Below are 229,835 nucleotides of genomic sequence, written 5' to 3' on the forward strand. Positions count from 1 at the left end.
GGGATCGCCGACGCGTGGTCTGGTGAACGTACTGCCGACCGGGCGGAACTTCTACGCGGTCGACCCGAAGGCGATCCCGAGCCGGAACGCCTGGGACGTCGGCGTCGCACTGGCCGACTCGCTGCTGGCCAGGCACAAGTCGGAGACGGGGGAGTGGCCGCGATCGGTCGGTCTGACCGTCTGGGGGACCTCCGCGATGCGGACCCAGGGCGATGACCTGGCCGAGGTGTTCTGGCTGCTCGGTTGCCGCCCGGTCTGGGACGAGGCTTCCCGCCGCGTGACCGGGTTCGAGATCGTCCCCATCGCCGAGCTCGGCCGGCCGCGAGTGGACGTGACGATCAGGATCTCGGGATTCTTCCGGGATGCTTTCCCGCACGTCGTCGCGCTGCTCGACGAAGCGGTTCGTACCGTCGCGGCCCTCGATGAAGGTGCCGAGGACAACTACCTGAAGGCGCACGTCGACGCGGACGTTGCTGAGGGCAATGACCTGCGATCGTCGACGGCCCGGGTCTTCGGCTCCAAGCCCGGCTCGTACGGCGCCGGCCTGTTGCCGCTGGTCGATGCCCGGAACTGGCGGACCGACGCCGAGCTCGCCGAGGTGTACGCGGTCTGGGGCGGGTACGCGTACGGCAAGGACCTCGACGGTGCGGAGGCTCGGCCGTCGATGGAGCGCGCCTATGCCCGGATCCAGGTCGCGGCGAAGAACGCGGATACGCGGGAGCACGACATCATGGATTCGGACGACTACTTCCAGTACCACGGCGGCATGGTCGCGATGGTGCGGCATCTGACCGGGTCCAACCCGAAGGCGTACATCGGCGACTCCGCGGTACCGGCTCAGGTGAAGACGCGGACGCTGGAGGAGGAGACCAAGCGCGTCTTCCGGGCGCGCGTGGTGAACCCCCGCTGGATGGCGGCGATGCAGCGGCACGGGTACAAGGGCGCCTTCGAGATGGCCGCGACGGTGGACTACCTGTTCGGGTACGACGCGACCGCGGGCGTGGTGGACGACTGGATGTACGAGACGCTCACCAAGGAGTACGTCGCGAACCCGGAGATCGCCGAGTTCTTCCGCAAGTCGAACCCGTGGGCGCGGCACGGCATCGCCGAGCGCCTGCTGGAAGCGGCCCAGCGCGGTCTGTGGGCGGAGCCGACCGACGAAGCGCTGGAGACACTGCGGACGGCAGTCCTCGAAACAGAAGGTGACATCGAGGACCGCGGCTGAGATACGACCTGAGCGTTCGGCGGCCGTGTGATTGGGTGGAGGCATGGTTTCTGAGCAGCTTCGGGTCCTGGTCACCAACGACGACGGCTACCAGGCTCGGGGGATCAGGGCCCTGGCTTCGGCGCTGGCCGCGTACGGGCACGAGGTACTGGTGGTCGCGCCGCTGACGGATCAGAGCGGGGTCGGTACGGCGCGGGCCCGCGTGGGTGAACCGGCCGATCGCGACCGCTACGGAGGATGCCGACGGGGTCACCTACATCGGGGTCGACGGCACGCCGGCGCTCGCTGTCACGATGGCTCGGCTCGGTGCTTTCGGTAAGTCTCCCGAGGTAGTCGTGTCGGGGATCAACCACGGATACAACTTCGGCCCGATCCTGCACTCCGGCACGGTCGGTGCCGCGCTCACGGGCGCGACCCAGGGGATGTCGGGGTTGGCTGTAAGCATCGGCTCCGAGGACCCGCAGTACTTGGAGGTCGCGGCGGAGGTTGCCGTCGAACTGCTCGCCTGGCTGCGCGGCCAGCCGACCGGCACGGTGCTCAACCTCAACGTGCCTGACGTCCCCAAGGCGGAACTTCGTGGTGTCCGGAGCGCCACTCTCGCCGCCGTGAACCCGAGTCGCCTGAAGGCCGGCGTCGCCCCGACCGGCGAGCCGATCATGATCCTGCGCGACCCGGACCCCGCCCAGGACCCCGACTCAGACGAGGCCCTCCTCGCCGAGGGCTACATCACCGTCACGTCGATCACAGGCGTTCAGGCGCTCCCCGACACCGCCGCCGCCGACCACCTCGCCAGGCGCCTGCCCTAGTGCCCCGTGTCGGCAGTTGCACCAAGTGGGATTGAGACAGCTGCGGCCCAGCCAGGCTCAGAGGTCGTTCTGGAAGTCGTAGGTGTAGGGACCGGTGACGAACTTTTCGCTGCTGATGAATTCGACGGTGACCTGGGTCCCCGGTGCGACAGTGTTCGCGCTGCCGGTCAGTGCTGCGACGTCCTTGCCGCTCTTGAAGACTGTGAGAGTGAAGAGATTGCTGCCGCCCTTGCTGTCGTCACCCGTGTAGGTGACACGGGCGACCCCACTGAAGTCTCCGAGGCCGTCGTCCTTGATCCGAATGGAGTCGAGCCGCCAGTCCCCGTTCTGGATCGGCAGAGCCTTCCCGGTCGCAGCAGCCGGGGGAGCAGCCTTCGTGGCCGTCGCTGCCGCGCCCGGCGCGGTGCCCGATTGTGTCTTCGAACCGGAGCTGTTCGTAGCGACAATGATGACAACGAGGATGGCTAGCAGTCCGAGCCCGATGAAGCGCTTCTTCTTGAACCACGGGCGCTGTGCCTTCGCGTACGCTTTGGCCGCCTTCGCGGTGGCCTTCGCCTCGCGGTGATTCTGTGGAACCTGCGGTGAGATGACGGGTCCGCTCATATTTTTCCCCCCATGTGGACGGCGTGCCGAGCCGAGTGCTCCGTCCGAACCTAGGCGTCGGCGTGCTGCATCAGCAGTGCCAAAGGTCCTGACCTTGGGCTCACGGAGAGGCGAATTGTCGGCAAGCAGATGAGACGGCAGCGGACGCAGCCGCCGCCGGCTACTGCCTACCTGGGATGGAGCCTGTTTCCCTTGCTGGGTTGGGTTTTGAGGTTGTCCACAGCCCTTCTCTGGTGTCACTCATTGTCGCCAGAAGGGTCTATAGTCGCTAGCATGTTCGATAGTCCTGTGGAGATGGTGGACGCGTTGACCTCGGTGGTCGGCGCGGACGCTGCTGTGCTGGACGCGGACGAGTTGCTGGGTCAGTTGTCCATGATCTCGCAGTTGGAGTCGGTGCTGGCTGCCCGGAAGGCCGAGCGGATGGTCGGGCTGCATCACGTGTTGGCGGGGACGTCGGCTGATCTGGGTCATGAGTCGCCGCGGCCCGGGGATCGGGCGGCGGGTCCGGCGGAGCGGCGTTGGTCGGGTGATGTGTTGCGGTCGGTGTCGGACGAGATCGGGCTGGTGCTGGGCGCTCACCGCCGGACGGCGGCGCGGTGGCTGAACCGGGCGGCTGTTCTGGTCGAGCGGTTCCCCACCACCCTCGCGCTGCTGCGCGCCGGCGGGTTGCCGGCGGCCGCAGCGCAGCACATCGCCCACGAACTGGCAGTCATTGCCGACGGCGATCTCCGCGCCGGCGTCGAGAAGGTCGTGCTCGCGTGGGGTCAACGCTATGGCTGGGCGCGGATCAAGCAGATCGCACACCGCGAAGCGGCCAAAGTGCTCGCGGAGTACGAGTCGCTGCTGCATGCGCAGCGGCAGCTGGAACGCACCACCTACACGGTGTCCCACGATGGCGGGATGGCCGATCTGGTGGTGTCGACCTCGGCGATCGACATCACCGCCATCATGGCGGCCCTGACCGCGCGTTGTATCGAGCTGCAACGCCAAGGCGATCCCCGCACCCTGGACCAGCTCCGCACCGACCTGGCCGTTGCCCGCCTCCTCGGCCATGACCAAGCCACCGCGGCCCCCGGCGCCGCTGCGGGTGAGGCACCGAACCACCCCGGCCCCTCCACAGCCCACCCCGACCACACCAACAGCGCCCACCCGGGTTCTGAGCCCGCGTCCGGGGACGCCGCGAATGATCGAGGTGCGACCGCCGGCCGAGTTGCTGACGCGGAGACCGCACCGAGTACAGCCTCGGCTGCGGCGCCAGGTGCGCCAGGTGCGGCAGGTGCGGCAGGTACGGCGCCGGGTGCGCCGGGTGTTGCGGCGGGTGTGGCGCCGGGTGCGCCGGGTGTGGCTGGTGCGGTTGGGGTGTTGCCGGAATCGGGGTTGAACCCGGCGGTCGGGGTCCAGGTGGTGATCCACTGCACCTACGCCGAGGCCGAAGCACTCGCCACCGGCGCGGTCTGCACCGGCGGCGAACTCGAAGGCTACGGAACCCTGCCCCAAGACGCCCTCGCGATGGCCTTCACCCGGGCCAAGTTCAGATACAGGTTGACCGACCGGTCCCCGAAGTCCGATCCCGCCCGGTACACACCGAGTCCGGGACTGGACCAGCACGTCCGCGACCGGGACCGGCGCTGCCGGTTCCCCGGCTGCAACGCACGCGTCAAATACTGCGACCTCGACCACCGCGTCCCGTTCCCGAAAGGCCTGACCGACGCCGACAACCTCGAGGCCTTCTGCCGCCAACACCATCGCCTCAAGCACCACGGCAACTGGCAGATCTTCACCACCGACACCGGATCACTGATCTGGATCAGCCCCACCGACCGCGCCTACATCGACCCACCAGCCATACCCCACGCCGCCTGACTTCACCGCACGCCCTCGCATCTTGACGCGCCCTGCACCCACCCTCCCCTTCACCGGTAGAGCGTCGTCCTGCCGGCTTGGTCACAGGCGGTTGCTGGTGAGGTTCGTCTCCGGAGGGTGGGGCGCGCTGGGTGGTGTGGAATGATCGCCGGGACGGTTGGAGAGGAACACCGGTGACGGCCCTGAGGGGCTTAAGTCCGGGGCGGTCCCGCCACTGTGACCGGGTGAGTACCCGGAAGCCAGGACATCTCCCGTCGTCCACCAGGGAGCGCTCTCCGCGTTCCCGGTGAGCCAGGTGCCAAGGCGGGCGTGGATACCCGCAGGACGAAGGGAACCACCGCCCATGCGGCCAGCTCCACCCACCTCACAACCCACCCCCAGCTCTCACCCGGGTTCCGACCCCGCCCCCGTCTCTCACGCCGCCCCGGGTTCTAGCCCCGCCCCGGGCTCTAGCCCCGCCCCGGGCTCTAGCCCCGCCCCGGGCTCTAGCCCCGCCTCCAACTCCCACCCCGCGCCGAACTCCCACCCCGCGCCGGGTCCGCACCCGGCCCCGCTGGCCCCGGGCGCTTCGCACCGTGGGGTGTTGTCGGATGGCTTTCCGTTCACCGCGGTCGTCGGGATGGAGGGGCTGCAGCTCGCGCTGATCCTCGCCGCGGTGTCGCCGGCGATCGGTGGGGTGCTGATCCGCGGCGAGAAGGGGACGGCGAAGTCGACCGCGGTCCGGGCGCTCACCGAGATCCTGCCCGCCGTCGAGGTGGTGACGGGCTGCCGCTTCTCCTGCGACCCGGACCACCCGGCTGCCGACTGTCCCGACGGCCCGCACCAGGTCGGCCCCCACGAGCTCAGCGTCGAGATCGGCCTCGAGAACGGCGGAGAGCGCTCCCTGCGTCCCGCCCGCCTGGTCGAGCTTCCGGTGGGAGCGACGGAGGACCGCGTACTCGGCTCCCTGCATCTCGAGCGAGCGCTCTCCGAAGGCGTCACGGCGTACGAGCCGGGGCTGCTCGCCGCCGCGCACCGCGGACTCCTGTATGTCGACGAGGTCAACCTGCTGCACGACCACCTGGTCGACGTACTCCTGGACGCGGCGGCGATGGGCCGCGCGACGGTCGAACGGGACGGCGTCTCCATCACCCACCCGGCGCGATTCGTCCTCGTCGGCACCATGAACCCCGAAGAAGGCGAGCTCCGCCCGCAGCTGCTCGACCGCTTCGGCCTGACCGTCGACGTCGTCGCGAGCCGCGACCCCGCCGTCCGCGTCGAGGTGATGCGCGCGCGGCTGACCTATGAGGCCGATCCGACCGCGTACGTCGCCCGGTTCGCCAACGCCCAGCGCGAACTCGCCGAGCGGATCGTCAAAGCACAGAGCCTGCTGACGGACGTGATCCTGACCGACGCCGCGCTCCGCCAGATCGCCGAGATCTGCGCGTCGTTCGACGTCGACGGGATGCGCGCAGACCTCGTGACCGCCCGTACTGCGGTCGCGCACGCCGCCTGGTCGGGGCGCACGGTGGTCGAGGTGGAGGACGTACGAGCCGCAGCCAAGCTCGCCCTGCCCCACCGCAAACGTCGCAACCCGTTCGACGCCCCCGGTCTCGACGACGAGCAGCTCGAGCAGGCGATCAACAACAGCACCCCACCCGAACCCGACCCGGACGACGACCCCGAAGGCGGCCCGAACGGCGGCCCCGAGGGCAGCCCGAGCGGTGGCCCGGACAACGGCCCGGGCAACGGCGGCCCAGATGGCGGCCCGGATGATCGAGGCCCCGGAGGGCAAGGCGCCCGATGCCGCGGCGTCCGAGGACGATCCGTCGGCTCTCGACGCGGACCAGGTCTCCGAGCGCGACGCGACGACCCCGCCGAACGCGACGCCCAAGGCGGGCCAGGCCGGACCGACCCCGACCGGTCAGGTCGAGGCAAGCTCCGAGCCCTACAAGGCTCGCCTCCTGAGCGTCCAAGCCGCAGGCGCCGGCGTGGCCGGTCGCCGCTCCCGCGCGATCACCGAAGTCGGCCGCGTTGTCGGCGACCGAGCAAGAGTCGGTCGCGAACCAGGCCGCCCGCACCTGCTCGCCACGATCCGCTCAGCAGCACCCCACCAACACGCCCGTGGTAGGTCAGGCCCCGGCCTCACCGTCCGCGGCAACGACATCCGCCTGGCCGTCCGCGAAGGACGCGAGGGCAACCTCGTCCTCTTCTGCGTCGACGCCTCCGGCTCGATGGGCACGAAGAGGCGGATGGGCGAGGTGAAGACCGCGATCGTCTCTCTCCTCCTCGACGCCTACCAGCGACGCGACAAGGTCGGCCTGGTCACCTTCTCCGGTGCCGCCGCCACGGTCGCCCTGCCGCCGACCGGCAGCGTCGAGACCGCAGTACGGCGGCTGGAATCCCTTCCGACCGGTGGTCGCACCCCGCTCGCCGAAGGGCTTCTGCAGGCAGCCGACGTACTACGAATCGCCGCGATTCGGGATCCGCGGCGCCGGCCGTTGCTGGTGCTGGTCACGGACGGCCGCGCCACGCAAGGTGAGAAGGCGTTCGCGAGAGCGAAGCAGGCAGCCGGTTGGCTGGCGATGCAAGGGATCGCGAGCGTCGTGGTGGACTGCGAACCGCGTCGCGGCGTACGGCTCGGACTGGCCGCCGAGCTGGCGACCGACCTCGGCGCGGAGTACCTGGATCTGGGTGAAGTTGCTGCGGGCAACCTTGTTCGCGCCGTCACGGATCGGAGCGCCGCCTGATGCCACAAGGACAACCGAGCGTCGTACCGAAGGACGGTCTGACCACCCGGCAGCGCCGGAACCGGCCATTGCTGATGGTGCACACCGGTGAGATGAAGGGGAAGTCGACCGCGGCGTTCGGGATGGCGCTGCGCGGCTGGAACCAGGGCTGGAACATCGGCGTCTTCCAGTTCGTCAAGAGCGCGAAGTGGAAGGTCGGCGAGGAAGAGGCGTTCAAGGCGCTCGGACAGTTGCACGAGGCAACGGGTCAGGGCGGCCCGGTCGAGTGGCACAAGATGGGCGAGGGCTGGAGCTGGTCGCGCAAGGCCGGTACCGAGGAGGACCATGCCGCCGACGCGCTCGAAGGCTGGCGTGAGATCCAGCGCCGGATCGAGGCCGAGACGCACGATCTCTATGTGCTGGACGAGTTCACCTACCCGATGAAGTGGGGCTGGGTGGACGTCGACGAGGTGGTCGAGACGCTGACCAAGCGGCCGGGTCACCAGTACGTGGTGATCACCGGCCGCAACGCCGACCAGCGCCTGATCGACGCGGCCGACCTGGTCACCGAGATGACCAAACTCAAACACCCGATGGACACCGGCCAGAAAGGCCAGAAGGGCATCGAGTGGTGAGCCCGCAATCAGCTGGTCCACGGCAACCAGTGCGGGACGGTGGCCGGTGGTGAGCACGCAGTCACTCGGTCCGCGGGCGCTTTGGGTTGAGTGCGAGGTGGGTGGGCCGTGGTGAGCATCCCGCGGGTTGTTGTTGCTGCGCCTTCGTCGGGGGCGGGGAAGACGACGGTCGCGGTTGGGTTGATGGCTGCCCTGCGGCTTGCCGGTCATCGGGTTGCTGGGTTCAAGGTCGGGCCGGACTACATCGACCCCGGGTTCCACGCGGTCGCGACCGGTCGGCCGGGCCGCAACCTCGACCCGATGCTGTCCGGCGAGGAACGGGTCGCCCCACTGTTCGCCCACGGCGCCGCCGGTGCGGATCTCGCCGTCGTCGAAGGCGTGATGGGCCTCTACGACGGCGCGCTCGGCACCGAGGGATACGCCTCCACCGCACACGTCTCCAAGTTGCTCAGGGCACCGATCGTGCTCGTGGTCGACGCCTCCGCGGCCGGCCGCAGCGTCGGCGCGGTCGTCGCCGGATTCGTCTCCTTCGACACCGGCGTCCGGATCGTCGGCGTGATCCTCAACAAGGTCGGCTCGGACCGCCACGAGGCCGAGGTCCGTGCCGGCGTCGCGCCCACCGGCGTACCGGTCCTCGGCGTACTCCGCCGAGACACCCGCCTGACCGTCCCCAGCCGCCATCTCGGCCTGATCCCCGCCGACGAACAACGCGAGCAGGCGGTCACCGCGGTGGAAGCCGCCGCCGAACTCGTACGGCAGGGCGTCGACCTGGAAGCCTTCGTGGCAGCCGCGAAGGCCGCGTCCGAGCTGGACGTCGAGGCCTGGGACCCGGCCGCCGAGGTCAGCCCGGCGGAGGAGGGCCGACCGGTGATCGCGATGGCGGGCGGCCCCGTGTTCTCCTTCCGATACACCGAGACCGCCGAACTGCTGACCGCCGCCGGTGCCGAGGTCGTCACCTTCGACCCGCTCCACGAGCCGTTGCCAGAGGCAACTTCAGCCCTGTACCTCGGCGGCGGATTCCCGGAGCTGCATGCCGAGGCACTCTCGGACAACGCCGAACTCCGCAAGCAGGTCGCGACCGAGATCGCCGCCGGACTGCCCGTCGTCGCGGAGTGCGCCGGCCTGCTCTACCTGTGCCGTGAACTCGACGGTCACCAGCTGACCGGCGTCCTGCCCGCGACGGCTCGTATGACGAGTCGCCTGACACTTGGCTACCGTACGGCGATCGCAGCGACCACGACGGCCATCTTCGACGAGGGGCGACGCGTTCGCGGGCACGAGTTCCACCGCACGACGGTCGAGTACGACAGCGACGTCGACAGCGCCTGGTATCTGCCCGGCGGCGTCCAGGAAGGTGTTGCCCGTCCGAAGATCCACGCGTCCTACCTGCACCTGCACTGGACGGCCACTCCGGACGTGCCTGCCAGGTTCGTGGCAGCCGCTCGCGTCTATGCGGGGTTGGAGAAATGAGTCTGCTGCTGGGGATCGGCCTACGCTCCGGTACGTCGTACCGCGAGCTCCGGGACCTCGTGGAGACCGCCTTAGCCGGTCTGGACCCGCGCGACGTCGTACAGGTGGTCACTGTCGACGGCAAGGAAGCAGAACCGGGGCTGCAGCGACTAGTGGCCTCACTGGGCGCCGAGTTGTTCACTGCACCCGCACTGGAGCTGTCCCAACAACCAGTACCGACGCCTAGCGAGCAGGTAGAGCGCCTAACCGGTACTCCGAGCGTCGCCGAGGCCGCCGTGATCCTGAGCGGCGCGGAACTTGTAGTACGCAAGCAGCGCTCGGCACGAGCCACAGTCGCCATCGGGAGACTGCCCGAGCCGACCGAGGATCACACAGCGGCGCCCGGGTATCCACTGGCTGAGCGGGAGACCGTGCATCGGGTGCTGGCCGAGCGGCGGGATGTACGCCGAGGATTCATCGACCAGCCGATCGCCGATGACGTCCTCACCCGTGTGCTCGAGTCGGCGCATCGGGCGCCGAGCGTGGGGCTGAGCCAGCCGTGGGATTTCGTCCTGATCCGAGACATCGCGACCCGGCGCAAGGTGCACGACCTTGCGACCGCTCAGCGGGATGCGTTCGCGGCGTCGCTGCCTGCTGACCGCCGGAGCAAGTTCGACGGACTGAAGATCGAGGCGATCCTCGACACTCCTTTGAACATCGCCGTGACCTGCGACCCCGGCCGAGGTGGCCGGCACGTACTGGGACGTCACGCAGACCCACGAACGACCTGGTTCTCGGCGGCGATCGCAATCCAGAACCTGTGGCTGGCTGCTCGCGCCGAAGGCCTCGGTGTCGGCTGGGTGTCGTTCTTCGAGCCCGGTGAGGTCGCCGCCGTACTGGATCTGCCCGCGCAGGTAGAGCTGGTCGGGTACCTGTGTGTTGGTCATGTAGAGGAGTTCGCCGCCGCGCCCGAGCTGGTGCGGAGCGGTTGGGCTGCCCGCCGACCGCTGTCCTGGGCCGTACACCAAGAGGCGTGGGGAAGACGTGGTCTGCCGGGTGAGCCGCCCTCGCAGGTGATCGTGCAAGACGCAGTACGGGCTGAGGGTGTAGCAAAGCATGTCGGTGCGCAGGTGGTGCACCTGGTTGTGGTTGATGCGGTGCAGCCGGAGTTGCTGGAGCGGCCGGAGGTTCTCGTAGTACAGGTGGGTGCGGAGAAGCCTGCTGCGGACTTCGGAGTGCTCTGGCGACCAGCGCGTTCAGCGGACGAGGCAGTGGAGCTCGGTGTCGAGGTGGCACGGGACCTGGTTCTGCAGGGCGTGGGGGAGATCCACGTAGAGGTAGTAGCCGACTCCGAGGTGTCGCAGAGCCTTGCGCGAGGCGTACGGCTGGGTGGGCTCGCTTGCGGCATCACATGCGTAGATGAGCCGGGCGGGGTGCGAGACTCCTCCGCATGACCGTCCCACCCCAAGGCCCAGCGCCTATGCATGTACCCGCGTTCTCGATGAAGCAGCGGATCACCTTGATGGCGAACAAGTACGAGCTGATCGCCACCAACCCGGATGGTTCTGATGGACCCCTGCTGGCGTTCGCGCAGCAGAAGCGGATGGCCTTCAAGGAAGAGGTCACCTTCTACACCGACGACACCAAGTCCCAGGTGGTGTTCTCGTTCAAGGCACGCAAGCGGCTCGACCTCGGCTCCGGGTACGACGTGTTCGACCCGCAGGGCCAGCCGATCGGCTGGTTCAAGAAGGAGTTCGGCAAGAGCCTGCTGCGGTCCAGCTGGCAGCTGGGCGGCGGAGAGGTGCAGTCCAACGGGACCGAGCGGAACGCGACCGTCGCGATCGTCCGGCGGCTCTGGGAGTTCGTCCCGGTCGCCGGCGACCTCCCGCTGCCGTTCATCTTCCACTTTGACTTCAAGGACCTCACCACCGGCGAACTGGTGCTGGCGGTGGAGCGCAAGGTGTCGGTCCGGGACCGCTACCGCGTCACCGCGCCGGATCCCCGCCTCGACTTCCGCGTCGCGGCCGCGATGACAGTCGCCCTGGACGCCCTCCAGAGCCGCTGAGGCTCCTCTAGAACCGCTGAGCCCTGCTGAGTTCGCACTGCCGTGGAACCGCTGATCTGGTGCTGAGATCTACCCGATCGGCGGTACCGCGGCTGCCTCGTACTGCGATCGTCGTACGCCGCGCTCCCTCTTTTGGGTGATTCGACCCTGACACCCCTTGGTTCGGGGTGGGCGCGGTGCGAGTCTTGTAGACATGGGAGCAACGCAGCGGAGTCGACGATGGTTGGTGCCGGTCACGGCAGTCGCGCTGGTGGCAGGCGTGGGGGCGCTGGGGCCGGTGGTCGCGGATGCCTCTCCGGATCTGCCTGGGATCACGGCGCAGGACCTGCTCGCCAAAGTGCAGACGGCCAAGGTCGACGGGCTGTCCGGCATGGTGACGTCCTCGACGGATCTCGGTCTGCCCGCGATTCCAGGGCTCGGCGGCGACAGCTCCAAGTTCACTGACCTGCTGACCGGCAAGCACACCGCCCGGGTCGCCTTCGCCGGTCCGGACAAGGCCCGGGTCTCGGTGATCGACGACATGGCCGAGCGGACGCTGACCACGGACGGTAAGACCGCCTGGGTGTACGACTCGTCCAAGCGTGAGGCCACCAAGCTGGCTCTGCCCGCGCACCCGGCAAAGCCCGAGGTCGCGCCGGAGAAGCAGACGTACGACCCGCAGGCCGTCGCCAAGCAGTTCCTGGGTGCCATCGACCCGTCCACCAAGGTGGAGGTCAGCGGCACCGAGAAAGTGGCCGGCCGCGACGCCTACAAGCTCCGCCTGGTCCCGAAGACCGACAAGACGACCGTGGGTTCGGTGACGCTGGCGATCGACTCGAAGACCTGGGTCCCGCTCCAGGTGACCGTGATGCCGCGGACCGGCAAGGACCCCGCGGTCCAGCTCGGCTTCTCGGCGGTGTCGTTCGACGTACCGGCGGCGAGCACGTTCGCCTTCACCCCGCCGAAGGGCGTCAAGGTGACCGAGGAGAAGCTCCCGGCCGCCCGCCACACCGAGCCGAAGGGCCTCCCGAAGCCCAACGGCACCAAGCCGGACACCGGTAAGTCCGATGCCGACAAGCCGACCGTGGTTGGTAAGGGCTGGGAGAGCGTCGTCGTACTGCGAGGCGCCAAGCTTCCCGCGGATGCCGGCCCGCTCGGCCAACTGCTGGCAAAGGCTCGCACGGTCCAGGGCACCTGGGGCTCCGGCAAGATCCTGACCACCAAGATGGTCAGCGCCCTGATCACAGACGACGGCCGCGTCTTCATCGGCCTCGTCTCACCCGACACCCTCCAGGCCGCCGCGGCCAAAGCTCCCCGCTGACAACCCGAAGCGATCCGGGGAGCGCTGACAAGGTGAGCACCGAACCACCACCAGCGCGCCCGGACCGGGGCGCTGGCGGCGCATCGGGCGCCGCTGTCGGTCCGCGCGCGAGCACCGCCGGCGTACCGGCCGTGACGGTTGAATCGGACGGGAGCGCGGCGCCGATTGTTACTCGGGGGCTGACGAAGCGGTTTCGGAGTGGGCAGGTGGCGGTGGATGCGGTTGATCTGGAGGTTCCGGCCGGAAGTATCTTCGGGTTTCTCGGGCCGAACGGGTCGGGGAAGACGACCACGATCCGGATGCTGCTCGGGTTGATCGCGCCTACCTCGGGTTCGGTCGAGCTGCTCGGCGAGCCGATGCCGAAGGGGCAACTGTCTGTGCTGCCGCGGGTCGGTGCGCTGGTCGAAGGACCGGCCTTCTATCCGTTCTGGACCGGGCAGGCGAACCTGCTGCGCTTCGATGCGGCCGACCGGACAGCCGACCCCCGGACCCGCAAGGCCCGGGCGGGGCACGCGCTTGAACGGGTCGGCCTGTCCAACGCAGCCGGTAAGAAGGTCCGCAACTACTCGCTCGGCATGCGGCAGAGGCTCGCGATCGCCGTCGCGCTGATGCAGCCGCGCGACCTGCTGGTGCTCGACGAGCCGACCAACGGTCTCGACCCGCAGGGCACCCGCGAGGTGCGTTCGCTGATTCGCGAACTGGCGAACGACGGCACCACCATCTTCACCTCCACCCACTTGCTGACCGAGGTCGAGCAGCTCTGCACCCACGCGGCGGTGATGAGCCGCGGCCGCCTGCTCCGGCAGTCCACGATGACCGAACTGCGCTCCGAGCTTCGGCCGCGCCTGGTCGTGCGGACACCGGATCTCCAGCAGGCCGAACAGACCCTGACCGGTCTGGGCGTCACCGACGTCAAGGTCGCCGAAGAGTTCGTGGACGGAGACCCAGGCGAACTCCCGATCGACAAGCTCGCAGCCGCCCTGGTCGCCGCCGACGTCCGGATCCACGGCTTCGGCCTCGAACGCCCAAGCCTCGAAGACGCCTTCGTCGCCCTGACCGGAGAAGGTTTCGATGTCGCCGAATAAGCCGTCGCTGAGCGTGGCCTCGCCCCAGGGACATCGGGTGGGTCTGGATGAGTGCGCACCATCGGCCACGACGTCCTTGACGACTGAAGTCGCAGTCCCACTCGCTGCCGCAGGCGCGATGGCAGCACTTGCGACGGCAGCGGCCTGGGGCGGTGCGGCCCGACCAATCGAGCGGTGGTCTCGCCCAGGCCGCGACCCGCGCCGCGCCGTACCGGACGATCAGGTCCGCCAGGTCGGCCGGCTGCTGGTGGTAGTCCCGGATCGTCCGGTCGAGGGCGGCGGTGGCGGCGGTAAAGCCGACGTCGAGGCAGCTTCGAAAGGTGAGAGTTGATGGCCGCGACCGAGGTTGTGGAACGAGCGCCCGTGGGGCGGCCGAGTGCGGGGCGGCACACTGTGGCGCTGTTCGCCTCGGAGCTGCATCTGGTTTTCGGGCGGGCCCGGACCTGGGTGCTGCTCGCCGTACTGGCGGCCGTTCCGATCCTGATCGGCGTGGCAATCAAGGTGTCCGGCTCGGATGGGGACGCCGAAGGGTTCCTCGGGCAGGTCGCCGGGAACGGGTTCTTCCTGGTGGTCGCGAGTCTGGCCCTGTCGTTGCCGTTCTTCCTGCCGACCGCGGTCACGGTCATCTCAGGGGAGTCGCTGGCCGGCGAAGCCAGCCTCGGCACGCTCCGCAACCTGATCACCGCGCCGGCCGGGCGATCACGCTTGCTCGCGGCCAAGATGGTCGCACTGGTCACGTTCTGCCTGGCCGCGACGATGACGATCTGGGTGTCCGGACTGATCGTCGGAGTCATACTCTTTCCGGTCGGCGACGTCGTCCTGCTTTCCGGTACGACGGTCTCGCTCGCCGACGGACTGCTTCGGGCCCTCGGCATCGCGCTGCTGATCGCGCTGTCCCTGCTCGGTCTCGCCGGGATCGGGCTGTTCGTGTCATCGTTGACGTCGACGCCACTGGCCGCGATGGCCGCCACGTTCTGCACGTTCATCGTGTTCGGCATCCTCGGCGCGATCCCGCAGATCCACGTGATCCACCCGTGGTTGCTGCTGTATGGCTGGACGTCGTTCGCCGACCTGCTCCGCGATCCGCCGTACTGGCACGAGATCGGCCGCAACCTGCTCATGCAAGGCGCCTACCTGGCCGTCTTCTACGCAGCGGCCTGGGCGCGCCTCACCAGCCGGGACGTCAACGGCTAACCTGCCTTCTGTGCGCCCGGACCTCGTCTCCCTGTTGCGTTGCCCGGTCTGCGCCGACGGCCTGGCCCTGGCAGCCCGTACGGCGGGTTGCGCGCGAGGTCATGCCTTCGACCTGGCCAAGCAGGGCTATCTCAACTTGTTGCCCTCCGCATCGACCGGCATCGAGGGCGACACGGCCGCCATGATCGAGGCCCGCGGCACCTTCCTCGCCGGCGGCCACTATGCGCCGATCCGCGACGCCCTGATCGCCCACACCCCACCCACAGCCACCCACTTCGCCGAAGTAGGAGCCGGTACGGCGTACTACCTCGCCGGCGTCATTGAGGCAGGTGCGGGGGAGGCCGGGAAGACGGTGGAGCCCGGGGAGGCGGCGGAGGCGGCGGAGGTTGGCAAGCGGGAGCGGGTGGGGGTTGCGTTGGATGTTTCGCGGTATGCGGCGCGGCGGGCGGCCAAGGTGGACGGGCGGATCGGGTCGGTGGTGTGTGACGCCTGGAAGGAGTTGCCGCTCCGGGACGGGGTCGTTGACGTAGTACTCGATGTCTTCGCGCCACGGAACGCGCCCGAGATGCGTCGCATACTCGCGCCCGGCGGGAAGCTGCTCGTGGTGACGCCCAACCAGGCACACCTCGCCGAGCTGATCGCGGTACTCGGGATGGTTCGCGTGGATGAGGACAAGGACCGCCGGCTGCGGGAATCGCTGGCGGGGGAGTTCGTCCAGACCGAGGCGACGGCCGTCGAGGTCGGGATGCGGCTGGATCACCGGTCGGTGGAGCAGTTGGTGGCGATGACGCCGAGTGCGCGGCACGTGCAGCCGGCTGAGCTCGCGGAGCGGATCGCCGTACTGGCTGATCCGGTGGAGGTAACGCTGTCGGTCACTGTGTCGGTCTGGCAGGCGAGCTGAGAGGTGTCCTGGTCGGGTGCCGACTCGAGTACGGCGCCCAGCAGGAACGCCTTAGCTCAACCAAGCATCAGGCAGGTAAAGCATCAGGCAGCTAAGGCAGGCAGGTAGGTAGGGCATCAGACAGGTAGTGCAGGTAGTGCAGGTCGTGCTGCCAGGGCAGATCAGGCAGCGGCGCCAGTGACCTCGCGGGCGACTACTGCGGCGTGCTTCTCGGCCTCGAGGTGGGCCTCCTCCTCAGAAACCTTGGACGCGTCGATCAATGACTCCATCCCCGGGGTGACCGGGGCCAGCGTCAGCTCGGCGACCGCCTTGCGGATGTTCATGTTGAACACCTCGCCGAAGATGCGCTCCAAGTACGGCGTCGCGTGGTCCCAGCCTTCCTTGGGTGCGCCGACGCTGTAACCACCGCCGCGAGCCAAGGTGAGGATGACCGGCTTGCCCCGAAGTACCTCGCCGGCCAGCAGTTCGCGGTCGACCATCAGCAGATCCATCCAGGTCTTCACGTGTTGGGAGATGCCGTAGTTGTACAGCGGGATCGCAAGCAGGACGGCGTCGGCGTCCCGGATCTCCTGGCTGAGTTCGGCGGCGAGTGCGGTCGCACTGGCCGCGTCCGCGTGGGTCGCGCTCTCGTCGGGGGCGAAACCGAAGGCCGCGCCGATGGCGGCGGGCCAGACGTCGCCCGGGATCGGGTGCCGGCCGAGGTCACGCCGGACGACGACGCCGTCCGGGTGTTCCGACCTCCAGGCCGCCTCGGCGCTGTCGGCGAGTGCCCGGCTGACGGATCCGTCGACCCGGATGCTGGCGTCGACGCGAAGAAGGGTGGTCATAGCTGACATCTCCAGAAGTTGTCGGGGACTGGCTCATATGAGCTGTCGTAAAGATAATCTGTCAAACAGAACATATTCAAGTCAGATCGTATTCCGAGTGGCGTAGACCACGTAGACTGGCTTTCGTGACCAGTTCTTCGCCGGAGTCGGATCTCCGGACCCGCCAGGCGCGCGGGACGTCGGTCGAGGCTGACCTCGGCTGGGCGCTCGGCGTCGTCTTCCGGCGGTATGCGAAGCGGTCCGGTGAGGCGCTGGCGGATGTCCCTGGCGGCCCGCGCGGCTACCAGGTGCTCGCGACCGCTGTCGGTTCAGGGCCGAAGCGTCAGCTTGATCTGGCCGCGCAACTCGGGGTCGACCGGACGGTGATGACGTATCTGCTGGACGATCTGGAGAAGGCCGGCGTGGTCGAACGGCAGCCCGACCCGACGGATCGGCGGGCCCGGCTGATCGTGGCGACCGAGCAGGGCAAGGAGACGCTCTGCGATCTCGAGAGTCGCCTGGGCGAGGCCGAGGAAGAGGTCCTCGGCAGCCTGGAGGACGGCGAGCGGATGATCTTTCGGACACTGCTCCAGCGCGTCGCGGTGAAGGCGGATGCCATCGACCCTTTGCACAACGCCTGCACCCTCGCCGAAGCGGACGACCCCACCCAGACCTAGCCCAGCCTGACTCAGTGCAGGGGCACGAAGCCTGACTCGTAGGCCAGGATGACGGCCTGCGTGCGATCGCGTGCCCCTAGCTTGGCGAGCGTGTTCGCGACGTGCGTCTTGATGGTCTGTACGCCGAGGATCAACTCCGCCGCGATCTCCGCGTTCGACAGCCCCTTCGCCATCAACCGGAGCACCTCCTGCTCGCGCTCGGTCAGCTGGTACCGCTCGAGCCCGGTCGGCTGGCTCTGCGTCGAGACGTGGGCAAGAGCGAGTGCCCGGATCGCCTCCGGGAACAGCAACGACTCGCTGCTCGCGACAGTCCGGATCGCGGCGATGATGTCGTCCGGGGGAGTCCGCTTCAGGAGGAAGCCCGAGGCGCCGGCGCGCAGCGCGTCGTACACGTAGTCGTCGTTCTCGAAAGTGGTGACGACCAGGACGCGTGGCGCAGGGTCGACGCCTTCGAGCAGCAGCCGGGTCGCCTGGATGCCGTCGACCGCTGGCATCCGTACGTCCATCAGTACGACGTCGGGCTGGGTTCGCCGGACGACGGAGAGAACCTCGGCGCCGTCGCCGGCCTCGCCGACAACGGTCAGGTCCGGCTCCGCGTCGATGATGGCGCGCAGGCCGCTGCGGATCAGCGGCTCGTCGTCAACCACGACCACCGATACGTCGTTCACTGTCGTCCCTTCGTCGTGACGGCGACCGGCAGCGTTACTGCCAGCCGCCAATGATCCCCGACCAGGCCCCGCTTCGACCGAGCCTCGTAGTACGGCGACCCTTTCACGGATACCGGCCAGCCCGGTGCCTCCGCCGCTGCGGTGTGGCTGGTTCGGGGTGGCGCTGACCGGGTTGGTCAGTTCGAGCCGCAGACCGTCGGCGCCGAGGCTTATCGACAATCCGATCTCGAGCTGGTCCGTCGGCCGGCCGGCGTGCCGGATCGCGTTGGTGAGGCCCTCCTGGACGATCCGGTAGGCCTCCCGGGAGACCGCAGCTGGGAGTTGCTCCAGTCGGCCCTGGCGCTGAACCGTCACGGTGATGCCGCCCGCGCGAGTCGATTCGACCAGCCGGGTGATGTCGCCGAGGGTCGCCTGGGGCGCCTTCTCCGAGCCCGGCCGGCGATCCTCGCGGAGCAGCCCGAGCACGTGGTCGAGATCGGCCAGCGCCGCCCGCGCCGAGGTCTCCATTGCCGCGAGGGCGTTCTCGGCGAAGGCGGGATCGGTGGCGAGTACCCGCCGGGCCGCGGCCGCCTGGATCGTGACCAGGCTGAGGGCGTGGCCGACGCTGTCGTGCAGCTCGCGGGCCAATCGGTTGCGCTCGGCAAGGGTCGCAGTCTGCTGTTCGAGCAGCTCGATCCGCTCGGCGGGAGTCGGCCCGAGGACCCGCGGAGCGGCGTACGCGAGCAGTGCACCGATTGCCGAGGACAACAAGAACAGGGCCAGCACCCCAGCGACGGCAGCCAGCGGCATCCAGTAGTCGGTCCAGCGGCCGCTGACCGGGTAGTCGACGTCTGGGATCAGCTCGTGCTGTCCCGGTGTCCGGAAAGGGGCCGCGAGCAACACGGCGCCGAGACCGAACACGACGGTGCTGAGGACGCCGACGAAGCCGCCCGCGAGCAGGTGCAGACAGAACCAGGTGGCGGTCCGTCGGCGCTGAGGCCAGTTGCGCGCGGAGCCGAGCGGCCGCTCGTCGAAGCGGACCCCGAGCAACGACTCGACGGCGATGCCCTCTACCTCGCGCACGGCGGGAAGGATGCCCAGCAGTACCGGCGGCACGACGATGAAGAGTGCGACGAGCACACCACCGGGCACCGCCGGCAGGTGCAGCCCGTTCAGCAGGGAGACCAGGGCGCTGTCGACCAGGAGGAAGGCCAGGACCAGCGCGGCGCCGAGCAGCAGATAGACCCATCGCAGATAGGTCGAGCCCCGGACCAGCACGTTCGCCACCCGGCAATCCTCCCAAATCCGGGTCCGGCCCGAATCCCTCTCCAGGGTGACTCGCAGTGAGAGCGATCTCATGACCCAGATCACAAAGTGAACGGGTTTACACAAATTTGTCCTGCCAGGGACACGAAGTACCCGATCGGGCGTCGCGATCTGCTGTCCGGACGGGTACGGTCTGTGGTCGGGGCGGGATGCCAGTCCGGTACGGACAGGTATGGGGAAACGGCTCCAGGACGGGCGGCAATCGGGTTCTGAGGGGACCCGGAACGGTGTACGTAAAGACACTGTGAAGTCCCCGGAGGGGCGATTGACCACCCTTCCATATTTGATGTTTGATCAAATATCGGAGAGGAGAAAGTCCAGGATGAGGTTCAGGCGCTCTGCCGCCGCCCTTGTGGCGGTACTCGCACTAGCTGTGGTGAGTGCGTGCAATAACGACAAAGCGGGCCAGAACGGGGACGCATCACTTCAGAAGATCACCTATCTGACGTCATTCAACACCTTCGGCCGCGAGGCCTACGCCTATGTCGCCCTCGAGAAGGGCTATTTCAAGGACGCCGGCTTCGACGTCACCATCAAGCCGGGTACCGGCACGGTCGACGTGCTGAAGCTGGTGGCGGGTGGCCAGGCGGACTACGGGATCGGTGACTTCACCGCGATCCTGATCACGATGGGCAAGCAGAAGATGCCGGTCACCACGGTCGGGATGATCCACCAGAAGTCGTTGGCGGCGATCGTCACCCTCGAAGGTGGCAGCATCAAGGGTCCGCAGGACCTGCCCGGCAAGAAGATCGGCGACCAGCCGGGCTCCACCAACACGGTGATGTTCCCGCTCTACGCCAAGGCCGCGAAGATCGCGAACTGGGAGACCACCAAATTCGTCCCGTCGCCGCCGGCATCGCTGCCGCAGCTGCTGTCGGCCGGGACGGTCGACGGGATCGGTCAGTTCGTCGTCGGCGTGCCGACGGTGGAGAACGCGGACAAGGTCAAGCACCGCAAGGCCGTCGTACTGCCGTACGGCGATGTGCTTCCGGACCTGTACGGCAACGCGATCATCACCCGGTCCGACCTGGCCAAGGAGCACCCGGACCAGGTGAAGAAGTTCACCAGTGCGCTGCTCAAGGGTCTGCAGGACACCATCGACGACCCCGACGGCGCGGCGAAGATCCTGCAGAAGTACGTGCCGGACCGCAAGGTCGAGGGTTCCGTCAAAGAGCTGAACCTGATGAGGCCCTACGTCAAGCCGGACGGCTTCAGCGGTGTGCTCGGCGCGGTGGAGGTTTCCCGCGTGCAGCAGATCATCAAGGACCTCGAGGACGCCGGGCAGATCACCCCGGCCGGTTCGGTGAATCCGTCCGACGTGGTCGACCGCGACCTGGCGCCGAAGGGCTGACATGATCCGGCTGGACGGTGTGGGCCAGGTCTTCGAGGGCCGCGGGGGAGAGATCCAGGCCCTCGAAGGGATCGACCTGCACGTCCAGGAGAACGAGTTCGTCACGTTGATCGGCCGGTCCGGGTGTGGCAAGTCCACCCTGCTCCGGCTGATCGCGGGACTGCTGCGGCCGACGTACGGCGGGGTCGAGGTGGCGGGGGAACCCGTCAAGGGGCCCCGCCGCGACGTCTCGTTCATGTTCCAGCGGCCCGCTCTGCTGCCCTGGCGCTCGGTGGTGTCGAACGTCCTGCTCCCGGTGGAGATCTCCGGCGGCAAGGACAAGAGCAAGGACAAGAAGACGTACCGGGACCGGGCGCACGAGTTGCTGGAGCTGGTCGGGCTGACCGGCTTCGAGCGCCGCCTCCCGCACGAGTTGTCCGGGGGGATGCAGCAGCGGGTGTCGTTGTGCCGCTCGCTGATCCGCGACCCCAAGGTGATGTTGATGGACGAGCCGTTCTCGGCGCTCGACGCGCTGACCAGGACGGAGCTGTCCGAGGAACTGCAACGGGTCCAGATGGAGCTGGCGACCACGATCGTATTCGTCACCCACTCGATCGAGGAGGCCGTCCTGCTCGCGGACCGGGTGGTCGTGCTGAGCCCGCGGCCCGGCCGGCTGCGCGAGATCGTCGAGATCGACATTCCCCGGCCCCGCAGTCTGGGCCAGGACGCGCACCTGACCGACGTGGCCCGGATCAGCGGCCACCTGCACGGCCTGCTGTCCGAGAAGGTGCCGCCCGCCGACGTGCCCGAGGGGCGCCGATGACGAAGCGATCCTGGCTGACCAGCTCCCGGTCGGCGGCGATCCTTCTTCCGGTGCTCGGACTGTTCGCCGCGATCGGGCTGTGGTGGCTGGCCGTCGTCGTGTTCGCGATCGAGCCGTTCCTGCTGCCGAGTCCGGGCGATGTGGTCACGTCCTTCCTCGACCAGCCCGGCTTCTTGCTGAAGCAGACCGGCGTCTCGTTCGTGGAGACGATCGGTGGCTTCTTCCTGGCGATCGCGACCGGGGTCCCGATCGCGCTGCTGATCGTCCGTTCGGTGCTGGTGGAACGGCTGCTCTATCCGCTGATGCTGGCGGTGAACGCGATCCCGAAGATCGCGATCGCGCCGCTGCTGGTGGTCTGGATGGGATTCGGCTCGTGGCCGAAGGCCGTGATGGTGCTGCTGGTCTGCTTCTTCCCGATCGTGATCTCGACCGCGACCGGGATGAAGTCGACCCCGGTCGAGTTGGTGGAGCTGCTCCGGTCGCTGAACGCGAGCAAGACCCAGGAGTTCTTCCGGCTGCGGATCATCTACGCATTGCCGCAGATCTTCACCGGGCTGAAGGTGGCCATCTCGCTGGCGGTGATCGGCTCGGTGATCGCCGAGTTCGTCGGTGCTACCGGCGGGCTGGGCTATGTGATCCAGAGTTCCGGCTCGAGTGCCGACACCGCGCTGGCCTTCGCCGGAATCACCTTGCTGAGCATCATGAGCATCGTTTTGTTCTACGCGCTGGTCGCGCTGGAGCACTACCTGTTGCCATGGGCGCGGGAGAACAGGTGACGACCCAGGCCCCGGACTCAGATCGGCAGGTGCTCGTCCGGCCCGCGTGGCTGGAGGCAACTGTCTCCGCCGTCTTCACCGCGCTCGGATTCGAGCCAGGTGACTCGGCGAAGATCGCCGCCGCCCTGGTCGAAGCGGATCTGCGCGGCGTCAGCTCGCACGGCGTGATGCTCGTTCCGATGTACGTCGAACGCCTGAACGCAGGCGGGGTCACCCGCGAGCGTGAGCTGGACGTGCTGCACGACGCCGGCGCGGCGTTGGTCGCGGATGCGCGCGGCGGGATGGGCCAGTTGTCCAGCCCGCAGGCGATGGGCCTGGCAGCCGAGCGAGCCGGCCGGTACGGGATCGGCCTGGTCTCGGTCCGGAACGCGCACCACTTCGGCGCGGCCAGCCGGTGGGCGATGCAGGCGGCCCGGGCCGGTCAGCTGGGCATCGCGATGTCGAACACCACCCCGTTGATGCCCGCCCCCGGCGGCGCCGAACGGCTGGTCGGCAACAACCCGCTGGCGATCGCCGTACCGACCGTGGGCGGACCGGAGATGGTGCTGGACATGGCGCTGTCGGCCGTTGCGCTGGGCAAGATCCGGCTGGCCTCCTCGGCCGGCCGGTCGATCCCGGACACCTGGGCGACGGACTCGCAGGGCTTGCCGACCACCGACCCGGAGGCCGCGGTACTGGGGATGTTGCTGCCTGCCGCCGGGCACAAGGGGTTCGGGCTGGCGTTGATGATCGACGTGCTGACCGGCGTACTGAGTGGTGGTGGCTGGGGCGACCAGGTGCGGCCGCTGTACAGGGAGCCGGAACGGCCGAACGACTGCGCGCACCTGTTCCTCGCGATCAACCCGGAGTTGCTGGGTGGGGTCGAGGGATTTCGGCAACGGTCCTCGGCCCTGGCGGCGCGGGTCCGGGCGAGTGCCACCGCGCCAGGGGTCGACCGGTTGCATCTGCCGGGAGAGATCGAAGCCGAGCGAGCCGAATACCAGCGGCGGCACGGCGTACTGATCGAGAAGTCGGGGCTGGACGGACTGCTCGCGACCGCCAACGCGGTCGGCGCGGTCGTACCGGCCGGAGGGGTGCTGAACTGATGCCGAAGACACAACTGACCAGTACTGCGTTGCGCAGCCCCAACGGGGTGTTCTCGCAGGCGACCACGATCGAGGCGACCGGGCGGCTGGTGTTCGTCTCCGGGATGACCGCGCGCCGGCCGGACGGCAGCATCGCCGGCGTCGGCGACGTCTCCGAGCAGACCCGGCAGGTCTGCGAGAACGTCCAGGCCGCCGTCCGCGAGGCCGGTGGGACCTTGGACGATGTCTGCCGGGTGGACGTGTACGTCCGCAACATGGAGGACTTCGCCAAGATCCACGAGGTCCGGGCGCGGTACTTCCACGAACCGTTGCCGGCTTCGACGATGGTCGAGGTCAGCAAGCTCGCGCACCCGGACTATCTGATCGAGATCAACGCGATCGCGGTGATCCCGTGACCGGTCGCGTGCGCGGCGTCGAGTGGGTCTGAGATGCGTTTCGTGACGGTGGAGCACGACGGGCGCGAGCGGCCCGGCGTACTGGATGGCGAAGACGTCATCCTGCTGCCTCATGCCGACCTGGTGGCGGTGATCGAGAACGGGCTTGGTGCCTTGGGCAACGAGCGGGTCGCGCTGGCGGACGTGCGGTTGCTGGCGCCGATCCGGCGGTTCCGGCGGGACATCCTCTGTACCGGCTGGAACTACTGGGACCACTTCGAGGAGAGCAAGGGCAAACGCGAGGGGCAGGACGTCGACCGGCCGGAACACCCGACGTTCTTCACGAAGGGTCCGGACGTGGTGATCGGCCCGTACGACGAGATCGCGTACGACCCGGCCGTCTCGGCGAAGTGGGACTACGAGGCGGAGCTCGCGCTGGTGATCGGCAAGACCGGCCGGAGCATTCCGGTCGCGGACGCGCTCGACCATGTCTGGGGCTACACCTTGGCCAACGACATCTCGCAGCGCGATCTGCAACGAGCGCACGGCGGCCAATGGCTGAAGGGCAAGAGCATCGATCAGACGATGCCGCTCGGGCCGTGGATCGTGAGCGCCGACGAGCTCGGTGATCCGCAGGACGTGCGGCTGCAGTGCCTGCTCAACGGCGAGATCATGCAGGACGCGTCGACCAAGCAGATGGCGTACGACGTGGCGACGCTGATCAGCGAGCTGTCGTTCGGGATGACGCTGCGACCGGGCGATCTGCTGCTCACCGGTACGCCGGCCGGGATCGGGAACGCCCGCGAACCGCAGGTGTTCCTGAAGGAGGGCGACGAAGTGATTACGCGCGCCGACCAGCTCGGCGAGCTGCGGAACACCCTTGCCTACCGGGAGCTCTCATGAGCAGCCCGATGGAGTTGCTACCCGGCGGTGGCCGAGGTGGCCGCCGTACGTTGGCCGAGACCGCCGCGGCCGAGCTTCACCAGCTGATCCTGTCCGGCGAACTTCCCAGCGGTACGCCGCTGCGCCTGGTCGAGCTGGCGAATCGGCTGGAGATGAGCCAGATGCCGGTCCGCGAAGGCCTTCGCCGGCTGGAAGCGCTCGGGCTGGTCGACATCATTCCGCACCGCGGCGCCTGGGTTCGCGAGTTGTCGCTGGAAGACCTGCGCGATACCCATGAGACCCGGCTCGCGCTCGAGAGCCTCGCAGTACGGGCGGCGGCTGAGCACTTTGGCGCGGAGGACGAGCAGCAGGCGACAGCCGCGCTGGCGGAGCATCTGCGGTTGTCGCGGAGTGAGGACTCGATCGGCGCCCGGCAGTCGCACGCGGACTTCCACTTCACCCTCTACCGGGCCGGTGGCTCGCAGTGGCTGGCGCGGGCGATCGAGCCGGTCTGGCAGAACAGCGAGCGGTACAGGTTCGGCAGCCGGCAGACCGCGGCGCAGATCGAGCGGAACCGGCAAGAGCACCAGGCGATCCTCGACGCCTGCGTCGCCCACGACTCGGACGCGGCCGAAGAAGCGCTCCGGACCCACCTGGCCGGCGCCGTACAGCGGATCACCGAGACGATGACCTCCCGGCAGAAGGGGACGTCATGAAGGTGAGCTTCGACGCGACCGGCGAGGTCGTGGTGGTCACCGGTGGCGCTAGCGGCATCGGCGCCGCGCTGGCCGCCGCGGTCGTCTCGTGCGGCGGGACGGCGGTCGTCTTCGACATCACGGCGCCAGAGAACTCGGCGGTCGAGTACGTCGAGGTAGATGTCTCTGATCGGGCTGCAGTGCTTGAAGCTGTGGCAGGAGTGATCGAGCGGCACGGCCGGATCGACGGGCTCGTGGCCGGCGCCGCGATCCAGCCCCGGGCCGCGGTGCTCGACATGGACCCCGCCGAGTGGACCCGGACGCTGCAGGTGAACCTGGACGGCGTCGTCTGGGTCTGCCAGGCGGTCGTTCCGCACCTGATCGAGCGGCGGGCCGGCTCGGTGATCGTGTTCACCTCGGGGATGGCTCCGACCGGGTTCCCCGGCGCCGCGGCGTACGCGTCCAGCAAGGCTGCCTTGGTCGCCTTCGCCAAGACGCTCGCCGCCGAGGTTGCCGAGCACCGGGTGCGGGTGAACGTGGTCGCGCCGGGCGTGATCGACACGGATCAGTTCCGTACTGCGAACCTCGGTGCGGACCGCGAGCACTGGCACGACACCATAGGCATCGGCGACCCCGAGGACGTGGTCGGCCCGCTGTTGTTCCTGCTGTCCGACGCGGCGGCGATGACCGGCTCCCAGCTCACCCGGGAACGGGCATTCGCCCGGCTCGAAGAGTTCTAGGAGATCCCGAGTGACCTCTGCCAAGCACCAGTTGCCTGTCGCCGTTGTCGGCGCGGGGCCGATCGGCCTGACCACCGCGCTCGGCCTGGCCCACTACGGCGTGCCGTTCGTGCTGCTCGAGGAGGACGCCGCACTGTCGTCCGACACGAAAGCCGGTACGACGCTGACCCGGACCCTGGAGATCTGGAACCGGTACGGCTGCGTCGACGAGATCCTCGCGGCCGCGCTGCGGATCGACGAGATCGGCGACATCGACCGGGCCACCAACACGCCGCGGGCCTCGGTCCAGCTGGCCGAACTGGTGAACGACACGCAGTTCCCGTTCGTGATCAACCTGCCGCAGCAGACGATGGAGCCGATCCTGGCCGCCGCGCTCGAGCGGGCCGGTGGATCCGTGCTGACCTCGCACCGGCTGGAGTCCTTCGAGGTCGTCGACGATCATGTCGTACTACGGGTTGCCACGCCGGACGGGCCGCAGGAGATTCTCGCCTCGCATTTGCTTGCCTGTGATGGCGGCCGTTCGAAGGTGCGGGATGCGCTCGGTGCGACCGTGTCCGGCGAGACGCTGCCCGAGCGGTACATGCTGATCGACGTCGTGGTCGACCTGGACGTGTCGAACGCTCGCGACTATCCGTACCTGGCGTACTTCTCGGACCGGTCGGAGTGGATGGTGCTGATCCGGCAGCCGGAGTGCTGGCGGTTTCTGTTCCCGCTGGCCGAAGGGATGGAGCCACCGGGCGACGAGGATCTGCTGGTGAAGGTGAAGCAGTTCATCGGCGAGGTGGACAAGATCGAGCTGCGCGGCACGGTCGTCTACAACGTGCATCACCGGGTGGCGGACCACTGGTCTGCTGAGCGCAAGGTCTTCCTGATGGGCGACGCGGCGCACCTGATCACGCCCATGTGGGCGCTGGGCCTCAATACCGGTGCGCTGGACGCCTCGAACCTCCCGTGGCGGCTTGCCTGGGTACTGCGCGGCTGGGCTGCACCGGAGCTGTTGGACGGCTACGAGCAGGAGCAGCGGCCAGTAGCCATCAACGGCTCGGGTGAGATGGCCGAGGCGGCCCGGAAGTACATGTCGCACCAGCGGGGTGCGGTGACGGCCGCTGGAAGCGACTGGGCAACGGCGTACACGAGGACGCTGCTCGGCGTACGGCTGGATGTCGACGGTGAAGGCGACTGGTCGATGGTGATGACCAGTGCGGAACCACCTGCCGTCCGGGCCGGCGACCGGGCTCCTGACCTCACGCTGCACGGTCCGCTCGGGCGGGAGACGATCCACGGGCTGTGCCGGGATTCCTTCGTGGCCTTGTACTTCACCGACGTCCGGCGGCGACCGGAGATCCCGGTGAACGATTCGCCGGCGCTGCGGCACTTCGCGATCTCGCGGTGGGACGCGCCGCTCGACTCGGGGCTGCGGGACCGGTCGCTGTTCGACCCGGGCAGCATCGCGACCGGCCGGTACGGCGTACCGGCGGAGACCGTCGTACTGGTCCGGCCCGACGGGCACATCGCGGCCGTGGCGCCGATGCGACCCGGCGTCGCCGAGGAGCTTTACAGTGGAATCACCGGCCGCCCAGTACCTCGGGAGGACGGCTGATGACCAACTTCGACGAGCAGTTCCACGAGATCCTGCTGCAGACGGACGACCTGGAATGGGTGGAGAAGTCCCTGGCCGGGCTGTCCCACAAGATGCTCTGGCGGGACGAGCAGACCGAGGCGTCGATCGCGCTGGTGCGGTTCGAGAAGGGCGCCGGGATCCCGTCGGCCCATCAGCACGCCTCGAACCAGTTCATGTTCTGCTTGTCCGGGCGGTACGTGTACCTGCCGACCGGGACCACGCTGACCAAGGGCAGCTTCTACTGGAACCCCAAGGGATCCACCCACGGCCCGACGATGGCCGAGGAGACCTCTGTCCTGCTCGAGATGTACGACGGCCCGCACTACCCCGAGCGGCCGTCCTTCTACGACAACGACGCGGACGCACGCTGACATGGCCGGCTGGGACGTCCACACGCACCTGATACCGCCGACAGTGCTGGCGGCGGTCGGCAGCTTCGGGCTGACCGTCGACGGTGACTGGCTGGTGGTCGACGGTCACGAGCGGCTGCCACTCCGGAAGCTGGGTGATCCTGCCGCGCTGCTCTCGTGGATCGACGAGCAGCAGTTGGACGGTGCTGTGGTGTCCGTGCCGCCTGCGCTCTTCCGCTACGACCTGGGCGTCGAGTGGGCCGAGCTGCTCAACGAAGGGCTGCGCTCGTTGGCAGGGCCGCGGCTGCGCGTCCTTGGCCAGCTACCGCTCCACGACCCCGCTGCAGCTGGAGTCTCCTCATCGCTGGCAGCCGAGGGAGTCTTCAGTGGCTTCGCCCTCGGTACTGCGGGCTTCGGCGGGCTCGACGAGGTGTGGCAAGTGCTGGACGCGCTAGAGGCGTTCACCTTGATCCACCCGGGCCACAGCGCCGACAAGCGGCTCGCTGCCTACTACCTGTCGAACCTGCTCGGAAACCCTTATGAAACAGGGCTTGCTGCGGCCGAGCTGGTGTTCGCGGATGTTCCCGGGCGGTTCCCGGGGATCAGGTTCTGCCTCTGTCACGGCGGTGGAGTGACAGCCACCCTGGCAGGCCGTTGGCAACGGGGGATCGACACGGCCCGGCCGGGGATCGAGCCACCATCGCTGTCCGTCGCGGACGCTCTGCGGCGGTTCTACGTGGACGACCTGGTTCACGACCCCGCAGTACTGGCGTTGCTGCAGACGACGTTCGGGGCGGACCACGTGCTGGCCGGTAGCGACTGGCCGTTCCCGATGGGGAGCGATCAGGTCGATCCGGACCGCGCGGGCGCAGGTGAACGTTTGACCAGACCGCTTGGTCAGGGGGTGGCCGAGGGGTGAGAAGGACTTTTCGTCAGAGCCAAGATGTGATCAGATATCAAATCGTAAGCGGGGGCATCGGTATGAGTGGGGTGGGTGGATGAGCGCGCGGATGGGCATCGTGCTGCGCAGCTACGGACCCGGCCAGCAGTTGAAGGCCGAGGAGATCGAGCTGGTCGCGGGACCAGGTGAAACCCTGGTCGAGATGCGGGTGGCTGCTGTCACCCAGCTGGACCGGACCGTGCTGGCGGGCAAGCTGCCCCAGCAACTCCAGGCACCGTTCACTCCCGGATCAGAGGGCGCGGGCGTGGTGCTGAGCTCGGAGAAGTATCCGGCCGGGACCCAGGTCGTGATCCGTGGTGGCGGTGTCGGGGTATCCCGGCCGGGCACCTGGGGACGGCTGGCCGTAGTACCGGATGGGTCCCTGCATCCGTTGCCGGCCGGGCTGGATCCTGCTGCCGCGGTGGCGATGTTGGCTCCGGCGTTGACTGCGCACACCGCAGTACGGCGTGTTGGTGCTGTGGTAGCCGGTGAGACCGTTGTGGTGACTGGTGCGACCGGGTTGGTCGGCCGGTTATGTGCTGCCGTCGCACGGGCCGCCGGAGCGGGCAAGGTGATCGGACTGGCGCGTGCAGGCGAGTCCGTCGACGTACTGTCCGGACTGGTTGACCAGACCGTCCGCGTAGACGAGCTGGGCCAGGTCGGACGCGAGCTGCAGTGGTGCGATGCGGCGATCGACACAGTGGGTGGTCCAGTCACCAGCGGAGTGATGAGTCACATCACTCCGGGCGGCCGGGTCGTAGTACTCGGCTACACGGCAGGGGAGTTCGCCACTCTCGACCTGCATCAGCTGATCGGCCGCGACCTGCGGGTGCTGCCGGTGAATATGCAGCGCACGTCGATCGAGCCCGGGACGGTTGCCCAGGTGCTGGCGGACATCGCTCCGGCCGCAGTGCTGCCAGACGTCGTACTGGTGCCTGCTAAGGATGCGGAAGACGCACTGGACCTACTGGTCGGCGGTACGTCGGAACGACGCGTGCTGCTCGACCTGAGTGGGCTCGAATGACTACGGCGTGGGCAATCTGCTGGATGAGTGCCCGCGAACGCCAACTCCCCGCTACGGTTACCTCGCAGACGTGAGTGCAGTGGAGGAGAGAGGCTACCGACCCCAGATGACCCGACGACTTGAGCTCACGCCCGGGGGACCGAGCGGCCGTCGTACCCTCGCGGAGGAAGCCGCCGCCGAGTTGCATGAGCTCATCCTGTCCGGCGAGCTGCCGAGCGGTACGGCGCTGCGACTGGAGGAACTGGCCAAGCGGCTGGACATGAGCCAGATGCCGATCCGTGAAGGGCTGCGCCGGATGCAGGCGCTCGGGCTGGTCGAGATCGTGCCGCACAAGGGCGCGTGGGTTCGCGAGCTGTCGATGGAGGACCTGCGCGACACCCACGAGACCCGGCTCGCGCTGGAGAGCCTCGCAGTACGGGCTGCCGCGACCAGGTTCGCCGACACCGACGCGGTGCTGGCGCGGGCCGCGCTGGCCGAGCATGTCCGGCTGTCGAAGGCGGGCGACATCATCGCCTCCCGGCAGGCGCACACCGAGTTCCACTTCGCGATCTACCGGGCCGGTGGGTCCCGCTGGCTGCCGCGCGCGATCGAGCCGGTCTGGCAGAACAGCGAGCGGTACCGGTTCGGTTCCCGGCAGACCAAGGCGCGGATCGAGCAGACCCGGCGCGAGCACCAGGCGATCCTGGACGCCTGCCAGGCGCACGACGAGGCCGGTGCCGAGGCAGCATTGCGCGAACACCTCGAAGGCGCCATGCAGCGCATCACCGAAACAATGGAACGCCGCTACAAGAAGGACTGACAGGCCGGCTTCGGTGAGCCGGCCTCCCGGCGTACGGGGTGGTCAGTCGGCCAGGTGGGCGGGGAAGCCGCCGGTGGCGACCGGGCCCCAGCGTTGCGGGGTGATCCGGATCAGACACTTGCCCTGGCTGCGCATCGCCTCACGGTACTCGTCCCAGTCCGGGTGCTCGCCGGAGATCGACCGGAAGTAGTCGACCAGGGGCTCGAGCGCGTCGGGCAGTTCGATCACCTCGCCGCTGCCGTCGATCTGGACCCACGGCCCGTTCCAGTCGTCCGACAGCACGACCACGGCGGTTTGCGGATCGCGCTTCACGTTGGTGCTCTTGGCCCGCTCCGGGTACGACGAGATGACGATCCGGCCCTCGTCGTCGACGCCGCCCGACACCGGCGAGGCCTGCGGCGTACCGTCGGCGCGGCGGGTGATCAGCAACATGTGGTGGCGAGGCCGGACGAACTCGAGCAGCGCCTCGGTGTCGACCTTGGTGTTGGTGGCAATCGTTCTCGGCATACCGCCTACTCTTCCAGGTCGGCGGTCGTCAGAGAACCGGTGACTCCTGCACAGCCAGCCAGCGCACCCCGTTGCGACCGGCCGGATCGGCTGTCAGTACTGCGATCGTGCGCCGCAGCGAGCCGGCCGAGTGCCGCTCGAGGAACCGGCAGACCGCGACCTCGGCGGTTCGTACGACGACCTCGAACTCCTCGATCCCGATCTTCAGCCCCGGTACCGCGTTGCGCCCGTCGGCCAGTCCGGTCAGCAGGCTCGCCAGGTCGAGCTTCACGCCGTCGATCGTGACGAGGGTGAACTCCGGCCGATGCGCCGCCCCGAACGTGTCGAGCAACCCGGGCTCCGCCTCGCTCCCGAGCCAGCGGGCCAGATCCTGATGATGCTGTTCGACCTCGGCCAGCAGTTCCATGCCGCCGACCCTAGTGCAGGCGCAGACCGGTGATCAGGAGGTCCACCAGGCGGCGGGCGTCGTAGTCGGGGTTGTTCTCGGCGCCGATACAGAGATTCCCGACGCCGCGCATCAACTGGACCGGCGCCAGCTCGAAGCGGATCTCACCGGCTTGCATCGCGGCCTCCAGTAGCTGGGCGCAGACCGGGACGAGCCGGTCGAGGAAGTAGGCGTGCAGAGTCTGGAAGGCGGCGTTGTCGGACTGCAGCGCCTCGGCCAGGCCGTGCTTGGTGATCAGGAAGTCGACGAAGAGGTCGATCCACTGCGCCAGGGCCGCGTGCGGCGAACTGTTGTTCGCCAGCAGAGCCGGGCCGGCCTCGGCGCAGGCCTCCACCTGATGCCGGTAGACGGCGACGATGAGATCGGCCCGGGTCGGGAAGTGGCGGTAGATCGTGCCGACCCCGACGCCGGCCTTGGCCGCGATGTCGCGCACCGGCGCATCGACCCCGGAAGCGACGAAGGCCGCGGCGGCCGCGTCGAGCAGGGACACCTCGTTCCGCCGCGCATCGGCGCGCTTCCGCGGCGGTGCTTCGTCGGCCACAGCGTTCTCCTTGATAAACGGAACCACGTTCCGTATGGTGTTTATCGGAACCTCGTTCCGCTTATCTCAGAGTATCAACTTCAAGGAGATAGTCATGCAGTACCGAACTCTCGGCCGTACCGGCGTCCAGGTCAGCACCCTCGCGCTCGGCGCGATGAACTTCGGCCAGATCGGCCGGACCGGCATCGACGAGGCGACCGCGATCGTCGATGCCGCCCTCGAAGCCGGCATCAACTTCATCGACACCGCGGACATGTACGGCCAGGGCGAGTCGGAGGAGATGGTCGGCAAGGCCATCGCCGGCCGCCGCGACGACCTCGTACTGGCCACCAAGGCGACCCTGCCGATGGGGGAGGAGCGCAACCGTCGAGGCGGTTCGCGCCGGTGGCTGGTCACCGAGTTGGACAACAGCCTGCGCCGGCTGGGTGTCGACCATGTCGATCTCTACCAGATGCACCGGTGGGACCCGACGACCAGCGACGAGGAGACGCTGTCGGCCCTGACCGACCTGCAACGCGCGGGAAAGATCCGGTACTTCGGATCGTCCAGCTTCCCGGCGTACCGGATCGTGCAGGCGCAATGGGCCGCCCGGGAGAATCACCTGAGCCGCTACGTCACCGAGCAGCCCGGTTACTCGATCCTGCAGCGTGGCATCGAGACTCATGTGCTGCCCGTGACCGAGGAGTACGGACTCGGCGTACTGGTGTGGAGCCCGTTGGGTTCAGGGTGGCTGTCCGGGGCGATCCGGAAGGGTCAGGAGATCACCACGAACCGCTCGGTGAGTCGGCCGCAGTGGTTCGATCTGAGCACCCCGTCGAACCAGGCCAGGCTGGATGCCGTCGAACAGCTGGCCAAGGTCGCTGACGAGGCCGGTCTGAGTCTGATCCAGCTCGCGCTCGGATTCGTCACCGCACACCCGGCCGTGACGAGTGCGATCATCGGTCCCCGCACGCTGGATCACTTGGAGTCTCAGCTCGCGGCGGCGGACACCGTGCTCTCTGCCGATGTCCTGGATGAGATCGACGCGATCGTCGCTCCCGGTCTCGACCTGGCGCCGGAGCAGAAGTTCGACACCCCGCCGTCCTTGCTCGACCCGTCGCTGCGGAGGCGCTGACCATGCCGCGGTTCGGGATCATGACCGCTCCGATGCAGGTCGACTATCACGACGTACTGCGGGTCTGGCGCGAGGCGGACGCGATCGAGGAGATCGAGCACGCCTGGCTGTTCGACCATCTGCTGCCGATCGGCGGTGACTTGAATGGCCCGATCTTCGAAGGCTGGACGCTGTTGTCCGCACTCGCCGCGCAGACCGAAAGGCTGCGGGTCGGGCTGCTCGTCACCAGTAATCGCTTCCGACCGCCCGCGATGCTGGCCAAGATCGCCGCGACGGTCGACGTCGTCTCCGATGGGCGCCTCGACTTCGGGATCGGCGTTGGTTCGCGGCCTAGCCATCCGCTGGCCAGGCGTGAGTACGAGGCGCACGGGCTGCCTTTTCATGAGGTCGGCCATGCTGTCGGGAGCTTCGCCGAAGCGTGCACGGTGATCCGGCGGCTGTGGACCGAGACTTCGCCGTTCGACTTCCATGGCGAGTATGTCGACCTCATCGGGGCGTTCTGCAATCCCAAGCCTGTGCAGCGCCCCCATCCGCCGATCGTCATCGGTGGGCGGACGGCTCCGGTACTGCGGATCGCCGCCGAGCATGCGGAGGTGTGGAACATCCCAGGTGGTGACCTCGACGACGCCGTACGCCGAAGCGCTCTGCTGGACCGGTACTGCGCCGAGATCGGTCGCGACCCGGCCTCGATCACCCGCTCGATCCATCTTTCGGTGTCCTACGATCAGCCTGACGTTGTGCGGGACGCGATCGGTGCAGCGATCGGCGCCGGCTTCGAGCACGTCGTACTCGGGCTCCCGTCGCCCTACCCGGCCAAGGTCGCCCAGTGGGTCGCCGACGAACTGATCTCGCCATTCTTAGGGAACCCATAGGCGACCTTTGAAAGTTCACGTGAAGATCCACGACTGAATCAGAACGCCGCCAGGTCAGAGATCTAGCGGCGTGGGCGACGTAGCGGGCCAGAGTAACTAGCGCACCCGGAATGTGGTGGCGTTGATCACTTCGACGCGGGAAAGGTCACCGTCCGAGCGACGTACAGCCTCCTCGCGCGCAAGAGGCACTAGATGATCGGCGTCCAGCCGGTGACGATCACTGGCTGGCCTTCGGCTTGCGGGTCGCGGACTTGACGGGGGGCGACGGATTGAAGCCATCACCCGACCCCACCTAGGCGGGGTGAAGCGTGTTCTCGCGGTTCCACTTGTTGCAGGTTCGGACTGTCAATTCCGTTAGGGCAGTTCCCACTCTTGGTCACTACCGGCAAGGCTGATCTGTTGCTGAGGGCCGTCAACAGTCAGGAGGAACCGATCGCGCTTCGGGCAGCCAAGTTCTAGCCAGGTCCGGTGCGCGCCTTCGACCAGGTTCCACAGATGACGCGGTCCCGACTGTACTACGACTGAGTCGGCGACAGAGGCCCAAGAGCCATCGGGGTGTGTAAACACTGCCGTGCCATTGTCTAGCTTGGCTAGGAATCGCACGCCAGGCACTGCGGCAGCGCGCAGGAACGAGAAGTCACCGTCGAACCAGACATCAGGGCTCGTACTGGTCTCGCGACCCGATTCCGTCGAACGCTTTACTGCGTCGATCATTGCCCCGACATCAGGAGGGCGCTGCCCTGCTCGCAGCGGCATGAAGTACGCAGCGCCGGGCAGGAAATGCCCGGATGCCTCTCGGGGACCGGTCACGTCCAAGACCGCGATGCCCGTTGCGATAGGGGTCACGATCCGCCCACCCGGCCGAATCTGCTCTAGCCAAGCCTTCGGTACCTTGTCTGGCGCGCAAGTAGCGATGAGCCGGTCATACAGCGCTCTAGCCGGCCAGCCTGCTAAGCCGTCGCCGACTCCAAGCGTCGGGTGATAGTTGATGGCGTCGAGCCTGGCGGTGGCGTCTGCCACCAACTCGGGGTCTATATCCATTGTGACGACCTTGCTATCTCCGAGCCGGTGGCTCAACAAGGCGGCGTTGTAACCCGAGCCGGTGCCGATCTCCAAGACCTTGTGGCCGTCTTCTACCGCCAATGCTTCCAGCATGGTTGCCATCAGGCCCGGGACGGTACTGGACGAGCGCGCATCCGGACGGATTACTAGTAGCTCGTCCCGATAGACACCGTCCAGCCACTCGTCAGGGCTGCTCAGGTCCACCGCCCGCTGGTCCGTGGGGGACTGCTTGTAGAAGACCGGCACGAACACATGGCGGGGTACCTCGGCGAACGCAGTGCCCCACGCTGGGCTAGTAACCGCTCCGTCGGCTTCCAGGCGGTCAGCAAGTTGCCTACGCAGCTTCTTGGCGCGGTGGTCGATGATGCCGCTTGTCATGCAACTGCACCCTTCTCCAGCAGATCGGCCAGCGCGGTACTGATCGGCAGACCCGCAGCCTGCTCGGTCCAGGCCCACTGACCGTTGGGGTTCAACTCAATGAAGATCCAGTGCCCGTCGGGCCGGACGATGAAATCAAAGGCGCCGAAGACCAGGCCGAGCCGCTCCATCATTGCCCGTACCGGATCGGCGATCTTCGCAGGCACACGGATGGCCTCGTAGCTGACATGTTTGCTATGTGCCCTGATGTCCAGCGCACCCGCCGGGTTGTCGGGCCGCATCGCTGTGGCGAAGCACTCCCCGGCGACGTAGGTCATTCTGACCTCGTAGTCACGAGGTACGACCTCCTGGAAGAAGTGGGCCGTCGCTGCGATCCCTGGACTGTTCCAGTCGCTCTCCGGCATCTCCGCCGTATAGAGAAGGCCGGTGCGTTCATCCTCGTCCTTGAGAGTCACCATGGCGAGCGACTTCGTGATGATGCGCCCGACTCGCTGCCCAAAGGCGGCCACCTCCTCGGGGCGGTTTGTGACCAGCGTTCGCGGAGTACTGAGCCCGGCTTTCGCGGCGACAGCCAGCTGATAGGGCTTGACCCGAGCATCGGCCATCGCACCGGGTCGGTTCACCCACAGCACGTCAGGCAGGGCAGCGAGGAGGCCGTAGAGCGCGTGCCTTGCTTGCGACTCCACGAACCGGCGCTCGGGGTCGGTCAGGCCCGCGGAAATACGGAACCCTGAAGGGCGCCGGTAGTAGATGGCTCTGACCTCGGCCAGGTCGATGGCCCGCAGCGGCCCGCGCAGTTGCCCTGACCACGACATGTCGAACTCGGCTGACATGTCGACGGTTTCAGGAAAGTCGCCAGGGTCTACTCGCCAGAACCCAACCCCTCGCTCGTTCAGATGCTCCAGTACGAAATCCGCTGTCGGGTCGCACGCTTCAGTGAGCACCAGAACCCGAGGGCTCGGGCCGCTGCGGGGCCTCACTTGTCGTCTACCGGGTAGTCGAGCGAGATCGGCGTCTGACCGTCGCTCTCCTGCTGGCAGGTCGTCGCGGCCGTGATGATCGTGTGGATAGGCCGCTCGCCGAACATGCCGAGCTGGGTGTCAGGGTCCAGATGGATGAGATCCCGCTCGAACTTGGCGTTCACGTCCCAACGTGCAACCTACAGCCCGAACGGCCGGATGGCCGGCCCGGCGTTGGCGTCAAGAGCTTCACCCAGCGGAAACCGCTCCGTGTCTAGATCCATGGTCACAGTCATGTGCGCATCCTTTCCTGGCGCAACCTCGCGCCGAATTGGCGGACCTGGACTCGCTGGTGTCCAGCTCCGGTGTGCCGTAGCCGCTGTTGCGGTTCGGGGGTGGAACAGCGGGCTGGCGTTCACGCATCCGCAGTTCGCCAGCCCGCTGGTTCTCAGGAGTCCTCGGCCTCGGGGGAGGACGCCGAGGACTCCAGACTGAAGACAGAGCCAGCACCGTGCGGCGATCACTCCGCAAGGAGAATGAGGAGCGGCGCTGGCTCCGCCAGATCATGGGATGGGTCAGTCGCGAGGGTCGTACGGTCGATCGCTCGGATAGGCAGCCTCATGCTCCGAAACCTCGCGCGCACGGATCTTGTCGGCCGGGTAGCAGTCCAAGAACCTCGGCGTACGCCTCGGCCAACTGGGTCGGCGCGATCCTGGAATCAATGATCCGGTCATCTCGAACGACCATCACGCACCAGCACTTCCGCTCGGTCACCGCTTGGGTGACGGAGTCGGCTCGTTGGTCACGGGCAATTTGACGAAGCGGTGACGCTGCAATTCCTCCAGCCTGCCTGCCAGCGGTGCCTCTACGGTCGAATCCGCGATGGCGTGCCCGTTGAATCACACTCGCACTCGCCGCCATTCAGCTCCTCCCTCGGTTGCCGTCGTCTTCACTTCGACTTTCATCTCCCCGTTCGATCAGATCCCCGTCTAGATGGCGCTCACCCCGGAGCCATCCTTCAAATGCCCAGCGGGTTTCCTCGGGGCATCGGCCGACGTAGTCCTGGATTTCGCCCTCATCCAATGGGCCGGGACACATCGAAAGTTGGCATGCGGTGGTTCCCGTCGCTTCGCTCATCTCGATCCCCTACCTGTGATGTGGTGAGTGCGATACATCGACCGTCACTCGCTGTCGGAGGTTGCGTACCGTGCCCAGCACCAGACAACTCCCATTCACCACCAGAGGAATAGGGCGATCAGGGGACCATTCGGCGGAACGGCCTAGGGTGATTTCACCCCTGGTCGCCTGGCGGACACGGGGGGTGAGAGCTACCGTTCTCAGATGGACACCACGCGCAACGCGGCTCTTGAGGAGTGGATGGCCGAGCACGGTCACAGCTCCAACAGCCTCGCTGAGGCGGTGAACCAAGCGCTCATGCAGGTGACTGGAAAGCATGGCGGCCTGGACGGCTCATCCGTTCGGGACTGGAAAGCCGGCCGCGTCCGGTGGCCCAAGACGGCCACCCGCAAGGCACTTGAGGATGTCACCTGTGTGCCTGTCACTGCCCTAGGTTTCGTACCACGGCACCGACCGTTGCCTATCCCGAGCCCGATGCCGCAGGAGGTCTCCGACATGAAGCGCCGCAACTTTGTCGGCGGTATTGCCGCGGCTGTGGCGATGGCATCAACCGCTCGGGGCACCGCGCGACGCCGTCTCGGAATGAGTGACGTCGACCGACTACAGCAGCGCTTTGCTGAGATCGTTGCCAGCGACCACCGTCATGGTGGACAACTCGATATCGAGCAGCGGGCCAGCGCGCTTGCCGACCAAGCGCTCAACCTTCAGAACTCGGGCGGCGCGACCCAACGCGTGCGCAGCAGCCTCTACGCCTCCGCGGCGGCCTTCCGTTCCTCAGCCATGTGGGCCTCCATCGACGGCCGCAGGTTCGAAGCCGCGAAGACGCACATGCGCGAAGCCCAGGCCCTCGCCGAGATGTCTGGCGAGCAGGCGATCAAGTTCCGCATTTGGAGTCACGCGGGGACCCTGTACCGGCATACGGGTCGACCTGCCGATGCCTTCGCGGCCAATGATGTCGCCCGCAACATGCACCTCACCCGCCGTGATCCGCTGTTCGCATCTCTCGGCTTGGCCCGCCAGGGGGCAATCCACGGCGCTGCACAGGACCCCGCCGGCGCACGCCGCGCCTTCGGACAGGCACAAGACGCGATGCTGCGCGCCGACCCCGCCGACGACCGGCCAGTGTGGATGCTCGCCTTCTACGACCAAGCCGAGTTGGACTCGTTGGCCTTATCGGCCTACTTGGCGCTTGGCGACTTCGCGACTGCCGAGTTCCACGGTCATCGCTGCCTATCTACCCTCCGCCCCCACATGGTCCGGTCGCATGCCATCACCACGACCCGACTCGCACATGCCCAGCTCGCACAGGGAATGCCCGAAGCCGCCACCGCCACGGCACTGAAAGTCCCCGTTGACGCGGCGACCCAGCATGTTCGAGTGACGCGAATGCTCCAGGAATTCGGAGCTGCGTTGCGCGCCACTGCGGCGGGTAGCTCCGCGGTACAGACCTGGGCCGAGCATGTTGCCACTTGGAGGACCCCTGCATGACCGCGACATCCATCCTCGAACTGCGCACATTCACCACAATCGACACCGCTCGCGGCGATCTCGTTGACGTGTACGCAGACGTGCGTTCAGCGCTACTCCACCTGCCGAACTACGCCATTACCGCTTTCGGCGAGAGGCTGGACAGGCACGGCGCCGAGCCGGGGTTCGTGGCGGTCCTCGCATATGCAGATGGCTTTCCGGTCGGTTACGCCTACGCCAACACCATTGAGCACGGCGATCGGTATTGGGAACGCACTAGTCCACCACCGGCGGAGCGGTATACCGAACGTCCGGCTGCGGCTCTCAAGGAGATCGGCGTTCGGACAACCTGGCGGAAGACCGGCACTGCCCGGCGTATCCACGATGCCCTCCTGGCCACACGCGTTGAGCCGTTCGTAACTCTCATGGTCAACCCGGCAGCTGGCGATGGAAAGGTCCACGCGCTGTACAGGTCATGGGGGTATGAGGACATCGGGCAGAGCCAACCGTCGCCCGCTTCGCCTCCTCTCAGCGTGATGATCCGGGCTACTAGCTCCTCTAAGTAGGCATAGCCCGTGGAGGCGTGGTTCGCGGCAGGGCTGCTCCGACCGCCAGAGCCTGAGTTGCCGTCCAGGACAGCTCGGGCGCGAGCCGAATTTGAGCAGGCGGACGGGCGTCAATGTCGCTAGCCTGTTCGAGTGGAAAGCTTCCGGAGTTGCCCACCTGCGGGAACCTGAAGGGCCGGCGCGATTGACATGAGTCGAACAGGTGTTCGAGAATAAAGGGTGTGACGGGGAGAACTATTGGAGGGGTGACGGGGACAGCTTCGGTTGAGGTGCCTGCGCGTCCGGCTGAGCCCAGCCGGGTGACCGCGCTGGATCAGGCGCGGGCGTTGCTGGCCCGGGCCAAGGAACAGAAGGCGGCCCGGCTCGAGGAGGATTCGGCCGCGGTGGTGCGGCCGGTGCCGGCCCCGCGGACCACCGAGACCCGGGTGCAGCAGGCGCTGGACACCGCGACCGTCGAGCGTGCGCTGCCGACGCTGCCGGCAGTCTCGGACCTCTTGTCCGGCACTCTGAAGGGTGGCTCGGTGTACTCCGTGCGCGGGTCGACCGCGTTGGTGATGGCGATGATGGCAGGCCCGTCCGCGGAGGGCGCCTGGTGTGGAGTGGTCGGGCTGCCTTCGTTCGGGGCGGAGGCGGCCCGCGAGCTCGGCGTCGACCTCGAACGGCTGGTGCTGGTGCCCGATCCGGAGCGGGACTGGCTCAGCGTGGTCGCGGCGCTGGTCGACGCCCTGACCGTGGTGGTGGTCCGGCCGCCGGGAGAGGTGACGCCGGGGGAGGCATCCCGGCTTGCTGCCCGGCTGCGGACCCGCGGCGCGATGCTGATCGCGGTCGGGTCCTGGCCGGGGAGTGAAGCTCGACTTGAGGTTCAGGGCAACGTCTGGACCGGACTGGGTGCCGGCGAGGGGTATCTCGCGGGGCGGCAGGCGACCGTCGCGGTGACCGGTCGCGGAGCGTCCCGTCAGCACCAGCTCTGGCTGCCGGCCGTCGACGGCTCCATCCGCTCGGTGCGGCCGCTCGATGCGGCCCGGCCGCTCGACGACCAGTGGGAGGCGGTCGGCTGATGGCTGCTGCTGCGCGGCGGACGCTTCCCTCGGCTTCTTCGGCGCAGGGGAGTCTGACCCGGACGATGGTGGTCTGGGTGCCGGACTGGCCGGTGACGGCGGCGGCCACGGCGGCCGGGCATTCGCCGGCGGCGCCGGTCGCGGTGCTGGCGAAAGGCAAGGTGCTGGCGGCTTCGGCCGCAGCCCGGGCCGAAGGCGTTCGGCAGGGGCTGAAGGCGCGCGATGCCCAGTCGCGCTGCCCGGAGCTGGTGGTGCTGAAGTACGACCCGGTGATCGACGCGCGCGCCTTCGATCCGGTGATCAGCTGCCTGGAGGCGCTCACCCCCGGCGTACAGGTGATCCGGCCCGGGATGTGCGCGCTGAAGGCCCGCGGCCCGAGCCGGTTCTACGGGACCGAGCAGGCCGCCGCGGAGAAGCTGCTCGATCGGTTGGAGACATTCGAAGTACCAGGTGGCCGGGTCGGGGTCGCGGACGGGCCGTTCGCCGCCGAACAGGCAGCCCGGTCGAGTTCGGCCAGGACCAGGGTGCTGGTGATCCCGTCCGGCGGCTCGGCCGGGTTCCTGGCGCCGATCTCGGTCGACACGCTCGGCCAGCCCGCTCTCACCGACCTGCTCCGGCGACTCGGGCTCCGCTCGCTCGGCGCGTTCGCCGAGCTTCCGGCGACCGAAGTACTGACCAGGTTCGGGCCGGACGGCGCGTTCGCGCACCGGCTGGCCCGGGGCGACGACGACCGCCCGGTGGTCGCCCGCAAGGTGCCACCCGAGCTGGCCCGGACCCTCGACTTCGAGCCGCCGGTGGACCGGGTCGACCAGGTCGCGTTCGCGGTCCGCGGCGCCGCCGACGAGCTGATCGGCCGGCTGACCGCGCTCGGCCTGGTCTGCACCACCTTGCGCGTCGAGATCGGTACCGAGTCCGGCCGGATCCACGAGCGGGACTGGCTGCACCCACGCTGGTTCAGCGCCACCGATCTGGTCGACCGGGTCCGCTGGCAGTTGCAGGGCAGCGGTACGGCGACGAGCGAGCTGACCTCACCGGTGATCCGGGTCCGGCTGATCCCCGAGGAGGCCGATCCGGTCGGCGCCCACGTCGACGGTCTGTGGGGTGGCGGTCCGGACGAACGGATCCACCGGGCCCTGTCCCGGGTGCAGAGCATGCTCGGTCACGGCGCCGTCGCCTCGGTGGCGCTCGGTGGCGGCCGCGGCTTCCTGGAGCGGCAGACCTTGATCCCCTGGGGAGATCGTCCGGTTCCCACTCACCCGGCCGATGCGCCTTGGCCGGGTGCGGCGATCTCGCCGCGACCGGACCTGTGGCCGATGCCGGTGCCGACCACCGTCTACCCGGAACCGCTGCCGGCCGAGGTGTTCGCCGCCGACGGCCGGCTGGTCTCGGTGAGCGCCCGCGGCGTCCTCTCCGGCGAGCCGTCCAGCTTTCGGTTCGCCCCCGGCTCAAAAGTTGCCGACAGCAACGAGATTTACGAGGTCGTCGCCTGGGCCGGGCCGTGGCTGGCCGAGGAACGCTGGTGGGACCCGGCCGCCACCTCCCGCCAGGCCCGCTTCCAATTCGTCGCCACCGACGGCCGAGCCTGGCTCTTCACCCTCCGCCAGGCCTGCTGGCAGGCCGAAGCGGGCTACGACTGACACTCCGTACGCCGGGCCGCTTCGCGCTTCCTTCGTCAGCGCTCGACCCACCAGCCCCCGGTTGCCGCTTCTTCATCTCGGCCGCTGGCAGGTTGTTCGTTTGCTGACGGGCTTATTGAGCGCTACCCGGCGAAAAGTCCGCCAGTCGACCGCCCTCGCTGCCCTCAGCGCCCCGCTGCCCGGCGTGGACGCCACTGGGGAGTCAGCGGCGGGACCGGAACGTCCGGCGGAGGTCGGTGATCCATTCGGTGGGGATTTCCCAGGGGATGAAGTGGCCGCCTCGGTCGTGGGCGGTGAGGTTGACGTGGTTGTACCAGTCGGCGCGGTCGCTCTCGAGGAAGTTCTGGACACGCTGGTCGGTGCTGACGCCGGGTGGGTTCTCGTGCGCCACGAACGTGATGCCGGTGGGAGCTTCGATCACCGGCCACCGGTCGTGGGACGGGGTCCAGGGGTAGCGGTTGTTGTTGGCGTAGGTACGGATCGACGAACCGATCGCGTTGTTCACCCAGAAGATCATCGTGTGGGTGAGCAGGTCGTCCTTGCTGAAGACGGACTCGATGTCACCGCCGTTGTCGCTCCAGCTCGTCCAGCGCTGCAGGATCCAGGCGAGCAGGCCGGCGGGGGAGTCGGACAGCCCGTAGGCGAGCGTGCTCGAGTCGAGCATGTGCGCGGCCAGATGGACGGCGAACCGCTTGTCCAGCTGCAGGACGCGGGCATGGATCTCCGGCGGAAGGCCCGCCGGGATCGGTCGGCCACCGCTGAAGTCCCAGGCCCGGTCGCCGGTGAAGAAGTCGAGCTTCAGACCCGATCCGATGTGGATGCCGTACAGCTCATCGGCGTACTTGTGCCCGAGCTGCCCGGTCACCAGCGCGCCGACGTCGCACCCGGCCGCGGCGTACCGGTCGTGGCCGAGGGTCTCGGTCATCAAGGTGTGCCAGAGATCGGCGACCTTCCAGAAGTTCATGTCGGGGTTGTCCGGCAACGGGGTGGAGAAGCCGAATCCGGGGAACGAGGGCACGATCACGTCGAAGGCCTCGGCCGGATCACCGCCGTACGCCGCGGGGTTGGCCAACTGATCGATCACCTTCGACCAGTGCCAGAACGTCCACGGCCAGCCGTGCGTGAGGATCAGCGGTGTCGGGTTCGGGCCGACGCCGGGTTTGCGCAGGAAGTGGATCGGCACGCCGTCGACCTCGACCCGGTAGTGGTCGTAGGCGTTGATGGCGGCCTCGGCCTTGCGCCAGTCGTACTGCGTGCGCCAGTACTCCACCAATTCTTCCAAGGTGGCGCGCTTGAGGCCGTAGTACGAGTCGTCGTTGCCCGCGTCAACCGGCCAGCGAGTCAGCTCCAGCCGCTGCCGGAGGTCGTCGAGCACGGCATCAGGCACATGAATCGGCGTCGGCTCCAGCGGGAAGGCGCTGGTGGAGGTAGTGGTCTCGTGGCTCATCGTCGTTCCGTCCATCCCATCGGTGTCCTACGGTCCGTACTACGCGTTGCCGGTTCGCTCCTGGTTGAGTTCGACCACGCGGGCCAGCGCCGGCAGCGCTGCCGCGATGGCGGTGCGTTCGGCCGGGGTGAGCCGGCCGGTGAGCTCTGTCAGCAGCACGATCCGGTCGGCCTCACGGCCGTCGATGATCGCGGCGCCGGCGGCAGTGATGCCGACCAGCACCGCGCGGCCGTCCAACGGATCCGCGCGGCGCTCCACCAGGTTGTCCTGTTCGAGCTTGGTGACGATCTGAGTGATCGCCGGCTGGCTGACCTGTTCGCTGGCGGTCAGCTCGCTGAGCCGCCTAGGACCGCCGTGGGCCAAGGTGTGCAGCACGGACAACGTCGTGAAGCTCAGTCGGCGGGTCGACGGCAGCCGGATGTTCATCCGGGTGAACGCGCCGATCACCGCGGTCAGCTCGGCGACCTTCAGCTCATGCGGTTCGGAGGGCTGCTTGGTCATGCCGGTGAGTGTATAAGAAATTTACTTAAATCGCTTATAGATATTTCTGCCGGCCGTGCTGTCGATCCGGGTCGGGCGAGTTCGTGTAGGGGGTGAAAGGAACCAGCAAGACTCGATGAAATGAGGTCGCTTGATGTCTGAACCGAAGGTCCTGCTGACTGGTCTGGGGATTCCGGAGTCGCCTAGATGGCATGACGGCCGGTTGTGTTTCGCCAACTGGATCGACCAGCAGATCGTGGCTGTCGACGTGGACGGAACGCCGGAGTTCAGCGCCGTACCGGTCGAGCAGTTGATGGGATGGTCCATCGACTGGCTGCCGGACGGCAGGCTGCTGACGACCGGTGACAAGGTGCGGCGCTACGAGCCGGACGGGTCGGTGGTCGTCCTGGCCGAGCAGAAAGCGAACGAGCTGGTCGTGGACGGGCAGGGCAACGCCTATCTCAACGGCGCGGACTTCGACTTCGCCGGTGGTGAGGCGCCCAAGCCTGGCTTCATCAAACTCGTCGCGCCGGACGGCACGCTCCGCCAGGTCGCGGACGACATCCAGTTCCCGAACGGCATGGTCATCACTGGAGATGATCGGACGCTGATCATCTCCGAGTCGTTCGCCGGACGGCTGAGCGCGTTCGACATCGAGCCGGACGGATCGCTGTCCAATCGGCGGGTCTTCGCCGAAGGTCTGGGCCCCGACGGCATCTGCCTCGACGCCGAGGGTGCGATCTGGGTCTCGACCGGCGGCTCGTCGATCGTGCGCATCGCCGAGGGCGGCGAAGTCCTGCAGCGCGTCGAACTCGCCGAGAACCGGGCCCCGTTCGCGCTGGCGCTCGGTGGGCCGGACCGGCGAACGCTGTTCATCCTGACCGCCGAGTGGCGCTCGGCCGACAGCATCACCGAGAATCTCGGCCGGCTGACCGACGGTCCCCGGACCGGCGAAGTCCTTGCGCTGCCGGTCTCGGTGCCGGGAGTCGGCCGGCCCTGAGGTCAGGGGCGGAGCGATTTGACTTGTTCGAACAGATGTTCGAACATCGGAGTACTGGAAACGGCGCTCCTCGGGAGGTGACTGATGGGATGGGACAACCCACCGATCCCGTGGTCCGAGCTGGAGCGGAAGCTGTCGGGCCGCTCCAGGCCGCCCGCGCCGGCGGACGAGTTGTTCGAGGCCGACGGTGGTGACGGCCCCGCCTGGTCGCGGCACCGCCCGCCGTACGATCCGGATCCGGTCGACAAACCGCGTCGCCCCGACGGACCGGTGGTGCCATATGCCGAGCTGCACTGTCATTCCTATTACAGCTTCCTGGACGGCGCCTCCTCGCCGGAGCATCTGGTGGAGGAGTCGGTCCGGCTCGGCCTGCACGCGCTCGCGCTGACCGATCACGACGGCTTCTACGGCGTGGTCCGGATGGCCGAGGCCGCCGAGGAGTACGACGACCTGCAGACCGTGTTCGGGGCCGAGCTGTCGCTGGAGCTGACCAAGCCGCAGAACGGGATGGCCGACCCCGAAGGCAGTCATCTGCTGGTGCTGGCCGAGCAGCAGCAGGGGTATCACCGGCTGGCCGGCGCGATCACCGAGGCGCAGTTGCGCGGCCAGGAGAAGGGCCGCCCGGTCTACGACCTGGAGGAGCTGGCCGCCATCGGTGAGGACAGTTGGCTGATTCTCACCGGCTGCCGCAAAGGCCTGGTCCGCCGGGCGCTGGAGCTGGGTGGCCAGGCGGAAGGGCCGGCGGCCGCCGCGCGTGAGCTGGATCGGCTGACCGCGCTGTTCGGCAAGGACCGGGTCGTGGTGGAGCTGATCGATCACGGCCTGCCGCTGGACACCACCCGAAACGCCGTACTGGCCCGGCTGGCCGCGGCCGAAGGACTTCCGGTCGTTGCCACCAACAACGTTCACTACTCACAGCCGAGACGGCACAAGCTGGCCGCCGCCGTCGCCGCGGTGCGGGCCCGGCGCAGCCTCGACGCGATGGACGGCTGGCTGCCGCCTGCCGGGACGGCGCATCTGCGGTCGGGAGAGGAGATGCTCGCCCGGTTCCGCCGGTACGACGGGGCGGTGGCCCGCTCGGTGGAGCTCGCGGACCAACTGGCGTTCAGCCTCCGGGCCGCCAAGCCGAGCCTGCCGCACCAGGAGGTGCCGCAGGGATACGACTCCATGAGGTGGTTGAAGAAGCTCTGCCGCGATGGGGTGAAGAAGCGCTACGCGGACAAGCCCGCGGAGCTGAAGGCCGAGGCGGAGGCGCGGGTCGAGCGGGAGCTGCAGGTGATCTCGGATCTCAAGTTCCCCGGCTACTTCCTGATCGTGCGCGACATCGTGATGTTCGCCAAACGCCAGGGAATCCTCTACCAGGGTCGTGGCTCGGCGGCGAACTCGGTAGTCTGCTACGCGCTCGAGATCACCGCGATCGACCCGGTCTTCTACAACCTGCCGTTCGAGCGGTTCCTGTCCTCGGCGCGCGACGAGGAGCCCGACATCGATGTCGACTTCGACTCGGACCGGCGCGAGGAGGTGATCCAGTACGTCTACGGCAAGTACGGCCGGCGCAACGCGGCCCAGGTCGCCAACGTCATCACCTACCGCCCGAAGCTCGCCGTACGGGACATGGCCAAGGCGCTCGGGTTCAGTACCGGGCAGCAGGACGCCTGGTCCAAACAGGTGGACGCGTGGGGAGCGGTACGCAGCAGTGCCGACCACGACATCCCGCCGTCCGTGGTCGCGCTGGCCGAGGACCTGCTGAAGTTCCCGCGGCACCTCGGCATCCACTCCGGCGGCATGGTGCTCACCGACATCCCGGTCGGCCATGTGGTGCCGGTCGAGCATGCCCGGATGGAGAACCGGACCGTGCTGCAGTGGGACAAGGACGACTGCGCCTGGATGGGGCTGGTGAAGTTCGACCTGCTCGGGCTGGGGATGCTGGCCGCGCTGCAGTACGCGATGGACCTGGTCCGCAAGTTCCTCGGCGAGGACTGGAACCTGGACACCATCCCCAAGGAGGAGCGCGGCGTCTACGACCAACTCTGCAAGGCGGACTCGGTCGGGGTGTTCCAGGTGGAGAGCCGGGCCCAGATGAGCACGCTGCCCCGGTTGCGGCCGCGCAGTTTCTACGACCTGGCGATCGAGGTGGCGCTGATCCGGCCCGGTCCGATCCAGGGCGGCGCGGTGCACCCGTTCATCCGCCGCAAGATGGGGGAGGAGCCGATCACCTATCTGCACCCCGCCTTGGAGCCGGTGCTGGAACGCACGCTCGGGGTGCCGCTGTTCCAGGAGCAGTTGATGCAGATCGCGATGACGGTCGGCGGCTGCACCGGCGAGGACGCGGATCTGCTCCGCCGCGCGATGGGGTCCAAGCGCGGGGTGGAGAAGATCTCGTCGCTGAAGGCCAAGCTGTACGACGGGATGGCGGCGAGCGGGATCACCGGCGAGACAGCCGACCAGATCTACGAGAAGATCGAGGCGTTCGCGAACTTCGGCTTCGCCGAGTCGCACTCGATCAGCTTCGCCCTCCTCGTCTACGCCAGCACCTGGCTCCGCCTGCACTACCCAGCCGCCTTCCTGGCCGCCCTCCTCCGCGCCCAACCCATGGGCTTCTACTCCCCCCAGTCCCTGGTAGCCGACGCCCGCCGCCACGGCGTAACAGTCCACCGCCCCGACCTACACCTCTCCCAAACCCACGCCACCCTCGAACCCCTCACCCCACCACCCGCCCCGCCCTTGCCCACGTCGGGTTCCCCGCTCACCCCCACCCCGTCCTCGCCCACGTTGGGCTCACCGGTCAGCACCGCCCCGTCCTCGCCCACGTTGGGTTCCCCGCTCACCCCCACCCCGTCCTCGCCCACGTCGGGCTCACCGGTCAGCACCACCGCGCCCTCAACCACCCCGGACTCCCCGCCCACCTCCGCCCCGTCCTCACCACCCGCCTCCGCTCTTGTTGTTGCTACAGGCAACGACTCTTGTCTGGAGAAGATGCAGCCCGCGGTGGGGGAGTTCGACCCGAAGGTGCCGTTCGACTCCGACCTGCATCGGCGGGACGGGCAGTTGACGGTGCGACTCGGGTTGGCGGGGGTGAAGTCGATCGGGGTGACGGTGGCGACCACCATCGTCGAGGAGCGGGAGAAGAACGGGCCGTACACGGACATGGCGGAGCTGGTTCGCCGGACCGGGCTGACCGCGGTACAGGTGGAGGCACTGGCGACGGCGGGGGCGTTCGACTCGTTCGGGTTGTCCCGGCGGCAGGCGCTGTGGAATGCGGGCCGCGCTGCCGAGGAACGACCGGGACACCTGTCCGGCGTGAGCAACTCGGGTCCGCCACCGATGCTGCCAGGGATGACCGAGATGGAGACGACGATGGCCGATCTCTGGGCGACCGGGATCTCACCGGACGACCACCCGATCCGGCACGTCCGGCCGAGCCTCGACGCCCGCGGCGTCCTGCCCGCGAACCAGCTTTCCACCGCCGAGGACGGCACCCGGGTGTACGTCGGGGGAGTGGTCACGCACCGCCAACGCCCCGCCACCGCAGCCGGCGTCACCTTCCTCAACCTGGAGGACGAGACCGGCATGATCAACATCGTCTGCTCCAACGGCGTCTGGAACCGCTACCGCCGGATCGCCCGGGAGTCCAGCGCCATGATCATCCGAGGCCGCCTCGAACGCTCCACCGGCGTCACCAACCTCGTCGCCGACAAACTGGAACGCCTACCCCTGGCCGCCAAAACCACCTCCCGCGACTTCCGCTGACCGCTGGTGGTTCTGGGGTCGGCGGCAGGGCTGCGGTCAGCGAATCACGTCATCGATTCGGGCATCGCGCCGCCGCACAGGATTGAGGTAGCCTGCCCCGGCCGGAGAATGTACAGGGCGGACGGTCGTTGGACGGCGGTCCGCGGGACCTCTGATCGGCAAGCCAGCAAGACCTGGGAGGAGAGCCGACGATGCTCGATCGCGAGGAGTCACGAAAGCACATTGCCGAGGCGCTCGGCGGCCGTCCTGGGGCGCCACTGAACGATGCGGAACGGGTCGAGCGCGAGCGTGTGCGGGACCTGATCCAGGCTGTGGCCGCTTGCTACAACACGCTCGCCAGCCGGGAGACGGACACCGGGCGGCGGACCGGCCTGGTCGCGAGACTCTCGCGCCACGACGACGAATTCCGCCGGCGGGAGACGATGTCGGCCGATGAACGCGCCGAGGTGCTGCGCACCTACCCCGACCTACTGGACCGCCTTCGGGTGGAGATCGGCGAGTGACCGCCGACGCCGTCCTGACCCCGGCCGAGGCTGAAGCAGTAGTGGCTCGCCGGCTGGCCCAGATCACGCCGCGGCAATTGCCCGCGCGGGCAGTTGGCGAACGACCAATCCTGGTGCTGATCGGTGGCCAGCCGGCCGCTGGAAAGTCGACCGTCCAGGGGCTCGTCCAGGTCGCCCTCGATGCCGATCGGATCGCGTCGTACGACCGGGACGACGACCCTGCAGCCCATCCGCGGTACGACGCGATCATGCGGGCGAACGGTGTCCAGGGCAACGATCTCGTCGCCGGCGGCCTCCCGGCGGACCTGCGCGATCGCTGCCTCGACGAACTGCGCTCACAGCGGTACGACGTCATCGCCAGCAGCCCACTGCAGTCGGAGGCGACGGCCGGGTACTGGGTGGACGGCTTCGGTCCTGCGGGCTATCGGATCGCGGTCGTCTACATCGCCACCAACGAGGCCAACAGTCTGCTCGGGATGGCCGACAGGTACCAACGGGCGAAGGACACCGTCGGCGTCGGCCGTTGGCTGGAGCCGGTACTGCACGACCGCGCCTACGCCGGTATGCCGGACGCGGCACATGCACTGGAAACTCAGGGGCGCGTCGACGACATCTACGTCGTCGATCGTGACGGCAACGTGCTGTACGAGAACCATCGCGTCGACGGTGGTGTCATGCAGCCACCGCACGGTGCCCGGGACATGATCGTCGCCGAGCGTAACCGCCCACCTACACCGGCCGAACACCAGCGCTTCCTCGCAACCGCCCTCCCATTGGTCAGGCGGGGCCACGAGTTGGAGCCTGTGGTTTACGACCTGGTCCAGGTCGCGATGCGCAAGCAGCACGAGCGGCCCGGGATCCAGTCGCTGACGCGTGCGGTGGCACCCGGGCATCGCCTCGACCAGCGGCTGGTCGACCTCCAACGGATCACCGGCTCCGGGGTAGCACCACCGCGCCCGATCCCATCACCCGGACCGGCGCAGTCGGCCCGCGGTCACTTGGGACGGACGTCGTCGGGAGAGTCGCTGGACCGCTGAGCTGACCAGGTCCATAAGCCCCCGGTCGTCGGACTACCACAACACGCCGACAGACAGCCCGGCTGTCCCCCTTGCCCGCTGGGCTTTCCGACGGCACGCGTTGTCCGGTCAACATGCTGGAACCGCTACCGGCGGATCGCCCGGGAGTCCAGCGCCATGATCATCCGCGGCCGCCTCGAACGCTCCCAGGGCGTCACCAACCTGGTCGCCGACAAACTGGAACGCCTCCCCCTAGCCGCCAAAACCACCTCCCGAGACTTCCGCTGAGCCGCCGCCAACGGTTAGTTGAGCACCGCGAGCAGGACCACCAGCAGGAACACGGCGAAGATCGTCCCGAGTAGGCCGAGGAGCACGCCGATGCCGTTCCGCTTCACCTTGTGGTGGCCGATGCTCCCGGCGGAGGCGAACTGGTGGTACGGCGACGCATAGAACACCGGCACCACCTGGTTCGGCCGCACGGTGCAGTCGAGCGAAGCCCTGCCGTAGGCGCGCATCCACTGCGAGTGGATGTCGACGTGCAGCGGTCCGGCAAAGACCGGGATGTCGTTCCGGCCGTACTTGACCGGCACCGGGTAGCCGTTCAGGTGCACCGTGGGCGGGATCATGTTGCTCGTCATCGCGCTGCCCTGGATGGTCAAGTGCAGCATCCCCATCGGACCCTGCGGCTGGTACTGCTGCGGCGGGTGCGGCTGGAACTGCGGCGGCTGCTGCTGGTAGCTCATGACGCCCAACGATAGAGCCACTGGGCAGGTGAGGTCCTACCAGTACCCGGAGCAGGTGACACGTAGCCTGGAGTGTGGACGATCTTGCCGGGCAGGTCAGGCTCTGGGTGCAGAAGTGGCGCTGGTATCAGCGCAATGCGTTGCCGTGGAATCGGATCCGGATTCACTGGCAACTGATGCGCCGGGAGGCCTTTGCCCGGTGGCCGTTGCACGGCAATGTGCTCGAAGCTCTCCAGGACGGCCGGCTGGAGGTCGGTGCCAACACGATGTTCGAGCCGGACGTATGGATCACCGTCGGCGATCACGGGCGGCTGCGGATCGGCGACGGGTCATTCCTCAACCTCGGGGTGATGGTCGCGGCCCTCCACCTCGTCGAGATCGGCTCGCACTGCATGCTCGCCAACGGCTGCTTCGTGACGGACGCCAATCATCGGTACGACGACCCCGACCGGCCGGTCCCCTGGCAGGGCTTCGACTCCAAGGGCCCGACCAGGATCGGCGACAACGTCTGGCTCGGTGCGAACGTCGTCACCAGCGGCGTGACGATCGGCGAGCGGTGCGTCATCGGCGCCAACAGCGTCGTCACCCACGACATCCCGCCGTTCTCGATCGCAGCGGGAGCCCCAGCGAAGGTACTGCGTGCGACAGCAGCCGGTTGATCCCGCCATGCACCATCGCAAGTGAGGTCCCGGACGCCCGGAACGCTACCCAGAGATACTTGACGCGGGCATGGTTCTGGGCGACCACGGCCTGGACGCTCACCGGTCACTTTCCTGGTTTCACCGAACTCAAGGACGTTTCGAGCGTGTCGCTGGTTTCCTGGTCTGAACGGCAACTGAGCTGACCGATGGACAGGTGACGTTGCGAGCCTGGCGGCCGTCGGATGCGGCTGCTGTGTCTGAGGCGTGTCAGGACGAGCAGATACAGCGCTGGACCACCGTCCCTTCGCCGTACCTCCGCGAACATGCCGAAGGTTTTGTTGGTGAGCTGGCTCCGGGGGCGTGGACGACGCGGAGCGGGGCTGGGTTTGCCGTTGTCGATCCGGCTGGTGGTGGGCTGCTGGGTGCATGCGGGTTGATCGGCACCCGCGCATCGCCCTCGGCCCGCCCCAGCAGTGCAGCAAACTCCTGAGCCCCAGCATCGCCCTCGGACAGCCGCACGGGCGCGCCAAACTCCTCAGCCTCAGCATCGGTCACCACCCCACCCAACCAGGCCCCCACCCACACCCGCATCCCATTTCCAGCCGATCCCAGCCAGCCGATCCCAGCCAGCCGATCCCAGCCGGCCGACCCCAGCCAGCCGACCCCAGCGAGTCGACCCGGCGACCAGTGTCGGCGGCGCCAACTACGGTCGGGTTGTGTCGAAGACGCTGGCGGTGACCTATGAGCAAGCGGTCCAGTACCGGATGGAGGTCAACCATCTGAGCGAGCGGTTGCCGGCTGGGGCCTATCTAGAAGCGGCGTATTTCGGCCTGCAGGACACCGCGCCGCGGGATGCCTTGATCGGCATGCATGCCCGAGTCGCGGATTGCGAACCATCAGCCTGGGAACACCCTGATCTCACCCAGACCTACAGCCCGCGCGGCGCGGTGTATGTGCTGCCGAAGCAGGACCTCGGGGTCTTCACGGTCGGCCGTCTCCCCTTGGGCGAGGAGCAGCGGAGTGCGATTGAGAAGATCGCCGACGAGGTCTGCCAGACCCTTGCAGGCAAGGAGCGCCGAGGCGGCCTGCCAGACCTCCGTACTGCGTGCGCAAGCGGCCGGATCACGCTGCGGTGGACGACCAGCGCCTTGTACGCCCGCGAAGTCCCACGACCGGAGATCGACTTCGCGGACGCGCACCGAGAACTCTGCCGCCGTCACCTCCAGGCATTCGGCCCAACAACACCGGAAGCCTTCGCTTGGTGGTCCGGTCTATCGCCGAGGGATGGCCGCGAGGTCTGGCGATGGCTGGTCCCCGAGCTCCTCCCGGTCGACCTCGCCGGCCACCCCGCCTGGATCCTCGCGAAACACGAGCAAGCGATTCGCAGTACAGGACCGGCACCCGCCGCCCGGCTCCTGGTCGCCCCAGACCTCCGGATCTTCGGTCAGGACAAACACGGCCTGTTCGTCGGCCCGGGCATGAAGAGACGAACCCACCTCCACGATTCCTTCCACCCGAACGGCGTCATCCTCAACGGCAAGATCGCCGGCGCCTGGGGCAGACGCGGCGGGCGGATCGACGTACGGCTCGCAGCGCCGCTGTCCACCGAGGCCAGCGCGGCCCTGACCGCCGAAGCCCTGTCCATGCCGATCCCCGGCGTCACACCGACCCTCGAACAGTCGACGAGCTGAGCGCGGCGTTTGATTAGTTTTCTGATCAAGTGGACGCCATCGGTGGCCAGCTTTCTGGCTTAGAACGACGCGGCGCGGGATTCCAGGTAACGCTGTTCGGGGAGGCTGAGGGTGAGGGCGGCCGCCAAACGGTACGCGTCCCGCGCCGCCTCCTTCTCGCCGGCCAGCTCGAGCAAGTGAGCCCGTACTGCGGCCAGCCGGTGGTGCTCCGCAAGCGCAGGATCCTCCTCAGCGGTGGTCAGCCGTTCGAGGCCGACTCCGGGACCGTGGACCATCGCGACGGCCACGATCCTGTTCAGGCTCACCATCGGGCCGGGTGCGAGCGTCTCCAGCAGTTCGTACAGGACCAGGATCTGCCGCCAGTCGGTGTCCTCGGCACGAGCAGCCTCATCATGAACTGCGGCGATCGCGGCCTGCAGCTGGTACGGACCAATAGGTGCCTCACGCAACGTCTTGGTTATCAACTCGGTGCCCTCGGCAATGGCTTCCGCATTCCACAGGTCGCGGTCCTGCTCAGGCAGGGGCATCAGCAGACCGTCCGGAGAGACCCGGGCCGGCCGGCGGGCATCCGTCAGCAACATCAGCGCGAGCAGCCCGGCGACCTCCCCCTCGACGGGGAGTCGCTCACGGAGCTGGCGGGTCAGCCGGATCGCCTCGGCGCTGAGCTCGACCCGGTGCAGCGATTCGCCCGAGCTCGCGGTGTAGCCCTCGTTGAAGATCAGATAGAGCACATGGAGTACTGCGGCCAGCCGGTCGGACAGCTCCTCGGGCGGCGGCAACCGGAACTCGGCACCGCCGGCCTTGATCTTCGCCTTCGCCCGGCTGATCCGCTGGCCGATCGTCGACTCGGGGACGAGGAAGGCCCGCGCGATCTCGCCGGTGCTGAGACCGCCGACCGCCCGCAGGGTCAGCGCGATCTGCGAAGGAGCGGTGAGCGCCGGATGGCAACAAAGAAAGAGCAGCGTCAACGTGTCGTCCGCGTCGGCGGCCGGCGGTTGATCCACCGGCTCCAAAGCGGCGACGGTTTCCTCACGATGCTGCCTGGCCGATTCGCTGCGGAGCATCTCGATCCGCCGCCGCGAGGCTACGGTGATCAGCCAGCCACGCGGGTTCTCCGGCAACCCGTTGGCCGGCCACTGCTGCGATGCCGCCAGCAAGGCCTCTTGTACTGCGTCCTCGCAGGTCCCGAATCCGCCATACCGGCGTACCAGCGGGCCGAGGATCCGCGGCGTCAGTTCGCGCAGCAGTTGCTCGAGCTCGGCCGGCGCAGGGGAGTGCGGCATCAGCTCAGCGCACTCAGATCCCGGATCGGCCGTACCTCGACGATGCTGAACTCGGCCTCGGGGATCTGCGGCACGATCTCGATCGCCCGCTCGATGGTGTCGCAGTCGACCAGGTAGAACCCGGCCAGCTGCTCCTTCACCTCAGTCAAGTGTCGTTAGCCGCTCTCAGACGTTTCCGCAGGTCAGAGGGCAAGTGTAGGGGGCGACAGCACCCGCCTGCCGCCCCCTGAGCCGTGCCAGATCCAGCCTTAGGCGGCCGACAACGGGCCGCCTGAGGCTCGCCCTCAGTCGCCAGAGGGTTGCTCTCCCGGTACAAAGGCGTAGCGTCCCGCGTTCCGTGTGTTGTTATCGCGCCGGAGCATTTCCCAGGTACCTGTGTTTACGTCGAAGTCTCGACCAAATCCCGTCCATGCGCCTTTCATCATCGTTCCAGTCGCATCAATGTGCATCTGAACAGCACCATGGAATACCTGACCCTGATAGTACGAGTCCTCCCCGGTCTTTTGTTCCCAGGTACCTGTGACGATTTGGATTCGCTGCTCAAGCTTCACGATTAGCGATCCACCGCCTGTGATAGATCCATCAATTGATCGTGCGGTCATCTGGTTACCCACATGCGACAGAACTAGATGGGACAGGTCAACAAAGCTCTCATCGCGACTGGATGACTTGTATGTGCATCGTGATTCCCAGATACCAGAAAGACTAACCGGCGGTCCGCCGACCATGTGACCAGGAACCCGAGTGTCAGCGGCAATTTGCGCGACGCCCGAATTACCGGCGTCGTGATCCTGCCAAAAGCCGCCACCTTTCGCGACATAGTCGAAACCCAGTTGATCAATGCTGTATCCGGTGGCCGCTTCAATCGCTCTGATGAAATGTCGTCTTGGGTAAGAGACCGCCCCAGACTCCCAGCGCTGCACCGTCCGCAGCGTGCAATCATTCCGCTCGTCCAAGCGCTCTCCCGCCTCGCGGATGCGCTTAGCGAACTCGTCCTGAGTCAACCGAAGTCCCTCGCGAACCGCCCTCAGCGTCGTGTTAGCCACTCACTCTATCCTATCTCTGTCGTAAAGATGTCGTCCTGCTGTCGTCTTGACTGTCGTTCCGGGAGCCTGAGATCCACGACACTCTTACGTCACTACTACGACAGAGTACCTGCCGCATCAGGTTGCAGGCAACGGCGATCCGCCCAGTGACAAGGAGACTGGTGGCAATGGAATCAAGAGCGCACCCGAAGCGATTTCAATTGCTTCGACATAAAGACAGCAGCGGCGTATCCGGAACAGGAATAGTCGCGGAAGGTGTCGTTTGGTCTTCCGGAGCCGTTGCATTGCATTGGCCCGGTCACCCGCAGGCGACTTCCATTTGGGCGAGTATTCGTGACGTTCGCGAAGTCCACGGACACGGCGGAGACACCGAGATTGTGTGGCTTGACGCCGGACCCGTGGCGGAGGTTTCCGTCCTGCCGCAATCGCCACAGCCCGCTAGAGACGCCGGAGGTTGGCCGATTCTGGATGCGCGCGAATGCGCAGGTATAGGCGAATGACAATCACTCACGGGGAAACCATGGAGACAACTCGACCACCACAATCGTATGTCGCAATCTACTTGCGCGAACATGTGATGATGAGCGCTACCGAAATGGCGAGAGCACAAGACGGACTTCTCAAATTCGCTACTCAGAAGGGTTTCAACATCGACCACGTTGAAATCTTCGTTGAGAAGCTGGAGACGGTTCCAGACGCGTTCCAGAAGTTGATCGAAAAGATGACGGCGCAGGGTGAGCGGACCGTAATTATTCCGGGGATTCATCATCTGGCAGGTTTGGGTAGCCCGCCACTCGCCGTAGTTGAAGCCTTCACGGCTGACGGCGTGCATGTGCTGGTTGCTGGCCATGTCGAGTAGGCGGTTTCGTGATGCTCGATTGATCCTCTGGCTCAGGTCACGCATTCGCCGCAGGCGCGGCAGTGAGCCTCAGTGCGACCCAGCCAAGGGGTGGCGTGGCTGTTGCTAGCAAAGCATGCGACGACGAATGCATCTAACAAGCTGCTTCGTGCGGCACGCGAGCGAACCGAATCGCCTAGTAATCCCGGCGAACCTATGTCCCGTACCGAACTCGCTGACGCCGTAAATGCGTGGATTTGGGAAGCGACAGGAGAGAAATCTCGGCTAGATGGGCATTACGTGGCGAAAATGGAGCGAGGTGCCGTCCGGTGGCCGGGCTATAAGTATCGGCAAGGACTGCGTGCCGTACTTAACGTCAACGAAAACGCTGAACTTGGATTCGATAGAACCTTGGGCAAGAGCGCTAGACAAAGCTCGACCAAAGAAATTGAACTTCACGTATATGTACATCTGACTATTTCTGCCGACGACAGAGTCTGCGTGACTCTGCCTGAATGAACTCACAAAAGCCCGTCAGGGTGGTTGATGTGCTTGGGGAAGGGGCGAGCCTTCCGCCTTGTAACTCGGTTATGCCTGACTTCGGTGGGGCGTGTGTGGTGTGACCATTCCGCCCGACGGGAAAGAGAACCACACACGCCCCGCCGTCTCCAAGCCACAATCCCCCGTCCGCCCCTCGTGAGGCCCCCATAGTGGGCGGGGGATTGTGAATACCCGGCATCCTTCCGTGCGCGACTCCGAGCGCACGGGGGGATGCCGGGCCTAACAACTGAATAGCTTTCACGTATAGCGCGATTCCGTGGCCGCAACCCACTGGGACATTCCGTAATCACACGGATACTCCCAGTAGGCGGGCCAGTCGGGATTGCGCTTTTCTGTTGAACGGTGAACCTGTTGCTTCGGGCAATGGCCGTGCGAATGCACGTGCATAAGCGGATGCGTATGACTGTGCAACCGTGGTTTAAAGGCTTGACAGGCGGGTGTACGGGCTTTGCAGCTTCGTGCAATCGGCACCCGTGGGTCTTGTTATCTGCTGTTGCCGGGGGCAATGATGGGCGACCTGTTCGGCGGATTGGAGGTTGTTGCCTCGGGCATTCAAGGCGTGTCAGGTGGGTTATCCACAAGCTGTCTGACGCTGTCGGCCTAGGTGTGCTGGACTGGGTTTCAAGGGGAAGCGGTCCCCGTAGCTGTAGCGACTGAAGGAGGTGGTTGGTTGAGAAACGGTCAGTGTGTGCGGTTCAAGACTCGCTGCGCGTGTGGTGCGCAGAAAGAGCGGGGCCGGACTAGCTGTAAGAAGTGCGCTCGCCGTGTTCGGTTCTGGCGTGCGGAAGATTGTCGGTAAGCCTCACTCCGGCAATCAACGGGGTCACCCTCTCTCTCACACAAGGAGATCGAGAGGGGGTGATGAACTCTGCAAATATCATTGTCGCTGGTGTTGGCATTCGGAATCATGGTCGTTCTGCTGATCCGCTTCGGTGGCCTTCGGGTCCTCCACGCGATCATCTGCACGCTGTTCGGGTTTCTGCTCGCAGCAACCTGGTTAGCGCCACAGATTCAGCAATTCCTGACGAACCTACCGGGTGCCGGTAAGTAGCTGACAATGCGGTCGGGTCCGGTCTTTGGGATGAGTCTCTATTCCCGGACCCGACCATCCGGCAAAGGCAAAAAAGTTTTTCCTATGCCTCAGGCCGGCTGCTGACAACCATTTTCATTAAGCGAGGAGAAAGGAGTCCGTATGAACCCAATTATTCGTGCCTAGAAACTGGTGGTGTATCTGTTGTCTGATCAGCGTTTAACCCTGTACGAAATTGACGAGATCCGCGCCCGATTTGAGGCGACTCTCCGCGTGGGCTCGATGGACGATCTTCTCCGATGGGCGGTTCTGTCGTCCTGTGATGTGCCCGATCTCGTGAACGAGATCTACCGGCTTCGGGCGAAGTGGCAGATCCTTCAGGCTGCCTGCCTCGCCGGTCTGGGCGTCGCGGTCGAGAACGACCCCCGCCCGGTCGATATGTGGTTCGCCGATTCGGCTTGGGCTTTCGTGACCGATGCTCTGCCGATGCCTCCGGGGTTCCACCCGTTGGCACAGGTCATTCCTGCGCGTCGGTGGGGTGGTCAGTCCCTTTGATGCGCCGACGGAATTACCGTGGCGCGGCCTCTCCCTATGGGAGGGGCCGCCCCGGCCGCCATGGCCGGAAAGACGAAATGTGGATTGTCCCTGTCCGGCAAGGCGGTGACATGTTCTATGTGGGCGACGAATTCTTTCGCGCTCTCTGGCGTTACCGCGCCGAACTCGCCCCCGTCTACTGGCTCATTGGTTGCTTTGTCGGCGGGGCGTGGCTGCACGCGTCCGGCCCGAACTGGTGGCCCATGCCCGTAGTAGCCGGACTGACCGGATTGCTATTACTCACGTTCCGGCCCGTCGCACTGATCAGCCGATACCCGTTGCTGAATCGGTGGCGGGTCCGGCTATGGGGAACCGGATTCATTCTGTCCGTTTCGGTATGGCTCACCATTGCTACCGTGATCGGGCCGACAGCCGGGAAAATGGAACTAGTTGCCTTCCTGGCAACGGCCACGTTCGCGGTCCCGTGGCTTTGGCGGGAGGACCGGCGACGCCTCACAAAGGTGCGTATTCTGCGGGACCGGTTCCCTGACACTGCCGACGCGGCCGGACTCACCGGCGCGAAAATGCTGTCAGCGATTCTCGATAAATGGGGATGGACCGCGAGAATCAAGCTTCGGCGCGGTCAGCACTGGACCGAGGCGATTACCGCGATACCCCAACTGGAATCGGCATTCGGCGCAAGGAACGGGGCATTGCGCGTCGAGCCGGTCAATCATGATGCCGGAGCGTTCACCCTGCGCATGGTCGAGGTTGACCCGCATTCGGAACCGATTGAATGGGCACCGCGTCCGGGGAAACGCAATCAGTCGATCACGCAACCAATCACGGTCGGAGTGTTCGAGGACGGTTCCGATATCTCGGTGTCGTTCCTGCGCAAACATGTTCTGATCGGTGGCGCGAGCGATTCCGGCAAGTCCGGGCTGTTGAACGTGATTCTTGCCCGTCTCGCGGAATGCGGCGATGTCGCGATGTGGGGAATCGACCTGAAAGAAGGGATGGAACTCAGCCCCTGGTCGAGAGCCCTAAACCGTCCCGTAGCCACCAACAAAGATTCTGCAGAAATACTGCTGGCCGCGGGAGTCGCAGAATTGGAAAAGCGCGCGAGTTTCCTGATGGCCTCAGGCCGGCGTGAATGGGAACCGGAATTCGACGCGCCTGCACTGTTCATCATCATCGACGAATACGCGGAACTCTCAAGAAAAGCACAGAAGCTCGCGGACTCGATCGCACGGCGTGGCCGCGCGGTCTGCGTGACCCTGATCATTGCGACCCAGCGGCCGACTCAGACAGCAATGGGTGAAGGAACGGCAGCCAGGTCACAAATGCAGGTTCGTTTCTGTCTCCGGGTGAATGAACGTCCCGACGTTGATTTGATCCTGGGAGCCGGGAAACTCAAGGCAGGATGGGATACGACCATGTTCGACAGTCCGGGGAAATTCTTCGTGTCCGGACCGGGAATGGACACTCCCCGGCGCGGACGCGCCTACCGGATCACCGACGCCGACGTGAGGGCAGCAGCCGACCTGCACGCCCGCCATGCCGACACAGGACCGGGCGGACGCTCTGAGAGCCGTTCTGACGGCCCTTCGGGGGGTCAGGGGTCCAACGGGTCACCCGCAGGTGTCTCTGGCCCGGAGATGGCGCTCTGGGCAGCGTTGAACGACGCTCCGGCCGAAGGCGTCTCGGTGGCCGATCTCCGGGCAGTGACCGGGCACGGCAAGACCCAGCTCTACCGGCGCTTGAACGCGCTCAAGGCGCAGGGGCAGGCCGAACAGGTCGGGCGCGGTCTGTGGCGGTCCCGCCGCGCCGACACAGCCCCTCAGGGCCAGCAGGAAGGCGACCCCGAATCTCACCCTGAGTGATCGTTCCAGGTTGGTTCCAAAGTTCCAGAATCTCGCGCGCGCCCGCACGTTGAGGCACACATCCGGAACTCTGGAACCAACCGTGCACACTCCCTGCACAACCACACACAGTGACGGCCACGGGAGGCAGTAGCGGGCGGGGTGGCTGGGCCACCGCGAGGGGGTACACACGATGGCCCAGCCGTTGCCACACGCAACGAAGCGGGGGTGACCCCGAACGTTGAACGCGTGCGACGAAAAACACCATAACGCGCCTGCCGATAAACAAACACATTGGAGGCGATAACCGACGCCAACCCGTAAACAATCCGTCAGCCGCGCCGAATCCACGGCGAGAAAGGAGCAGCAACAAACCCGAATCTACAAACCCGACGATCCGGATATTCTCGCGTTAGTGGCAACAATGCCGCCACCCCCGCCCGAGTTGGCCGCGCGTATCGCGCGAATGCTCGGTTACGGGAAAGCCGATAACCCTTCCACATAGAAAATGAGTGAGGGTCGCAGACGGCAATGTCTGCGACCCTCACTCATGTGATGTTGCCAGCGCTACAGTTTCGGCCCGTCGTCGGAGAATTCCGAGCCCAGCAGACCGAGCCAGTTCACGCGGTCCGTCAGGGGCACATTGTCTTTCCGGAGTGCCCGCGTGACCTCGAACGGGCCGAGAAGTCGGATCAGTTCCCGCTTCACCTCAATATCTGCCGACATGATTTTGCGTTCAGCGTCCGGGCCGATCGAATCCCGCAGGACCGACGGCAGGCTCAATTCGCTAGCGCGATCTCTGGCCGCTTGCAGGTCCATTTCGAACTGTGCTTCAAATCGCGCGACAACGCTCGGCTTGAGCCGTTGTGCGGTCGCGTCCTTCATCCACGATTCCCACTCGCTTTCAATGCGCTTAGCTTCGGCCCGCGCCTCGCTCAACGCCTCGTCATTCGCGGTATATGCCGCTGTCAGCAACTCTTCAATGTCCGGGCGGGAGCACCAAGCAATGACGGTGGACAGGATGAACGAATCAAGCTCGACCATCGGAATCGTCCAGCAGTTTTTCCGGTAGCAGCGGTAAACGTGCTCTTTGTATGAATGCTCGGACGGGGGCGTAACACTGATCGGGCTACCGTCTTCGGCGCATTTCCCGATCCAAGACGCGAGATATTTACCGCTCCCCGGACGGGTCTTGGTCCGCTTCACATCATTCAGCAGCACGTTTACAGACCAATACAGTTCATCCGAAACCAGACCATCCCATTGCCCAGCACCCACCGTTTCGGTGAGATGAACCCGCTTCCCGATATACACAGGGTTGAGAGCCCACTTACGAATCACCGCGCGGCCGATCCGGTTACCTTTCCGGCTTCTAATGCCACGATCGAAAATCGACTTTTCGATACTGTGAATCGACTTCCCCTCGTCCAAGCTCTCGAACACGAAACGGATAATGCCCGCTCTCGTGTACTTGGAAACCTTGCCGTCATCGCTCACCGCTTCCCGGATTTCGACATCCGGGATTTGCTTAACGAAAGCACCCGTCTCCCCATCGTAAACCCGCGTGTAACCGTAGTTGAGTTTCCCGGCAGGAAGGCCACGCAACGCGGAACCCGCTTTTCCCCGCTTGACGTTCTCGTGCGTAGCGACGGATTGATCCTCTGCCTGTACCGCTTGAAACCCGAGACTCATCAAATCCGCACGAACTCGCAAATCGTACAACTGGCCACCAATGAGCCAGAAATACAAGCCGACCCGGATGCAAAGCTCACGGAGATTCACGTAAATCATCAGGTCGCGATTGCTGCGGGCAAGCTCGAACAGAATCAGTACGTCACCCTCGCCGGATTCGATCGCTTCCAACAGCAATTCGTAATCGGGCCGCTTCTTACCGCGTGCGTACTTGGATGCCGAGATGTTGTTGTCGTAAAAGACTTTCCCTACGGTCCAGCGATTTTGCTTGGCCTCGCCTTTCCCTAGGTCAAGCTGATCCCCGACCGACTTCTCTTGCTTTTTATTGTCCTGACTGGCCCGCGCGTAGATAAGCGCGATGACCCGTGCACCGGCCGCCATAAGCGCCATTTTGTTCGCGTACACGTTCCGCTTGCGAGTCATCCCCAGACCTCCCGTGGTGTCAATGATCCCACGGACAGCGTCTAACGATCTTTCTCCTCGGCGAACGGCCCGTCGGTGGTCATCACGTTGCCGTTCCGGACCAGCACCTGCTTGGTCGTGACAGCGTCTGCCAGCGAGTGCGACACGATCAACTCGCCACTGGCCGTCAGCGCTTCGTGGAGGCCGGTGTACCCGATCATCGACTCCCGCTGCTGCTCTTCGGTCAACTGGTTCCACACGTCCCGCGATTCCGGATTGCCGTAGATCAGGATCAGGAACTTCATCGCGCCTCTCCGCTCTCCAGACTGCGGCCCACGATAGATCCGCGCCGGGCCGCGGGCAGGTCTCGATCGGGTTGCTGTCGGGTCACTGGTCGGCGGCGGGCGTAGCCGGGGCGGCGGAGAGACGTTCAGCTAGTCGGGGACACTGTGCCGCCAATCTCGGGGAAGGCGGGAAGCCCCGGAGTGGCCCGAGCAAAATCTGGTGGTGTGCCCAAGTACAGTAACGACCGGAACAGGGGCGTTGGAGAGTAGAGGGAGGGTCGCGTGCCGGAGCTGGAAGTGTCCGACCGGGTGCTGACGATCCCGAATGCACTCAGCTTCCTGCGGTTGCTGGGCGTGCCACTCTTCCTCTGGCTGATCCTCGGCCCGAAGGAAGACGGCTGGGCGTTGCTGGTGCTGGCGATCTCCGGGTTCACCGACTGGGCCGACGGCCAGATCGCCCGCCGGATGAATCAGACCACGCGGCTCGGGCAGATGCTCGACCCGGTGGCGGACCGGCTCTACATCTTCGCGACCGTGCTCGGACTGGCGTTGCGCGACATCATCCCGTGGTGGCTCGCGATCGCGTTGCCGCTGCGAGACCTGCTGCTGACGTTCACGTTGCCGGCGCTCCATCGCCGCGGTTACAACGCATTGCCCGTGCACTTCCTGGGCAAGTCGGCGACCTTCTGCCTGCTGTACGCGTTCCCGCTGCTGTTGCTGGGCGACGGCGACAGCACGCTGAACCTCCTGGCCCGCGTCTTCGGCTGGGCCTTCGCGATCTGGGGAACGGCTCTGTACTACTGGGCCGGTGCCCTGTACTTCGCGCAGTTGCGTCACCTGATCCAGACGGTGAAGCCGATCAGCGGACCGGCGGGGTCGTGACCCAGTCCCCACCCGGACCGCAGCAAGCACCGCCGCGTCGAGTAGACGCATCGATGTCACTGCTGAACAACCTGATGGCCCACCCGCTCGACGAGGGCTACGCCGTCGCCGCCAGGACCAGGCAGGCACAGCGGACCAGGTCGCGGCACCGGATCATCCTGGTGATCGCTCTGGCCGTACTAGGCGTTCTGCTCGGCACGGCCGCGTCGCAGAACTATCGCAGTGCGCCCGAGGCGGAGAAACAGCGCAAGGAACTGATCGCGCGGATCAGCCAGGCCGACACCCGGCTGACCGATCTGCGTGGCCAGCAGACGAAGCTTGCCGACGAAGTACGAGGGCTGCAGGCAGGTGGGCTGAGCAACACGAGCTCGGGTGCCGCGCTGCAGAAGCAGTTGGACGACCTGGAGTTGCAGGCGGGTGCGGTCGCGTTGAAGGGACCCGGTCTGAAGGCCGTGATCGACGATGCGAAGGATGCCAACGACAAAGAGGGCCGGCTGCTCGACGTCGACCTGCAGCAGTTGGTGAACGGGCTGTGGACCGCGGGCGCCGAGGCCATCTCGGTCAACGGTCACCGGCTCACCTCACTGACCGCGATCCGCGGCGCCGGTAGCGCGATCACGGTCGGTTACAGCTCGCTGACCCCGCCGTACACGGTGCTCGCGATCGGTGAGACGGCGACCATGCCGGCCCGGTTCGCGCAGAGCTCGGGCGGCCAGTGGGTGCAGTACCTGGTCAGCAATTTCCATGTCCGGATGACCATCACGACGGAGGATTCCTTGCTGGTGCCAGCCGATGCGACCATCGCGCTGCGGTACGCGAAGGTGGGTGGACCGAAATGATCGCCGTACTCGGTCTGGTGATCGGCGTGGTCGTCGGTCTGATCGTCGCGCCCGATGTGCCGGAGTGGGCGCAGCCCTACCTGCCGATCGCCGTCGTGGCGGCGCTGGACGCGGTGTTCGGCGCGTTGCGGGCGTTCCTGGACGGGATCTTCGACGACAAGGTGTTCGTCGTCTCCTTCATCTCCAACGTGCTGATCGCGGCGCTGATCGTCTACCTCGGCGACCAGCTCGGGGTCGGTTCCCAGCTGTCCACCGGTGTGGTGGTCGTGCTCGGGATCCGGATCTTCACCAACATGGCCGCGATCCGGCGGCACGTCTTCAGGGCCTGAGATGACTACCGACGACCCGACCCCGCCCTCGCCTGAGCCGGCCGATGCCGCGCATCCGGTGAAGCCGACGCCGATGCCGAAGGCGAAGCTGCCGAACCTGGCGCTGCGCCGGTTGCGGGCCGGCTTCAAGCCGTCCCGCGGCCAGGCGATCGTGGCCGTGGTACTGGCGCTGGTGGCCTGTATGGCGGTCGTCCAGGTCCGGGTGAACCGGGGGGACGACGGCTACCAGAACGCCCGCCGTGAGGACCTGATCGCGATCCTGGACGGCCTGGGTCAGAACACCCGCCGGCTGGAGAGCGAGATCACCGAACTCCAGGCGCGCAAGAACAGCCTGGCCTCCAGCGCCGACAAGGCGCAGACCGCCCGCGAACAGGCCGAGCAGCAGGTCCGGGTGCTCGGCATCCTGGCCGGCACGATGCCTGCCCAGGGACCCGGCGTACGGATCACGCTGAACGATCCGGACGGCAAGATGCAGTCGAGCAACCTGCTCGACGCGATCGAGGAGCTGCGCGACGCCGGCGCCGAGGCGATCCAGATCAACGGTTCGGTCCGGGTGGTCGCCAGTACGGATCTGACCGACGACGCCCCCGGCGTGAAGGTCGACGGGGAGAAGGTCAATTCGCCGTACGTGATCGAAGCGATCGGCGAGTCGCACAACCTGGCCGAGGCGGCCAACTTCCCCGGCGGTCTGGTCAGCGAGGTGACCGGTCCGCAGATCGGTGGCACCGCGGAAGTGACCGAGCTGCCACAGGTACAGATCACCGCCTTGCACGCGGCCGACGAGCATCGTTACGCTCGCCCGGCGCCCAGCCCTACCAAGTGAACCCTGACCCTTGAGCGAAAGAGGACCGAGGTGTACCCCGAAGACCTGAAGTACACGGCCGAACACGAATGGGTGAAGGCCGGCGAAGGGCCGGTGCGAGTCGGTATCACCGACTTCGCGCAGGACGCCCTGGGCGACATCGTGTACGTCCAGCTGCCGGAGGTCGGTACCGCGGTGCGGGCCGGCGACTCCTGTGGCGAGCTGGAATCCACCAAGAGCGTGAGCGACCTGTTCGCCCCGCTGAACGGCACTGTCCGCGCCGTCAACGAGGCGCTTGCCGACCAGCCGGACCTGGTCAACACCGACCCGTACGGCGAGGGTTGGCTGATCGACATCGAGGTCGACGACGACGAAGAGGTCGCGGCCCTGATGGACGCCGAGACCTACAAAGGACAGCTCGAGCAGAGCTGATAGGTTGTCCGGACCTCAACCGCTGGTCGAGGGTTGAGGTACCGGCCGTTTTGACGGCCGGTCACACTTGTCATACGGGGTTCTATTAGACGTCGCCGGACCGCCGGCGATCGGGAGGATCACAGCATGCCGTTCTGCAACCAGTGCGGGCACGAGAACTCCGAGGGCAGCCGGTTCTGCTCGCAGTGCGGAACGATGCTCCCTGGCGCGGACCGTCCGGTGCCCGCCCCCGGTGTGACCGACACCGCGATGCTGACTCCGATCAGCATCGAGCCCGAGACCGAGCGGTTCGAGCAGGGCGAGCAGTTGTCCGCCGAGGACGAGGCCGCGGTCGGCGCACTGCCGTCGGGATCGGCGCTGCTGATCGTGCAGCGCGGGCCGAACGCGGGCAGCCGGTTCCTGCTGGACGTCGACGTGGTCACGGCCGGCCGGCACCCCGACAGCGACATCTTCCTGGACGACGTCACCGTCTCCCGCCGGCACGCCGAGTTCCGGCGCGACGGCCAGGGCGTGAAGGTCCGCGACGTCGGCAGCCTGAACGGGACCTACGTGAACCGGGACCGGATCGACGAGGTCCTGCTGTCCAACGGCGACGAGGTCCAGATCGGCAAGTACCGCCTGGTGTACTACGCCAGTGGCCAAGCCTGAGCCATCGGCTGGTGGCAGCAGCATCGGTGAGGTGCTGCAAATCCTGCAGGCCGAGTTCGCCGACGTCACCATCTCCAAACTCCGCTTCCTCGAAGCGGAGGGACTGGTGGCGCCGGCCCGGACCGCGTCCGGGTACCGCAAGTTCAGCGCCGCCGACATCGAGCGGGTGCGCTACGTACTGACTGCCCAGCGCGACCAGTACCTGCCGCTGCGGGTGATCAAGGAACACCTCGGTGCGATGGACCGCGGGCTGCGGCCTTCGGTCGGCGGGCCGCCGGTGGCGCCGTCGGATCTGCCCGGGCCGCCCGAATTGCCCGGGGCGGAGGAGTTCGCGGCGTACGGGACCGAGCTGAAGCTGACCCGCGAGGAGCTTCGCGTTGCCGCGGGCATCAGTGTGGAACTGCTCGACGAGCTGGAGAGCCACAACCTGGTGGTAGCTCGGGGCAACCACTACGACGGCGACGCGATCCTGGTCGCGAAGACGGCCGCCGAGTTCGCGCAGTACGGGATCGAGCCGCGGCATCTACGACCCTTCCGTACGGCGGCCGACCGCGAGGTGGGCTTGATCGAGCAAGTGATGAGCCACCGCCGCGACGACAAGACCCAGGAGCTCGCCGCCCTGGCTGTCCGCCTGCACGCGGCACTCGTCCGCTCGCGTCTCAAGCGCTGACCACGCTTGCCTCGGGCGTTGCTCCCGGCTCGGGCACGCTCGCCTTGGGCGCTGCTCCGTCTTGAGTGCTCCTGGTTCCGGGTGGATCTGTCCAGCCGATCCGATGGTGGCGCACCCCGTGGGCCATCCCCGGGCCGGCCCGCAGAGTAGGCTGGAGTTGTGCGCGAAGTCGACGTAGTCGGAGTACGGGTGGAGATGCCCTCGAGTCAGCCGATCGTGCTGCTCCGGGAGGTCGGCGGCGAGCGGTACCTGCCGATCTGGATCGGCGCGGCCGAGGCGAGTGCGATCGCGTTCGCCCAGCAGGGGATGGAACCACCGAGGCCGCTGACCCACGACCTGTTCGCGGAGACCATCCGCGTCCTCGGGCACACGCTGACCCAGGTCCGGATCGTGAACCTCACCGACGGCGTCTTCGAGGCGATCATCGTCTTCGACGACAAGACCGAGATCTCGGCCCGCCCGTCCGACTCGATCGCGCTGGCCCTGCGTACCGGCACCCCGGTGTTCTGCACCGAAGAGATCCTCGCCGAAGCCGGCATCCCGGTCCCCGAGAGCGAGACCGACGACGAAGAGGTAGTCGAGGAAGAGGAAGTAGAACGCTTCCGCGAATTCCTCGACAACGTCACACCCGAAGACTTCGACAAGAGCTGACCTTCCCGTACGAACCTGTCATTCAGCGGTCACGGGGCGTGAGTTTGAGCGCTCCTGGTACAAGGGCGGGCAGGTAACGATTCGAGTTGTGGGCGCGACACGCTACCGGCTCGGAGCGGTTGTCGTTGACCGGTCCTGAGCGACGGCTTACCTTGAAGGAGTTGTGGAGTGTTGTAACTCCACGGATGTGATCCGTTCCAGTCGGTACCCAGGGAGGCTCAGGCGTGACACGCACCGGCGACACTGATCTGACGGCGCAGTCGACGTCCGAAGCACACGCCGAGGCGGCCGCAAGCGCCGGCGTACAGGGCCTGCTGTTCGATGACGACCTGAGGCCGATGCCTGACGATGTCGGCTTCCGCGGCCCGACGGCGTGTGCCGCGGCCGGGATCACCTACCGCCAGCTCGACTACTGGGCCCGGACCGGACTGGTTTCGCCGTCCGTGCGCCCGGCGACCGGCTCCGGGACGCAGCGGCTGTACGGCTTCCGCGACGTGCTGTTGCTGAAGGTGATCAAGCGCCTGCTCGACGCCGGGATCTCGCTGCAGCAGATCCGCAGTGCCATCGCCCACCTGAGCAAGCGTGGAATCGATGACCTGACCCAGATCACGCTGATGAGCGACGGCGCTTCGGTCTACATGTGCACCTCGCCGGACGAGGTCATCGACCTGCTGGCCGGCGGTCAGGGCGTCTTCGGCATCGCACTCGGCGGTGTCTGGCGCGAGGTCGAGGGATCGCTGGCCGAGCTGCCGACCGAGCGTCTGGACGCACACTCGGACACCGACGACAGTCACGCCAACGACGAGCTCGCTGCCCGTCGCCGCGCCCGCATGACCGGCTGAGGTAGGCTCAAGCTAGCCGTACACAGCACTCGGGAGAGTCTCAGCCGGGTTGTTTGGTTGGGCGCCGAAGGGGCAATTCCTCCCCGGAACCTCTCAGGCCCATGGACCGAGTGCCTTAGGCGACTCTGAAGCGTGCGCTGCGTGACAGAGGGGGAGGCCACCGGCAATTGTCAGCAACGGAGCCTCCTCAATGACTGAACAATCCCTTCCGCAAGTGTCAGCTGTCTTCGCCGACCGGCACATCGGGCCACGTCCGGACGAGGTCGCGCGGATGGTCCAGGCCCTCGGGTACGCCGATGTCGACGCGCTCGTCGATGCCGCCGTCCCCGCGTCGATCCGGACCACCGAGCCGCTCCGGCTGCCCGAGCCGGCCTCCGAGGTGGACGCACTGACCGAGTTGCGTCAGCTCGCCGCGCGCAACAACGTCGCCACCACGATGATCGGCCAGGGGTACTACGGCACCTTCACCCCGTCGGTGATCGTCCGCCGGCTGGTCGAGAACCCGGCCTGGTACACCGCCTACACGCCGTACCAGCCGGAGATCTCCCAGGGCCGCCTCGAGGCGCTGCTGAACTTCCAGACGGTGGTGTCCGACCTGACCGGCCTGCCGACCGCGAACGCGTCGCTGCTGGACGAGGGCACCGCGGCCCGCCGAGGCGATGACGCTGGCGCACCGGTCGAACAAGAAGGGCAAGAGCAACCGGTTCCTGGTCGACGCCGACACGTTCGCGCAAACGATCGCGGTCGTGCAGACCCGCGCCGAGGCGCTCGACATCGAGGTCGTCGTCGCCGACACGACCGATGGGCTGCCCGAGGGCGACTTCTTCGGTTTCCTGGTGCAGTACCCGGGCTCGGGCGGCGTAGTACGGGATCTCAAGCCGCTGATCGAAGCCGCGCACGCACAAGAGACGCTCGTCGCGGTCGCGTCCGACCTGCTCGCGCTGACCCTGCTCGAAGCGCCCGGTGAGGCCGGCGCCGACATCGTGATCGGCTCGTCCCAGCGCTTCGGCGTCTCGCTGTTCTACGGCGGTCCGCACGCCGGCTTCATGTCCGTGCGAGCCGGCCTCGAGCGGTCGCTCCCGGGCCGGCTGGTCGGCGTCTCGGTCGACGCGGACGGCGCCCCGGCGTACAGGCTCGCACTGCAGACCCGTGAGCAGCACATCCGTCGTGAGAAGGCGACGTCGAACATCTGTACTGCGCAGGTGCTGCTCGCCGTCGTCGCCTCCATGTACGCCGTGTACCACGGTCCCGAGGGCCTCAAGGCGATCGCCGAGCGGGTCCACAGCAACGCCGACAGCCTGGCCGCGTCGCTCAAGGCGGGTGGCGTCGAGGTCGTGCACGACCAGTTCTTCGACACCGTGCTCGCCAAGGTTCCGGGTCGTGCGGCCGATGTCGTCGACGCCGCCCGGCAGACCGGCATCTGGCTGCGTCTCGTCGACGCGGACCACGTCGGCATCTCCTGCGACGAGAAGACCGACGCGACCGCGCTCGGCCGGGTCTGCCGCGCCTTCGGCGTCCAGTACGACGGAGCGCTGGCCGGCGCTGATTGGCCCGCGACGGTGGTCCGGACCAGCGAGTACCTGACCCACCCGGTGTTCAACACGCACCGGTCCGAGACAGCGATGCTGCGGTACCTGCGCAAGCTGTCCGACTACGACTACGCGCTCGACCGCGGCATGATCCCGCTCGGCTCCTGCACGATGAAGCTGAACGCGACCACCGAGATGGAAGCGATCACCTGGCCGGAGTTCGCCGACATGCACCCGCTCGCGCCGATCGAGGACGCGGCCGGCTACGTGACGCTGATCAGTCAGCTCGAGCGCTGGCTGGCCGAGGTCACCGGCTACGCGAAGGTCTCCCTGCAGCCGAACGCGGGCAGCCAGGGCGAGCTCGCCGGCCTGCTCGCGATCCGTTCGTACCACCGGGCCCAGGGCAACGAGGACCGCAACGTCTGCCTGATCCCGTCCAGCGCGCACGGCACCAATGCCGCCTCCGCGGTGATGGCCGGCATGCGGGTAGTCGTTGTCAAGGGCAACGATGATGGCACGATCGACCTCAACGACCTGCGGGCTAAGGCTGACGAGCACGCGGACAAGCTCGCGGCGATCATGATCACCTACCCGTCCACGCACGGTGTGTACGAGGAGAGCGTGACCGAGGTCTGCCAGATCGTCCACGACCACGGCGGCCAGGTGTACGTCGACGGCGCCAACCTGAACGCCCTGCTGGGGTTGGCGAAGCCGGGCGAGTTCGGTGGCGACGTCAGCCACCTGAACCTGCACAAGACGTTCTGCATCCCGCACGGTGGCGGCGGCCCCGGCGTCGGTCCGGTCGCGGTGGCGGCCCACCTCGCGCCGTACCTGCCGAACCACCCGCTGCTCGACCAGGCCGGTCCCGAGACCGGTGTCGGCCCGATCAGCGCCGCGCCGTTCGGCTCGGCCGGTGTGCTGGCGATCTCGTGGGCCTACATCCGGATGATGGGTGGCGAGGGTCTGACGGCTGCCACCAAGGCCGCGGTACTGACGGCGAACTACGTCGCCAAGCGGCTCGAGGGCGCCTTCCCGGTGCTCTACACCGGCGAGAACGGGCTGGTCGCGCACGAGTGCATCCTGGATCTGCGGCCGATGACCAAGGAGACCGGCATCACCGTCGACGACGTCGCGAAGCGGCTGATCGACTACGGCTTCCACGCGCCGACGATGTCGTTCCCGGTCGCGGGCACCCTGATGGTCGAGCCGACCGAGTCCGAAGACCTCGGTGAGCTGGACCGTTTCTGCGACGCGATGATCGCGATCAAGCACGAGGTCGACCGGGTCGCGGCGGGGGAGTGGCCGGCCGGCGACAACCCGCTGGTGAACGCGCCGCACACCGCCTCGTCGGTGATCAACGACAAGTGGGAGCACGCCTACACCCGCGAAGAGGCGGCCTTCCCGCAGTCGGTCGACCGCACCGCGAAGTACTGGCCGCCGGTGCGCCGCATCGACGGCGCGTACGGCGACCGCAATCTGATCTGCTCCTGCCCTGCCCCGGAGGCTTTTGAGTGACCCTGCGCCCTGACACCGCTGCCGCCTTGTACGCCGAGGTGGCAGCGGCCCAGAGTGAGTGGAAGTTGCCGTCGATCAATGCCGGTGTGATCAAGGACGGCGCGCTGGCGTGGACCGGTTCGCGGGGGCAGTTCGCCAGTACCGACGGGCTGACACCGGGGTCCGATGTGCAGTACCGGATCGGGTCGATCACGAAGACGATGACCGCGGTACTGGTGCTGCAGTGCCGCGACGACGGGCTGCTCTCGCTGAACGATGCCGTGGGCAAGCATCTCCCGGGCATCGCGTTCGGCGATCTCACCATCAGGCAACTGCTGGCGCACTCGGGCGGGATGAACGCCGAGCCCGAGGGCGACTGGTGGGAACGCAACCCAGGCGTGTCGTTCGAGACCCTGGCGGCGGCGATGAACGAGTCCCAGGCGGCCGGAAAGCCTGATCGGCGGCACCATTATTCCAACCTCGGCTACGGCCTCCTCGGTGAGGTCGTGGCGCGGCTGCGGGGCGAGCCGTGGATGGAGCTGGTCGCCGCGCGAATCCTGGATCCGCTGGAGATGCGCCGTACGACGTACTTCCCGGTGCGGCCCGCTGCACAAGGGTTCTCCGTGCATCCGTTCAGCGGGCGACTCGAGCAGGAGCCCGCGTACGACGCCGGCGCGATGGCTCCGGCCGGGCAGCTGTGGAGCACGATCGAGGACCTGGCGAAGTACGCCTCGTTCTGGATCGACCCGGGCTACGACATCCTCAGCCGGGACACGATCGACGAGATGGCCGCGCCGGCCGCCGCCGATCCGCGCGAGGCGCTGAGCGCGTCGTACGGGCTGGGTCTGCGGTTGCACGCGGACGACCCGCACATCTTCGTCGGGCACACCGGGTCGATGCCGGGCTTCGTCGCCGGGATGTTCGTGGACCGGGCCCGTCGCATTGGCGGCGTCACGCTGGCGAACGCGACGTACGGGAGGTGCGCGTCGGTGCCGCTCGGACCTGATGCGCGTGCTGGCGTCGTACGAGCCGGCGTTGGCGCCGGAGTGGTTGCCAGAGGCGGAGCTGGCGCAGGGTGAGGAACTGCTCGGGCACTGGTACTGGGGCAATACGCCGCTGACGTTCAGTGTGGTGGGCGGGATCCTCCAGCTGTCCGGCGGAATGAGCTGCCGCTTCTCGCCGATCGGCCCCGATCTCTACCGGGGCCGCGACGGCTACCTGGCGGGCGAGCGGTTGCGGGTGGTCCGGGACGGCGACACGATCAGCCACCTCGACGTCGCCACGTTCATCCTGACCCGCACGCCGTACGGCCGCTGACCGACCCCCGATTGGCGTTCCCTGACCGTGATCAGTAGGTTAGGCATGCCTTAGTAAGGGTTACCTTACTCGACAACATCCTCGGGAGTCCGGCATGCCCCAACCCGCGCCGCTGATAGCGCTGCCGTCGACGTCGGCCCGGTGGCCGCTCGCCACCACGGTCAACGATCGGGGCCGGGGGCCGTTACCGGGTGGCGCGCCGGGCGAGGTGCTGGGCCGGGTCGCGGCGAGGCTCGGCGAGGCGCGGGTGCCGTCGACCGGCGTCGGCGAATCGGCGGCGCTCGACCTGATCGCCTCGTTGCTGGATGCGCAGGGGATCGACCTCAGTCATCCGCATGCCGCGGCTCATCTGCAGCCGCCGGTTCTGCAGGTCGCGGTCGATGCGGACGCGCTGGCCTCGGCCAGCAACGCATCGATGGACACCTACGACTCCGGCCCGGCGACGCTCGCGATCGAGCAGTGGGTGGTGCGGTCACTGGCCCGGCTGGCGGGCTTCGGGAGCACTGCGGACGGCGTACTGACTCCGGGCGGATCCATCTCGAATCTCCTCGCGCTGCTGATCGCCCGGGACAGCGCGGCCGGCCGGGCTGGAATCGATGCCCGACGGTTCGGCGTACAGGGGCTGGCGAAGCCTGTCGTGTTCTGTTCCGAGCTGGCACACTTCTCGATTCAGAGAGCCTGCGCGGCCCTCGGGCTCGGCGAAGAGGCGGTGGTCCCGATCGCGACCGACGACGACTTCCGGCTGCGACTCGACCTGCTCGAAGCCGAGCTTGCGAAGCCTGGCCGTACGCCGATCGCCGTGGTGGCGACGGCCGGTACGACGGACTACGGCTCGGTCGACCCGATCGCCGGGATCGCTTCGCTCGCCCGCGCGCACGGAGCCTGGGTCCACGTCGACGCGGCGTACGGGTTCGGCGCCTTGTTCTCGGACCGGCTGGCTCCGTTGCTGGCGGAGTTGCCGGTCGCCGACTCGGTGACGCTGGACCTGCACAAGATCGGCTGGCAGCCGGCGGCGACCAGCATGCTGCTCGTGGCCGATCGGGACCAGTTCGCCTCGTTCGGCCGGTCGGTGGACTACCTCAATCCGGCCGACGACATCGACTCCGGGCTGGACGGCCTGCTCGGCCGGAGTCTGCAGACCACGCGTCGGCCGGACGCGGTGAAAGTGGCGACCACGCTGACGGCGTACGGCCGGTCCGGACTGGGCACGATGCTCGACACCTGTCACGAGCTGGCCGTCGCCGCGGCGGCCCGGGTTGTTGCCGATAGCAACCTTGAGTTGCTGGCGCCGGTGACCCTTACCACGGTGGTGTTCCGGGTCACCGGGCCGGGAGCTGTTGACCTGGACGCTGTCCAGGGTGAGGTCCGGCGTCGGCTGCTGACGTCGGGCCGGGTGCTGATCGGGCGGACCAGGCGGCCGGCCCGAGCCGGTGGGCCGGCCGTGGTCGCGTTGAAGCTGACGCTGCTGAACCCGAACACGACGGTCCCGGACATCGAGGAGCTCCTCGATCAGGTCGTTGCCGTCGGCCGCGAAGTTCTGTCGGGAAGGGATACTGCGTGACTCCATCGGTGGCAGTCGAGGCACACCTGAACGCGATCCTGCGCTGCTACACCCGGGAAAGGTCGGTGCCGGTCGCGGCCGGCCCACTGGATCTTGGCGTCGGCGGCGTGACGGCCTTCGTCCAGCACGCCTCGCGGACGGGCCTGCATCAATTCACCGACGTACTGGTGGATGGTGAGGCCGTCGCGCCGGAGGAGCTGGTGCGGCTGCTCTCGGTCGACGCTGATCCCGACGAGGTCGACGACCTCGCGGCCCGTACTGCGGAGTCGGTGCGCAACGTCGCACTGTTCGCCGCCGACGAGGGCAAGCGCGGCCCGGGCCGATTCCTGGAGACCGAGCAGGCTTTGCTGTTCGGCCACCTGAACCATCCGGCTCCGAAGAGCCGGGACGGGTTGAGCGGTGCCGAGCTCACGGCGTACTCGCCGGAGCTGGGTGGCCGCTTCGCGGTGCACTGGTTCGAAGCCGACGCCGAACTGGTGTCGTCGGACCAGGTGGCCGGCGCGCCATCGTTGCAGGGACTGGACGCTCTGCAGCTGATGGCCGCGCTGGCCGGCATCACGCCTGCGCCCGGCACAGTGCTGATCCCTGCCCACCCGTGGCAGGCCGCGTCGCTGCTTGACCGACCGCGGGTGGCTCGGTTGGTAGCGGAAGGCCGGGTGAAGCCGCTCGGGCCACTAGGCGCCCAGTGGTACCCGACGTCGTCACTGCGGACCGTCTACCACCCAGACCTGCCGGTGATGCTGAAGCTGTCACTCGGGCTGCGTATCACCAACTCCCGGCGCGAGTCGACGCCGACAGAGCTTCGCCGCGGCCTGGAGATCAACCGGCTGCTCGACGCGGCGTACAACGCTGGTACTGCGACCTCCCATCCGCGGTTCACCATCGTCCGGGACCCGGCCTGGGTCGCATTGGATGAGGGTGGGCCGACCTTGACGGGCCTGGACGTCGCAGTACGGGAAGTGCCTTCTGCTGTTGACGAATACGCGTGTCTAGCCGGCCTGGTGGCTCCCCGGCCAGGCCGGCTTTCTCGGCTGAGTGACCTGGCTGCAGCGGACCCTGCTGCGTGGGTGGCGTCGTACGTCGACTCGGTGCTGGTGCCGATGCTGCACCTGTACGCCGAGACCGGTATCGGGCTGGAGGCGCACCAGCAGAACACTCTGATCCGGCTGGACGACGCCGGTCGGATCACTGGTGGCGCCTACCGCGACAACCAGGGCTACTACCTCGCTTCGTCGTACCTGCACGACCTCTTGGCTGTCACTGGTCTCTCGGACTCGACACTGGCCGTAGTCGACGACACGATCGTGGACGACCGGCTCACTTACTACATGCTGCACAACCAGGCTTTGTCTGTTGTTGGCTGTCTGGGCGTCGACGGTGTTGCCGACGAGGATGCGCTGCTGGCAGTGGTACGGCATCGGCTGTCGGTGGCGCTGCCGCTGCTGAAGGCGGCTGGGCCCGACGGTGATCGGCTGGCGCAGCGCTGGTTGTCCGCGGACCAGCTGCCCTGCAAGGCGAACATGATGACTCGGCTGCGTGGGATCGACGAGGTCGTGGCGCCGCTGGACGCGCAGTCGGTCTACCTGGACATCCCCAACCCGCTTCGGCTGAGCGCGCAGTGAGGTGTGAGGTAGCGCCGCTGTTGCATCTCGACAGCGGCTTCGCCCTTCGCCCTGCTGTCATGGATGACGCAGCATTGGTCGCGGCCTGGATGACACGGCCGCACATCCTTCCGTGGTGGGAGCAGGACTGGCCGGCTTCTCGGTGGGCAGAGGAGATCTCGCGGTTCGCTGAGGGTGAGCACACGATTCCCTGCATGACGACGTACGAGGGCGTCGACCTGGCGTACGTCGAGCTCTACCGGGTGCGGCACGACCGACTGGCGGAGTACTACGCGTGGCAGGAGCACGACTGGGGTGTGCACCTCGCTATCGGCGATACCGGCTACGTGGGCCGGGGGATAGGGCGCAGGTTGATCAGGTCGCTGGCGGACGCCCTGCTGCGGGCCGATCCGCTGTGCGACCGGGTGGTGGCCGAGCCGGACATCACGAACGTGCCGTCGGTGCGTGCCTTCGAGGCGGCCGGCTTCGTTGTGCAGGGGGAGTTGGAGCTGCCCGAGAAACGAGCGCATCTGATGGTGCGCGGCAGAGAGGCCTGAGATGACTTTTGACGTGATCGCGATCGGCTGTGGGCCGTTCAACCTGGGGCTGGCCGCGCTCGGCTCGACCGTGGACGATCTACAACTTGCAGTGCTCGACAGCCGGCCCGAGTTCACCTGGCATCGCGGACTGATGTTCGACGACGCGATGTTGCAGGTGTCGTTCCTGGCCGACCTGGTCAGCCTGGTCGAGCCGGCGCACCCGCTGTCGTTCCTGTCGTATCTGCGGGACAACGATCGGCTCTACCAGTTCTACGTTCGGGAGAAGTTCCACCCGACGCGTCGAGAGTATGAGGCGTACCTGCGGTGGTGTGCGGCGTCCTTGGACTCCGTGCACTTCGGCCACCACGTTGCTGCCGTCGATTGGGACGGCGATGCTTTCGTGCTTCGCGTAGAACATGCTGGGACGGTCTCTGTTTTCAAGGCGCGCCACCTCGTGCTTGGAGTTGGCAGCGAGCCTTCTATTCCTGCCGCGTTGGCTGGGTTGCCTCCGGAGCGCTTCCTGCACTCTGCCGACTATCTGTTCCGCCGGCCTGAGCTCTTGCGTGCTGGTCGGGTCACGGTGGTTGGATCGGGTCAATCAGGCGCTGAGTGCGTTCTTGACCTACTGCGAGCTGAGCAGCCGGCTGTCAGTTGGCTGACTCGCACTGGGGCCTTCACGCCGCTGGACTACTCCAAGCTGGTCCTGGAGATGACGACCCCGTCGTACGTCGACTACTTCCATGCATTGGACGAGCCCGTCCGCGACAGGCTGGTCAAGGACCAGTGGCGGCATTACAAGGGGATCTCGTCGGACACGCTGGAGGATATCCACGACGTGCTCTACCAGCGAGACCTGGGGACGTCGCTGGCGCCGCCGATCGAGCTGCGAGTCGGTGTGGCCGTGGAGAGCGCTGTCGCTCGTGCAGACGGCATTGAGCTCGTGCTGCGTCATGCAGACAGCGGGCGCACCTTCCAGCACGTCACCGACGTGGTAGTTGCTGCTACTGGTTATCGCAGCCGAGCGCTGCCGTTCCTGTCTGCTATCGATCCATTGGTACGCCGCGATGCCGCTGGGCGGTGGGTGATCAACAGGGACCACAGTGTCGCCTCTGAGACCTTGGACGGCAGGCTGTTCGTGGCCAACGCGGATCTGCACAGCCATGGTGTTGCGGCACCGGATCTGGGGATCGGTGCGATCCGCAACGCCACGATTCTCAACAGCGTCGCGGGACGCGAGGTCTACCGGCTGCCGAAGTCCACCGCCTTCACCAGCTTCGCCATTCCGGGATGAGCTGGGCCGAGAAGTCGTCGGAGCTGCTGGCCAAGCTGATCTCGCAGCTCTGCACCGAGGACCTACTGCAGCCCATCGACGACCGCTTGGAGCTAGGCGAAGCGACGTACACCTTTACTTCGTCGCGCGGTGCTTTCGGCAGCTACCGGGTTGCTCCGGGCTCAGTACGCCGTACTGCGTCTGGCATCCTCGGCAACGACGAGAGCGAGGCCTGCATCGACCCTGTGCAATTCCTGGTCGACGCTGCTCCGGTGCTTGGCCTTCCTGGCTCCACGGTGGCCGGCTATGTCGCCGAGTTGTCTAGCACGCTCGCTGCCGACGTACGGATGGCGTCTTCCGCTGTATCGAACGCCTCGTTGCTTGGTCTCCACCACAGCAGCTTGGAAGGCCACCTGACCGGCCACCCCCTCCTGGTAGCGAACAAGGGGCGCCTGGGCTTCTCTGCTTCCGACAGCGCTCTCTACGCCCCCGAGGCCCGTACCCCGCTCCGCCTGGTCTGGCTCGCCGTACGCCGAGGCCTAGCCGAGTTCCGCGGTACCCCGGACCTCTCAGAACACGCCGTGATCGCCCAGGAGCTCGGGCCTTGCGCGGAAGAGTTCCGCGACCTTCTGGATGACCCAGATGCATACGTCTGGTTGCCCTGCCATCCATGGCAGCTGGACCACGTAGTACGAACGCAGTGGGCGCGTGAGTTGGCCAGGGGCGAGATCGTCGTGCTGGGGGAGGGCCCAGCTGAGTACCTGCCGACACAGTCGATTCGGACGATGGTGAACGTCTCGGACCCTTGCCGCTACCAGGTGAAGCTCCCGCTGAAGATCCTGAACACCTCTGTCTATCGCGGCCTCCCGGAGCACTGCACCCTTGCTGCTCCGATGGTGACTCAGTGGCTGCGCGGGCTCTGGCAACGCGACGAGCTACTGGGGCGACTCGGCACCGAACTGCTGGGGGAGGTCGCCTCCGTGACCGTGCGGCACCCGCAGCTCTCCTTCGCCCCTGGGGTGCCTTACCAATGGACCGAGACGCTCGGCTGCATCTGGCGAGAGCCGGTCGAACCACGGCTGCAGCCCGGCGAAACCGTCTGGCCGCTGGCCGCAGTACTGCACCGCGATGTCGCGGGGGAGCCGCTAGCGGCCGCCATGGTCGCGCGATCAGGCGTAGACGCCTCCACGTGGATCGGCGAGCTCCTCTCAGCCCTCATGCGCCCGCTACTGCACCTGATGCACCACTACGGCATCACCGTGAACCCCCACGGCGAAAATCTGGCCGTCATCTGCACCCCGTCAGGCGTCCCGGCCCGCATCGTCATCAAGGACCTGGTCGACGACATCAACGTCTCCACCACCCCCATCCCCGCCCGCGGCACAGAACCCGACTCCCACCACCGAATCCTCCCTCGCAAGCCCTGGCACATCCTCCGCCAATACTTGGTCGACGCCCTTCTCCTAGGCGTCCTAGCCCCCTTGGACACCATCCTGGCGGACTCCTCGCTCCTTCCACCCGGCCACCTCTGGTCCCAACTCCGAGGCGAGATCGAGCTCTACGCAGCCACCTTCCCGGAGTACGCCGACCGCCTCTCAGCTACCGCCCTCCTAGGCGAAACCTTCGCCCGCTACCCCCTGAACGGCTACCGCCTAACCAGCGGCTACGCCGACCTGGCCACCCGCCCACCCGTCCCAGTAACCGGCCGCATGCCCAACCCCTTGTTCTCAGTCGACCCCATCGCCCCAGTCCGCCCTTGGTAGACCTGGCGGTCTGAGGCGCCAGGTCTCCAGTTCTTCGTCGATCACGATGCCGAGGCCGAGCAGTGCGCCCTCCCGCTCGGGTAACCCGGCCAACGACAACCCGACCGGCAGACCGTGCGCATCGAAGCCGGCCGGCACGCTGAGGGCAGCAAACCCGGCCACGGACCACGGCACCGACAACCGAATGTCCGGGCCGACCGGCCCGCGGCCGGCATCGATCAACGGCGGCGGCGCGTCGATGGCCGGATGTGCGACGGCATCGAGCCGATGGTCCGCCATGATCTGCCGCCACTTGCTCTCCCATCGGGTCCGAAGCAGCAGCGCCTTCTCATAGCTCTCAGCACTGACCTTCTCGCCCATCTGAACCCGACGACGTACCTGCGGCGTGTACAGGTGCCGGCTGTGCGGCATGAGCGGATCGTGGATCTCCAGCGCCTCCACCTTGTTGATCGTGTCGAAGACACCAACCGACTCCTTCAACACCTCGGCCGCAATGGCCGGCGTACCGATCTCGACCAAAACGGCCCCACGAGCGACCAACTGACTCAACGCAACCCGGCAAACCTCTGCGATGCCCTCGTCCACTTCCTTCCAGGACATCTCGATCGGCAGCCCGATCCGGACCCCGTCAAGATCCGTCGGCGGCTCGGACGGATAGTCGACCACCGGAAGATCGAGACTCCCAGGATCGCGAGCGTCGTACCCCGCAAGCACCCGCATCAACAACGACACATCAAGCATCCGCCGCGCCATCGGCCCAGTCACATCAAAGGTAGGACTAAGCGGAATCACGCCGTACCGCGAAATACGCCCGCTGCCAGCACGCAGCGTGGATACGCCACAGGCAGCAGCCGGGATCCGCAGCGAACCCGCGGTATCGGTGCCAATGGCCACAGGCGCCATCCTGCTGGCCAACGCGGCCGCCGATCCACCTGAGGAGCCGCCAGGCGTCCTGGTGGAGTCCCACGGATTCCTGGTCGGCGACGATGCGGTGCCATAGGCGAACTCATGCGTCGTGGTCTTCCCGAGCAACCCGGCGCCGGCGGTCGAAAGCAGCTGCCACGCAGCCGCGTTCTCCCGCGGCACAAACTTGGCAAGCACCTTGCTCCCCGCGGTGGTGAGCACATGGCGGGTAAGGAAGAGATCCTTCACAGCGACCGGTACGCCGGCCAGGGTGCCGACCTCCGTACCGTCCATCCGCGCCTGATCCGCGCGGCGCGCCGCCGTCAGCGCCAGCTGCGGCGTCCTGGTGACGAATGCCTGGACGGTCGGCTCGAGCCGGGCAATCCTGCGCAGGCAATCGGTGACAAGTTCGTACGCCGAAAGTTTACGTTCCGCCAGCTGACCGAGAATCTCGACCAGGCTCAGGTCCGCGGCGTCTTCGGTCACCCGTCGAGCCTACGAAAATAACCCGCCCGGGGAATCCCCGGGCGGGGCGTCGCGAGTTCAGCCGCGCGCGACCGCGACGACGTTGTAGAGGCCGAAGCAGAAGACCACGATCATCCCGAACAGCAGGATGAAGAGGATCTGCCGCCAGAAGGAGATCAGCAGCACGGCCCCGGCCAGCGCCACGATCGACACAACGATTTCGTTCTGAGGCATGATGTTCCTCTTTTCTGTCTGCTCCACGTCCCATCAATACTTGCTTTCCACCGGAGTTGCGTTAGATTTGCCCGGTGCCCCGTTATCTGTGGTGTTGATATAAGTGAACGACGGATCTATAGGGGGTCAATCCGAAAGATTGGCCAATGCGGCAATGCCAACTGGATAAGGTCGGCTGCCTTTATTTGGTAGGGACCGGCAAGTATCGGCAGAGCGGCTGCCAACTGGGTGCAACACTTGCCAATTGGCAACGCTCATCAAGACGATCGCTTGTCGCGGCTCGCCACACTCGGTTTGGTCGAAATGAAGCTTTAGCTGTAGCTTGTCGACTAGCCTGGACTTCTGACTCGGTAGCCGGCTGGCTAGAGACTGAACACTTCGTGGCAGCTACCGCGCTGGAGTGGAATTTCTGTCGTTGGATTACTGATCGAACTGGCGACCTTCGTGACCGTTGACCCGTGGGGGCAGCAGGCTGTTCCGTCTGTTCAGGCGGGCCTGACTCTCGCCGATGCGCGCCTGCGTGACTCCCCTTTTTCGCGGCAGGCCTCAGAGGTCGCGCTCAAACTCAAGGTCGAGCGGCGGGCGCTCATCGTGCGCACGTTGCTCCATCTGCCGCGCGTTGCCGATGACAACGGCCAGGTGGGCTGGCAACTGGCGCAGGCTGAACTCAAGAGATGCGCCGAGGAACTGAGGGCTGATCAGGCCAAGGTGCGCGGGCTGGTCTCGACCGATAGTTTCCCGCTGCAGGATCTGGTCTTCAAAGGAGACTACGACAGCACCGAGGCAGAGACGATCTTCAGTCACCTGCACTATCTGCGGAGCGCCCGCCAGGGCTCGCGGAACTACGCTCTCGTGGATCCCATGTACGGCCTACCGGTGAGCCTTTGTAGCGTCTCGCCGCTGGAGTGGAAGCTGGTCGGACGCCAACTCAGCAAACAGTTCCAGATTCCGGCTGCCAAGATCTGGGACGTCTCCCGGGTCTATTCGTTCGAGGTCGCGCCACCTAATGCCATTTCCTATCTGCTGGCGCGGGTGCGAAGCGATCTCCGGCAGAAGGAACCGACCGCAGAATTGCTGACCACGGCCGTGGATCCAAATCTGGGCTTCACCGGATCCAGTTATCAGGCAGCGAACTGGCGGCGCTGGATGACAGTGGCTCCTCGACCCTACCTGTATCTGAACGACGATTACGTGACTCCGCGGCAACTGCGCACCCGCTTTTCGACTGCCAACCTGAAGCATATTGAGAAGAAGTTCGACCAGAAGATCGCGGCTTGTAGCCCGGATTTGCTGCTCGATTCGAGCATCTTCTGCTGCCGAATCAACGGTGCGACCGAGTCTGTGCCCGGAGAGTTGACGCCGCTGCGACGTTAAGGCTCTGGATGCCAGAACCCTAGCTACTGGGGTTTGACGATGAAGCGGGAGCGGCTGAGTAGGGCGTCTACCCGGCGGCGGTCGGGCATGGAGTTGGAGAGCGGGAAGTCGGCGGTAGCGCAGGCCATCGCGGCGGTTGCCCAGAGAGCTAGTTGCTCGGAGAATTCGCGCTTGTGGTCGATCAGCTGGGCAGCCAGGGCTGCGCAGAAGGCGTCGCGGGCTGCTGACGACTCTTTGTAGATCGACGGGAAGCTCGGCACGCTGAACGTCTGGAGTTCGGTGTCGGAGTACACGGTGCAGCCGCCGTTGCCGAGGATGCAGAGGGTTTCTACTCCGTAGGCGAGGAGATGGCGTGCGACCGGGTCCGGATCGAACCTGTCCTGACCAGGTGGGGAGTAGCGGCCGAGTTCCCAGGCGTGGGCCACCATGTAGTCGATCTGGGCCAGGGAATGGCGGGAGATGTCGTCGTCCGGATACGGCTGGCCGGGCGTGACGATGACGAGTGGCCGGTCCTGCTCGGCTGAATGAACCACTTCGAGCGTGCGCTGAACGGTCTCGCGGGGGACCTCAAAGGTGACCAAGACGGCGTCGCAGTCGATGAGTTCATCGGACAGGCCCTCGATGTCGCGGGTGTCGAGATGTACTTCCATCTGATTGCGCCAGTTGACCGCGATGCTGTCGCCGAGTTCCATCTCTATGACACCGGTGAAGGGAGTCCGCGCCCGCGGGATCATCTTGATCAGCGACGTGTTGACCTCCTCGTCGCGCAAGTAGTGAATGATGTCCTGACCAAAACGGTCGTCGGCGACGGCAGCGACCAGAGTGACCTCCAGGCCGAGCCGGGGCCGCGGCCACCGCCTGCGAGACACCTTTGCCGCCCGGAGAGAGATCGAAGCCGTACGCCTCGCTCGAGGTCTCGCTCTGCGGCAGGCTCCTGGTTCGGAAGGTGGCATCCATGACAGCGCCACCCACGACGATCACGCGCCCCTGAGGTGTGGCTGCGGTGCCGTTCGCGGGCGATTCGGCTGGCGTCGGCATCATCGCGTTCCTGGAGCCGACCGAATTGACTTCACGCCTGATCAACTGGCGCGCGAGTTCACGGAGTACGTCACGTTCGATCGTGCCGCGCAAGGTGCGGTCGCTTGGCCCGTCGCCCGGCTCCAGACCCATCGACTCGTGCAGCCGGCCCCAGTTGTTGAGCAGCGCACTCCGGCGGATCCCTAGCGAATTGGAGCTGAGGGCATGGATCACCTTTTCCTCGATGTCGTGCTGCCTGTGCAGGTCAGCAAACAGCCCGAGCGCCAGAACCGCGTCGGCGACTATCCGATGGGTCCCGTCAATGGTCTCGAGCACGCACTGCGAAACAACGCCGACCACTGCGGGCGGTAGTGGAACCTTGTGCACATTCGCGAACCGCTGAGTGGCATGCAGTCTGAGCAGCGGCGCGGCCTCGTCCCGCCCCGCCTGTAGCCGGGCAAGTGTCAACCCGTCGCGTGCCCTCAACTTCTCCAAGACATGGACAAGGATCAACGCGTCGGGAGATTCATAGTCGTTATGGTCCGCCACAGTCCTACCCCAGAGCCCCTAGGACTTTGCTCGCTAAGACAACTGTCGTCACGGTCAGAGTTAACACCAGGGCCTCGTTGTTGTTAAACAAACGACCCCCTCACTTCCGTGGATAGCAGATCTCGTTGTCGCTGGTTCTGCGCTTCATTGCAACATAGTTGGCGGCTGGCCGCGCGCGGACAGCCTGTCACGAGAGGGTTTGGAGGCGTTGCTCTATTTGGGGGCGGGTAGGGAGGGAGTTGAGGGTGCCGAAGGATTCGGCGGCGTAGGCCATGGCGGCGGTGGCCCAGCGGGCGACTGGCTGGGTGAGGGTGCGGTTGTTCTCGAGGAGTTTGGCTACCAGGGCTGCACAGAAAGCGTCTCTGGCCGTGGAGGACTCTTTGTATAGAGAGAAGACGCTGGAGAGGCGGAAGGTGCCGGCGGCGGTGTCCGAGTAGATGGTGCCGCCGCCGTTGCCGAGAAGGCAGAGGGTTTCGATGCCGCGGGAGAGGAGGTGTTCGCCGACTCGGTCTGGGTTGAATCGCAGCAGATCGGGCGGACTGTACTTGTCGAGCTCCCAGGCGTGCGAGACGAAGTAGTCGATCAGTTGGAGTGAGGCTCTGGAGATGCCCTCATTGGGGTCGGGCTGGCCGGACGTGACGATGATCAGCGGGCGGCGACCGGTGTCTGCGTCGGCGTGGGCCAAGGTGAGGGTTCGCTGGGTGGTCTCGCGGGGGATCTCGAAGGTAAGCAGCAGGGCGTCGCAGGCCGCGATCTCCTCGGCGTTCGTATCGACGTCGTTGGTGTCGAGTTTCACGACTTGATCATTGCGCCAGATCAGCGCGATGCTGTCGCCGAGGTCCAGTTCGACGACGCCGGTGAACGGGGTTCGCGCGCCGCGGACGATCTTCAGCAGCGATGTGTCGACGTTCTCGGCTTTGAGATAGTCAATAATCTCCCGGCCGAAGCGGTCGTCGCCGATCGCGGCGACCAGGGACACCTCGAGTCCGAGCTTGGCGGCGGCGACTGCCTGCCAGAGGCCCTTGCCTCCGGGCATCAGTTGGAAGTCATGAGCGAAGCCGGAGGTCTCGTGCGCTGGGATCATCTTGGTCCGGAAGGTCGCATCCATGACGGCGCCGCCGACGACTATCACCCGGCCGTACTTCGGGGCGGCCGGCTCGGAATCGGGCTCGTCGAGCGGAGCGGTGGTTGTCGGATCGGTCGGTTGGGGGCTGACCAACGCGTAGGCGAGTTCGCGTAGTACGCGGAGTTCTACTGTTTCGCGGAGGGTACGGTCGCTCGGTGGGGGGCCGGCGGTGAAGCTGAGAGCTTCGTGCAATCGATGCCAATGATTCAGCAGAGCGAGGCGGCGGCGGCCGAGGGTGTCGGAGCGGAGGTCCTGGATCACCTTGGCCGGTACGCCGTTGGCTGCGTACGAGTCGGCGAACAGGCCGAGAGCGAGGGTCGCGTCGGCGACGACCTGGTGGGTGCCGTTGGTCATCCGGCGGACGGCGCCACCCACGACGTTCACCGCCGCCTCGGCGTCGCCCTGCGCGGCCGGGAGGCGGAGGAGAGATGCGGCCTGACCGCGGCGATCTGCGTGTAGGCGGGCTGGAACCAGACCGTCGCGCATTCTGAGTTTCAGGAGTGCGTGGGTCAGGATCTGGCCGTCGGAGGATTCCGCTGCATCGAAGTCGTCGACCATACGCCCCCCGCGCCTCATTTGTCCGTGGCTCCAGTATGCGGAAGAACTGCGGGCAGTGAAACGGCTCGCGGAAGCCGGTCTGTTGGTGGGCCGACTTCCGCTGTGGGCGCTCATTTGAGGGCGGAGATCCAACGGGTGGCTTGTTTGGCGTTTTGGAGGCGGCGTTCGTAGGTGGCGCCGCAGGTTAGGAGGATGGCGCCGGCGGTGGCGAGGGTGATCCAGCGGGGGATCAGGGGGGCTACCTCGACTAGTTGCCAGAGGGCGATTTTTGTTAGGACTGCGGTGCCGATGATGAAGGGGGATTGGAGGGAGTAGTGGATCGCGATGAGGATGATGGTTACTGCGGCGGCGGCTACGAAGGTGATGCGGAGGAAGTCGTGGTTGCTGCTGGCAACTAGTGCGGAGGGGGCCAGGCCGAGTAGGAGGCCAGGGCCTAGGTAGACCCAGCTTGATTGGGTGCGCCAGCGGAGTAGGCCGATCGCGAGGATGATGGCGGCGGGGGGCAGGGTGAACCATTCGAGGGTGGTGGCGGCGGCGCCTAGGGCGAAGGCGGTGTTGGCGATGATGAACAAGGCTCCGGCGATCAGGAGGGCGTCTCGGCGGTGGGGTTGCATGCCGTAGGCGATCAGGGGTGCTGCTGCGATTGTCAGTACTACGCCGGTGCCGGTGTTCGGGGAGACGAGCAGGACGGTGATTTCGGCTAGAGAGATTGCGAAGGCGGCGGAGAACAGCAGAGCGGCTTCGTGGCGGCGGCCGATTGAGACGCAGGCGAAGCTGATCAGGATGGCGCCGGTGACGGAGAGCGCGATTGCGCCAGTCCAGTTGTTGAAGAAGCCGTCGAAGGTGGTGAAGAGGATCGCTAGTTGTGCGGCGGAGGCGGCGGTCCAGGTGGCGGTGGTCAGGGTCAGTTGCTTGCGCCAGGCGGCGGTGAGGGCTAGGGCGGCGGTGATTGCTGAGATCAGGCCGAGTTGCAGGATGTCCGCGAGTAATGCGCAGAACATTAGGTTGACCGAGGCAACTATTACCGCGGTGATCCGGAGGACTGAGGTGATCAGGCCGGTACGTCGGGGGCGCAGGATTACCGCGAGGCTCAGGGCAGCGGCGACGCCTGTGGTCACCCAGCGGTCGATGACTGGCAGTTGGGGTAGGAAGACCGCGATGGTGAAGGAGCCGAAGGCGGTACCGATGAACTCGGTGGTGTTGGGTGGGAGAGCCGCGGAGAGCGCTGTCTTGCGTGGGAGAAGCGTTCCGAGGACGGCCGCGAGGCAGACGACGGCTGTGGTTGCGAGGACCGGGGCGAACCCGGTGGGCGAGCCCTCGAAGATGTCGGTCGTGTAGTTCTTCCAGTTGGTCGAATGGGCGGACAGAAGTCCGAAGAGGACGCGGGTGGTGCCTAGGAGTAGGACGAATGACAGGAAGAGTGCGCCGCAGATGCCGCCGGTGATTTTGAGGAGGCGGGTGCTCAGGTTGGTCCACAGGACGGTGATGACGACTTGGGCGACGAGGGCGAACAGGTATAGAGCGAGGCTGACGTGGTGGATCAGGATCAGCGTCAGCGGGAGTTGGCCGGCGATCACGGCGGTTAGGCCGAAGGTCTTGACGGTCGGGGCGATGCGGGTCATCAGGAGGTTGATGGCGGCAACCACCGCGAACGCGACCCCGGCGTACGAGAGCCCGGTGATCGCCGTCGGTGAGACCAGGCCGAGTTCGCGGGCGCCGAAGAGGTCGACGATCAGGAGGCCGCCGCCGAGGATGGCGAGAGCTTCGGCGGTGCCGGCGAGGTTCTTCCTGCTGGCGGGGACCGCGCCGGCGAAGGCGAGTGCGGCGAGTGTCGCCATGATCGAGGCCTGGACGGGGACAGAGAGGCTGTCCCAGGTGACCGCGAGGAAGGTGACGCCGGCGGCGAGCAGGAGTAGTACGCCGAGGCCGAGCAAAGTTGCCTGCGGGCTCAGTCGTCGGGGCGGTCGGGGCTGTCGTTGGGTGGGGGATCGCGGCGGGTTGTAGGGCGGGGGCGGGGGTGTGATCGGGCCGAGGTTGCCGCCCGAGGTCCGGTTGGTTTGGGGAGGGCCGGAGGGCGTCGTACTGCGGGCCGCCGGTTGGGCGCGTGGTGGTGCGACCGGTCGAACGCCGTGCACCGGCGGCGGTGGCGGGTAGTTGGCCGGGAGAATCGGGCCGAGGGCAACGGGTCGGAGCGGGGCAGGTGGCACGGGCGCAGGTGGAACGGGCGTCGGCCGAACCGGCGCAGCTGGTGTAGGTGCCGGTGGGGCGGGCGGGGGTGGTGCAGGCGTGGGTGGGACAGGCGCGGGCGGTGCAGGCGTGGGTGGGAGAGGCGGGTGTGGGGCCGGTGCTTGGACGGTGGGCGGGAGCGGGAGCGGAGGGCGGAAGGGGCCGGGGGCAACTTTGGGCGGGGGGATGGCTACGTTGAGTAGTAGGTCTGTCTGGCAGACGGGGCAGCGCAGGTTGGTGGGCATCCGGCTTCCTCCTCAGGGGGTCCACTTCACTATCGAAGCTGGAACGAGATGCCGCCTGAGTACGTCTACTCAATTCGTCGCGTAGGCTGCTGCGGGTCTGCCGGTCGTCCAGACCGGCATGACGACCACGGGGAGCAAGATGAAGACTGGACACATCGAGCTCGCAAGGGCTCAGCAAGATCGGTGGCAGACCGCCTACGAGGGCAATCCGCGGCTGCACGGCGCGGAGCCGTCGGCGGCGGCCCGCTGGACAGTCCGGCTGTTCGAGGCCGCCGGCATCGACGACGTACTCGAGCTAGGCGCGGGTCAGGGCCGGGATGCGCTTTACCTTGCCAGGCAGGGATTCAGCGTACACGCCACCGACTTCAGCGAGGCGGCGCTGCACCAGTTGCGGCTGGACGCGCAGCGTGACGGCCTGGACGACCGGGTCACGGCGGCCCTGCATGACGTCCGCGATCCGTTGCCGCCGGCCGACGCGACGGTCAACGCGGTCTACGCGAATCTGCTGATGAACATGGCGTTCTCCCGGGCCGAGCTGCGGTCGCTGGTCAACGAGATCCATCGCGTACTGCGACCGGGCGGGCTGTTCGTCTACACCGTTTGGTCTACCGCCGACGGGTGCCTGCCGAAGTGCACCGAGATCGGCGACGGGCTGTTCGCGAAGGACGGGTTCGCAGGCCGGTTCTTCGACCTCGACCTGATCCACGAGCTGGCCGAGCGGTGGGAGCTGGGCGGCGCCGACGCGTACGAGGAAGGTCCCGAGCCGCGCCGGCTCTGGCGGGTCACCCAGGCGAAACCGGCCCCGAATAGCTGAACTGTGCTTCCAGTACGGCGCGGCAGGTTGCGGTGTGGTCACCAAAGCGAAAAGTTGCATTGACGAACCCGATGGGTTCCGCCAGGCTCGGTCCTCGTCTCACCTTCGACCATCGGAGCAAGTAATGCAGTGGTACACAGATGTCATCAAGAAGTACGTCGTGTTCAGCGGTCGCGCGCGGCGCAAGGAATTCTGGATGTTCGCGCTCTTCAACGCGGTCATCTCGATCGTCCTGAGCATCATCGACAACGCCGCCGGGCTGACGAACAGCACCGGCAATGGCGTCCTCGGCAGCATCTACAGCCTCGCTGTCCTGCTGCCGTCGCTGGCCGTCGCGGCCCGCCGCCTGCACGACACCAACAGGTCGGCGCTCTGGCTGCTGCTGATCTTCGCGATCGTGATCGGCTGGATCGTGCTGCTGGTCTTCTACATCCAAGAGGGCAACGCCGGTGACAACCAGTACGGCCCGGACCCGAAGGCGGCGGAGCGCTTCGGCGCCGGTGGCGCCAGCAACGTGGAGCCGGGTTACCCGACGGCCTGATCAGGCCTGATCGATCGGTCCGCCCGCGGGTGGACCTGACCGACGGTGATACGACGGTCCCGCGACCCGGTGTGACGCACCGGGTCGCGGGACCGACTCGTTTCAGTTCGCCTGGCTGACGCTGGACATGTTGTAGTCGGGGACGAGCAGCGGCGGTGTCGCGGTACGGGAGAACTCGTCACCCCACTCGCGGGAGAACGACGGGACGGTCGCGCCGGCCTTGGTGAAGCGGGCGAGGATGTCGACCGGGCTTTCGTTGAAGCGGAAGTTGTTGACGGCACCGGTCACCTCGCCGTTCTCGACCAGGTAGACCCCGTCACGGGTCAGCCCGGTGAGCAGCAGGGTCTGCGGATCCACGATCCGGATGTACCACAGACACGTCACCAGCAGGCCGTGATCCAGGCCCGCGACCAGGTCGTCGACCGAGCCGGTCGCGCCGTCGACCGACAGGGCATAGTTGCCGATCGCCGGGGTGACGGCCGGGGCACCGGTCAGCTCGGCCGTGAACCGGCTCTGCATCAGGTTCTCCAGTTTGCCGCCGCGGATCCAGTCGGTCGCGGTCAGCGTGAGCCCGTTGTCGAACACACTCTGGGAACCGCCCGAAGACTGGGCGGCCACGAACGGGAACGTCTCCAAACCGCCCAGCATCGGGTCGGACCAGAACCTGACCGGCTGCGGCGACAGGGCCTCGCCGATCCGGGAACCTCCAGCGGGCTTGGAGAAGACGCTGCGGCCCTCGTGCGCCTCACGGCCGTCGAGCTTGCGGTACATGTGCGTCATCAGGTCGGCGACGGCAGCAGGTGTCAGTACGGTCGGGTGCCGGCCGGCTTCCACCGACACCGTGCGAGTGGCCCAGCTGAGTCGCCGGGTCAGCTCTGCATCGATCGCGAGCGGGTCGATGTCGGTGAAGTCGCGCGTGGCCGCACCGACCCAGGCCGACTGGCTGAGGTCGCTCGACTTGCCGTTGGCGGTGACGTAGCCGCGCTTCAGGGTCTGGCGAAGACGCAACCCCGCCGACGATCCGACGTACAGGGTGGTGACCCCGTGGTCGGCGAAGCCGTAGAGCCAGCGGCTCTCCTTGCCGGCTCGCGTGAGTGCCTCACCGAGGGCGGGGGCGAAGCTTTCGTAGACGCTGACGTCGGTCTCGTCGGCCTCGTCGTCCCAGCCCGGTCCGACGGTGCCGTCGACGAGCGGGCGGGCGTCCTCGGCCGGGCCTGATTCGCGGGCAGCGGCGACCGCTGCCGAGACGATCTCGCCGAGCGAGGCATCCGTCGCGGACGAGCGCCCGACCACTCCGGCCGCAGTACCCTCACCTGCTCCGACCGTGGCGATCACCGTCACGCTGGAACCGCGCATCGCGCCGTTGGTGGTCAGGGTGTTGTTGGCCCAGCGCAGGTTCGCGCTCGAGGTCTCGGCAACCAGTACGACGCAACCTTGCGCGCCTTCCGCGGCAGCGAGTTTGAGCGCGCGCTCGATCGTGTCCTGTGGGGTCAGCTGAATGGCGGTCGTCACCGGCCGGCCTCCTGCGTGGTGTTGAGGATGCGGACATCGCGGAACAGTGCGGACGGGCAACCGTGGCTGACCGCGCCGCTCTGGGGCGGCTGGGCCTTGCCGCAGTTGAGCGCGCCGCCCAGCACGTACGTCGCCGGGCCGCCGACGGCTTCCATCGAGCCCCAGAAGTCGGTCGTGGTCGCCTGGTAGGCGACGTCGCGAAGCTGGCCGTCGAGCTTGCCGTCGGTGATCTTGTAGAACCGCTGCCCGGTGAACTGGAAGTTGTAGCGCTGCATGTCGATCGACCAGGACTTGTCGCCGACGATGTAAATCCCGTTCTGCACCCGGCTGATCAGCTCTTCGGTCGAGGGGCCGTCGGCCGCGGGCTGCAGGGAGATGTTGGCCATCCGCTGGATCGGGACGTGGCCGGCCGAGTCGGCGTACGCGCAGCCGTTCGAGCGGTTGGTGCCGAGGACATCCTTGTTCACCTCGGCCATCCGGCGATCGAGTTGGTAGCCGACCAGGATGCCGTCCTTGACGAGATCCCATTGCTGGCCGGCGACGCCCTCGTCGTCGTACCCGACTGTCGACAGGCCGTTCTCAGCCGTACGGTCGCCCGTGACGTGCATGATCGGCGAGCCGTAAGTGAGGCTGTTGAGCTTGTCGATCGTCGCGAAGCTGGTGCCGGCGTAGTTCGCCTCGTACCCCAGAGCGTGGTCCAGTTCGGTCGCGTGGCCGATTGACTCGTGAATGGTGAGCCAGAGGTTCGACGGATCCACCACCACGTCGTACCGGCCGGCCTCGACACTCGGCGCGGCCATCTTCTCCGCGAGCCAGCCGGGGAGCTGCGCGAGCTCCTCGTCCCAGTTCCAGCCGGTCCCGGTCAGGTACTCCCAGCCGCGCCCGGCCGGCGGCGCGAGGGTCCGCATCGAGTCGAACCGGCCGGTCTCGGGATCGACCGCGGTAGCCTGCAGCGCCGGGCCGATCCGGACCCGTTGCTGGGTCGTCGACGTGCCTTCGGAGTTCGCGTAGAACTTGCACTCGTTCACCGAGGAGACCTGGACGGTGACGTGCGTGACGCCGTCGGCGTTCAGCAGGCGATCGCTGTAGTCGGTGAGGAGGGCAACCTTCTCCGCGCGCGAAAGGCTCAGCGGGTCGATCTCGTAGCTCGACACCCAGGTGACGTCGTCGTAGATCGGCTCGTCGGCGAGCTCGATCGGCTCGGTGTTGATCGGGCGCGACACCTGGGCCAGGTTGACCGCCTGTTCGGCGACCCGGACGGCCTCGTCTGTTGTCAGCGCGACGCCGGCGGCGAAACCCCAGGTGCCGTCGTGGATCACCCGGACGGCGAGCCCGAGATCCTCGTCGTCGTACGCGCTCTCGAGGACGCTGTCGCGCAACGAGATCGACTCGGACCGGATCCGTTCCAGCCGGAACTCGGCGTACGTCGCGCCGAGATCCTTGGCGCGTTGCAGGGCCGCGTCGGCCAGTTCGTGTCGGGGAAGGGCGAGGAAGGACGCATCGACATCGGGCACGGATCCGACCCTAGGCCATTACCGGTAATACGCTCGCCCGCGCCTGTGTCGCACCTCATCCTGCATGAGTCGCTGGTCGGAAGGGTTGGTGTCCCGACCGACAGGTAATGGTCGGCCTTGCGTGTGGGTCGCACGCTCAGCCCGGCGGTGTCGGGGGCGGTTCCGTGGACCATTACCTGTCGGTCGGGACACGTCTCCGGTCAGGCGAACGGTCGCGCCTTCGGGGCACCAGTCGGTTAGCGTCGGGGCGTGCTCCTTCCCGATCCGTCCGCGCCGGGGGCGGACCTGCCTGTGCGCGCCGTCTTGCCCGCGACCGTCGACGCGGTTCGCTCGCGCGGTACTGCGGTGTTGGTCGCGCCGCCCGGATCGGGCAAGACGTCGTTGCTGCCACTCGCTCTCGCCGATGCGCTCGACGGCACGATCATCGTGGCCGAGCCGCGGCGGATGGCGACGCGTGCTGCTGCGACTCGATTGGCGCAGTTGGTCGGTGAGCCGCTGGGACGGCAGATCGGGTACGCGATGCGTGGGGAGCGCAGCGGCGGCAAGGGGCTTCGGGTCGAGGTGGTGACGACCGGCCTTCTCGTACGGCGGTTGCAGCAGAATCCGGAACTGCCTGGTGTCGCGGCCGTCGTGATCGACGAATGTCATGAGCGGCATCTGGATGCTGATCTGCTGCTCGCGTTCTGTGTCGATGTGCGGGCGAATTTGCGGGAGGATCTCGCGATCGTGGCGACGTCGGCTACTGCGGACACGGTGAGGTTGAGTCACGCGTTGGCTGCTGACCGGCCGGCGCCTGTGGTTACTGCGTCGGCGGCGATGTTCGAGGTGGGGATCGAGTGGGCGCCGCCGCCGGTTCCCGTGCCGTTGCTTCCTGGTGGGCGCGTCGATCCGCGATTGCTGGATCACGTTGCGGCGGTCGTTCAGCGGGCGGTGGGGGAGAACGACGGCGACATCCTTGTGTTCGTGCCTGGGGAGGCCGAGATCAACGGGGTGACGCGTCGGCTGGCTGGGCTGAACGGGGCTTCGGCTTCGGCGGGTGGTGCGGGTTTCGATGTGCTGCCGTTGTTCGGGCGGCAGTCGCGGGCCGAGCAGGATCGTGCGCTGGCGCCGGGGGCCAGGCGGCGCATCGTGGTGACGACGTCTGTCGCGGAGAGTTCGCTGACGGTGCCGGGGGTGCGGGTGGTGGTGGATTCGGGGCTTGCTCGTGAACCGCGGACCGATCAGTCGCGCGGGCTCGGTGCGTTGGTGACCTGCCGGGTTTCGAAGTCGTCTGCCGATCAGCGGGCTGGTCGTGCTGGGCGAGAGGCGCCGGGTCGCGTTTATCGGTGTTGGTCTGCGACGGATCACGCACATCTCGACGATCATGCGGCGCCGGAGATCGCTACTGCGGATCTTGCTGCTTTCGCGCTCGATCTGGCTGCGTGGGGTGCGCCTGGTGGAGACGGGCTGGCCTTGCTGGAGGCGCCGCCGGCGGTGGCGATGACGGCCGCGACCGAGTTGCTGCGTCGCCTTGATGCCATCTCGGATGACGGCCGGATCACCGAGCGGGGGCGGCGGATGGCGGCAGTCGGCGCGCATCCGCGGCTGGCTCGTGCGCTGCTCGACGGTACGCCGTGGGTCGGCGCCGAGCGGGCCCGCGAGATCGTCGCGATGCTCTCCGACGATGCCGGCCGCGACTTCGGCGATGACCTGCCCGCGCGGTGGCGAGCCCTCCGCCGAGGGCAGGACCGGGCAGCCACCGCCCGCTGGCGAGAAGAGGCGAAACGCCTCAGCCGTGGCGTTGAGCCGCCACCGGTGAGCGGGGCGAGAGCGGGTGTGGATGAGTCGGTGAGCGCGGCGGGAGCGGGTGTGGATGAGGCGGTGAGCGCGGCGAAAGCGGGTGTGGATGAGGCGGTGAGCGCGGCGGCGGCGAGTGCGCGCGGGGCGGGGTCGGCGGGTCGCGCGCTACCGGGGAACCGGGGTGGGCCGGAGTCGCGGTTGGTCGGCCGGATTCCTGATGATCTGGCGGCGGGGATTGTGGTGGGGTTGGCGTATCCGGATCGGATTGCGCGGGCTCGTGCGGTCGACTCGGCGACGTACCAGATGTCGGGCGGGACCGGGGCTGCATTGGATCCGCAGTCTCCGTTGCGGACTACGACCTGGTTGGCGATTGCGGTTGCCGATCGGGCACCTGGGCGCGCTGACGCGAGGATCCGGTCTGCCGCGCCTATCGACGAGGCGACTGCTCGGGAGGTGGCCGGCGACCTTGTCTCGTCAAGCGATCAGATCCGCTGGGACGACGGGCGGGTCGTGACGCGGCGGGTGGAGGCGTTCGGGGCGATCGTTCTCAACGACGCACCGCTGACCAAGCCCGACCCGCTGCTCGTGCAAGCCGCAGTACGCGATGGCCTGCGCCGTAGTGGACTCTCCGTACTGCGCTGGTCCGAGGCGGCTGATTCGCTGCGCGAGCGGCTCGCGTTCTGCCATGCGCATCTTGGAGCCCCGTGGCCCGCGGTCGACGACGCGGCCTTGCTGGCAAGCCTCGACGACTGGCTTGGGCAGGAGCTCGCGTCGGTGCGTAGGGCGCGCGATCTTGAGCGTATTGACGTGGCGTCCGCGTTGCGGCGGCTGCTGCCGTGGCCGGCTGCCACCCGGTTCGCTGAGCTTGCGCCGGAACGGTTGCCGGTGCCGTCTGGTTCGCAGGTGCGGCTCGCGTACGACGGGGCTGAGCCGCCGGTGCTCGCGGTGAAGCTGCAGGAGGTGTTCGGGTGGACCACGACGCCGGTGGTCGCGGACGGGCGCGTGCCGGTCGTACTGCATCTGCTCTCGCCCGCGAGACGCCCGGTGGCGATCACGAGCGATCTCGCGTCGTTCTGGGTTCAGGGCTATCCGCAGGTCCGCGCCGATCTGCGAGCCCGCTACCCACGCCACCCCTGGCCGGAGGACCCCCTCACAGCCGCCCCGACCAAACGCGTCAAACCACGCCAGTAGCGACACGGCGGGAAAGGCGGCGAGGAGATGAGTCAGTAATCGCCTGGAACCGATGGCCTGCCTGCGGTGTAGAGACAATGCGGGAACTGGACAGGAGGCGGAATCAGCGCGACCGACGAAGTGGCGATTCTGGCTCGGGTGCGTGGTGGGGATCCCTCCGCGTACGCAGAGCTGGTGCTGCTGCACGCGTCGGTGGCCAAGCGGACGGCGGTGTTCCTCGGGGCCGGGTCCGAGGCGGATGACGTTGTGCAGGAGTCGTTCGTCAAGGCGTACCGCGGGCTTGGCGGCTTCCGGAAAGAGGCGGCGTTCAGACCGTGGTTGCTGCGCATCGTGGCGAACGAGACGCGCAACCTCCAGCGTTCACGGACTCGCCGGACGCGTCGCGAGGAGTTGGCCGCGCTGCCGGAGAGCGTGCTGGATCCGGCTGACGAGGCGGCAGTAGGTGAGCGCCGACGCGAGCTGCTGACCGCAGTACGGGCTCTACCTGAGCACTACCGGCTAGTGGTGACGTGCCGGTACCTGCTGGAGCTGGACGAGCAGGAGACGGCGACAGTACTCGGCTGGCCACGCGGCACGGTCAAGTCGCGACTGCACAGAGCACTGGGACGACTGCGGACACAACTACCCGACAAGGAGGTGCAGCGATGAGTGACGAGCTGACTAGCGAGCTCCGCGCGCTCGGGCGTTCCGCTGTAGTGCCTCCTGTCGCGGAGGGCCTCGCGACCGCAGTACTGGAAGCTATTGCAGACGAGCCTGTACGCCGTTCGCTCGCCGACGTGCTCCGAAGCCGGTGGCGTGCCCTGTTGGCGCTACTGGCCGTGCTGCTCGCCGGCACGGTGGTGGTTTCGCCAGTACGGGCGACTGTCGCCGAGTGGCTCAACATCGGTGGGGTCGAAGCCCAACCTGTCGGGCAGGCGCCGAGTGCGACGCCGACCGTGCCGCCTGTGACCGGGCAGCTGGGGTTGCAGGACGCTGCGCGGGTTGCTGGGTTCACTCCGGCAGTGCCGCGAGCACTGGGGGCGCCCACAGGGGTTGAGGCCTCGTACGGGTTTGTGGCGATGAGCTGGGCGAGCGGGGAGCGGCTGGAGCAGTTCCTGGCCGAGCCGGCGCCGAAGTACATCAAGAAGTACTACATGACGCTGGAGGTCGTGGACTCCGTCAACGGGTTCTGGTTCAACTCGCCGTACGAACTGGTGCTGGTGGACAAGGCCAGCAAGGAGAAGACGATCCGCGTCGCGGGACCGACCCTGGTCTGGGTCCTCGACAGCCGGACCTTCCGTCTGGAGGGCGTCGCGGACGAGGCGCAAGCCACCGAGATCGCGCTCTCTGCCACGCCTTAGGCGGAACCTCGGGGCGGGCGGCGGTGTATCAGGGGTGCATTGTTCGCTCGGCTCGAGGAGAACCGCCATGACCCGCTGGATCCGCCATACCTTCGCGTTGCTGTTCGCAGTACTGATCACTCTCGCTGGAGCGACGATTCCCGCATCGGCCGGTGGTCCGACCAGTGTGCTGCTCAGCGCGCCACCCAGAGTGGTTGCCTTTGGCTACGAAGACACGCTCTACAACCAGTTGCTGAAGTTCGTCGGTGAGCCGTTGCCGGCCAAGGGCGACGCCGAGTCGCATCAGGCCGGCCAGTTCGTCCGGGCGACCTGGCTGATCCACGACATGTCCGTCTGGCGCCTGGACATCATCTATCCCGACGCTCCGGGCGGCCCGTGGATCGCCACCACCGTGAGCACCGACGGCAGCGGAAGGCTCTCTGACACCCCTGTCTGGCACCGGGCCGACGAACCGGCCGCGCTGGCCAAGCTCCTGGGATCCCTCAACCTCATGGGTCAGTCCGACGGCGGGCCGACCGGGATACCCGACATGAGCCAGCCCACGCCCACACCCCAGCAGGCCCCGGTCGTCCAGACCGTCGAGAGCGACGCGGGAGCGCTCTCCGGGTGGCGCTGGATGATCCCCGGCATCGCCCTCGGCGCCGTCGCCACCTTCCTCGTACTCCGCTACCTCCCACGCCGCCGCCCCTGGGAACTCACCGACATCGAGTGACCTGAACCGCACTGGACCGGTACTCGTCACACGTAGTACTCGACAATCTCCAGTTGGTGAATGGACTTTCTCACGATTCAAGATGGGACCTGGATGATGGGAGACTCTGGCCTACCGTTTCTCGGCTGGGTTCAGTCCATCGTTGTCAGGAGTGCGTGTGGGTTCCGAGGTCGTTTCGGCCGTCTCACCTACCCGGCAGGCTTTTCGCCGGGTCCGCCGGGATCGCAGCGCCCGGTTCGGTGCGGTGCTGGTGGTCGTGCTGGTCCTGATAGCGATCGCGGCGCCGTTGCTGGCGAAGCTGGAGGGGCAGGACGCGTACACGTACAACATCGGGCTGCTCGATCCGCTCCGCGGCAACGCGCCGCGAGGGGCGGTCGGCGGATTCGGCGCTGATCACTGGTTCGGCATCGAGCCGCTGACCGGGCGGGACCTGTTCGCGATCGTGGTGCTCGGGCTGCGGACGTCGTTGTTCATCGCGATCGTGGTCACCCTCATCACCACCGTGGTCGGCACGCTCGTCGGCATCAGCGCGGCGTACTTCGGCGGCTGGTACGACGCGGTCGTGTCGCGGCTGCTCGACTTCCTCTTCGGGTTCCCGTCGCTGCTGTTCATGATCGCGCTGGGCATCATCGTGCCGGCCAGGTTCCCGCGCTGGTTGCTGTTGATCGTCGTGCTGAGCGTGTTCGGCTGGGCCGGGCTGGCACGGCTGATCCGCAACCAGGCCAGGTCGCTGGTCGAGCGGGAGTTCGTCGAGGCGGCCCGGTCGTCGGGCTCCAGCGGCTGGCACATCGTCACCCGCGAGCTGCTGCCGAACCTGCTCGGCCCGGTGCTGGTGATCGCGACGATGGCGGTGCCCGGCATCATCGGCGCGGAGGCGGGGCTGTCGTTCCTCGGCGTCGGTGTCCCACCGCCGACACCGAGTCTGGGCCGGTCGATCTCGGACTCGATCGTCTGGGTCTACACCGGCGCGGATCCGTGGTTCCTGGCGTTCCCGGGTGCGATGTTGTTCCTCGCCGTACTCGGGTTCACCTTGCTCGGCGACGGCGTTCGCGACGCGTTCGACGTACGGCTGCGGAGGGCGAAGTAATGCCGGACATGGTGTGGTTCGTGATTCGGCGGCTGCTCGCGACCGTGCTGGTGATGCTCGCTCTCAGCTTGGCCGTCTACCTGATCTTCTACGCGTTGCCGGCGGACCCGGCCCGCCTGGGTTGTGGCAAGCCCTGTACGCCGGACCGCCTCGAGCAGGCGCGGCATTTCATGCAGCTGGACCAGAGCACGATGCAGCAGTATCTCCAGTTCCTGAAGGGGATCGTGGCCGGCCGGACCTTCGGCGAAGGCTCCGCGGCAGTGCAGTGCAACGCGCCGTGCTTCGGCTACTCGTTCCCGCTCGCGCGGCCGGTGACCACCTTGATCCTGAGCAGGCTGCCGATCACCGCATCGATCGCGATCGGGGCCGCGATCCTGTGGCTCGTCGCCGGTGTGACGCTCGGAGTCGGAGCTGCCTTGAAGCGCGGGAAGCTGTTCGACCGCGTCGCGGTCGGGTTCGCGCTGGTCGGCGTCGCCTCGCCGTCGTTCCTGGTCGGGCTGCTGGCGATCCTGGTGTTCGGGTTCTGGCTCAACATGGTCCCGGTGAACGGCTACGTGCCTCTGACGGAGAGTCCGGTGGACTGGGCCTGGCACCTGGTGCTGCCGTGGATCGTGCTGGCCGCGCTCTCGGCGGCGTCGTACATCCGGCTGACCCGGGCGCAGATGCTGGAAGAGATGAACCTCGACCACATCACCACCGCCCGGGCGAAGGGCGCGGGGGAGGCCCGAGTGGTCTTCCTGCACGGGCTGCGCGGCGTCCTGGTGCCGATCGTGACGATCTTCGGCCTCGATCTCGGCGGCCTGCTCGGTGGTGCGATCCTGACCGAGAAGGTGTTCAGCATGCAGGGGCTCGGTGAGTTGCTGATCAGCGCCGTCGGGCAGCTCGACGTGGCGGTGGTGGTCGGCGTGACCTTGTTCTCGGCGTTCCTGGTGATTCTGGCGAACCTGGTGGTGGACGTGCTGCACGGAGTACTGGACCCGAGGGTGGGCCATGCCTGACAAGACTGAGCAGACCGGTGAGAAACCGGTTCTCGAGGTTCACGATCTGCACGTCACCTTCCGGACCGAGGGCGGCCTGGTGCCGGCCGTCGACGGCATCGACTTCGCCGTCGCGCCGGGCAAGACGCTCGCGATCGTCGGTGAGTCCGGCTCGGGCAAGAGCGTCAGTTCGGCGGCAGTGATGGGCCTGCTGCCGCCCAACGCCGACGTCAAGGGCGAGGTTCTGCTGGCCGGTCGTGAGCTGACGAAGCTGACCAACGACGAACTCCGCAAGGTCCGTGGCAACGAGGTCGCGCTGGTGTTCCAGGACGCGCTGTCCGCGCTCAATCCGTACTACAGCGTGGGCTGGCAGGTCGCCGAGGCGTACCGGCTGCACCACGACGTCTCCAAGAAGGAGGCGAACGCGCGCGCTGTCCGGATGCTCGACCTGGTCGGCATCCCGTCCGCCGCGCAGCGGGCTCGCGCCTACCCGCACGAGTTCTCCGGCGGCATGCGGCAGCGTGTCGTGATCGCGATGGCGCTGGTGAACGACCCGAAGGTGCTGATCGCCGACGAGCCGACGACGGCCCTCGACGTGACCGTGCAGGCCCAGATCATCCGGCTGCTGGAGGACGTCCAGACCGAGTTCGGGACCGCTCTCGTGCTGATCTCGCACGATCTCGGCGTGGTCGCGGAGGTCGCGGACGACGTACTCGTGATGTACGCCGGGCGCGCGGCCGAGCAGGGTTCCGTGCGCGACATCTTCTATCGCGCGGCTCATCCGTACAGCCTCGGCCTGCTCGGTGCGATGCCGCGCGTCGACGTACCGCCGAAGCATCGGCTGACCACGATCCCGGGCAGTCCGCCGTCTCCTGGTTCGATCGAGACCGGCTGCCCGTTCCAGCCGCGCTGCGCTTACACGGAACGCGTCGGAGAGCGGTGCGTCACCGAGCGTCCGGTGCTGACCCCGCGCCCCGGCGAGGGAAACCATGAAGCCGCCTGCCATCTTGGCCGCCGTCCGGAGGTCGCCCTGTGAGCACGATCGAGGAAGCCGAGACCAGGCAGGGCACCGACGAGCTGCTTCGTCTGGACGGGGTGAAGAAGTACTTCGGGCTGCGAGGCGTCCCGTTCCGTCAGGCGGGCACGGTGAAGGCCGTCGACGGCGTCGACCTCGTCGTACGCCGGGGGGAGACCGTCGGCCTGGTCGGCGAATCGGGTTCGGGCAAATCCACGCTGGCCAGACTCGCGACCAGGCTCCTCGATCCCACCGAGGGCCGGGTCAGCATCTCCGGCCAGGACGTCACCAAGCTGCGAGGCCGCCGCCTCCGCCCGGTCCGCCGGAAGATCCAGATGGTGTTCCAGGACCCGCAGGCCTCGCTCAATCCAAGGCAGTCGGTCGGCACCATCCTGTCCACGCCGTTCCGGGCCCAGGGGATCCGGCCGAGCCGCACCCAGCTGATCGAGCTGCTGCACCAGGTCGGCCTGTCCGAGGAGCACCTGGAGCGCTATCCGCACGAGTTCTCGGGTGGTCAGCGGCAACGGATCGGGATCGCGAGAGCGCTCGCCGTACGGCCGGGACTGCTGATCTGCGACGAGCCGGTCTCCGCTCTCGACGTCTCGGTCCAGGCCCAGGTGCTGAACCTGCTGGCCGACCTGCGCGACGAGCTCGGCCTGTCGTACGTACTGGTCGCCCACGACCTCGCGGTTGTCCGGCAGGTCGCGGACCGGCTCGCGGTGATGTACCTGGGCACGATCGTCGAGGAGGGGCCGGCAGCAGAGGTGTACGCCGCGCCCGCTCATCCGTATACCCGCGCGCTGCTGTCCGCAGTACCGGTTCCTGAGCCAGGTGCCGTTCGGGACAGGATCGTGCTGACGGGCGATGTGCCTACGCCGATCGACCCGCCCTCCGGATGCCCCTTCCGCACCCGGTGCTACAAGGTGCAGGACGTCTGCGCAACGGTGCGCCCCGTACTGGAACCTGTCGCAGGTGGCGAGCATCGGGTCGCCTGCTACTTCCCCGAATCTCTCGAGCCCCCCACGTCTGAGAGGACACCATGAGACGCACTACCCGCGCGTTCGCGGTCGCAGCCGCAGTCGCGTTGGCGGTTACCGCTTGCAACGCCAACGACAAGTCGGCCTCGCCCGGCGGTGGCAGCACAGCCGCTGCCGAGCAAGGTGGCGCCTTGCACCTGCTCAGCACCACGAAGGAGATCAACCTCGACCCGGCCAAGAGCCAGAACCTGGGGACGAGCACGATTCACCTGGTACTGCGCGGCCTGACGTCGTGGAAGACGTCGAGGGACAAGGCGGCCGAGGTAGTCCCCGACCTGGCCACCGACACCGGGCAGGTCAGCGCCGACGGCAAGACCTGGACGTACAAACTGAAGCCGGGCCTCAAGTACGCCGACGGCTCGACGATCGTTGCCGCTGACATCAAGTACGGCGTGGAGCGCTCCTTCGCCCCGGAGCTGTCCGGCGGACTCGGCTACCACAAGGCGCTGCTCGTCGACGCCGACAAGTACACCGGTCCGTACAAGGGCCAGGAGCTCGCGTCGATCGAGACGCCGGACGACAGCACGATCATCTTCAAGCTGAACAAGGCGTTCGGCGACTGGCCGTGGATCGCCAGCATGCCGGCGTTCGCCCCGGTGCCGAAGAAGGCCGACACGGACCCGGCGCACTACGGCGAGAAGCCGCTGGCCAGTGGCCCGTACCAGGTGAAGTCGTACGCGCCCGGCTCGAAGCTGGAGCTCGAGCGCAACACCAACTGGGACAAGGCTTCCGACCCGGCCCGGACCGGGCTGGCGGACTCGATCGTGTTCGACATGGGTCTGCAGGCCGACGTCATCAACCAGCGGCTGATCGCCGATTCAGGTGACGACAAGTCCGCGGCTACCACCGGTACGTCGATCCCGGCGGCTCTGATCCCGACCGTGAACGGCACCGCCTCGGTGAAGTCCCGGGTGGCCACGTCTCCGTCGGGTGCGCTGATGTACCTCGCGATGAACAACAAGCGCCCCGGTCTGTCGAACCCTGAGGTCCGCAAGGCGATCCAGTACGCCGTCGACAAGCAGGCGGTTCAGGTCGCCGAAGGTGGGCCGGAGTTCGGTGGCGAGATCGCCACCACGCTGATCACGCCGGGCATGGACGGTTACTCGAAGTACGACCTGTACCAGGCTCCGCCCTCCGGTGACCCCGACAAGGCGAAGTCGCTGCTGGCCACGGCCGGCGCGAGCAACCTGAGCCTGGTGCTCGCTGCCGACAACTCGCCGGGCGGTCTGAGCGTGGCGCAGGCGATCCAGCAGGGTCTGAAGAAGGCCGGCATCACGGTCACCATCAAGCCGTTGGACGCGGACGCGCTGACCGAGGTCCAGACCGGCGCCAAGGGTGACTACGACCTGACCGTGTCGAGTTGGCTGCCGGACTTCCCGAGCGCGATCGGCAACATCCAGCCGCTGTTCGCCTCGTCGGAGATCGGCAACGGCGGGTACAACATGTCCCGCTACTCGAACCCTGCGGTGGATACCGCGATCAACGCCGCCACCGCGGAGCCCGATCGCGCCAAGGCCGCGGCGGCGTGGGGTGCACTGGACCAGCAGATCATGAAGGACGCACCGCTGGTGCCGCTCATCTACGCGCGCAACGCGTTCCTGCACGGCTCGAAGGTGCAGAACTTCTACCTGCCGCCATACCCGCCGTACCCGAACGCGCTGATCTTCGGGCTGAGCAAGTAGCCGACCCGTCGCGTCCGAAAGAGCGAGGGTCAGGACCCACGGTGATTCGGACGCAACAGGGTGGGGGTCAGGTACGGCCTTCGGTCTCCTGAGCTTCGAAGAGGGTCGGCTGGGTCTCGGCATCGAGTCCCCAGTCGGCCCTCAGCACTGTGTACCCGGCCTTCTCGGCCGCGTCGCAGACCTTCACGTCGTCATCAACCAGTACGGCGACGGGCCGCTCCTGCGCGAGTGTCCGCAACCGGGCCAGCTTCATCACGGCCGACGGACGGCGATCGTTGTTGCCGCGCATCAGCAGCTTCCCGTCGGGAAAGCCGTTGTCCTCGAACCACTTCACCGTGTCCCGCCGCAGCCGCTCCGGCCGCCCGGTCAGATAGACGATCTCGTGCTCGGCCGCCAACGTGGTCGCCACCGCCAGCCCCTCGTCGAGCACCGCGTCGTCCTTGGCATGCTTGAAGAACGAATCCCAGTCCTTGGGCCGCTTCTTGAGGAAGTGCACCCGCTTACTCGTATCCGACAACGTCGCATCGATATCGAGTACGGCGTACGGTCGCTTGTCCTCAGGCACGCCGCTCAGTGTGCCGCATCGCGCGGTCGCTCGGTGACCCGACCTTCGCCTGCATGGCAATAAATCGCTTGATCAAATATGTTGGATATTTACAGGAATATCGTCAATCCGGGAGCTGAGGTACTTCTTATAACCATTACGCGGTGATTCGATCGGCGTCTTTCGAAGACCAGCCTAATCGGTTACCGTCACTCTTGGAGAAACTGTGATCTAGGTCCGGGGGGACATCATGAGTGATCTGGCATCGGAAGCTGCAAAAATTCTGGTACCGCTGGCGGCGATGGGAGCCGGCGCTGTCGTCCAGGAGGCGGCGAAGGAGACCGGCAAGGACCTCCATTCTCTTGGCAGCAGGATTTTGGAACGAATGAGAAAGCGACTGCCTCGACCCGCGCCGGATGTCGATGAGATGGCTGACGCTCTGCGCGTCGGCGTGATCGACCAGGTGCTGACCGAGGATGAGTTACGCCATCTTGTGCAGTTGGCGACGGGTCGGCGGTCCGAGGGTGGCGTCACCATTCACGGGCCAGTGGTCGCGCGGAATGCTCCGATCGGCAACACATTCGAAGGTCCGGTCAACTTCAGTTGAGGAGCCAGTGCCATGGCGGAGGGAAAATATCAGCCCTCCTCGCCAGACCCGGTTCCCGCGAATGAAGCTCAGGCGGAAAGCTCGATCAAGGCTGATTCGTCAGCAACCTTCGAGGACCTCGACGGCCCCGCCCAGGACGAGCCGATTGAGTCCTTGAGTTCTACACTTCCGCGTGACTTGGTGAGCGGGCCGGTGCGGGCAAGGAACGCGCTGCTCGGAAATAACTTCAATGGGCCGGTCTATTTTTCCGATCAGTCCGGAGACGAGACGACATCGGTCGAAAGGACTGCGCATGCGCATAGTTTGACCGAAGGGTATGCGGACTCACCCATGCTGAAAGAAATCAGGCATGCGGTGCTGGCCGAGGATGCCTTCATTGCTGTGTTCGGCAAGCCGGGGCTGGGGAAGAAGTCTGCTTGCCTGGTGGCGTTGGCCGACCGTGCGGACTCACCCATCTTCGAGTTGTCGGGCGACTCGTCCTGGCGGGAGATTGCACGCTCGATCAAGCAGGTCAAGGAGGTCAAGCCCGCCGCGTGCTTCCTGATCGGAAACGTCGACGCCGGTTCACTGGCGGATCTGAACGATCATTTGCTCCTAGCAATCGAGCAGGCCTTGGCCCAGGGCGGCAAATCCTGCCTTCTGATCACAGTTCAGGGACCGGCGTCCGCGCAGAACCGCAGTGGATTGACAACTGTCGAAGGCGTGGCGCCCAACCTCGCCGATCTTGCCGAGGCCTTCATTTTGTCGAACCTGGATGCGGCTGAGGTCACCGAGCGTGCAGGGCGGCTCATGGAGTCAATAGGTTCCGCCGGTTATGGCGCTCTGGAAGCGATTGTGGACACAATCCGGCGTCATCCCGAGGCTACCGACGAGCAACTGTCCGACCTGGTGTCGGAACGAGATGTCTCCCTGACGTTCGATGACTGGCAGATTCAGTCACGGAGTCCGTTGCAGATCGCGATGCTCGCGTGTATTGCGACGGGGGAGGGAACGCCGCGGGCCGAATTGGAACGTCAAGGACGCCTGCTGGCTGGCTACTTGGTCAAGGATGCAGACCAAACGGCGCCGGTTCCGATGCGAGCTGCAAGCGATCCTGATCTCGAGCCGGTCGTTCAGCTGCTGCCGCGGCGCTTCGCCACTCATTTCGGCTGGCAGGTCGAGGACGTCTATCAACTCCGAGAGCCGCTCGAGGTCACCGCAGTCGTGCAATACCTCTGGAGCCACCTGGGCGCCGAATTCCGCGCCGGCTATCTCCGATGGTTGCGTCGCATCGCTTCGTCGTCGGAGGCGGAGCTGAGAATGGGTGCCGCGATCGCGGCCGGCGCGCTCCTCGTGATCGAGCCCCGTTTCACCGAACGGGAGTTGATTCGGTGGTGGGCGCTGAGCGGAAAGAGACACCTCCTGCTGGCTGCGGCCATTGCGGTAGGAGTGCCCACTGCGCTGAACGAGTCCAATTCTGTCGGGCGGAAACTGGTCAACTCGTGGATAGGCGACGAGAACGAGAGTCTCTTGCATTGTGCGGTGCTCGCCTACGGCGGGCCTCTTGGAGCCTGGGACATAAGCAGTGCCGCACCGGTGCGGCTGTGGCGCCTCGGCCTGGACAAGCCCAAGCTCGAGCCGCTGTGTAACGAGAGCCTGGCTGGTCTGTGTGTGGCAGGTCCGGACGCCGTGCAGATTCGGTACGCCGTCCTCAGCCTCCTAGTCGAGCAGATGCCGAAGAAGGCGTCGATTGCCAGACGAGCACTGACCGTCTTTGCGGCAGTCGTCGAGACCATGACGGATGGCAGATCGAACGAGGAGTCTCTGCGGTCTCTACTCGATGGCGGTGAGGAGCCGGCCCTCGACGCATTCGCCCTGCTGCTGTCCAAGTCGTGGTCGATGCCACGGGCGGCGAGGACCGGAAGCTTCATCCTCCATTCGCTGATTGAGTCGGCGGAAACGCAAGTCATCGACTACAGCCACATCGCAGACCTGGTTCGGCGCGCCAAACGGTGGGCCAAAGACGGCGGCACGATCACGCAACTCGGTGCCGGCTTACGGGCGGCACTCCTCCGGGAGTGCCGATCGTGTGAGGAGCACTCCACGGCTTGGCGCCTTACGCAGCAGTTCTTCCCGGAGGATTTGAGGAGAATTCGGTGGACCAATCAGACGTACCATTGATCGTCAGCACAGGCCGGTTCGAGCAGAAAAGTGGTCGGTGGCGGATCTCGCGATCGTCGCACGAACTGCCAATGCTGGAGCACGGGCAGCAGTTGGTCCTCGTCGACCGAACCGGCAATGGCTGCCTGGCAGGTCCGACCACAGGTGGTGAACGTGCCTACGCCGGATACACAGGATGGGTCGTGGTGGATGCCAGACCGCGGGAGATCACCCTCGAGTACGAGGATTTGTTCGAGACAGCACACGCGAAGTACGTGATCTCGGTCGACCTGAGGGCGAAAGTCTCCGATGCGGTTGACGCCGCCATGGAGGGAGTGACCTCGCTTATCTCCTCGGTGCGTCCTTTGCTGGCGGCATCCATCTCGAACAGCCTTCGAGAGATGGAGACTCCAAGGGGCAATCTCGCTGACCCTGTTGCTCAGGTTCGTGCGATCGGTGAGCGCCAGCTCCATGCGGACCTGGTCGGTAGCCAGGTGACCGGAGCCCCCGACTGGTTGTCACTGAAGGTTGTCCACCTTGTCGTGAGGAACGACTCCGCGACAGACGAATACCTGCGCCAAATTCGTGGCAAGCGGAACGACAAGGAACTGACCACGGCCGAAGGAGTAATCCAGCTGACCCGCACGGAGTACGAACTGAAGCGCCGCGAGATGTTCCGCGAAGCGCTCAGTCCGTACATGAACGACGGCACGCTGGCGATTCTCGAGGGGATCTGGGAGAACCCGACTCAGGAACACATCGCAGCCGCCGCCGCCAAGATAGAGGCGAAAGAGGGAAACGAGCGGGCATACCACCTGGCGATCCTGAATGCGATCAAAGACAACGATGTTGTTGCTGACGACGAAGGCTTGCTACGACTGGCGCGTCAGTTCATCGACATCGGCAAGCAGTCAGCCATCAGTGATGGAGGGCCGGAAGCGGTCCACACGGTCGATCGCGACTTATCCGAGGAAGAGATGGTGAGTGTCCCGGAGGAGCAGCATGCCGCCGAAGACTCGTCCATCGAAGACGCGGATTTCAGCTGAGTCGGGCTGGTGCGATCGATGACTCCGCTGATGTGGTCTCCTCTCGGGCAACTGCTGGATTGGCTCTCGCTCCTGCCGCAATGGGTGCGGCCGTGGGTTTTCGCTGCGTTGCTGATGGCCTTGATCTGGGCACTCGTCCGCAGGTCGCTCGTGAAACGTGTTGCGAAGATCAGTCTCCGCATTGGGCTTGCCGCGGTGTCGGCGCTCGCCGCGCTGGTTCTGGGCGTCGAGTTCGTTGATACGAGGCGCAGGCGAGCCAGAGGACAGCAGCCGCGGCCACTCTGTATCTCCGTCGGCGCTTTCGCGGAGTCCACGGCATTCTGGGCCGGCAGCGCGGCGGAGAGGGTCAACCAAATGACCTGCGCGAAAAGGCGGTGGCCGAGCAAGACGCTCGCCGCAGTCAGCGGCGTGGGCCTGCTTTGCTGGCTCATTCTCGCCTCTTCGCCCGCGCTTGCCGCACCGACCGCCGTTGGCGGCAAGGCGTATGACCTATGGCGCCAAGTTGAACGCTGGGCAGATGTCGACCCGGACCGCATTACAGAGCTGACCATCGACCCAGCACCAGTGATGCAGCTGCGTGGGAGTGACGTCGTTCTTGCGACCAGCAAGTCGCACAAGGCTCGGAAGGCCGTGATCTGGCTCGCGGAGGGAGGGAAACCTCTCGCGGCGGTCATGCTTGATGCCAACGGGACCGCGGTAGTGCACGTCACCAACGCCAATCGTGGCTCACTTGCCCGTGGCCGGATCTTCCGAGTCGAGTACGGGCGGACAATGGTCTATCTCAGGATGATTTGAGGTTGCACAGGCGTCCGAGTGTCCGCCCTCACGCACGCCGCTCAGAGAAGTGGTCATGGAGATGCGGGTGAGGCGGACATGTCGACCTGATTCGTGACTTGGCTGGGATCTGCCACAGCATTCCAAGCTTCCGTTCGTGCGAGAGCCCACCGGGCTCACAGCGGTGGACCTGCCCCCAGGAGAGGAACCCTGAGGGCAGGTCCACCGCTACTCAGCTACCAGTTCGCGGACGCGCTTGAGGGTCTCGGCAGCATCGCCGCCAGCGCTCTCTCGGAGCAATTCGTCGCCCTTGTTTGTCGGTTCTAGGACCGCAGAGATCGCGTTACCAACGGCAGTGCCCTTCTTGAAGACGCGGATGACGTTCTCAGAGCGCGGTGCCTCGTTGGAATCACTATCCAGCACCCACTGCGGGAAGTACCCCAGTCCCTCGCCGTCCAGCCCGTCCGCGATGTATCCGAGCACGCGAACCCCGAGGCGGTTGTAGCCCAGGGCCTCCCGCAACTCAAGAAGCGTCGCTGTGATGAGGTTGCCGTTCTCCTCGGTGGCCTTAGCTACCGCCTTCATGTCGGCGTATGTCTTCCTAGCCATCAATTTCCCCCTAGTAACGCGTCTTCATAGTCGCTATATGGAGACTCTAAAGGATCGCATCATAGAAGTCAAATTATCTTCTAAATAAAAAATAAAATGACGCTGTGATCGCCGGATCTGACTCGTAGAGTTCGAAAGCGACTTCGGCGCCGCGTGAGAGACGGGTGACCTCGCGGATCCACCTCCCAAGCGGTGGGAGTGTTCGCATGGCGGGCATCACGGGGGTTGTGGGTGTGTTGGTTGGGTGTTGCCGTCGGCGCGGGTTAGCGTTCTCGCGCGATGGAAGACTCGATCACGTTTCTGCACAGTTCGGACTGGCAGCTGGGGATGATGCGCCGGTTCCTGGGGCCGGACGGCCAGGCCCGGTGGGCTCAGGCACGGCTGGACGCCGTCATGCGGATCGGTGAGGTCGCGAAAGCCACCGGAGCCGCGTTCGTGGTGGTCACCGGTGATGTGTTCGAGCACAACCAGGTCGAGCGGCAGACGATCTTGCGAGCTTGTGAAGCGCTGAAGCGGATCGAGGTTCCGGTGGTGTTGCTGCCGGGCAACCACGACGCGCTCGAGCCGGGCTCGCTCTGGACCTCGGCCCAGTGGACCGGGCACGCGCCCTCGCACGTCGTGGTGGTGACCGACAGCAAGCCGCTGGAGATCGTGCCTGGTGTCGAGATCGTCGGCGCGCCCTGGCGTTCGCGTCGGCCGCTGTCGGACCCGGCGGCACCTGGGTACGCCGAGCTCGCGCCGGCCCGCCGCCGGGATCAAGCGGATCCTGCTCGCGCACGGGCAGCTGACCAGCCTGAGCGGCGGGATGTCCGACGTACCGACCATCGACCAGTCCGGTCTGGAGGCTGCCGTGGCCGACGGGCGGTTGCACTACGTCGGCCTTGGCGATCGGCATTCGACCACCGAGGTGACCGAGCGGATCTGGTTCTCCGGGACGCAGGAGGTCACCGCGCCCGAAGAGACGCACCCTGGCAACGTTCTCGCCGTGACGCTCGGCAAGGATTCGATCGAGGTGGCGCCGCACCACGTCGGCGCCTGGCACATGGTCGAGCACCACGCCGAGCTGGACGACGAGGAATCGATCCGGGCGCTGGAGGACTTCTTCGCCGAACTGCCGGAGAAGGAGCGGACGTACGTACGGCTCGCGGCCGACGGGTCGTTGCCGTTGCCGCTGCTGAGCCGGCTGGACGCGATGGTGGACGCGCAGGGCGAGGTGTTCGCGAGCGTCGAGCGGTGGGCCAAGTTCTGGACGGTCCGCCCCGCGCCGGACGCGGCCGACCTGGATGCGTTGCAGCTGAGCGGTCCTGCCCGGGCCGCGATGGAGGAGTTGCGCCAGGCACTGGCCGGCGGGGATGAAGGAGCCGGTGCGGCGTTGACGTTGATGCACCGATTGGCGCGGGACGCAGGATGAGGCTGCCTTGAGACTTCACAGCCTGACGCTGCGGAACTTCCGTGGCGTCAAGGACCGTACTGTCGAGTTGCCCGCGCTCGGCACCACCGTGGTGGTCGGCGACAACGAGGTCGGCAAGTCCAGTCTGGTCGAGGCGTTCGCGCTCGTCTTCGATTACCCCGACGACTCGAAGTCGAAGCGGATCCTCGACATCCAGCCGGTCGGCCAGGACGTGGCGCCCGAGGTGACCGTCCAGCTGACCCTCGGCGGCGGCGAGCTCACCTACACGAAGCGCTGGCTGAAGAACAGGGCCACCGAGCTGACCATCCTCGAGTCCGACGGCCGGCGGCAGTCATGGACCGGTCGCGAGGCGCACAACGAGGCCGAACGGCTCTTCCACGAACACGTCGACCCGGTGCTGTGGCAGACCTTGATGGTCGGCCAGGGCCAGTCGCTCGTACTGCCCACGCCGGCCGATGCCGAGCCGCTGATCACTGCCGTGACCGCGGAATCCGGTACGCCGGTCGACGGCGCCTCGATGCCGCTCGTTCTCGCGGTCGAGCACGAGTACCTCCGCTACTGGACCAGAGGCGGCCGTCCGACCGGGGACTTCGCCAGGTCGGCCAAGACCGTGGAGGCGGCCGAGCTGACCGCGGCGCAGGCGTTGAAGGCGATGGACGAGGTGGTCGCCGACATCCGCCGGGCCGAGCGGCTCGCGCTGGACCTGGACGACCTGAGCGGCCGGCTCGGGGACCACCTGAAGTCGGTCGAGGAGCTTCGCGAACGCAAGCAGGCCACCGACGAGATCCTGCTCCGCCGGGATTCGGTCCGCGCTCGCGCCGAGACCGCCCGGGCGCGGCTGGAGAACCACACCCGGACCCGGGTCGAGCGGGAGCGGATGCTCGCCGAGCTGGAGAAGCTGACCAAGTCCAACGCCGAGCTCGCCGAGCGGCGCAAGGATGCCGAGACTGTCGCGAAGAAGGCGGCCGAGACGGTGCACGCGGCCGAGGCGGCGCTGGCGGAGGTCGTCGAGCTCAAGGATGAACGTCGCGGCGACCTGCACGTGGCGGAGCGGCTCGTCGCGAAATTGACGGATCGGGCCGAGCTCGACCGGCTCCTGGTGCAGCAGACCGAGCTTGTCGACGTACGGGCCCGGATTGCGACGGCCGGTCTGGTGCTCGACGGGGTCAAGGTCGACGAGGCGCTCGTGGCCGCGCTGGAGAACGCCCGGGCGCGGGTTGTCGAGGCTCGCGCGGCGCTTGCCGCCGGAGTACCGGAAGTTTCCGTACGGCGGTTTGGCGCCGAGGCTGTCCGGTTGTCGGGGACCGGGTTGGATGCCGGGGCCGAGGTGCCCGCGGAGCTGGCTGACGAGATCCAGATCCTGGTGTCGGGCGAGCTGGTCATCGACGTACCGGGTCAGGTCGAGGTGAGGGTCCAGGCAGGTGGCGAGGCCGCCACTTTGCGATCGCGGCTGGACGAGGCTGTCCGGTTGGAGAAGGACCTGCTGAAGCGGGGGCGGGTGAAGGATCTGCCGGCCGCGCGTGAGTTGCTGCGCAAGGTGGACACCGTTTCCGCGGAGCTTCAGGAGGCTCGGCGGACCGAGCGGTCCCTGACGGCCAACGGCGATCCGAGTGAGCGGATCACCTTGCTGTGCGCGCGTCTGGGCGTCTCCTCCACGGGTGAGGAGGAGGAAGAGGCGAAGCCGGCCGGGAAGCGGCTGACGCCGGTCGAGGACGTTCCTGGCCAGATGTCGCTGTTCTCGCAGTTCGAGGAGGAGGAAGGCACCTTCGAGTTCGAGGACCTCGTCGTACCGGCTTTGGAAGGTGGCGAGCTGGGCGCTGCCGAGCGTTCTTTGGAGAACGCGCGGGCCGAGTTGGCCATTGCCGAGCGGCTGTTGTCGGATGCGGAGTTCGCGGCGGCTCAGTCACGGAAGGCCGCTGAGGAGGACCGGTCCGAGGCGCAGCAGGCGCGGGCGCGGTCGGAGCTGGCAGGGGAGCGGTTGGCCGCTGCCATCGAGGCCTTGGAGGCTGCTCGTGCTGTGCTGGCCGACGAGGATGTGGACGCCGAGGAAGAGAAGGCGACTGCTGAGGTCGAGGCGGTGCTCGACGAGCTGACCGCAGTACAGACGCAGGCTGACGAGGTTGGGGCGGACGAAGCGGCAGGTCTGCTTGGCGATGCGCTAGCGGTGGCGACTCGGCTGCAGGGCGAGCGCGACGTACTGCGGGACTCGCTGCGCACCACCGAAGGTCGGCTGGAGCAGTCGGGTCGGGACGGATTGGGGACGCGTCGCGAGATGGCCGAGCTGGAGCTGGCCGCGATCCGGGCCGAGCACGAGGGGCTCAAGCGGCGCGCGGACGCGGCTCGGCGGGTCTACGAGACCCTTGGTCGGCATCGGGCCGAGGCGCAGACGAAGTACTCCGAGCCGTTGCAGACGCGGATCGAGTCGCTCGGGCGAAGTGTCTACGGGCCGTCCTTCAAGGTCTGGCTGGACGACGACCTCGCCGTCGCCGAACGCGAACTGGACGGCAACCGGCTCCGGGTCGAGGCGCTGTCGACGGGTGCGCAGGAGCAGTTGGCGATCATCACCCGGCTCGCGATCAGCCACTTGGTCAGCACCGGCGACAGCAGCGTCCCGGTCATCTTCGACGACGCGCTCGGCTGGTCCGACAAGGGCCGCCTCCGCGACATGGGCGCCCTCCTCGGCCGCGCCGGCGACCACGGCCAGGTCATCATCCTCACCTGCATGCCCGAACGCTACGAATACGTCCCCCGAGCCACCTACATCAAGCTCGAGTCCTAGTGCCCCGTGTCGCGGGCGGGGAGGTGGAGGGGTGCGCCGCCTTCCCGCCCGCGGGTCTTAGGCCATCGGGATGAGGGTGGCGGTGGTCAGGGTGGGCTGGGTGGCGCCTGGCTTGTTCTCGACGGTGAGGCCGAAGGCGACCTTGTCGGCTACGCCGCCCTGGATGAGCTGGGAGCCGTCGCCGGTCGCGAGGCCGACGGAGTGCATCGTGTTGCCCTTGTCCTGCAGCCAGAGCTGGTAGGTCTTGTTCTTCGGCAGTTTCGGGAGGTCGTGGAGCAGGACGATCGCGGTGTCCTTGCCTGCCGACATCACCACTGTCGCCTGACCGCCACTCTTGAGGTTGCCACGGACCGTCTGCGCGTCCGAGGTGGCAAGCAGGGACGCGAGTTGCTCGTTCCGCTGCTGCGTGTGCGAGTTGTCGCGGTACTGGTCGACCGCGATCCCGCCCGCTCCGGCAACCAGCAGGCCGGCCGCCGCGAGCGAGAAGAGCGACCGACGGCCGTAGGTCTTCCTCCGGATCGCGACCGGTGTGTCCGGCACTGTTGCCTTGAGCAACGGTGGTAGTTGCCTCGTCGTCATGATCTCGGCGAGTACGCGCGCCTTCAGCGCCGGTGGCGGCTCGCTGGCCACCGCCGTACCAAGTTTGTTGGCCGCCTCGCGCAGCTCGGCGACTTCCGCGCTGCAGGACTGGCAGTCGGCGAGGTGCTCCTCGAACCCGACCCGCTCGTCCTCGGGCAGTGCGTTCAATACATAGGGTCCCGTCAGTGCGTGCACTTCCGGAGTCGTCAAGGCCCTCACCTCCCCGTCACACCCAGGCAGTCGCGAAGCCGGATCAGGCCGTCGCGCATCCGCGCTTTGATCGTTGCGAGCTTCGCATCAAGGAGCTCTGCCACTTCTCGATACGAATATCCGCCGTAGTAGGCCAGCGTCACCGATTCACGCTGTAGTTCGGTCAGCGAGCCCAGACAGTGCCGGACCTGTTCCACTTCCAGATTCGCGGTCACTTTCTCGGCCACCTCGTCGTACTCGGTGGTCGAGGAAGCAGCGGCGACCGCCTGCTCCCGGTTGGTGGACGACTGCTCCGACCGCACCCGGTCGATCGCCCGGCGATGGGCCATCGTGAGGATCCAGGAGGTGAGCGAGCCGCGATCGGCGTCGTACCGGGTGGCGGTCCGCCAGATCTCGACCATCACCTCCTGGGTGACCTCCTCGGACTGGGCCGGATTGCGCAGGACGCGCCGGATCAGGCCGTAGACGCGAGGCGCCATCTGGTCGTACAGCTGGCCGAACGCCGCCGAGTCACCCCGCGCCACCCGTGCCATCAGGTCGGCCGGCGTGCCGCTGGAAGCATCGACGATCACGGGCCATGGTAGGGCCGTCGATTCTTCGCTCACAAGGTCGCATCCTTTTGGTCGGTCGTGCGGTCGGATGCTCTTCGGAGCGGCGAGGTATCCGGATGGGTCAGCTGTTGTCCAGGCGCAGGACGCGGTCGGGAGCACTGTAGATCACACAGCGCTCGCCTCTGGTCCAGCCGATCAGGGTGAGGTCGAACCTGCGAGCCAGGTCGACCGCCAGGCTGGACGGCGCACCGACGGCGACGATCATGCCGAGCCCGGCCGCGACCGCCTTCTGGATGATCTCGTAGCCGGCCCGGCCGCTCACGGCGAGCACCAGACCCTTGCGACTCTGCTGGTTGAGCACCGTCCAGCCGACGACCTTGTCGACCGCGTTGTGGCGGCCGACATCCTCCCGTACTACGACGCGCTCGCCGGCTGTGGTGAACAGCCCGGCCGCGTGCAGCCCGCCGGTGCGCCCGAACGTTGGCTGGGCCTCTCGCAGCAGGTCAGGCAGCCGCCGTACCACGTCCAGCTGGACCTCCACCGGATCGACCGGGTCGTAGTCCCGCTCGGCCAGTTCGTCGAGGCTTTGCTGGCCGCAGACCCCGCAAGCGGCGGACGTGACGCCGTACCGCTGGGGTGGTTCGCGGTCGGGTGGGCCGTCGAAGGTGACCGTGACGGTGTTGAACTGCTGGTCGCGGGTCAGCTTCACATCAGTGCAGTAGGCAACCGTGCTGATCGCATCCGGCCGTACTGCCAACCCTTCGCCGAGACAGAACCCAGCCGCGAGTTCGAAGTCGGAGCCGGGCGTGCGCATCGTGACCACCAACGGCTCGGGCGGGCGGCCCGGCCACTCGAGCCGCAGCTCCAGCGGCTCCTCGGTGACGACCATGTCCTCGCGCCGGGACGTGCGGTCGCCATCCAGCACCTCGACCTTGAACCTGGTGGCCGGTCCTCTGCTCATACTCCAACTTAAGCCTTCACCACCCGCGGCGCAGCGCCAGCCAGTCGAGACAGCACCAGCCGATCAGTCGTCGGTGCCGCTGGATCTCCGGAGTGCAGCCTGGCGGCGGCGGTGCGTCGACGAATTCCAGTACGTAAGCGACCAGTGCGGCGATCAGCGAGTCGGGGTGATCGGCCGGTACGTCGACGGTCAGCGGGTTGGTCGTGATCGCTGTGATCGTGTCGATTCCGTGGTGCTGGGCAAGGGGAAGGAGGCCGACCCAGTCGATCCAGGGAGCACCGAGAGTCAGCCAGTTCCAATCGACTGTCCAGCATTGACAGGCATCGTCGATCAGCAGGTTGTCCGGTCGCAGATCGCCATGTATCGCGGCTGTTCCGGCGAGCGCTTCCGGGGTCAGGTCGACCAGGTCCTGGATCTCTTGGAGGTGCTTGGGCAGCCATGGCTGGAACCCGTCCGGCAGCGGCCGGGAGCCGGTCTGGATCTCCTCCGGGATGCGGCTGGGTCCGTGCTCGCTGAAGTCGTCCATGAATGGCTTGAGGCCGTCGAGAGGACTTGGTGAGAGCGCTGTCGCCATCGTCAGGCAGTTCTCGGTCACCAGGTCGAAGTCGGCCGCGGTCCACGGCATGCCGGGCATCCGCGCAGCAATACCCTCGGCCACAACAGCAAACCACCGCACGTCGCCCGCGGCCGCTTCGGTTGTGGTGAGGATGTGGGGGACCCGGACGGCGGGTGGGAGCTGGGGGACGATCTCGGCTTCGCGTTGGTAGGCGCCGTAGGAGTGCAGGGTTTCGGGGGCTGCCTTGATGAAGACGGTGCGGCCGTCCTTGAGGTGAGCGGGTGCCGCGAAGCCGCCGGTGAAGCCGGAGCGGACGGAAGCGCCGACCGTCGCAATCTCGGTGCCCAGGGCAACAGAGATGGACTCGTCGAGAGAACGTCGCAGCTCCACCGGGAGAGCGCTCCACGCCGGTCGCGCCGAAGTCGCCCGGTAGTCGACATCGGGCGCACCAGTTGGGTCGGCGCCTCGCGCTCCGCTCAGGTCGGTGGCCTGTGCGCTGCTCGCGCTGGCGCCCTGTGCGCTGCTCGGGTCGGCATTGCCTGGTCCGGTCATGACGCGACCCTAGAGCTTGCGGGTGGTTGGGCGCCTGTCGTTTTCGGTGCGATGGCTGGGCGGCCGTTACCGTGCGAGGGTGGATGGCTCGGTGGCACTGGACGTACTGGACCTGGTCGGGATTTTCGTCTTCGGGATCACCGGTGCACTGGTCGGGGTACGGAAGAAGCTGGACGTGTTCGGGATCCAGGTGCTCGCGCTGGTGACCGGGCTCGGCGGTGGGTTCCTCCGTGACGTACTGATCGGCGGCCGAGCTACCCCGCCGGCGGCGCTGGCGGATTGGCGTTATCTGGCGGTTCCGGTCGCCGCTGGGTTGATCACCTTCTTTCTGCATCCGGGGATCGGGCGGGTCGAGCGGTTGGTGACTGTGTTCGACGCGGCCGGGCTCGCGCTGTTTTGCGTGACCGGTGCTCGCAAGGCGCTCGACTTCGGCCTGTCGCCGTTGTCGGCCGCCTTGCTCGGCACCATCTCCGCGATCGGCGGGGGAGTGATCCGCGACGTACTGTCCGGGCGGGTCCCGGTCGTACTGCGCAGCGAGATCTACGCGACCCCGGCATTTCTCGGTGCGGGCATCGTTGTGGTCGCTGATGCTGCCGGCTACAAGGCGACCTGGGTCGCGTTCGCGGGGGCGATCGTCTGTTTCTTGATCCGGCTGATCGCTATCCGCCGCGGGTGGAACGCTCCGCTGCCGCGGATGCGGTGAACGGCCGGGTCAGGCAGCTTTGAGGGCCCGGATGGTCCAGTCGTAGGTCGGGGTGAGTGGGGGTCGGGGTTCCCAGCCGTTGGTGATGGCGAGTAGGTGGAGGTAGCGGGCCCAGCGGGGGTCGTTCGCCGTCTCGAGGACGGCTGCGAGGCGGCGTCGCAGGGTGGGACTGTCTGGTTGGCCGACGGATTCGGCGTACTGGGTGGTGATCGTGGTGACGAAAGGTTCGGCTTCGGGGGAGTCCGGGGTGACGCCGGCGTCGAGCGCGGGGCGGACCTGGGCGTGGATGCGGGCGACGAGGTCGGGGCGCAGGGCAACGGTTCGGTAGTCGTCGGCCATCCGGCGTACGACGGATCGGAAGTCCGGATCCTGGGTCAGCTCCGCGAGCTCGATCCACGCCTCGACCTGCTCGGGCTCCGGGTGATCTGGCAGCTCGGGCGTGAGCGACCGCCGTGCGGCGGCGAAGCCGCTCACCTCGTTGAACCGGACGCTGTCGCTGGAGGCGGGGCGGGGGAGATTGGTCTCGGCGGGGATCGGGGTGGCCGGGTCGGCGGGGATCGCGGTGGCGGGGTCGGCGGGGGTGAAGACGGAGTCCAGGAAGTCGGTGATCAGGTGGTGGCGTTGGGTGCTGGAGAGTTGGGACAGGCGATGCATGAGGGTCAGGGCCTCCGGGGGTGAGTTGCGGTCGGCGACCGTCGTGAGGATCGCGCGGCGGAGGCGGAGGGTCCGGATCTGCACGGTCAGGGCTTCGGCGTGCGCGGCGGCGACGTCGGAGAGCGCTGTCTCGCGATCCAGGATTCTCCGGATCGTCGCCAGGTCGAGGCCCAGTTCGCGCAGGGTGCGGATCAGGTCCAGCCGGGCGACGGCGGCGAGATCATAACGGCGGTAGCCGGCCGCGGTGCGGTCGGTCGGCGGGACGAGTCCGCGATCGGAGTAGAACCGGATCGCCTTGACCGTGAGTCCGGTCCGGCGGGCCAGTTCACCGATCGAGTAGCGCTCGTCCATGCCCACCACCCTGGTGTCTCCCCCGGGAGGAGACTCAAGTCAATTGTGGGCGAAACGGGTGCGGGGGCGGGCGAAGGTGACCGCGACGCTGGCGACCAGCGCACAGGCGATGCCGACTATCACTGGAACCCAGTAGGCGTCCGAAGCGCCGACCACGTCGACCGCATGCCCGGCGACGGCGTTGCCTGGGGCGACTCCGAGCAGCATCCCTGTCACGGTCCACGTGATCGCCTCGGTCAGCCGCTCGGGCGGCACCCATTCCTCCACGCAGGCGGTCAGTGCGACCATCGTCGGCGCGATGGTCAGACCCGCGCAGAACAGCAGGACGCCGAGGAGCCAGACGGTCCCGATCCACGGCAGCGGTGCCAGTGCGATCGCGAGCAGGACCGTTCCGATCAGCAATCGCCGCTCGACCGCCGCCTGCCAATGCACCGAGCCGTACCAGAGCCCCGCCAGGAGGCTTCCAAAGGCCCACACGGCCAGTACGACGCCCGACATACCTGGCTGGCCTTTGGACGCCGTGAAGGCCACTGTGACCACCTCAGCGCTGCCCAGCGTCGCACCCAGTCCCAGGCCGATCAGGCTGAGCAGCATCAGCGAGAGCCAGGGGAGTGGCGCTCTCTCGGTGCCGTCGGATTTCCCGCGCCCGGGTGGGTCGGTGGCTCGCAGCATCGCCAGCCAGATTCCGCCGGCCAGGCCGAGTACGCCGGCCGCGCCGAGCCCGGCGTACGGGCTGACCTGGGTGGCGAGAACGGTGACCAGGACGGGACCGACGATGAACACGACCTCGTCGCCGACGGCTTCGAGCGCGAAGGCGGTCTGGAGAGCGCGTCCCCGGCCGAGCAGGTGGTTCCAGCGGGCCCGGACGAAGGAGCCGACCTGCGGACGGGTGCCGCCGGCAACGAATGCGAGCAGGTAGAGCACCCAGTGCGGTGCGTCCATCCGGACCGCCAGCAGCAGACCACCCAGAGCGACCGTGCACACGCTGCTGCCGATCAGGATCAGCAACGCCTGACCGAAGCGGTCCACCAGCCGGCCCTGGAACGGGCCGGTGAGCGCTCCCGCGATCACCGCGACGGCGGAGACCGCACCGGCCAGACCGTAGGAACCGCTCTCGCGCGCGATCAGGATGACGATGCCGAGGCCGACCATCGAGATCGGCATACGCCCGAGGATCCCGGCGGTGAAGAAGGCACGGGCGCCGGGGCGGCGCATGAGGTGAACGTAGGGCTTCAGCATGGGTGATCGACCACACCCTAGCTTTCGGACAGCGGCGCTGCTCGGCAATTCCACCCCCGGCGACCGGGGACCGTGCTCGGGTGATTCCACCCGGCCTGAGAACATCGGTATATGCCCGACGCCGTCATACCAGCACACTCGCCCGACCCTTCGCCGTACGACGCAGTGCTGCTGCTCTCCTTCGGTGGTCCCGAGAAACCCGAGGACGTGCTGCCGTTCCTGCAGAACGTGACGCGCGGCCGGGGGATCCCGGACGAGCGGCTCAAGGAGGTCGGGGAGCACTACTACGCGTTCGGCGGCCGCAGCCCGATCAACGACCAGAACCGTGAACTGCTGGCCGCGCTGCGGACGTCGTTCGGCGAGCTCGGGCTCGATCTGCCGATCTATTGGGGCAACCGCAACTGGGCGCCGTACCTGACCGACACGCTGCGCGAGATGACCTCTGACGGCGTACGCCGGGCCGTCGTGATCGTGACGAGCGCCTACCCGTCGTACTCCGGCTGCCGGCAGTACCGCGAGAACCTGGCCGACGCGATCGCCGCGGTCGAGGGCGCACCGGTGATCGACAAGCTGCGCCACTACGCGAACCACCCTGGCTTCGTCGGGTCGTTCGTCGAGTCGACCGCGGAGGCGTTGAGCGGGCTGCCCGAGGGGTCGGCGATCGCCTATGTGACGCACTCCATCCCGACGAGCATGAACGCCACCAGCGGACCGGACGGCAACGGGTACGTCACCTGGCACCTGGACGTCGCAGCGGAGATCACCGCTGAGCTGGAGCGCCGGACGGGGACCGTGCGGCGTACTGATCTCGTCTACTGCTCCCGGTCGGGTCCGCCACAGGTGCCGTGGCTCGAGCCGGACGTCAACGACCACCTGGAGGTGCTGGCCGATGCCGGAGTGCCAGGGGTCGCCGTGGTGCCGATCGGGTTCGTCAGTGACCACATGGAGGTCATCTACGACCTCGACACCGAGGCTGCGGCGACAGCGGGAAAGCTGAGGCTGCCGATGGCGCGGGCGGCGACACCGGGGACGGATGCGCGGTTCGTGACGATGCTGCGCGACCTGGTGGTCGAGCGGGCCGCGGCGGAACGCGGTGAGACTCCGGATCGCCCCTGTGTCGGCAAGCTGGGCCCAGGCTGGGACGCCTGCCGCGCGGACTGCTGCCCGGCCGCTAAGCGTCCCGCTACACGTAGTACTGAAGTGACCACCGAGAACACCATTGCGAAGGAATCCGCATGAGCTCCGAGAACGCCCAGGACCTGCTGAAGCTTGCCACGGAGGTGGCGACCGAGGCGGCCCGGCTGATCGTCGAGCGCCGCCGCGGCACGATCACCGTCGCCGACACCAAGAGCACGGCGACCGACATCGTCACCGCGGTCGACCGGGAGTCCGAAGACCTGATCCGGGCCCGCGTGCTGGCGGCCCGGCCGGACGACTCGTTCCTCGGCGAGGAGGGCGACGACGTACTCGGCACCAGTGGTGTGCGCTGGGTGGTCGACCCGATCGACGGCACGGTCAACTACCTGTACGACATCCCGACGTACGCCGTGTCGATCGCGGTAGAGGTCGACGGGCAGACCGTGGCCGGGGTGGTCGTGGACGCGCCGAAGGGTGAGGTGTTCACCGCGACGCTCGGAGGCGGCGCGTACTCCGACGGCCGGCCGATCCACGTCTCCGACTGCACCGACCTCGCCAAGGCACTGGTCGGCACCGGGTTCGGGTACGACCCGACGCGGCGGGAGGTGCAGGCCGAGGTGATCCAGCAGTTGATCGCCAAGGTCCGTGACATCCGCCGGATCGGCGTCGGCGCGATCGATCTGTGCTACGTCGCCTGTGGACGGCTGGACGCGGTCTACGAGCGCGGCCTGAACCCGTGGGACTACGGTGCGGGCGCCCTGATCGCGGCCGAGGCCGGTGCGACGGTCGGCGGCATCGATGGAGCACCGGTTTCGCCAGAGATGTCGATCGCCGCCACCCCGGCCGTGTTCAAGCCGCTGCACGATGCACTCGCTGCCGCCAACCCGCTCAGATCCTGAAACTGCTCATTAGTGCGCGCTAGTACGCATTAATGAGCATTCAGTTGTTCGGTCCTGACACAATTCGCGACACGCGGGTCACAAGGTGGACTCCGACGCGCGCAAAGGTCCCTCGATAGGGCACAATCCCTGCCTCGGGGGCGGTATGACGCCGGTCCCGGCCTGTCTGTCAAGGGTTTCGGGGGACCAGGGCTTCCAGGGATGGAATTTCTGGGCCGCATTACCCGTTCAAGGGCTCAGCAGGCAACACCACGGGTACGAAGAGGGCAGGGAAACACGATGGCGACTGATTACGACGCCCCGCGCAAGACGGACGAGGACTCCAGCGAAGAGTCGATCGAGGAACTGAAGACTCGCCGTCACGACAAGAACTCCGGCAAGGTCGACGAGGACGAGGCCGAGGCCGCCGAGAGCTTCGAGCTGCCCGGCGCCGACCTTAGCCACGAGGAGCTGGCAGTGCGGGTGCTCCCGCGCCAGGCCGACGAGTTCACATGCTCGAGCTGCTTCCTGGTGCACCACCGGAGCCAGCTCGCGAGCAGCAAGAACGGCCAGCTGATCTGCCGCGACTGCGCTGCCTGAAACGACAGCACTATCGCCCTGCTCGGCTGAGTCCGTACCAACGCGACGGGACCGACCCCTTCACAGGGGCGGTCCCGTCGTTGTGTCCTGAGCGAGGTCTGTGGCGTCAGGCCTTCTCGACGTCCGTTCCTTCCTTGTCGTAGCCGGGCGGGAGATGGCCGGTGGACTTCAGGTAGTACTGCGCAGCGCGGCGCTCGGCGAAGAGCTTGGCCGCCGCCGCGGCGCCACCACTGGCCACGGCCCACGTCACGACCTCGGCGTAGCCGGCCTGGTTGCCCTTCGGCGGCTTCCCGCCCGAGCCGAGCTTCCACGCCGTATTGACCGCTTTGTTGGCGACCAGACCCACCACGATCGTGAACGCGGCGAGCACCAGCTTCCAGCCGATCTTGGCTCCGACCACGACTACCTCCCAGCTATGAGTTCCCCGACACTCAGGATCTTGCCACGCTGTTCTGCGACAGAGCGGCTGCAAGCCTGTCAGGGTGCTTGGTGGCGACCAGCCAGTACGGCGCTGGGTCGTGCGGGTCGGTGAGCTCCACCCGTACGGCGCCCGGCAGGTAGCTCCGCAGTACGAGGTACGCCTTGGGGTCGCAGTCCCGCCCGAAGGCGTTCCTGGCGTCTTCGCCGGTAAGTGCGACGGCCTTGCCCAGGTACGTGCGGTCGATGGTCGCCCGGCCGGCCCGGAACTTCTCCGCGTCCACCTCGACCAGCGCACCGCCGTACCGGACGAACAGCACGACCAGCAGTACTGCGGCGACTCCCGCGACCGCGATTCCGGCGATGGGGCCCGCCGGGACTCCGGTGATGACCAACAGCGTCACCACGGCGGCCGCAGCGATGAGCCACCAGCGCACCGGCACGCTCAGACGTTCCCTGTAAGCAGCTGCGTCGACCACGGGACCCAGCCTGGCATGAACGCTGTCGGAGAGCGTAGGTAGGGTCGCCTCTCGTGATCGAGCCACCGACCCGTACGGCGAGTCCGCAGCGCGAGCTGGAACCGGCAGAGCGCCACCCGGACGCCCCGGAATCGGGCACGGTGCTCCCGTCGCACTACGAGAACTGCGTGGCCTGCGGACCGGCCCACCCGACCGGCCTGCGACTGGTCACCACGGCGGGACCCGGCGTGAGCGTCACTGCCGAGTTCACCGTGACCAAGGAGCATCAGGGCGCACCTGGGCTCGCGCACGGCGGCGTACTGGCTACTGCCTTGGACGAGACGCTTGGTGGGCTCTCCTGGCTACTGCGTCGGCCGATGGTGACCGGGCGGCTGGAGACGGACTACATCCGCCCGGTGCCCGTCGGAGCAGTGCTGCTCCTGAGGGCGCTCTGTCTCGGCTTCGACGGACGGCGGATGTACGCGAACGCCACTGCGCGTCTTGGCGATGCCGACGGAAGCATCGCGTTACGGGCGAACGCAGTGTTCGTTGTAGTCCCGCCGGAGCATTTCGTCGAGCACGGCACCGACATGACCGCTGAGAACGTCCACGACTACGAGGTGAACCCATGACCGAGGTACTGATCCAGCTGCTCGACCCGGAGCTCGCGGTACCGGCGTACGCGCATCCCGGCGACGCCGGCGCGGACCTGGTGACGACTACGGACGTCACGCTGAAGCCGGGGGAGCGGGCCGTAGTCGGTACCGGCATCGCGATCGCCCTGCAGGACGGGTACGCCGCGTTCGTGCATCCGCGGTCCGGGCTGGCCGCGAAGCACGGCGTCACACTCGTCAACGCGCCAGGAACCGTCGACGCGGGCTACCGTGGCGAGATCAAGGTGTGCCTGATCAACACCGACATCGCGGCCGAGATCACGCTGCGGCGCGGCGACCGGATCGCGCAGCTCGTGATCCAGCGGGTCGAGAAGGCGAGGTTCGTCGAGGTGGCGACTTTGCCGGGGTCGGCACGGGGTGAAGGCGGGCACGGCTCGACGGGTGGATTTGGTGGTGTGACACGCTGAACGGGTGCACTCCGTTGACCTGCGGAATGCGCGAGACTACGGCGGCCGTGACAAGGCGCCCCGTGGATATGACTGACGATCGAGGAAGTAGGCAAGCGCAGTGATCTTCCGCCGCAAGGCCAAGAACGACGAGGCCGAGACGACTGGTGGTTTCTTCGGTGACGAAGAGGAGACCACCGAGGAGACTGGCACCGAGGAGACCGAGTCCGGTACCGAGGAGCCCCGCGGTGAAGGCCCGTTCGACTCCGCCGAGGTGGACCCGGCGATCCTGACCGCCGAGGACCGGATCGACCTGGGCGCGCTGGTGATCACCGGGATGCCCGGGATGGAGCTGCGGCTGCAGGTCGACGAGACGACCGGCGACGTACAGGCCGTCCTGCTCGTGCTGGAGGACTCCGCGCTGGAGCTGCGCGCGTTCGCGGCGCCGAAGACGTCCGGCATCTGGGCCGAGGTACGCCGTGAGATCGCCGCCGAGGCCACCCGGATGGGCGGCACCGCGTCGGAGACCGAAGGTCCCTTCGGTACCGAGCTCATCCTCGTCGTACCGGTCGAGGACCCCGAGGGTCAGATCTTCAGCCAGACCTCACGCGTGATCGGCATCGACGGCCCGCGCTGGCTGCTTCGGGCCACCGTGCTCGGTCGCGCCGCGGTCGAGCCCGACGCCGCGCCGCCGATGGAGCAGTCACTGCGCAACGTCGTCGTGGTCCGGGGAACCGAGCCGATGGCACCGCGCGAATCACTGGCCCTGCGGCTGCCCGAGGGCGCCCAGCCGGTCGAGGGCGAAGAGGCCTGACGGGCATGTCCGGATACCGGCCGAGCACGGTCACGAGCGGATTAGACTGGGCCTATGGGTAGCGAGAAACCCGCGGGGCTGTGGAAGCGCGCCTTCAAGGGGCTGGCCGGCGACCGTGACGCGCGGGACGCCGAGGTGCTGAAGGACTACGCGTCCGGCTGTGGCGCGCGGTCCATCACCGGCTGCCTCGACCGCGAGATGGTCACGCTGTACGGCACCCTGCGGACGATCACCTTCAGCCCGCGAGGCGGCGTACCGGCGCTCGAGGGCGAGCTGTACGACGGCACCGGTACGGTGAAACTGATCTGGCTGGGCCGGCGCAAGATCGCCGGCATCCACCCCGGATCGGAGCTGATCGCGTCCGGGCGGATCGGTGTGGTGGACGGTGACCGGGTGATGTTCAACCCGAAGTACGAGCTCCGTCCCGCGGCCGCGCATGGCTGAGCCGGCAAAGCCCGAACTCGACGAAGCTCTTCCGGTGGACGCCCTGCCGGCGGATCCGCCTGCCGAGGCGCCGCCGCGGGTCGAGAAAACGATGATGCAGCAGCTCGGCGGCTGGGCCGGGATGTTGATGGACATCGGCCTGCCCTGGATCGCCTTCACGATCGTCTACGCGTTCAGCGACCACGACCTGAAGCTCGCGCTGATCGTCGCGATCTCGGCCGCCGCGGTCGTCGGCGTGTTCCGGCTGATCCGCCGCCAGCAGATCGGCAACGTGATCGGCGGTTTCGTCGGCGTCCTGATCTCCGCATGGACGGCGCACCGCACCGGTCAGGCGCAAGACGTCTACCTCCCCGGCATCCTGCTGAACAGCGGCTTCGGGCTGGTCTACCTGATCACGATCCTGACCAAGTACCCGCTGTTCGGCCTGGCGTACGGAGCGATCACCCAGACGGGCCTGGCTTGGCGCAAGGACGAGATGCTCTTCAAGGCCTTGAACCGGGTGACGATGGTCTTCACCGCCCAGGTAGGCATCCGTTTGTTGATCATGCTCCCGCTGTACCTGGCTCACAACGTCAACGCCCTAGGCATCGCCAAGGTCGCCCTGGGCCTCCCGTTCTACGCGGTAACCCTCTGGGTCTCGTACTCCGTACTCCGCGGCTCGATGACCCCAGAAAAATGGGACGAAACCAAGGACAGCATCACCCACATGCTCCGAGGCACGAAGGTCTGACCGGCTGCGTTCGTCGGCCTGCGGGGGGCCGGCACGCAGCCAGGCAGTGGTCCAGGTCTAGGCTCCTCGTCTGTCCTCCGGCCGCTCAGCAGGCAGACCTAGGACCGGGCAGGTCGGGACCATTGCCTGGCTGGGGGACAGCTGTGGATAACTGGCTCGGGATCGAAGGGAAAGACGGCATCCTTGCCAGATGGACCACGTCGTCGAGATCCTGCAACGGTCCGGCGGTGCGGCGGATTTCGCCGAGCTCCGCCGGCTGGTCCCGGTCAGCACGATCCGCCGCGCGTTGACGCTCGGACAGATCAGTCGGGTCTCCAAGGGCGTGTACGCCTTACCCGATGGCCCATCGGACATCGCGGTCGCGCTGGCGAACGGCGGCGTCCTCTCGCACGAGAGTGCCGCCCTTCACCACGGACTCGATGTGGTGACCATGCCGCTGATCCCGCACGTGACGATCGGTCGAAAGTTCAGCAAACGGGATACCGAACTGGCCTGCACACTGCATTGGGCAGCCCTCCCCACCGGCGACGGGACCGACGTCTCTCGGCCGATGGCGACGGATCCGCTGCGAACGGTCCTCGACTGTGCTCGGCGCCTACCGTTCGGCGAGGCTCTCGCGGTGGCGGATTCGGCAGTTCGTCTGGGCAAGGTCAATCGGAAGGTGCTCAACGCCTCGGCGTTATCCCTCAACGGTCCCGGCAGGCCCGCCGCGATCCGCGCCTGCAGCCTCGCCGACGGTAGGGCAGCCTCGGCACTGGAGTCGATGCTCCGTTCCCGCGTGATCGAAGCGGGCATCACCGGATTCATCCCGCAGTACGTGATCCGCGGCCCCGGATTCTTCGCCCGAGTAGACCTGGGCAATCCGCTGCTCCGGATCGCCATCGAGGCGGACAGCTTCACTCATCACGCAACCCGTGAAGCACTTCGCCGAGACTGCCGCCGCTACACCTCACTGGCCGCCAACGGCTGGCTCCTACTGCGTTACTCCTGGGAAGACGTGATCCTCGACGATTCCTGGGTCGGTGACTCACTCGACCGCACCATCACCGGTTCCGCAGCCAGGCAGACCCTCCTCCATCCAGCCGCCTGAAGCCGTCCGCCCCTCCGGCCTCCGGGGTCGACCAGCTGGACTGCCTGGCTGGAGGTGAACGTGCCGTCGTACGAGTTACTTCGGGTCTCGGCGGTGGTGGGGGGAGAGCATGTCTTCGAGTTGTTCCTCGGTTTCGTCGGCGGCTACGAAGAGGAGCTCGTCGTTGAGTTCGAGGGTGCCTTCCGGGTCCGGTCGCAGGACTCGGCCTTCGCGGATGATGGTGACCAGGGCGGTGTCGACCGGCCAGTCGATGTCGCCGACGCGGAGGCCGATCATCGGGGAGTCTTCGGGCAGGGTCAGCTCGACCAGGTTGGCGTCGCCCTGGCGGAAGGTGAAGAGGCGGACCAGGTCGCCGACCGAGACGGCCTCCTCGACCAGCGCGGACATGATCCGCGGAGTGGAGACGGCGACGTCGACACCCCAGGCCTCGTTGAACATCCACTCGTTGCGCGGATGGTTGACCCGGGCAACGGTTCGCGGTACGCCGAACTCGGTCTTGGCCAGCAGTGAGACGACCAGGTTGGTCTTGTCGTCGCCAGTACTCGCGATCGCGACCTGACACCGCTGCAACGCGGCCTCTTCCAAGGACGACAGCTCGCAGGCATCGGCCAGCAGCCACTCGGCCCGAGGCACCGACTCGGCCTTGATCGCGCGGGGGTCCTTGTCGATCAGGAGTACTTCGTGGCCGTTCTCCAGGAGTTCGGCCGCGATCGATCGGCCGACGTTCCCGGCGCCGGCGATGGCTACCCGCATCACAGCTCCTCAGGCTTGGCGCCGAGCTGGGACTCGATCGCGGCGGCTTCCCGTTCCAGCATGACGACGTGCACCAAGTCACCTTCCTGGATGACCGTGTCCGCCTTCGGCAGCATGCCTTCGCCGAGCCGGGTCAGGAACGCGACCCGGGCGCCGGTGGCCTTCTCGATGTCGAGGGCGACGCGGCCGACCCAGTCGGCGTGCACGTGTACCTCGGCGAGCCGGACGGTGCCGGACGGGTCGCGCCACTCTGGCTCCGAACCGCTCGGCAGCAGCCGCCGGATCATCTGGTCGACGGTCCACCTGACCGTGCCGACCGTGGGGATGCCGAGCCGCTGGTAGACCTCGGCGCGGCCCGGGTCGTAGATCCGGGCGACGACGTTCTCGACCCCGAAGTTCTCCCGGGCGACGCGCGCGGCCAGGATGTTGGAGTTGTCGCCGTTCGAAACGGCCGCGAACGCCTCGGCGTCCTCGATCCCGGCTTCGATCAGTACCTCGCGGTCGAACCCCATCCCGGTGATGGTGCGGCCGGAGAAGTTCGGGCTCAGCCGGCGGAAGGAGTCCGCGGACTGGTCGATGATCGCGACCGTGTGACTGCGTTTCTCCAGAGTCCGGGCGAGCGTCGACCCGACGCGTCCGCACCCCATGATGACGACGTGCACTCCGTGATCACTCCTTGCCCCTCGCGGGGCCGCTGTCGGGTTCGGCAGGGATAGACGCTACACCGGACCGGGGCTGCCTCTAACATCACCGGTGTGACTCCCGCTCTAGGCGACATCGGCAAACGCATCCTCATCGGGCGCAAGCTGCGCAGTACGCAGCTCGGCGAGACGCTGCTCCCGAAGAAGATCGCACTCCCTGTATTCGCCAGTGACGCTCTGTCGTCCGTCGCCTACGCTCCGGACGAGATCTTCCTGACCCTCTCGGTGGCCGGTCTGGCGGCCTACAGCTTCTCCTGGAAGATCGGCCTGCTGGTCGTCTTCGTGATGCTGGTGGTCGTCGCGTCGTACCGGCAGAACGTGCACGCGTACCCGTCCGGCGGTGGTGACTACGAAGTTGCCACGGTCAACGTCGGGCCGACCGCGGGTCTGACGGTGGCCAGCGCGCTGATGGTCGACTACGTGCTGACCGTGGCGGTGTCGATCTCTTCCGGCGTACAGAATGCGAAGTCCGCGCTGCCGTTCCTGGCCGGCCACGAGGCTCCGCTGGCGGTCACCCTGGTGCTGATCCTGACCGCGTTGAACCTGCGCGGCGTGCGCGAATCCGGCGCGCTGTTCGCGATCCCGACGTACATCTTCATGGCCTCCATCATCGGGATGGCGATCTGGGGCTTCATCCGGCTCACGGCCGGCAGCCTGCCGATGGCCGACAGCGCGCAGTTCGATATCAGGCCCGAGCCCGGGCATGCGCTGTTCGGCGGTCTCGCGGGCGCGTTCCTGCTGGCCCGGGCCTTCTCGTCAGGGTGTGCGGCGCTGACCGGTGTCGAGGCCATCAGCAACGGCGTACCGGCGTTCCGGAAGCCGAAGAGCAAGAACGCCGCGACCACTCTGTTGCTGCTCGGCACGATCGCCGTGACGATGCTGATGAGCATCCTGTTCCTGGCCACCAAGATCAAACTCCGGTACGCCGAGGATCCGGCGACCCAGTTGCTCCGCGACGGGCAGCCGGTCGGCGACAGCTACACCCAGAAGACCGTCATCGGCCAGATCGCCGACTCGGTCTTCTCCACTTTCCCACCCGGGTTCTACCTGGTGATCGGCGCGACCATGCTGATCCTGGTGCTCGCGGCGAACACCGCGTTCAACGGGTTCCCGGTGCTGGCCTCGATCCTGGCCAAAGACGGATACCTGCCCAAGCAGCTGCACACCCGGGGCGACCGGCTCGCCTACAGCAACGGCATCATCCTGCTCGCGCTCTGCGCGGTCGGCCTGATCGTTGCCTTCAACGCCGAGGTCACCAAGCTGATCCAGCTGTACATCGTCGGGGTGTTCGTCTCCTTCACGCTCAGCCAGTTCGGGATGATCCGGCACTGGACCCGGCATCTGAAGACCGAGATCGACGGTGCCAAACGGGCACAGATGATGCGGTCCCGGGTGATCAACGCGGTCGGCCTCACCATGACCGGCCTGGTCCTGGTGATCGTGCTGCTGACCAAGTTCACCCACGGCGCCTACATCGCGATCATCGCGATGGCCGTGCTGTTCCTGCTGATGAAGGGCATCCGGCGGCACTACGACACGGTCGGTCGGGAGATGGCGGTCGACGCCGACGACCGGCTGATGCTGCCGGCTCGGGTGCACGCGATCGTGCTGGTCTCCAAGCTGCACAAGCCGACTCTGCGCGCACTGGCGTTCGCCAAGGCGGCCCGGCCGTACATGCTCGAGGCAGTCACGGTCGACGTCGACAGGGACGAGTCGGAGACGCTGCAGGCCGAGTGGGACGCGCGGGACATCCCGGTGCCGCTCAAGCGCCTGGCGTCGCCGTACCGGGAAATCACCCGCCCGATCGTGCAGTACGTGCGCGACATTCGGCGGCAGTCGCCGCGGGACGTGGTGATGGTTTACATCCCCGAGTACGTGGTCGGGCACTGGTGGGAACACATCCTGCACAACCAGAGCGCACTACGGCTGAAGGGCCGGCTCTTGTTCACACCTGGTGTGATGGTTACGTCCGTGCCGTACCAGCTGATCTCGTCCCAGGCAGCTGAGGAGCGGCAGGACCGTGAGGAACGGGTAGCCGGCCAAGTACGGCGCGGCGCGCGCAAGAGTTCGGGAGATCGGTGACGGACGACAGCATTGTCGGGACAGTATTGGAGCTGGAAGTAGGCCCAGTGGCCCATGGTGGCCACTGTGTCGCGCGGTACGAGGGCCAGGTTGTCTTCGTACGGCATGCGCTTCCAGGTGAGCTGGTGCATGCCCGGGTGACCGCGCAGACCAGCAAGTACCTGCACGCGGACGCAGTACAGGTACTGACGCCGTCACCGCACCGGATCGAGCCACCCTGCCCGTACGCCGGGCCGGGTCGCTGTGGCGGCTGTGACTTCCAGCACGCCAATATCGTTGAGCAGCGCAGGCTGAAGGCGACCGTGGTGTCCGACACGCTCCGGCGGATCGGCGGGATCGAGCGCAACATCGTGATGGAGTCACCTGGCGATGACGGGCTCGGCTGGCGCACCAGGATGCGGTACGCCGTGGTCAACGGCCGGCCGGGGATGTACGCGCACCGCTCGCACGACCTGATCCCGATCGACCGCTGTCTGATCGCGCACCCGGACACACCGACCGTGCTGGACCGGCAGTGGCCAGATGCGTCGTCTGTGCAGGCAGTTGTGTCGTCGGAGGGCAAGACGGCCGTGCTGACCGATCACAACTCCGCTGGGCGGCTGGTGGAGGTCGTGCACAACCGGAGGTTCAGGGTCGAGGCCGGTGGGTTCTGGCAGGTTCACCCGTCGGCTCCGACAATGCTGGTCGACGCAGTGATGGCAGGGCTGGAGCCGGTTGAGGGTGAGACAGCACTGGACCTGTACTCCGGCGTGGGGCTGTTCGCTGCCTTCCTGGCTGAGGCTGGGTGCGCAGTACTCGCCGTGGAAGGCGACCGGGATGCGGTGAAGAACGCCAGGCGCAACCTGCATGACCTGCCGGCGGTGACGCTGGAGCAAGGCGACGTGGACAAGGTCCTCAACGCGGCGGTCGGACAGGGACTGGAGTCGGTGGACCTCGTAGTACTGGATCCGCCGCGTACGGGTGCCGGCCAGGCCGTCGTACGGCGGATCGCGGCGCTCACGCCCCGGCGGGTCGCGTACGTGGCGTGTGACCCGGCCGCGCTGGCCCGGGATCTGAAGACGTTCGGCAACCTCGGGTACGGGATCAGCTCGCTGCGGGCGTTCGACCTGTTCGGCATGACCCATCACATCGAGTGCGTGGCCGTACTCGAGCCGCGATCGGGTGCCACTGGTTAGTGTCGGTCGGCTCGGGTACCGTTCAGGGCTGGATTGACCCCTGAGCAGGATTGGTACTTCGATGCCGCTCGTCGACCTGGATGACCCAGCCGAGCTGCGCGCCCGTTGGAGCGCGCTCGCTGCGGTGGCCCATGCCACCGGGTTCGACCGCCGTTGGTACGCCGACGACAACGGCTGGTACCACCAGGACGAGACCGGATCCGACCTGCGGATGCTCCGGCTGGACGGTGCGCGGGCGGTCCTTTTCGGGTTCCACACCCAGCACAGCGGTACGGCGGGCGCCGACCTGCTGGCCGGGTCGCCGGAGTGGATCGGCCAGCCCGAGGTCAAGCGGCGGATGGCGGCCGGGCAGCTCGGGTTCGTCTACGGCAGCTTCAACGGGACCTGGGCGCGGGCGGCCTATCCGGGCGATCCGTGGCAGCCGCTCGACGACGGCTTCGCGCCGATCGCCCAATGGGTGACCTCGGACGAGGCCGCCGCTCGCGAGCTGATCGAGTGGGCCGCCGAGTGGACCGACTATTTGGGCGGCCTGGATGAGTTGCTGCCGGTCGGGGTCGCGTTGATCCGTACTGCGGGGTCGTCGGGGCTGACGGGCGATGTGCTGCGGGATTTGTTCGAACGGCTTGGGATCGGGCCTCGGTCGCCGCAGGATCCGGATCTCCGGGGCGCTTTGGCAGCGGCAGCGGCGTTCGGCGCCGGGGTTGTCGCGGCCGGTGCGCTGGACGCGGAGAATCTTGGCCGCACCGGGCGGATGTCGGCCGCGTACGCCGATGCGCCGACCTACGCGGAGTACGCCGAGGCGCCGGGGTACGGACAGGCGGAGACGTATGGCGAGCAGCCGGAGGTGTACGGCGAGCAGCCGGAATACGGCGAGCAGCCTGCGGCGTACGGCGAGCAGCCGGAGTACGGCGAGCAGCCTCGGGCATATGGCGAGCAGCCGGAGTACGGCGAGATGGTTGGGCGTGCGGCGGCTGAGGGTTTTGATGACGGGTTCGCGGGGTCGGGGGAGACGACCGGCTATGTGGAGCCGGTCGAGGACGACGTCGCCGAGGAAGAACTCTTCGTTGTCCCGCCGGGCGTCAGCCCGTTCACGGGGCAGTTGATCGACGGCGACCAGATAATCGGCGAGCCGTTCACGCCGGAACCACAGCCCGAGCCATTGCCGGAACCACAGCCCCAACCATCGCCGGAGCCTGAGCCGGACGGCTACGGCGTCACGGGGAAGAAGCAACGCCGGTTCGGCCGGAAGAAGAAGCACGAGGAGAACGACTCCCTCGCCGCTCTAGGCCTGGTCGGGCCCTCCGAGCCACCCCAGGATCAGCACTACGAAGAGCACCCGGATCCCGAGCAGTACGCCCAAGGTCAGCCGTACGGCCAGGGCGACTACGACCAGGGGCAGTCGCAGGACCAGCCCGCCACGTACGAGCAGCCCGAGCAAACGCCGTATGGCCAGTACGAGCAGGGACAGCCCGCTGCGTACGAGCAACCGCCGTACGGGTACCAGCAGGCGCCGTACGAGTACGCGTCGGAGGACGACGAGCCAGGGGAGACCTCACCGGAGCACTACCTCGGCAACCGCCGCCTGCCCGCCGCCGAGCCGCCCCGCGTCGGCGGACCGGTAGAAGACGGCGAGGACTTCTACGCAAGCCTGTTCGCAGACGCCCCCGCCGCCGCGTCCTACACCCCCGATGTCCCCACCGACGTAGCCTCAGACTGGTCAGCCGACACCCCCAGCCCCTTCACCCCGCTCACCCACACTCCCGCCTCCCCGTCCGACGACACCGGCGTCCTCTCACCCGTCGAAGACGACAACGCCCCCGAGGCCCACCAGCCCTCACCTCTCTCGTCTGCGCCCGCCACGGCCCTCCAGCCCGACCAGACAGCCCCCACCTGGCCCACCGACCAACCCGAGCTCTCCGCCTCCCAGCGGTCCCCCTTCGCACCCGCATCGCCCACCGCCGAGACGGACCACACCGCTCCCACTTGGCCGGCCGACCACGCCGAGCCGCCCGTCCCGAACGCGTCCCACCCCTCGCCGTTCGCGCCGGCGTCTCCTGCCGCAGCCGAGGCGGACCAGGCAGATCCGACCTGGCCGACTGACGAGTCCGAGTCGCCCACGCCGCAGACGCCCCAGTCCTCGCCGTTCGCGCCTGCGACTCCTGGTGTTGCTGAGGCGGATCAGTCCGCTTCCGCTTGGCCCGTTGACCGGGGCGAGTCATCCGGCTCGCAGCCGCCCCAGTCGTCGCCGTTTGCTCCTGGGCGCTCTGCCGGTGCTCAGGACGACCAAGTGTCTGCGGCCCTGGCCGGTGGGGATGATGATGCGCCTACGGCTGAGATTGAGGCCGTGGTTGATGGCGCCCAAGTGGCGCCCGGTGACGAAGGTGCTAGCACTGCGTCGGCACAGTTCGCCGCAGGCGCTCAGGTGGATGCGCTAGCGGGTGATGCCGCCTCGGAGGTGCGCACGGACGACGGCGAGTCCTTCGGGTCTCGCGGCGAGGGTGCCGACCACGACGTACGGGCAACTGACGCAGGGGCGGACGGGGACGCGGATCCTGCAGGCGCTGCGATGGGTGCTCGGACTGGCGAGGATTGGGACCGCGGCCCAGAGACAGAGGCTGAGGTTCATGCGGCTGGCGCCGAGCGAGCTGCGCGGGGTCAGGCGGGTGCGGTTGGGGCCGAGGGCGGTGGGCTGGGTCAGGCGGGTGCGGTTGGGGCCGAGGGCGGTGGGCTGGGTCAGGCGGCTGCGGGTGATGCGACTGGAGCCGGGATGGACCAGGCGGCCGCGGGTGATGCGGTTAGTGCGGTTGGAGCCGAGCGAGCCGGGCTGGGTCAGGCGGCTGCGGGTGATGCGGACGATACGGCTGGGTTGCAGGCGGTTGATGGGGACGAGGTCGAGGAGGAGGAGTACTACCCGACTGACGTCTCGCCGTTCGCGCCTGGTGGTGGCGAGTCGCCGTTCGCGACTACGAGCGAGCGCGGGGACGACGCCGGGTACGGGCGCGAATTGCCGATGCTCACCAACGGGTTCAGGCCGATCGATCCGGCGGATCTGCAGCCGGGGGAGCACGGGTACGAGCTCGGCGGCGAGGTCTTCCACGACGAACTCATCGGCGGCGGCGACTGGACCGCCGACCAACTAGGCGACCCCGAACCTCCCGCCACCCACCCCACCAACCCACAAACCCCCGCCGACCACGCCGCCCCACAAACCTCGGCCGACCTCGCCGCCCCACAGTCATCGGCCGACCTCGCCGCCCCACAGTCATCGGGCGACCTCGCCGACGTACAACCATCTGCCGACCACGCAAACGCACAAACATCGATCGACCACGTCGACCCGCGAACAGCCACCCGCCCGGCCACCCCGCGAGCGTCCGACCACCGGGTTGAACTCGAAACCCCCGCTCACTCAGAGACCGCCTCACACGACCCCACTTCCACGCCGGACGGAACCTCAGCCCCCGATCCCGGCTTCGCCGCGGGCGCAGCGTCCGCACCTGACTCTGGTTTCGCCGCGGGCACAACATCCGCAGCTGACTCCGGCTTCGCTGTGGACCCAGCGTCCGCACCCGATCCCGGCTTCGCCGCGGGTGCAGCGTCAGCACCTGACGCGGGCGCGACGTCGACCTCTGACACCGCCTCCGCGCCGGAGGGTGCAGACGTTGAGTCGGCGGGTTCGGACTTTGATGTGACGGCGGAGATCGAGGCCGTTCGGGATGACGGTCCGGATGGGCGTTCGGAAGAGGCTCGGGACGGCCGGGTCTTCGACGCGGATCAGCGGGTTGACTCGCTTGGCGGTCCGCAGGCGGAGGGAGTCGACGAGCGGTACGACTCCCTCGACGGTTCGCGGGCGGAGCGGTTCGAAGATGGTCGGGGCCAGGATCAGCGCTTGGAAGCCGAAGACGAACTTGAGGTCGAGCAGTCCGTCGCTGGGTGGGATGGGCAGGCTGAAGGTCAGGTTGACGGTGAGAGTGTCGGCGAGTGGGGCGAGCCCGTCCAGCCGGAGCAGTTCGCCGATTCAGCGGCGGAAGCCACGCGTGCGGAGATGCTCACCGCGGCAAACCACGACGCGCCCGGGAGCGCGAACGTAGAGCTGGCCGAAGCGGCACGGTCGCCCAGGACAGGGTTGGCCGAGGCAGCCGGATCGGTCGGAGCGGTTGAGGTTGAGTCGGTGGAGGAGCCGGAGCGGTTGGTGGCGCCGCCGGTGGAGTCGGGAGGGATGGCGATCCCTGGGCTCGGGCTGGTGGGGGCGGATGCGCCCAAGGTGGAGCCGTTGCCTGGGTCGATCGAGGAGGCTATGCGGGCGGAGTACGAGCGCCCTCGGCCGCGGCCGAAGGAGTCTGCCGCGCTCGTGGCCTTGCGCGAGTGGTGCCGGGCGCGGACCAAGGTCGTTCCGTCCGGGTTCACGATCCAGGTGCAGGTGCTGGATCCCGGCAACCCGTCGTACCGGTTCGATCTGGAGCCGCCGGAGGTCGACGACCCGCAGTACGGCGCGGAGCGGCTTGCTGAGCTGCTCGGTGACCTCTGGACCGCGGAGTCGCAGAGTGAGCAGGGCGCGTGGCTGTTCGCGCGCTTCGATGCCGCCGGGCGGACGCTGCGGATCGACCGGTGGTACGACCAGGTTCCGGAGTGGTGGGACCACCCGATCGAGCAGCGACTCGACGTCCACGGCCTGGTCCGGCGGCTGAACGGACGCGGTCCGGACTGGCAACCGTCGTACCTGGAGAAGTTGTACACAACGGCGAGATAGCGTTATCCGTATGTTGCTCAGGATCTTCACCGAACCCCAGCAAGGCGCCTCGTACGACGATCTGCTCGCGGTCGCGCAGCGGACCGAGGAGTGCGGATTCGACGCCTTCTTCCGTTCCGACCACTACCTCGCGATGGGCGACGGGGACGGCCTGCCGGGACCGTCCGACGCCTGGATCACCCTCGCTGGACTCGCCCGTGAGACCAAGCGGATCAAGCTCGGCACCTTGGTCAGCCCGGTCACCTTCCGCCACCCCGGCGTGCTGGCGATCACGGTCGCCGGAGTCGACCAGATGAGCGGCGGCCGCGCCGAACTGGGGCTCGGCGCCGGCTGGTTCGAGGCCGAGCACGCGGCGTACGGGCTCGATTTCCCCGACACCGTCGGGCGGTTCGACCTGCTCAGCGAGCAGCTCGAGGTGATCAGCGGGCTGTGGGACACGCCGGCGGGGGAGAAGTACGACTTCGCGGGCAAGCACTACCAGTTGAAGGACTCGCCGGCCCTGCCGAAGCCGGTCCAGCAGCCGCACCCGCCGATCATCGTCGGCGGCGCGGGCAAGAAGCGTACGCCGGAGCTCACGGCGAAGTACGCGGCCGAGTTCAACGCCGGCTTCTCGAACGTCGAGGAGACGGCAGCGCGTTTCGCCAGGGTCCGCAAGGCCTGCGAGGCGATCGGCCGCGATCCCGAGACGATGGTCCTGTCCGCAGCGCACACGGTCGTCGTCGGCAAGGATGACGCCGAGGTGAAGCGCCGCTGCGCCGTGATCGGTCGCGACCCGGAGAACCCCGGCGACGGCTCGATCGTCGGTACGCCGGCCGAGGTCGCCGACAACCTGGGTCGCCTAGCGGCCGCCGGCTCCCAGCGCCACTACGTTCAGATCCTCGACCTCGCCGACCTGGACCACCTCGACCTGATCGCCTCCGAAGTCCTACCCCAGGTCTCGTGAGTCCGCACGCCGCTCATCAACAGAGCGGTCAGCGCGAATCCCCGCCGTCGGAATCGCGAATCAGATATTCCGAGTTAAGGTAGCTAAGTCGGAATAACTCCGGCCTTGTTCCGACTTAGGGCGATGAAGTGGCTTCACTCGATCAGGCGCACGGCGCTTGGCCGGCCCATCGGCCGGAAGTGCGACCGTGGCGGCAGGCTCATCGCGGCGGGACCATCGAAGACCGCACGCTGAGTGAAGTGGTCACGATACGACCGCCGCTGATCGCCGAGCTCGAGGTGAAGATAGCGCCAGCGGTGGCTGCATCGATGGAAGCCTGTGTTCGGGAAATCGCCGGGCTCGACTTCGCGCAGGGTGCCGAGCTGAAGGCTCTCGAAACGCTCTTGTTGCGGACCGAGTCGGTCGCCTCCTCGAGGATCGAGCACATCGAGGCGTCGCTGGACGACTTTGCTCGTGCGCTGCACGGGATCAAGTCCAATCCGTCCGCGACGTCCATGGTCGCCGCGACCGCAGCGCTGACAGCGCTGATCAACTCCGTCGACAACGGAGCCGAACTCGAGCTGAACCAAGTGCTGGCGGCTCATCGGGCATTGATGATCGACGATCCGCATGACCGTGCCTATGCGGGCCGCTTCCGCGACATGCAGAACTGGATCGGTGGCAGCGACTATTCGCCCCGCATCGCCTGGTATGTGCCGCCGGCGCCGGAGACGGTCGACGACTACATGATCGACCTGATCGCTTTCGCCAACCGGACAGACCTGCCGGTGTTGGCCCAGGCTGCCGTCGTACACGCTCAGTTCGAGTCGATCCATCCGTTCACCGATGGCAACGGGCGAATCGGGCGGGCACTCATCAACGCCGTACTGCGGCGTCGCGGCGCCACCAGTCGGGTGGTGGTGCCCATCGCATCGGGACTGGTCGCGCGCCGTGAGGAGTACTTCGATCATCTCGGCTCGTATCGCGTCGGCCGGATCGAGCCGCTGATCCTGGCTTTCGTGCGGGCCCGCAACGGTCGCGGCGCGAGAGTCGCAGGCAACTGCCCGCAGGATCGCAGAGTTGCCGGACCTCTGGCAGGAGGCGGTTGGCGCCCGCCGCGGTAGCGCCGCAACGAGGCTCTTGGACGGGCTGATCGCCACTCCGGTCTTCTCCGCAGCGGAAGCAGAGCAGGCCATCGGAGGTTCGACCAGCAGTGTCTACGCCGCGATCGAGAGGCTCGAAGAGACCGGCGTGATCCGCCCGCTGATCAGGCGGGTGCGCAATCAGATCTGGGGAGCGTCCGATCTGCTCGACGAAGTTGAGGACCTCGGGATGCGAATCGCGGCCGGCGTGAGGTGAGGTGCCGGAAGTGGCTCGATGTCGTGTATCTTGATGTCGAGAGAGTTTGTGAGGGAGGTTAGGGGAACCTGACCTTTCGGCTGGGCTGAAGGCTCGGCAGGATGGGCTCAGTGGGTACGGGATCGGACACAGGACCGGATAGAGGAGCAGGTTGATGGCCAGCGTCGACAGCTTCGGTGCCAAGGGTGCACTTGAAGTCAACGGAAAGTCGTACGAGATCTTCAGGTTGGCGGGGATCGAGGGTGCGGAGACGCTGCCCTACTCGCTCAAGGTGCTGCTCGAGAACCTGCTGCGCACCGAGGACGGCGCGAACATCACCGCCGAGCACATCAACAAGCTCGGCAGCTGGGACGCGAACGCGGCGCCCGACACCGAGATCCAGTTCACTCCGGCGCGGGTGATCATGCAGGACTTCACCGGTGTGCCGTGTGTCGTCGACCTCGCCACCATGCGTGAGGCCGTCGCCGAGCTCGGTGGCGACCCGACCAAGGTGAACCCGCTGGCTCCCGCCGAGCTGGTGATCGACCACTCCGTCATCACCGACGTGTTCGGCCGGGCGGACGCCTTCGAGCGCAACGTCGAGTTCGAGTACCAGCGCAACGGCGAGCGGTACCAGTTCCTGCGTTGGGGCCAGACCGCGTTCGACGACTTCAAGGTCGTCCCGCCGGGCACCGGCATCGTGCACCAGGTGAACATCGAGCACCTCGCCCGGACTGTTATGACGCGCCGCGACGGCTCTACTGTGACTGCGTACCCGGACACCTGCGTCGGCACCGACAGCCACACCACGATGGTCAACGGCCTGGGCGTGCTCGGCTGGGGCGTCGGCGGTATCGAGGCCGAGGCCGCGATGCTCGGCCAGCCGGTGAGCATGCTGATCCCGAAGGTCGTCGGCTTCAAGCTGACCGGCTCGGTGCCGGCCGGTGCGACCGCGACCGACGTGGTGCTCACCATCACCCAGCAGTTGCGCAAGCACGGCGTGGTCGGCAAGTTCGTCGAGTTCTACGGCGAGGGTGTCGCGGCGGTGCCGCTGGCCAACCGCGCCACGATCGGCAACATGAGCCCGGAGTTCGGCTCCACCTGCGCGATCTTCCCGATCGACGACGTGACGCTGGACTACCTGCGGCTGACCGGCCGCAGCGACGAGGACGTCGCCCTGGTCGAGGCCTACGCCAAGGAGCAGGGCCTGTGGCACGACCAGTCGGTCGAGCCGCGCTTCTCGGAGTACCTCGAGCTGGACCTGTCCACCGTCGTCCCGTCGATCGCCGGTCCGAAGCGGCCGCAGGACCGGGTCGCGCTGAGCGAGGCCAAGGAAGCCTTCCGCGGTGCGCTGGTCGACTACGCCACCGAGGAGCTGGACGTCGACCCGTCCGAGCTCGGCAGCTTCCCGGCCAGTGACGCGCCGAACGGTCACGGCAACACCAACGACGAGCCGCACGTGCCGCACGGCGCCGACGGCCGGACGTCGAAGAAGACCAAGATCACCCTGAACGGCCAGGAGACCGAGCTCGACCACGGCCACGTCGTGATCGCCAGCATCACCTCCTGCACCAACACCTCGAACCCATCGGTGATGCTCGCGGCCGCGCTGCTCGCGAAGAACGCGGTCGACAAGGGCCTGACCTCCAAGCCGTGGGTGAAGACCTCGCTGGCGCCGGGTTCGAAGGTCGTCACCGACTACTACGACAAGGCCGGCGTCACGCCGTACCTCGAGAAGCTCGGTTTCCACCTGGTCGGCTACGGCTGCACCACCTGCATCGGCAACTCGGGCCCGCTGCCCGAGGAGGTCTCGGCCGGTGTCCAGGAAGCCGACCTGGCCGTCGTCTCGGTGCTGTCCGGCAACCGGAACTTCGAGGGCCGGATCAACCCCGACGTGAAGATGAACTACCTCGCCTCGCCGCCGCTGGTGATCGCCTACGCGCTGGCCGGGACGATGGACTTCGACTTCGAGACCGATGCCCTGGGCAAGGACACGGACGGCAACGACGTGTTCCTCAAGGACATCTGGCCGGCCGCGGACGAGGTCGAGAAGGTGATCGCCTCCTCGATCAGCAAGGAGATGTTCACCAAGGACTACGCCGACGTGTTCGCCGGTGACGAGCGCTGGCAGTCGCTGCCGACGCCCGAGGGTAAGACGTTCGACTGGGCCGACGACTCGACGTACGTGCGCAAGCCTCCGTACTTCGACGGGATGGCCAAGGAGCCGTCGCCGGTGACGGACATCGCCGGTGCGCGGGTGCTGGCGAAGCTGGGCGACTCGGTCACCACCGACCACATCTCCCCGGCCGGTGCGATCAAGGCCGACGGCCCGGCCGGCAAGTACCTGGCCGAGCACGGCGTCGACCGCAAGGACTTCAACTCGTACGGCTCGCGTCGTGGCAACCACGAGGTGATGATCCGGGGCACGTTCGCCAACATCCGGCTGCGCAACCAGATCGCACCGGGCACCGAGGGCGGCTTCACCCGCGACTTCACCAAGGACGACGCCCCGGTCACCTCGATCTACGAGGCCGCCGAAGCGTACGCCGAAGCCGGTACGCCGCTGGTGATCCTGGCCGGCAAGGAGTACGGCTCGGGCTCGTCACGCGACTGGGCCGCGAAGGGCACGGCGCTGCTCGGCGCGAAGGCGGTCATCACCGAGTCCTTCGAGCGCATCCACCGGTCGAACCTGATCGGCATGGGCGTCCTGCCGCTGCAGTTCCCCGAGGGCGAGAACGCGGAGTCCCTCGGACTGACGGGCGAGGAGACCTTCGACATCAGCGGCGTCACCGCCCTGAACGACGGCGACGTCCCACGCACGGTCAAGGTCAAGGTCACCGGCACCGACGGGTCGACGAAGGAGTTCGACGCCGTCGTACGGATCGACACCCCCGGCGAGGCGGACTACTACCGCAACGGCGGCATCCTGCAGTACGTACTGCGCTCGCTCATCGCCAACTGATCGAGCACCAGAGAGGCCGGCCCGTTTCGGGCCGGCCTCTTTGCGTTGTTCACCAGTACGGCGACCGCCCGGTTGGCCGCTCCGTGCCGGTCAGCGGCAGCCGAGGCCCTGCTGGTACCCGGCGGGAACCTGGTCCTTGAGGATCGCGTCGGCGTACTGCCAGACCGCCTCCGGATAGTCGCCCGCGGCATTCATCTGCTGGAGGAACTTCCAGGAGTGGCTCGTCTTCATCGCCGCCACGGCTTCCCGGGCCTTGGCGGCGTCGCCCGACTTCTTCGCCTTGGTCCACTGATCGAGCCAGCCGCAGCTGACCGCCTTGGCGACTTCCGCTCCGACCTGGTAGCGGTCGAGCACGTTCTTGGGGACGACCGGCTTCGGGTCGAAGCCGGCCGGCACCGGGACACCGGCCGCCAGTTGACGTCAAACCGGTCCTTGCCTTTGCTGAAGGTGACCTGGTGTCGGAAAAATTGTCGGCGGTCCGGGATCTACTGGACCCATGGCTGACCGGGAGCATCCGCGCGAGGTGATCATGGCGGCCTGCGCCGAGCACGGTGAGGACAAGGTGATCGACTGGTGCGTCGCGCTGCTCACCGGCGAGATCTCCGGCGAGGACGCCTTCGGCCGGGAGCTGCCGAAGTTGGTCAGCATCACAGGCAGCCAGAATCCGGGCGGCTGGTCCCGGCCGGTCGATCCGGTCAACTACTACTGGGTGCGGGTGTGGGCGGCTCGGCCGTTCCTCTACATCTGGCGTGACGACGTGGTCGACGCGCTGCTGATCGCGGCCGGCGATCCGGCCTGGCGGGTCCGGGAGCACGTCGCGCGGATCACGGCCCAACGCGAGCTCGGCCAATTGGTCGAGCCGCTGCTCCCGCTCCTCTCGGATGACCTGCCGCGAGTCCGCGCGACCGCAGTACGGGCTGTCGGCGCTGCGGGGGAGTTCGAGCACGTCGCGGCCATTGAGGAGCTTCGTGACGATCCCGACAACGCAGTACGGGCCGCTGTCGAGCGTGCCCTTCAGCGGTTGGAGGACAGGCTGGATAGGGACGTGCGGTAAGGGCAGGTGGACCCCAGCCGCTCGGCCGCGGTCCACCTGACTGATCACAAGCTCAGAAGCCGAGGGTGTTCAGCTTCTCGAGCAACAGCGTCTGCTGCCTTCAGAAACCCTTGAAGTGCCGCTCAGCTGTCTAGGGTTGTCCGGAGTTTCTCGGCGTACGACGCCGCTTCGGCATCGTCGGCGTATTTGGTGCGCGGCCAGAAGAAGCCCCGCAGCCCGTCGCCCTTCGTCCGCGGTACGACGTGGACGTGCAGGTGCGGAACCGACTGCGAGACAACATTGTTCACGGCCACAAAGGACCCCTGAGCCTCGTACGCCGTACGCACAGCCGCGGCCACAGAGCGGGCCGCCCCGAACAATGGAACGGTCAGCTCATCGGGCAGCTCGACCATCGTCGCGATGTGCTCGCGTGGGACCAGCAACGTGTGCCCTTTGAACACCGGCCGGATGTCCAGGAATCCCAGCACTTCGGGCGATTCGTAGACGATGTGCGCCGACGTCGACCCCGCGATGATCGAGCAGAACAGGCAGTCCGCCATCAGCCGAGCTTCTCGTCGACGAAGCACCAGCGCCAGTCCTCGCCCGGTTCGAAGCTCCGCATCACCGGGTGACGGGTCGATTCGAAGTGCTTGCTGGCATGGCGTTCGGGGGAGGAGTCGCAGCAGCCGACGTGGCCGCACTGCAGACAGAGCCGCAGATGCACCCAGGTGCCATCCTCCGCGAGACATTCCTCGCAGCCTTCGGGGGTTTTCGGCGTCAGCACGCAGGGAGCCTGCTCGAGATGCTCGCACTCGGCGCCCGGCGCCTGCTGGATCCGTAGCGATTCGGACTGGCCGCCGACGTCGTCGGCCTCGGCACGGTCGAGGATCGACTCCTCGATGTCGAGCTGGATCTGGGCCCGCTGCAGGACCTCGTCGGCGACCAGGCCGTCGTCGCGGACCTTGAGGATGTGGCCGCGCTCGACCTCCAGCATCGCCATCCGCAGCCGCCGGTAGGCCTCGCTAGGAGTCTCGTACTCCGTTTCCGGCCGGCCGAGTCGCTCCCAGGCGGCCTGTGCGCGGGACTCACCTCGCTGGCGAAGCAGCGCGATCACCGCTGGGGGATCGTCCGGCGTGGCCAATCGGTCGAGTTCCTCTTCGGCAGCCTTGTGCGCTGCTTGCAGTACGGCGGCTTCCTGCAGCGCGTCCTCTGCGGGATCCGGGCCGGGCAGGCGCAAACGCCGTACGAGCCAAGGCAGGGTGGACCCCTGCAACAGCAGAGTTCCAGCGGTCACGGCTAGTGCTATGAACACCAGTACTTCGCGATGCGGCGTCTCCTCGGGCAGCACGAAGACCGCGGCGAGGGTGACCACACCGCGCATCCCTGCCCAGGAGACGACGACCAGGCTCTGCCAGCTGACCGGTCCAGGCCGGGACCGGCCGAGGATGCGCCGGGAGAGCACAGTGACCGGGAAGAGCCAGAGCGGCCGAAGCAGCACTACGGCCACGAAGACGCCGACAGTGGCGATCGTGATCGTGCCGGCCGACAACGGGCTGTGGGAGACGTCCTCGAGGATCCACCGGGTCTGCAGGCCGATCAACAGGAAGACGGTGTTCTCCAGCAGGAACTGGAACGTGCGCCAGTTGGTGCGCTCGGACATCCGGGACGCGGCCGACTGGATGATCGGCGCCTTGTGCCCCAGCAGCAGGCCGGTGACGACGACGGACAGTACGCCGGAAGCGTGGAACTCCTCGGCCGCGATGTAGGCGATGAACGGTGCGGTCAGGCTCAGCGTCGTGTCGAGCACCGGATCGGTGAACCGCTTGCGGATCTTGGCGAGCACGATGGCCACGATCAGGCCGACCGCGACGCCGCCACCGGCCGCGAGGAGGAAGTCGAGTCCGACACTCAGCGGGGTGGGGGTGTGGATGCCGCTCGAGTCGTCGCCACGGATCAGGGCGATGCTCGCGGCGCCGGCGGCGATCGCAGTACGGAGGCCGACCAGGGCGGTCGCGTCGTTGAGCAGGCTCTCGCCTTCGAGGATCGTGACGACCCTTCTCGGCAGTCCGACCCGTCTCGCGATCGCTGTTGCCGCGACCGCGTCTGGCGGGGCGACGACGGCCCCGAGGGCGAAGGCGGCCCAGAGGGGGAGTGGCTCCAGACCCTGCGACTTGGCGGCGCTGCCAAGGAGCCAGTACGCCACCAGGCCGACGCCGATCGTCGTGAACGCGACCAGGCCGACGGAGAGCAAGCCGATCGAGCGGCGGTGCTTGGAGAAGTCGACGAGGCTCGTCTTGATCGCAGCCGAGTACAGGAGCGGCGGCAGGAAGCCGACCAGGACCACCTCGTGCGACAACTCGATCTGTGGGACGAACGGCAGATAGGACGCCGCTACACCGACGACGACGAGCAGCAGGGGCGCTGACACCCCGATACGCCGGGCAAGCGCGGCCCCGGCCGCCACCACGGCGACCAGAGCGACCACCATGATCGCGATATGCACGGCCATAGTCTCGCAGCTAGTCGCGCTGGTTCGCCCACAGCGGACGTTGTCCACAGGGAAGGGATTTCGGGCTGGCCCGAGCGGGGCCGCTGGTCTAGCGTGAGCGCATCGGAACGCGTCGATCACTAGGGGTCATCATGAGCCGCCGCCCAGCTCTGCGAATCTCCGTCGCTCTCGCTCTCTTGGCCACCGCAGTCCTGCCCGCGACGCCTGCTGTAGCCGCGGGGGAGACAACGACGAACGGCTGCGTCGCGAGCGTTCCGGAGCCAGGGACGACCACGCCTGTGCAGATCTGCTACTCGCTCTTCAGACCTGAGGGCGCATCGGCCGGGCATACCGTGCCGCTGATCTTCCACAGCCACGGCTGGGGCGGGAGCCGGACGAAGGACCCGGCCGCCTTCAAGTCCTGGCTCGACGCCGGGTACGGCGTACTCAGCTTCGACCAGCGAAGTTTCGGCGAGAGCACCGGCGTCGCACATGTGATGAACCCGGATTACGAAGGCCGTGACGTGGTCAAGCTGGTCGACTTCGTCGCGTCCCTGGATTGGGTGACCAAGCAACGGCCGGGTGACCCGCTGATCGGCGCGATCGGCGGCTCGTACGGCGGCGGCTACCAGTTCGCAGGTGCCTTCACCGAGCTTCGTGACCGCGGCCGGACCAGGTTCGACGCGCTGGCGCCGGAGATCACCTGGTGGGACCTCAAGCAGAGCTTGGCCCCGGACGAAGCCGCGCGGACCATGTGGCTGGCGATCCTGTTCGCCGGCGGTGGTACGCATCTGCCACCGGCGGTGTCGGCGGCCTTCGTCTATCTGATGACGACCGGCACCTGGCCGACGGGGAGGGCCGGTCGGGACCTCGACGCGTTCTTCGCGAAGAACGGTCCGGCCTGGCACGTCGCGCACGGGCGGAAGCTGGACATCCCGGTGCTCTTCGGTCAGGGCTTGTCCGACAACCTCTTCAACCTGAACCAAGGCCTGCAGAACTTCCAGCAGGCGCTCACGCCGCGGTCGCGGGCGCACTCGATCTTCGTTGGCTACAACGGCGGCCATACGCTGCCGAGCGTGCTGCCGCCGGGCTTCGCGACGCCGGGCGATCCTTGCTCGATCGCGCTGGGCAGTCCGAACTTCGGTGCGCTGGAGCAGCGGTTCATGGATCTCAACCTCGTTGGCGGCAACACCGGCCTGTCCGGCTTCGGCAGCTACCACCTCGCCACCGCGGACGGTCGTTGCCTGAGTCAACGAAGTCTCACTCCGAACAAGCAGTACCGGCTCGGCAAGGTGACGACCAGCGCCAACCTGGGTCTGCCGATAGCTGTCGAGGTCGCCAAGGGCCCGATCACCATCGCCGGCGTACCACGCCTCGACGCTCGGGTGAGCAGCCTGCTGCCGGACGCGGGCGCGTTCTTCGCACTGAGCGTCGGTATCACGCCGCTGGACGCCAAGATCGTTCAGAACAACACGATGCCGCTGCGGGAGAAGAAGGTCGTCCGCGGCGCCCGCCGCTCGATCGACCTCCCCGGCATCGCCGTCGACGTACCGGCCGGCAAGTCTCTCTTCCTAACCATTTCCCCAGTGGCAGACATGTTCGCCGGTCAGAACGGCCGGATCCCCAACCTCCTGACCCTCGACCACACCACTCTCACCCTCCACCGGAGTACTCACTGAACTACAGCGAGTGCCGACACTTCGACGTAGCTCAAAGCGTTTGCCGCGAGCCGCCCTATCGGCCATCATTGTCCGGTTGCCGGGCTGGGACCGCGGCTGCGGCGGGGCGGCTTCAGCCACGCCCAGCCCGGCAGCATCTACTCAGCGGACCTGGTCGAGCCAGGTCTTGTAGGTCGTGAGGAACGGCTCGTCGGTCGCGACGGCCTGGACCAGCCAGTCGCACTCTTTTCGGGCAGCCTCGATCACGGCGCGGGGATAGCCGAAGGCGACCTGGTGTTCGGCGAACTCGTCCTCGTCGTCGATGTAGACCGTGCCGTCGCGCTTCTTCACCACGTCCAGGTCGAGATCGACCATCGTGAACTCGGTCTCGCCGAATGTCACCGACGTGGTGAGGTCGCAGTAGATCTCGGTCGACCGCGGCTCGTCGTTGAAGATCGCCGTGTACCAGCGATCGCGCGGAAACAGCTGCACGTGCGCCTGCGAGTGCCGCACCTCGGGCTCCTCTCCGCGCTGGGAGACGGAATCGGCCGGCGCGCCGAGCCAGACGCCGTACGAGTCCTCGCCCAGATACCGCATCCATTGATGCCAGTGCAGCCTCTGGTCATATTTGCGGTAGACCACCCGGACGTTGTGCATAGCGTCACCGTACCGGCGTGATCGGTCACCCGGCTGCTCGCTATCCTGTGCCGATGCGACGGATGCTCATCACCGGCGGCGCCGGCTTCATCGGCTCGAACTTCGTGCACGACGCGGTGCGCCGCGACCCCGACACGGAGATCACCGTGCTCGACGCGCTCACGTACGCCGGCAGCGAGAGCAACCTGGCTCCGGTCGCCGAGCAGGTCACCTTCGTCCACGGCGACATCTGCGACGCCGCGCTGGTCGACAAGCTGGTCGCGAACACCGACGTCCTGGTCCACTTCGCGGCCGAGTCGCACGTCGACAACTCGCTGAACGACCCGTCGCCGTTCATCAAGAGCAACATCATCGGCACCTTCACGCTGCTGGAGGCAGTCCGCAAGTACGACAAGCGGATGCACCACATCTCCACCGACGAGGTGTTCGGCGACCTGCCGCTGGACTCGGTCGACCAGTTCACCGAAGAGACGGCGTACGACCCCTCCAGCCCGTACTCCGCCAGCAAGGCGAGCTCGGACATGCTGGTCCGCGCCTGGGCCCGGTCGTACGGCGTGGCCGCGACGCTCTCGAACTGCGCGAACAACTACGGCCCGTACCAGCACGTCGAGAAGCTGATCCCGCGGCAGATCACCAACGTCCTGATCGGGGACAAGCCGAAGCTGTACGGCGCCGGCGAGAACGTCCGCGAATGGACCCACGTCGACGACCACAACGACGCCGTCCACCGCATCATCGCCGACGGCCGCCTCGGCGAGACCTACCTGATCGGCTCCGGCGACGAGCGCAGCAACAAGCAGATCATCGAGAAGATCCTCACCTTGATGGGCGAGCCGTCCGACGCCTACGTCCACGTCAACGACCGCCCCGGCCACGATTTGCGCTACTCCAACAACTCCACCAAGATCCGCACCGAACTAGGCTGGCAACCCAACTACGCCGACTTCGACGCCGGCCTCACCGCCACCATCAACTGGTACAAGACCAACACCCCTTGGTGGGAACCCCAAAAGTCCACCGCCGAAGCAAAGTACAAGATCCTCGGCCGCTAATTGCACATAGCTGCAATCTGCTGGACGCCATCACACCCCTTCCTGAAAGATGGCCCGGCCGTCGGCTTCCGTCCACGGCTCGAGGGGCCGGAGGGCTACATGGCTGGGTGGCGCAAAGCGCGCGGTGTACTGAGCTGGCGGATCACTACGGCGACAGCCAGCCTCCTCTCGGCCATCCGCGGACTGAACCCCTCACCTGCCGGCTGACGACCCGCCTGTGTCGGTGACGTCCGAGGGCCAACTGAGCGTATCGCTCGCACTCGACGGCGCGAGCGTTGCCCGCGATCTGGATCGAGATGATGGCGAGTGAAGTTCTCGAACCTCCTTCAGCAGGCTGCCGTCCGCTTGAGGAGCATGGGTAAGGGGCGAGTTTCTGATGGGACGGTGACCGACTTCTCGGATGCGGGTCAGCGTCTATTGAGCCTGGCAAGCTGGGCTGCCGGTCGTCGCGTCCCCACGGATCGATACGAGAGCGTCCTCGTCGAGGACGGCTACCGCTGGTTCGATCTGTTGGAGACCTTCTTGTCGGAGTTCGGCGGCCTGGTGCTGGGGGAGAGATTCGGGCCGTTCGGCGACATCCTGACGATCGACCCTGAGCTGGCGACTTCCGGAATCTATCGGGAACGTGTCGAAGAGTACGAGGAGTTCCTGGCCGTCGAACTGGTGCCGGTAGGAGTTGCTGCTCGTGGCCATCTGTGCGTGATGATGTCGCCGGCCGGATCGTTCTACGGCGGCTTCGATGACTTCCTCTGCTATCTCGGTGACAACGCGTTCGAAATGATCAGAAGAATTGCCACAAACGAAGGAGAAGTACTGCGCTGAGCCGTCACCCTGATCGCTGATCAGCCACCCTGCTGTGCACCGCCTGGCACACTCTCGAAGCCGTCCGCGGTGCCGACCTGACTGTCGCGGGCTTCACCGGCAGCCAGGCCGGCGCGTTCGTCGACGACCCGGAGTACGGACGTGTCCTCGAGATGACCGGACGCAGCCGCGAATCGCTGACCCTCGACCACTCTGTCATCGACGGCAGCGCCAGCTTCACCGTTGCCGCCCGCGTCAAGATCGGCGACCCGTCGAAGCCGATGGTGGTCGCGCGCCAGGGCACGTCTGGCAACGACACCTGGCGTATCGAGTACCGGCCGGTCGACGCCTCCACCAGCCAGTGGATCTTCGCCCGCACAGCCGCGACCTCCAGCACCGAAACCGCTACCGCCGTCTCCGTCGACCGTTCCACAGTTACCGATTGGCACCTGATCTCCGCAACCTACGCCGTCGCCCCCGGTGGAACCGTCAACCCCCGCCTCGACATCGCCGTCGACCTCTTCGACCGCTCAGTTCACCCCTTCCCCGCCACCCCAACCCGCGCCGGCGCCACCACCATCGGCTCCTCCCGCACCCAAACCACCCCCTTCGTCGGCCGCCTGGACGACCTCCGCCTCTACGCCGGAGTAGCCGCAGAACCCTTCCTCTGCACCACCTACCTAGATCCCAACAACTGCGGCTGACCCACTGCGATGGCGGAGCCCTTGAATGTCGGACTGGTGATCTCGCGGGCCATCGGGCTGCTCGTCCGGCGAATGGTCGGCTCGTCGCCCGAACGACTTGTGCAAACCAGGACTGGGGCCGCCCAGTCGATCTTGACCGGCGCGGGTTGGTCACCCGGCCGCCGAGTTGCCGTTGAGGGCTATCTCGAGGCGATGGCGAGGGAAGGCTATGAGCCAACAGTGCAGCTCGAAGAGTTTCTCGCCGAATACGGCGGGCTGAGCACCAGCCGCCCCGCGGCACAGGGTTTCGTCGAGGAAGTCTTCGCGACCGATCCCGTGACGGCGATTTCGAACACGCACAGGAACACCGTCGGCATGTATGAAGCGGTCACGAGCACCGCGCTCGTACCTATCGGCCAGGCCTACAACGGGCACATGGTTCTGATGATGGCGCCCGACGGACGCTTCTATGCCGGTTACGACAGCTTCTTCTTCTACGCAGGCGACGGAGCGGTCGAAATGTTCGCGCGCCTATTTTCCGGGCCTCTGGACCGGATCCCGATCCCCGATGAATAGATCCTAGGATGACGGCGAGTGCATCACCTGGACCGGACATCTCAACGGTTCTCATCTCCAGCGGAAGTGAGCGGGAATGGTTCAGGCTCCACTGATTCTGATCGGCTACTGGCGTAGTCCGGGCGACGAACGCTGGCCGGATCCAGCCAACTTCGTCGACGCCGAATTGGATACTGCGGAGCGCAGCGTAATCGGCGACTACGTGCAACGTGGCGAGGTGGTCTGGGGGTTCGGCGGAGTCTCAACCTGCAGGATCTGTGGCTGCGAGAACGGATCCCTCGAGCTGAGCGACGGCACCTACATCTGGCCAGACGGCTTCGCGCACTACGTTCTGCACCACGATGTTCGCCCGCCGGAGCGATTCATATCCCACGCGTTGTCGACGCTCGACGCCCTGGCCGAAGCCGGCCGCCAGGCGATCCGCGACGAGTCATGGTGGTCCAGTCTCTCCAACAGAACAACACCTCATGAGTAACCCGACCGGCCACGAGCTGTGCTCGCAGTAGAATCTGTAAGGGCAAGTGACCACGCATGATTCGTCCTCCACTACGCCAGCGGCAGGCCCCACGGGCCACTTGCGTCCGTCGGAGGGCTCGCTGTCGATCCACCGGTCTCTCAGCCGCTCACGTAGCCGCGTGCCCCGCTTTGTGTCCGTGTCGCCAACCCCTGATCCCTCCTGCGGACACTCATGCGGCAGTGCCCCAGAGACTGGTCGATAGCGGACGAGATGTGGCTGTCTCACCGCGCCTGCCCTGCGAGGAGCTAATGGGGCGTTACGCAAGTTGCAGCTAGCTGCAATCTGTCGAACGGTGGTTGACACTCTGTAGTCCCCTCCCTGAGGATTAGCAGCCGCCCGGCGTGAGGCACGGGCTGGATTGCCGGGGAGGGCATCGTGGCTCGTGGTGTGCGGGGATCAGTACGGCTTGCTGCCGTTTTGGGAACTGTGGCGGTGGTCGCTTCAGGTGGGGTCACGGTCGTCCCTACGATTGGAGCGCAGGCGGCGCCGATCAGGGTGGTGCGCACGGAAGCGGATGCGGTTGCCAAAGCGGCGCAGACGAGCGACGCGGTCGAAATTCCCGACCGGACTACGCCGACCACGCAGACCTTCGCAAACCCGGACGGGTCGCTGACTGCCAAGTTGTCGAACGCTCCCGTACGGGTGCGCCGAGCCGGCGTGTGGCACGACATTGACCCCACGCTGGAGTTCCGCGCTGACGGGTCCGTAGGGCCTAAGGCAACGATGTCCGAGGTGAGTCTCTCGGGCGGCGGTCTGAGCGCGCTGGCCGAAGTCGGCCTATCGAACGGCTCACTTCAACTCAAGGCGCCATGGAACCTCCCTCGACCGACGCTCGACGGAGCCAAGGCAACGTATGCCGATGTGCAGCCTGGGCTCGACATCGTCGTCGAGGCCACGGCTGAAGGAGTCAGCTACAACCTGGTGGTGAAGAGCCGCGAAGCCGCCACGAACCCGGCTCTGCGTTCGATCCACTTTCCGGTCACGGCTCCAGGGCTGTCGATCCGCGCGAACCGTCCCGGTGGTCCCGCGTACGTCGACAAGGACGGCCGGCTAGCCGTGACGGCCGGCGATGGGGTCATGTGGGACTCGTCCCAGGCAGCACCCCAGCAAAAGACGGGAACTGTCCGCTCATCTGCCCAAGCCGTCGAGGATGGCCCAGATGGAGCGCACGTCGCCGAGATGGACCTGAGCGGCGACAGCACGGGGCTGACCCTCGTTCCCAACTCAGGCCTACTCACGGCACCTTCCACCGTCTACCCGGTTGTCCTCGACCCGGTCTTGACGACCGTCAGCCGTACGGCGTGGGCCGCAGTCTGGCAGATCTATCCGACGACCTCGTTCTACAAGACCACCCATAGCCTGGGCGTCGGCAACGAGGATTTCGAACAGCACAAGATCGTGCGCTCGTACTTCCAGTTCGACACGCGCGGCTTCGCCGGCAAGAAGGTGCTCGCGGCAACCCTTCGGACGTACGAAGTTCACTCCGCGAGCTGCTCGGCACGCTCGGTCTCGGTGAGCCGAACCGCGCCGATCTCTACCGCCACCACCTGGAACAACCAGCCCGCTTACCAGCTGGAGGTCGGCAGCCAAAGCTTTGCTCACGGCTACAACACCTCCTGCCCTGACGCTTACGTGGAGTTCCCCGTCACCAACTCGATGGTGGACACCGCGACAAAGGGCTACGGCACCTCAACGTTCCGGCTTCGCGCTACCGACGAGACCGACGAAATCGCCTGGAAGCAGTTCGACTCAACCGGCCAGCTCGAAGTCAACTACGTCTCCCAACCAGCCGTCCCAACCGGCGTCGGACTTACCGACCCCAACCTGGGCTGCGACAGCGCCGCGACGGCACCGAACGTGGGGGCAAGGTCAATTACCCTCAGCGCGGTCCCCCGGCTCACTGCCACTGACACAGGTGCTCGCGTGCAGGTCGAGTACGAGCTATACGAGGGATCCACTCTGATCCGGACAACCAGGATGGGTCTGGACTCCCCTGGAATAGCAAGTCCGGTGACGATGGACAGTAGGAATTTGCGTCAGGTGACCTTCCACTTCAGGGCACGGACCTACTACCCGTACAGCTCTACTGGGGCGCTGGCATCGGCCTACTCGGCATCGTGCTACTTCAAGGTCGACTTGTTGGCGCCACAGAAGCCGATCGTCACTGCGAAGTACGGGACCGAGGACGTGCAGGATTGTGCAGATCCGAAAACCACTGCATGCCCTCCGGCGGTCCCCTACGGTGTAGTTATAACCTTCACGTTTAAAGCGACATCAACGGATGTCGTTCGCCAAGAGTACTGGTGGCTCAATTCATCTTCGCCGGTCAGTGTGTCAGGCAGCACGGTGATGAGACCACTGGTCCCTCAGCAGGAGGGATACAACCGTCTGTTTGTGAGGAGTTACGACGCCGCCGGACATCCGAGCGAAACAACCGAGTTCGAGGTAAATATCCAAGGTGCCTCGCCTCCTGTGGGGGACTGGTCCTTCGATGACGCACAAGGATCTCTGGTGGCAGCGGATACGGCGACGCCGGCGCACCCCTTGACGTTGAATGGTGCAACCTTCGGGACGGCGGGCCGTTCGGGCGGATCGCTCAAGCTCGATGGCGTAGATGACAACGCCCAATCAGCGAGTCCCGTCGTTGACACGTCGAACAGCTTCAGCGTTTCAGCCTGGGTTCGACTCACATCGAAGAAGGAAGCGGTCGTGGCCGCGGCGGCCGGCTCGGTGGGCAGCGCATTCGAGTTGTACTACTCCGCGTCGGCCAACCGTTGGGTATTCCTCCGGATGAAGACGGATACGGCGTCGCCAGTTGTTGTTCAGGCATTGTCTGACCAGCCTCCCGTGCTGAGCGCTTGGACGCACATTACGGGCGTATATGAAGAGGGCTTAGGAAAAATTCAGCTATATGTCAACGGCAGACTCCAGGCGGCCGGCAATGTGAACTACACTGATCCGGGATGGAAGGCAACCGGTCCGCTGAGCATCGGGCAAGGGAAGTACAATAGTGTGTACACGAACCGGTTCCCAGGATCCGTCGACTCGGTGCAAATCTGGCAACGTGGACTGAACCCGCAAGCGGTCGCGGCAGTCGCGAATCCGCGCAAGAATGATGAACCAGTCGTCAGCCTTGCCGCTCGATGGCCGCTGGACAACGCAGTACAGGGCACAGATGGCATTTGGCGCGCGTCAGACAGCATTTACGGCGCGGACCTGTCGGTGTCGGGCTTTGGCACTTCCGCTGACCAGTCGACGGCATTCGTTGACGACATCGACGATGCTGAGGGCCGCGGTCGCGTCCTGAAGTTCGGTGGCTCGGCAGCTGAGGCTGTGTCCTTGCCGAGGGCGGTCGTCGACGCGGAAGCCAGCTTCTCGGTCGGGGTGTGGGTGAAACTAGCGGATCCGACGAAGCCCATGGTCATAGCTCGCCAGACCGGAAGCGGGCGTGATGCATGGCGGCTTGAGTGGCAGCCGCTGGACGCATTGTTTGGAAGATGGGTCTTCGCTCGTGCGCAAGCGAACTCATCCGAGGATGACATGGCGATCTACTCAGACACGCTCACCCGTGCATCGGATGGCTGGCAACTGCTTGTCGCTCAATATGACCCGCAGGCCAAGAGTGAAACCAACGCCCAACCGTCCGGTGTGATCGGCCTAACGGTCAACAAGGATGCGACGGACGGAGGCCGGTCCGCCCACGATGCCCCCTATCGAGTGGGCGACACCACCGTGGCCGGTAAGGGACGTGCGACTGGCAGCGAGTTCGCCGGCCAGATGGACGATCTGCGGATCTATCTGGGCTCGCTCGAGGGTCCTGCGATCTGCAAGGAATACCCCGACTTGGACGAATTGACCTGTCCGAACGCGGCGGGCTGACCTATGACCGGCGAAAAGCGAGCGGAGAGAACAGCGATGATGGGCGCCTTGGCCAGGAAGCGGTCGTGGAAATTTGTGGCGGTTATCGCCGCCGGGTCTGTTTTGGTCAGCGGTCTCCAAGTCGGGGCAGATTCGACGGCCGTCGCCGGGGTAAGGCGCGGTGCTCCGCGACCGAGCGAAAAATCTATCGACGTTAGGCCGATAGATCAAAAGCTCAGCAAGGAGAGCTCTGTACGCCGGGCTGCGGCGGAGGCCCCATCACCGTCGAACAAGGCGCCGGTATGGCCTCAAGCAACAGACCAGGTTGTGCCGACAACGGCTGGGAAGACGGGATCGGCTGTCGTGTCGGCGGCACGCACTGGCTCTAGAACCGCAGCCGGCATTGCCCCATCTCAGTTGAGGGTCCGAGTGTTCGACCATTCAAAGGCTGAGCAGGCTGGGATCGACGGCGTGTTGCTGACCGTGTCGCGTGCAGACAGCCGGGTTGAGAGTGGCGTCGCTCAGGTGACGGTCGACTATTCCAGCTTCGCCGATGCCTACGGTGGAGACTGGCGCTCACGGCTTCAACTCGTCTCGTTGCCGACTTGTGCATTGACGACCCCGAAGGTGTCAGGCTGTCTGACGGCAACGGCCTTGGGTTCGACTAACGACGTGCGCGCCCAGAAGCTCTCTGCACCTGTCAGCGTTAACGGAACCGACCGGGTCCTGGCCGTCACCGCTTCCTCGGCATCGAGTTCGGGGGATTACACGGCGACTAAGTTGTCGTCGGCATCGAGCTGGGTCGGGGGATCGTCCAGCGGTGACTTCAGTTGGTCTTATCCGTTCAGGGTCCCACCAGCGACTGGTGGACCGTCACCGACCCTGGAACTCCAGTACTCCGCACAGTCCGTCGACGGACGCACAGCAGCGTCGAACAATCAGCCGTCCTGGGTGGGCGAGGGGTTCGAGCTCAGTGAGTCATACGTCGAGCGGAGGTACGCGAACTGTAGCGACCAAGGGCATGCCAACAAGTTCGACCAATGCTGGAAGTATGACAACGCCACGTTGGTCATGAACGGGAAATCAAACGAATTGGTGAAGTTTGGTTCCACCTGGCGGCTGAGGGACGACGACGGCTCAAAGGTCGAGAAGGTCACCGGAGAGAACTCGGACAACAACCATGAGGCGTGGAAGGTCACCACGCAGGACGGCACGCAGTACTTCTTCGGTCGGAACGTGTTGCCGGGGCTGACGGCCAGTACGCCGACGAACTCGGTGTGGACTGTGCCAGTGTTCGCTGATAAGAGTGGCGAAGAATGTTACAACGCCGATTTCTCTAAGTCGTTCTGCGACCAAGGCTGGCGTTGGAATCTTGACTACGTCGTTGATCCGCACGGCAACGCGATGACGATGTGGTACGCAAAGGAGACCAACTACTACGCCAAGTACGGCGCTGCGACCGCTACCGCCGCCTACACCCGTGGCGGTTACCTCACGGGCATCAAGTACGGCCAGACGGCAGACACGTTGACAGTCAACGCTCCGATGCAGGTGAACTTCGTTACCCAGGAGCGATGCCTCTCGAACTGTGGCTCGCTGACAAGTACTACGAAGGCCAACTGGCCCGATGTGCCGTTCGATCAGATCTGCGCCTCGGGTGCAGCGTGCACCAAGACCAGTCCGTCGTTCTTCTCCCGGCGCCGGCTGGACACGATCACGACGCAAGTGCTAAAGGGCACTGCTTACGCAAGTGTCGATCAATGGCAGCTGGCAGTGGACTTCCCGTCGAGCGGCGATCTCATGTCTGGCAAGGCACTCTGGCTGCAGTCGATCACTCATACCGGCCCTCGCCTCATCAGCTACGTCGGCGACGCCACTGAAGGTCACCTTTGGCCAGAAACCGTTGGCCAATCGGGTCGACGGCACGGATGGCCTGTCGCCGATGATGAAGCTGCGAGTCGGCAATATCTGGACCGAGACGGGCGCCGAGATAACGGTGAACTACTCGGGACCGGAGTGTGTGGCCACGACGCATATGCCAGTGGCGGCCGACCGCAACACTATGCGCTGTTACCCGGTGAAGTGGACGCCACAGAATGAGGTAGAGAGGGACGACTGGTTTCATCGGTATGTCGTTGATCAGGTCCGGGTTAATGATCCAACCGGCCGAGGCCAACCGGTCGTCACGAACTACACCTACTCGGGTGGGGCAGCTTGGCATTACCAGGAGAACGCATTCATCCCCAAGAAGAACCGGAACTGGTCGGACTGGCGTGGTTACAAGACGGTGACCGTCAGCGAGGGCGACGTCAACCAGCCAGGGCTTAAGACTAAGGCCGTCACAACCTACTTCCGCGGCATGGATGGCGATCGTCTGTCAGTGGGCGGTACCAAATCGGAGGTCGTGGCTGACAGCACTGGCGCGACCCGGGTGGATGCGGCCGCGCTGGCCGGGAAAGTTCGCGAAAGCATTACTTACCAGGCAGCCGGTAGCAGCGCCGAGGTGTCGGGGACGATCACGGACTATTGGACCAAGACGACCGCCACTCAGACGGTTGAACCCGCGTCGCAGACGGATCCTGTCAAGGATCCGGCCTTGATCATCGAGTCCAACTTCGCAAAGTCATCGTCGACCCAGGCGAGAACGGCCCGTGACGCAGGCCGTGCTGATCTCTATCGGACGGTCACAACGGCGTACGACGACGCCACCGGCCTTCCACTGAAGAGCCAGGATGGCGGCGATGCCGCAAAAATCAATGACGAGACCTGCACTCTGACCAGCTATGCCTCGAACAGTACGACGGGCATGGTTGCCTACCCGGCGCGTGTCGTGACATCGACCGGCTTATGTGACGCCGAGTCGGCTAATCCACCCACAGCGCGAGCTCTCGCGGACACACGTACCTGGTATGACACCGGCGGCTACGGTGTGGCTCCGACGAAGGGTGACGTAAAAGTAGTCGAGCGGCTGAGCGGATATGACGCGGACGGCCAGGCGCAATACTCGCCCATCGCCACGAATGTTTACGACACGCTCGGGCGGGTCACGTCGGTCACAGACAAGCTGGGACGGACGACGGACACGACCTATACCCCGGCCGGCCCTGGTGCGCTGACCCAGAAGACGGTTCAGGAGCCACCCATTGTGGCCTCCGGCGGAGCCACAGTCAGGCTGACTACCAAGACGGAGCTGTTGCCTGAGTGGGGTGTGTCGAGCAAGGTCACTGACGCCAACCAGAAGATCACCGAACTCGCCTACGACACGATGGGCAGGCTGACCGGCGTCTGGTTGCCGAACCGCTCAAAGGCCGGCGGTGACGGCCCGAACACCCGCTACACCTACAACTTGTCATCGACCGCAGCGTCCTCGATCCGCACGGAAACCCTCAATATCACCGCTGACGGCTACTTGAGCAGTTACGCGCTGTACGACGCGATGCTCCGGCCGCGCCAAACTCAGAGCCCCGCGGCCGACGGGGGACGGGTTATTGCGGAGACCAAGTACGACTCGCGTGGACTGGCGGTCATCCAGAACGGCGACATCTGGAATTCCGCAGAGCCCACTGGATCGCTGGTATCGGTGCTCGACGCGGAGGCTTTGGCAGAGACCGTCCTGACCTACGACGGCGCCAAGCGCTTGACCCAGTCAACCTTCGCATCAGCAGCTCAAGACAAGTGGTCGACCCGAACCATCTACGGCGGCGACACCGTCACTACTCTGCCGCCGGCAGGCGCTCCCGCAACTGCCGAAATCAGTGATGCCCGCGGACAAGTCGTCGAACGGCGCGAATACGACTCGAGTGTCGTGACGACGGGATATATCCCAACCAACTACACCTACGACTTGGCCGGACGGATGACCAAGCTTGTCAGCGGTGGGGCGACCTGGACGAACACCTATGACCTGATGGGTCGCAAGATCCAGACCTCCGACCCGGATGCGGGCGCCACGACCTACGGCTACGACGATGTCGACCGCCAGATTTCCAGCACCGATGCGAACCAGCAAACGTTGTTGACCACCTACGACAACCTGGACCGCAAGGTCACCCTTCACCAGGGCGCCAAGACCGACGGACAGTTGCTCGCGAGTTGGCTTTACGACGGCGCAGGCAACCTCGGCCAACCGCTGGGCTCGATCCGATACACAGCAGGAAAGGCTGGACCGCAGTACCAGAACCTCGTCGTATCACGAAATGTCCTCTACAACCCGACCTCAACCATGGTCGTCATCCCGAGCGTCGAAGGTACGGACCTTGGTCGGACCTACAGGACCAACACCGGCTATTCGCCGGACGCGCAGACCCCAAATCTCAACAGCCTGCCCGGCGGCGGATCGATTGGGCTGGAACAAGTCAACTACAACTACAACAAGCTCGGGCAGCCAGTCTGGATGCGGGGTGACGCGACCTATCTGCGGAACATCGACTACAGCAAACTCGGGGATCCGCTCACCTACTATTTGGGTAGCGAACTCGGCGATCCGCAGATTCAGCAGTCGTTTGAGGATGGCACCCACAGGCTCACTGCGAGCGTGGTCGCGCTCACCGGGTCCTTCTTGTCGAACCACAGGTATAGCTACGACCCGGCGGGTAACGTTCTCAAGGACACTAACGCTGTCGGGCCCGACACGCAGTGTTACGACTATGACGGTCACCGTCGCCTGACCGCAGCGTGGACGCCATCTAGCGAGGATTGTGTTGCGGCTCCGACAGCGGCCACCCTTGGCGGAGCCGCGCCATATTGGCAGTCCTGGAGCTATTCATCCACCGGTCTGCGTAAGACCGAAACCAACCACACAACTGCAGGCGACAGCACGGCTGCTTATACCTACGACGCGACGCGAACGCACTCGCTGTCGAAGGTTGTCACTACAGGTGCCGTGCCGAAGCCGGACGCGACCTTCACCTACAACCCAGCCGGCGGTACTGCGACCCGACCTGGCGACACCGGCCAGCAGACCCTGTCGTGGAACAGTGAGGGCAAACTCTCTAATCTGTCGTCGCAGTCTGGTGACACCAATTACATCTACGATGCTGACGGCAACTTGCTGCTTCGCAAATCGGCTACCAAGACGACCCTGTTCGTCGGGTCGCTCGAGGTTACGGTCGAAACCTCTTCAGGCGCGAAGGTCGTCAGTGCCCAGCGCCACTACTCGGTCGGTGGCAAGGACATCGCCGTCAGATCAAGTGTCAACAAGCTTGATTGGCTCTTCACCGATAACCACAACACCTCGCAGGTGACGCTGGACCGGGCTACGCAGGCCGCGGTCACCCGCTACTCCACCCCCTTCGGCGCTCCCCGAGGCCCGGCGGTGACCTGGTCAGACACCCACGGTTTCCTAGGCAAACCCGAAGACAAGACCACCGGCCTCACCCACCTCGGAGCCCGCGAATACGACCCATCCACCGGCCGCTTCCTCAGCGTCGACCCCCTCCTCGACCTGACAGACCCGCAATCCTTGCTCGGCTACGCCTACGCCAACAACAACCCCGTCTCCATGTCGGACCCGACGGGACTGATGAACTCAAAGGAACCAGATAGTGGTGGCAGCAGCGGCGACCCGTGGTCACCGCCTCCAACGGTTGACCAAGGGGATACCCACGAAGGTGCCGCCGGGCTGACGCGCTCTCATGATGATGAGGTCGACTACTACACCGAGCCAACGCATCGCGTAGTCGGGCATCTCTCACTAGTTGCCTCGAGTAGTCACCGCTACGCCGAAGCCTGGGAAGAGACGATCCCACTGTGGTTCAAGAAGATGAAGGGTGATCCCGCGTTACCCACCACAGCTTGCATCAACAACGACTACAACCATTGTGGCGGTTCAGAGGTCCTGGACATGGTCTGGTTCATGAAGATAATGTGCATGCGCCCAGGTATCGCGTGCGGAGGCGACCAAGGCTCGGGGGTCGGCGAGGCTATGGTGGCAGTTGGCCCAGGTGCCTTCTTTGGGGAACGACCTGGAAGTGGAGGCAAGGTCGGCGCCGGTGGTGCTATTGATAAGGGTCAATATTCAACTCGGATTAGCGCCCAGAAGCAGGCTAGGCATATGTTGAGTGGAAAAAATTATGATGGCGGCGGATATTTTAAGAATCCAGACGATCCGCAGAGAGTACTGGATGCGTTCCATTCTGGTGAAGGTCAGGTGATGGGTCTGGCCAAGAGCAGCGGGAATGTCGTGATTAGGGTTCCGGCTATTACTGGCTACAATAACAATATTCGATCCACCAACCTCAATCAACCTACTGATATGTTTATGATCAAGGGAACTAAGTCTGTTAGTGTAGTTCCCGTAAATCCGAACGGGGTTCCGCTAAGGTGATGGCAATTGCAGATGGTTACAACGGCTATGTGCTAATTTCTGTCCAAGGCTTACTGGGGCTCATCTCTGATGAGACGATTGCCATCGGCGTCGAGCTCACGGATTCCACATTTGTGCTTCGAGTCTGGGTTGCAGAACTCAATGCTGTGGTCGATGAGATGGCGGACGAGATAACAAGCGAGGTGGAAGCGCTGATGGATCCAGCTGACCTTCCGCTTGAAGTCGATGTGGTCGTCGGCGAGCCCAAGATTGACTGGCAGACTTGGGGCGGCCGGCTCGTCTATCGCAGGAAGCGCTGAGGAATCGTTGCCGCCTCGGAGAGCTTGGCCTGGAAGCCAGTGGCCAACGGCTCGAGCACCTTCACGGCTCCGCCCTCACCTTCCGCACCTGACGAACTAAATAACTAGTTTGCTCTTCAAAGCCGGGCTCCGAAACCCCAGCTATCCCCCCCAAAGACGACGAGCTGTTTTTAGCCGCTACGGAGACTCGTTTGGGGTGGGTGAGTCGAGCGGCTGACGTAGGAGGACCGTGAAGCGGGGCTGTTAGGGCTTGCGATTATTTAATGTTGTCCGGGTCGGGCGTGTGGTTGGCTGGTGGGTTGAAGGTCAGGTAGGCCGAGCGCATTACTGCGCCGGGCCCCCTCAGAACCGGACTTGCGACTTTCACCGCATCCGGCTCAAGCAAGCCCTGAGGGCTCGCTGGCAAGTACTGGATCAGGACGGGCTCGTCGGGGGACGACCTGCCCTTGACCAGCGTGTACCGGACGATCTTCGTCCAGGCGAACTTGGCGAGGTAGGCGCCGCTGTCGCGGTCACCGAACACCCACCGGTCTCGCCGGGACCCGTTGAATGCACCGAAGTACCGGCTCACGATTCAGCGCTTCGGTTTGCTCGGATGGCTATGTTGGCCCACCTATAAGCGAGTTTCCACACATACGCGTCCAGCGCTTGAAAGATCCTGCTGGGCACCACCGTCCGGTAGTAGGCGGCCCAGCCCCTGATGATGGGGTTGAGCCGTTTCAGCACCGCGAGTGCGTTGGCCCCTCGCAGGGCACGCATCTCGGTGCGGAGCCGTTCCCGGATCCGTCTCAGGGCCGCCTTGCTCGGCTTGATCAGCAACTTGCCGGACTGTCGGCGGGCGGTGAACCCCAAGAAGTCGAAACCGTCGTCGAGGGAGACGACACCCGTCTTGTCCTCGTTGAAGGTCAATCCCCTGGGCGCCAGCCATTCGGCGAGCCGGGCCTTTACCCGCCCTGCCTGGTGTCTGGTGTGACACAAGGCGACCAGATCGTCGGCGTATCTGACCACGGTCGGGGAGCCCGGCGCCATCACCCCGGCCTGGAGGCCGGAGGTCTGGTAGCGGGCCCCGGCGGCTTGTTCCATCCCGTGCAGCGCAACATTGAGTAGCAGCGGACTGACCACCCCGCCCTATGAGCAGCGCTGGGTTACGCGCAGCGCCCGGCGTTTGCCGCGGGTGGGGGCGGTCGTGACGACCGAACGCTGCGCATAATTCCGACGAAGTCAGAGGCTGGCGAGCCAGTCGAGCAGCTCGGGATTCTGGTTCCATTCAGCCAGGTCGGCGGTGACGACGTCGTAACGGCTTCGAGAGCCTTGCGCTTGGCCTCGGTGGAGGCCCGTGCATAGATCTCGGTGGTGGACAGGTTGAACCACCCCGGGTTTGATGCACACCTTCGTCGTTGGGAAGGTGGCAGTGATGCCAAGCAAGTACGGGACTGCCCTGGGTTCAGTTGACTCGCGGCGTGTGCCTCGACCTGACCGATCCGCAGTCCTTGCTCGCCTACGCTTACGCCAACAACAACTCAGCCAGCCTCTCCGACCCGAACGGCACCTGCGCGTTGATGGAGGGCGAATCCAGTTGCTCGGGTGGCAGGACGAAAACTCAACCATCAACACCAAGTAGTCACCATGACGCGCCGGTTTCGACGTCGAATTCGAACTCCGATGGCTCATCGGGTAACTCGTCAAATTACGACACCGACGACGATCTTTGGACGCCGCCTGCAAGGCCGCACCCGGACCGGATGTTCGAGATTGCTGGCTGCTATGGCGGACCAGGCTGTGTGATGCCTGAGGGTTTCTCTGGGATGTACGGCCCGTATCGTTACAAGCCGTTCGAGAAGGAGTTCGGCGATATACTGGTGGGCGGGCTGTTCTTCGACCTGCCAATGGAAATCTTAGTAGCTGGAAGGTTGATTGGGGCCGCTCGGTCGGCAATGCTCGCGTCGCGTGCAGGCGTGCAGCAGGTGTCGCTGAGAAAGAGGCGGGTTGGCTAATAAACTTCAGCGAGACTCTCCGTGCCGCTGGCGGCATCGGAAGGACGCGGAACCTAGGTGTGGCGAGGTTCTCCATTGACGGGAGGTCTGGCCAGATGGCCACGGTCAGTGGATCTGCACCCAGAGATGGGTTCGTTGGAATGCCGAAGAATCCGATACTATGGCGCGGTTTGGATGGAGTGAGCCGCCAAGCTGATACGGAGTGGAAGCTTCTTGAGCGGATCGCTCAGATCGCTGAACCGCAGTCAAGAGGCACGGTGGCACTGTATAGCGAAAGGGTAATATGCGAATCTTGCCCCGGAGTCATTTCTGATTTCAGATCACGGTACCCTGGTATTCAGCTTAATGTCTATTCCGGAGGTAAGTAATGAACGACTCGACGATGGATAAGGTTTTCGACAGATTGCTTAGTCGCGGTGTGTCGAAGTCTGAGTTCCGCGGCTGTAGTCCGCAGGAGATCGGCGAGATCAAGGCCCGACAGGGGGTGTCGGCGATTCCCGGCGAGTATCTTTGTTACTTGCAGCACATTGGTAGAGGTGCAGGAAGTTTCCAGAAAGGCACCGATGCCTATTACCCCAATGTCTTGGACCTAAAAGAAGCGGCCGAGGAACTTTTGGAAGAGAATGGATCGAAGATCGTTCTCGGCCCGAAGAGTCTTGTCTTCGAGATGCATCAAGGTTATGAATTTGCTTGGTTTCCGGACGTTGAGACCAATCGGCCTGCGGTGAATTGGTACAGTGAAGTTTCTGGCGACGAGATTAAAGAATGGCCCAGTCTACCCGCCTATTTGATGTACAGACTACGAGGTGGTTGATCGAAGGATTCGAGTGAATTATGCTACAAAAATGCCCGCTGTGTAGCGGGTATGCTGTTGCTGCGAGCGAATCACGACAGTGGCTCGCCTGGGGTAACCATTCAGGTTCCGGCGGGGAGTGGTGGTTTCCACAGGGCGATTGCAAAGTTGATCTGGCCGTGGGTGGCGTGTCGGTCTTGACTTGAGGTGGCGGTGTGTGTGGCGCGGGTGTGGAGACAGCGGCTCCGTTGGGATGCTGCAGGTTCCTACACCGTTTCCGCGTCGCAAGGGAGCTGAAGCGCCCCAGTTTTGATGCCGCATCTTTCTGAGTTGGAAGGATGTGCACCATGCCGAAGAGGATCGATCCCGAGGTTCGTGCTCGCGCTGTCCGGTTGGTCAATGAGCATTTGTCGGAGTATTCGTCGTTGACGGCCGCGGCGGAGGCGGTGGCCAGGCAGGTCGGTGTCGCGAAGGAGAGCGTGCGGCGGTGGGTGCTGCAGGCCCAGGTCGATGCCGGGTCCCGTGAGGGTCGGACGAGCGTGGAGGCGGCGGAGATCAAGGCGTTGAAGGCGAAGGTCCGCCGGCTGGAGGAGGACAACGCGATCCTGAAGGCTGCAACGGTTTTCTTCGTCGGGGAACTCGACCCCCGCAACCGTTGATCATGGGTTTCATCGACACCATGAGAGCCGAGGATCGCGCGGTCGAGTCGATCTGCCGGGTCCTGCGCGAGCAGGGCTGCCAGGTCGCCGCGCGGACCTACCGGTCCTGGAGACAGCCCGGCCGGCGGGTCGCGGTCCGGACCGTCACCGACGCGGCCGTGGTCGAGGCCGTGCGCGATGCCGCCTGGCAGCCTGATGCGAAGACCACAGAGCCGAGGCTGACTCCGGAGGGCCTGTATGGGCGGCGGAAGATGACTGCCCTGCTGCGCCGCACCAGCGTGCCCCAGGCCTCCTTCGGCGCGGTCGATCGGGCGATGCGCACGCTGGGGCTGGCCGGGGTGCGGCGCGACAAGGGCGTCCGCACAACGATCCCGGCCAAGGACGGGATCAGGGCCGGTGACCTGCTCGACCGCGACTTCGCCGCGCCGGCACCCAACCGCGTCTGGGTCACCGACTTCACGTATGTGAAGACGTGGGCCGGGTTCGTCTACGTCGCGTTCATCCTCGACTGTTTCGCCCAGCGGATCGTGGCCTGGCATGCCTCGACGAGCAAGCAGACCGATCTGGTGATGACGCCGCCGCGGATGGCGCTGTGGCAACGCGCCCGCGAAAACCACCCCACCATCGCGGGCGAACTGATCCACCACAGCGACGCCGGGTCCCAATACACCTCTATCCGGCCCGCCGAGCACCTCGAACTCGAAGGCATCCGGCCCTCGATCGGGTCGGTCGGCGAAGCCTACGATAACGCCCTGATGGAGACCATCAACGGTCTCTACAAGGCCGAGTGCATCCGCACGACCGTCTTCCACGACAGGCCGTACAAGACCATCGCCGACGTCGAGTACGCCACCGCCGGCTGGGTCGACTGGTACAACAACCGCAGACTCCACGGCACCCTCGGCCTGATACCACCCGTGGAGTTCGAACGAGCCCACTACGCTGCTCTCAACCAAGAGCCGCAACCCGCATAAGAGCGGCAGAGAAGCTGGGCGCTTCACTGCGGCAGTGACCTGGTCCGACACCCACGGTTTCCTAGGCAAACCCGAAGACAAAACCACCGGTCTCCACCACGTAGGCGCCCGCGAATACGACCCCACCACGGGCCGCTTCCTCAGCGTCGACCCTCTCCTCGACCTGACCGATCCGCAGTCCTTGCTCGCCTACGCTTACGCCAACAACAACCCAGCCAGCCTCTCCGACCCGAACGGCACCTGCGCGTTGATGGAGGGCGAATCCAGCTGCTCAGGCGGCAAGACGAAAACACCCCCACCGCCTCCGCCGCCAGGAAACCCCGGCGACCAGGGCGACGACGGCGATTCGGAGGGAGATACCGACAACTCATCGGGCGGATCCGACCACAGGGAGCACGGCTTCTTGGGCCGCTCGGGTCACCTCTTCGGCGTTGTCAAAGGCTTCGGGAAGACCGCTGTCTCTCAGGTCGCTTCAATCATTCCTGCTGCGAAGCAGCAATTGTCGTCAGACCTGTCCTGTGTGGCTGACCAGAGCCCGTACGCGTGCCTCCAAGTCCTTCGGCAGTTCGACCTAAGTGGACAGATAGCGCAGGGGATTGTAGCTTCGGGCGACGGGGTCATTAGTGATGTGAGAGGTGGGAGACCGGGGCAGGCGGTGGGCGCTGGGGTCCTATATGGCGTGGAAATCTTCGGCCTGAGAAAAGTGCCCGTGGCCGGCGAGAATATCGGTCTTAGAATTGCTGCGAGAAAGGCAGCAAGAGATGCGGCATTACTCGACGCCAAATATCTGCCCGGGCTATCTGCAGATAGCCCGAAGCCTCTACTGAGAGGTTCGACCGGGCGGATAAAGCCAGAAACCATGCAAGAACAGATGGCGATGAGGGAAGTCCGCAACAACCCTTCCGGTGTTCCGATACCCCGTATCGTACTAGTGGGGCGTGTCATTAATTAGGTAACGGTTGGTGGTGGGTCAGAATGGGGTATGGCGAACCGTCCTGCTGCCGCGTTGGTGCTTCGTGAGGGTGATCGGGAGCGGTTGGTGTCGTTGACGCGGTCGACGACGGTTCGTGCTGGGTTGGCGTTGCGGGCGCGGGTGGTGTTGCTGGCTGCGGGTGGGGTATCGAATACGGCGATCGCGGAGCAGGTGGGGTTGTCTCGTCCGAAGGTGATCGGGTGGCGGCAGCGCTACGTGCGCAGCGGGATCAAGGGTCTGGATGATGCCGAACGGGTGGGCCGGCCGCGCGAGATCGATCACGCGATGATCGTGGCCGAGACGTTGAAGCCGCCGCCGAAGCGGCTGGGGGTGACGCACTGGTCGTCTCGGCTGCTGGCCGTGCGGCTCAAGGTCGGCAACGCGACGGTCGCGCGGGCGTGGCGTGACTATGGGGTGCAGCCGTGGCGCAGTGAGACGTTCAAGTTCTCCACCGATCCGGAGTTGGTCGCCAAGGTCACTGATGTGGTCGGGCTGTATCTGGCGCCACCGGACAACGCGATCGTGTTGTGTGTCGACGAAAAGTCGCAGATCCAGGCTTTGGACCGGACTCAGAAGATGCTGCCGATGCAGCCTGGTTTTCCCGAGCGCCGCACCCATGACTACGTCCGGCACGGCACCAGCACGTTGTTCGCGGCACTGGAGATCGCCACCGGCACGGTGACCGCGGCCTGCAAACCCAGGCACCGCCACCAGGAGTTCCTTGCGTTCCTCAAGCAGATCGACCGCGCCTACCCCGACGACGGCACCGGTCAGGAACTGCACCTGGTGATGGACAACTACGCCACACACAAACGGGCCGAGGTCCGTGACTGGCTGGCCGCGCACTCCCGGTTCAAGGTCCACTTCACCCCGACCTCCGGGTCATGGCTCAACCTGGTCGAGGTCTGGTTCGGCATCATCGAACGACAAGCCATCCACCGCGGGACCTTCACCTCGGTCAAAGACCTCAACACAAAGATCCGAGCCTTCATCACCGGCTGGAACGACCGCTGCCACCCCTTCGTCTGGACCAAGACCCCAGACCAGATCCTCAAGAAAGCCAACCGTCACCGAACTTCAGAAACGCTCCACTAGGTGATGCGAGGTGGCCAGCGGCGGAAGGTTGGGTGAAGATGCAACAAGTCCAGGGAGGAGTGAATATTCACTACGTCAGGAATGCACTGACGGGAGCGGTCGATGACTTCAAATTTAAATGAGGATAGAATGAGACTAACCTGTATAGACAATGCTGCATCTTCTCTCGCAGAGCCACAGCGGCCCCGCGGGACGGTAGATGCCTCCTCTTACCCGATTACAGCAGGCAAGCAATATACGATTTATGGGATGTTCACATGGGAGAATATCCTGAATGTCCTGATTCGAGATGATTTTGATAAGCCTTGTTATGTTCCGGCCGGCCTATTCGACCTGGAAATACAACCGTTGCCTTCCGGATGGAAGTTTGGTCTGTTCTCGGGGATTCGAGCGTCCGGTGAGGGATTGTGGACCGACCCCTACGGCGCTGCGTGGGGTTACGCAGAGTTTGTTGACGATCCGCATCACGGAATCGGCTTAGTTGAGGGCGATCCAGCCGCGTTGGCAATCTTTGCAGAGCGGAGGGCGGAAGCTGAACGTGCGTAACTTTCATCTGCGGAAGGTCGGTAACGGGGAACGGGGTGGCGGCGAGCTTGATCTCAAGATCGCCTGCCGGAGAGTCACCGATGGGGCACTGTCACACTCAGCGCCCCGCCTTTAGACGCGAGCAACTCGGCAGGCGAGGGCGCGACCGGTCAGTGTAAAGCTGAAGATCATAAGCGCCAGGATATGAGCGGCACTCTCCGAATTGGTCGCCACGGAGATGCGGTGAGGAGCGAGTGGCAGAGCTGAGAAGGGCGCGAGGTGGCTCGGCGAATCTCGACGGAACTGATGCGCGAGCGCGTCAGTTCAGCCACGACGGAAGGTTGCGTCCTGGGTGGGTGTGTCGTGCGGCAGACGTAGGAAGGTCGCGAAGCGGGGCCGTTAGGCGGTGGAAGTGAGGGTTTTGAGCTTCTGCAGGTAGGTTTTGTAGGTGGTGGTGAAGGGTTCTGCGGTCGCGATGTTGGCGGTGATCCAGGTGCAGGTTGCCCGGGCTGTGGCGATTACCTGGGCGGGGTAGGCGTAGAGGTGTTGGTGGGCCTCGAATTCGTCTTCGTCCATGACCTTGATCGTGCCGTCGCGGAGTAGGCGGACGTCGAGGTCCAGGTCGACTGCCGTCACCGAGTCGACGCCGAATTCTGCGGGCATGGTGATGTCGCAGTAGACGCGGGTCGCGTGGGGGGCGTCGTTGAAGAGGGCGCTCCACCATTGGCCGCGGGGGAAGAGGCGGACTCGGTGGTGGTCGATGGTGACCCACGTGCCGTCGGCTCGCTGGGCCCGGGTGCCGGGCAGGGAGCCGGTCCAGAGGCCGTGTTCGTCCTCGCCGAGGTTGATCGCTTCCAGCAGCCGGTGTGGGCGCCCGTCGTACTTACAGAACAGCGTCCTCACCATGCTCATACCTTCCCCACCCCACTCCATGGCGATCACTGTAGGTGAGACCGACATCACAAGCGAGCAAGCTCCCCGCCGGGGTGTCCCCGCGGGCGAACAAGTCTCGGTCGCGGAGCGTCCCAGTGTGAGAAACGCATCCCTGCACGCTCCGCGTTCGGATTCCGGCGGGGGCGTGCATAGACTCAAGCATTCGAGGACAATCTGCGGAGGAGCTCGATGCGCGTGCTGGATACGGTCGGAGGACCTGAGGACCTCAAGGGTTTGACCGACCATCAGCTCACTGAACTCGCCGCGGAGATTCGCGACGTTCTGGTCGAGACGGTGTCGCGGACGGGCGGCCATCTGGGGCCGAACCTGGGCATGGTGGAGATCACCCTGGCGATGCACCGAGTGTTCGACTCGCCCCGGGACCGGCTCCTGTACGACACGGGCCACCAGACCTATGTGCACAAGCTGCTCACCGGCCGGGCCCCCAAGTTCGACACGCTCCGTCAGCAGGGCGGCCTGAGCGGATATCCGAGCCGCCAGGAGTCCGACCACGACATCGTCGAGAACAGCCACGCCTCGACCTCGCTCTCGTACGCCGACGGCCTCGCCAAGGCGTACCGGCTGAGGAAAGAAGACCGGCACGTGGTCGCGCTGATCGGCGACGGCGGCCTGACCGGTGGAATGGCCTGGGAAGCGCTGAACAACATCGCGGCGGCCAAGGACCTCAAGCTCGTCATCATCGTCAACGACAACGGCCGTTCCTACAGCCCGACCGTCGGCGGCCTGGCGACCCACCTGACCAGCCTGCGCACCAACCCGCGGTACGAGAAGATCCTCGACCTGGTCAAGAAGAACCTCGGCCGTACGCCGTACGTCGGCCCGCCGATGTACGAGGTGCTGCACGGGGTGAAGAAGGGCCTGAAGGACATGCTCGCCCCACAGGGCATGTTCGAGGACCTCGGTCTGAAGTACGTCGGCCCCGTGGACGGCCATGACCGGCAGGCGATGGAGGACGCGCTCGCCAAGGCGAAGGCGTTCGGCGGCCCGGTGATCGTGCACGCGGTGACCCAGAAGGGCTTCGGGTACGCCGCGGCCGAGCAGGACGAAGAGGACAACTTCCACCAGGTCCGGCCGAAGAACAAGCCGCGCGGCTGGACCGACGTGTTCGCCGACGAGATCGTCGAGATCGGCCACCGCCGGCCCGACGTGGTCGCGATCACCGCCGCGATGCTGCATCCGACCGGCCTGGCCCCGTTCGCGCAGGAGTTCCCGGACCGGATCTTCGACGTCGGCATCGCCGAGCAGCACGCCGTGACGAGCGCGGCCGGCCTCGCGATGGGCGGCATGCACCCAGTCGTCGGCCTGTACGCGACCTTCCTGAACCGCGCCTTCGACCAGTTGCTGATGGACGTCGCCCTGCACAAGTGCGGCGTGACCTTCGTGCTGGACCGCGCCGGCGTGACCGGCGACGACGGAGCCAGCCACAACGGCATGTGGGACATGTCGCTCCTGCAGATCGTCCCCGGGCTCCGGCTCGCGGCGCCTCGCGACGGCACGCGCCTTCGCGAGCTGCTGAACGAGGCGATCGACGTCGACGACGCCCCGACCGTACTGCGGTACGCCAAGGGCGAGGTCTTCGCAGACATCGACGCGATCGACCGGGTCGGGACCACCGACATCCTGACCAGGAACGGCACCGACGTCCTCCTGATCGGCATCGGCTCGATGGCCGCCACCGCGATCGACGTCGGCACCAGACTCCAGGACCAGGGCTTCGGCGTCACGGTCGTCGACCCGCGCTGGGTCAAGCCGGTCGACCCCAAGTTGGTCGAGCTCGCCGCGAAGTACAAGTTCGTCGTCACGATCGAGGACAACGGCCGCGCCGGCGGCTGTGGATCGGCGATCGCTCAGGCGCTCCGCGACGCGGGAGTGACCACGCCGGTGCGCGACTTCGGTATCCCGCAGCAGTTCCTCGACCACGCCAAGCGGGCCGCCGTCCTGACCGAGATCGGACTGACCGGTCAGGGGCTCGCCCGGGACGTGATCGAGATGATCGCCAAGCACCAAGGAGACGCGATCACCAGTGAGCCAGACACCGCGAGCGGCAGGCCCGGCGGGGCCTGACGCGGGGCCGGCGAGGGGCCGCCATTCGGCGGCCTCCCGGCAACAGCGCGCCTGGCCGCTGTTCCTTTCGCTGGTTCTCGTCGCCACCGCGGTCGCAGGCGGACTGGCCCTGCACCAGTCCCGGTCCTCCGGCCCAGACAGTTCTCAGGCCGCATCGAACGGCGCCTCCGGTACGCCGGGCGTCGACCTCGCCGCCAGGTCCGCTGGAGTGGACAAGGTCCTCGCGGCCCGGGCCCACGCGGTTCAGGCGGGCAACGAGCCGGAGTTCCTGGCGGACGTGGACCCCGGCAACAAGGCCTTGCTGGCAAAGCAGCGGATGCTGTACGAGAACCTCAGGCAGTTCGGCTTCGCCAAGCTCGGCTACGAGCAGATCCGCGAGCAGTTCGATCAGTCGCTGGTGGACAAGTACGGACCCTCGACGTACGCCGTGGCTGTCGCGATGGCGTACCAGATCGAGGGCATCGACCCGATTCCGGTGCGGACCGTGCTCGGCTACACCTTCACCCGCCGCCCGAACGGCCGCTGGATGCTGGTCTCCGACACCGATCTGGATCTCCTGTTGCCGCGGGGATCGCATCAGGAGGCCTGGGACATCGGCCGGGTCCTGGTGAAGCGTGGTCCGCGGGTGCTCGTGGTGGTGGAGCAGAACCAGGGCGCCCTCGCGACGAGCCTGGTCGCCAAAGCTGTCAGCGCGGTGAAGGCGGTCAGCAAGAGCTGGCCGGGCGGCTGGCACGGTGCCGGGTTCGTCATCTCGCTCGACGACAAAGTGGTCCGCGGCGCCGACTACTCGCTGCCGAAGAACGCCGAGGACGCGCTGGCGATGGCGACCTGGGTCTATCGAACGTTGCCGGGCGAGGCGACCGGGACGGGGGAGCGGGCCGACTCGTACGTCGTGATCAACCCGCGCAACCGGACCAAGGTGGACGCCCGGACGCTGGCTCACGAGTTCACCCACGTGGCGACCGCGCCCTACGGGGCCTATGTGCCGCGCTGGATCGTCGAGGGCGCCGCGACGTACATCGAGTTCCTGCCGATGGACGGCGCGATGGACCTTGCTCTCGACAAGTACCGGACGAAGGTCCGGACGAAGTATCTGGCCAAGGCCAAGAACCTCCCGGCGGACTCGACGTTCTTCAACAACGCGTCGAGCTCGTATCCGCTGTCCTGGCTGGCGTTGGACTACCTGTTCCACAAGTACGGCGGGACGGAGGTTGCCACTCTGTACCAGGAGATGGCGGCTCTCGGCACCACCCAGGCAGAGCGCAACCGGATCATGACGGAGCACCTCGGCATCACCGAAGCCGGCCTCTTCCAGGCCTTACGGGCAGATGCGGGCCTGTAGATGCCCTGTCAGGTTGTGATCGGAGCGTCCGGACCGAGTAGGGTAGCCGCGCTGTAGCAGACGGGCGGACCGGAGGAATCGACCCGACGTGAGTGTGACACCACCTAGCGCCGCTCCGGCTGGCGCTCAGGTTCCGCCCCACGGGCCCCGCCGCTGGCTGGGCCTCGTTGTCGTGGTCGCGCTCGTCTCCGGTGGTGTCGGCTACGCGGTCCAGGACCGGGATCGGGATGCCCGGGCCAGGCCTACCGTCACCGCGACCCCGACGAAGCATCCGAACCAGAGCAACAAGCCGCCCTCGAAGACCTCCGCGGCGATCGCTGCCCGCCGGCTCGCCGTCGACACGATCCTGCTCCGCCGGGCGCGTGCGGTCCGGATCGGCAACGAGGCCCTCTTCCTGCAGGATGTCGACCCCGGCGACGCGAAGCTCCGCCAGCAGCAGAAGGTGCTGTTCGCGAACCTGGTCGAGATCGGTTTCGGCGAGATCGGCTACAGCCAGGCCGAGGAGCGTTTCGACGCCGAGGCGCTCCGCGCGCACGGCGCCACGACGTACCTGGTCCGGGTGTTGATGCGGTACCAGATTCCGAACGTCGACATGACTCCGGTGACCACCGAACTCGGCTACACCTTCATCAGCCGGGGCGGCCGCTGGATCATCGCCGACGACAACGATCTCGACAAGGACCTCGGCCCCGGCGCCCACCAGGAGCCGTGGGACCTCGGCCGGATCGAGGTGCACCGCGGGCCGCGGGTGCTGGCGCTGGTCGAGAAGGGCGACACCACGCGTGGTCGCGCGATCGTCACCGAGGCGACCGAGGCGCTGACCGAGGTCGCGGCGTACTGGCCGCGGAAGTGGCGAGGCTCTGTGCTGATCGCTGCGCTCGACGACACCGACGTACGGGATGCCCGGTTCGCTGACGAGGACATCGAGTCGGCCGCGAGCGCCGGATCGACGTTCTCCTCGCTGCCCGGTGAGGACACCGCCGACGGCGTCGTGGCCGGCGCCTACATCGTGGTGAACCCGAAGGAGCGCGACCGGATCGACGAGATCCTGCTGTCGCACGAGATCACCCACGTGGCGACGGCGGATCTCGGCGGGTACGAACCGCTGTGGCTGGCCGAGGGCGCCGCGGAGTACGTGTCGTGGCGGGGGATCGAGGCGATCAGTGGGCCGGGTGAGGTCGGCAAGTGGGAGCAGGAAGTGGTCGACGACGCGCTGCCGACGCTCAACGCGCTGCCGACGGACGCAGGCTTCTACCAGACCAACACCGACGTGTACGGCGTGAGCTGGCTGGCAGTGCGCTTCCTGGTGTCGCGGATCGGGTTGCAATCGGTCGAGGACCTCTACGAAGACCTGGCCCGCAACGGCACCGACCAGTCGGCCCGGGACCGCGTCCTGCTGACCAGGACCGGCTACACCGAGGCTTCTCTGTGGCTCGCCCTCAAGGACTACCGGCCGCCGCGCTGAGCAGCGACTTCGTTGCCGCATTCATCCAGTCCATCTTGCTGCGACTCTGAGTGGCGGATTGACCTCACCGGGTCAGAAGTGCAGGCTCGGAGGGTTCCGTCCGAGTTGAGGAGGCGTACAGATGAGTCTGTTGCGAACGAAGACGATCGAGCAATCGATCGCCGACACCGACGAACCGGAGTACCAGCTCAAGAAACGCCTCACCGCCCTCGACCTGACCGTCTTCGGGATCGGCGTCATCATCGGTGCCGGTATCTTCACCCTGACCGGGCGCGCGGCGAAGGCGTACGCCGGACCCGGTATCGCGTTGTCGTTCATCCTTGCCGCGGTTTGCTGCGCGCTGGCCGCGCTGTGCTACGCGGAGTTCTCCTCCACGGTCCCGGTCTCGGGATCGGCGTACACGTTCTCGTACTTCTCGCTGGGCGAGATCTTCGCCTGGATCATCGGCTGGGACCTGCTGCTCGAGTTGATGCTCGGGGCAAGCGTGGTCGCGCAGGGCTGGTCGACGTACGCGAAGTTGTTCCTCGAAGAGATAGGCCTCGGCTGGCCGGACTCGATCGGGCCGGACAGTAACGTCAATGTGCTGGCGATGCTGCTGATCATCGTCCTGACGATCCTGGCGACGGTCGGCATCAAGGAGTCGCTGCGGGTCAACCTGGCGCTGGTCGCGGTAAAGCTGTTCGTGGTGCTGTTCGTCATCATCGCCGGCCTCTTCTACATCAAGAGCTCCAACCTGACCCCGTTCATCCCGCCGAGCGTGCCGGCCGAGAGCGGCGACGTCACCATCACCACCCCGTTGTTCCAGGCACTGTTCGGGTTCACACCGTCGACGTTCGGCGTGATGGGCCTGGTGTCCGGGGCGTCGCTGGTGTTCTTCGCGTTCATCGGCTTCGACGTGGTCGCGACCACCGCCGAGGAAGCGAAGAACCCGCAGCGCGACCTGCCTCGCGGCATCATCGGCTCGCTGGCGATCTGCACCGTGCTGTACGTGGCGGTCTGCATCGTGATCACCGGCATGGTCAAGTACACCGACATCAGCGGTGAGGCGGCTCTCGCGGAAGCGTTCAAGTCGGTCGGCAAGCCCGGCTTCGCGACGCTGATCTCGGCAGGCGCGGTCGCTGGTCTGACCACGGTCGTGCTGACCTTGATGATCGGCGCCGCGCGCGTCGTGTTCGCGATGAGCCGGGACCACCTGGTGCCGGCCAAGCTGGGCAAGACGCACCCGAAGTTCGGTACGCCGTACCGGCTGACCATCGGCATCGGGGTCGTCGTCGCGATCGTGGCCGGGGTGACCCCGATCGGCAAGCTGGAGGAGATGGTGAACATCGGCACGCTGGCCGCGTTCACCCTGGTGTCGATCGCCGTGCCGCTGCTGCGCCGGAGCCGCCCGGACATCGAGCGCTCGTTCAAGGTCCCCGGCAACCCGGTGGTGCCGATCATCGCCGCGGTTATCTGCATCTACCTGATGCTGAACCTGTCGCTGGAGACCTGGCTGCGGTTCGCGATCTGGATGGTGCTCGGCTTCATCGTCTACGGGGCCTACGGCTACCGGAAGAGCCGCGTCGGCGAGACCGAGCGCACCGGCCAGAGCACTCGGGCCTAGCTCGCTGCCTTCCCGGACGCCGCGTCCGCGAAGGTGATCGTCAGTCGGACCAGCCGCGCTCTCGGGATCGACACCGGGGGCGCGGCCTTCGACCGTCCGGAGGGCGCCGGCGACCTTTTCCGGAGTAGGATCCCCCCGCTGGACAACGGGGCGAGGAGAGTCTGGATGACCAAGCGGGGGCGGCTGATCGCGGGGATCGCCGCGGTGGCGGTCGCGAGTACTGCGGGGGTCGTCGTCGCGACTCGCGGCGATCATGGCGCGGCGCCGAGTGGGAGTTCCGCGATTGCGGCGGAAGCCACGCCAGGCGCGGCCTCTGATGACGCCAAGGCGACGCGTAAGCGCGAGGTCGGCGTGCTCCTGGCGCAGCGGGCGACAGCCGTACTGAAGGGCGACCTGAAGAGCTTCCTGACCGTGGTGGATCCGAAGCAGCCGGCGTTGATGGCCGGGCAGCGGATGCTCTTCACCAACCTGCGGAAGTTGCCGTTCACCAAGCTGACCTACTTCGCGGACGCGGAGCGTGAAGCGCCGGACATGGTGGAGAAGTACGGCGACAGCACGTTCTCCGTGCGGGTGATGATGCGGTATCAACTGACCGGGCTCGACACCGCGCCGGTGCAGACGGACCTCGGCTACTCGTTCACCCGGCGCGATGACAAGTGGGTGCTGGTCTCCGACACCGGGATCGACAACTACCTGAGCCGCGACGGGCATCGGCAGGCGTGGGACTACGGCGAGATCGCCGTCACCCGTCGCGACAAGGTGCTCGTGGTGGTCGAGAAATCCGAAGCCGCGCTCGGCGCGAAGATCGCGAAAAGCTCGGAGGGCGCGGTCGAGGCGATCCGCCGGCACTGGCCGCGACCTTGGAACGGCGCCGTGATGGTGATCGCGATGCGCGAGCCGCGGGTGATGAGCCTGCTGTGGACCGCCGGTACGGGTGACGGCTGGACGATCGCGGCGAAGGCGGTCAGCCTGTACGACGGGGAGCCGTTCAGCGTGAAGACCACGGCGCCGGTCGGTGCCCGGATCGTGGTGAACCCCGCCCTCCGCCTACGCACCGACGAGGACCTGCTGGTCCACGAGATGACGCACGTCGCGACCGCGTCGATCGGCTGGCGGACGCCGATCTGGCTGGTCGAGGGACTCGCCGAGTACGTCCGCTGCCGCTCGGTCGAGGACGACCCGCACTGGACGGTCGACCCCTACCGCAAGCGAGTCCGGACCAAGTACCTGCCGTCGCTGAAGTCGTTGCCGTCATCGGCCGACTTCGACGCGAACAGCGACCGCGCGTACGGCCTGTCCTGGTGGACCACGGAGTACCTGGCATCAAAGGAAGGCACCAAGGCCTTGGCTGCCCTCTACGCCGACCTCTCCGCCCACAACACCACCCCGGTCGCCTACGACGCCATCATCAAAAAGCACACCGGCAAAACCCCCGCAGCCCTGGCCGCCGCCGTAAAAGCCTGGCGCGGCTGACTTCTTTTCGCCCGCTGGCGGCCCAATTTCGCGTCTCCCGCGCCACGGGTGTGCTCCGCTCCTGGTGTTGGGGTTCCCCCACTGCTATGCCGGTGGGGGAACCCCAACACCAGGGGTGGAGCACACCGAAGGCGTCCGAAACACCAGCCGGTACGGTGCTCGCACGGCTCGCACGGCTCGCACGGCTCGCACGGCTCGCACGGCTCGCGGGGGCTCGCGGAGCTTGGCTGCGGGGTGGGGGACTCCGTGGTGCCGAGTGCTGGGGGCGGGCTTCCGGCTCCGCCCCCAGCGGTTCTCAGGTGAGGCTGGCGGTGCCCTTGGGGAGGAAGCGCCGGCCGTTGACCTTTTCGGCGATGCCGCTGCGGTCGAGGTACGGGGTGATGCCGCCGAGGTGGAAGGGCCAGCCGGCTCCGAGGAGGAGACAGAGGTCGATGTCCTGGGCTTCGGCGACGACGCCTTCTTCGAGCATGATGTGGATCTCCTCGGCCAGTGCGGTCAGCACCCGGCTGCGGAGTTCCTCGGCCGTCGACGGCTTGTCGCCGACCGTGACGAGCGCCTCGACCTCCGGGTCGACCGACGGCTTGCCCTCGGCGCTCCAGACGTAGAACGAGCTCTTGCCGGCGGCAACGACCTTGGCAAGGTTCTCGGAGACGGCGAAGCGGTCCGGGTACGAGCGGTTCATCGTCTCCGCGACGTGCAGCGCGACCGGAAGACCGACCAGCTGCAGCAGCACGAACGGCGGCATCGGCAACCCGAGAGCGGACAACGCCTTGTCGGCAAGGGGAATCGGCGTCCCCTCGTCGACCGCCGCGCTGACCTCACCGAGGAAGCGCGTCAGCAGCCGGTTCACCACGAACGCCGGCGCGTCCTTGACGAGCACGCAGGACTTCTTCAGCGTCTTGCCCACCGCGAAGGCCGTCGCGAGCGACGCGTCGTCGGTCTGCTCCGCCCGGATGATCTCCAGCAGCGGCAGTACGGCGACCGGGTTGAAGAAGTGGAAGCCGACCACCCGCTCCGGGTGCTCCAGCTCGGCGGCCATCGAGGTGATCGACAGCGAGCTGGTGTTCGTCGCCAGGATCGCGTCCGGCCGGACGATCTTCTCCAGATCGGCGAAAATCGTCTTCTTCAGCCGCAGTTCCTCGAAGACGGCCTCGATCACGAAGTCGGCGTCGGCGAAGACGGCGCGATCCACGGACCCGGTGACGAGCGCCTTCAGCTGGCCGGCCTTGTCCGGACGGATCCGGCCCTTGCCGAGCAGCTTGTCGATCTCGCCGTGCACGTATCCGACACCGCGGTCCACCCGCTCCTGGTCGAGGTCCGTCAAGACCACGGGCACCTCGAGCCGGCGTACGAACAGCAGCGCGAGCTGCCCGGCCATCAGACCAGCGCCGACGACGCCGACCTTGGTGACCGGTCGCGCGAGCGACTTGTCCGGCGCACCGGCGGGACGCTTCGCGCGCTTGTTCACCAGGTCGAAGGCGTAGAGCCCGCTACGGAGCTCCTCGCTCATGATCAGGTCGGCGAGCGCCTCGTCCTCGGCCGCGAAGCCACGATCGCGATCGTTGTCCTTGGCCGCCGAGATCAGATCCAGGGCCCGGTACGGCGCGGGCGCGGCACCGCTGACCTTGAGATCCGCGAAGCCCTTGCCCCGCGCCACTGCCGCGTCCCAGGCGTCACCCCGGTCGATCTCCGCCCGCTCGACCACCACGGAGCCGGTCAGCACCTTGCTTGCCCAGAGCAACGACTGCTCGAGGAAGTCCGCCGAGTCCAGCAGGACGTCGCCGATACCGAACTTCACCGCCTCGGGACCGCTGAGCATCTTGTTCTGGTTCAGCGCGTTCTCGACCACGACCTTCACGGCCTTGTCGGCGCCGATCAGGTTCGGCAGCAGGAAGTTGCCGCCCCAGCCGGGCAGCAGGCCGAGGAAGACCTCGGGCGTCGAGATCATCCCGGCCGCGACCGAGATGGTCCGGTACGACGCGTGCAGCGCGACCTCGAGGCCGCCACCCAGCGCGACCCCGTTGACGAACGCGAACGAAGGCTTGCCACCGTCCCGCAGCTTGCGCAGGACGCCGTGGCCGATCTTGCCCAGGTTGAGCGCCTGCTCGCGATCCGTCAGCTTCGGTACGCCGCTGAGGTCGGCGCCGGCCGCGAGGATGAACGGCTTCCCGGTGATGCCGATGGCCACGATCTCGTCGCGGGCCAGCGCCGCCTCGATCGCCTTGTTCAGCTCGGCCAGACCACGCGGGCCGAAGGTGTTCGGCTTGGTGTGGTCCTGGCCGTTGTCGAGCGTGATGAGCGCCATCGTGCCGGCCTTGTTCGGCAGCACGACATCGCGCGAAGGCGCGAGCGTCACCAGTTCGTCGTTCTCGATCGCGACGGGCCGCGTCGATCAGATCCTGCAGACTCATGCGGCTGCCCCTTCGAAGTTCGGGTTCTCCCAGATGACAGTGCCGCCCATGCCGAGGCCGACGCACATGGTGGTCAGGCCGTACCGCACCTCGGGCCGGAGCTCGAACTGCTTGGCGAGCTGGTTCATCAGCCGGATGCCCGACGACGCGAGCGGGTGGCCGTAGGCGATCGCGCCGCCGTACGGGTTGACGCGCGGGTCGTCATCGGCGATGCCGTAGTGCTCGAGGAAAGCCAGCACCTGTACGCCGAACGCCTCGTTCACCTCGAACGCCTGGATGTCGTCGATCGTCAACCCGGCCAGCTTGAGTGCCTTCTCGGTCGCGGGAACCGGGCCGATCCCCATCACCTCGGGCTCGACGCCGACGAAGCCGTACGAGACCAGCTTCATCTTCGGCGTCAGGCCGAACTCGGCGGCTGCCTCGGCGGAGGTCAGGATGCACGCGGTGGCGCCGTCGTTGATGCCGGCTGAGTTGCCAGCGGTGACCCGGCCGTGCGGGCGGAACGGGGTCTTCAGCTTCGCCAGGTCCTCCATCGTGGTGCCCGGGCGCATCGGCTCGTCGGTGGTCGCGAAGCCCCAGCCCAGCTCGGCGGAGCGGGTCGCGATCGGGACCAGGTCCGGCTGGATCAGGTCGTTCGCGTAGGCCTTGGCGGCGCGCTCCTGGGAGGCGACGGCGAAGGCGTCCACCCGCTGCTTGGTGATGGTCGGGTACCGGTCGTGCAGGTTCTCCGCGGTGGAGCCCATCACCAGCGCGGAGGGGTCGACCAGCTTCTCGGAGATGATCCGCGGGTTCGGGTCGACGCCCTCGCCCATCGGGTGCCGGCCCATGTGCTCGACGCCGCCGGCGATCACCACGTCCTGCGAGCCGAAGGCGATCCCGGCCGCGAGGGTGGTCACCGCGGTCATCGCGCCCGCGCACATCCGGTCGATGGCGTAGCCGGGAGTGGTGTTCGGCAGACCGGCCAGCAGGGCCGCGGTACGGCCGATGGTCAGACCCTGGTCGCCGATCTGGGTGGTGGCCGCGATCGCGACCTCTTCCACCTTCTCCGGCGGGAGCGACGGGTTCCGCCGGAGCAGCTCCCGGATGCACTTGATCACCAGGTCGTCGGCACGCGTCTCGGCGTACTGGCCCTTGGCCTTGCCGAACGGGGTGCGAACGCCGTCGACGAACACGACATCGCGGATCTCACGGGGCACGAGGGCCCTCCTCTGGGGGTCAGGGAGTTCGAGCAATCCCGATGCTACCCGTCGGTAACCGAGCGGCCTACCCGCCACGCCTGTGCCGCTGCTCACAAGGGTGGTGACAGGCCCCGACAGACCAGTACTCGCAAGGCGTGGCATGTGCCGGGAATCAGGCGCATGCTGGCTTCAGGTACGTCACTGGAGCCGTCTAGAATCACGTACTTCGCTGGAGCGAGTATGGACAAACAAGAAATGAGTGTCCCGGTGCTGTCCCGGGGCAAACACCGCAACCCGCGCAAGGGTGCCTGCTTCATGGAGTTCGCCTCGTATCTCGCCGGCGAGCCCTGGTCGGACCACCCCGCCTGTACGAACGCGCTGCTGGCCGGAGTGGCCCGCGACGTCAACGACTGTACGACGGACGCCGGCCGGACCAGGCTCGCTCCGCTCATCCCGTCGGTGATCGGCCTGACGCCGGACGACCCACACGTCGTACCGCGTATCGCTGCCGTGTGTATTCAGCAGGCGCTGCCTGTGGTGTCGCAGGAGCGCCAGTACATCCTCGCTGTCGCCTTGCTGGTGGGGGAGCGCCACCTGGCCGAGCTGGACGGGCGTCCTCTCGACAGCATGGAGCCGGCCTCGCAAGCAGCACTGGACTCGGTCCCTGCGGCTGCGAAGTGGGCCAGGACCTTCACTGCGCGAGCACACCGGGGTCACCCCGACTACGGCCGTCGTACGGCACCCAGAGCGGTGTCGTGTGCGGTCGAGGGCATCTCGCAGGCGTGCGTGTCGAATCCGGACGACCGGCTGGTCGACCTGCTGAGCGCGACGATTGCCGAGGCCAAAAGATGGATGCCGTTTCCAGTGGTCGTGGAGGTGGCACGGGAGTCGGCGCCCGCTCGTTAGGGCCGTTGTGGCGAGGTACTTACGGCGGTGACGTGTGTGCCGACGTAGGCTCGCTCTGTGACCTTGGAGATCGACACCGGCACCGGCCTGATGCCGGTACACATCTGGGAACCTACTAGCGGCAACGGACCGGGGATCCTGCTCCTCCAGGAGATCTTCGGCGTTTCCGACTACATCCAGCAGCGCGCCGCGGACCTGGCCGCGCTCGGGTACTTCGTGGTTGCACCCGAGATCTACTGGCGGCTGGACGACACCGACCTGGACGAGTCCGCACCGGACCTGCTCGAGCGGGCGGTCGCGGTGATGAGCCGCGTCGACTGGGACCTCGCCGTCTCGGACTCGGTCGCGGCACTGGAGTACCTGCGCGGCCGCGACGAGGGAGCCGGCATCGTCGGCTTCTGCTTCGGCGGCGGACTCGGGTACAACGTGGCCGCCGTGTCGAAGCCCGACGTACTCGTCAGCTACTACGGCTCCGCGCTGCCCCGGCTGCTCGACCTGCAGGTCGACGCGCCGAGCATGCACCACTTCGGCGACGCGGACGCCTACCTGGGTGCCGACCTCGACCAGATCATCAAGGCCGTCGACGGGCTCGAGAACGAGATCCACCGGTACCCGGGCGCCGACCACGCGTTCGACAACCCGCTGCCGGCCTTCCACCACGCGGAGGCTTCGGCCCTCGCGTGGGAACGAACCACCGAATTCCTGTCCCGCCACCTCCCAACCGATCGAGGAACTCGATGAGCCTGTACGACATCCCGCTGCAAACCCTGTCCGGCGCCGAGACCTCCCTCGGTGCTTACAAGGGCAAGGCAGTGCTGCTGGTGAACGTCGCCTCCAAGTGCGGCCTGACCCCGCAGTACGAAGGCCTGGAGAACCTGCAGAAGCGCTACGCGTCCCGCGGCTTCACCGTGCTCGGCGTTCCCTGCAACCAGTTCGGCGGCCAGGAGCCCGGCACGGCCGAGGAGATCGAGACGTTCTGCTCGACGACGTACGGCGTGACGTTCCCGATGCTCGACAAGCTCGAGGTCAACGGCGAGAACCAGCACCCGCTGTACGCCGAACTGACCGCGACCCCGGACGCCGAAGGCGCAGCGGGCGACGTCCAGTGGAACTTCGAGAAGTTCCTCGTCACCCCCGAGGGCACCATCGCGGCCCGCTTCCGCCCTCAGACTCTCCCCGAGTCGGACGAGGTAGTCACCGCCATCGAATCCCAGCTGTCGGCCTGACACCGCCGCGCTGGGGCCGCGCAACGCGGTCCCAGCGCTACCGGCTCTTGCGGCCGGTGAAGACTGTGGTGGCGGTGAGGAGGAATGCGTCGGGGCGGTGCAGGATGCCTTCGGGGGCGTTCGGGTCGAGCAGGACGCCGAGTGTGTGGCGGTCGTCGTCGGCCAGGGACTCGCTCATCGTGTCGTGCAGGCGGGTGAGGGTGGCGTGGAGGTACGCGCGGGCCGCGGCCGTCAGTGGTGCCGGTAGGTCGAGCAGGGTGGTGAAGCTGCCGACGTCGGTGAGACCGGCGCGGGTGAGCATCGCGGGCCAGTCCTCGACCACCTTGGTGCTGCCGGGGAGTTCGTCGCGCATACTGCCGAACCAGTCCTCCTGTACGGCGTCGAGTCGGGCCTGGAGACCGGGTCGGCCGATGCCGATGTCGCGGGGCAGGTAGCGCATCGGCAGGCCGCCTTCGGCGATCGCGAGTACGCCGGCGGGACGCAGTACGGAAGCAAGTTCGGTCACGGCGGCCTGCTGATCACCGAGGTGATGGACGGCCTTGCTGCTCCAGACCAGATCGGCCTGACCGAGAGTGCCGTCGTCGAGGCCGGGGAGCTCTGCCTGGCGGACGGTGACCCGGTCGTTGAGTCCGAGGCGTTCGGCTCGGGCCAGAGCGCGGTCCAGCAGACCGAGCGTCGGGTCAATCGCGACGGCCTCGCCATCCGGGAACGCTTCGGCGAACACACACGTCATCATTCCCGGCCCGCTGCCGACGTCGAAACTGCGCCGAGCCGATGGACCGAGCAGCTCCCTCAACCGAGCCGCCGTACTGCGAAGCGCCGGGAGGTGCAGCTCGCCATGGCTCTCCAGGTTGGTGGCCATGGCTTCCCAGTCGATGTCGGTGTCCCCGTGACCATGTCCGTGTCCATGGCCATGACCGGTGGTGGTGTGTGAGCTCATGCTGGAGAGCCTGCGCCGACCGCCTCGGGCAGGCAAGTTTTGTTGCCGTTTCCGCGAATCCGGCGCGGCGGACGCGGCCGGGGCCATACTGGCGGCATGGAGCAGCCGGGACCGGCCGGCATCGCGGCGGTCGTCGCCGCCATGCAGGAGCGGCTCGAAACCCTGACGCTGGCGGAGGAATCGCGCCGCGACTTCCTCGCGACCTACCAGCGGACGACGGGTGCGGTGAGCCGGGCCGTCGACCGTGGAGTGTTCGAGGACCCGGCCTGGGTCGAGGCCTGGGACGTTGCCTTCGCCAACTTGTACCTGTCGGCTTTCGACGCCGAGCGCGCTGGTGGTGATGGCGTTCCTCGCCCGTGGCGGCTCGCGTTCGACGCACCCGCGGGGCTGCCGCCGTTGCGGCATGTGCTGCTCGGCGTCAACGCGCACATCAACTACGACCTGCCGCAGGCGCTGCTCGCCGTGATCTCCGTCGAGCAGTTCGCCGATGAAGCGCTGCTGGACCGCAGACGCCGCGACCACGAGCAGATCGACGGAGTTCTCTCCGACCGGGTGGCCGCCGAGGACGCCGAGCTGGCGACGCGATCGGCACGGACGCTGCTGGACCGGGCGCTGCGGCCGCTCAACCAGCAGGCCTCGAAACGGTTCCTGCGAGAGTCGCGGCGCAAGGTATGGCACAACACTGTCGAGCTGCACAAGGCGCGAGTGGCTTCTCCGGACGACTACCGGATCCGGCTGGCAGAGCTCGAACTGCTGAGTGCGGCCCGGATCGCCGACCTGCTCGCACCGGGGCAGGTCCTGCTACGGCTGGCGGTGGCGGGTTTCGGCGTCGTACTACCGCCGCCGGCGTAGGCATCAGCCGATCGGCGCCAGCGTTCCCCGGGCGCGGAGCCCGTGGCGGGCCCAGAGGGCGATCGAGGCGAAGAACAGCAGCGAGAACCCGATCAACAACGGCCACGCGAGCGCCTTCGAGGAGTCGAGCTGTTCGCGGGCCCGGAGGGCGGCGACAAGGATCGAGCCGACCATGATCATCTCGACCTCGAGCATCCGCCGCAGCGTCGACCAGCGGGCGTCGTGCACGGCCCAGAGCCCGGCGCCACCCAGGCACGACACAGCAGCCAGAGTCCGGCCCGACAACGGGGTGAGCGGCCACGGCCACAAATCCAGGAACGTCGTTGGTGAGATGAACATGACGGTGCCCTGCGCAAGTGCGAGTAGGCCGATGCCGGCGATGACACCACGCACAATCGGGGGAAGCGCGTCGTCGCCCGTCGGGACGTCGTACCGCCGATTCGCCAGCCAGGAACCGAGGACCAGGAATGGCGCCACGAAGTAGAGGGCAGACCAGATCCAGAACGCCGGGTTGTCGTGGCTGAACTTGTCCCAGTGCAGCACTGTCGCCACACCGAGCAGCGTCGCGAACAAGGTGACCGACAACAATCCGGGAGCGAGGACATGCCACTGTCGCTCCAGCGCGGCCCGGATGAAGAAGTAGGCGCCGCCGAGGTACGCCGACGCGAGAACCATCGAGGTCATGGTCGGCCGCAGCGGCCAGGCCCACAACCGTGGGGTGTGCTGCGGGAACAGGTACAGGATCACGAACCCCGCGATCAGGAACGGCACGATGCAGAGCGACAGCACCCGTGTGTACGGCAGGACACGGTCGGCAGGGGTTGGCTCAGCGCTCATCGTCATCAGATCCTCGTCTTCTGACGATTGACCCGGCGGTCCTACCAGTCAAGTGGCCGGGCAGCAGAACGGCAGAGCATAAGAATCCCGTAATCCCACCCTGCCACCGTGGGTCCGAAACCGGCCGGTGTCGCCCAGCTTAACGGCTATATCGGGCAGGTCGTCCGAGCGGCTCATGTCTCCGTGCCGGTGGCACGGGCCTTCAACCGCGTACTCCAGTTGGCCGACCCGCCGACGGCGCTGCTGCGTCCTGGGACGGTTGTCCGGGTGCTGAAGGAGTCGCGTCGTTCACCGGCCGTGACCGGTGCCGCGATCCGGCACCCACGCGTGGGGCCAGACGCTTCGACCTGACGGCCGGCGCCGCGGAGTGGTTATTCCAGTACTTCGGGCGCGGCCGGCGCTTCGGTCGCAAGGGCGTCGGTCAGCACCTGGACGGTGAGCCCGATCTGCCAGTCCCGGGCGTTGTGCTCGCGAAGGAAGGTCGTGACCGCCGCGAGATCCGCGTCGGCCCGGGGGAGTCCAGGCCAATCGGCGGATCGTGTCGGGGGAGAGCAGGTTCTCGGTCGGCAGCCGGTGCGCCTCGGCGATCTCGCTCACGGCTGATCTCGCCGCGGACAACCGGGCGGCCGCGTCGGGATCGCGATCCGCCCAGGCTCGCGCCGGCGGCGGCCCGTCGTACCGGGGGCCTTGCTTGGGGAGCTCGGACTCGGGGAGCCGGCGCGCGTGGTCGATCGCTTCCCACCACGTCCGCATGTGCCGGTGGGCACCGCGGCCCTTGAAGGCGGTCAGCTTCTGCAGCGTGTCCCGGTCGGCCGGCATCGCGGCGGCCGCCTCGACGATCGCGGCGTCCGGCAGGATCCGGCCGGGGGAGATGTCGGCGGTCTCGGCGATCTGGTCGCGGGCCTCCCACAGCGCCCGGACGGTCGCGAGGCTGCGGCGGTTGCGGACGCGGTGCATGCCCGACGTACGGCGCCACGGGTCCGGCTTCGGTTCGCGCGGCGGTGCGGCCAGGATCGCGGCGAACTCCTGCTCGGCCCACTCCCACTTGCCTTCGCGGCGGAGCTCGGCCTCGATCTCGTTGCGCAGCTCGATCAGCATCTCGACGTCGAGCGCCGCGTAGATCAGCCACGGCCCGGGAAGCGGCCGGGTCGACCAGTCGGCCGCCGAGTGCTCCTTACGCATCTTGTAGCCCAGTACTTCGCTGACCAGCGAGGCCAGCCCGACCTTCGGATACCCGAGCAGGCGACCGGCCAGCTCGGTGTCGAAGACCTCGCGCGGCACCATCCCGACCTCGGCCAGGCAGGCCAGGTCCTGGTTGGCGGCGTGGATGATCCATTCGGCGTCGATGATCGCGTCACCGAGCGCGGACAGGTCCCCGAACGGGATCGGGTCGACCAGCGCGGAGCCGGAACCCTCCCGGCGTAGCTGGACCAGATACGCGCGGTGCGAGTAGCGGTAGCCCGAGGCGCGCTCGGCGTCGACGGCGACCGGTCCGGTGCCGGCCCGGAAGGCCTCGACGACCTCGGCCAGGGCCGGGTCGGTCTCGATGACCTCGGACAGGCCGTCGCGGAGTTCGAGCAGTGGTAGGTCCTCGGTGGGGTCGTCCGGGACCGGCGGCTGCTGCTGGGTCTCGGCCGGGCTCATCGGCCCCGCTGACCGCGCCGGGTCGGCATCGCGACGACGCCCGGCGGAACCGGCGGCAGGCCGGCCGCGGTGCAGAGCACCTCACCCCACGCCTCGGCGTGCTGGGTCACGTCGATCGCACCGCCCGGTCCTGGAACAGGGCTCCAGGACGCACGGATCTCGATCTCCGCCGTCGCGTCGTCATCGGCCATCCCGCCGAAACTCTCCGATACCACCCGAGTGACGGTACCGCTCGGCGCCAGGAAGTCGGCGCCCCGGTCGGTCAAAGCCTCGATCAGCCAGGTCCAGCCCACGCCACCGAGCAGCGCGTCCGTCACCATTTCCGGCTCGACGGCAGCGCGTACATACGCGACACAGCGGAAGGTCGACTGCCAGGCGTCGTTCCCGGCCGGGTCGTAGAGGATGACCAGACGGCCGGTGGCGACATCGTCACCGTCGACCGTCACGTCGGCGCTGACCGCGGCCGCGTGCGGTGCTATCCGCTGCGGTGCGGGCATCTCCTCGACGAAAACCTCGGGCCGGAACCGGGCTTCACGCAGTTGCGTCAAGGCCTCGGCGAACTCCGCGGGTGGCGCGTCGACCTGCTTGCGGGCACCCATGCTTCGCAGCCTACGACTGATTACTCACCGACGCCGGTGACGACGCGCCGGTGACGGCATCCGGGCATGGGATCATTGGTCTTGTGCCCGTGACGCAACCATCTCAATCACCCGTAGCTACCGAAGCTCTTGCGCAGTCCGCCTTCCTGCTGGCCGCCCGGGGTGAACCCGTGCCGCACACCCCTGTCTGGTTCATGCGCCAGGCGGGTCGCTCGCTACCGGAGTACAAAGCGATCCGCGAAGGCATCACGATGCTCGAGTCCTGCATGCGACCCGACCTCGTTGTGGAGATAACGCTGCAGCCGGTACGCCGTTACGGCGTCGACGCGGCCATCTACTACTCCGACATCGTTCTGCCGCTGAAGGCCGTCGGCGTCGACCTGGAGATTCAGCCGGGTGTCGGCCCGGTCGTCGCCTCGCCGGTGCGGACCGCCGCCGACCTGGTAGCGGTCCGGCCGGTCACGCCATCGGACGTCTCCTACGTCACCGAGGCGGTGCAGGAGCTCACGTCGCAGCTCGGCGGCACCCCGCTGATCGGGTTCGCGGGCGCGCCGTTCACGGTCGCGTCGTACCTGGTCGAAGGCGGCCCGAGCAAGGACTTCGCGAAGACGAAGGCCCTGATGTACTCCGACCCCGATCTCTGGCACGCGCTGGCGGACCGGCTGGCGGACGTCGCGATCGCGTACCTGTCGGTGCAGATCGAGGCGGGCGCCTCGGCGATCCAGCTGTTCGACTCGTGGGCCGGCGGGTTGTCGGCGCGCGACTACGAGCGATTCGTCCAGCCGCACTCGGCCAAAGTGTTCGCGGCGCTCGAGCAGTACGGCGTACCGAGGCTGCACTTCGGTGTGAACACCGGGGAGCTGCTGGGTCTGATGAGCGAGGCCGGCGCTGATGTCGTCGGCGTCGACTGGCGGGTGCCGCTCGACGAGGCCGTACGGCGAATTACCGCTGCCGGTGGTGCGCCGAAGCCGGTTCAGGGCAACCTCGATCCGGCGCTGCTCGTCGCGGGCTGGGAAGCCATCGAGCCGGAGATCGACCGCATCCTTGCCGAGGGCAAGGCCGCACCGGGCCACATCTTCAACCTCGGCCACGGCGTCCCCCCGACCACCGACCCCGAGGTCCTGCACCGAGTGGTCAAGGCAGTCCAGTCCAAGTCCGCCCGTGCCTGACCAGTCACCCGGCGGCCCCTTGCGTCCGAACAACCGAGGGTCAGACCCCTCACCTCTTCGGACGCAAGGGCTCGCGGGGCGCGGTGTGGAGTTGCAGCGGTTGCGGGCGGATCATGCGAGCGCCCTGCTCGCGTTCGAACTGGAGAACCGCGAGTACTTCGCGGGGTCGATTCCCGATCGCGGGGACGAATACTTCGCCGGCTTCGACGCCCGGCACGCCGCGTTGCTGGCCGAGCAGGAGACCGGGACCATCCAGTTCCACCTGCTTGTCGACGACGCCGGTCAGGTGATCGGCCGAATGAACCTGATCGACGTCGCCGACGGTGCGGCCGACCTCGGCTACCGGATCGCGGAGAAGGCGGCCGGCCGGGGAGTGGCGACGGCAGCGGTCAAGGAGCTGCTCGCGCTGGCGGCCGCGGAGTACGGGCTGGAATCCCTCCGGGCGGCGACCACGGTCACCAACCTGGCCTCGCAGACCGTCCTGACCCGCTGCGGGTTCGTGCCGTCGGGGGAAGTCGTGCTCAGCGGCAAACCGGGGATCACCTACACCCTGCGGTTGAGGGACAGCGGCGGCGAGCGAGGATAGGTGCATGGATCAGCCGCACGTGGTCGTTGTCGGTGGCGGGATCAGTGGGCTGGCGGCGGCGTACGCGCTGGCCAGCGGGCCGAATCCGCCGAGGATCACTGTGCTGGAGTCCTCGCCCAGGCTTGGTGGGAAGTTGGCGGGCGCCGAGCTGGAGGGTGTGCCGGTCGACCTTGGCGCTGAGTCCGTTCTGGCGCGGCGTCCCGAGGCTGTCGACCTGATCAAGGCGGTCGGGCTCGGCGACGACTTGGTGCATCCGGCAACGACCTCGGCCGGGTTGTGGATCGGCGACCGGATCCGGGCGATCCCGCCGACGGTGATGGGTGTGCCGACCTCAGCCGACACGACGGTCGACGTACTGGGTGAAGATGCGGCTGCGCGGGTTGCCGCTGAATCCGAGCTGCCGGAACCCGCGCTGACCGAGGACGTGGCGATCGGTCGGTTCGTCGCCGAGCGGATGGGTTCGGCGGTGACCGATCGGCTGGTCGACCCACTGCTGGGCGGCGTCTACGCGGGGCGAGCCGAGGAGATCTCGCTCGCCGCTGCGGTGCCTGACTTGTTCGCCAAGCTGAAGACAGCCCCGAGCTTGCTGGCGGCGACTGCCGAGCTGCGTGAGCTGGGACAACGCAGGGCTGCTGAGGGCGCTCCGGTGTTCGCTGGGATCCGCGGTGGCATCAACCGGCTGATCACCGCGCTGGAGACCGATCTGGTCGCCCGGGGGGTCGTGATCCAGCGCAGCGCAACCGTACGGCGGATCAGTCGCACGCGAGCCGGGTACGAGCTGGAGACCGGGCCGGTGCCTGCCCCGACGCTGCTGCAGGCCGATGCGGTCGTCGTAGCGACCCCGGCCTCACCGGCTGCTCGCATGCTGGCTGACCTGGTCCCGCGGGCTGCTACCGAGCTGGCTGCGATCGAGTACGCGAGTATGGCGATCATCACCCTCGCCGTACGCAAGGAGGACTGGCCGTCCACAGCAGCAGGGTCGGGCTTCCTGGTGCCGTCCGTAGAAGGCCGCACGATCAAGGCGTCGACCTACTCTCACGCTAAGTGGCAGTGGACCGCAGAGGCCGGGGGAGACCTCGCAGTACTGCGGTGCTCGGTCGGACGGCTCGGTGAGGAGTACGTGCTGCAGCGCACCGACGAGGAACTCACTGCACTTGCTGCGGCCGATCTGCGTACTGCGGTCGGGTTGGAGACGCCCGTAGTCGCCTCCCTGGTGACACGGTGGGGAGGTGGCCTTCCGCAGTACGCCGTAGGTCATCTGGGCCGCGTAGACCGGGTTGAGGCGGCTGTGGCGGAGCAACCTGGGCTAGCGGTCTGCGGCGCGGCGTACAGGGGTGTGGGCATAGCCGCCTGCGTCGCTGTAGCCGCTAAGGCAGTAACCCGGGTGCAGGCTCACCTGGAGACGTTAGGGACAATGGGGAGGTGACCGAGACGAAGCCGAAGGCGCGCGAGCTGAACAACGTGATCCGCTACACCCTGTGGTCGGTCTTCAAGGTGGACAAGCCACTCGGTGACGTGGACCGCGACGGGCTGGCTGCTGAGCTGGCGGACCTGGTCGGCAAGCTGGCCGCGGACGACGTGGTGATCCGGGGCTGGTACGACGTCGAGGGGTTCCGCGCGGACGCCGACTTCATGGTCTGGTGGCACGCGCCGACGTCGGACGCGCTGCAGAAGGCCTACCACCTGCTGCGTCGCTCGCGGCTCGGGCGGCACCTGGTGCCGGTCTGGTCGCAGTTCGCGCTGCACCGGCCGGCCGAGTTCAACAAGAGCCACATCCCGGCGTTCCTGGCCGACGAGGAGCCACAGCCGTACATCTGCGTGTACCCGTTCGTGCGGTCCTACGAGTGGTACCTGCTGCCGGACGAGGAGCGGCGCTTCATGCTGGCCGAGCACGGCAAGATGGCGCGCACCTACCCCGACGTACGGGCCAACACGGTCGCGTCGTTCGCACTCGGCGACTACGAGTGGATCCTGGCGTTCGAGGCAGCCGAGCTGCACCGGATGGTCGATCTGATGCGTGACCTGCGGGCGTCGACGGCACGGCGGCATGTGCGCGAGGAGATCCCGTTCTACACGGGTAAGCGAACCGAGCTCGGCGAGCTGGTCGCGAACCTCGCGTGACCACGCAGCGCAAGGCCTTCCCGGTCCTGTACGTCGGTGACGTCCGCCGCTCGGCCGAGTTCTACGGGCTGCTCGGCTACGTGCCGGTCTACCAGTTCCCGCTGGAAGGCGAGCCGCACTACGTCGGGTTGGAGCGCGGCGATTCCTCACTGGGCATTGCCGATTCCAGCTGGCCCGAGGCCCAACTCGGCATCACCGTCGGCACCGCTCCCCGCTTCGAACTGTTCGTGTACGTCGATGAGGTCGACGTAGACGTCGAAACCTTCCGCGCCGCCGGCTACACAGTCCTCCAGGCCCCAGCCACCATGCCCTGGGGCGAACGCCAGGCCTACGTAGCCGACCCCGACGGCAACCCGGTAGCCCTCGCCACCCCGATCTGACCGGGGCTGTTAAACGACAAGCGGCGCGTCGCCCCTCGTGGGACGGCGCGCCGCTTCGTGGTACTGGCTACTCCGCCGGGGTCAGCGCGAGGCTGACCGAGTTGATGCAGTAGCGGAGGTCGGTGGGGGTGCCGTAGCCCTCGCCTTCGAAGACGTGGCCGAGGTGGCCGCCGCAGTTGGCGCAGCGGACCTCGACGCGCTTCATGCCGAGGTCGTGGTCCTCGATGTATTCGACCCGGTCCTCGGCCAGCGGCGCGAAGAACGACGGCCAGCCGCAGTGCGAGTCGAACTTGGACTCGCTGCGGAACAGCTCCGCGTCACACGCCCGGCACTTGTAGACACCGACCGTCTTGGTGTCGGTGTACTCACCGGTGAAGGGGCGCTCGGTGCCCGCCTTCCGGAGCACCTGGAACTCCGCCGGCGACAACTCGGCCCGCCACTGGTCGTCGGTCTTCTGTACGGCGTACTGGCGGGTGCTGCTGTCAGTCATGCGTCCTCCTCGGTCGAGGAGCCGGCGGCCCTCGGGCCACCGGCTCCTCTCCATTATCGGCGGCCTGACAAGCAGAACCCCGTCAGGGGACCCCGCCGTAAGACTCCCGTCATCGCGACGTGAACGGCGTCACTCACCGGTACCAGGACGGTAGCGGGATGACCCGGACCACCTGCGGGTCGTGGTCGCTGATCTGGTCGGGGAACTCGGCGTTCATGTGCACGATGTCGTACGCCGACGCCGGCTGCAGGTTCTTCGACATCAGGATCTGGTCCAGGATCTGACTGTTCCCCTCGAACACGTAGCTGTAGCGCTGCGCCAGCGGCAGTGTCTTCGGCAGGCTGATCAGGCCGGTCTTGCCCGCACCGATCAGGATGTCCGCGGTCTCGGAGAAGTCGAAGTCGTTCAGGTCGCCGAGCACGATCACGTTCGCGCCGATGTCCTTGGCCAGGATCTGGTCGACGAAGCCACGGACCGCCTGCGCCTGCTGGTGCCGCTTCGGTGCGCTCGACTGGACCGGCGGCTGGAACCGGCCCCAGAGCGGGTTGTCGCCGCCCTTGGAGCTGAAGTGGTTGACCACCACGAACAGAGACTGGCCGAGCCACGTGAACTCGCCGGCCAGCGGGACGCGGGTCGCGGCCCAGGCCGGGTTCGCCGGGTCGACGCGGCCAGGAGAAGAGCTCAGATGCGGCCGGCCGAAGCGGTCTGTGGTGATCGTGGTGGCCGTGGTGGAGCCGCCGCCGGCCCGGTCGATGAACTTGACCGGCCGGTCGGTGCGGTACATGAACGCGACCCGGATGTTGCCGCCCGGCTCGCCACCCTCGGCATTGTTGACCGGATCGATCTCACGCCACGCGTACTTCGGGCCGCCGGCGTTCACGATCGCCGCGGCCAGGGTGTTCAGGGTGAGGTCAGCGGCAGTGCTGCCTGAGTTCGTAGCGCCGTCATTGTCCTGCACTTCTTCGAGTCCGAGGATGTCTGGTGAGGCGAGGTTCTTCACCACCGCCTGGGCCAGCCCGTCGAACTTGGCGGGGCCGTCGGACGGGTCCAGGTTCTCCACGTTGAACGTCGCCACCGAGACCTGCAGCACAGAGGAGGGCGTCGTCTTCTCACGCTGGACCCCGCCGTCGATGACGGTCGGCGTCTGCGTGACGAGGAACTTGAAGTTGCCGAAGCCGTAGTCCAGAACGCCGGTCACGGTGCCGGCGAGTTTGTCACCGGTCTTGGCGTCCGGGATAGGAGCCAGCACATCGTCGAGCAGGATCCGCTCGGGGTTGCTGTCGGTCTTCTGCAGCAGGATGCCACCACGTACGGTCCGGACACTCGAACCTGCCGGTACGACGGAGAGCTCACGGAAGGAGCTGGTCGGTCCCGTCACCTCGGGGGAGTCGATGCCCAGCCACATGCCTTCCATGGACTCCCAGAAGTCCAGGCCGTCGGTGGCCGGCTCGAACGTGCCGGTGGTCTCGACGTCGCCGGTGGAGTCGTCGTCGATCACGGTCGACGGGGGAACCCGGCCGCCCGGGCCGACGATGGTGGCCGCCGGAACCGGCGCGGTGCCGGTGACGGTGATCGTCGGGTTGGTGATCTCGGTCGTGGTCAGGTTCGTGGTGCCGCCGGAGCCGCCGGGGCGGAACTCGGCGACCGTGCCCTTGACCGCGACAGCGTCACCGACGGCGACGGTCGGGGCCGAGCTGGTGAAGACGAACACGCCTTCGCTGGTGGCCGGGTTGTCGTCGGGCTGCGAGTCCTGGAACCAGAAGCCGTTGGCGCTCTTCGCGGTCACCACGCCGGTGACGTTGCCGACGAGCTTGCCGGTCAGCGGGGACCGGTGCGCGGCGCCTTGGATGTCGTGGATCTTCGCGTCGATCGGGTCCGGGGCCGGCGGCGTCGTGGTCAGCGTCTTCGGCGACGGGTTGACGGCCTCGAACTCGGTGGCGTTGTTGTCGGCGTCGACGGTCGGCACCTTGCGGGTCGCCGAAGTGGTGTTCGAGGTCCCCGGAGCCGGTGCGGTCTCGGCGTCGTTCGCAGCGCCGTAGCCGACGAAGTCGACGACACCGGCGGCGGCGGCGCAGCCCGTAGTACAGGTCAGGCTCGTCGTGGAGGTGACCAGGGCGACCTTGCCGGAGGCGGCGGACATGTTCACGCTGCCGGTGGCGTCGGGGGCCGGCAGTGGCAAGCCGTTGGCTCCGCCGGACGCGCCCTGGGCGAGGTAGGCGCCGCCGGGAGCGATCGTCCCGGTCAGGTTGATCTTGTTGGTCCACGAGACGCCCGCGGACGAGGCGTACTGGAGCGACCAGCCGGTCACGTCGACCGGGGAGCTGCTGTTGTTGGTCAGCTCGATGAAGTCGTTCGTGTACGGCGCGCCGGAGTTACCGCCGCCGCCGTACACCTCGGTGATGACCACGGTGGACGAGGCGGCGAGTGCAGGCGTGGCCGCGATCGCGGCGACTCCTGACACGACGAGGCTTGAGGTGATCACCAGGGCGCCCAGGCGGCGCCGTGATCGATTGTGGGCAGACATGTGCCGGATTCTCACACCGCTACCAGACCCCGCCAAGAGCCAACAGGTGAACAGCAGGAACTAGCCGACAAGGCAGGGGTGATCATTCGAAGCGAGGACGCGAAAGGCCCTCCGGCAATGTCCAGAAAAGCACCCGATCCCGCACAGCGTCGCCTTCCAGGGTGGGTTCGTCGGTGGGCGGAATCTTTTGTGGCGTATGCGCGGACCTGTTTCCAGCCAAGCCCTACCCAGCCCCCTTCGGCCCCGACCGGCCTCGCCTGCCTCGCCTGCCTCGCCGGCCTCGCCTGCCTCGCCTGCCTCGCCGAGGCAACTCCCGGCCGACTCGCGGGTGGACCGATCACCCAGCGAGGCAGTGGTCGGCAACCGTCCGTTCTGCAACCAACCGGTCATCCCCGTCCACGCCTGATCCGGACCGGTCTCGCCCGGATCGGCCTTGGACCGGTGCCTTGATCCGATCCGGCTCGGGACCACTGCCTGGCTGGAGATACCGGCTCCCGGCCACCTGCTCCCGGAGTCGGTGGCGCCCTCATCGGCCGGTCGTCAGGCGCTACCGGGCGAACACCCTTAACCCGTTCGACGGAAGTGGGTCCGTGTTTGCCGCTGCCGACCTGCTCCAGGCGACCTGCTCCCGCCGACCTGCTCCAGCCGATCCGGCGGATCAAAGGGGCGAATGACCTCGAGGGCATAGGGAACCTCGGACACCTTGTCGGGTCCTCGGACAAGGTATGTGGTGTCCGAGGACCCCGAGGTGGTGTCCGGGGACCCCGTGTGGTGTCCGGGGACCCCGTGTGGTGTCCGAGGACCCGAGGTGGTGTCCGGGGACCCGGGTGGTGTCCGGGGATGCCGGGCATGTGCGCTGATGGAAGCGGGAACTTTCGCCGGGTCCTGTCCGCCCCAGTGGGACATGACCCGGCGGAGTCAAACGATCAGTTCAAACACCAGTAGAGCAGGTGCGTCAGTTGACGCTCACCGCGGACCAGGCGGCGGCTACGGCAGCGCGCTCCGGGCTGTTGGCGCCGTACAGGTCGGTGGCCGCGCTCAGCGTGCCGGTCCGGGCCTGTGCGTAGGTGGTGCCGGTGGTGAAGTACGTCGTCAGCGCGCGGTACCAGATCTTGCCGACCTTGTCGTGACCGATGCCGCCCACGGTCGAGCCGTTGCAGGTGGGCGAGTCGTGCGGCAGGTTGCCGATGACCTTGGCGCCGCTGCCCTCGGACGCGAGGTAGACGAAGTGGTTGGCGATACCGGACGAGTAGTGCACGTCCAGGTTGCCGACACCCGAGGAGTAGCAGTCCGGCGAGTTGCCGTCCTTGCTCGGCTTGTCCATGAACCGAAGGGCCGGCCGGTCTTTCATGATCTCTTCGCCGATGTAGTAGTCGCCCGGGTCGTTGCCGTTGCTGGAGTAGAACTCGACCATCGTGCCGAAGATGTCGCTGGTGGCCTCGTTCAGGCCGCCGGACTCACCGGAGTAGGTCAGGTTCGCGGTCGCCGAGGTGACGCCGTGGGACATCTCGTGACCGGCCACGTCGATCGAGACGAGCGGTCCGGCGACGACGTTGTCGCCGTCGCCGTACGTCATCTTCTTGCCGTCCCAGAAGGCGTTCACGTAGTTCGTGCCGTAGTGGACCCGGCTCGGAACACCCTTGCCGTCGTTGAAGATGCCGTTCCGGCCGTGAATGTTCTTGTAGTAGTCGAACGTCGTCGCGGCGCCGTAGTGCGCGTCGACGGCGGCGGAGGCGCGGTCGGAGTTCAGCCCGGTGCCCCAGTGGTTGTCGGCGTCGGTGAACTTGACCGCGACCGGGCAACCGAAACCGAACAGCTGGCACAGGATCGAGTCGGTCTTGTTCTGGGCGTCCTGGGTGACCCCGCCACCGCGGACCCCGTCCGTGAGGGTGAAGCCGCCTGTCGCCGCAGTGGTGTCGATCGGCACCGTGCCGGAGTACAGGCTCTTGCCGTCGCCGGTCACCGTCTCGATGTGCTGCTCACTGATCAGCTTCGCGCCGGTCAGGGCATCGATCGTGGTGGTGATGTTGCTCGGTGTCCCGTCGGCCTGGGTGCCGACCGTGGTGACCTGGTAGGCGAGTCGCGGCGCGCCCTTGCGGGCCTCGATCACCAGGCTGGGCTTGCCCTCGGTCTGGTAACCCTTACCGAGCGCCTTGCCGGTCGCCGAGGCGACGCTGATCTTCGGCGTCCGGTCGACGTTCGCGGACTTGGCCAGGGTCAGGCTCGCACCCTTCCAGGCGCCGTCCTTGGCCTGGTGCACCACGACATCGCCGCCGAGTACCGGCAGCCCACCGATGCTGCGATCCATCCGGACGTGGGTGGAGCCGTCGGCGTCGACGATGACATCCCGTACTGCGAACGCGTCGGCTCCGGTGGCGCGGAGGGTCCCCAGGTTCTGGGTGATGGCGGCCTTGGCCCGGGCGACCGCTGTGGCGGGGGTCGGACCCGGGTCGGCCTTGGGCGCTCCGGACGCCGTACTGGCTCCGGTCAGCCCCAGGGCGGTTGCTGTGGCCACTGCGGTAGCAGCGGCGAGCAGGGCGGATCTGTTCATCCTCGTGCTCCTTCAAGAGTGTCCCGGGGGCCTCACGCCCCAGGAACGAGGTGCAGGAACGTTACCGCTCAGTCACCTAGGGTGGCCAGAGCTTGAGAAAAGTTCTCTTTTCCGCAGGCTGATGACGAATTTGGTCCGAGCGGCCCGGTAACGTCGCCGTCATGGCGGCGACGAAGGCAATCGAGCTGGAGGTCGCGGGGCGGACGGTCCGGGTCAGTAACCCGGACAAGCCGTACTTCGCGGACCAGGGTCTGACCAAGTTGGACATCGTGAACTACTTCATCGCGGTCGGCGACGGCATCCTGGGCGCGCTCAGGGACCGGCCGACCACACTCGAGCGCTGGCCGGGAGGCTGGTTCGAGGGCGCGAAGCTGTCCACCCGGATGGACAACAAGGGCGACGCGTTCTACCAGAAGCGGGTCGCCAAGGGCGCTCCCGACTGGGTCGAGACGGCCACCATCAAGTTCCCGAGCGGCCGGCCTGCGGACGAGGTCTGCCCGACCGAGCTGGCCGTCGTCGCCTGGGCGGCGAATCTCGGCACGCTGACCTTCCACCCCTGGCCGGTCCGCCGGCCCGAGCTGGACTCGCCCGACCAGCTCCGGATCGACCTGGACCCGCAGCCGGGGACCGATTTCAAGAGTGCGGCCGCAGTAGCTCCGGTACTCCGTGAGCTGCTGGCTGAGCACGGCCTGGAAGGGTTCCCGAAGACTTCCGGCGGGCGTGGTCTGCACGTCTACGTGCCGATCGAGCCGCGCTGGACCTTCGTCGAGGCCAGGCGCGCGGTGATAGCGCTCGGGCGGGAGCTGTCGCGCCGACTTCCGGACCAGGTCACCGTCAACTGGTGGAAAGAGGAGCGCGGCGAACGCGTCTTCATCGACTACAACCAGATGGCCCGCGACCGGACGATCGCTTCGGCGTACTCCGTGCGCGCGAACGCGCGCGCTCGGGTCTCGGCCCCGCTGCGCTGGGAAGAGGTCGATCAGGTCGTCCCGGACGACTTCGACGTCCTCACCATGCCGGCCCGCTTCGCCGCGGTCGGCGATCTCCACGCGGCGGTCGGCGAGAAGGCGTTCTCCCTGGAATCACTCCTGGAGCTCTCCGCCAAACGTGAACGCGACCACGGCGAAGGCGAGATGCCCTACCCGCCGGACTACCCGAAGATGCCCGGCGAACCGCCACGGGTCCAGCCCTCCAAGAAGGTCGAGGGCCACTGGGACGAGAGCGGAAACCGGATCGAGAAGGCCCAGCCGGAGGCTGACTAGAGGGTGCGGAGGGCGCCGCCGTCGATCGGGATCATCGCGCCGGTGAGGTAGGAGGCGACGGGGGACAGGACGAAGGCGGCGACGCGGCCGAATTCGTCCGGAGTGCCGTAGCGGCGGAGTGGGATCGTCTTCTCCGCGGCGCGACGGGCCGCTTCGGGATCGCCGCCTTTGCCGTCCAGCTCTTTCAGCCGGTCGGTCGCGATCCGGCCGGGGAGCAGGCCGTTCACCCGGACGCCGTTCGGGCCGAGCTCGTCGGCGAGCGTCTTGGCCACCATCGCGAGACCGGGGCGCAGGCCGTTGGAGATCGCGAGTCCGGAGATCGGCGACTTCACCGACGACGAGAGCACGAACGCGATCGACGTACCGTCGGTGCCGGCCCGGGCCACCGAGCGGGCGATCCGCAGTCCACCCAGGAACACGCTGTCGAAGGCTGCTCGCCAGTCGGCCTCGTCCGTGTCCAGCGCGGTGCCGGGACGCGGCCCGCCGACGCTGATCAGCGCGCCGTGCAGCTTGCCCCACTTGGCGATCGCGGTCGCGGCCAGCCGCTCGGCGCTCTCCGGATCGGCGTTGTCCACCGGGATGCCGACCACCTGGTCGCCGAGTTCGGCCGCCGCGCGGGCGATCGACTCCGCGTTCCGGCTGGAGATCACCAGCCGGGCGCCTTCGGCCGCGAGGGCCTTCGCGGTGGCGAAGCCGAGCCCACCGCTGGCGCCGGTGATGATGTAGGTGCGATCACGCAGTCCGAGGTCCACGAACACCATCCTGCCGTACCGCACCAGGCCCCGCCTGCCGCGCGCGCCACCGAAGCTGGCATCGATCTCATTCGGCGGACAGTCGTCTCACAAACGCGGATGTGGAGCAGTCTGCGGAGTTGGCGCGGTCGCTGGGATCACCCGACACGCCGATGCGTTGTGGCCGACAGCAAGCAGGCCGTACGACGAGCGGGACGTCGTTGCGGAGGGCAACCGCGGACAGGAGCCGCGATCCCCAGGAGGTCAGTCGATCGAGTGATCGGTCGAGACAAGCTCGGCCGGCTCGGATCCGCCGGCTTCCGCGACCTTGTCCTCCTGAACGTCCCGGCGGGAGAAGTAGAACAGGCCGCCGATGGCCATCAGGGCGAAGAAGAACCACTGCAGCGCGTAGAAGAAATGTGGCCCGTCGTCGATCTCGGGCCCGGGGAACCCGTCGAAGGCAGAGTCCGCCGCGGGCTCCTGCCGGTCCACGGTCACATACCCGTCGTACAGGCTGAGGTCGAGTGCCTTGCTGAAGTCCGGCCCATTGATCAGCCGGGCGGTCCCGTCCACCGGTACGCCGCCGCTCGTGTGGCCGCCCTGCTCACTACGGCGCAGCCGGCCGGTGACGGTCACTTCGCCACTCGGGACGGCCGGGACGCTGGTGGGAGCCAGCTCACCGCCCTGACGCGGGAGGAAGCCACGGTCGACCAGGATCGCGGTCCCGTCGGTCAGCATCAGCGGGGTGACGATCTCGAAACCGGGACGGTCGGAGATGTTCCGGTAGCGGATCACCACCTGCTTGGCGGCGTCGTACCGGCCGGTGACGACCACAGTGCGCCAGTCGTGCTGCTGGCCGACCACGCGATCCGGACCGACGATTTCCGCTACCGGGGCCGGGGGAGCGGCCAGGTTGGACCTGGTTACCTCATTGCGGCTCTTGCGCTCGTCCAGCCGGTGCAATTGCCATCGGCCGAGCTGCACACACACGCCGGCCAGGAGCAGCACCAGTAGCGCGGTGACGATCCATCGCGGGTTCAGCAGGGTGTTCGATGCGCTGTGTGGGGCTCGGGGCACAGTTCGAACTTAAGCCATCGGCCGAAATGCCCTGCGCGCGCCCGCGTACCCTGGTGGAATGACCAGGCCGAGCACTTCGCCACCGGGCCTCGCCGACAACTACGGCCGGGTGGCCACTGATCTCCGGGTGTCACTGACAGACCGGTGCAATCTCCGCTGCACCTACTGCATGCCCGAGGAGGGCCTCGAGTGGCTCGCCAAGCCGGAGCTGCTCACGGACGACGAGGTGGTCCGGCTGGTTTCGGTGGCCGTCACCCACCTCGGCGTCGACGAGATCCGCTTCACCGGTGGCGAGCCACTGCTCCGCCGCGGCATCGTCGGCATCGTCTCCCGTACGACGCAACTGCGGCCTCGTCCCCAGGTATCGCTCACGACCAACGGCATCGGCCTCGCCCGACAGGCCGAAGCGCTCCGGGAAGCCGGCCTCGACCGGGTGAATGTGAGCCTCGACACGGTCCGCGCGGACACCTTCGAGCAGATGACCCGACGGGATCGTCTGAAGGACGTCCTCGCGGGTCTGGAGGCCGCTCAGCGGGTCGGGCTGACCCCGGTGAAGGTGAATGCCGTCCTGATGCGCGGCGTGAACGACGACCAGGCGGGTGAACTGCTGCAGTTCTGTCTCGACCACGGCTACGAGCTGCGTTTCATCGAGCAGATGCCGCTGGACGCCCAGCACGGCTGGAGCCGGGACACGATGATCACCGCCGACGAGATCCTCGAGATGCTCGGCGAGCAGTTCGGCCTGGAGCCGGTCGACGCCGCGACCCGCGGCAGTGCGCCGGCGGAGTCCTTCACCGTCCGGGGCGGGCCGGCGACGGTCGGCATCATCGCCTCGGTGACCAGGCCGTTCTGTGGTGACTGTGACCGGGTCCGGCTGACGGCCGACGGTCAGGTCCGGGATTGTCTCTTCGCACGGACAGAATCCGATCTCCGGACGGCATTGCGGGCCGGTGCGCCGGACGCGGAACTTGCCGACCGGTGGCGCCGGGCCATGCGTGGAAAACTACCGGGCCACGGCATCGCCGATCCGAGCTTCCTGCAACCCGCCCGGCCGATGTCGGCGATCGGCGGCTGACATTCTGAACCGGAAATTTACTTTTTCCGCTGTAACGCCGACTTTCAGCCGGTGAATGGCTCGACCTCGCGCAGGAAAGAACGCAGCGCGAGGAAGTCGGACAGGCTCTCCTTGTGCTGGTCACAGGCCAGCCAGGTCTTGCGCCGGTCCGGCGTGTGGATCTTCGGGTTGTTCCAGCGCAGCGCCCACTGGGCCGGCTGACCGCATCCCCTTGCTGAGCAGTTGGACGGCAGCACTTCGTCGGTCATCCGAGGGGTTCTCCTGGCTTCGTGTCCTGGGAATCGAACCCAGCTCTCCAGGTAATTGTCCCTGATGGCTCAATAATCAAAAGCCTGGGGGAAATGAAGCGACGTCGGACAGCCACGGGGGGAGCCGTCCGACGCCGCATCAAGGCCCTGAATTCCATCCATGAACTTCAGAGCACGCAGATTCTGACACGGATCAGTCTTGAGAATCCAGTCCCGGCGAAGATCACTTTTCGGTGTCGTGACCGGGGCCCGGATCACGGATCACATCCGGCCTCCGGAAGGACGTGGAATCGTCACCAGAGTCCGGGCCGATCTGGGGTCGCGTGGGTGCCACGTAGGACTGCCCCGGATCCACCTTGGTGGTCTTGCGGGCGTTCGCCAGCACCACTGCCACCGAGGGCAGGAACACCGCGCCGACCAGGAACACCCAGCGCCACGGCGACGGGGTGACCACCGCCAGCACGAAGCAGACGATGCGGAGCGACATCATCCACGCGTACCGCACGATCCGGCTCTCGAGGTCCGCGGAGGCGCCCGGTTGTGCACTGGTCACCGAGATGACCGTTTCGTCGGGCCGTTCACTGCGTCGCGACATCTATTCTCCTCACCAAGACCAACGGTACGCCGGGCTCGAAGAACCTATGCGTACCCCGGCGAAGGGGAACTGAGATGACGGATCGCACCTACCGGGTGACCGAGATCGTCGGCACCTCCAAAGAAGGCATCGACGCGGCGATCACCAACGCGATCAGCCGGGCCCGGCGAGACGCTGCGGCACCTGGACTGGTTCGAGGTGACCCAGATCCGCGGCCACATCGTCGACAACGCGATCGACCACTACCAGGTCGGTATGAAGGTCGGTTTCCGCCTCGAGGACTCCTGACCGCGGTCCGGCGAACGGCTGCGATACCGTTCGTGCGGCAGTGCCGTTGAGGGCAGCTGCCCGGCTTAGTGAGGAGACGTAGACGTGTCGAGATCGGTACTGGTCACCGGCGGCAACCGGGGCATCGGACTGGCCATCGCGACCGCCTTCAAGGAGGCGGGCGACCAGGTCGCGGTGACCTACAACAGCAGTCCGCCGCCGGACGGTTTCCTCGCGGTGAAGTGCGATATCACCGACGCCGAGCAGGTCGAGGCGCTCTTCGAGACGATCCAGGCCGAGCACGGCCCGGTCGAGGTGCTGGTCGCGAACGCCGGCATCACCCGCGACACGCTGCTGCTGCGGATGTCCGACGACGACTGGGACTCGGTCATCGCCACCAACCTGACCGGCTCGTTCCGGGTCGCCAAGCGGGCGGCCAAGGGGATGCTCCGGCTGCGCCGCGGCCGGATCGTGTTCATCTCCTCGGTCGTCGGCCTGCTCGGCTCACCCGGTCAGGTGAACTACGCCGCCAGCAAGTCCGGCCTGATCGGGATGGCCCGGTCGATGGCCCGCGAACTCGGCAGCCGTGGCATCACCACCAACGTGGTCGCGCCGGGGTTCGTCGAGACCGACATGACCGCGGTACTGCCGGAAGAGACCCAGAAGCAGTACCTGGGCCAGATTCCGCTCGGCCGGTTCGGGCTGACCGAGGAGATCGCCAACGCGGTCCGCTGGATCTCCTCGGACGAGGCCGGCTACATCACCGGCGCCGTGATCCCGGTCGACGGCGGCATCGGCATGGGCCACTAACCCCAAACTCTCCAGGCAATCTTTCAGTCAGAAAGGGGGCATGCCGGTGGGCATCCTCGACGGCAAGCGGATCCTGGTCGCCGGAGTCACGCTCGACTCCTCGATCGGCTTCGCCACGGCCAAGGTGGCGCAGGAACAAGGCGCCACCGTGCTGATCTCGAACTTCGGCCGCGCGCTGAGCATCACCAAGCGGATCGCGAAGCGGCTGCCGGTCGAGCCGCCCGTGCTCGAACTGGACGTGACGGACGCGGACCACCTGGCCGGGCTGCCGGACGCGGTCCGCGAGCACGTCGACGGCCTCGACGGCGTCGTCCACTCCATTGCCTACGGCAATCCGGAGACGATCCTCGGCGGCAAGTTCCTGGAAGGCCCGTGGGACGACGTGTCCCGGGCGGTGCACGTCTCGGCGTACAGCCTGAAGTCGCTGGCGGTGGCTTGTGCACCGCTGATGCCGCGCGGGAGCAGCGTCGTCGGGCTGACCTTCGACGCGACCGTGGCCTGGCCGGGGTACGACTGGATGGGTGTGGCGAAAGCCGCGCTGGAGTCGACCTCGCGCTACCTGGCCCGTGACCTGGGTGCGCTGGGAATCCGCTGCAACCTGGTCTCGGCCGGCCCGCTGAAAACGCTTGCCGCGAAGGCGATCCCGGGCTTCGAGAAGTTCGAGGGACCGTGGCTGGACAAGGCCCCGCTGGGCTGGGACCCGTCCGACCTGGAGCCGACCGGCAAGACGATCGTCGGCCTGCTCAGTGACTTCTTCCCCTCCACCACCGGCGAGATCATTCACGTCGACGGTGGCTACCACGCGATGGGTGCCTAGTACTCGTGTCCGGTTCACTGGTCGAGCTCCGCGTTCTGGACGGGGCCAACCTCTACTTCAGCCGGGCGGCGGTCAAGCTCACGCTCGACCTGACCGCCCTGATCGACGCGCCTGCTCCGGCAGCCAAGGCGTATGCGTCCGCACTGGGACTCGGCGCCACCCGGCCCGGCCGGATCGGGTCGGGCTTCCGGCAGCGGTTCGCCGTCCGGGTGGTGGGGCACATCGTCCGCCGGATCTCCCGCGAAGCCGGGATCGGCCGCATCGGCGTACGGGTGCGGTCGGAGTCCGACGTGCACCGGCTGGTCGTGGCCTTCCCCTGGGCCCACGAAGGCAGGGCCCGGGCGCTCGGTGAAGCGATCGTCGAGGTCATCGACGCGTTCGGCACCGAGGGGTTGACCGAACTGGTCGGCACCGTCGGCGAACGGGTCCGGGACGAGCCGGCCGGCAACGCGCCGGCGACGTTGCGGCCGAAGATCCCGGTGGTCGCGGTCACCGGCACCAACGGCAAGACCACGACCTCGCGGATGATCGCGCACATCGGCCTGGCCGCGGGGCTGCATGTCGGCTGGTCGAGCACGGACGGCGTGTACTTCGACGGCGAGCTGGTCGAGTACGGCGACTTCTCCGGTCCGAGCGGTGCCGGTCAGGTGCTCTCGCAGCCCGGCGTCCAGCTCGCGGTGACCGAGACGGCTCGCGGCGGAATCCTGCGCCGCGGCGTCGGCGTCGCGTACAACGACGTCTCTGTGGTCACGAACGTCACCGCGGACCACCTCGGTCTCGGCGGCATCGACACGGTCGACCAGCTGGCCGAGGTGAAGGCGGTCATCACCAAGATCACCCGGCCGCGCGGCTGGTGTGTGGTGAACGGCGACGATCCGCGGACGTTCGCGATGCGGCTCGGCTCACCGGCCAAGTGCTGGGTGTTCTCCCGCGATCCCGACTCGCCGTCGATCCGGACGGTGCTGGACGAGGGCGGCCGCGCGACCACCGTGCTGGACGGCTTCATCACCGTGCTCGACAACTCCCGCGACGCCGAGCCGTTGCTGAAGGTCGTGGACGTGCCGATGACGTTGTCCGGCCTGTCCCACTACAACGTGGAGAACGCTCTCGCGGCGGCCTCGGCGGCACTCGGGCTCGGGCTGCCCCGGGCCGCGGTGATCGAGGGGCTGAGTTCGTTCACGCCGGGGGAGAACAACCCGGGCCGGATGAACATGTACACCGTCCGCGACTTCACCGTCGTGATCGACCTGGCCCACAACGAGGCCGGCCTCGAGGCGCTGCTGGAGATCATGAACGGTGTCCGCGAACCGGGCAGCCGGCTGCTGCTCGCGCTCGGTTCGCCCGGCGACCGGGCCGACGACATGGTCTCCGCGATGGGCGCGATCGGGGCCCGTGGCGCCGATCGGGTGGTGATCGGCCACAAGGGCGACTACCTGCGCGGACGGCCGCCGGAGGAGCTGGAGGCCGTCTTCCGCGCGGGCACCAGTTCGGTCGGCGTCGACGACGTACCGTCCTTCCCGACCGAGCTCGAGGCCGCGCAGGCGCTGGTGGCCGAGGCGAAGGCCGGCGACGTGGTCGCGATCATGTCTCTGCAGGATCGGGCGAGTCTTGACGCCTGGTTGCGGTCCGAGGGAGCTACCGTCGATAACCCGGAGACCTTGAAGAGCAAGGTCGAACGAGCCCAGCACTGACCCCGAGCCTCCGCCCGGGGGCGGATCGAGGTGTCATGCGCTACTTGTGGTCTGTTCCAGCGGCCGTGATCGCCTGGTTCGTGGCCGGCTTCAGTACGACCTACCTGGCCGGGCTGCCTGCCGGCGCGACGACGTTCGTCACGCCCCGAGCGGACCTGCTGGTGCTGGGCGGCTTCGCCGGGGGAGTGTTGGCGGGACTGCTGGTCCAGCGGGTGCGGATCGCGGTGCCGCTGGTCCTGGTGGTTGCCGCGGGCACCTGGTGGCTGAGCGGGAACTCTTTCGGCAGCAGGGAATTGCTGGCCTCCTTGCTGGTGGCAAGTGCTATTGGTGGACTTTTCGGGGCCCTGGGCACCCGTAGTTCGGTGGTCGCCGCCTTCGCGTTGGCGTTGCCGGTGGCCTGGTACGCGCTCCGCCCGGCCGCCAAGCTCGCGGACTGGCATTGGCTCTGGCAGCTCAACGGTCTGCTCGTCGCCGCCGGACTCGCGCTGCTCTTGTACGTCGCGTGCTGGCGGCGAGGCTGGCCCTCGGCGTACTCATGGTTGCCGTTGGCAGCGACCTATATCGCGTCCTTCGCGGTTGTCGACGGCATCAAGACCCTCGTGGCTCCGAGTGGCCGCTCGACCGACGAGGTGGCGAACGCGGCGACGGACGCCTTCTTCAAGGCATTCGAACCGCTGTTGCAGACTTACTGGCCCTGGCTCGTGTCGGCGCTACTGCTCGCGATCCCGATGGTCGTACTGAAGATCCGCGCCCTGCCGCCGCCCCCGCCACCCCCCACGCCGTACGACGAGCGCAGCAACGACGCGGTCCTGTCCGACGACCTCGACTGGATCGACCGCCCAGAACCAACCCGCCGCCTACTGGCCCGCCGCGAATCCGTCTAACTCTTCGCCGGGCAATCCTCTTCGAGGTTCCGGGCGAGTTCCGCGACCTGGGCGAGCCGGTGGGCCCGGGCTGATTCGGCCGGCGTGAACGGCTCGCCGGGGCGAATGAAGACGAAGAGCCCACTCCACGGCGACGGGATCTTCAGCATCGTCCCGTCCTGCGGCAACATCCCTTGGGCCACCGCCAGTTGATCTGTGACGAGGCGCGCTCCGAGGAGTTCCGCCACCGCGTGGGAGAGTTCGGCGGGATCGGCCACGACTCGTGCCGCCAGGTTCAGCGCCTCGGTCTGGCCGTCGACGAGCGCGAGGGCGGTGGTCGGCCAGACATGGACTTCCCGCCCACCGGCGGAGCCGATCGCGGCGAGTAGTTCGTCGGCGCCGACCGAGTCCGGTGTGGAGACGACGAGCTCGTCCCGGACGCCGCTATCCACCGGATGAACATGCAGGCCGAGGATGTTGGCGTCGAGATCGGCCAGCCGATGGGTGAGCCGTTCGAGTTCGCCGGACCGGTCGTCGAGTGTCACTCTGATTCGCCAGAGCGATGGTGCCTGAGTCAGCTCGTCGTGAGTCTGCCGACGGAGGTGGTTACCGGGTGCGTGCAGCCAGCGGCGGAGCAGGCGCATCGCGGACGGCTCGACGACCCAGATCACCAGGGCGGTTGTCGTCAGCGCGAGCAGTGCGACGGTGAGCAGGTACGGCGGATGCAGTGCGAGCACAGCCGCATGCAGAGCGAACTCGACCGGCAGGATCGCCGCGAGCTTGGCCAAGGTCAGACGTAGACGGTGCGGATGGGGCAACCTCCCGCAGACGTCACACGCCATTCCTGCGGTGACGGATCTCCGAAGCTGTTCCATGTCATCCAGCTTGGTGACGTGCTGTTGCCCCGTCGTTGCCGCTGGATGAAGAGTTGCGCCCCGCACCTTGTGGCGCGGGGCACAACTGTCAGTTGATCGGGGTGCCGCTGGGGGAGCCGCAGGAGTAGGTGCAGGTCGTGCGGGCCGGCGGGTTGGCCGGCGCGGGCGCGGGCCGGTTGGCGGCGTCGAGCGGGGTGATGGAGGTGATCGTCAGGTCGCGCTTCGGGATCTCGATGGCGAAGAACCGCAGCCGGTTGGTGGTCGGCGTACCGACGGCGTCGGTGACGTAGGTCTTGCCGCCGGCGACGATCCGGACCGTCCGGGACTCGATCGACACGGCACCGAGGACCAGCGAGTGGTCGACCTTCGGCGCGTTCTTCTCCTTGGCGTACGCCTGGTTCACGGTGTAGCTGACGGTCTGACCGGCCGTCCACTCGTCGAAGCAGTCGAACGGCCGGCCGAAGCTGTTCGCCTTGCCCTCGTCGGACACCAGGCAGCTGTCCTGGGTCGAGATGATCGCCCACTTCTCGGTCGGAATCCGGCCGTCGGCCACGTAGTACGCCGGGCGGTAGGCGTTCGCGTCCGGCATCCTGGTGAACTCCTTGTCCGACCAGGGCGGTGGAAGCACCTTGCCCTGGGTCGAGACGGGAGTGCTGACCTTCGGTGACCGCGGAGCCGGTGTGCTGGCCGGTGCGCTTGTCGGTGGTGCCGCGAACTCGGGATCGCCGGAAGGCCCGGCGCGGAGTGCGCCGATCGCGGGACCGGCCGCGACGGTGAGTGCGACGGCCGCTGCGGTCACCAGTACTGCGGCGGCGCCGCGCCGGCGTAGCTGCCTGCGCTTGATCCGGAGCCGGATGGGAGCCGCCGGGTCCGGCGGCTCGGGACGCGAGTCGGTCAGTACTTCGAGCTTGGTGGCCGGTGACACTGCCTCGGGTCCAATCCCCGAGCGCCAACAAAACGAGCTGTGGTGGCGTCTGAAGTGCTGAGGAACGGCGAACGCCGGTTCGAACGCTACGGGGGTAGGCATGTCCAGCAGGTTCACCAGGGTCGTCACGCGGACCGCGGCAGTGGCGGTGGTCGGTGCCGCCGTCGTGGTCACGCTGACAGCGGCCAACAAGATGGAGTCCGAAGCGGCGACCCGGCCGCAGGCGGTCAAGACCTCCACCTCGGCCGAACAGCCGGCGGAGAAGCCGCAGCCGACAGCCGACCCGACTGCCGACCCGACTGTCGATCCGACTGCCGATCCGAGTCGCTCTGCCGCCGGCGCAAAGGTCGTCTATCTCACCTTCGACGACGGGCCCGATCCTGCTTGGACGCCGCAGATCCTGGACCTCCTGGCGAGCAACGGCGCGAAGGCAACGTTCTTCGAACTCGGCCAGATGGTGGCACGGCATCCTGAACTGCATGACGCTGTGCTGGCCGGTGGCAACGCGATCGGGAGCCACTCGTACTCGCATCCGCAACTGACCATGATCTCCGCCGCCAAAAGGCACCGGGAGATCACCGGCGGACCTGAGTCGAAGTGCTTCCGGCCGCCGTACGGTGCCGTGAATGCTCAGGTCCGGGCCGAGATCAAGGCAGCCGGTATGAAGCCAGTGCTGTGGGACACGGATTCTCTCGACTGGACCAAGCCGGGCAGCGGCGCGATCGTCGCCAACGTCCTGAAGACCGTCCACTCAGGCAGCGTCGTCCTGATGCACGATGCGGGCGGCAACCGGAGTGAGACCGTCGCCGCACTGGAGAAGCTACTGCCGATCCTCACCGCGAAGGGATACACCTTCGCCGCGCTGGACTGCTGAGTCGGTCAATCGAGCAACTGGTGGGCGAGCCAGGTGCCTTGCTCGAAGCCGGGTGGGAGGGCGAAGACGGCTGTGCCGATGGTGTTTGTCCACTCGTTGAGGGCATCGGCCGCGTCGAGGCGGGCCAGCAGGGGAAGGAACTGGCCGGCGATGTCGGCCTGATAGCTGAGGAAGATCAGGCCGGACTCGCGGGTCGCGCCGGTGTCATGGACGTAGTTGAGGCCCTTGCGGAAGATCCGGCGGCCGTCGTTCGTCGAGTGGTGCGAGAGCCGGGCGTGCGCGTTCTCGGCGATCATGAGCCGGCCGTCGGCGTCGCGCTTCTCCAGGTCGAGTTCGTCGTGCTCGGCGGTGCCGGTGACCGGTGCGCCGGTGGAGAGTTTCCGCCCGACCGCGCGTTCCTGTTCTGACCTGGTCAACTCGTCCCAGGTGTCCAGGTTGAGCTTGATCCGGCGTACGACGAGCGTCGTACCGTCGGTGAACCAGCCTGGTTCGTCCGACCACACCGTCTGATCGAACTCGGGCGTCCCCGGTGTTGGGTTTCCACTGCCATCCACCTGGCCGAAGAGGTTGCGGCCGGTCACTGGCTTGCCGTCAGGGCCGGTGCCGTTCCAGAAGCCGGTCTGCCGCCACACCGGCCGGGCGAACGGCGCCGCGTCAGCCACCAACCGCCGTACTGCGTGAACCACGCTGACGGGATCATCCGCTCCGACGAGCAGCACCAGATCGCCACCGGACCAGGCAGGTTGCAGCCGATCGTGCGACATGACCGGCAACTCGTCGAGCCCTCGCGGCCGCTTCGCCGTCAGCCCCGGCAGCAAAAACACTCGCGGACCGAATCCGACCGTCACCGTCAGCGCAACGTTGCCTAGGGCAAGCTCCGGAGCGGTGTCACCTGGCGCCGGTCGACCGGCGCTCAAAGCGGTGACGTCGGTGCTCCACAGCCGCATCAACCGACCTAGCGCCGCCTTGTCGGTACCGCTCTGGAGATTGAGCGCCACCAACTCGGCATGCTTGGGCGAGGGTGCCGCGATGGCCGGCTGATGCACGCCGTACGGCGAAATCTCGCGGCTCGCCGCGGCTGGCGAGCCGGCAGCCTCGACGGAGCCGCCCGCATTGTTGGCGACGGCGACGGCTCCACCAGTGACGGCGGCGCCGGCCCGCAGCCGCACCGGCGTACCCGATGAGCTGCCGGCGGGACGGTCGTGCGGTCAAGGCGTGCTGGTCGGCGTCGGCGTCGGGTGGTAGTGCTCTTCCTCTTCGGTGAACGCCTTCACCGGCACGGTCAGGTCATGGCTGGAACCGTCGGAGAACTTGAGCGTCAACGGCACTTCGTCACCCGGCTTGAGGCCTTGCTTCAGACCCATCAGCATCACGTGATCACCGCTCGGTGCGAGGTGGGCGTGCGAGCCGGCCGGGACGGTGATGCCGCCGGCCTTCTCCTGCATCACCATCTTGCCGTCCTTCATCGCCATCTCGTGCAGCTGCACGATTCCGGCCACCGGAGAAGTTGCCGAGGTCAACTTGATGCTCGCCGAGCCAGGATTCGTCAGCGACATGAACGCGGCGGTCATCGAGGTGTCCTTGGCGCCGGCCGTCGCCCGCACCCAGGCATCCTCCACGATCACACCAGGCGTCTTGGCTGCCGCTTCGACAGGCTTCTTGTCCGCCGTTCCGCAGGAGGACACCAACAAGGGGAGGGCGACGGCGATACATGCCATCAGCAACTTGGTCTTCACGGACACCCTAACGAGCCTCCGAGCAGGAGAGTTCCCCTGCACACGCAGTGCGTTCCCGCCCAGCCGATTGCCCCCCACGGCTCACCCGCGCACGCACAGCTAACACTCAGCGCCCCCTCCCACACCGACGCGACGACGCGACGATGCGCTTACCCCCTCCTATGGGGGTTAGCCCACTCGCACACCAATGGGCGAACCCCCATACCGGTGGGTGAACCCCCTACCGGTGGGTGAACCCCCATACCGGTGGGCGAACCCCCTACCGGTGGGTGAACCCCCATACCGGTGGGCGAACCCCCTACCGGTGGGTGAACCCCCCTACCGGTGGGCGAACCCCCTACCGGTGGGTGAACCCCCCTACCGGTGGGCGAACCCCCTACCGGTGGGCGAACCCCCTACCGGTGGGCGAACCCCCTACCGGTGGGCGAACCCCCTACCGGTGGGCGAACCCCCATACCGGTGGGCGAACCCCCTACCGGTGGGTGAACCCCCACGCCATTCGTTGCTGCGTCCGAAGAAATGAGGGGCGGGGCCCTCGCCTCTTCGGACGCAAGCGGATGCCTACTCGTCTGACTCGTCGTCCTCCGGGTCGCCTTCGGGGCGGACGAAGTCGGGGTCGCCGCCCTCGTCGCCGGAGCGGGCGCCGGCCTGGGCCAGGTGGGAGACGGATTCGAGCTCGGACAGGACGGACTGGTGCTGGTCGACGCAGAGGATTACCAGGTCGCCGCGGTTTGAGCGGGACAGCGCGTGCTGTACGGCGGTGAGCTCTTCGAGGACCGTTTCGACCTGGCGGCAGCGGGCGCCGTTCTCCATCGCGGTCCGGACGCCCTCGGTGATCAGCTCGGCCGACTCGCCGCGCTTGCGGCCGCGCAGCCTCACGTCCTCGCGGACGATCACCACGTCGAAGTGCTGGGCCGCGACCTCGCCGAGTTCGCGCATGTCGTCGTCGCGCCGGTCGCCCGCCGTGGCGATCACGCCGATCCGCGACGGCCGGCCGAGCTCGGACGAGGCGTTCAGGCTCTCGCCGAGCTTGTCGACGAAGTCGCCCAGCATCCGCATCGCGGGTGCGTTGTGGCAGTAGTCGACGATCACCGTGCGGCCGTCGACCTGGATCTCGTTCAACCGGCCGGGGGACAGGTAGTACGAGGTGTTGAACGTCCGCAGACCCTGCCGGATGTCGTGCAACGGCGCTCCGGCGGCGAAAGCTGCTGCCGCGGCCGCCATCGCGTTCTGCACGTTCATCATCGCCCGGCCGCCGAAGGTTGCCGGCAGCAAGTGTGTCCAGGCCAGCTGCATCGAGCGCCGGCCGTGCTTCATGCTGATCATGTCGCCGAGATCCGAGCGATCCAGTACGACGGCCCGCCCGCCGCGCCGGCAGTGTCCCTCGATGTACTCGCGAACCTCGCTGCCCGGCTCCGCGATGCTGAACCAGACCACCTCGCCGGAGCACTTCCGCCGCATCTTGCGGACCAGCGGATCGTCGGCATTCAGTACCGCGAACCCGTTCCGCGGCACCGCCTCGACCAGCACGGCCTTGACGTCGGCCAGTTGGTCGAGGGTGTCGATCCCGCGCATCCCGAGGTGGTCGGGCTGGATGTTCAGTACGACGGCGACGTCGTTGCGCTCGTACCCGAGTCCCTCCCGCAGGATCCCGCCGCGAGCCACCTCGAACACGGCGAAGTCGACGCGGGGATTCTGCAGCACCATCCGGGCGGACTTCGGCCCGGACGCGTCGGACCGGATCACCAGCCGCTCGTCGATCACGATGCCGTCGGTCGACGTCATCCCGACCTTGCGGCCCATCCCCTTGAAGACGTGGCTGATCATCCGCGAGGTGGTCGTCTTCCCGTTCGTCCCGGTCACGGCCACGATCGGGATCCGGCTGGTCGCGCCCGGCGGGAACAGCATGTCGACGACCGGCTTCGCGATGTACTGCGGGTCGCCGATCGTCGGGTTCGTGTGCATCCGGAACCCGGGGGCCGCGTTGACCTCGCAGATCGCGCCACCGGTCTCGCGGACCGGCTGGGTGATGTCGGGGCAGATGAAGTCGATACCGGCGATGTCCAGCCCGATCATCCGGGCCGCCTCCTCGGCGATCTCGACGTTCTCCGGATGCGCCTCGAAGGTGCGGTCGATCGAGATCCCACCCGTGGACATGTTGCCGGTGAGGGTCAGCTTCACCATCGTCTCTTCGGGCGGTACGTCGTCCAGCTCGAAGCCCTGCGACCGGACCAGCTCGCGAGCGGCCGCGTTCACCGTGATCCGGGTCAGGATCTTCTCGTGCCCGACGCCTCGGCGCGGGTCGGCGTTGGTGATCTCGACCAGCTCGGCCACCGTGTGCACGCCGTCGCCGACGACGTGGGCCGGGACCCGCTCGGCGATGGCTTCCATCCGCCCGTTGATGATCAGGCAGCGGTAGTCCTTGCCGGTGACGAAGCTCTCCACGATCACCGAGCCGCGCCGCGACTGGTCGGCCGCGACCGGGAAGGCCTCCCGGACCGCGTCCGCGTCCTGCAGGTTCAGGCAGACGCCGCGGCCATGGTTGCCGTCGAGCGGCTTACAGACGACCGGGTAGCCGATCTTGTTGGCTGCCGAGACCGCGTCCTCGACGTCGCGGACCGAGGCCGATCGCGGCACCGGCAGGCCGGCGGAGGCGAGCAGCTTGGTGGTGAGGTCCTTGTCGCCGGCCACGTCCACCGCGATCGAGCCGGTCTCGGACGTCATGGTCGCCCGGATCCGCTTCGCGTGCACGCCCTGGCCGAGCTGCACCAGACTGAACTTGTTCAGCCGGATCCAGGGGATGTCGCGGGACACGGCCTCGTCGACGATCGCCTGCGTCGAGGGCCCGAAGGCGCTCCGCTCGGCGGCCCTGATGAACTTCTCCAGCTCGGTGGTGAAGTCGAAGTCCGGCGTCGGCTGGACCAGATAGTTCACGAACCGGATCGCGAGCTCACCGGCGGCAAGGCCGACGCCCTCGTCGGCGTACGAGTAGACGATGTTGTACCGGCCGGGGACGCCCTTCACCTGGCGGGTCTTGCCGCGCCGCATGTCGTGGCCGGCCTCCTGCTGCAGCTGGAGCGAGACGTGCTCGGCGATGTGGCCGAGCCAGGTGCCCTCTTGCAGGCGCTCGATGAAGCCGCCGCGGCGGCCGCGCGAGCAGTGGTGCTGATCGAGCCGGGGGAGGTACTCCAGCAGCCGCTCGGTGAAGCCGTCGATGGTGTTCGACGGGAAGTTCTCCAGCGATCCCAGATCGACCACCAGGTGGATGGCCGGCTCGTAGCTCCAGATGTTCGGGCCGCGGTAGACCCGGGTCTCGATCACCTTCAGGTCCGGGCTGGGAGTGCCGAGTGTCTCGGCGTTGCCCGGCGTACCGGTCGGGGTCTGGTCGGGGGCGGTGTCGGTCATGCGGTCCCACTGTCTGGTCGCGGGTCGGAATCTGGTCGGCTGAATTCGGCGCCCGCGCTCAACGGCTCGGTCGCCTCCGGTCTGGACTGTCCCGCCGCCGACGATCTGGCCTTCTTCGCCGGGACCGCCGACTTCACCGCTGCGCCCTTCGCCGGCGTTGGTTCCGACTTCGCCGTCCGCCGGCCGGCCCGGCGCTTGCGCTCGGCGTAGTACGCCGGTGAGACGCCCTCGGCCGCGATCTCCTTGGCCAGCTTGCGCAGATCCGCCTCGGCGGCCTCGATCGAGGCGATCTCCTCGGCGGGAGGCTGCGGACCGAAGGACAGCAGCACCCGCGCCTTCAGATCGAAGGTCGAGCTGGCCGGCAACACGTGCAGTACGACGCCGGAGGCAAGGATCGCCTCGGACCGGCTGGCGTAATGGGCGTTCGAAGTGATCCGGCTGCCGTCGAAGATCGTCACCGCACCCCGCCCGACGACCTCGAGATGAGATCCCCGTACTACGGCCGCCGTGTCCTCGTCGACGCCGATCCCGAGCAGCCCGGGGGACTGCGCGACCAGCGAGAGCAACCGCCCGTACCGATTGCGCTGGGCGAAGTGCTGATCCACGATCGCGCCCTGGACCAGGCCGAGTCCGCCGGCCAATTGGCTCATCCGCTGCCGTGGGGTCGCGCCGGACCGTCCGAAGGCGATCATGTGCTCGGCCAGAATGCTCGCGCCTGCCGACGTACCGCCGACTGCGGCGCCTCGTGCATGCGCTTCGGTCACCGCGCGACCGAACGCCGTACCGGTGACCACGCCGCTCAGCTTGAGTTGGTTGCCGCCGGTCATGAAAATCCCGGTGGCCTGCTCCAACGGCTCGATGAAGGCCGGGTCGTCCGCGTCCTCGCGGTTCTCCGGCCGTACGCCGACCACGCTGGCCGCACCGAGCGCGGCGAACAGGGCGGAGTACACGTCGACCACGTCCGGGCCCAGCGCGGAGGCGGTCGGGACCACCACGATCCGCGCCTTCGGACCACCTGCCGCCTCGACGAACTCCTGCAGGACCATCCGCTTCTTCAGCTTGTCCTCGGCCCCACCAATGGCGAACAAGGCACCCGGCCCGCTCGTCGTCACCCCACCCTGCTGTTCTGACATAGCCGAAAGAATAGGCGCTCGACGCCCTGGTACTGATCTGGGTGAGGCAGGATCCTGCAAAAAGTGCCGCTTTGACCGGTTGTGCATGTCATCATCCGCGCTGTGAAGAGAATCATGATGCCGCTCGCGGCGACCGGCGCAGTCGCACTCCTCGCGGCATGCGGAAACACCCCGGCTCCCGGAACGGACGCCGCCGGCGCTTCCGGTCCGAGCGTGGTGGCAGCGACGACCCTGAGCCAGGCCGACCTCGGCCCGAAGGTTCAGGCGGCGCTCGCGAAGAAGGGCACCTTCCGGGTCGTGTCGAAGACCACCGGCGAGGACCCGGGCACGCTGACCGCCGACGTGAAGCTGGGCGGCGCTACGCCCGAGTTCGTGGTCAACGCCGACGGGACCACCGTGATGGGTGTCGGCGGCCGGCTGTACGGCCAGGGCGAAGGCATCTCGGACGGCGCGCAGTGGGTCAAGTACGACGCGAAGAAGAAGGGCCTCGACGCGCTGAGTGGCGTTGTGATCCAGCTCATCGCCTGGCAGGCGCAGCCGCAGCAGTTCCTCGGCGCCACGCCGTACGCGACGAAGTTCACCAGCGCCCCCGGGCCGGACGTCGACGGCGTACACACGACCCTGTACGACGTCACGATCGATCTGGAGAAGGCTGCTCAGGCGAAGGCGTTCGGGAACTTCATCACCGCGGAGAGCCTCGCGCAGGAGAAGACCAAGACGCTGTCGGCCAAGGTGCTGCTCGACGGCGACTCGCTCCCGCGCAAGATCGACTACACCTTCGGCGCCGAGGGTGGCAGCTCCGTCTTCAGCAAGTTCGGCGACTCCGTCATCATCGCCGCACCCCCGATCGACCAGGTCGCCAAGTAGGTCCGGTCGCGGCCTGTCCGCGACATAGGTTTGGCCGGTGACTGATTTCGGCAAGCTGCCCGGTGGTTTGGTTCCGGCCCTGCTGACAGCCGAGGAGCAGGACGTCGTCTGGTTCCTCGGCTCGCTGGTGCGGATCCGGCTCGGTGGCGACGCGACGGGTGGGCAGCTCGCCGTGGTCGAGCACGAGAACGAGCGCGGCTTCGGGACTCCGGTGCACACCCACCACGCGGCCGACGAGACGTTCTTCGTCCTCGACGGAGAACTTCGCGTCGAGGTGGACGGCCAGATCAGTACCGCGGGGGCCGGCTCGGTCGCCTTCCTGCCCCGCGGGCTCTCGCACTCGATCCTGATCACCAGCCCGCAGGCGAGATACCTGACCCTGCACAACCCGGCCGGCTTCGAGGAATTCACCAGAGCCGTCGGTACGCCGCGAGCCGATATGCCTCCGCCGGATCTCCAGGCGCTCAAGGCAATCGCCGCCGGCTACGACATCGACATCATCGGCCCGCCCCCGCGGCTCTGACCAGACCGGGGAAAACTGCGCGAATCCCCTCGCGCGCGGCCCGCTCCACGCAGTACCGACAAGCTGACTGCAACAACCTGCAGATAAACCTGCGGGTAACCGCCCGTACCTGGAAGCATGCGCCCTGTACACAAGATCTCGAGGTCGTCGCCGACCGATCGGATCGCTGGCCAGAGCTGGTGGTGCCGGGCTGGGGAGCCTCGGCACCACCTTTTTGCACCAGGCCTGTGCCCGGAGAGCTAGTGGGCTCTGGTGGGGCTGCGGTGGATGGTCGTGCTCCGGTGGACTGTCATTCCCAGGCGCTCGTACATGGCGAGGGCGCCGGTATCGGAGTGGGTCCAGAGCGTCAGGTTGCGTTTGCCCTGGCGGTAGAAGGCCTGGCGTGCGACGGCGAGGAGCGTTCTGGCAAGGCCCTTGCCGCGGTGATCAGCTCGTACGGCGAGTTGCTCGATGTAGCCCTCGTCGGAATCCGGGAGGTCCAGGCAGAGCGCGGCCCCGATCAGCTCGGCACCCGCGAAGGCCATCGGCGACAGCTCCGGGGCGAAGCTCGACCGGTCGATCATCATCGCGGCCCACTCCTCGTACGACTTGCGCCGCGACTGCCATTCGTCGAAGGCGTCCTCGATCAGCAAGTGCGCGGCCGCCGCGTCACCCGGAGCGAAGGGCCGGACCGTGATCCCTTCCGGCAGGGCGGGAACCACCGGCTCCTCGTCCATCGGCAGCTGGAGCTGCCAGTTGACCGCCAGTACTTCGAACCCGCGGGCGCGCACCAACTCCGTGCCGGCCAGGTCCTTGTCGTCGACCATCTGGCCGAACCAGTCGGTGCCGACCTCGGCCGCTCGCGCCTCGGCCCAGTCCAGCAAGGCGGTCCCGAGGCCAAGCCCACGCTGATCCGTCGCGACGTCGATCTGGGCCCGTTTGCCCCGGTTCAGCCAGGCCCACGCAGCCAGGCCGGTCGGGCCGTGCACGACGACCGTGTCGACTGCCGGGTCGAACCCGGGCCGGGACAGGACGGCCTTGATCCCGTCGGCCGCGGTCTCCGCCTCACCGTGCAGTTCACATTCCGTGCCGGCGACGAGTTCGTGGATCGCCTCGACATCCGCATCGGTCGCCGCGCGACTGCTGTACCCGGCCGGAAGCACCACAGAAACAGACTTGCCCTGATCCTCGCCGCACCCACCTGCGCCCGCCAAATGCGCACCTTGCGAAAGCATGACGTCCGAAGGGACGTGGGGCAGGACCCTCACCTCTTCGGACGCAAGGCCTCAGCTGGCCGAACTCTGGGCGTCGGCGGCTTCCACTTCCTCGCGGCTGATGCCGAGCAGATACAGGATGGTGTCGAGGTAGGGGACGCTGACGTGGGTGTCGGCGGCCGCGCGGACCACCGGCTTGGCGTTGAAGGCGATGCCGAGGCCGGCCGCCGCGAGCATGTCGAGATCGTTCGCCCCGTCGCCGATCGCCACGGTCTGCGAGAGCGGCGTGCCGGAGGACTTCGCGAACCGTCGCAGCGCGGTCGCCTTGCCGGCCCGGTCGACGATGTCGCCGACCACCTTGCCGGTGAGCTTGCCGTCGACGATCTCCAGCACGTTCGCGGCCGCGTAGTCGATGCCGAGCTCGGCCGCGAGCTTGTCGGTGATCTGGCTGAACCCGCCGCTGACGATGGCGAACTGGTACCCGAGCCGCTTCAGCGTCCGGACCAGCGTCCGCGCGCCCGGCGCGAGCTCGATCGCCCGGTGCACCTCGTCCAGCGCCGACGCGGGCAGTCCTTCGAGGGTCGCCACCCGGTGCCGCAGCGAATCGGCGAAGTCGAGTTCGCCGCGCATCGCCTGCTCGGTGACCGCGGCGACTTCCTCCAGCCGGCCGGCATGTGCGGCGAGCATCTCGATCACCTCGCCCTGGATCAGGGTCGAGTCCACGTCCATCACGATCAGCCGTTTGGCCCGGCGATAAAGCCCACCGGCCTGTACTGCGACGTCGAGGCCCTGCTTGACGCCTTCGAGGGCGAGCACGGTCCGCAGCGAGTCCGGATCGGCACCGGAGACCGCGATCTCCATCGCGGTCACCGGATAGCGCGCCATCCGGCTGATCCGGTCGATGTTGGCACCCGTGTCGGCGATCCGGCCGGCGATCGCGGCGAATCCCTTGGCCGTCAGCGGGCTGCCGATCACGGTCACCTGGGTCCGGCCCTTGCGCCGCGGCTCGTTGTCGCCGAAGCCCTTCTTCACGTCGATGTCGACGTCGAGGCCCTCGGCCAGCGACTTGAGGTCCTTCTTCAGTTCCTTGTGATCACGTGGTGCTGTGAGCAGGACTCCCAGCACGAGGCGGCCCCGGAGTACGACCTGTTCCGCGTCGATCACGTCCAGGCCGCGGCTGGCCAGGATCGAGAGTACGGCGGAAGTGAGGCCCGGGCGGTCCGTACCGGTCAACGTGACCAGCAGGGTCGGGCGGTCGATGGGATGCGTGTCGTACTCAGCCTGTCGTGTCATGACAAGGCGAACGCTACCCAAAATGGGTTAACGATTGACGGGCGGTCCACATGCCGCAACAAGTGCCCGCCGGGCAGCGGCCGCCAGATCGTGCAACGCACGACGCCGGGCGTCGGCTTCCGCGCCGGTGACAGCGGACCCGTCGTCCTCCAGGGCGGCATCGGCGATCGCCAGGCAACGCCGGGCCGTGGCCGCCGTCTTGACCGCCCGGGCTTCGTAGCCGGGGGCAAGATCATCGCCCTTGCCCGAACCGATCCGCCGGATGTCGATCAACGCGTCGGCGACCTCGGGCTTCCACCTCGCCACCTCGAGCGCGGCGAGCGACTCGGCCGCCTCGATCAGGGCCGCGCGCAAGCCACGATCGGCCTCACCGAAATCGGCCGGCGGGGGACTGGCCGCGGGCAGCACGGTCCACTGCACCGCTGGTCCGACGTACGCCGGAACGAGGCCGATCTCGGCTCCGGTCAGTACTACGGCCTCGCCCGTCTCCAGCGCGGCCTCGTTGAACGGCGGTGGTCCGGCCAGCCCGATCGGGTCGCCCGGGATCGGCAGGGCGAGGTGGGCCTGGGTCGCGCCGGCCGCGCGGAGGAGGTTGAGCGCGACGGGAAGGGTGGCCGGAGTGGGATGCGCGGCGAGGCCGGACACATGATGACCGACGTCGTCGCCCAGGATCTTGGTCGCCGCGGTGTCCGGGTCACAGGCACCGGTCAGCATCGCGTTCGTCCAGACGGTGAAACGCACCGAGGCGGCAGTGATGAGCACGCCATCCAGTCTCCCATCCAGCGGCGGTCTGTACGACACCACCAGGGTCGGCGTCGGCGCTCGGCGGCGACCACGTAGGTTTTGCGCCATGACTGCAGTGGTGGAGCTGGCCGGCGTCTCGATCGTCCGTGGGGATGCGGTGCTGCTGGACGGTATCGACTGGTCCGTCGACGAGGCCGACCGCTGGGTCGTGATCGGCCCGAACGGGGCCGGCAAGACGACGATGCTGCAGATCCTCGCGGCCCAGATGCACCCCACCACCGGCGTGGTCGGGCTGCTCGGCGAGGTACTCGGCGCGATCGACGTGTTCGAGCTCCGGCCGCGGATCGGCCTCACCAGCGCTGCTCTCGCCGACCGGTTGCCGCGATCCGAGCGGGTCTCCGACGTCGTCGTCTCCGCGTCGTACGCCGTACTGGGTCGCTGGCGCGAGGAGTACGACGAGCAGGACCACCAGCGGGCGAAGGTGTTGCTGACCGAGCTCGGCATCGGGCACCTCAGCGAACGCACCTTCGGCACCTTGTCGGAAGGCGAGCGCAAGCGGGTTCAGATCGCCCGGGCGCTGATGACGGACCCCGAACTGATGCTGCTCGACGAGCCGGCCGCGGGGCTGGACCTTACGGGTCGCGAACACCTGGTCCGGTCGCTCAGTGCGATCGCGACGGCCGAAGGTTCGCCGGCGATGGTGCTCGTCACCCACCACGTCGAGGAGATCCCGCCCGGCTTCACCCACGCGATGCTGCTGAAGAACGGGCGGATCGTCGCCGCCGGGCCGATCGACGAGGCGCTCACCGCGCAGAATCTGTCCGACACCTTCGACCTGGCCCTCAGCCTCAGCCACACCGACGGCCGGTACTTCGCCCGCGCCCTGTAACCGAATTCATCGATAGTGATCGGGTGCGCTGGTCACGACTGATGCGTCACACCATCGGGTAGACCTGCCTGAGGTCTACATGACGGATAGAGTTACAAGATGATGGATTGGCTGCGAGACAACGTGTGGGCGGCCTGGCTCGGGATCGCCGTCGTCCTCGGTCTGGCCGAGCTGGCTTCGCTCGACTTCACCCTGCTGATGCTGGCGGGCCGGGGCGATCACCGCCGCCGGGGTGGGAGCCTTCTTCCCGCATCTGCTCTGGCTGCAGATCGTCATCGGGTTGATCACGTCCGCCGCGATGCTCGCCGCGATCCGCCCGCTGCTGGTCCGCAAACTCCACCACAGCGGTGAACTGAAGACCGGCTCGCAACACGTCATCGGCCGTACCGGCGTGGTCGTGAAGGAGATCCACCCCGACGGCGGCGGCTCGATCAAGCTCAACGGCGAACTATGGACCGCCCGCCCGTACGACGAGGTCTCCACCTTCCCGCCCGGCACCCGCGTAGAGGTCATGTCCATCGACGGCGCCACCGCGGTCGTCTACCCGGTAGGCGACCCCTTCGGCCACCAGTTCCCCGAACTGGACCAAACCCCCAGCAAAGACACAGACCCACCCCGCACCTGACCCACCGGCGCCCACCGCCTCCGGCCAGCGCCCGCCGCTCACCCGCCCCCACCGCTTTCCCAAACCCCCGCCATATCGGTGGGGTGTTGCCCTCCCGCACCCCGCTTTCCCTGACGCCCGCCATATCGGTGGGGTGTTGCCCTCCCGCACCCCGCTTTCCCTGACGCCCGCCATATCGGTGGGGTGTTGCCCTCCCGCACCCCGCTTTCCCTGACGCCCGCCATATCGGTGGGGTGTTGCCCTCCCGCACCCCGCTTTCCCTGACGCCCGCCATATCGGTGGGGTGTTGCCCTCCCACACCCGCTTTCCCTGACGCCCGCCATATCGGTGGGGTGTCGCGGTGGTGTCGTTTGGTTGTGCGACCTCGCGCTCGAAGTACTGTCGGAAGTACGGACATCGTTGCCGTCGGCGACACCGCTGAGAACGATCCCGCACGGTCTCCAGAAGCTGCCGAATCAAGTAGCCGGATCGTGAGGGAACCGTTGTCGTCAGTGGCCCGTCGATAGGAAAGACTGTCCGTCCTGAGGGTTCTGTCGAGTGGGAGGGTCAAGTGACCGCGTTCCTCGTAGTGTTGGCATTGGTCGCCTTACTGGTGGTCGTCACACTGATCAAGTCCGTCCGGGTCGTGCAGCAGCAGACCGTCGGCATCGTGGAACGGTTCGGGAAGTTCAAGGTCGGCTTACAGCCCGGCCTGAACCTGCTGACTCCGTTCGTCGACAAGGTCCGCTACACGATCGACATGCGCGAGCAGGTCGTCGCGTTCCCGCCGCAAGGCGTCATCACCGAGGACAACCTGATGGTGTCGATCGACTCCGTCATCTATTTCCAGGTGAACGACCCGGTACGTGCGACGTACGAGATCTCCAACTACATCCAGGCGATCGAGCAGCTGACCATGACCACGCTCCGAAACATCATCGGTGGCATGGACCTGGAGCAGACGCTGACCAGTCGCGAGGAGATCAACGAGAAGCTCCGTTACGTACTGGACGAGGCGACCGGCAAGTGGGGCATCCGGGTGAACCGGGTGGAGCTCCGCTCGATCGACCCGCCGCCGTCGATCCAGGACTCGATGGAGAAGCAGATGCGCGCCGACCGTGACAAGCGCGCGGCGATCCTGACCGCCGAAGGTATGCGGCAGTCCGCCGTCCTTTCGGCCGAAGGTCAGAAGCAGTCCGCGATCCTCACCGCGCAAGGTGACCGGGAGTCCCGCATCCTGCGCGCCCAGGCCGAGCGGGAAGCCCGGATCCTGAAGGCGCAAGGTGAGGCGCAGGCCATCACCACCGTCTTCAACGCGATCCACGCCGGCAAGCCGGACCAGGGTCTGCTGGCCTACCAATACCTGCAGATGCTCCCGTCGATCGCCCAGGGCGACTCGAACAAGCTGTGGATCATCCCCAGCGAGATCGGCAAGGCGATGGAAGGTCTCGGCAGTGCCGTCGGCCAGATCGCCGGCATCACCCAGAAGGCCGAGGGCCCGTTCCCGCAGCCGGACCTGGGCGACTCGCACGCCGTCGAGGTCGACAGCGGCGGCGGTTCGTCGGTGACCCCGGACGCCGCGGTGGCCGAGGCCGACAACGCAGTACAGGAAGCGATCGCTGCCGCGCAGAACGCGGCAGTAAGCTCCCGCGCCCAGCAGGCCGCGCCGCCGGCAGTCACCTCTGCTCCCGAGCAGACCTCGCCGGTACAGGACGGCCCTCCGCTCGAGCGCTGACCACCAGTACTACGGCCCGGCCCCCACCCACACGGGTGTGAGCCGGGCCGCTTCACATCCACCTCATTGGGGCACATTGAGCACGGGTTGAGCACCCGGCGGCGCGGGAGTACTCGCGGGGTGCTCAAAGTACGGGGGGAGTGGGTGTGATGTTGGCGGCACTTGAGCGTTCAGGGATCGGACCGGCGAGCGCGTGACGTATCAGGTGCGTAGAGTCTGGCAGCGATGACATGGTTCGAGGCGCTGTTCGTCCTGCTGGCGGGAATGGGCGCGGGCACGATCAACGCGGTGGTGGGTTCGGGCACTCTGCTGACCTTCCCTGCGCTGCTCGCCGTCGGCATCCCACCCGTACTCGCGAACGTCAGCAACAGCGTCGGCCTCTCGCCCGGTACGGCGGGCCGGCGCGATCGGCTACCGGCGCGAGCTCGAAGGCCAGCGCGGTCGGCTGATCCGCCTGATCCCGGCGTCGCTCGTCGGCGGCATCGTCGGGGGAGTGCTGCTGCTCAAACTCCCGGACACAGCCTTCAAGGCGGTCGTCCCCGGCCTGATCCTGCTCGGCTGCATCCTGGTCGCGCTCCAACCGTGGCTGTCGAAGCGGATCAACCTCCCCGACCACGCCCATCGCGGCGCTTGGTGGGTGATGCCGGCAGTCTTCGCGACCGGCGTGTACGGCGGCTACTTCGGCGCGGCGCAAGGCGTGCTGCTGATGGCGATCCTCGGTATCGGCATGGACGCGAACCTGCAGAAGATGAACGCCCTCAAGAACGTCCTGGCCACCGTGGTGAACACGGTCGCGGCCATCCTCTTCATCATCGTCGCCGACGTCGACTGGCTCGCGGCCGGCCTGATCGCCGTCGGCTCCACAATCGGCGGTTTCGCAGGCGCCCGCTACGGCCGCAAACTCCCCCCGATCGCCCTCCGCGCTCTGATCGTCGTCATCGGAATCGTCGCCATCGTCACGATGGTCTTCTGAGCTGACCGCCAACACTCACCAACCTTGCCAAGCCGAGCTCCCTCGGTGATCGCCACGCTCAAGCGAACCGCCTACCCGCCACATGGTGAGTGTTGGCGGTTCGGCCTGGGGATTCAGCTGAACATTGGTCGCATGAACGTGCGGTCGTAGCGGAGTACGCAGCCGCTCTCGTCTCGGATGCGGTCGGCCTCGACGAACTCGGGGTCCTCGCCGAACAGGGTCCGGTACTGCTCATAGGCGGCGAGACTCGGGAAGCTGAACAAGGCGAGGGCCTTGTCGCTGGCTCCCTCCGACGGGAGGAAGTAGCCGTGGTGGGTTCCGCCGTGCTTGGTGACCAGTTCGATCCACCGCCGGCCGAACTGCTCGAAGGCGGCGATCTGCGCCGGGTCGATGACGTACTCCACAACACAGGTGATCATCCACCCAGCCTCACACACCCTTCAGCGCACTTGGGGTTCGAGTCCGGCGATCAACAGGTCCAGGCCGTAGTTGAACTGGTCGTCGCCGCCCGTCGTGCGGGCTAGTTCCGGGGCTAGTTCTACGACCGTGGGGAACTCGGTGGCTGATAGCGACTCCATGGTGGTGCGGAGGCGGCGCCAAGCCTCGGGGTCTCGGCGTTCGACGGCCATTTGGATTTCCCAGGAGGTGGAGCCGAGGACGTAGGTGAAGAGGGTGGTGTGGGTCCGGGCTGCTGTTTCCTTGTCGAAGCCGGTTGAGCGCAGTACGCCGAGGAGGCCCTCCGCAACCCGGGCGGTCTCCTGGCCGCTCAGGGGGCGGCCCGCGAGTAGTTGCGAGAGGCAAGGGTGTTGCAGCATCAGGGCGCGCAGTCCACGGCAGACCGACCGGACCTGGTCCTGCCACGGCACGTCACTGGGCACCGGCAGGAGCAACCCCATCAGGTGGTTGCGGACGGCGTCGTACAGGTCGTCCTTGTTGCGGAAGTAGGTGTAGAGCGCCATCGGGCCGACGCCCAGCTCGGCGGCGAGGCCGCGGAGGCTGAAGGCGCTCGTGCCGTCCGACTCCATCAGGTCGAGCGCGGTGCGCACGATCAGCTCGGGGCTGAGGGTGTTCCGCGGCGTCCTGGCCCGGCTGGCTGGCATCGGTCTGTCTCCCAACTCGCTGTCTCTCGACTCACTGTCTCCCAGCTCACAAAGGCGAGCATCGAAAACGGTAACGTACGATGTATAGTACACCGTAGAGAAGCAAAACAGACCGCGAAGGGAAGATCAACGTGCGAGCCGTACAGATCACCGAGTTCGGTGGCCCGGAAGTTCTCAAGGTCAGCGACGTCGACGAGCCGGTCGCGGGTGACGGACAGGTTCTGATCACCGTCGACCGGGCCGGCGTGAACTACGCCGACACCCACCAGGTGGAGAACAGCTACCTCTCGAAGGCGCGACTGCCGTTGATCCCCGGTGGCGAGGTCGTCGGCCACACCGCGGACGGCCGCCGGGTCGTCGCGCTGGTCGGCTCGGGTGGGTACGCCGAGAAGGCCGTCGCCCACGCGCCGTACGCGTTCGACGTGCCGGAAGGTGTCAGCGACGGTGACGCGCTCGCTCTGGTTCTGCAGGGCACGACCGCCTGGCACCTGCTGAAGACCTCCACCCATCTCCAAAAGGGCGAGTCGGTACTCGTGCACGCCGGCGCCGGTGGCGTCGGAACGCTGGCCATCCAGCTCGCGAAGCTCTGGGGCGCCGGTCGCGTGATCGCCACCGCGTCGTCGGACGAGAAGCGCAAGCTGGCCATCGAGCTCGGTGCGGACGCTGCGATCGACGGTGAACCCGAGGGCCTGAAGGACCGCATCATCGAGGCTAACGACGGCAAGCCGGTCGACATCGTGCTCGAGATGGTCGGCGGCCCGACGTTCGACGAGTCGTTCGACGCGCTGGGCCGGTTCGGTCGGCTGGTGACCTTCGGCTCGGCATCACGTCAGGCCGCGAAGGCGGTTGAGCCCGGCCGGTTGATGAAGGGCTCGAAGACGATCGCCGGCTTCTGGCTGGCCGACTGCTTCAAGACCCCGGCGCTGCTGGGCGACCCGTTGAAGGAACTGTTCGGCCTCGCGGTGGACGGCAAGCTGCGCCCGATCGTCGGTGGCGACTACGCCCTGTCCGACATCGCGACCGCGCACGAGGACATGCGCGCCCGCCGTACGGTCGGCAAGCTCACCCTCGACCCGACCCGCTGACCCCAAAGCACAAGCTCCGAAGAACGAAGCCTCAAGGACAAAGCCCCAAAGAACTAGAACAAGCCCTCCCAAGGAGATAGCAGTGACGATTGCAGTAGAGAAGGTCCTGTACACGGCTCGCGCGACCGCTGAGGGCGGCCGGGACGGGCGCACCGCCACCGACGACGGCAAGCTCGACGTCACCGTCGCGCCGCCGAAGGAGATGGGCGGCACCGGCGACGGCACCAACCCGGAGCAGCTGTTCGCGGCCGGCTTCGCGTCCTGCTTCCACAGCGCGCTGAAGCTCGTCGCCCGCAAGGCCCGGCAGGACTCCGAGGGTTCGACCGTGACCGCCGAGGTCGGCATCGGCCCGATCAACGGTGGCACCGGCTACGGCCTCGAGGTCGCCCTCGTCGTCAGCCTGCCGGGCGTCGAGCGCCCGGTCGCCGAAGAGCTGGTCGCCAAGGCCCACGAGGTCTGCCCGTACTCCAACGCGACTCGCGGCAACATCAGGTTCACCCTGACCGTCGCCTGACCGGCCGCCCCCTCCGGCCAGTTGACGCCTTGAACCCCATCGCAGAAGCGGTGGGGTTCAGCCCATTTCAGCGCATCCGGTCAAGCGCTTCGGCGAGGATCGCAGGCGTGTCGTTCACCGGCGCGGCCGCGATCGTCAGCGCCTCCATGATCGCGGCGTACTCGTCCAGATCCTCGAGCTTGTCGAGGAACAACGCACTCGCCGCGTGCTCGATGTAGACGACATCCGGCAGGTCCCCTTCCGGGAACCGCATGATCGTGAACGCGCCACCAGCACCCGGATACCCGACGCTGCTGAACGGCATCACCTGCAACGTCACGTTCGGCTGCTGGGACACCTTGACCAGATGCTCGATCTGCTCGCACATCGCCTCCCGCCCACCGATCGGACGCCGCAGTACGGCTTCGTCGATGACGACCCACAGGCGGGCCGGGCTCGCCCGGTTCAGGATCTGCTGCCGGGTCACCCGCAGCGCGACCCGCTGCTCGATCTCCTCCGGCGGCAGGTACGCCTTGCCCAGCTGGACCACCGCCCGGGCATACGCCTCGGTCTGCAACAGCCCCGGTACGAAGAGCACCTCGTACGTCCGGATCAGCTTCGCCGCGACCTCGAGACCGACGTAGTTGGCGAACCAGTTCGGCATCACGTCGCCGTACCGCGACCACCAGCCGGGGTTGTTCGCGGCCCGGGCCAGCTCCATCAGCCGGACCCGCTCCTGTTCGTCGTTCAGTCCGTAGA

General features: G+C 66.9%; 213 protein-coding genes, 3 pseudogenes and 2 riboswitches (2 of these 218 running past the window's edge). Of the genes and pseudogenes, 148 read left to right on the plus strand and 68 right to left on the minus strand.

The window, feature by feature from the left end:
* The 3 genes in view from cobN to surE are tightly spaced (at most 43 nt apart) and all read left to right on the plus strand, a layout consistent with a single transcriptional unit that may run on beyond the window.
* Positions 1–1,225, plus strand: partial view of a cobaltochelatase subunit CobN gene (gene cobN, locus F1D05_RS36250; RefSeq protein WP_206685977.1) — the final stretch only. The gene continues 2,531 nt to the left of window position 1, outside the view; only the last 1,225 of its 3,756 coding nucleotides appear in the window; its start codon lies off the left edge, out of view; the stop codon is at positions 1,223–1,225.
* A gap of 43 nt (positions 1,226–1,268) precedes the next feature.
* Positions 1,269–1,544, plus strand: coding sequence for a 5'/3'-nucleotidase SurE (locus F1D05_RS42405; protein ID WP_281388860.1), 276 nt, complete (start codon positions 1,269–1,271; stop codon positions 1,542–1,544).
* Complete coding sequence (gene surE, locus F1D05_RS36255; protein WP_281388861.1) at positions 1,432–2,031, plus strand: 5'/3'-nucleotidase SurE; 600 nt, start codon at positions 1,432–1,434, stop codon at positions 2,029–2,031. The genes F1D05_RS42405 and surE overlap by 113 nt, the downstream gene beginning before the upstream one ends.
* A gap of 57 nt (positions 2,032–2,088) precedes the next feature.
* On the opposite strand, the gene F1D05_RS36260 is transcribed toward surE, so the two are convergent.
* Positions 2,089–2,634 (minus strand): hypothetical protein, encoded by a 546-nt coding sequence (locus tag F1D05_RS36260; RefSeq protein WP_185444751.1) that lies wholly within the window; start codon positions 2,632–2,634, stop codon positions 2,089–2,091.
* Positions 2,635–2,907: 273 nt separating this feature from the next.
* Here F1D05_RS36260 and F1D05_RS36265 point away from each other — a divergent pair, with 273 nt between their 5' ends.
* The 11 genes from F1D05_RS36265 (at position 2,908) to F1D05_RS36310 (ending at position 15,834) form a co-directional block, all read left to right on the plus strand.
* Positions 2,908–4,497: an HNH endonuclease signature motif containing protein gene (locus F1D05_RS36265; protein ID WP_185444752.1), complete on the plus strand. Its 1,590-nt coding sequence runs from the start codon at positions 2,908–2,910 to the stop codon at positions 4,495–4,497.
* A 132-nt stretch (positions 4,498–4,629) separates the two neighbouring features.
* Positions 4,630–4,767: riboswitch (cobalamin riboswitch) on the plus strand.
* A gap of 313 nt (positions 4,768–5,080) precedes the next feature.
* The gene (locus tag F1D05_RS43335) at positions 5,081–6,607 is read left to right on the plus strand and encodes an ATP-binding protein (RefSeq protein WP_246486260.1); all 1,527 of its coding nucleotides are present in this window, start codon (positions 5,081–5,083) and stop codon (positions 6,605–6,607) included.
* A gap of 103 nt (positions 6,608–6,710) precedes the next feature.
* Entirely contained in the window at positions 6,711–7,226 is a 516-nt protein-coding gene (locus F1D05_RS41605) for a VWA domain-containing protein (protein ID WP_246486261.1), read from the plus strand.
* Complete coding sequence (gene cobO / locus F1D05_RS36275; RefSeq protein WP_185444753.1) at positions 7,226–7,840, plus strand: cob(I)yrinic acid a,c-diamide adenosyltransferase; 615 nt, start codon at positions 7,226–7,228, stop codon at positions 7,838–7,840. Before F1D05_RS41605 ends, cobO begins: the two co-directional genes overlap by 1 nt.
* A 111-nt stretch (positions 7,841–7,951) precedes the next feature.
* Positions 7,952–9,310: a cobyrinate a,c-diamide synthase gene (locus F1D05_RS36280; protein ID WP_206685978.1), complete on the plus strand. Its 1,359-nt coding sequence runs from the start codon at positions 7,952–7,954 to the stop codon at positions 9,308–9,310.
* Complete coding sequence (bluB, locus tag F1D05_RS36285; RefSeq protein ID WP_185444755.1) at positions 9,307–10,743, plus strand: 5,6-dimethylbenzimidazole synthase; 1,437 nt, start codon at positions 9,307–9,309, stop codon at positions 10,741–10,743. Before F1D05_RS36280 ends, bluB begins: the two co-directional genes overlap by 4 nt.
* Positions 10,744–10,769: 26 nt before the next feature.
* The gene (locus F1D05_RS36290) at positions 10,770–11,354 is read left to right on the plus strand and encodes a hypothetical protein (protein WP_185444756.1); all 585 of its coding nucleotides are present in this window, start codon (positions 10,770–10,772) and stop codon (positions 11,352–11,354) included.
* Positions 11,355–11,580: 226 nt separating this feature from the next.
* Complete coding sequence (locus F1D05_RS36295) at positions 11,581–12,654, plus strand: LolA family protein (protein WP_246486262.1); 1,074 nt, start codon at positions 11,581–11,583, stop codon at positions 12,652–12,654.
* A 206-nt stretch (positions 12,655–12,860) separates the two neighbouring features.
* Complete coding sequence (locus F1D05_RS36300; RefSeq protein ID WP_246486263.1) at positions 12,861–13,739, plus strand: ABC transporter ATP-binding protein; 879 nt, start codon at positions 12,861–12,863, stop codon at positions 13,737–13,739.
* Positions 13,740–14,069: 330 nt separating this feature from the next.
* On the plus strand, positions 14,070–14,933 hold the full coding sequence (locus F1D05_RS36305; protein ID WP_185444757.1) for an ABC transporter permease: 864 nt from the start codon (positions 14,070–14,072) through the stop codon (positions 14,931–14,933).
* A 10-nt stretch (positions 14,934–14,943) separates the two neighbouring features.
* A complete protein-coding gene (locus F1D05_RS36310; RefSeq protein ID WP_185444758.1) occupies positions 14,944–15,834 on the plus strand; it encodes a putative RNA methyltransferase in 891 nt (296 codons plus the stop codon).
* A gap of 161 nt (positions 15,835–15,995) precedes the next feature.
* Here the strand turns inward: F1D05_RS36310 and F1D05_RS36315 are convergent, their stop codons facing one another.
* Entirely contained in the window at positions 15,996–16,661 is a 666-nt protein-coding gene (locus tag F1D05_RS36315) for an FMN-dependent NADH-azoreductase (RefSeq protein ID WP_185444759.1), read from the minus strand.
* A gap of 125 nt (positions 16,662–16,786) precedes the next feature.
* Between F1D05_RS36315 and F1D05_RS36320 the strand changes: the two genes are divergently transcribed.
* Positions 16,787–17,317 carry a MarR family winged helix-turn-helix transcriptional regulator gene (locus F1D05_RS36320; RefSeq protein ID WP_185444760.1) on the plus strand — a complete coding sequence of 177 codons (531 nt, stop codon included), beginning with the start codon at positions 16,787–16,789 and terminating at the stop codon, positions 17,315–17,317.
* An 11-nt stretch (positions 17,318–17,328) separates the two neighbouring features.
* On the opposite strand, the gene F1D05_RS42675 is transcribed toward F1D05_RS36320, so the two are convergent.
* Positions 17,329–19,251, minus strand: a complete 1,923-nt coding sequence (locus F1D05_RS42675; RefSeq protein ID WP_343066551.1) for a response regulator — start codon at positions 19,249–19,251, stop codon at positions 17,329–17,331.
* A 361-nt stretch (positions 19,252–19,612) separates the two neighbouring features.
* Here F1D05_RS42675 and F1D05_RS36335 point away from each other — a divergent pair, with 361 nt between their 5' ends.
* The 13 genes from F1D05_RS36335 (at position 19,613) to F1D05_RS36395 (ending at position 30,729) form a co-directional block, all read left to right on the plus strand.
* Positions 19,613–20,641 (plus strand): ABC transporter substrate-binding protein, encoded by a 1,029-nt coding sequence (locus tag F1D05_RS36335; RefSeq protein WP_185444761.1) that lies wholly within the window; start codon positions 19,613–19,615, stop codon positions 20,639–20,641.
* 1 nt (position 20,642) lies between these two features.
* Positions 20,643–21,443 carry an ABC transporter ATP-binding protein gene (locus tag F1D05_RS36340; protein ID WP_185444762.1) on the plus strand — a complete coding sequence of 267 codons (801 nt, stop codon included), beginning with the start codon at positions 20,643–20,645 and terminating at the stop codon, positions 21,441–21,443.
* Entirely contained in the window at positions 21,440–22,219 is a 780-nt protein-coding gene (locus F1D05_RS36345; protein WP_185444763.1) for an ABC transporter permease, read from the plus strand. Before F1D05_RS36340 ends, F1D05_RS36345 begins: the two co-directional genes overlap by 4 nt.
* Positions 22,216–23,304 (plus strand): Ldh family oxidoreductase, encoded by a 1,089-nt coding sequence (locus F1D05_RS36350; protein WP_185444764.1) that lies wholly within the window; start codon positions 22,216–22,218, stop codon positions 23,302–23,304. The genes F1D05_RS36345 and F1D05_RS36350 overlap by 4 nt, the downstream gene beginning before the upstream one ends.
* Positions 23,304–23,699 (plus strand): RidA family protein, encoded by a 396-nt coding sequence (locus F1D05_RS36355; protein WP_185444765.1) that lies wholly within the window; start codon positions 23,304–23,306, stop codon positions 23,697–23,699. Before F1D05_RS36350 ends, F1D05_RS36355 begins: the two co-directional genes overlap by 1 nt.
* A 33-nt stretch (positions 23,700–23,732) precedes the next feature.
* The gene (locus tag F1D05_RS36360; protein WP_185444766.1) at positions 23,733–24,581 is read left to right on the plus strand and encodes a fumarylacetoacetate hydrolase family protein; all 849 of its coding nucleotides are present in this window, start codon (positions 23,733–23,735) and stop codon (positions 24,579–24,581) included.
* Positions 24,578–25,276 carry a GntR family transcriptional regulator gene (locus F1D05_RS36365; RefSeq protein ID WP_185444767.1) on the plus strand — a complete coding sequence of 233 codons (699 nt, stop codon included), beginning with the start codon at positions 24,578–24,580 and terminating at the stop codon, positions 25,274–25,276. Before F1D05_RS36360 ends, F1D05_RS36365 begins: the two co-directional genes overlap by 4 nt.
* Positions 25,273–25,995: an SDR family NAD(P)-dependent oxidoreductase gene (locus F1D05_RS36370; protein ID WP_185444768.1), complete on the plus strand. Its 723-nt coding sequence runs from the start codon at positions 25,273–25,275 to the stop codon at positions 25,993–25,995. Before F1D05_RS36365 ends, F1D05_RS36370 begins: the two co-directional genes overlap by 4 nt.
* Positions 25,996–26,005: 10 nt before the next feature.
* Positions 26,006–27,595: an FAD-dependent monooxygenase gene (locus F1D05_RS36375; protein ID WP_185444769.1), complete on the plus strand. Its 1,590-nt coding sequence runs from the start codon at positions 26,006–26,008 to the stop codon at positions 27,593–27,595.
* Positions 27,595–27,987 (plus strand): cupin domain-containing protein, encoded by a 393-nt coding sequence (locus F1D05_RS36380; RefSeq protein ID WP_185444770.1) that lies wholly within the window; start codon positions 27,595–27,597, stop codon positions 27,985–27,987. The genes F1D05_RS36375 and F1D05_RS36380 overlap by 1 nt, the downstream gene beginning before the upstream one ends.
* Before the next feature lies 1 nt (position 27,988).
* On the plus strand, positions 27,989–28,885 hold the full coding sequence (locus F1D05_RS36385) for an amidohydrolase family protein (protein WP_185444771.1): 897 nt from the start codon (positions 27,989–27,991) through the stop codon (positions 28,883–28,885).
* 79 nt (positions 28,886–28,964) lie between these two features.
* Positions 28,965–29,930, plus strand: coding sequence for a quinone oxidoreductase family protein (locus tag F1D05_RS36390; RefSeq protein WP_185444772.1), 966 nt, complete (start codon positions 28,965–28,967; stop codon positions 29,928–29,930).
* Positions 29,931–30,036: 106 nt separating this feature from the next.
* Positions 30,037–30,729: a GntR family transcriptional regulator gene (locus F1D05_RS36395; RefSeq protein ID WP_185444773.1), complete on the plus strand. Its 693-nt coding sequence runs from the start codon at positions 30,037–30,039 to the stop codon at positions 30,727–30,729.
* 42 nt (positions 30,730–30,771) lie between these two features.
* Here the strand turns inward: F1D05_RS36395 and F1D05_RS36400 are convergent, their stop codons facing one another.
* From F1D05_RS36400 to F1D05_RS36410, 3 genes are read right to left on the minus strand one after another with little or no spacing between them, the layout of a single operon-like run.
* Entirely contained in the window at positions 30,772–31,236 is a 465-nt protein-coding gene (locus tag F1D05_RS36400) for a PPOX class F420-dependent oxidoreductase (RefSeq protein ID WP_185444774.1), read from the minus strand.
* A gap of 28 nt (positions 31,237–31,264) precedes the next feature.
* Positions 31,265–31,642, minus strand: coding sequence for a hypothetical protein (locus F1D05_RS36405; protein ID WP_185444775.1), 378 nt, complete (start codon positions 31,640–31,642; stop codon positions 31,265–31,267).
* Between the two features lie 10 nt (positions 31,643–31,652).
* Positions 31,653–32,222 (minus strand): TetR/AcrR family transcriptional regulator, encoded by a 570-nt coding sequence (locus F1D05_RS36410; protein WP_206685979.1) that lies wholly within the window; start codon positions 32,220–32,222, stop codon positions 31,653–31,655.
* 94 nt (positions 32,223–32,316) lie between these two features.
* On the opposite strand from F1D05_RS36410, the gene F1D05_RS36415 reads away from it, so the two are divergent.
* Together F1D05_RS36415 and F1D05_RS36420 are read left to right on the plus strand one after the other, a co-directional pair.
* Positions 32,317–33,336, plus strand: coding sequence for an aldo/keto reductase (locus tag F1D05_RS36415; RefSeq protein ID WP_185444776.1), 1,020 nt, complete (start codon positions 32,317–32,319; stop codon positions 33,334–33,336).
* Positions 33,337–33,338: 2 nt separating this feature from the next.
* Positions 33,339–34,208, plus strand: a complete 870-nt coding sequence (locus F1D05_RS36420; RefSeq protein ID WP_185444777.1) for an LLM class flavin-dependent oxidoreductase — start codon at positions 33,339–33,341, stop codon at positions 34,206–34,208.
* Between the two features lie 354 nt (positions 34,209–34,562).
* Here the strand turns inward: F1D05_RS36420 and F1D05_RS36425 are convergent, their stop codons facing one another.
* From F1D05_RS36425 to F1D05_RS36435, 3 genes are read right to left on the minus strand one after another with little or no spacing between them, the layout of a single operon-like run.
* Entirely contained in the window at positions 34,563–35,648 is a 1,086-nt protein-coding gene (locus F1D05_RS36425) for a methyltransferase domain-containing protein (protein WP_185444778.1), read from the minus strand.
* Entirely contained in the window at positions 35,645–36,628 is a 984-nt protein-coding gene (tgmB, locus tag F1D05_RS36430) for an ATP-grasp ribosomal peptide maturase (RefSeq protein WP_343066552.1), read from the minus strand. Before tgmB ends, F1D05_RS36425 begins: the two co-directional genes overlap by 4 nt.
* Positions 36,625–36,792, minus strand: coding sequence for a hypothetical protein (locus tag F1D05_RS36435; RefSeq protein WP_185444780.1), 168 nt, complete (start codon positions 36,790–36,792; stop codon positions 36,625–36,627). The genes tgmB and F1D05_RS36435 overlap by 4 nt, the downstream gene beginning before the upstream one ends.
* Before the next feature lie 1,156 nt (positions 36,793–37,948).
* On the opposite strand from F1D05_RS36435, the gene F1D05_RS36440 reads away from it, so the two are divergent.
* The 4 genes from F1D05_RS36440 to F1D05_RS36455 all read left to right on the plus strand — a co-directional run bounded on the left by F1D05_RS36440 (position 37,949) and on the right by F1D05_RS36455 (position 42,472).
* The gene (locus tag F1D05_RS36440) at positions 37,949–39,232 is read left to right on the plus strand and encodes an XRE family transcriptional regulator (protein WP_185444781.1); all 1,284 of its coding nucleotides are present in this window, start codon (positions 37,949–37,951) and stop codon (positions 39,230–39,232) included.
* Positions 39,229–39,777 (plus strand): GNAT family N-acetyltransferase, encoded by a 549-nt coding sequence (locus tag F1D05_RS36445; protein ID WP_185444782.1) that lies wholly within the window; start codon positions 39,229–39,231, stop codon positions 39,775–39,777. Before F1D05_RS36440 ends, F1D05_RS36445 begins: the two co-directional genes overlap by 4 nt.
* A gap of 269 nt (positions 39,778–40,046) precedes the next feature.
* Positions 40,047–40,835, plus strand: coding sequence for a hypothetical protein (locus F1D05_RS36450; RefSeq protein ID WP_246486265.1), 789 nt, complete (start codon positions 40,047–40,049; stop codon positions 40,833–40,835).
* Entirely contained in the window at positions 40,835–42,472 is a 1,638-nt protein-coding gene (locus F1D05_RS36455) for a DNA polymerase Y family protein (protein WP_185444783.1), read from the plus strand. The genes F1D05_RS36450 and F1D05_RS36455 overlap by 1 nt, the downstream gene beginning before the upstream one ends.
* A gap of 202 nt (positions 42,473–42,674) precedes the next feature.
* Here F1D05_RS36455 and F1D05_RS36460 read toward each other — a convergent pair whose 3' ends face one another.
* Positions 42,675–43,934, minus strand: a complete 1,260-nt coding sequence (locus F1D05_RS36460; protein ID WP_246486266.1) for an epoxide hydrolase family protein — start codon at positions 43,932–43,934, stop codon at positions 42,675–42,677.
* Positions 43,935–43,958: 24 nt separating this feature from the next.
* A complete protein-coding gene (locus F1D05_RS36465; protein WP_185444784.1) occupies positions 43,959–44,420 on the minus strand; it encodes a MarR family winged helix-turn-helix transcriptional regulator in 462 nt (153 codons plus the stop codon).
* 133 nt (positions 44,421–44,553) lie between these two features.
* Here F1D05_RS36465 and F1D05_RS36470 point away from each other — a divergent pair, with 133 nt between their 5' ends.
* The 4 genes from F1D05_RS36470 (at position 44,554) to F1D05_RS36485 (ending at position 50,689) form a co-directional block, all read left to right on the plus strand.
* Positions 44,554–45,399 (plus strand): SMP-30/gluconolactonase/LRE family protein, encoded by an 846-nt coding sequence (locus tag F1D05_RS36470; RefSeq protein ID WP_185444785.1) that lies wholly within the window; start codon positions 44,554–44,556, stop codon positions 45,397–45,399.
* 84 nt (positions 45,400–45,483) lie between these two features.
* A complete protein-coding gene (locus F1D05_RS36475) occupies positions 45,484–49,149 on the plus strand; it encodes an error-prone DNA polymerase (RefSeq protein ID WP_185444786.1) in 3,666 nt (1,221 codons plus the stop codon).
* A gap of 191 nt (positions 49,150–49,340) precedes the next feature.
* Entirely contained in the window at positions 49,341–49,652 is a 312-nt protein-coding gene (locus F1D05_RS36480) for a hypothetical protein (RefSeq protein ID WP_185444787.1), read from the plus strand.
* On the plus strand, positions 49,649–50,689 hold the full coding sequence (locus F1D05_RS36485) for a zeta toxin family protein (RefSeq protein ID WP_185444788.1): 1,041 nt from the start codon (positions 49,649–49,651) through the stop codon (positions 50,687–50,689). The genes F1D05_RS36480 and F1D05_RS36485 overlap by 4 nt, the downstream gene beginning before the upstream one ends.
* A 281-nt stretch (positions 50,690–50,970) precedes the next feature.
* Here F1D05_RS36485 and F1D05_RS36490 read toward each other — a convergent pair whose 3' ends face one another.
* Positions 50,971–51,411: a hypothetical protein gene (locus F1D05_RS36490; protein ID WP_185444789.1), complete on the minus strand. Its 441-nt coding sequence runs from the start codon at positions 51,409–51,411 to the stop codon at positions 50,971–50,973.
* A gap of 74 nt (positions 51,412–51,485) precedes the next feature.
* On the opposite strand from F1D05_RS36490, the gene F1D05_RS36495 reads away from it, so the two are divergent.
* The 3 genes from F1D05_RS36495 to F1D05_RS36505 all read left to right on the plus strand — a co-directional run bounded on the left by F1D05_RS36495 (position 51,486) and on the right by F1D05_RS36505 (position 53,743).
* Positions 51,486–52,070, plus strand: a complete 585-nt coding sequence (locus F1D05_RS36495) for an acyltransferase (protein ID WP_185444790.1) — start codon at positions 51,486–51,488, stop codon at positions 52,068–52,070.
* Positions 52,071–52,266: 196 nt separating this feature from the next.
* A complete protein-coding gene (locus F1D05_RS43340) occupies positions 52,267–52,542 on the plus strand; it encodes a GNAT family N-acetyltransferase (protein ID WP_206685980.1) in 276 nt (91 codons plus the stop codon).
* A 226-nt stretch (positions 52,543–52,768) separates the two neighbouring features.
* Positions 52,769–53,743, plus strand: a complete 975-nt coding sequence (locus F1D05_RS36505) for a DNA glycosylase AlkZ-like family protein (RefSeq protein ID WP_185444791.1) — start codon at positions 52,769–52,771, stop codon at positions 53,741–53,743.
* Positions 53,744–53,802: 59 nt separating this feature from the next.
* Here F1D05_RS36505 and F1D05_RS36510 read toward each other — a convergent pair whose 3' ends face one another.
* From F1D05_RS36510 to F1D05_RS36520, 3 genes are all read right to left on the minus strand, one after another.
* A complete protein-coding gene (locus tag F1D05_RS36510) occupies positions 53,803–55,026 on the minus strand; it encodes an RNA polymerase sigma factor (RefSeq protein WP_185444792.1) in 1,224 nt (407 codons plus the stop codon).
* Positions 55,026–55,166 carry a YciI family protein gene (locus F1D05_RS36515; protein WP_246486267.1) on the minus strand — a complete coding sequence of 47 codons (141 nt, stop codon included), beginning with the start codon at positions 55,164–55,166 and terminating at the stop codon, positions 55,026–55,028. Before F1D05_RS36515 ends, F1D05_RS36510 begins: the two co-directional genes overlap by 1 nt.
* Positions 55,167–55,310: 144 nt before the next feature.
* Positions 55,311–56,072, minus strand: a complete 762-nt coding sequence (locus tag F1D05_RS36520) for a helix-turn-helix domain-containing protein (RefSeq protein WP_185444793.1) — start codon at positions 56,070–56,072, stop codon at positions 55,311–55,313.
* A gap of 580 nt (positions 56,073–56,652) precedes the next feature.
* Between F1D05_RS36520 and F1D05_RS36525 the strand changes: the two genes are divergently transcribed.
* The 4 genes from F1D05_RS36525 to F1D05_RS36540 all read left to right on the plus strand — a co-directional run bounded on the left by F1D05_RS36525 (position 56,653) and on the right by F1D05_RS36540 (position 60,918).
* Positions 56,653–56,931: a hypothetical protein gene (locus F1D05_RS36525; RefSeq protein WP_185444794.1), complete on the plus strand. Its 279-nt coding sequence runs from the start codon at positions 56,653–56,655 to the stop codon at positions 56,929–56,931.
* A 1,429-nt stretch (positions 56,932–58,360) separates the two neighbouring features.
* A complete protein-coding gene (locus F1D05_RS36530; protein WP_246486268.1) occupies positions 58,361–58,522 on the plus strand; it encodes a hypothetical protein in 162 nt (53 codons plus the stop codon).
* Between the two features lie 174 nt (positions 58,523–58,696).
* The gene (locus F1D05_RS36535; RefSeq protein WP_185444795.1) at positions 58,697–59,056 is read left to right on the plus strand and encodes a hypothetical protein; all 360 of its coding nucleotides are present in this window, start codon (positions 58,697–58,699) and stop codon (positions 59,054–59,056) included.
* 110 nt (positions 59,057–59,166) lie between these two features.
* Positions 59,167–60,918, plus strand: a complete 1,752-nt coding sequence (locus tag F1D05_RS36540; RefSeq protein ID WP_185444796.1) for an FtsK/SpoIIIE domain-containing protein — start codon at positions 59,167–59,169, stop codon at positions 60,916–60,918.
* Between the two features lie 546 nt (positions 60,919–61,464).
* Here F1D05_RS36540 and F1D05_RS36545 read toward each other — a convergent pair.
* Together F1D05_RS36545 and F1D05_RS36550 are read right to left on the minus strand one after the other, a co-directional pair.
* A complete protein-coding gene (locus F1D05_RS36545) occupies positions 61,465–63,012 on the minus strand; it encodes a recombinase family protein (protein ID WP_185444797.1) in 1,548 nt (515 codons plus the stop codon).
* Between the two features lie 41 nt (positions 63,013–63,053).
* Entirely contained in the window at positions 63,054–63,296 is a 243-nt protein-coding gene (locus F1D05_RS36550; protein ID WP_185444798.1) for a YciI family protein, read from the minus strand.
* 261 nt (positions 63,297–63,557) lie between these two features.
* Between F1D05_RS36550 and F1D05_RS36555 the strand changes: the two genes are divergently transcribed.
* The 17 genes and pseudogenes from F1D05_RS36555 (at position 63,558) to F1D05_RS36630 (ending at position 80,444) form a co-directional block, all read left to right on the plus strand.
* Positions 63,558–64,157 carry a CDP-alcohol phosphatidyltransferase family protein gene (locus F1D05_RS36555; protein WP_185444799.1) on the plus strand — a complete coding sequence of 200 codons (600 nt, stop codon included), beginning with the start codon at positions 63,558–63,560 and terminating at the stop codon, positions 64,155–64,157.
* A 53-nt stretch (positions 64,158–64,210) separates the two neighbouring features.
* Positions 64,211–64,996 carry a DUF881 domain-containing protein gene (locus F1D05_RS36560; protein WP_185444800.1) on the plus strand — a complete coding sequence of 262 codons (786 nt, stop codon included), beginning with the start codon at positions 64,211–64,213 and terminating at the stop codon, positions 64,994–64,996.
* On the plus strand, positions 64,993–65,325 hold the full coding sequence (locus F1D05_RS36565; RefSeq protein WP_112241039.1) for a small basic family protein: 333 nt from the start codon (positions 64,993–64,995) through the stop codon (positions 65,323–65,325). The genes F1D05_RS36560 and F1D05_RS36565 overlap by 4 nt, the downstream gene beginning before the upstream one ends.
* A 1-nt stretch (position 65,326) precedes the next feature.
* Positions 65,327–66,148 (plus strand): DUF881 domain-containing protein, encoded by an 822-nt coding sequence (locus F1D05_RS36570; RefSeq protein ID WP_246486269.1) that lies wholly within the window; start codon positions 65,327–65,329, stop codon positions 66,146–66,148.
* Positions 66,149–66,178: 30 nt separating this feature from the next.
* Positions 66,179–66,559, plus strand: coding sequence for a glycine cleavage system protein GcvH (gene gcvH, locus F1D05_RS36575; protein WP_185444801.1), 381 nt, complete (start codon positions 66,179–66,181; stop codon positions 66,557–66,559).
* Between the two features lie 126 nt (positions 66,560–66,685).
* Complete coding sequence (locus F1D05_RS36580) at positions 66,686–67,207, plus strand: FHA domain-containing protein (RefSeq protein WP_185444802.1); 522 nt, start codon at positions 66,686–66,688, stop codon at positions 67,205–67,207.
* A complete protein-coding gene (locus tag F1D05_RS36585) occupies positions 67,194–67,877 on the plus strand; it encodes a MerR family transcriptional regulator (RefSeq protein WP_185444803.1) in 684 nt (227 codons plus the stop codon). The genes F1D05_RS36580 and F1D05_RS36585 overlap by 14 nt, the downstream gene beginning before the upstream one ends.
* Before the next feature lie 159 nt (positions 67,878–68,036).
* Positions 68,037–68,528 (plus strand): bifunctional nuclease family protein, encoded by a 492-nt coding sequence (locus F1D05_RS36590; RefSeq protein WP_185444804.1) that lies wholly within the window; start codon positions 68,037–68,039, stop codon positions 68,526–68,528.
* A 224-nt stretch (positions 68,529–68,752) separates the two neighbouring features.
* Positions 68,753–69,370: a MerR family transcriptional regulator gene (locus tag F1D05_RS36595; protein WP_185444805.1), complete on the plus strand. Its 618-nt coding sequence runs from the start codon at positions 68,753–68,755 to the stop codon at positions 69,368–69,370.
* Between the two features lie 20 nt (positions 69,371–69,390).
* A riboswitch (glycine riboswitch) is annotated at positions 69,391–69,489 on the plus strand.
* 71 nt (positions 69,490–69,560) lie between these two features.
* Positions 69,561–72,414 (plus strand): annotated as a pseudogene (gene gcvP / locus F1D05_RS36600) (aminomethyl-transferring glycine dehydrogenase).
* A complete protein-coding gene (locus F1D05_RS36605; RefSeq protein ID WP_246486270.1) occupies positions 72,411–73,472 on the plus strand; it encodes a serine hydrolase domain-containing protein in 1,062 nt (353 codons plus the stop codon). Before gcvP ends, F1D05_RS36605 begins: the two are co-directional and overlap by 4 nt.
* Positions 73,444–73,710, plus strand: a complete 267-nt coding sequence (locus F1D05_RS41615) for a DUF7586 domain-containing protein (protein ID WP_246486271.1) — start codon at positions 73,444–73,446, stop codon at positions 73,708–73,710. Before F1D05_RS36605 ends, F1D05_RS41615 begins: the two co-directional genes overlap by 29 nt.
* A gap of 94 nt (positions 73,711–73,804) precedes the next feature.
* On the plus strand, positions 73,805–75,271 hold the full coding sequence (locus F1D05_RS36610) for a pyridoxal phosphate-dependent decarboxylase family protein (protein WP_185444806.1): 1,467 nt from the start codon (positions 73,805–73,807) through the stop codon (positions 75,269–75,271).
* Positions 75,268–76,893, plus strand: coding sequence for an IucA/IucC family protein (locus F1D05_RS36615; protein WP_185444807.1), 1,626 nt, complete (start codon positions 75,268–75,270; stop codon positions 76,891–76,893). Before F1D05_RS36610 ends, F1D05_RS36615 begins: the two co-directional genes overlap by 4 nt.
* Positions 76,890–77,429, plus strand: a complete 540-nt coding sequence (locus F1D05_RS36620) for a GNAT family N-acetyltransferase (RefSeq protein ID WP_185444808.1) — start codon at positions 76,890–76,892, stop codon at positions 77,427–77,429. The genes F1D05_RS36615 and F1D05_RS36620 overlap by 4 nt, the downstream gene beginning before the upstream one ends.
* 1 nt (position 77,430) lies before the next feature.
* On the plus strand, positions 77,431–78,702 hold the full coding sequence (locus F1D05_RS36625; protein WP_185444809.1) for a lysine N(6)-hydroxylase/L-ornithine N(5)-oxygenase family protein: 1,272 nt from the start codon (positions 77,431–77,433) through the stop codon (positions 78,700–78,702).
* Entirely contained in the window at positions 78,699–80,444 is a 1,746-nt protein-coding gene (locus F1D05_RS36630) for an IucA/IucC family protein (RefSeq protein ID WP_185444810.1), read from the plus strand. Before F1D05_RS36625 ends, F1D05_RS36630 begins: the two co-directional genes overlap by 4 nt.
* Here F1D05_RS36630 and F1D05_RS36635 read toward each other — a convergent pair.
* On the minus strand, positions 80,409–81,833 hold the full coding sequence (locus tag F1D05_RS36635) for an amidase (protein WP_185444811.1): 1,425 nt from the start codon (positions 81,831–81,833) through the stop codon (positions 80,409–80,411). The two genes, F1D05_RS36630 and F1D05_RS36635, sit on opposite strands and share 36 nt — an antisense overlap.
* A 57-nt stretch (positions 81,834–81,890) precedes the next feature.
* Positions 81,891–82,046: a hypothetical protein gene (locus tag F1D05_RS36640; RefSeq protein WP_185444812.1), complete on the minus strand. Its 156-nt coding sequence runs from the start codon at positions 82,044–82,046 to the stop codon at positions 81,891–81,893.
* Positions 82,047–82,490: 444 nt separating this feature from the next.
* Between F1D05_RS36640 and F1D05_RS36645 the strand changes: the two genes are divergently transcribed.
* On the plus strand, positions 82,491–83,420 hold the full coding sequence (locus tag F1D05_RS36645; protein WP_185444813.1) for a hypothetical protein: 930 nt from the start codon (positions 82,491–82,493) through the stop codon (positions 83,418–83,420).
* 23 nt (positions 83,421–83,443) lie between these two features.
* On the opposite strand, the gene F1D05_RS36650 is transcribed toward F1D05_RS36645, so the two are convergent.
* Complete coding sequence (locus tag F1D05_RS36650; RefSeq protein WP_185444814.1) at positions 83,444–84,289, minus strand: PfkB family carbohydrate kinase; 846 nt, start codon at positions 84,287–84,289, stop codon at positions 83,444–83,446.
* Between the two features lie 373 nt (positions 84,290–84,662).
* Here F1D05_RS36650 and F1D05_RS36655 point away from each other — a divergent pair, with 373 nt between their 5' ends.
* On the plus strand, positions 84,663–84,809 hold the full coding sequence (locus F1D05_RS36655; RefSeq protein ID WP_185444815.1) for a hypothetical protein: 147 nt from the start codon (positions 84,663–84,665) through the stop codon (positions 84,807–84,809).
* A 364-nt stretch (positions 84,810–85,173) separates the two neighbouring features.
* Here F1D05_RS36655 and F1D05_RS36660 read toward each other — a convergent pair whose 3' ends face one another.
* Positions 85,174–86,670 carry a PfkB family carbohydrate kinase gene (locus F1D05_RS36660; RefSeq protein ID WP_185444816.1) on the minus strand — a complete coding sequence of 499 codons (1,497 nt, stop codon included), beginning with the start codon at positions 86,668–86,670 and terminating at the stop codon, positions 85,174–85,176.
* 110 nt (positions 86,671–86,780) lie between these two features.
* Positions 86,781–88,604 (minus strand): SCO7613 C-terminal domain-containing membrane protein, encoded by a 1,824-nt coding sequence (locus tag F1D05_RS36665; protein ID WP_246486948.1) that lies wholly within the window; start codon positions 88,602–88,604, stop codon positions 86,781–86,783.
* 676 nt (positions 88,605–89,280) lie between these two features.
* Here F1D05_RS36665 and F1D05_RS36670 point away from each other — a divergent pair.
* A complete protein-coding gene (locus F1D05_RS36670; protein ID WP_185444817.1) occupies positions 89,281–89,955 on the plus strand; it encodes a class I SAM-dependent methyltransferase in 675 nt (224 codons plus the stop codon).
* 124 nt (positions 89,956–90,079) lie between these two features.
* A complete protein-coding gene (locus F1D05_RS36675) occupies positions 90,080–90,496 on the plus strand; it encodes a DUF805 domain-containing protein (protein WP_185444818.1) in 417 nt (138 codons plus the stop codon).
* 102 nt (positions 90,497–90,598) lie between these two features.
* Here F1D05_RS36675 and F1D05_RS36680 read toward each other — a convergent pair whose 3' ends face one another.
* Both F1D05_RS36680 and F1D05_RS36685 read right to left on the minus strand, forming a co-directional pair.
* Positions 90,599–92,008, minus strand: a complete 1,410-nt coding sequence (locus F1D05_RS36680) for a metallopeptidase TldD-related protein (protein ID WP_185444819.1) — start codon at positions 92,006–92,008, stop codon at positions 90,599–90,601.
* Positions 92,005–93,522 carry a TldD/PmbA family protein gene (locus F1D05_RS36685; RefSeq protein ID WP_185444820.1) on the minus strand — a complete coding sequence of 506 codons (1,518 nt, stop codon included), beginning with the start codon at positions 93,520–93,522 and terminating at the stop codon, positions 92,005–92,007. The genes F1D05_RS36680 and F1D05_RS36685 overlap by 4 nt, the downstream gene beginning before the upstream one ends.
* Before the next feature lie 249 nt (positions 93,523–93,771).
* Here F1D05_RS36685 and F1D05_RS36690 point away from each other — a divergent pair, with 249 nt between their 5' ends.
* The 9 genes from F1D05_RS36690 to F1D05_RS36730 all read left to right on the plus strand — a co-directional run bounded on the left by F1D05_RS36690 (position 93,772) and on the right by F1D05_RS36730 (position 104,342).
* Positions 93,772–96,492 carry an ATP-dependent RNA helicase gene (locus tag F1D05_RS36690; RefSeq protein WP_185444821.1) on the plus strand — a complete coding sequence of 907 codons (2,721 nt, stop codon included), beginning with the start codon at positions 93,772–93,774 and terminating at the stop codon, positions 96,490–96,492.
* Positions 96,493–96,612: 120 nt separating this feature from the next.
* Positions 96,613–97,140 carry an RNA polymerase sigma factor gene (locus F1D05_RS36695; RefSeq protein ID WP_246486273.1) on the plus strand — a complete coding sequence of 176 codons (528 nt, stop codon included), beginning with the start codon at positions 96,613–96,615 and terminating at the stop codon, positions 97,138–97,140.
* Positions 97,137–97,832, plus strand: coding sequence for a hypothetical protein (locus F1D05_RS36700; protein WP_185444822.1), 696 nt, complete (start codon positions 97,137–97,139; stop codon positions 97,830–97,832). The genes F1D05_RS36695 and F1D05_RS36700 overlap by 4 nt, the downstream gene beginning before the upstream one ends.
* Positions 97,833–97,899: 67 nt before the next feature.
* Entirely contained in the window at positions 97,900–98,544 is a 645-nt protein-coding gene (locus tag F1D05_RS36705) for a hypothetical protein (protein WP_185444823.1), read from the plus strand.
* 157 nt (positions 98,545–98,701) lie between these two features.
* Positions 98,702–99,631 (plus strand): ABC transporter permease, encoded by a 930-nt coding sequence (locus tag F1D05_RS36710; protein ID WP_185444824.1) that lies wholly within the window; start codon positions 98,702–98,704, stop codon positions 99,629–99,631.
* A complete protein-coding gene (locus F1D05_RS36715; RefSeq protein ID WP_185444825.1) occupies positions 99,631–100,629 on the plus strand; it encodes an ABC transporter permease in 999 nt (332 codons plus the stop codon). The genes F1D05_RS36710 and F1D05_RS36715 overlap by 1 nt, the downstream gene beginning before the upstream one ends.
* Entirely contained in the window at positions 100,622–101,644 is a 1,023-nt protein-coding gene (locus tag F1D05_RS36720; protein WP_185444826.1) for an ABC transporter ATP-binding protein, read from the plus strand. Before F1D05_RS36715 ends, F1D05_RS36720 begins: the two co-directional genes overlap by 8 nt.
* Positions 101,641–102,666 (plus strand): ABC transporter ATP-binding protein, encoded by a 1,026-nt coding sequence (locus tag F1D05_RS36725; RefSeq protein ID WP_343066553.1) that lies wholly within the window; start codon positions 101,641–101,643, stop codon positions 102,664–102,666. Before F1D05_RS36720 ends, F1D05_RS36725 begins: the two co-directional genes overlap by 4 nt.
* The gene (locus F1D05_RS36730) at positions 102,663–104,342 is read left to right on the plus strand and encodes an ABC transporter substrate-binding protein (protein ID WP_185444827.1); all 1,680 of its coding nucleotides are present in this window, start codon (positions 102,663–102,665) and stop codon (positions 104,340–104,342) included. The genes F1D05_RS36725 and F1D05_RS36730 overlap by 4 nt, the downstream gene beginning before the upstream one ends.
* A 67-nt stretch (positions 104,343–104,409) precedes the next feature.
* Here F1D05_RS36730 and F1D05_RS36735 read toward each other — a convergent pair whose 3' ends face one another.
* Positions 104,410–104,907 carry an HAD family acid phosphatase gene (locus F1D05_RS36735; RefSeq protein ID WP_185444828.1) on the minus strand — a complete coding sequence of 166 codons (498 nt, stop codon included), beginning with the start codon at positions 104,905–104,907 and terminating at the stop codon, positions 104,410–104,412.
* 229 nt (positions 104,908–105,136) lie between these two features.
* Between F1D05_RS36735 and F1D05_RS36740 the strand changes: the two genes are divergently transcribed.
* The 4 genes from F1D05_RS36740 to F1D05_RS36755 are packed head-to-tail and all read left to right on the plus strand — an operon-like array spanning position 105,137 to position 109,473.
* Complete coding sequence (locus tag F1D05_RS36740; RefSeq protein ID WP_185444829.1) at positions 105,137–105,493, plus strand: hypothetical protein; 357 nt, start codon at positions 105,137–105,139, stop codon at positions 105,491–105,493.
* A gap of 12 nt (positions 105,494–105,505) precedes the next feature.
* Positions 105,506–107,653, plus strand: coding sequence for a hypothetical protein (locus tag F1D05_RS36745; protein WP_185444830.1), 2,148 nt, complete (start codon positions 105,506–105,508; stop codon positions 107,651–107,653).
* Complete coding sequence (locus F1D05_RS36750; RefSeq protein WP_185444831.1) at positions 107,629–108,678, plus strand: hypothetical protein; 1,050 nt, start codon at positions 107,629–107,631, stop codon at positions 108,676–108,678. The genes F1D05_RS36745 and F1D05_RS36750 overlap by 25 nt, the downstream gene beginning before the upstream one ends.
* Before the next feature lie 18 nt (positions 108,679–108,696).
* Positions 108,697–109,473 (plus strand): hypothetical protein, encoded by a 777-nt coding sequence (locus F1D05_RS36755; protein WP_185444832.1) that lies wholly within the window; start codon positions 108,697–108,699, stop codon positions 109,471–109,473.
* Between the two features lie 207 nt (positions 109,474–109,680).
* On the opposite strand, the gene F1D05_RS36760 is transcribed toward F1D05_RS36755, so the two are convergent.
* On the minus strand, positions 109,681–110,061 hold the full coding sequence (locus tag F1D05_RS36760) for a hypothetical protein (RefSeq protein ID WP_185444833.1): 381 nt from the start codon (positions 110,059–110,061) through the stop codon (positions 109,681–109,683).
* A 330-nt stretch (positions 110,062–110,391) separates the two neighbouring features.
* Between F1D05_RS36760 and F1D05_RS41620 the strand changes: the two are divergent.
* The 3 genes and pseudogenes from F1D05_RS41620 to F1D05_RS36770 all read left to right on the plus strand — a co-directional run.
* A pseudogene (locus F1D05_RS41620) lies at positions 110,392–110,571 on the plus strand (DNA repair exonuclease); the annotation flags it as partial.
* Between the two features lie 148 nt (positions 110,572–110,719).
* Positions 110,720–111,472: a hypothetical protein gene (locus tag F1D05_RS36765; protein WP_246486982.1), complete on the plus strand. Its 753-nt coding sequence runs from the start codon at positions 110,720–110,722 to the stop codon at positions 111,470–111,472.
* A 7-nt stretch (positions 111,473–111,479) separates the two neighbouring features.
* A complete protein-coding gene (locus F1D05_RS36770) occupies positions 111,480–114,251 on the plus strand; it encodes an AAA family ATPase (RefSeq protein WP_185444834.1) in 2,772 nt (923 codons plus the stop codon).
* A 57-nt stretch (positions 114,252–114,308) separates the two neighbouring features.
* Here the strand turns inward: F1D05_RS36770 and F1D05_RS36775 are convergent, their stop codons facing one another.
* The 4 genes from F1D05_RS36775 to F1D05_RS36790 all read right to left on the minus strand — a co-directional run bounded on the left by F1D05_RS36775 (position 114,309) and on the right by F1D05_RS36790 (position 117,660).
* Positions 114,309–115,040, minus strand: a complete 732-nt coding sequence (locus F1D05_RS36775; protein WP_185444835.1) for an anti-sigma factor — start codon at positions 115,038–115,040, stop codon at positions 114,309–114,311.
* Between the two features lie 5 nt (positions 115,041–115,045).
* Entirely contained in the window at positions 115,046–115,645 is a 600-nt protein-coding gene (locus F1D05_RS36780; RefSeq protein WP_281388864.1) for a sigma-70 family RNA polymerase sigma factor, read from the minus strand.
* A gap of 67 nt (positions 115,646–115,712) precedes the next feature.
* On the minus strand, positions 115,713–116,552 hold the full coding sequence (gene fdhD / locus F1D05_RS36785; protein ID WP_185444836.1) for a formate dehydrogenase accessory sulfurtransferase FdhD: 840 nt from the start codon (positions 116,550–116,552) through the stop codon (positions 115,713–115,715).
* Between the two features lie 16 nt (positions 116,553–116,568).
* A complete protein-coding gene (locus F1D05_RS36790; protein WP_246486274.1) occupies positions 116,569–117,660 on the minus strand; it encodes a phosphotransferase family protein in 1,092 nt (363 codons plus the stop codon).
* A gap of 79 nt (positions 117,661–117,739) precedes the next feature.
* On the opposite strand from F1D05_RS36790, the gene F1D05_RS36795 reads away from it, so the two are divergent.
* Complete coding sequence (locus F1D05_RS36795; RefSeq protein WP_246486275.1) at positions 117,740–118,363, plus strand: trimeric intracellular cation channel family protein; 624 nt, start codon at positions 117,740–117,742, stop codon at positions 118,361–118,363.
* 9 nt (positions 118,364–118,372) lie between these two features.
* Here the strand turns inward: F1D05_RS36795 and F1D05_RS36800 are convergent, their stop codons facing one another.
* Together F1D05_RS36800 and F1D05_RS36805 are read right to left on the minus strand one after the other, a co-directional pair.
* Positions 118,373–119,368: a MerR family transcriptional regulator gene (locus F1D05_RS36800; protein ID WP_185444837.1), complete on the minus strand. Its 996-nt coding sequence runs from the start codon at positions 119,366–119,368 to the stop codon at positions 118,373–118,375.
* 39 nt (positions 119,369–119,407) lie between these two features.
* Positions 119,408–120,583 (minus strand): MFS transporter, encoded by a 1,176-nt coding sequence (locus F1D05_RS36805; RefSeq protein WP_246486276.1) that lies wholly within the window; start codon positions 120,581–120,583, stop codon positions 119,408–119,410.
* A 135-nt stretch (positions 120,584–120,718) separates the two neighbouring features.
* On the opposite strand from F1D05_RS36805, the gene F1D05_RS36810 reads away from it, so the two are divergent.
* The 3 genes from F1D05_RS36810 (at position 120,719) to F1D05_RS36820 (ending at position 123,222) form a co-directional block, all read left to right on the plus strand.
* Positions 120,719–121,846, plus strand: coding sequence for a ferrochelatase (locus F1D05_RS36810; protein WP_185444839.1), 1,128 nt, complete (start codon positions 120,719–120,721; stop codon positions 121,844–121,846).
* A complete protein-coding gene (locus F1D05_RS36815; protein ID WP_185444840.1) occupies positions 121,843–122,643 on the plus strand; it encodes an inositol monophosphatase family protein in 801 nt (266 codons plus the stop codon). The genes F1D05_RS36810 and F1D05_RS36815 overlap by 4 nt, the downstream gene beginning before the upstream one ends.
* 279 nt (positions 122,644–122,922) lie before the next feature.
* Positions 122,923–123,222: a DUF4193 domain-containing protein gene (locus F1D05_RS36820; RefSeq protein WP_112248854.1), complete on the plus strand. Its 300-nt coding sequence runs from the start codon at positions 122,923–122,925 to the stop codon at positions 123,220–123,222.
* Between the two features lie 106 nt (positions 123,223–123,328).
* On the opposite strand, the gene F1D05_RS36825 is transcribed toward F1D05_RS36820, so the two are convergent.
* Both F1D05_RS36825 and F1D05_RS36830 read right to left on the minus strand, forming a co-directional pair.
* Positions 123,329–123,622, minus strand: coding sequence for a DUF4235 domain-containing protein (locus F1D05_RS36825; RefSeq protein ID WP_185444841.1), 294 nt, complete (start codon positions 123,620–123,622; stop codon positions 123,329–123,331).
* Between the two features lie 31 nt (positions 123,623–123,653).
* A complete protein-coding gene (locus F1D05_RS36830) occupies positions 123,654–124,118 on the minus strand; it encodes a DUF3093 domain-containing protein (RefSeq protein WP_185444842.1) in 465 nt (154 codons plus the stop codon).
* Positions 124,119–124,171: 53 nt separating this feature from the next.
* On the opposite strand from F1D05_RS36830, the gene F1D05_RS36835 reads away from it, so the two are divergent.
* The 6 genes from F1D05_RS36835 (at position 124,172) to F1D05_RS36860 (ending at position 128,235) form a co-directional block, all read left to right on the plus strand.
* A complete protein-coding gene (locus F1D05_RS36835) occupies positions 124,172–124,729 on the plus strand; it encodes a PaaI family thioesterase (protein WP_185444843.1) in 558 nt (185 codons plus the stop codon).
* Complete coding sequence (gene dut, locus F1D05_RS36840; RefSeq protein WP_185444844.1) at positions 124,726–125,178, plus strand: dUTP diphosphatase; 453 nt, start codon at positions 124,726–124,728, stop codon at positions 125,176–125,178. The genes F1D05_RS36835 and dut overlap by 4 nt, the downstream gene beginning before the upstream one ends.
* Before the next feature lie 100 nt (positions 125,179–125,278).
* Complete coding sequence (locus F1D05_RS36845; RefSeq protein WP_185444845.1) at positions 125,279–125,971, plus strand: DUF3710 domain-containing protein; 693 nt, start codon at positions 125,279–125,281, stop codon at positions 125,969–125,971.
* A gap of 54 nt (positions 125,972–126,025) precedes the next feature.
* Positions 126,026–126,415, plus strand: coding sequence for an OB-fold nucleic acid binding domain-containing protein (locus tag F1D05_RS36850; protein WP_185444846.1), 390 nt, complete (start codon positions 126,026–126,028; stop codon positions 126,413–126,415).
* Complete coding sequence (locus F1D05_RS36855) at positions 126,408–127,145, plus strand: DUF3159 domain-containing protein (RefSeq protein WP_185444847.1); 738 nt, start codon at positions 126,408–126,410, stop codon at positions 127,143–127,145. Before F1D05_RS36850 ends, F1D05_RS36855 begins: the two co-directional genes overlap by 8 nt.
* 190 nt (positions 127,146–127,335) lie before the next feature.
* A complete protein-coding gene (locus F1D05_RS36860; protein ID WP_185444848.1) occupies positions 127,336–128,235 on the plus strand; it encodes a hypothetical protein in 900 nt (299 codons plus the stop codon).
* A 75-nt stretch (positions 128,236–128,310) separates the two neighbouring features.
* On the opposite strand, the gene F1D05_RS36865 is transcribed toward F1D05_RS36860, so the two are convergent.
* Positions 128,311–128,988 (minus strand): potassium channel family protein, encoded by a 678-nt coding sequence (locus F1D05_RS36865; RefSeq protein WP_185444849.1) that lies wholly within the window; start codon positions 128,986–128,988, stop codon positions 128,311–128,313.
* The gene (locus F1D05_RS36870) at positions 128,988–129,650 is read right to left on the minus strand and encodes a potassium channel family protein (RefSeq protein WP_185444850.1); all 663 of its coding nucleotides are present in this window, start codon (positions 129,648–129,650) and stop codon (positions 128,988–128,990) included. The genes F1D05_RS36865 and F1D05_RS36870 overlap by 1 nt, the downstream gene beginning before the upstream one ends.
* 93 nt (positions 129,651–129,743) lie before the next feature.
* Here F1D05_RS36870 and F1D05_RS36875 point away from each other — a divergent pair, with 93 nt between their 5' ends.
* The 7 genes from F1D05_RS36875 (at position 129,744) to acnA (ending at position 142,918) form a co-directional block, all read left to right on the plus strand.
* On the plus strand, positions 129,744–131,771 hold the full coding sequence (locus F1D05_RS36875) for an APC family permease (RefSeq protein ID WP_185444851.1): 2,028 nt from the start codon (positions 129,744–129,746) through the stop codon (positions 131,769–131,771).
* Positions 131,768–132,946 (plus strand): class I SAM-dependent RNA methyltransferase, encoded by a 1,179-nt coding sequence (locus F1D05_RS36880; RefSeq protein ID WP_185444852.1) that lies wholly within the window; start codon positions 131,768–131,770, stop codon positions 132,944–132,946. The genes F1D05_RS36875 and F1D05_RS36880 overlap by 4 nt, the downstream gene beginning before the upstream one ends.
* A gap of 61 nt (positions 132,947–133,007) precedes the next feature.
* On the plus strand, positions 133,008–137,696 hold the full coding sequence (locus tag F1D05_RS36885) for a hypothetical protein (protein WP_185444853.1): 4,689 nt from the start codon (positions 133,008–133,010) through the stop codon (positions 137,694–137,696).
* Between the two features lie 10 nt (positions 137,697–137,706).
* On the plus strand, positions 137,707–138,639 hold the full coding sequence (locus F1D05_RS36890) for an LLM class F420-dependent oxidoreductase (RefSeq protein ID WP_185444854.1): 933 nt from the start codon (positions 137,707–137,709) through the stop codon (positions 138,637–138,639).
* 239 nt (positions 138,640–138,878) lie between these two features.
* On the plus strand, positions 138,879–139,742 hold the full coding sequence (locus tag F1D05_RS36895) for a Fic family protein (RefSeq protein ID WP_206685981.1): 864 nt from the start codon (positions 138,879–138,881) through the stop codon (positions 139,740–139,742).
* A gap of 16 nt (positions 139,743–139,758) precedes the next feature.
* Positions 139,759–139,977, plus strand: a complete 219-nt coding sequence (locus F1D05_RS39300; protein WP_206685982.1) for a hypothetical protein — start codon at positions 139,759–139,761, stop codon at positions 139,975–139,977.
* Positions 139,978–140,131: 154 nt separating this feature from the next.
* Positions 140,132–142,918 (plus strand): aconitate hydratase AcnA, encoded by a 2,787-nt coding sequence (gene acnA / locus F1D05_RS36900; protein WP_185444855.1) that lies wholly within the window; start codon positions 140,132–140,134, stop codon positions 142,916–142,918.
* Between the two features lie 90 nt (positions 142,919–143,008).
* Here acnA and F1D05_RS36905 read toward each other — a convergent pair whose 3' ends face one another.
* Positions 143,009–143,314: a hypothetical protein gene (locus F1D05_RS36905; protein ID WP_185444856.1), complete on the minus strand. Its 306-nt coding sequence runs from the start codon at positions 143,312–143,314 to the stop codon at positions 143,009–143,011.
* A gap of 100 nt (positions 143,315–143,414) precedes the next feature.
* Here F1D05_RS36905 and F1D05_RS36910 point away from each other — a divergent pair, with 100 nt between their 5' ends.
* Positions 143,415–143,972, plus strand: a complete 558-nt coding sequence (locus F1D05_RS36910) for a HEAT repeat domain-containing protein (protein ID WP_185444857.1) — start codon at positions 143,415–143,417, stop codon at positions 143,970–143,972.
* A gap of 122 nt (positions 143,973–144,094) precedes the next feature.
* On the opposite strand, the gene F1D05_RS36915 is transcribed toward F1D05_RS36910, so the two are convergent.
* Both F1D05_RS36915 and F1D05_RS36920 read right to left on the minus strand, forming a co-directional pair.
* Positions 144,095–144,511 (minus strand): HIT family protein, encoded by a 417-nt coding sequence (locus F1D05_RS36915; protein ID WP_185444858.1) that lies wholly within the window; start codon positions 144,509–144,511, stop codon positions 144,095–144,097.
* Positions 144,511–146,460: a Na+/H+ antiporter gene (locus F1D05_RS36920; protein WP_185444859.1), complete on the minus strand. Its 1,950-nt coding sequence runs from the start codon at positions 146,458–146,460 to the stop codon at positions 144,511–144,513. The genes F1D05_RS36915 and F1D05_RS36920 overlap by 1 nt, the downstream gene beginning before the upstream one ends.
* A gap of 131 nt (positions 146,461–146,591) precedes the next feature.
* Here F1D05_RS36920 and F1D05_RS36925 point away from each other — a divergent pair, with 131 nt between their 5' ends.
* Positions 146,592–148,118 (plus strand): CocE/NonD family hydrolase, encoded by a 1,527-nt coding sequence (locus F1D05_RS36925; RefSeq protein ID WP_185444860.1) that lies wholly within the window; start codon positions 146,592–146,594, stop codon positions 148,116–148,118.
* A gap of 141 nt (positions 148,119–148,259) precedes the next feature.
* Here the strand turns inward: F1D05_RS36925 and F1D05_RS36930 are convergent, their stop codons facing one another.
* A complete protein-coding gene (locus tag F1D05_RS36930) occupies positions 148,260–148,754 on the minus strand; it encodes a DUF402 domain-containing protein (protein WP_185444861.1) in 495 nt (164 codons plus the stop codon).
* A gap of 53 nt (positions 148,755–148,807) precedes the next feature.
* Here F1D05_RS36930 and rfbB point away from each other — a divergent pair, with 53 nt between their 5' ends.
* The 9 genes from rfbB to F1D05_RS36970 all read left to right on the plus strand — a co-directional run bounded on the left by rfbB (position 148,808) and on the right by F1D05_RS36970 (position 162,865).
* The gene (rfbB, locus tag F1D05_RS36935) at positions 148,808–149,806 is read left to right on the plus strand and encodes a dTDP-glucose 4,6-dehydratase (protein WP_206685983.1); all 999 of its coding nucleotides are present in this window, start codon (positions 148,808–148,810) and stop codon (positions 149,804–149,806) included.
* Between the two features lie 384 nt (positions 149,807–150,190).
* On the plus strand, positions 150,191–150,628 hold the full coding sequence (locus tag F1D05_RS36940; protein WP_185444862.1) for an SUKH-3 domain-containing protein: 438 nt from the start codon (positions 150,191–150,193) through the stop codon (positions 150,626–150,628).
* 152 nt (positions 150,629–150,780) lie between these two features.
* Positions 150,781–151,311 carry a LamG-like jellyroll fold domain-containing protein gene (locus F1D05_RS36945; protein WP_185444863.1) on the plus strand — a complete coding sequence of 177 codons (531 nt, stop codon included), beginning with the start codon at positions 150,781–150,783 and terminating at the stop codon, positions 151,309–151,311.
* Between the two features lie 21 nt (positions 151,312–151,332).
* A complete protein-coding gene (locus tag F1D05_RS36950; RefSeq protein WP_185444864.1) occupies positions 151,333–151,866 on the plus strand; it encodes an SUKH-3 domain-containing protein in 534 nt (177 codons plus the stop codon).
* Positions 151,867–151,942: 76 nt separating this feature from the next.
* Entirely contained in the window at positions 151,943–152,341 is a 399-nt protein-coding gene (locus F1D05_RS36955; protein ID WP_185444865.1) for a hypothetical protein, read from the plus strand.
* Between the two features lie 417 nt (positions 152,342–152,758).
* Complete coding sequence (locus tag F1D05_RS36960; protein WP_185444866.1) at positions 152,759–156,262, plus strand: LamG-like jellyroll fold domain-containing protein; 3,504 nt, start codon at positions 152,759–152,761, stop codon at positions 156,260–156,262.
* A 408-nt stretch (positions 156,263–156,670) separates the two neighbouring features.
* A complete protein-coding gene (locus tag F1D05_RS41625) occupies positions 156,671–158,341 on the plus strand; it encodes a hypothetical protein (RefSeq protein ID WP_246486277.1) in 1,671 nt (556 codons plus the stop codon).
* A gap of 2,293 nt (positions 158,342–160,634) precedes the next feature.
* A complete protein-coding gene (locus F1D05_RS41630) occupies positions 160,635–162,566 on the plus strand; it encodes an RHS repeat-associated core domain-containing protein (protein ID WP_246486950.1) in 1,932 nt (643 codons plus the stop codon).
* Positions 162,566–162,865, plus strand: coding sequence for a hypothetical protein (locus tag F1D05_RS36970; protein ID WP_185444868.1), 300 nt, complete (start codon positions 162,566–162,568; stop codon positions 162,863–162,865). Before F1D05_RS41630 ends, F1D05_RS36970 begins: the two co-directional genes overlap by 1 nt.
* Positions 162,866–163,121: 256 nt before the next feature.
* Here F1D05_RS36970 and F1D05_RS39305 read toward each other — a convergent pair whose 3' ends face one another.
* Both F1D05_RS39305 and F1D05_RS39310 read right to left on the minus strand, forming a co-directional pair.
* Positions 163,122–163,388: a hypothetical protein gene (locus F1D05_RS39305; protein ID WP_206685984.1), complete on the minus strand. Its 267-nt coding sequence runs from the start codon at positions 163,386–163,388 to the stop codon at positions 163,122–163,124.
* A 44-nt stretch (positions 163,389–163,432) separates the two neighbouring features.
* Positions 163,433–163,987, minus strand: a complete 555-nt coding sequence (locus F1D05_RS39310) for a group II intron maturase-specific domain-containing protein (protein WP_206685985.1) — start codon at positions 163,985–163,987, stop codon at positions 163,433–163,435.
* A gap of 338 nt (positions 163,988–164,325) precedes the next feature.
* On the opposite strand from F1D05_RS39310, the gene F1D05_RS36980 reads away from it, so the two are divergent.
* The 7 genes from F1D05_RS36980 (at position 164,326) to F1D05_RS37010 (ending at position 169,899) form a co-directional block, all read left to right on the plus strand.
* The gene (locus F1D05_RS36980; protein WP_185444869.1) at positions 164,326–164,859 is read left to right on the plus strand and encodes a hypothetical protein; all 534 of its coding nucleotides are present in this window, start codon (positions 164,326–164,328) and stop codon (positions 164,857–164,859) included.
* Between the two features lie 140 nt (positions 164,860–164,999).
* Complete coding sequence (locus F1D05_RS43345) at positions 165,000–165,227, plus strand: deaminase domain-containing protein (RefSeq protein WP_428995046.1); 228 nt, start codon at positions 165,000–165,002, stop codon at positions 165,225–165,227.
* Positions 165,227–165,673 (plus strand): hypothetical protein, encoded by a 447-nt coding sequence (locus F1D05_RS36990; RefSeq protein WP_185444871.1) that lies wholly within the window; start codon positions 165,227–165,229, stop codon positions 165,671–165,673. Before F1D05_RS43345 ends, F1D05_RS36990 begins: the two co-directional genes overlap by 1 nt.
* 326 nt (positions 165,674–165,999) lie before the next feature.
* Positions 166,000–167,285 (plus strand): IS3 family transposase gene (locus F1D05_RS36995; RefSeq protein ID WP_185444872.1). Its coding sequence is split into 2 segments (ribosomal slippage): positions 166,000–166,273 and positions 166,273–167,285, totalling 1,287 coding nucleotides; the frame shifts between segments, so codons are not numbered across the junction.
* 34 nt (positions 167,286–167,319) lie between these two features.
* Entirely contained in the window at positions 167,320–168,237 is a 918-nt protein-coding gene (locus tag F1D05_RS37000) for an RHS repeat-associated core domain-containing protein (RefSeq protein ID WP_206685986.1), read from the plus strand.
* Between the two features lie 30 nt (positions 168,238–168,267).
* Complete coding sequence (locus tag F1D05_RS37005; protein WP_185444873.1) at positions 168,268–169,353, plus strand: IS630 family transposase; 1,086 nt, start codon at positions 168,268–168,270, stop codon at positions 169,351–169,353.
* A gap of 249 nt (positions 169,354–169,602) precedes the next feature.
* A complete protein-coding gene (locus F1D05_RS37010; protein WP_185444874.1) occupies positions 169,603–169,899 on the plus strand; it encodes a hypothetical protein in 297 nt (98 codons plus the stop codon).
* Positions 169,900–170,277: 378 nt separating this feature from the next.
* Here the strand turns inward: F1D05_RS37010 and F1D05_RS37015 are convergent, their stop codons facing one another.
* Positions 170,278–170,790 (minus strand): DUF402 domain-containing protein, encoded by a 513-nt coding sequence (locus tag F1D05_RS37015; RefSeq protein WP_246486278.1) that lies wholly within the window; start codon positions 170,788–170,790, stop codon positions 170,278–170,280.
* Positions 170,791–171,000: 210 nt separating this feature from the next.
* On the opposite strand from F1D05_RS37015, the gene dxs reads away from it, so the two are divergent.
* From dxs to F1D05_RS37040, 5 genes are all read left to right on the plus strand, one after another.
* Positions 171,001–172,896, plus strand: a complete 1,896-nt coding sequence (gene dxs / locus F1D05_RS37020) for a 1-deoxy-D-xylulose-5-phosphate synthase (RefSeq protein WP_185444875.1) — start codon at positions 171,001–171,003, stop codon at positions 172,894–172,896.
* A complete protein-coding gene (locus F1D05_RS37025) occupies positions 172,856–174,238 on the plus strand; it encodes a hypothetical protein (RefSeq protein ID WP_185444876.1) in 1,383 nt (460 codons plus the stop codon). Before dxs ends, F1D05_RS37025 begins: the two co-directional genes overlap by 41 nt.
* Before the next feature lie 88 nt (positions 174,239–174,326).
* On the plus strand, positions 174,327–175,703 hold the full coding sequence (locus F1D05_RS37030; RefSeq protein WP_185444877.1) for a hypothetical protein: 1,377 nt from the start codon (positions 174,327–174,329) through the stop codon (positions 175,701–175,703).
* A gap of 121 nt (positions 175,704–175,824) precedes the next feature.
* A complete protein-coding gene (locus tag F1D05_RS37035; protein ID WP_185444878.1) occupies positions 175,825–177,306 on the plus strand; it encodes an APC family permease in 1,482 nt (493 codons plus the stop codon).
* Between the two features lie 165 nt (positions 177,307–177,471).
* The gene (locus F1D05_RS37040; RefSeq protein ID WP_185444879.1) at positions 177,472–178,779 is read left to right on the plus strand and encodes a hypothetical protein; all 1,308 of its coding nucleotides are present in this window, start codon (positions 177,472–177,474) and stop codon (positions 178,777–178,779) included.
* A gap of 295 nt (positions 178,780–179,074) precedes the next feature.
* Here F1D05_RS37040 and F1D05_RS37045 read toward each other — a convergent pair whose 3' ends face one another.
* Both F1D05_RS37045 and F1D05_RS37050 read right to left on the minus strand, forming a co-directional pair.
* Complete coding sequence (locus F1D05_RS37045) at positions 179,075–181,135, minus strand: 3-hydroxyacyl-CoA dehydrogenase NAD-binding domain-containing protein (protein ID WP_246486279.1); 2,061 nt, start codon at positions 181,133–181,135, stop codon at positions 179,075–179,077.
* A gap of 51 nt (positions 181,136–181,186) precedes the next feature.
* Positions 181,187–182,386, minus strand: coding sequence for a thiolase family protein (locus F1D05_RS37050; protein WP_185444880.1), 1,200 nt, complete (start codon positions 182,384–182,386; stop codon positions 181,187–181,189).
* Positions 182,387–182,608: 222 nt separating this feature from the next.
* Between F1D05_RS37050 and F1D05_RS37055 the strand changes: the two genes are divergently transcribed.
* The 3 genes from F1D05_RS37055 to F1D05_RS37065 are packed head-to-tail and all read left to right on the plus strand — an operon-like array spanning position 182,609 to position 184,500.
* Positions 182,609–183,274, plus strand: a complete 666-nt coding sequence (locus tag F1D05_RS37055; RefSeq protein WP_185444881.1) for a hypothetical protein — start codon at positions 182,609–182,611, stop codon at positions 183,272–183,274.
* A gap of 57 nt (positions 183,275–183,331) precedes the next feature.
* Positions 183,332–184,015 carry a dienelactone hydrolase family protein gene (locus F1D05_RS37060; protein WP_206685987.1) on the plus strand — a complete coding sequence of 228 codons (684 nt, stop codon included), beginning with the start codon at positions 183,332–183,334 and terminating at the stop codon, positions 184,013–184,015.
* Positions 184,012–184,500 carry a glutathione peroxidase gene (locus F1D05_RS37065; RefSeq protein WP_185444882.1) on the plus strand — a complete coding sequence of 163 codons (489 nt, stop codon included), beginning with the start codon at positions 184,012–184,014 and terminating at the stop codon, positions 184,498–184,500. The genes F1D05_RS37060 and F1D05_RS37065 overlap by 4 nt, the downstream gene beginning before the upstream one ends.
* Positions 184,501–184,537: 37 nt before the next feature.
* Here F1D05_RS37065 and F1D05_RS37070 read toward each other — a convergent pair whose 3' ends face one another.
* The gene (locus tag F1D05_RS37070) at positions 184,538–185,440 is read right to left on the minus strand and encodes a methyltransferase (protein ID WP_185444883.1); all 903 of its coding nucleotides are present in this window, start codon (positions 185,438–185,440) and stop codon (positions 184,538–184,540) included.
* A gap of 96 nt (positions 185,441–185,536) precedes the next feature.
* Here F1D05_RS37070 and F1D05_RS37075 point away from each other — a divergent pair, with 96 nt between their 5' ends.
* Complete coding sequence (locus F1D05_RS37075) at positions 185,537–186,292, plus strand: DUF5995 family protein (protein WP_185444884.1); 756 nt, start codon at positions 185,537–185,539, stop codon at positions 186,290–186,292.
* A gap of 3 nt (positions 186,293–186,295) precedes the next feature.
* On the opposite strand, the gene F1D05_RS37080 is transcribed toward F1D05_RS37075, so the two are convergent.
* The 3 genes from F1D05_RS37080 to F1D05_RS37095 form a co-directional block, all read right to left on the minus strand.
* Complete coding sequence (locus F1D05_RS37080) at positions 186,296–187,129, minus strand: hypothetical protein (protein WP_185444885.1); 834 nt, start codon at positions 187,127–187,129, stop codon at positions 186,296–186,298.
* Positions 187,130–187,417: 288 nt separating this feature from the next.
* Positions 187,418–188,773, minus strand: a complete 1,356-nt coding sequence (locus F1D05_RS37090; RefSeq protein WP_428994984.1) for an HRDC domain-containing protein — start codon at positions 188,771–188,773, stop codon at positions 187,418–187,420.
* Entirely contained in the window at positions 188,770–189,372 is a 603-nt protein-coding gene (locus F1D05_RS37095; RefSeq protein ID WP_185444887.1) for a DUF3000 domain-containing protein, read from the minus strand. The genes F1D05_RS37090 and F1D05_RS37095 overlap by 4 nt, the downstream gene beginning before the upstream one ends.
* 83 nt (positions 189,373–189,455) lie before the next feature.
* On the opposite strand from F1D05_RS37095, the gene hemE reads away from it, so the two are divergent.
* The 5 genes from hemE to F1D05_RS37120 all read left to right on the plus strand — a co-directional run bounded on the left by hemE (position 189,456) and on the right by F1D05_RS37120 (position 193,628).
* Positions 189,456–190,541, plus strand: a complete 1,086-nt coding sequence (gene hemE / locus F1D05_RS37100; protein WP_428994985.1) for a uroporphyrinogen decarboxylase — start codon at positions 189,456–189,458, stop codon at positions 190,539–190,541.
* An 85-nt stretch (positions 190,542–190,626) separates the two neighbouring features.
* Positions 190,627–191,127: a GNAT family N-acetyltransferase gene (locus F1D05_RS37105; RefSeq protein ID WP_185444889.1), complete on the plus strand. Its 501-nt coding sequence runs from the start codon at positions 190,627–190,629 to the stop codon at positions 191,125–191,127.
* 4 nt (positions 191,128–191,131) lie between these two features.
* A complete protein-coding gene (gene hemG / locus F1D05_RS37110; RefSeq protein WP_185444890.1) occupies positions 191,132–192,553 on the plus strand; it encodes a protoporphyrinogen oxidase in 1,422 nt (473 codons plus the stop codon).
* Complete coding sequence (gene hemQ, locus F1D05_RS37115; protein WP_185444891.1) at positions 192,550–193,248, plus strand: hydrogen peroxide-dependent heme synthase; 699 nt, start codon at positions 192,550–192,552, stop codon at positions 193,246–193,248. The genes hemG and hemQ overlap by 4 nt, the downstream gene beginning before the upstream one ends.
* On the plus strand, positions 193,245–193,628 hold the full coding sequence (locus F1D05_RS37120) for a VOC family protein (protein WP_185444892.1): 384 nt from the start codon (positions 193,245–193,247) through the stop codon (positions 193,626–193,628). The genes hemQ and F1D05_RS37120 overlap by 4 nt, the downstream gene beginning before the upstream one ends.
* Before the next feature lie 67 nt (positions 193,629–193,695).
* On the opposite strand, the gene msrB is transcribed toward F1D05_RS37120, so the two are convergent.
* The 3 genes from msrB to F1D05_RS37135 all read right to left on the minus strand — a co-directional run bounded on the left by msrB (position 193,696) and on the right by F1D05_RS37135 (position 199,193).
* The gene (gene msrB, locus F1D05_RS37125) at positions 193,696–194,118 is read right to left on the minus strand and encodes a peptide-methionine (R)-S-oxide reductase MsrB (RefSeq protein WP_185444893.1); all 423 of its coding nucleotides are present in this window, start codon (positions 194,116–194,118) and stop codon (positions 193,696–193,698) included.
* A gap of 133 nt (positions 194,119–194,251) precedes the next feature.
* Complete coding sequence (locus tag F1D05_RS37130; protein ID WP_185444894.1) at positions 194,252–196,642, minus strand: lamin tail domain-containing protein; 2,391 nt, start codon at positions 196,640–196,642, stop codon at positions 194,252–194,254.
* A gap of 955 nt (positions 196,643–197,597) precedes the next feature.
* On the minus strand, positions 197,598–199,193 hold the full coding sequence (locus F1D05_RS37135; protein WP_185444895.1) for a M4 family metallopeptidase: 1,596 nt from the start codon (positions 199,191–199,193) through the stop codon (positions 197,598–197,600).
* Positions 199,194–199,354: 161 nt separating this feature from the next.
* Here F1D05_RS37135 and ligD point away from each other — a divergent pair, with 161 nt between their 5' ends.
* A complete protein-coding gene (ligD, locus tag F1D05_RS37140) occupies positions 199,355–200,455 on the plus strand; it encodes a non-homologous end-joining DNA ligase (protein ID WP_185444896.1) in 1,101 nt (366 codons plus the stop codon).
* On the opposite strand, the gene F1D05_RS37145 is transcribed toward ligD, so the two are convergent.
* Together F1D05_RS37145 and F1D05_RS37150 are read right to left on the minus strand one after the other, a co-directional pair.
* Positions 200,452–201,231 carry an SDR family oxidoreductase gene (locus tag F1D05_RS37145; RefSeq protein ID WP_343066554.1) on the minus strand — a complete coding sequence of 260 codons (780 nt, stop codon included), beginning with the start codon at positions 201,229–201,231 and terminating at the stop codon, positions 200,452–200,454. The genes ligD and F1D05_RS37145 overlap by 4 nt on opposite strands.
* Before the next feature lie 219 nt (positions 201,232–201,450).
* Complete coding sequence (locus tag F1D05_RS37150) at positions 201,451–202,263, minus strand: SURF1 family cytochrome oxidase biogenesis protein (RefSeq protein ID WP_246486280.1); 813 nt, start codon at positions 202,261–202,263, stop codon at positions 201,451–201,453.
* Between the two features lie 58 nt (positions 202,264–202,321).
* Between F1D05_RS37150 and moaA the strand changes: the two genes are divergently transcribed.
* Positions 202,322–203,338: a GTP 3',8-cyclase MoaA gene (gene moaA / locus F1D05_RS37155; protein ID WP_185444897.1), complete on the plus strand. Its 1,017-nt coding sequence runs from the start codon at positions 202,322–202,324 to the stop codon at positions 203,336–203,338.
* Positions 203,339–203,382: 44 nt separating this feature from the next.
* Here moaA and F1D05_RS37160 read toward each other — a convergent pair whose 3' ends face one another.
* A complete protein-coding gene (locus F1D05_RS37160) occupies positions 203,383–203,586 on the minus strand; it encodes a hypothetical protein (protein ID WP_185444898.1) in 204 nt (67 codons plus the stop codon).
* A gap of 223 nt (positions 203,587–203,809) precedes the next feature.
* Positions 203,810–204,181, minus strand: a complete 372-nt coding sequence (locus tag F1D05_RS37165; RefSeq protein WP_185444899.1) for a DUF3099 domain-containing protein — start codon at positions 204,179–204,181, stop codon at positions 203,810–203,812.
* Between the two features lie 74 nt (positions 204,182–204,255).
* Here F1D05_RS37165 and F1D05_RS43350 point away from each other — a divergent pair.
* The 6 genes and pseudogenes from F1D05_RS43350 to F1D05_RS37190 form a co-directional block, all read left to right on the plus strand.
* A pseudogene (locus tag F1D05_RS43350) lies at positions 204,256–204,312 on the plus strand (dodecin); the annotation flags it as partial.
* Between the two features lie 67 nt (positions 204,313–204,379).
* Positions 204,380–204,469 carry a dodecin domain-containing protein gene (locus F1D05_RS43355; RefSeq protein ID WP_281388876.1) on the plus strand — a complete coding sequence of 30 codons (90 nt, stop codon included), beginning with the start codon at positions 204,380–204,382 and terminating at the stop codon, positions 204,467–204,469.
* 84 nt (positions 204,470–204,553) lie between these two features.
* Complete coding sequence (gene fabG / locus F1D05_RS37175; protein ID WP_185444900.1) at positions 204,554–205,258, plus strand: 3-oxoacyl-[acyl-carrier-protein] reductase; 705 nt, start codon at positions 204,554–204,556, stop codon at positions 205,256–205,258.
* A 46-nt stretch (positions 205,259–205,304) separates the two neighbouring features.
* Complete coding sequence (fabI, locus tag F1D05_RS37180; protein ID WP_219733029.1) at positions 205,305–206,075, plus strand: enoyl-ACP reductase FabI; 771 nt, start codon at positions 205,305–205,307, stop codon at positions 206,073–206,075.
* A gap of 5 nt (positions 206,076–206,080) precedes the next feature.
* Complete coding sequence (locus F1D05_RS37185) at positions 206,081–207,766, plus strand: Mur ligase family protein (RefSeq protein ID WP_185444902.1); 1,686 nt, start codon at positions 206,081–206,083, stop codon at positions 207,764–207,766.
* Between the two features lie 35 nt (positions 207,767–207,801).
* Positions 207,802–208,650 (plus strand): hypothetical protein, encoded by an 849-nt coding sequence (locus tag F1D05_RS37190; protein WP_185444903.1) that lies wholly within the window; start codon positions 207,802–207,804, stop codon positions 208,648–208,650.
* Here the strand turns inward: F1D05_RS37190 and F1D05_RS37195 are convergent.
* Together F1D05_RS37195 and F1D05_RS37200 are read right to left on the minus strand one after the other, a co-directional pair.
* Positions 208,647–209,504, minus strand: a complete 858-nt coding sequence (locus F1D05_RS37195; protein ID WP_185444904.1) for an amino acid-binding protein — start codon at positions 209,502–209,504, stop codon at positions 208,647–208,649. The genes F1D05_RS37190 and F1D05_RS37195 overlap by 4 nt on opposite strands.
* A gap of 88 nt (positions 209,505–209,592) precedes the next feature.
* On the minus strand, positions 209,593–210,429 hold the full coding sequence (locus F1D05_RS37200; protein WP_185444905.1) for a hypothetical protein: 837 nt from the start codon (positions 210,427–210,429) through the stop codon (positions 209,593–209,595).
* A gap of 100 nt (positions 210,430–210,529) precedes the next feature.
* Here F1D05_RS37200 and F1D05_RS37205 point away from each other — a divergent pair, with 100 nt between their 5' ends.
* Entirely contained in the window at positions 210,530–211,303 is a 774-nt protein-coding gene (locus F1D05_RS37205) for a polysaccharide deacetylase family protein (RefSeq protein ID WP_246486281.1), read from the plus strand.
* A 5-nt stretch (positions 211,304–211,308) separates the two neighbouring features.
* Here the strand turns inward: F1D05_RS37205 and F1D05_RS37210 are convergent, their stop codons facing one another.
* The 4 genes from F1D05_RS37210 to F1D05_RS37225 all read right to left on the minus strand — a co-directional run bounded on the left by F1D05_RS37210 (position 211,309) and on the right by F1D05_RS37225 (position 217,577).
* Positions 211,309–212,472, minus strand: coding sequence for a Dyp-type peroxidase (locus F1D05_RS37210; RefSeq protein ID WP_185444906.1), 1,164 nt, complete (start codon positions 212,470–212,472; stop codon positions 211,309–211,311).
* A 39-nt stretch (positions 212,473–212,511) separates the two neighbouring features.
* Entirely contained in the window at positions 212,512–213,045 is a 534-nt protein-coding gene (locus F1D05_RS37215) for a copper chaperone PCu(A)C (protein WP_246486282.1), read from the minus strand.
* A 555-nt stretch (positions 213,046–213,600) separates the two neighbouring features.
* Entirely contained in the window at positions 213,601–216,444 is a 2,844-nt protein-coding gene (gene cphA, locus F1D05_RS37220) for a cyanophycin synthetase (RefSeq protein ID WP_206685988.1), read from the minus strand.
* Positions 216,441–217,577 (minus strand): cyanophycinase, encoded by a 1,137-nt coding sequence (locus F1D05_RS37225; protein ID WP_185444907.1) that lies wholly within the window; start codon positions 217,575–217,577, stop codon positions 216,441–216,443. The genes cphA and F1D05_RS37225 overlap by 4 nt, the downstream gene beginning before the upstream one ends.
* 102 nt (positions 217,578–217,679) lie before the next feature.
* Between F1D05_RS37225 and F1D05_RS37230 the strand changes: the two genes are divergently transcribed.
* Both F1D05_RS37230 and F1D05_RS37235 read left to right on the plus strand, forming a co-directional pair.
* Positions 217,680–218,444, plus strand: coding sequence for a hypothetical protein (locus F1D05_RS37230; protein WP_185444908.1), 765 nt, complete (start codon positions 217,680–217,682; stop codon positions 218,442–218,444).
* A gap of 37 nt (positions 218,445–218,481) precedes the next feature.
* Positions 218,482–218,967 (plus strand): cupin domain-containing protein, encoded by a 486-nt coding sequence (locus F1D05_RS37235; RefSeq protein ID WP_185444909.1) that lies wholly within the window; start codon positions 218,482–218,484, stop codon positions 218,965–218,967.
* A gap of 239 nt (positions 218,968–219,206) precedes the next feature.
* Here the strand turns inward: F1D05_RS37235 and F1D05_RS37240 are convergent, their stop codons facing one another.
* The 3 genes from F1D05_RS37240 to F1D05_RS37250 all read right to left on the minus strand — a co-directional run bounded on the left by F1D05_RS37240 (position 219,207) and on the right by F1D05_RS37250 (position 222,215).
* Positions 219,207–220,112: a GNAT family N-acetyltransferase gene (locus F1D05_RS37240; RefSeq protein WP_246486283.1), complete on the minus strand. Its 906-nt coding sequence runs from the start codon at positions 220,110–220,112 to the stop codon at positions 219,207–219,209.
* Between the two features lie 120 nt (positions 220,113–220,232).
* Positions 220,233–221,453, minus strand: coding sequence for a phosphoserine phosphatase SerB (gene serB, locus F1D05_RS37245; RefSeq protein ID WP_185444911.1), 1,221 nt, complete (start codon positions 221,451–221,453; stop codon positions 220,233–220,235).
* Between the two features lie 27 nt (positions 221,454–221,480).
* Complete coding sequence (locus tag F1D05_RS37250) at positions 221,481–222,215, minus strand: hypothetical protein (protein ID WP_206685989.1); 735 nt, start codon at positions 222,213–222,215, stop codon at positions 221,481–221,483.
* Between the two features lie 88 nt (positions 222,216–222,303).
* On the opposite strand from F1D05_RS37250, the gene F1D05_RS37255 reads away from it, so the two are divergent.
* The 4 genes from F1D05_RS37255 to F1D05_RS37270 all read left to right on the plus strand — a co-directional run bounded on the left by F1D05_RS37255 (position 222,304) and on the right by F1D05_RS37270 (position 226,398).
* Entirely contained in the window at positions 222,304–223,086 is a 783-nt protein-coding gene (locus F1D05_RS37255) for an ABC transporter ATP-binding protein (protein WP_185444912.1), read from the plus strand.
* Between the two features lie 232 nt (positions 223,087–223,318).
* Positions 223,319–223,711: an NfeD family protein gene (locus F1D05_RS37260; protein ID WP_246486284.1), complete on the plus strand. Its 393-nt coding sequence runs from the start codon at positions 223,319–223,321 to the stop codon at positions 223,709–223,711.
* A 550-nt stretch (positions 223,712–224,261) separates the two neighbouring features.
* A complete protein-coding gene (locus F1D05_RS37265) occupies positions 224,262–225,425 on the plus strand; it encodes an SPFH domain-containing protein (protein WP_185444913.1) in 1,164 nt (387 codons plus the stop codon).
* Between the two features lie 457 nt (positions 225,426–225,882).
* A complete protein-coding gene (locus F1D05_RS37270; protein ID WP_428995047.1) occupies positions 225,883–226,398 on the plus strand; it encodes a sulfite exporter TauE/SafE family protein in 516 nt (171 codons plus the stop codon).
* Between the two features lie 113 nt (positions 226,399–226,511).
* Here F1D05_RS37270 and F1D05_RS37275 read toward each other — a convergent pair whose 3' ends face one another.
* Positions 226,512–226,817, minus strand: a complete 306-nt coding sequence (locus tag F1D05_RS37275) for an NIPSNAP family protein (protein WP_185444914.1) — start codon at positions 226,815–226,817, stop codon at positions 226,512–226,514.
* Between the two features lie 21 nt (positions 226,818–226,838).
* Entirely contained in the window at positions 226,839–227,498 is a 660-nt protein-coding gene (locus F1D05_RS37280) for a TetR/AcrR family transcriptional regulator (RefSeq protein ID WP_185444915.1), read from the minus strand.
* Positions 227,499–227,629: 131 nt separating this feature from the next.
* Between F1D05_RS37280 and F1D05_RS37285 the strand changes: the two genes are divergently transcribed.
* Together F1D05_RS37285 and F1D05_RS37290 are read left to right on the plus strand one after the other, a co-directional pair.
* Complete coding sequence (locus F1D05_RS37285; RefSeq protein ID WP_185444916.1) at positions 227,630–228,583, plus strand: quinone oxidoreductase family protein; 954 nt, start codon at positions 227,630–227,632, stop codon at positions 228,581–228,583.
* 82 nt (positions 228,584–228,665) lie between these two features.
* Positions 228,666–229,097: an organic hydroperoxide resistance protein gene (locus tag F1D05_RS37290; RefSeq protein ID WP_185444917.1), complete on the plus strand. Its 432-nt coding sequence runs from the start codon at positions 228,666–228,668 to the stop codon at positions 229,095–229,097.
* Positions 229,098–229,164: 67 nt separating this feature from the next.
* Here F1D05_RS37290 and F1D05_RS37295 read toward each other — a convergent pair whose 3' ends face one another.
* Positions 229,165–229,835, minus strand: partial view of a helix-turn-helix domain-containing protein gene (locus F1D05_RS37295; RefSeq protein WP_246486285.1) — the 3' portion only. Its footprint extends 199 nt past the window's final position; the window shows 671 of its 870 coding nt (coding positions 200–870); its start codon lies beyond the right edge, outside the window; the stop codon is at positions 229,165–229,167.

The organism is Kribbella qitaiheensis, from assembly GCF_014217565.1.
Classification (GTDB): Bacteria; Actinomycetota; Actinomycetes; order Propionibacteriales; family Kribbellaceae; genus Kribbella; species Kribbella qitaiheensis_A.

What these genes read in the sequence shown, in the direction of transcription:
- F1D05_RS42405 (WP_281388860.1), top strand. Translation starts at nt 1,269, where the DNA reads ATGGTTTCTGAGCAGCTTCGGGTCCTGGTCACCAACGACGACGGCTAC.
- F1D05_RS36260 (WP_185444751.1), bottom strand. Translation starts at nt 2,634, where the DNA reads ATGAGCGGACCCGTCATCTCACCGCAGGTTCCACAGAATCACCGCGAG.
- F1D05_RS36265 (WP_185444752.1), top strand. Translation starts at nt 2,908, where the DNA reads ATGTTCGATAGTCCTGTGGAGATGGTGGACGCGTTGACCTCGGTGGTC.
- F1D05_RS41605 (WP_246486261.1), top strand. Translation starts at nt 6,711, where the DNA reads ATGGGCACGAAGAGGCGGATGGGCGAGGTGAAGACCGCGATCGTCTCT.
- cobO (WP_185444753.1), top strand. Translation starts at nt 7,226, where the DNA reads ATGCCACAAGGACAACCGAGCGTCGTACCGAAGGACGGTCTGACCACC.
- bluB (WP_185444755.1), top strand. Translation starts at nt 9,307, where the DNA reads ATGAGTCTGCTGCTGGGGATCGGCCTACGCTCCGGTACGTCGTACCGC.
- F1D05_RS36290 (WP_185444756.1), top strand. Translation starts at nt 10,770, where the DNA reads ATGCATGTACCCGCGTTCTCGATGAAGCAGCGGATCACCTTGATGGCG.
- F1D05_RS36305 (WP_185444757.1), top strand. Translation starts at nt 14,070, where the DNA reads ATGGCCGCGACCGAGGTTGTGGAACGAGCGCCCGTGGGGCGGCCGAGT.
- F1D05_RS36315 (WP_185444759.1), bottom strand. Translation starts at nt 16,661, where the DNA reads ATGACCACCCTTCTTCGCGTCGACGCCAGCATCCGGGTCGACGGATCC.
- F1D05_RS36335 (WP_185444761.1), top strand. Translation starts at nt 19,613, where the DNA reads ATGAGGTTCAGGCGCTCTGCCGCCGCCCTTGTGGCGGTACTCGCACTA.
- F1D05_RS36340 (WP_185444762.1), top strand. Translation starts at nt 20,643, where the DNA reads ATGATCCGGCTGGACGGTGTGGGCCAGGTCTTCGAGGGCCGCGGGGGA.
- F1D05_RS36345 (WP_185444763.1), top strand. Translation starts at nt 21,440, where the DNA reads ATGACGAAGCGATCCTGGCTGACCAGCTCCCGGTCGGCGGCGATCCTT.
- F1D05_RS36355 (WP_185444765.1), top strand. Translation starts at nt 23,304, where the DNA reads ATGCCGAAGACACAACTGACCAGTACTGCGTTGCGCAGCCCCAACGGG.
- F1D05_RS36360 (WP_185444766.1), top strand. Translation starts at nt 23,733, where the DNA reads ATGCGTTTCGTGACGGTGGAGCACGACGGGCGCGAGCGGCCCGGCGTA.
- F1D05_RS36365 (WP_185444767.1), top strand. Translation starts at nt 24,578, where the DNA reads ATGAGCAGCCCGATGGAGTTGCTACCCGGCGGTGGCCGAGGTGGCCGC.
- F1D05_RS36370 (WP_185444768.1), top strand. Translation starts at nt 25,273, where the DNA reads ATGAAGGTGAGCTTCGACGCGACCGGCGAGGTCGTGGTGGTCACCGGT.
- F1D05_RS36380 (WP_185444770.1), top strand. Translation starts at nt 27,595, where the DNA reads ATGACCAACTTCGACGAGCAGTTCCACGAGATCCTGCTGCAGACGGAC.
- F1D05_RS36385 (WP_185444771.1), top strand. Translation starts at nt 27,989, where the DNA reads ATGGCCGGCTGGGACGTCCACACGCACCTGATACCGCCGACAGTGCTG.
- F1D05_RS36390 (WP_185444772.1), top strand. Translation starts at nt 28,965, where the DNA reads ATGAGCGCGCGGATGGGCATCGTGCTGCGCAGCTACGGACCCGGCCAG.
- F1D05_RS36395 (WP_185444773.1), top strand. Translation starts at nt 30,037, where the DNA reads ATGACCCGACGACTTGAGCTCACGCCCGGGGGACCGAGCGGCCGTCGT.
- F1D05_RS36400 (WP_185444774.1), bottom strand. Translation starts at nt 31,236, where the DNA reads ATGCCGAGAACGATTGCCACCAACACCAAGGTCGACACCGAGGCGCTG.
- F1D05_RS36405 (WP_185444775.1), bottom strand. Translation starts at nt 31,642, where the DNA reads ATGGAACTGCTGGCCGAGGTCGAACAGCATCATCAGGATCTGGCCCGC.
- F1D05_RS36415 (WP_185444776.1), top strand. Translation starts at nt 32,317, where the DNA reads ATGCAGTACCGAACTCTCGGCCGTACCGGCGTCCAGGTCAGCACCCTC.
- F1D05_RS36420 (WP_185444777.1), top strand. Translation starts at nt 33,339, where the DNA reads ATGCCGCGGTTCGGGATCATGACCGCTCCGATGCAGGTCGACTATCAC.
- F1D05_RS36425 (WP_185444778.1), bottom strand. Translation starts at nt 35,648, where the DNA reads ATGACAAGCGGCATCATCGACCACCGCGCCAAGAAGCTGCGTAGGCAA.
- F1D05_RS36440 (WP_185444781.1), top strand. Translation starts at nt 37,949, where the DNA reads ATGGACACCACGCGCAACGCGGCTCTTGAGGAGTGGATGGCCGAGCAC.
- F1D05_RS36445 (WP_185444782.1), top strand. Translation starts at nt 39,229, where the DNA reads ATGACCGCGACATCCATCCTCGAACTGCGCACATTCACCACAATCGAC.
- F1D05_RS36455 (WP_185444783.1), top strand. Translation starts at nt 40,835, where the DNA reads ATGGCTGCTGCTGCGCGGCGGACGCTTCCCTCGGCTTCTTCGGCGCAG.
- F1D05_RS36460 (WP_246486266.1), bottom strand. Translation starts at nt 43,934, where the DNA reads ATGGACGGAACGACGATGAGCCACGAGACCACTACCTCCACCAGCGCC.
- F1D05_RS36465 (WP_185444784.1), bottom strand. Translation starts at nt 44,420, where the DNA reads ATGACCAAGCAGCCCTCCGAACCGCATGAGCTGAAGGTCGCCGAGCTG.
- F1D05_RS36470 (WP_185444785.1), top strand. Translation starts at nt 44,554, where the DNA reads ATGTCTGAACCGAAGGTCCTGCTGACTGGTCTGGGGATTCCGGAGTCG.
- F1D05_RS36475 (WP_185444786.1), top strand. Translation starts at nt 45,484, where the DNA reads ATGGGATGGGACAACCCACCGATCCCGTGGTCCGAGCTGGAGCGGAAG.
- F1D05_RS36480 (WP_185444787.1), top strand. Translation starts at nt 49,341, where the DNA reads ATGCTCGATCGCGAGGAGTCACGAAAGCACATTGCCGAGGCGCTCGGC.
- F1D05_RS36490 (WP_185444789.1), bottom strand. Translation starts at nt 51,411, where the DNA reads ATGAGCTACCAGCAGCAGCCGCCGCAGTTCCAGCCGCACCCGCCGCAG.
- F1D05_RS36510 (WP_185444792.1), bottom strand. Translation starts at nt 55,026, where the DNA reads ATGCCGCACTCCCCTGCGCCGGCCGAGCTCGAGCAACTGCTGCGCGAA.
- F1D05_RS36525 (WP_185444794.1), top strand. Translation starts at nt 56,653, where the DNA reads ATGAGCGCTACCGAAATGGCGAGAGCACAAGACGGACTTCTCAAATTC.
- F1D05_RS36540 (WP_185444796.1), top strand. Translation starts at nt 59,167, where the DNA reads ATGTTCTATGTGGGCGACGAATTCTTTCGCGCTCTCTGGCGTTACCGC.
- F1D05_RS36545 (WP_185444797.1), bottom strand. Translation starts at nt 63,012, where the DNA reads ATGACTCGCAAGCGGAACGTGTACGCGAACAAAATGGCGCTTATGGCG.
- F1D05_RS36550 (WP_185444798.1), bottom strand. Translation starts at nt 63,296, where the DNA reads ATGAAGTTCCTGATCCTGATCTACGGCAATCCGGAATCGCGGGACGTG.
- F1D05_RS36560 (WP_185444800.1), top strand. Translation starts at nt 64,211, where the DNA reads ATGTCACTGCTGAACAACCTGATGGCCCACCCGCTCGACGAGGGCTAC.
- F1D05_RS36565 (WP_112241039.1), top strand. Translation starts at nt 64,993, where the DNA reads ATGATCGCCGTACTCGGTCTGGTGATCGGCGTGGTCGTCGGTCTGATC.
- F1D05_RS36570 (WP_246486269.1), top strand. Translation starts at nt 65,327, where the DNA reads ATGACTACCGACGACCCGACCCCGCCCTCGCCTGAGCCGGCCGATGCC.
- F1D05_RS36580 (WP_185444802.1), top strand. Translation starts at nt 66,686, where the DNA reads ATGCCGTTCTGCAACCAGTGCGGGCACGAGAACTCCGAGGGCAGCCGG.
- F1D05_RS36610 (WP_185444806.1), top strand. Translation starts at nt 73,805, where the DNA reads ATGCCCCAACCCGCGCCGCTGATAGCGCTGCCGTCGACGTCGGCCCGG.
- F1D05_RS36625 (WP_185444809.1), top strand. Translation starts at nt 77,431, where the DNA reads ATGACTTTTGACGTGATCGCGATCGGCTGTGGGCCGTTCAACCTGGGG.
- F1D05_RS36630 (WP_185444810.1), top strand. Translation starts at nt 78,699, where the DNA reads ATGAGCTGGGCCGAGAAGTCGTCGGAGCTGCTGGCCAAGCTGATCTCG.
- F1D05_RS36640 (WP_185444812.1), bottom strand. Translation starts at nt 82,046, where the DNA reads ATGCCTCAGAACGAAATCGTTGTGTCGATCGTGGCGCTGGCCGGGGCC.
- F1D05_RS36655 (WP_185444815.1), top strand. Translation starts at nt 84,663, where the DNA reads ATGGATCACCTTTTCCTCGATGTCGTGCTGCCTGTGCAGGTCAGCAAA.
- F1D05_RS36660 (WP_185444816.1), bottom strand. Translation starts at nt 86,670, where the DNA reads ATGGTCGACGACTTCGATGCAGCGGAATCCTCCGACGGCCAGATCCTG.
- F1D05_RS36670 (WP_185444817.1), top strand. Translation starts at nt 89,281, where the DNA reads ATGAAGACTGGACACATCGAGCTCGCAAGGGCTCAGCAAGATCGGTGG.
- F1D05_RS36675 (WP_185444818.1), top strand. Translation starts at nt 90,080, where the DNA reads ATGCAGTGGTACACAGATGTCATCAAGAAGTACGTCGTGTTCAGCGGT.
- F1D05_RS36700 (WP_185444822.1), top strand. Translation starts at nt 97,137, where the DNA reads ATGAGTGACGAGCTGACTAGCGAGCTCCGCGCGCTCGGGCGTTCCGCT.
- F1D05_RS36705 (WP_185444823.1), top strand. Translation starts at nt 97,900, where the DNA reads ATGACCCGCTGGATCCGCCATACCTTCGCGTTGCTGTTCGCAGTACTG.
- F1D05_RS36715 (WP_185444825.1), top strand. Translation starts at nt 99,631, where the DNA reads ATGCCGGACATGGTGTGGTTCGTGATTCGGCGGCTGCTCGCGACCGTG.
- F1D05_RS36720 (WP_185444826.1), top strand. Translation starts at nt 100,622, where the DNA reads ATGCCTGACAAGACTGAGCAGACCGGTGAGAAACCGGTTCTCGAGGTT.
- F1D05_RS36730 (WP_185444827.1), top strand. Translation starts at nt 102,663, where the DNA reads ATGAGACGCACTACCCGCGCGTTCGCGGTCGCAGCCGCAGTCGCGTTG.
- F1D05_RS36740 (WP_185444829.1), top strand. Translation starts at nt 105,137, where the DNA reads ATGAGTGATCTGGCATCGGAAGCTGCAAAAATTCTGGTACCGCTGGCG.
- F1D05_RS36745 (WP_185444830.1), top strand. Translation starts at nt 105,506, where the DNA reads ATGGCGGAGGGAAAATATCAGCCCTCCTCGCCAGACCCGGTTCCCGCG.
- F1D05_RS36755 (WP_185444832.1), top strand. Translation starts at nt 108,697, where the DNA reads ATGACTCCGCTGATGTGGTCTCCTCTCGGGCAACTGCTGGATTGGCTC.
- F1D05_RS36760 (WP_185444833.1), bottom strand. Translation starts at nt 110,061, where the DNA reads ATGGCTAGGAAGACATACGCCGACATGAAGGCGGTAGCTAAGGCCACC.
- fdhD (WP_185444836.1), bottom strand. Translation starts at nt 116,552, where the DNA reads ATGAGCAGAGGACCGGCCACCAGGTTCAAGGTCGAGGTGCTGGATGGC.
- F1D05_RS36790 (WP_246486274.1), bottom strand. Translation starts at nt 117,660, where the DNA reads ATGACCGGACCAGGCAATGCCGACCCGAGCAGCGCACAGGGCGCCAGC.
- F1D05_RS36800 (WP_185444837.1), bottom strand. Translation starts at nt 119,368, where the DNA reads ATGGACGAGCGCTACTCGATCGGTGAACTGGCCCGCCGGACCGGACTC.
- F1D05_RS36805 (WP_246486276.1), bottom strand. Translation starts at nt 120,583, where the DNA reads ATGCGCCGCCCCGGCGCCCGTGCCTTCTTCACCGCCGGGATCCTCGGG.
- F1D05_RS36810 (WP_185444839.1), top strand. Translation starts at nt 120,719, where the DNA reads ATGCCCGACGCCGTCATACCAGCACACTCGCCCGACCCTTCGCCGTAC.
- F1D05_RS36815 (WP_185444840.1), top strand. Translation starts at nt 121,843, where the DNA reads ATGAGCTCCGAGAACGCCCAGGACCTGCTGAAGCTTGCCACGGAGGTG.
- F1D05_RS36820 (WP_112248854.1), top strand. Translation starts at nt 122,923, where the DNA reads ATGGCGACTGATTACGACGCCCCGCGCAAGACGGACGAGGACTCCAGC.
- dut (WP_185444844.1), top strand. Translation starts at nt 124,726, where the DNA reads ATGACCGAGGTACTGATCCAGCTGCTCGACCCGGAGCTCGCGGTACCG.
- F1D05_RS36850 (WP_185444846.1), top strand. Translation starts at nt 126,026, where the DNA reads ATGGGTAGCGAGAAACCCGCGGGGCTGTGGAAGCGCGCCTTCAAGGGG.
- F1D05_RS36855 (WP_185444847.1), top strand. Translation starts at nt 126,408, where the DNA reads ATGGCTGAGCCGGCAAAGCCCGAACTCGACGAAGCTCTTCCGGTGGAC.
- F1D05_RS36860 (WP_185444848.1), top strand. Translation starts at nt 127,336, where the DNA reads ATGGACCACGTCGTCGAGATCCTGCAACGGTCCGGCGGTGCGGCGGAT.
- F1D05_RS36865 (WP_185444849.1), bottom strand. Translation starts at nt 128,988, where the DNA reads ATGCGGGTAGCCATCGCCGGCGCCGGGAACGTCGGCCGATCGATCGCG.
- F1D05_RS36885 (WP_185444853.1), top strand. Translation starts at nt 133,008, where the DNA reads ATGCCGCTCGTCGACCTGGATGACCCAGCCGAGCTGCGCGCCCGTTGG.
- F1D05_RS36890 (WP_185444854.1), top strand. Translation starts at nt 137,707, where the DNA reads ATGTTGCTCAGGATCTTCACCGAACCCCAGCAAGGCGCCTCGTACGAC.
- acnA (WP_185444855.1), top strand. Translation starts at nt 140,132, where the DNA reads ATGGCCAGCGTCGACAGCTTCGGTGCCAAGGGTGCACTTGAAGTCAAC.
- F1D05_RS36910 (WP_185444857.1), top strand. Translation starts at nt 143,415, where the DNA reads ATGGCTGACCGGGAGCATCCGCGCGAGGTGATCATGGCGGCCTGCGCC.
- F1D05_RS36915 (WP_185444858.1), bottom strand. Translation starts at nt 144,511, where the DNA reads ATGGCGGACTGCCTGTTCTGCTCGATCATCGCGGGGTCGACGTCGGCG.
- F1D05_RS36920 (WP_185444859.1), bottom strand. Translation starts at nt 146,460, where the DNA reads ATGGCCGTGCATATCGCGATCATGGTGGTCGCTCTGGTCGCCGTGGTG.
- F1D05_RS36925 (WP_185444860.1), top strand. Translation starts at nt 146,592, where the DNA reads ATGAGCCGCCGCCCAGCTCTGCGAATCTCCGTCGCTCTCGCTCTCTTG.
- F1D05_RS36930 (WP_185444861.1), bottom strand. Translation starts at nt 148,754, where the DNA reads ATGCACAACGTCCGGGTGGTCTACCGCAAATATGACCAGAGGCTGCAC.
- rfbB (WP_206685983.1), top strand. Translation starts at nt 148,808, where the DNA reads ATGCGACGGATGCTCATCACCGGCGGCGCCGGCTTCATCGGCTCGAAC.
- F1D05_RS36945 (WP_185444863.1), top strand. Translation starts at nt 150,781, where the DNA reads ATGACCGGACGCAGCCGCGAATCGCTGACCCTCGACCACTCTGTCATC.
- F1D05_RS36955 (WP_185444865.1), top strand. Translation starts at nt 151,943, where the DNA reads ATGGTTCAGGCTCCACTGATTCTGATCGGCTACTGGCGTAGTCCGGGC.
- F1D05_RS41630 (WP_246486950.1), top strand. Translation starts at nt 160,635, where the DNA reads ATGCGGGGTGACGCGACCTATCTGCGGAACATCGACTACAGCAAACTC.
- F1D05_RS36970 (WP_185444868.1), top strand. Translation starts at nt 162,566, where the DNA reads ATGGCAATTGCAGATGGTTACAACGGCTATGTGCTAATTTCTGTCCAA.
- F1D05_RS43345 (WP_428995046.1), top strand. Translation starts at nt 165,000, where the DNA reads ATGCCGAAGAATCCGATACTATGGCGCGGTTTGGATGGAGTGAGCCGC.
- F1D05_RS36990 (WP_185444871.1), top strand. Translation starts at nt 165,227, where the DNA reads ATGAACGACTCGACGATGGATAAGGTTTTCGACAGATTGCTTAGTCGC.
- F1D05_RS37005 (WP_185444873.1), top strand. Translation starts at nt 168,268, where the DNA reads ATGGCGAACCGTCCTGCTGCCGCGTTGGTGCTTCGTGAGGGTGATCGG.
- F1D05_RS37010 (WP_185444874.1), top strand. Translation starts at nt 169,603, where the DNA reads ATGTTCACATGGGAGAATATCCTGAATGTCCTGATTCGAGATGATTTT.
- F1D05_RS37015 (WP_246486278.1), bottom strand. Translation starts at nt 170,790, where the DNA reads ATGAGCATGGTGAGGACGCTGTTCTGTAAGTACGACGGGCGCCCACAC.
- dxs (WP_185444875.1), top strand. Translation starts at nt 171,001, where the DNA reads ATGCGCGTGCTGGATACGGTCGGAGGACCTGAGGACCTCAAGGGTTTG.
- F1D05_RS37035 (WP_185444878.1), top strand. Translation starts at nt 175,825, where the DNA reads ATGAGTCTGTTGCGAACGAAGACGATCGAGCAATCGATCGCCGACACC.
- F1D05_RS37040 (WP_185444879.1), top strand. Translation starts at nt 177,472, where the DNA reads ATGACCAAGCGGGGGCGGCTGATCGCGGGGATCGCCGCGGTGGCGGTC.
- F1D05_RS37055 (WP_185444881.1), top strand. Translation starts at nt 182,609, where the DNA reads ATGGACAAACAAGAAATGAGTGTCCCGGTGCTGTCCCGGGGCAAACAC.
- F1D05_RS37065 (WP_185444882.1), top strand. Translation starts at nt 184,012, where the DNA reads ATGAGCCTGTACGACATCCCGCTGCAAACCCTGTCCGGCGCCGAGACC.
- F1D05_RS37070 (WP_185444883.1), bottom strand. Translation starts at nt 185,440, where the DNA reads ATGAGCTCACACACCACCACCGGTCATGGCCATGGACACGGACATGGT.
- F1D05_RS37075 (WP_185444884.1), top strand. Translation starts at nt 185,537, where the DNA reads ATGGAGCAGCCGGGACCGGCCGGCATCGCGGCGGTCGTCGCCGCCATG.
- F1D05_RS37080 (WP_185444885.1), bottom strand. Translation starts at nt 187,129, where the DNA reads ATGAGCGCTGAGCCAACCCCTGCCGACCGTGTCCTGCCGTACACACGG.
- F1D05_RS37090 (WP_428994984.1), bottom strand. Translation starts at nt 188,773, where the DNA reads ATGAGCCCGGCCGAGACCCAGCAGCAGCCGCCGGTCCCGGACGACCCC.
- F1D05_RS37095 (WP_185444887.1), bottom strand. Translation starts at nt 189,372, where the DNA reads ATGGGTGCCCGCAAGCAGGTCGACGCGCCACCCGCGGAGTTCGCCGAG.
- hemG (WP_185444890.1), top strand. Translation starts at nt 191,132, where the DNA reads ATGGATCAGCCGCACGTGGTCGTTGTCGGTGGCGGGATCAGTGGGCTG.
- msrB (WP_185444893.1), bottom strand. Translation starts at nt 194,118, where the DNA reads ATGACTGACAGCAGCACCCGCCAGTACGCCGTACAGAAGACCGACGAC.
- F1D05_RS37130 (WP_185444894.1), bottom strand. Translation starts at nt 196,642, where the DNA reads ATGTCTGCCCACAATCGATCACGGCGCCGCCTGGGCGCCCTGGTGATC.
- F1D05_RS37135 (WP_185444895.1), bottom strand. Translation starts at nt 199,193, where the DNA reads ATGAACAGATCCGCCCTGCTCGCCGCTGCTACCGCAGTGGCCACAGCA.
- ligD (WP_185444896.1), top strand. Translation starts at nt 199,355, where the DNA reads ATGGCGGCGACGAAGGCAATCGAGCTGGAGGTCGCGGGGCGGACGGTC.
- moaA (WP_185444897.1), top strand. Translation starts at nt 202,322, where the DNA reads ATGACCAGGCCGAGCACTTCGCCACCGGGCCTCGCCGACAACTACGGC.
- F1D05_RS37160 (WP_185444898.1), bottom strand. Translation starts at nt 203,586, where the DNA reads ATGACCGACGAAGTGCTGCCGTCCAACTGCTCAGCAAGGGGATGCGGT.
- F1D05_RS37165 (WP_185444899.1), bottom strand. Translation starts at nt 204,181, where the DNA reads ATGTCGCGACGCAGTGAACGGCCCGACGAAACGGTCATCTCGGTGACC.
- F1D05_RS37190 (WP_185444903.1), top strand. Translation starts at nt 207,802, where the DNA reads ATGCGCTACTTGTGGTCTGTTCCAGCGGCCGTGATCGCCTGGTTCGTG.
- F1D05_RS37195 (WP_185444904.1), bottom strand. Translation starts at nt 209,504, where the DNA reads ATGGAACAGCTTCGGAGATCCGTCACCGCAGGAATGGCGTGTGACGTC.
- F1D05_RS37205 (WP_246486281.1), top strand. Translation starts at nt 210,530, where the DNA reads ATGTCCAGCAGGTTCACCAGGGTCGTCACGCGGACCGCGGCAGTGGCG.
- cphA (WP_206685988.1), bottom strand. Translation starts at nt 216,444, where the DNA reads ATGACCGACACCGCCCCCGACCAGACCCCGACCGGTACGCCGGGCAAC.
- F1D05_RS37225 (WP_185444907.1), bottom strand. Translation starts at nt 217,577, where the DNA reads ATGTCAGAACAGCAGGGTGGGGTGACGACGAGCGGGCCGGGTGCCTTG.
- serB (WP_185444911.1), bottom strand. Translation starts at nt 221,453, where the DNA reads ATGACACGACAGGCTGAGTACGACACGCATCCCATCGACCGCCCGACC.
- F1D05_RS37255 (WP_185444912.1), top strand. Translation starts at nt 222,304, where the DNA reads ATGACTGCAGTGGTGGAGCTGGCCGGCGTCTCGATCGTCCGTGGGGAT.
- F1D05_RS37275 (WP_185444914.1), bottom strand. Translation starts at nt 226,817, where the DNA reads ATGATCACCTGTGTTGTGGAGTACGTCATCGACCCGGCGCAGATCGCC.
- F1D05_RS37280 (WP_185444915.1), bottom strand. Translation starts at nt 227,498, where the DNA reads ATGCCAGCCAGCCGGGCCAGGACGCCGCGGAACACCCTCAGCCCCGAG.